The following is a 228949-nucleotide window of genomic DNA, read 5'->3' as shown; positions in this document are numbered from 1 at the left end:
ACGGCGGCAGCAATGGTGGTGGAAACTCCAATGGCGGCGACGGTAATGGCGGCAGCAATGGCGACGGCAATGACGGCGGTGGCAGTGATGGCAGCGGCGGCGGAGACGGCGGCGGCGGCAACGATGGCAGCGGCGGCGGAGACGGCGGCGGCGGCAACGATGGCAGCGGCGGCGGTGCAGGCGGCGGTGGCAGCGACGGCAGCGGCGGTGGTGCCGGTGGCGGCGGCGCCGATGGAAGCGGCGGCACTCTCTGACGCGGCCAAAAGCAAAGCAGCCTGAAATATCAGGCAATGCCTTGAAAATCGCCAAAAACGTCTCGACGTTCGGTTTGACAAACAAAGGGGCGACTAACATGTCGCCCCTTTTTCCGTGAATATCCTGTTAGATCAGTTGATAGTCTTAGCTTCTTCCGTACACACCAACCCAATTGCTTGGCTTCGTCGGGTCTTGCATCCGAAGGAACAAATACCGCGTGGCCGACCAGGGTTTGATCCGGTTGGTCAGGTTGTCCAGCACCAGATCCCCCTGAGCGGAGCGATAGACAAGAACAGCGTGCGCATTTCGACGCGTATCCAATACCGTCGCAATCAGCAATTTATTTGGATCAACGCCTGCCCTGATCAGATCCCTTTTCTTCAAAAGAGCAAAATCCTCGCAATCCCCGCCGCGCGTTGTCGGCAAAGCCCACCGCTCAGTGGTGCGGTATTGCGTCTGATCCGTAACCGCGCGCGTCGTTGCGTTGACCTGACGGTTGATCCGCTCAATGATCTGCATTTCCTGCTGTGACGTCATGCGTACCGACGCCTTACTGGCACATGCCCAAGCGTACTGACGGCACAATTGCTGCGCACCCGAAGGCGGAGGGGACGCCGCGAGGGTTCGGATGAAGCTGCCTTCGCTGGCATCCACTTGGGACCCGGCAAGCGTAGCCCCGCAAACTAATGCGGCGATCCCCACTGCCCGACCTGAATATGTCTTTAACCGCCCGAGAGCGGCTTTGAGTCCGATATCTTCCGATTTCATGCCTGTACCTCGATCCCTGTTCACTCGACGATTGTCGCCAAACGGGACCGTATGCGATTAGAACCAACTAACGGTAAACGGTAGCGCTTGTACAATCTGGGGCGAACGTGAAGGGGAAAAAAGGCGGAAATTCGTCACTCATTAAGACCATTTCGCGCTGGAATTGAGGGCAACGCGCCACAATCTAGGCGGGAGAATACCCGGCAACTCTTGTTTAAATATAGTAAGATGCTGGAATCACATAGATTCCGTGTGCGTCCAAAATTGCCACAATACTGTTCACTTCACTTGTGAACAGTTCGGCTGAATTCCGCCCATGAATGCATCTGATCGGCGGAAAATCCGCCGACCAGACCGGGCTCATTTTCAGTCGGTAACTTCTACAACCACCAGTTCACGCTCACTTGCGCCGCGCGCGTGGTCCAGCGCCTGCTGGTATTCCGGTGAATTATAGCACTCGACCGCGGCCTCGACGGACGGAAACTTGGCGACCACATTGCGCGGACGCTCTTTCCCCTCCAGTTGGACGTAACGTGCAGCGCGGGCAATAAACGCCCCGCCGTGCTTGGCAATCGCAGGCCCTGCGAGTTCCGCGTATTTCGCATATGCGTCCGCATCCGTCACGGTGACGTGGGCAATCCAGAGTGCAGCCATCTTATCCTCCCAAAACCTGTTCTGCGGCTTTTATCGCCGCATCTGCGTTCGTCGCGTCCTTGCCACCGCCCTGCGCCATGTCGGGGCGTCCACCGCCGCCTTTACCGCCCAGTTCTGCGACGGCCGCGCGAACCAGATCAACGGCCGAGACCTTGTCGGTCAGATCAGCCGTCACACCGGCGGCCACGGCAGCCTTACCGCCCGCATCCGCGATCAGCAAAACGGCACCGGACCCCAAACGGCTTTTGTGCTCATCAATCAACGCCGGCAGGTCCTTGCCGGATACACCGTTCAGCGCCTGCGCAAGGAAGGCAATGCCGTTCACATCACGCGCTTCGCCGCCACCCTGCCCGGCCCCGCCAGCCATGGCCAGATCACGGCGCAGCTGCGCCACTTCGTTTTGCAGCGATTTGCGTTCGTCCAACAGCAAAGACAATCGTGTTGGAACCTCGGTAGGTTGCGCCTTAAGAAGTGATGCAGATTCAGCGAGTTTAGAATAGTAGTCTCGCAGCAATAACGTTGCAGATTCACCCGTAATCGCCTCAATTCGTCTTACCCCGGCAGAGGATGCCGCGTCCCCCAAGATGACAAACGACCCAATATCACCAGTCTGACGTACATGCGTACCGCCACACAGCTCAATCGACCATGTTTCGCCATCCTGCCCCTTACCGGTTTGGGCTTTGCCCATGGACACAACACGAACTTCGTCGCCGTATTTCTCACCAAACAGCGCCTGCGCGCCCAGTCCGCGCGCATCATCGGGGGTCATGATCCGCGTTTCGACGGTCGAGTTCTGACGGATGAACTCATTCACATCACGTTCGACCTTTTGGATCTCATCCGCGCTCAGCGCCTTGGAATGACTGAAGTCAAACCGCAACCGGTCAGCCGCGTTCAGCGAGCCGCGCTGTGCAACATGATCGCCCAGCGTTTCACGCAGCGCTTCGTGCAGCAGGTGCGTGGCCGAGTGGTTCGCGCGGATTGCCGTGCGCCGCGCATGGTCGACCTCAAGCTCGACAGCGTCACCTTTGGACAAAGCACCCTGATCAACAGTCACCTTATGAGCATAGACTTTGCCATCAGCGAATTTTCTAGTGTCTTCGACCCGCGCCATGTCATCGCGTTCTTCCAAACGCCGGATTTCGCCGGTATCACCGATCTGACCGCCCGCTTCGCCATAGAACGGCGTCTGGTTGACAATCACCCAGCCGGATCCGCCCTTTTCAATAGTGTCGACCAACGCACCATCAACCACCAACGCGGCAATCTGCCCTTCGGCCTTTTCCGTGTCATAGCCCAGAAAATCCGTAGCCCCGGCGGTATCCAGCACATCAAACCACACTGCCTGATCCGCAGCCTCACCCGAACCGGCCCATGCCGCACGCGCCTTGGCTTTTTGTTCGGCCATGGCCGCGTCGAACCCGTCCGTGTCCACGGAACGACCCTTTTCACGCAGGGCGTCCTGCGTCAGGTCCAGTGGAAACCCATACGTGTCGTACAATTTGAACGCCGCATCACCCGGAAGTGCCGCGTTCTCGGGCAGGCCCGCAACCTCATCATCCAGGAGTTTCAGACCACGATCGAGGGTTTGCTTGAACCGGGTCTCTTCCAACAGCAGCGTCTCTTCGATCAACGGCTGCGCCTGTCCCAACTCGGTGTATTGCGCGCCCATCAGCTGCACCAGGCTTGGCACCAGCTGATACATAACGGGATCTTTCGCCCCCAGCAGATGCGCGTGACGCATTGCGCGACGCATGATCCGGCGCAGCACATAGCCACGCCCGTCATTGGAAGGCATCACGCCATCAGCGATCAGGAAGGATGTCGCGCGCAGGTGGTCCGCAATTACCCGGTGGTGAACATTCTGGTCGCCATAGGGATCAACCCCGGTGGCATGAGCAGACGCTTCGATCAGTGTCTTGAACAGGTCGGTGTCATAGTTGTCATGGCTGCCCTGCAGCAGCGCGCCGATCCGTTCCAGCCCCATTCCGGTGTCGATCGACTGCATATCCAATTCGACCATCGAGCCATCTTCGAACTGCTCGTTCTGCATGAAAACGATGTTCCAGATTTCGATGAACCGGTCGCCGTCTTCGTCGGGCGATCCCGGAGGGCCACCCCAGATGTGATCGCCATGGTCGTAGAAAATCTCGGTACACGGTCCACACGGACCGGTCGGGCCCATCTGCCAGAAATTGTCGCTGGTGGCGATGCGGATAATCCGGTCTTCGGGCACGCCGACCTTTTTCCAGATCTTAAACGCCTCATCATCCGTGTGATACACCGTTGCCAGCAGACGGTTCTTGTCGATGCCGAATTCTTTGGTGATCAACTCCCACGCAAAAGGGATCGCTTCGTGTTTGAAGTAGTTGCCGAACGAAAAATTGCCCAGCATTTCAAAGAATGTGTGGTGACGCGCGGTATAGCCAACGTTGTCCAGATCGTTGTGCTTACCGCCGGCGCGCACGCATTTCTGCGCAGTCGTGGCGCGCTGATAGTCACGGGTTTCAACGCCGGTGAACAGGTTCTTGAACTGCACCATGCCCGAGTTCACGAACATCAATGTCGGGTCATTGCGCGGAACCAGCGGGCTGGACGCGACAATTTCATGCCCCTGTTTGGCAAAATAATTCAGAAAGGTTGAGCGGATATCGTTCAGCGTGGGCATAAGGCTCTCTCGGCGCGCAATCTCAGTGTTCTGAAATGGTTTATCCCCGTCCCCAAGGATAGTCCACAAAGATAAGTCGGCTGTGTTTTTGAAGGGCTGGAAAACCCCTTAACAAGAACAGCACACACCGATTAAACAAGATCAACGTATACAGAACGAATTAAGGCGGCCACGCGGACCGCCTTGTTTCGAGTATTCTCAGCTCTTGCAAAACCGGGGGATTTCTGCGGCCCCCGACTGCATCTGTTACGCCTCGAGGATGTCGTCTTCTTCGGCGGCGCCGGGTGGCATGTCGAACTCAAGACCATGCGCGGCCCGAATCTTGTCTTCGATATCCAGCGCAATACGGCTGTTGTCGCGCAGGTATTGCTTGGCATTCTCACGCCCCTGCCCGATCCGTTCGTCGCCATAGCTGAACCACGAACCCGATTTCTCGACCACGCCAGCCTTGACGCCGAGATCCAGCAGCTCACCCATCTTGCTGATGCCTTCGCCATACATGATGTCGAATTCCACCTGCTTGAAGGGCGGCGCCACCTTATTCTTGACGACTTTCACACGCGTCTGGTTGCCGACAACTTCGTCGCGGTCTTTGATCGCGCCAATACGGCGAATATCCAAACGAACCGAGCTGTAGAATTTCAGCGCGTTACCACCGGTCGTAGTTTCGGGGCTGCCGAACATAACGCCGATCTTCATCCTGATCTGGTTGATAAAGATCACCATGCATTTCGAGCGGCTGATCGAGCCTGTCAGTTTACGCATCGCCTGGCTCATCAAGCGGGCCTGCACACCGACACTGCTGTCGCCCATGTCGCCTTCCAGTTCCGATTTCGGCGTCAAAGCCGCAACTGAGTCGACGACGACCATATTCACCGCACCCGAACGCACCAGTGTATCGGTGATTTCAAGCGCCTGTTCGCCCGTGTCAGGCTGCGAGATCAGAAGTTCATCCAGATCAATACCCAGCTTGCGGGCATATTGGGGGTCTAGCGCGTGTTCGGCATCCACGAATGCACACACACCGCCACGTTTTTGCTGTTCTGCAATACAATGCAGCGTCAGCGTGGTCTTACCCGAGCTTTCCGGGCCATAAATCTCGACAATCCGGCCCATCGGCAGACCACCAATACCCAGCGCGATATCCAAGCCCAGAGACCCGGTCGAACTTGATTCGATGTCCTGCTTGGAATCTTCGCCCAGCTTCATGATCGAGCCTTTGCCGAACTGCCGTTCGATTTGCGCCAGCGCGCTATCCAGAGCCTTTTGCTTGTCTGCGTTTTTCTTGTCGCTCATTGTCAGAAGATCCGCCATTGTCCTGTCGCCTTCTCTTTTGTCACACCCATGATCGGGCGGCAATCACTGCTTTGTTCGCCTCTTGTTCCTTATGGGACCAAAAAGAGAACATTTCAACTAAAACCTACAGTACTTACTGTTCTGCAATTGTGTTAAAGAGTCGTTTACGCCAATCTGCGCCTGTCAAATATCTCGGTGAGGGGCGAATAAATGCTTGTTTTCTATAAGGAACGCCTTGCGTTTCTGGCAGTTCCAAAAACCGGCAGCACAGCCTATCACACCGCACTGAGCGCGCGGGCCGACTTTGTCGTCACGGGCCCGCCCGAATTGAAACATGCGCCGGTGCGTCGTTACGACAGGTTTTTTCAGAACATATTCCGCAAAATGTATGACACCGAGATGGAAATCATGGCCGTTGTGCGCGAACCTATCGACTGGCTCGGCAGTTGGTACAAGTACCGCAGCCGGGACGACCGCGTCGGGCATCCGCATTCAACCCGCGACCTGAGCTTTGATGATTTTGTGCAAGGTTACATGCAAAACCCCCGCCCGGAATTCGCAGATGTCGGCAGTCAAAGCCAGTTTTTCCGTACCCGTAACAACGGTTTCGGTGCGACGCATGTTTTTAAGTACGAAAATCAGGACGAAATCCTGAACTTTCTGCAGGACCGGTTGAACATGGAAATCACCCTGCAGCGCGAGAATGTCTCACCAAAGCGCGACCTATTCTTGTCGCCGGAAACGGAAAAGAAGTTCCGTAAACACCACGCCGTCGAATTTTCTTGCCACGAAGCGGCGGTTTAGTCAGTTCAGTTGGTTAAACACAGCCTCGGTCAACTGCGTCAGAGAGAACGGCTTGGGCAAAAAAGTGGAATTCGCAATCTCGGGGCCTGAGTCACCAAAGGCACCTTCGGTATAGCCAGACATAAAGATCACCCGCACATTCGGTCGGGTCTCCATCGCTTTGCGCACCCAGGTTGGCCCGTCCATGCCGGGCATAACCACATCTGTCACAAAAGCATCCACATGCACCGACCCGTCCTCCAGCAGGTGCAGCGCCTCTTCGGCGGACCCGGCTTCGAGCACGGTGTAGCCCTTCAATCGCAATGCACGCGTGGCAAAGGCCCTAACCGGGGCCTCATCCTCGACCAGCAGAACTACGCCTTCACCCTGCCGGGACGTCGGGTTTTCCGGAAGGCTGGAGATGTCCTGGTCGATTTTCTGCGGTGCGGTTGAAACCGGCAGATACACGGTAAATTCGGTTCCCTTGCCCTGAATGCTATCGACAAAGATGAACCCTCCGGTCTGCTTGACGATGCCGTAAACCGTCGACAATCCAAGGCCGGTCCCCTCGCCGGTGCGCTTGGTCGTATAGAATGGCTCGAACACTTTTTGCAGCTTGTCCGCTGGGATACCGGTGCCACTATCGACCACTTTAACAGTGACATATTCGCCGGGTTGAACCGTTGCACGATCCCGCCGGAACGGTTCGGTCAGAGATACGACCTCGGTCTCGATACGTACCTCGCCACCTTCGGGCATCGCATCCCGTGCGTTCACGACTAGGTTCATAAACACCTGCTCGAGCTGCCTTTTGTCTGCGCGCACAGGCTTCAGCACGGGATCATGGCTTAACGTTAGGCGAACCTTTTCGCCCACCAGGCGGTTCAAAAGATGGATCAGGTCGGAAATTGTGTCGCGCAGGTCCAAAACCTCGGGCTGCAGGGTCTGCTTGCGCGAGAAGGCCAGAAGTTGACTGACCAGCGCTGCGGCCCGGTTGGCGTTCTGGTTGATCTGAACCAGGTCACCGTAGTTTGGATCATTCTGATCTTGCCGCAGCAGCAATAGATCGCAATGCCCCGAAATCGCAGTCAGAAGGTTGTTAAAATCATGGGCCACGCCGCCCGCCAATTGCCCGACAGCCTGCATTTTTTGCCCCTGCACGAACTGAGCTTCCAGAGTCTTCAGCTCGGTCGCATCATTCAGGACAGCGATCAGACAAATCCGTCCCTTGCACGTCACCCGGTTCAGTGTGACCTGCACGAAAACCTCTTTGTCCTGACGTGACAGGCGCAGAAATTCCGACCGAGGAACGGCATTCTCTTCAGTTGCAGTGCGGGTCAACCAATCCAGGATGGGATAGCCAAGCCCGTGCATGATTTCGACCACGTTCGACTTGCCCTGCTGGATCTCTCCGATCAGCTTGATCGCCATCCGGTTTGCATCCAGAATTTCCCCTTCGGGTGACAGACACATCACTGGCACGGGCAGTTCAGCGAATGGGGCATCGCCCCCGGTTGGACCCGTAGAAATCATTGGCAACAAAAGCAGATCGCGCACAGTGCCCGAGCGGGACAGCTCGGACACGGTCACAGGCACCTGCCCGTCCAGGGTTTCAACAAGCGAGATTTCACCCGGTTGCGGGATGTCCTTGGGAAATATCTTACTCATAACGTCGGGCCTGTGACCCAGAATGGCCTCTGCCATTCCATTCACCCGCAGAATTGCTCCGTTACGACCCTCTGCCAGCACCGGAACAGGGGCGTCATCCCATTGCCCGCCTTCATCCAGAAGGAACCGCCAGCAGAACACATCCTGCCCCACGCTGAACACCGAGATCGGGATTGTCGAGCCAACGGTCACGATATCTTCACGGGCGCGTTCGTGGATTTCCGCGATGGATTGCAAGCGCAGCAGGATCGCTGCGGGATTAGCGAATCTGGATTTCAGGCATTGCTGCAATCGCGCACCTGGAAAAGCGTTTAACTGTGCCTTTGCACGTGTGTTCGCACTCAGAATATCGCCATTTGCGTTGGCGATCACTGTCGGACACAAGTCCTGTTCGGAGAAGACGGCCATCACTTCTGCCGAATTACGCGCCGTTCGGTCGGCCGTGAATCCCCAAAAAACAACCAGTAGGCCGGCGGCCAGTAACGACACACCAGCAACAACAAGGCCCGTATTCCAGGCGGTCGGCAAAACTTCTGTCAACGGTGTTAAACTCAACAATGTGCCCAGAACAACGAGTGGCACAAGGCGCGAGAAGGCCGGTGTTTTTCGCGAGGTCGGTTCAGATAAGATCTCTGCAGTGTCGGACATAAACAACTCAGGTCAAAAGGCTTTGTCACACTCAGCCCGAATTTGGTTAACGACCCCTTAAGGACAGCGGAAACTTCTACCTAAGGTTGTTATTCAATGACGCGCTATCGCGTCAAGTGCGACGTAAAGAACCCGTCTGCACCGTGTGTCACAAGCCACGAATTTCGCAGCGTTTCGGTCCAATCAGGATTCAACTTCAGAAATCCGTCGACAATACCGCCGTTTTCATCATCCAACATGGAACAGGTCGCATAGGCTAGAATTCCACCCGGTCCAATCAGTTGAGCAGCGGAATTCAGGATGTCGGACTGAAGTACATTCAGCGCGTTCAACCCCTCTTCGGACAGCGCCCACTTGCCTGCCGGGGCACGCCGCCACGAACCGCTGCCCGAGCATGGCGCATCCGTAAGGACAATATCGAACGGAGCCTGACGGGCCACATCTTCCGGCTGCAGGCAGGTAACACGCACACCAGCCCGTTTTGCCCGCGTCGGCAGATCGCGCATGCGCCCTGCATTCACATCATGCGCAAAGACCTCGACACCCGAATGGGCCGCCAGAGCCAAAGACTTGCCGCCACCGCCTGCGCAATAATCCAGAACACGCAGACCTGGCTGCAGATCTAGCGCTGCAACCACGGCTTGGCTGGCTGCGTCCTGCAATTCGACCAGACCTTCGGAATAGGCGCGGCTTTGGGCAACTTTTCGAGCCCCTTCAGTGACCTCTAGGGCGGTTTCACACGCCGGATGGTCTTGCGCGCTGATCCCGTCAGCACTCAAAGCAGCAATCGCACCAGCCCGATCGGTTTTGGCAAGGTTAGCCCGCAAATGAACAGGTGCACGGGTTTGCAGTACCTGTGCCGCCGCCTCTGCTTGATCCCCGAGCGAGGTTTGAAAACGCGGCCAGAGCCATTCGGGGATGTCGCAACGCTCGGCATCCGAGCCGAACGCGCACGGCGCATCGGCGGCAGTTAACGGCTCTGGCGAATATCGTTCGCCTGTAAACAGCGTCTCTGGATCACCGCCGGTTGACCGGATCGAACCGTTCATCAACCCGCGCCCGGTTTCTGCCCCGCCCAAGGCCGAGAATGACCGTTTGCAACGCAGCGCTTCGAACACGTGATCGCGCACGGCGGCCCGGTCTTTCGAGCCTGCAAACCGGCTGCGGCGCGCCCACCCCGTCAAAGCCTTTTCAACCGGTGCCCCTGCGAGGATATCATCAAGGATTTCAATCGAAGCCTGAACGCGCGCTGCTGGGGTCATAAGTTATTTCCGATTTCTCTGCTAAGCTCAAAAAACGCAAAACGGCGCCCGCGTAGGGGCGCCGTGCTGCAAACTCTGTTGCGTCACATCACCCGGTAGTTCGGGCTTTCACGCGTGATCTGGACGTCATGCACATGGCTTTCTTTCAGGCCAGCGCCGGTGATTTTGACGAAGTTACAGTTCTTGCGCATTTCTTCGACGGTTGCGCAGCCGGTATAACCCATCGCCGCGCGCAGGCCGCCAACCAGCTGGTGAACCACCGCACTGGCCGATCCTTTATAAGGCACCTGCCCTTCGATCCCTTCGGGAACCAACTTGTCGCTGGCCGCGTCTTTCTGGAAATAGCGATCCGCCGACCCGCGCGCCATGGCGCCAAGGCTGCCCATACCACGATAGGATTTGAATGAACGGCCCTGATACAGGATCACCTCGCCCGGGCTTTCATCCGTTCCCGCGATCATCGAGCCAACCATCGCACAGGACGCGCCTGCCGCAATGGCCTTGGCGAAATCGCCCGAGAATTTGATGCCACCATCAGCGATGACCGGAACATCCCCGGCAGCCGTCGCGCAGTCCATGATCGCCGTCAGTTGGGGTACGCCGACGCCTGCAACCATCCGGGTTGTGCAGATAGAGCCCGGCCCGATGCCAACCTTGATTGCATCCGCCCCGGCATCGATCAGCGCCTTGGTGGCCTCGCTCGTCGCTACATTGCCCGCAATGATCTGGACCTCGTTCGACAGCGTCTTGACCCGCCGCACCGCGTCCAGAACGCCTTGCGAATGGCCATGAGCCGTGTCGACAACGATGATATCAACGCCCGAATCCACCAACTGCTCGGACCGTTCGAAACCAGAATCGCCAACAGATGTAGCCGCAGCGACGCGCAAACGGCCAAGCCGGTCCTTACAGGCGGTCGGGTTCAGCACGGCTTGCTCGGTATCTTTCAGGGTCAGCAGGCCTGTCAGCTTGCCTTCGCCATCGACCACCAGCAGTTTTTCGATCCGGCGCGCTTTCATGAGGCTTTTTGCCTCTTCCAGATCTGCGGGCTCTTGCAGCATAGCCAGATTGTCTGATGTCATCATCACGTGAACCGGCGTCTCGTCCGAGGTCGCAAAGCGCATGTCGCGATTGGTCAGGATACCCACGACGCGACCGCTTTCATCGACGACCGGAAAGCCGGTAAAGTTATAGCGCTGCACCAGCGCCTTTGCGTCCGCCAGCGTTTGGTTCACGCTCAGCGTGACCGGGTTGTATACGATACCCGACTCAAATCGCTTCACGCGACGAATCTCTCGGGCTTGCTCTTCGACCGTCAGGTTCTTGTGAACAACGCCGATACCGCCTGCCTGCGCCATTGCGATGGCCATGCGCGCCTCGGTCACCGTGTCCATGGCCGAGCTGAGCAGCGGGATGTTCATCGTAATTTCACGCGTCACACGCGTGGCTGTATCCGCCGTCGCCGGCAGCACCGACGAGGACGCCGGAACCAATAAAACATCGTCAAAGGTAAGTGCCTCACGAATCTGCATCTGTTAACCCCATGCAAAAGCCCGTTTGGCGGTGACCCTATTACATGGATTTAACCTAAGGAAAAGCCCCTGACCTAAACTAGTTTCCCTTCGCTGGCCGATACCGCGACAAAAAACGACGCAAGACGTGCAAAACGTGCCGCTGAATGGCCTTTCCCTTTGCGCACAAACCCATATCTTGCCGGGCATACGCGCGAATACAAAAGGCAGGCCAAAAAATGACCACCGACCCCCTTGTCGTCTTTACTCCGTCAGGCAAACGCGGGCATTTCCCTGTGGGCACTCCGGTTCTGACCGCTGCACGGCAGTTGGGTGTGGATCTGGATTCGGTCTGTGGCGGCCGTGGGATTTGTTCGAAATGTCAGATCACGCCCAGCTATGGCGAGTTTCCTAAACACGGCGTAACCGTATCCGAGGAGGCGCTGAGTGAATGGAACGCGGTCGAACAGCGTTACGATGACAAACGCGGCTTGAAACCGGGCCGTCGTCTGGGCTGTCAGGCAACAGTTCAGGGCGACATCGTGATCGATGTCCCACCCGAAAGCCAGGTCCACCGTCAAGTTGTTCGCAAGGCCGCCACCGCGCGTGCCATTACAATGGACCCGGCAACCCGGCTGTATTTCGTCGTGGTGGAAGAGCCCGACATGCATTCGCCAACAGGCGATCTGGAACGGCTGGAACGCGCGCTGCGCGAGCAATGGAACATTGACGCCATCACCGCTGATCTTTCGCTGATGTCCAAGCTGCAACCTGTCCTGCGCAAGGGCAAATGGGAGGTCACTGTTGCCCTCCACAAAGGCCACAAGGATGAAGTGGCGCGCGTGGTCGAAATCTGGCCCGGATTGCATGAGCATGGGCTTTATGGTCTGGCCATCGACCTCGGCTCGACCACAATCGCGGCGCACCTGACCGATCTGGAAACCGGTGACGTCAAGGCGTCCTCGGGCCTGATGAACCCGCAGATCCGCTTTGGCGAAGACCTCATGAGCCGTGTGTCATATTCGATGATGAACCCTGGCGGTGATAAGGAGATGACCAGGGCCGTACGTGAGGCGATCAACGATCTGACCACCTCAATCTCTGAGGAAGCCGAGATTAACTCCGAACTGATCGTGGAAACGGTGTTCGTCTGCAATCCTGTGATGCACCACCTGCTGCTGGGTCTGGACCCGGTTGAGTTGGGTCAGGCCCCCTTTGCTTTGGCGACCTCGGAAAGCATGTCCCTGCCTGCGCGTGAGATGGACCTGACAAATATGAACCCGCGCGCGCAGGTCTATATCCTGCCCTGCATCGCGGGCCACGTTGGTGCCGACTGCGCCGCGGTGGCATTGTCAGAAGAACCGGGAAAGTCCGAAGATCTTGTGCTGATCGTGGACGTGGGCACCAACGCTGAAATCCTGCTTGGAAATACCAGCCGCGTTTTGGCGTGTTCTTCGCCCACCGGCCCGGCATTCGAAGGCGCGCAGATCAGTTCCGGCCAGCGTGCCGCACCCGGCGCTATTGAGCGCATCGAAATCGACCCTGTTACCAAGGAACCGCGCTTTCGCGTGATCGGGTCCGAAAAATGGTCCGACGAGGAAGGTTTCGATCAAGAGATTGCCACAAGCGGCATCACCGGCATCTGCGGCTCGGGCATCATCGAAGCGGTCGCTGAAATGCGCATCGCCGGACTTTTGGACGAGAGCGGCCTGATCGGGTCTGCAGACCAAACCGGCACCGTACGTTGCGTCCCCGAAGGCCGCACCCACGCCTATCTGATCCACGACGCCAGCGCCGAGGGCGGTCCGCGCATCACGGTCACGCAGGGCGATATCCGCGCCATCCAGCTAGCTAAATCGGCGCTCTATGCCGGTGCGCGCCTGTTGATGGATGAAATGAACGTCGACACTGTGGATCGCATTGTGCTGGCCGGGGCATTCGGCGCGCATATCTCAACCAAGCACGCGATGGTTCTGGGTATGATCCCCGATGCGCCCTTGAACAAAGTCTCAAGCGCTGGCAACGCGGCTGGCACAGGCGCGCGGATTGCCTTGTGCAACATTGGTGCCCGGTCCGAGATTGAGCGTGTCGTGCGTGAGATCACCAAGGTCGAAACGGCCATCGAGCCGAAATTTCAGGACCATTTCGTTGCCGCCAACGCCATTCCGCACAAGACGGACCCGTTCCCGGAATTGGCACAGGTGGTCACTCTGCCCTCGCCTTCCTTCAATGCCGGTGGCGGAGAAGAAGGCTCTGGTCGCAGACGGCGCAGGCGGTCATAGTCACCTCTGACACAAGGGAGGCGACATGCAGATCGCAAACGAGGAACAGGCTGAATACTGGGGGAAATCCCCGTCCGGTGCCAAATGGCTGACCTATGAGGACCAGCTGGATCAACTGATGGCGCCGGTCCTTGATTTGGTGCTGGAACGCGCCGAATTGAAGCCCGGCATGCGTGTTCTGGATATCGGCTGCGGTACGGGCGCAAGCGCGATCGCCGCCGCACATATCGTGGGGCCAGATGGCCATGTTCTGGCGGCCGATGTCTCGCAGCCATTTCTGGACCGCGCATCGGCACGGGCATCCGATGACGGATCGCAAAAAATCACCTTCCAGTTCGCCGACGCCCAGACCCACGCGTTTGAAGCAGCGGACCGAAATGCCATGATCTCGCGATTTGGGGTCATGTTTTTTGAGGATACGGTTGCCGCCTTTGCCAACATGACCCGCGCGCTTAAACCCGGCGGGACGATGACCTTTGCCGCCTGGGGGCCATTGCCCGGAAACCCATGGTTCAGAGTACCCCACATCGCGGCCACTGAACGGCTGGGCACGCCGCCCAAGGTCGACCGGAATGCACCAGGCCCCTTGGCGTTTCATGATCGTGAGCGGGTTACCGGGTTGCTGGAAAAGGCAGGCCTAAGCAATGTTCACGCGGATTCCGTTGACCTAATGCTGCACTTTCAAGGCTCTTTGCTGGATTGCGCAGCCCTGTGCACCCGCGTCGGCCCCGCCGCCCGCGTTATCTCTCACTTCGATGGAAAACCCGAGGACGTGACAGCGATCCAACACGCCGTCGCAGAAGCGTTTCACCCCTTTGCCAAAAATGGTGCGGTACATATCCCGGCTGAAATCAACCTTTTTCAGGCGCGTCGCCCGGAGTAAATGACCACAGACGCACTCATGTCTAAAGCACTGATTTCTAAGCTTTTCCGATGACAAACTGAGTTCTGGAGCGGGTAGCGGGAATCGAACCCGCGCGTTCAGCTTGGGAAGCTGACAGGCTACCATTACATCATACCCGCCGCGTTATTCACCGATATCACCAGAGGCTTATCGACTTCAAGAACCCATCATCGGAAAAGCAGCACCGCCTTGTTTCGTCTCGCCGCACCCCAGCCTTCGAACAGGACAACGCACCTGGTTCCGTGAAATAGAAATACCTTCTGCCTCAACGCCAGTTGCGCTTGCAGATCGACCAGCTCCTCGAAACATTCCTTTTTCCCAAACGCTTGCTTAAGTCAGCGTCTGCCTGTGTTGGGTGACGATGTCGGCCCATCTTCGTACGTGACGAGTATCGCGATATCGCCACTAACATAGCGATCTTGTCAGGTTCCGGCGGCGGTTAGCATCAATACGAAAAAGGCCGGACACGTGGTCCGGCCTTTGTTCACTGAAACAGCGATTGGGTCAGGCGCGACGACGACGCCCGCCACCGCGACGGCCACCAACAGCGCCCGCTGCGCCGGCCTCTTCCGGGGATTTGTTGAACCGGATCCACTCACCACCATGCGGGTCATTATTGGTCAGCAGGTTGGCGGCACGGATGGCTTCCATTTCCTTACCGGCACGCGGTTTGGTCGAACCCAGACCAAACAGCTGACAGAAGGTTTCGTCATCCATGTCCGCAGGCAGAATGATGCCCTTGGCTTCGACCTCGGCCTTTTTCTCAGCCAGCTTTTTGGGACCCACGGGCAGCGCCACCGGGTTCATGATTGCCGACGTCATGCCTGCGCCCATTGCCATCGGCAGGAACGCGTTGTTGATCCCGTGTCGGTTTGGCAGACCAAAGGACACGTTCGAAGCACCACAAGTGGTGTTTACGCCCAGTTCTTCGCGCAGCCGGCGGACCAGCGCAAAGACCTGCTGACCGGCGGTTGCCATAGCACCGATGGGCATCACCAGCGGATCAACGACGATGTCATGCGCCGGGATGCCGAAATCGGCGGCCCGCTCAACAATCTTCTTGGCCACTTCGAAGCGCACATCCGGATCTTCGGAAATACCGGTGTCATCGTTCGAGATCGCAACAACCGGCACATTGTATTTTTTGACCAGCGGCAGAACCAGTTCCAGACGCTCCTCTTCGCCGGTGACCGAGTTCAGCAACGGGCGGCCCTCAGCAGCTTCAAGACCAGCTTCCAGAGCGCCGGGAACGGACGAGTCGACACATAGCGGCACGTCAACCAGACCCTGCACCATCTCGACGATCTTGCGCATCAGTGGCGGTTCGGTCTCGTTCGGGTTGGGGTTCGAGTTGTAGACAACGCCCGCGTTGATATCCAGAACGGTTGCGCCTGCAGCAACCTGCGCCAGCGCGTCTTTTTCGACGGTCGAGAAATCTCCGGCTTCCAGCTCGGCCGCCAGTTTCTTACGGCCCGTCGGATTGATCCGCTCACCGATCACGCAGAACGGTTCGTCAAAGCCCAGAACGGCAGTTTTTGTTTTTGATTCTACGACTGTACGGGTCATGTCCGTTCCTCAGGAGTTTACAGGCTTTGCCGAAGCGCCGCCGTTATTGATGGCCCAGTTGGCGTTGGTCTTGATGCCGCCAAGCGGGAAGAAATGTACGTTGGTGATGTTGAAATCCGGGTTGGCCGCTTTGTGGTTGGCCAGCTCGGTGATCACATCGGTCGGCTCATAAGGCAGCAGCAGCTTGGATACATCCATCGCACGCTTTTGCAGGACCTTCAGCGACGGGCCAACACCGCAGGCGATGGCGAACTTGATCAGCGTCTGCAGCTTGGCCGGACCGGCGATACCGATATGGATCGGAATATCGATACCAGCTTCTTTCAGACTGTCGGCCCATTCGATGATCGGTTTGGCTTCAAACGCAAACTGTGTTGCCAGCGCCATTTCGGCATCCGTGGTCTCGCTGAAATTCTGCTTCCAGCGCAGCGCGTCGTCGACATTCTTGGTCGAGCCGTCGGGGTCGATATCCTTGTTGCCTTCAGGGTGACCCGCGACGTGCAGACGCTTGAAGCCCGCCTTGTCGAACAAACCACTTTCCAGCAACTGCATCGAGCTGTCGAAATCGCCGTGTGGGTTGGTAACACCACCGGCCAGCAGCAATGCCTGATCAACGCCCGCTTCGCCCTGATACATAGAAATCCAGTTTTCCAGCGTGGCGGCATCCTTGATGATCCGCGCAGGGAAGTGCGGCATCACCGGATAACCTTCGTCAGCGATCCGCTTGGCGGTCTTGACCATATCCTCGATGGGCGTGCCTTCGATATGAGCGATGTAAACGCGCGTACCTTCGGGCAGCAACGCGCGGAAATCTTCGACCTTTTCGGCGGTGCGCGGCATCACCTCAATCGAATAGCCTTGCAAAAAGGCTTCGACGGTCGGGTTTACAGGGCCGTTTTCGACCGCATCACGTTTCTTGAAGTTCAGCAAAGCCATTGCGGCCTCCCATAGATGTCTCGGGCTCATGCCCAACCGTCATTGGCGATCAGGACTTTGATGCGGTCCTGATCGTATTCCGTTTCCAAACGCGTGGCTTCGGCCTCGGCAATCTCGGACGGGTCGCCGTCGACTGCATAGGGGGCGGCCTTGCGCCATTCGGCCAGATAGGCATCGCTATCCTTGGCGTTCACCTTCATGGCCGCGCGGTCGATGGCTTGTTCGAACCGTTCCTCTAATTGCCGCTTTGCGCCACGACGGCCTTTGCCGACGATGACTTGGGCGGGAATGTCGCGCCAGTAAACAATGGTGACGTCAGGCATTGCGTTTGATTCCTCCTAACCAGATGGACCGGTTCTAAACGTCTATGTGGGGGCAAGTCGGTCGATTTTCGACACACGGCGCATTTCCAGCGACGTTTTTGCCCACGATGGGATACCGGGGTTGTAACGAAGACTGAACCAAACGCGCATATCAAAATTCTCATCACTTTAATGAGCGTCTTGCACGTCGCATATCCGCGACCTATGGTCGGGGTAACTCGAAAATCGGAGGGCGTTCAAGATGGCGCCCAAGCGTCCCAAAGGTGCGGGCGCGTTCCCGAAGGCGGTCGAAAGCCCCGCGCCGGCAAGACCAGATCCAGATGCGTTATATGCGGCGCTGGATTTGGGAACCAATAGTTGCCGCATGTTGATAGCCCAGCCTAAGGCAAGTGGCTTTCATGTGGTCGACAGCTTTTCCAAATCCGTGCAATTGGGCGCGGGTTTGGAACGGACCGGACGGTTGTCCCGGTCCTCGATGGCGCGCACCATTCAGGCATTGCGCATCTGTCAGCAAAAGCTGAAACGCAATAAGGTCAGACGGATGCGTCTGGTCGCGACCGAAGCGTGTCGGCGTGCGAAAAACGCCCGCGAATTTATCCGGCAGGTCAAACGCGAAACCGGACTGACGCTCGAGATTATCCAGCCCGAGGAAGAGGCGCGCTTGGCCGTGATCTCTTGCGCGCCGCTGGTGTCCACCAAGACCGATCAATTGCTGGTCGTGGATATTGGTGGCGGATCAACAGAACTGGTGTGGATCGACATCTCGTCGGTCCCGCGCCGGGACCGTCCAGCAGCGATCATGCGGTTGCATCACGGGTTTCACACCACCGACAGCCCCTTCCCTGCGGCGAAAGTCGTCGACTGGATCAGCGTTCCTCTGGGTGTTGCAACGCTGCGCGATCAGTTCAACGACGTCGAAGATGACTCGGCCCGCTTTGCTCTGATGAGTTGGTTTTTCGAAGAAAACCTTGCCGATTTCGCGCCCTACAAGGACGAACAAGCCCGCTTGGGGTTCCAGATCGTCGGCACCAGCGGCACGGTAACAACCGTTGCGGCCTCGCACCTTGGACTCAAGCGCTATGACCGGACCAAGGTCGATGGTTTGCGCATGACCAGCGATCAGATTGACAAAGTCATACGAGGGTATCTAGAACTCGGCCCTCAGGGTCGCCGACGTGATCCCCGGATTGGGGATGACCGGCAGGCGCTGATCATGTCCGGCTCGGCCATTTTGCAGGCGCTGTTAAGATGCTGGCCCACCGATCGCCTTTCCGTGGCGGACCGGGGGCTGCGCGAAGGCCTGCTTTATGCGCAGATGAGCGCGGACGGCGTACTGGAAGACGGACCGTTCTGATGGCGAAGACACCAAGTGGCAAAAACAACTCGGGGCGCGGGCAGCGTGACCTGAAGGTCAAGGTAAAGACTGCACGCGGGCGTAAGCTCAGCTCGACCCGTTGGCTCGAGCGGCAGCTGAACGACCCCTATGTGAAACGTGCGCAGGTCGAAGGGTACCGTGGGCGCGCAGCGTTTAAGATATTGGAGCTGGACGAAAAGTACCGGTTCCTCGTGCCGGGTGCACGTGTCGTCGACCTGGGCTGTGCGCCGGGTGGATGGCTACAAGTGGCAGTCAAACGTGTGAACGCGCTGGGCGAACGTTCCGGCAAACGGATCGGAACAGTTCTGGGTGTCGACCTGCAAGAGGTTGAACCGGTCGCAGGTGCCGAGGCACATGTGCTGGACTTCATGGAAGACGATGCCGACGACAAGGTCAAAGAGTGGCTGGGCGGCAAGGCTGACGTGGTGATGTCCGACATGGCTGCGTCGGCATCTGGGCACAAGCAAACCGACCACATGCGCATCATGGCTCTGTGCGAAACGGCGGCCTATTTCGCCTTTGACGTTCTGGAAGAAGGCGGCACGTTCGTTGCCAAGGTTCTGGCCGGTGGCGCCGAAGGCGATCTGCAGAAGCTACTGAAGCAGAAATTCGACAAGGTTGCGAATGTAAAACCACCCGCGTCGCGCTCGGACAGTTCCGAGAAGTTCGTGGTCGCAACCGGGTTCCGCGGCTAGATCAGTCGTCCAAGGAAATCCGATCCTCGGTCAGCACCTGTTCGCGCAGTGAAGCGGCGGCAATACCTTGCAGCAGCAATGCTTCGCCGTGATTGATGTATTCCGGTGGTCGGGCCCGCAATGCCTCGATCCGTTGCGACAAAGCCAGTGGCTTTTTCAGCTTGGACGTGTGGACCGGTTTGAGAAACATGTGTCACCTATAAGCTGGGGCAATTCTTGCCTCAACTTGATCGGTAACTATGAAATTTGCCGGGAAAATGACGGAAACCGGGCCAAGCCGTGCCGTTTCAGCGGCCCAGTTGTTGCTTCAACTGCAAAAGGTTCGGGTCCTCTGGGATGATCTCTAACCCCTGCTCCAGAACATCGCGTGCGGCCTGAGGCCCACGATTGATCTGCGCCAGTTGCACCAACATTGGCCAGGCTTCGGCGCGTTGCGGGTCAAGGGCAACCACCTCTTGAAACGCCCGCTCAGCAGCCGGCGCATTGCGGAACGTCAGGGCCATCCCGCCAAGCACAAGATGCGTTTCAGGAAAATCCAGACGGTTGGAAATCGCTGCCTGCCACTCAGACATACCCTGCCCCGACAATTGCTGCTGTTCCGTGGTCAGGGCCTGCGGTGGAATGTTCAGAAACTCTTTTGCCGCCGAAATGCGGACGTTTTTCAGCGGGTCGGACAGCAGCGGCTCAAGCCGTTGAACTTGATCAGGCAAGCCGGCCTGACGCTGCAGCGGAGCCGCATTTGCACGAACCAGAGCGTCTTCGTCCACCAACAGCTCTGCAGTTCTGGCCGCCACGTCCGCGGAGCCAAAAGGTTGCAGCAGATAGGCTGCCGTGGCGCGCACGATGCCGGGTTGATTAGGGTCGGTTGCGATGTCCAATAGCTCGTCTGGCCCATCCGCGCGACCGAGCGTTGCTGCCTGAAAGGCCGACCCGAAATGCGGCTCTCGATGCGCGCTGTCCGGAAACCAGACTTCGATCTGCTGGGCGGCCCATGTCTGATCCTGATCCGAATGGCAATCCGTACAGGCATCCTGCCCAAGCCCCAAATCAGGACGCGGTACACGGAAGCTGTGATCGCGCCTGCCGTCGACACCCATATAGACACGCTCGATCATATGGCAGGACTTGCACTGCGCACCCTCGCTATTCTCTGGGTGATTGTGATGTTCCGGCGCGTCGTACTCTTTGGCAGTCAGAGTTGGAAACTTGGGATTCGCGGCAGGCGAGTGACACTGCGTACACACCCCGTTTCCATCTGCCCTCAGACTCGCGCTATGCGGCTCGTGACAATCCATGCAACCCACGCCGCGGTCATACATCTTGGATTGCAGGAACGAGCCGTAAACATAGACCTCATCCGAAATCTGACCATCCGGGTGGTACAACCCCGGACGCAGGACCGCCAGATTATAAGCGTCATGATATGGCGTTCCGGGCAGCGGGTTGCCATCTCCATGCGCCTCACGACGGGAATGACACCCGGCGCATTGCTGAATCTCGGCCTCGGTCTGGCCTTCACCCCAATCCATCAGGAACCCGATGTCGCCCAGACCCTGCGGCAGGCTTTGCCCCCCGACCCAATCGATATGCGCAGAACCCGGGCCATGGCAGCTTTCGCACCCGACCCCGATCTCGGCCTGGACTGAATCATATGTTCTGGTTTCAGCATTGTACTGTTTTTCAAAACCGGTCGCGTGACATTCCGCACACCGCGCATTCCAGTTCTTGTAGGGTCCGGTCCAGTGCAACCCGTCATCCGGCGGCAAATCCTGATCGGGATAAAGGTGAAACCACTGTTTGTTCCCGGTATCCCAGACGACATCAAAACTCTGCAATCGACCGGGTTCTGTTTCGAACAGGTATTGCTGCAACGGCTCGATGCCGACGACGGAATGGACGCCGTATTCGGTGGCCACCCCATCCTTTTCCGTGACTTTTGCACTCAGCGCGCCTTTTGTGTCGGTGAATTCTACTGACATCCCGTCATGGTCGAACCGCGTTCCGTCAAAATCGGCAACAACTGCCCCGTCTTCAACTTCGGTCCAAGCCAGCGCGTGATGAGATTTGGACCACGCTGCCGCCTCGTCCTTGTGGCATTCGGCACATTGATCCGACCCAACATAGGTCGGAGTCTGGCCAAAGGCAGCCACAGGCACAAGCAGCCCGACGCAAAACGTCAGAAATTTCACTGAGAACCCCGATCCAAATTGTCTTCCAGATCCATCAAAGCGCCGTTGTATTCGGCGCCAAGGATCAGAATTGCCGCGCACAGGTACAAAAAGATCAGCGCCGCCATGACGCCAGCCAAACCGGCATACGTGGCGCTGTAGCTGGCGAATTGCGCGATGTAGATCGAGAACCCCCACCCGCCTGCGGCCCACAAGGCCAACGTCAGTACGACACCCGGCAGGATTTGCATAAGTTTGTGCCGCCGCGTCGGCAGGATCAGATGCGCCAACAGGACAGTGCCTGCCGGAACCGCAACCGTAAAGGTCCAGCGCAACCGGTCCACGGACAACCAATCCGAGACGTTTACATCAGTCTTCTCGCTCACCAATTGGGTGTAGGCAGGCAAAACAACTTCGACCGCAGCAATGCCCAGAATGGCAACGCCACCAACGATCACCAGCCCCAGGCACAGCAACCGGGTTTTCCAGAACGGCCAGACATCGCTGTCATGATAGGCCTGGTTCATGGCTGCACGCACCGCCATCACGCCGTTCGAGGCGAAGAAGATCGCCAATAGACCACCCAGAGTTATGACCCCCGAGCCGGATTCCTGGAGGACGGCCCGCAATTCAGCCACGATTGGCCCCGCGACATCTTTGGGCCACGCCCCAAACACAAGCTCGATCAGTTCATCAGTGACATAGCCCTCGGACAACGAACCCGCCAAAGCCACAGTGAACAACACAAATGGAAACAAGGCCATCATCAGAGACATGGCGACGTGGCTGCTCATCACGAACCCGTTTTTGTTGCCGAATCGTACAACGGCCAGCCACAGGGCCTGAACCGGTCGACCAACGAAAGGAATCACACGTGCGCTCATGCGCTCAGCCTAACCCGCCTCGGCTTTGCTCTGAAATGGCAAATCCCTTCGAGGCATAAATTATCTCGCCCAAATATCTGGACACATTGCAAAATCCTGCCCAGCTGTGCAGGATCATCTTCCAGAGCGACCACCAATCGGTGTAACGTGCCACGCGGCATCAGAGGCGGGTTAAGCGATGACTTTGGAACCTGATCAGAACACGGGCGGCCCGCGGCTGAGGCTGTCGGTTGTCCGGGACACGACAATTGTTGCCACGCTGATTGTGCTGGGACTTTACGCGGGCTCGGCATTCTTGATCCCGCTGACCATGGCTTTGTTGATCAACGTTTTGATTATCGCGCTGAGCGACCGGGTAATCTCGATGGCCCGGGTGCCCGTCTGGCTGGCCAACATCGCCGCAGTTACAGTTGTTTTGGCTGGCTTGTTCGTGATCATGTACATCCTCGGCAGCCAGGCGACGCAGTTCGCCCGATCCATAAGCACGTATGAAACCCAGTTCGACGGCGCCGTGAACCGGGTCACGGGGCTGGTTGGCAATGACGTCACCACCTTCATCCGCGACAATCTGGTCAGTATCGACATGTCCTATGTCGCGCGTGTGTTGCTCAGCAGTGCCACATCGCTGCTGAACCAATTTTTCCTGATCAGCCTGTACGTGGCCTTCCTGATGGCCGAGCGTCTGGCATTTCGCAAAAAGATACAACTGGCTGCGGGCAATCCCGAAACCGGGGCCGAATTCACCACAATTCTGGATGCGATCACCGACAGCCTGCAGCGCTATGTCGGGGTAAAAACCTTCATAAGCCTTGTAACGGCGGGCATCAGTTACTCAGTCTTCAAGGCGCTTGGGCTTGAATATGCCGAAACATGGGCCGTGCTGACCTTTGCGCTGAACTTCATCCCGTCCATCGGTTCGATCATCGCGGTGATTTTTCCGGCCATGATTGCGCTGGTTCAATATGAAACAATTGGGCCTTTCCTGATCATCGTGCTTGGTTGCGGCACCATCCAGTTTCTGATCGGCAATTTTGTGGACCCCGCCTTGCTGGGCCGATCGCTGAACATGTCTACGTTTCTGGTGATCCTCGCGCTGACGTTCTGGACAACCGTTTGGGGGCTGATCGGTGCGTTCCTGAGTGTTCCGTTGACTGTCTGCATTCTGATCATCTTCAGCCATATTCCTGCGCTTAGACCGGTGGCTATTCTGATGTCTCTTGATGGCCGCCTTGGTGATGACAACGTACCCCCACGGACCCAATAATCTGTGCAAAATCCGATCTTCATAGGGTCAGAGATCTATCGCCATTCGACCTATGGCTCAAAACACCCGCTGGCTATACCGCGCGTCTCCACCGTCATGGACCTGTGCCGCGCGCTGGGCTGGATCAATTCGGAAAATTACAGGGTCAGCCCCCGCGCAAAACCCGGCGCGCTGCACCGCTTTCACACGCCGGACTACATAGATGCGCTGCAGACCGCGGAAAAAGCTCAAAGCGTCTCGGATGACGTACGCTCGACCTATGCGCTAGGCACACTGTCCAACCCGGTATTCCCCGAGATGTACCGACGCCCTGCGACCGCGGCCGGAGGATCCATGTTGGGTGCCGAACTGATCCGCGATGGCGGCATTGTTTACAATCCTGCGGGCGGAACACATCACGGCCTGCCCGACCGTGCCAATGGGTTTTGCTATCTGAACGACCCGGTGCTGGCGATCCTGACGCTGTTGCAAATGGGTTTGGACCGGATTGTCTACGTCGATATCGACGCGCATCACTGCGACGGGGCCGAGGCCGCGTTTCAGCGTTCGGACACGGTTCGGATGATTTCCATTCATGAATCCCGACGGTGGCCGTTCACCGGCAGGCTTGATGATGATGCAGGCGGCGCGGCGTTTAACCTTCCGGTGTCCAGAAACCTCAACGATGATGAATTTGACGCCATTCTCGACCAGCTGATCCTGCCTGCGGCTGAGGCCTTCAAACCGCAAGCCCTTGTCCTGCAATGCGGCGCCGATGCGGTTGCCGAGGACCCGCTGTCGCGCCTGGCGCTGTCCAACAATTCTCACTGGAAGGCCGTCGCCGCACTGAAAGTTCTTGCGCCCCGCGTTCTGGTCCTGGGCGGGGGCGGATATAACCCGTGGTCGGTTGGCCGGTTGTGGACCGGTGTTTGGGCCACCTTGAATGACTTCGACATCCCCGAAGTGCTGGAGGCGGACGCGCAAGCCATCCTCGACGCATTGACCTGGAACCGGGCAGCTGGCCGAAACCCTCCGATTCATTGGCTTCGAACGCTGCGCGACGCGCCAAATCACGGACCTATCCGACCAGAACTGAAGGAAGATTTGCGCCGTCTGACTGGGCGGATTTCACAGTAGATCGGCGAAATAAAGGCTGCTAACATACCGCTGTTACGACACATTTTCTAATTACCGCACAAAATCACAAAGTCAGTTTAGAAAATTGACGCCGATTGGACCCGCCAAATGAATGCACTTAATCAGATAAATGATCTCAAAGCCCGAATGGGACAGTCCGTTATCGGACAGACTGACGTGATCGACCGCCTGCTGATCGGGATGTTGGCCAACGGAAACTTGCTGATCGAAGGGCTTCCCGGTTTGGCCAAGACCCGCGCGGTCAAGGCAATGGCCCGCAATCTGGACGCACGTTTCAGCCGGATTCAGTTCACTCCGGATCTGCTGCCATCGGACGTCACGGGGACCGAGGTGTTTCAGCAGACCGATGACGGTGGCACATTCCGATTCGAGCCAGGCCCTATCTTCGCCAATATTGTTCTCGCGGACGAGATCAACCGCGCCCCCGCCAAAGTTCAGGCCGCGTTGCTTGAAGCGATGGAGGAACGGCAGGTAACTGTCTCAGGAACCACACATAAAATGGAACCGCTGTTTATTGTGATGGCGACCCAGAACCCGATTGAACAGGAAGGCACCTATCCATTGCCCGAAGCGCAAATGGACCGGTTCCTGATGCATGTTCAGATCACCTACCCGCCGGTCGAGGATGAGGTTGAGGTGATCCGTCTGGTCCGAGGCGAAGAAATCGCGGCGGGCAAAGGCGCATCCAAAGAAACACCGCCGGCGATCCCTCAGGACGCTGTATTTGCTGCACGGGCCGAAATCGGTCAGATCCACGTATCCGACGCAATGGACCGCTACATGGCCGATCTGGTGCAGGCCACGCGAACGCCCGACGCGCTCAGTGAAGAGCTGGCCAGCTGGATCGACATCGGTGCCAGCCCGCGCGCCTCGCTTGCCTTGGACAAATGCGGTCGCGCGCATGCCTGGATGAATCAGCGCGACTATGTTGACCCGGCCGATATTCGCGCCATCGCACATGATGTATTCCGCCACCGCATCACCCTGAGCTTCGAGGCACAAGGCAGCGCCAAATCTGCGGATGATGTGATTTCGGAAATCCTGCAGCTTGTTGCGCTGCCCTGAAACCAAAGGAACGCCGCGTGTCCCAGACCGCCGCATATCCCGACGACCCACGCATACACGTTGATGCGGACTACCTGTTAAAGCTGGGTCCAAAGTCCCGCGCGATCAGCCTGTTGCCCCGCCAACCTGCCCGTTCGATCCTAAACGGCCGGCATGCCTCACGCTTGCGCGGGCGCGGTCTGAACTTTGAAGAACTGCGGAATTATCTGCCCGGGGACGACATCCGTACCATCGACTGGAAAGTGACTGCGAGGACCGGAGAGCCCCATGTTAGGGTCTATACCGAGGAACGCGACCGTCCCGCCCTTTTGCTTGTGGACCAGCGCGTTTCGATGTTTTTCGGCACACAAGTCTACATGAAATCGGTCATCGCGGCCGAAGCTGCGGCGATCGCTGCACACCGGGTGCTGGGGCAAGGCGACCGGGTCGGCGGGATCGTCTTTGGAGATTCCGATTTGGCCGAACACCGTCCCCAACGCCGACCCGCTGCCCTGACGCGGTTCCTGTCATCCGTGGGCGCGCTGAATTCAAACCTACGCGCAACGTTGCGGGATGAGCCAACCGTGGCGTTGAATGATGTGCTGAAACAGGCCGCGCGGATCGCGCATAACAATACTTTGGTGTGTGTCTTTTCCGATTTCGATGGGCTGAATGAGATGTCAGAGAAACTACTTAGCAGGCTTACCGCCTCGAATGATCTGATATTGTTCAATATTTCCGATCCCAGTTCGCGTGAACTTGCCCCGAACCTTCGGCTTACGGTGTCCGACGGCGACCGTCAGATTGAACTCGACAGCTCGGACCCTGACTTGTCGCACCGGATCAGAACAGCGCTGGAAGATCGCCTTGCCCAGCTACAGACCTGGTCGCGCCGCTATGGGTTTCCCGTTGTACCGTTGACCACGGCGGAACCGACGCTCGACCAGTTGCTCAAGCTATTTGGTCATCCCGGTGGCCGAAGATGAGCGTCGATGTCGAAGGCAAATCACTGGTCGACCTGCTGGACATGCTGGAACCTGCCCCGGTGCCCGAGCCTATTGCCATGGTACCCCAAACCTGGGGATGGGTTGTTTTGGCCATAATCCTTGCTGGGCTTATCATCCTTGGCGTTTACGCCTTTCTTCGCCACCGACAGTTGAATGCATACCGGCGTGAAGCGTTGGTCGAATTGGCCGCGTCAAACAACGACGCCGCAAAGATAGCCGAAATACTCCGCCGCGCGGCTCTGGTCGCATATCCACGTCGGAAAGTCGCTGCAATGCATGGAGAAGAATGGGCCAACTTCCTAAACCAAACCTCTGATAATGTTACCTTTACTGATGGCGCTGGCCGCCAACTTGTGGAAGCACCATACAGAGATGTAAAAGCCGATCCTGATCTCGAAAATCTCGCTCGAAATTGGATTAGATCACACAAGCGGGAAAGGACAGCGTGATGTTCTCATTTGCCGCGCCTTGGTTATTCCTCCTGCTCCCGTTGCCATTTTTAGTGTATAGGCTTGCCCCACCGTATCGCGAAAAAAGCAGCTCGATCCGCATCCCATTCTTTCGCCATGTCGCACAGGCCGCTGGAGTTGAACCCAAGTCAGGATCCGTCATTCCCCGCCGAGCACGGTTTCAGGCCGCCACAATCGCATTAATTTGGCTTCTTTTGGTAGCAGCCATGGCCCGCCCCGAAAAACTTGGTGAACCATTGGTTATCGAAAAGTCGGCGCGCGACGTGGTGCTTGCCTTGGACATTTCAGGATCAATGGACCAGCGGGACTTCACAACAACGGATGGCGCTCCAAAACAACGGCTGGCCGCGGTTAAGGATGTGCTGCGTCAATTTATTGCCGAACGCCAAGGCGACCGGATGGCTTTGATCATCTTTGGTACTCGGGCCTTTGTTCAAGCCCCTTTCACCGAAGATCTGAACAGTTTGAATGGGTTCCTGGATCAAACTCAAGTTGGCATGGCCGGTCCCAATACTGCGCTGGGGGATGCAATTGGTCTGGGCATACGCACCTTTGACTCCAGCGAGGTCGACCAGCGGCTGATGATCGTTCTGAGCGACGGGGCGGATACGTCCAGCCGAATGACGCCGGCAAACGCCGCAGCAATCGCGGCCGATAAAGGCGTCGTCATCTACACGATCGGCGTTGGTGATCCTGACGCCTCGGGCGAGGACCGGGTTGATCTGGATGCTTTGAAGGACATCGCGGACCGGACTGGCGGTGCGTATTTCTTTGCAGATGACGAAGAGGCATTGGCTGACACATACGCACGCATTGACGAACTCAATCCCCGGGTCGTGGAAACGCAAAGCTACAGGCCAAGCGAAAGTCTTGCCCATTATCCGCTTGCGTTGGCCCTGCTGACAATGCTCATCTCCATGACCGGCCAACATATCATCCAGCGGCGCCGAGGTGCAGCATGAGCGGCGCGTTGGCAGATTTCCATTTCTTGCGAGCCACTTGGCTGCTGTTCTTCATCCCTATTGCGATACTCTGGTGGGTGATGCGGCCCAAACCCAATTCGCACTCCCAATCCATAACCGGCATCGCGCCGCACCTTGCAGCCGCCCTGACCCTGGGGGCAGAAAATAAGAAGCGTGTATACCCGATAGACGTCGCGATGATCGCAGCAATCCTGGTCACCTTAGCGGCGGCCGGACCGACATGGTCACGGGCCCCGAACCCTTTGGTCGCGGACACGGCACCGCTGGTTATAGCACTGAAGGTCACGGACAGTATGGAGGAACCGGACCTGCCACCATCCCGGCTGGACCGGGCGAAGTTCAAGGTGACCGATCTAATCAATACGCGTGTCGGGGCGCAGACAGCTTTGATTGCCTACGCCGGAACCCCACACCGCGTTGCGCCCCTGACCGAGGATGCCAACATCCTGCGCCCGCTTTTGGAGGGCCTCGCGCCAACAGTGATGCCCAAACAAGGGGATGCAGCCGCAGACGCACTGGCCCTTGCTGAAACGATCCTGAGCGACAGCGAGACGCCCGGCGCAGTCTTGTTTGTTCTGGACGATCTTGACCCGTCTCAACTCGCTGCATTTGAGAATACAACCGTGCCCGTGTTCTTTCTGACAATGCTGCCGAACGGTCAAAACATCGCTCAGTTAAACGATCTGAGGACCGCGACGGTTGTTCCATTCTCTAATGATGAACGTGATGTCAGCCGCTTAGAGCGTCAAATTCAATCTGCTTACACTGCGGCGCTGGACGACGATGATCGATTGGACTGGCAGGACAAAGGGTGGTTGTTGGCCTGGCCCGCCGCGCTTTTGTCGTTGCTTTGGTTCCGGCGCGGTTGGGTGATCCGTTTGGTGTTGCTGGCTGTGTTTTTTACAGCTCCATCAGGGCCCGCAAAGGCCGATGGTTGGCGGGATTGGTTCCTGACCCCGGATCAACGGGGGCAGATTGCGATGAGCCAAAAACGCTATGCTCAGGCGGCAGAGCTGTTTGATGACCCGTATCACAAGGGGTATGCACAGCTGAAAGCAGGTCAGTACCCCGAAGCCGCTGCAGTCTTTGCCGAACTGGGCACGCCTGAGGCCGCCTTTTCCGAGGGAATGGCGCGCATTCGAAACCGCGAGTACAGGCCGGCCATAGCAGCGTTTGAAACAGCTTTGGAGCGTCGACCAGACTGGCCCGAAGCGAAACAAAACCTGGAAGTTTCGATAGCGATCCTCGAATATGTTGAAACAACCCGAGAGCAGTCGGACACAGGCGAAGAAGCGGGCATCGGGGCCGATGACACAGTCTTTGACAATGAGGCCGGGCGCGGCGAGAACACAACAATTCAGGCCCCGACCGAAGGTGGGCAGGCTATGTCTGCCGATCAATGGATCAGTACGATCGACACAGATATGCAGGACTTTCTGCGAAATCGCTTCCTGTTGGAAAATCAGGAGCAGCAGCAATGAGATACCTCATATTCCTCATGCTGTTTTTCCCGGCACAACTGGGGGCGCAGACAGGTGTTCAACCGCAGGTTACAGCCGAGGCACCGACCGATCCGGTCACTGTCGGGCAACCGGCAATCGTACGGATAAAGATACTTGTCCCCACGTTCATGCCGTCCCCGCCGGTGTTTCCGTCGCTCGAACAAGAAAACCTTCTTGTTCGCCTGCCTGAGCGTGCTTCCGGCCCAATCAGCGAAACTGTGGATGGCGAGACATGGTCCGGTGTTCAACGCAGTTATCGTCTGTATCCGCTTCAGACTGGGCCGGTCACGTTCGGCAAGCAAGAGGTTGTGGTGACTTTTGCCGATCCTGAAACGAATGCGCCAACGACGGTCAATGTCCCCCTGCCCGAACTGACCTTGGACGCCGTTGTGCCTGATGGCGCGCGCGATCTGGATCCGCTGATCCTGGCGACAGGGTTTGCGGTCGAGCAACAGATCGACGGATCAACCGAAATGGAAAACGGCGGTGCCATCACCCGACGCCTGACTGCCAAGATTGCCGGAACGACACCCTTTCTGGTGCCTGAATTGATCCCCGACACGCAGGACCCACTGCTAAGCGCCTATCCGAAAGAACCGCGTTTTACCGAAAATGAAGACCGGGGCGTTCTGTCCGGGCAGCGTGTTGATGAGATCGTCTATCTTGCGCAGCAAGGTGGCCGGACCCAACTGCCGCCTGTCACGATCCGATGGTACAATCTGGACACCAATCAGGTTGAGAGCATTGATATCGACGCGGTTGATCTTACGCTTGCGCCACCGAAGTGGCAGCCGCCGGATGCGGATACAATGGTCAGGTTGCTTGCCTTGGCGGCAGCGTTGACGCTGGTTCTGTGGGCTTTGGCACGGTTCCTTGGTCCGCGTGTCACAAGTTGGAAACAGGCACGGCACGACAAATACCAAAGATCCTCTGACTATGCGCTGGATGCGTTGAAAAAAGCCTTGCAAACGCATGATTTATCAAAGTCTTATTCTGCCTTAGAGATGTGGAAACTGCGCAGCGACACCCCCGACAAAGCCATTGGTCTGGAAAACCAACTGGCTATGATCGGGGCAGCAAAATACTCATCCCGCACCGACTCAAGCCCCAAGGATTGGGCTGCGGCATTGTCCGAACTCAAGGGTATGAAACAGACGGAACACCGCCCTCGGAACCCGTTACCGCCGCTTAACCCGTAAGGTCAGCACTGGCAGGCGGCGATCAGCTTGCGCCTGTCTTTAAGGCGTACGCGGCCATACCCAAGCTCGATCAATCCCAGCTCTACCAAGTTGTGCAATTTACGGTGTAGCGTAGGCAACGACACTGCCACCATTTCGGCCAGTTCATCCTGTGAAACTACGATCCACCCATCGGATTTTGAGGCCCCTTCATCCAGGTGCAAAAGGCGCAGAACCAACCGCTTTTCCGCCCCGGTCACTGCCAGATTTGCCATGATGCGCAGCGCAGTTTGCATGTTCTCATGCGATAAAGCATAGAAATCTCGAACATATTCGGGATTGTCACGAACAAGTCGGTCCAGGCGCCGAGACGGAAAAAACAATGCCCGCGTTTTCTGTGTCGCAACAACACTTACCAGTCGGTTGGACTCGGCGAACAACGCAAGATCACCGATCCAGAACCCACCACCCTGTCTGTGGACAACGAAGTCCTGTCCATCATCCGCAGGTGCAGTGATTTGAACGGAACCTCCTAAAACCGCAAAGACCCCGTTGGCGGGATCTCCGTAGTTATACAGCGCCTCACCCTCATCGAAGGATTTTGCGACCCCGCAGGCAAGCAAATCCGATTGAAAGCTTGCGCCTCGCGCCCCGAACCACCCTGACGCAAGCAGCACCTGTCAGTCACGCGGATTTTCAAACATTAGTATTCATCAATCTCATCATATGATAGGTTTCCGAGCATTGTCATAGCCTAAGGTAAGGCTATTCGATTCTCGACGTAATGTGAATTTTTCCTATCGGGAATCAATATGTTGTTGGCGGAAAAGATAATCGCCGTCATCAATTACTTTTAGATCAACGGATCATTAAGATCCGGCCAATTCAGGAGTAAACCATGTCACCACCCCTTTCGATTGCAGATAGTTGGCGCGGTACATTGCGCAAATTCGCCGTAGCTTCCGTCGCAGTTGCGCTGGCCCTGCCCGCCTGGGCCCAGGATCAAAAGCCCAATATTCTTGTGATCTGGGGCGACGACATCGGACAATCTAATATCTCGGCCTATACGATGGGTCTGATGGGATACCAAACGCCGAACATCGACCGCGTCGCGAATGAGGGCATGATATTCACCGACTATTATGGTGAACAATCCTGCACCGCCGGTCGATCATCCTATATCATGGGCCAATCGGTATTCCGCACGGGCCTGTCAAAGGTCGGTCTGCCGGGTGCAAAAGAAGGTATGCAGGTCGAGGACCCGACCATTGCCGGTCTCCTGAAAGCGCACGGCTATGCAACAGGTCAATTTGGCAAGAACCACCTGGGCGATCGGGACGAAATGCTTCCGACCAATCATGGTTTCGATGAATTTTTCGGCAATCTCTATCACTTGAATGCAGAGGAAGAGCCCGAGAACGAAGACTATCCCCAAAACGCTGAATTCCGCGAACGGTTCGGTCCGCGGGGGGTTATCAAATCCAGCTCCGATGGCATGATCGAAGACACCGGCCCGCTTACGAAAAAGCGGATGGAAACCGTGGATGACGAAACAGTTGCAGCCGCGCTCGACTTCATCACGCGCAAGACCGAGGAAGATGTACCGTGGTTTGTCTGGTGGTCCGGAACCCGTATGCATTTCCGTACACATGTCAAAGACGAAATGCGCACAAAGGCTGACGAAATTGCCGGCAAGCATATGGACGAGTACCAAGCGGGTATGATCGAACATGATATGCATATCGGCCAATTCCTTGCCCTGCTGGATGAACTGGGGATCGCTGACAACACGATCGTTCATTATTCCACCGACAATGGCCCTCATATGAACACCTGGCCAGACGCGGCGATGACGCCGTTTCGGGGCGAAAAGAACACTAACTACGAAGGTGGATGGCGCGTGCCGTCCATGGTACGTTGGCCCAGTAATATTGAAGCCGGTTCGGTCAGCAATGAAATCATGCATCACATGGATTGGTTGCCAACTTATCTGGCGGTCGCCGGAAATCCGGACATCAAGGAACAACTTCTGGAAGGGATCACCGTTGCCGAAGTGGGCGGCGGACGAGACTACAAAGTGCATCTCGATGGATACAATTTCCTGCCATACCTGACCGGTGAGGCCGAAGAAGGCCCACGGCACGAGATATTCTACTTCTCGGATGATGGTGATTTGACTGCGCTGCGCTATGACGATTGGAAGGCCGTGTTCCTCGAGCACCGCTATCCGCAGACTCTACGCGCCTGGGCCGAACCCTGGACCGAACTGCGCATTCCATTGCTGTTCAACCTGCGCCGCGACCCCTACGAGCGGGCCAATATCACCTCGAACACCTATTGGGACTGGTATATTGACCGTGTCTACCTGCTGTTGCCAGCGGCTGAATATGTAGGTCAGTTCCTTGATACTTTCGAAGAGTTCCCACCGCGGCAGAAGCCCGGAAGCTTTACGATTGGCGATGCCAAGGACAAGATCTTCAGTCAGGTCGGCTCCAAGTAAACTCGGAAACCTGGAACCCGCAGCACCCAACTGGCGCTGCGGGTTTTTTGATTTGTTTGCGGCATTTTTATTGCTGCAATATGCGTCAAAGGTAATGAATCATGACACGAACACTCTCTGCTCTTGCTGTGGCAGTCGCACTGAACAGTTTCGGAGATTTCACCGCGTCAGCGGACCCGCTGCCCTCTTGGGCGGAATCGGATTCGCGGGACCGCATCATCGAATTTGTCGCCGCCGTGACCGACCCGCAGCGCCCCGAATACGTGACGCCGGCAGAAAGGATCGCCGTTTTCGACAATGACGGCACGCTTTGGGCCGAACAGCCTGTGTATTTTCAACTGATCTTTGCCATGGATCGACTAGCTCAGATGGCTAAGGATGACCCTTCGATCCTGACTACGCCCGTTTTGCAGACCGCTGCGACAGGCGATCTGAAGACGGTCGCGGAAGGTGGCCATGATGCCTTGATCGAGGTGTTGAACGCCTCTCATTCCGGCGTCACGGTCGACGAGTTCCAAAGCGCCGTCGCCGACTGGCTGGAAACCGCCCGGCACCCGGAAACCGAACTGCCCTATGACCAGATGACATATCAGCCGATGGTCGAGTTGCTGCGGTATCTGCGAGACGAAGGGTTCAAGACCTACATCGTCTCCGGCGGTGGAGTGCACTTTATGCGCGTCTTCGCCGAGGAAGCCTATGGCATCCCGCCCGAACAGATTCTGGGTACATACATGGACACCACTTATGACAGCGCGGACGGTGGACCGGTCATTACCAAAGCCGATGGCATCGCTTTTGTGGACGACAAGGAAGGCAAGCCGATCAACATCGAGCGGACGATCGGTAGACGCCCGATTCTGGCTGGGGGGAATTCGGATGGCGATTTTGCCATGTTGGAATGGACCACCGCAGGCGATGGGCCACGGTTGGGTGTTCTGATTCACCATACCGATGCAGAACGTGAATGGGCCTATGACCGGGAAAGCCCAATCGGCAAACTGGTCGATGGATTGGACAAAGGGCCAGACATGGGTTGGGTGATTGTAGATATGGCGCAAGACTGGTCACGCATCTACACTGGGGCGAACTGAACCACCACGGAGCCTGATAACCTTATGTGGACACTGCTTGTTTCCGCCTTCGTCTTTGCGCTTTACACAACAGCAGTATTCTTTTCTGTTCGCGCGGCTCAAACCGCGCGAACACCTCAGGGCGCGGTCGGTTGGGTGGTCTTTCTGATCTCGGCCCCGATGTTTGGCGTGCCGCTTTACCTGTTTTTGGGACACCATAGATTTCGGGGCTACCGTATCGCGCGCAAGGAAAGCCAGCGGGTGGTTCAGGGGATCAAGACCTTCGCCGACTACTCAACGCCCGATGCCGACAAATTGCTTATCAATCCCAAACCGTTCGAGGCGCTGGCGCATATGCCCGTGTCGCGCGGTAACGGGGCAGAGCTGCTGGTGGATGGGCAGGCCACCTTTGATGCGATTTTTGAGGCTATCGACGCGGCCAAGACTTACGTTCTGATCCAGTTCTATATCGTACGCGCCGATGCGTTGGGTCAGAAACTGAAAGACAAGCTGATCGAAGCGGCCAAACGCGGTGTCAGCGTCCGGTTCATGATGGATGCCGTCGGCTGTTACGCCCTACCCAACGACTACATCGAAGAGATGCGCGAGGCCGGTATCGCCGTTGCGGATCCACATGAACAACGCGGACCAAAATTCCGTTTCCAGTTGAACTACCGCAACCACCGCAAAACCGTTGTTATCGATGGCGAAACGGGATTCATCGGTGGTCACAACATCGGGGTCGAGTATCTGGGCCAGGACCCGCATTTCGGACATTGGCGCGACACCCATGTCAGGTTGACCGGTCACATTGTCCGGCAATTGCAGTTAATCTTTATCGAAGACTGGCATTGGGCGCATGAAGAAGATCTGATCGACCAGTTGGATTGGGCCGGGTCCGAGGCGGACCAGGACATCAATGCGCTGCTAGTCGCGACAGGCCCGGGCGATGAAACCGAAACCGGATCGATGATGTTCTTCGCCGCCATCACTGAGGCGAAGAACCGGATCTGGATCGCATCGCCGTATTTCGTACCCGACATCGATATCATGACCGCCCTGAAACACGCAGCATTGCGGGGTGTCGATGTGCGCATTCTTGTGCCCGATGTCATTGATCACCGCCTGACATGGTTGGCGGCTTTTGCCTATTTTGACGAAGTTCGCGCCTGTGGTGCACAAGTCCTGCGCTACACGGACGGGTTCATGCATCAAAAGGTTTTCGTTGTGGATGACTCACTGGCCGCAGTGGGCACGACCAATCTGGATAATCGATCATTTCGGTTGAATTTCGAGGCAATGGCCCTGTTCTTTGATCCCCAGACCACAGCCGCAGTCGATGCGATGCTGCAAAAAGACTTTGCCAAAAGCTATGAGCTGACGCGCTATCTGGAACAGCAACCAGTGCACATACGCCTCGGCGCTCCGCTGGCGCGATTATTCTCGCCCATCCTTTAGGCCATGAACCTTTCCTGAAACACCCGGGTCATAAGGGCGACCATGTAGGCCGTGGACAACCCAAAGGCCAACAGGCCTGTAACTGCAGCAAAAGTACCGAAAATCCGCAGATCTTCGCCCAAGACGATGTCGCCGTAGCCAAGTGTTGTGAATGAGACCAGCGAGAAATACAGCGCCGTATTCCAGTCGGGAAGTACATCGCCGAACACCCAGACGATGGCCCAAATCCAGACCTGAATGGTGTGGGTCGCGACAATAAAGGCCAGCGCGGTTGCAATAGGACCGGCCGTTGCCAATATGGCGCCTCTGGCTTCCCAACGCGAGATCAGCCTGTTGATGGCCAGCGTGCACATCGTCAGAAGAAAAATTTCGACCAGAAAGCAAAGCCCGAGAAACGTGCTGCCCCAAAGGATCTGCTGTGACAAGGTCATGTTTTCGCATCCTGAATTGAACCGACGACGGATCGCCTCACAATGACCTGCACAGCGGGATGAGACAACCCGATCACCGATGTTCATAGTGCGGCGAAAGGAACCTATGGCACGTCAACGCTGGACAGTTGGCGAAACTGTTGCAAATCCTTGTAAAAATGAGGGCGAATATGCTTCTGACATTTGACAGGGTTCAGAAATCCTATCCCGGCGGCCGACCGGTCCTGCGCGACGTGTCCCTGTCGCTGGATCGCGGGCAAACACTGGCCCTGACCGGCGAAAGCGGCAGCGGTAAAAGCACCATGCTGAACCTTGCCGCCGCATTGGACATTGTGGATAGCGGGGAAATTACACTGGACGGCGTAGCCCTATCGCAACTGGATGATCCGGGCCGGGCCGCCCTGCGCCGCACGTCCTTGTCGCTGGTGTTTCAGCAATTTAACTTGATCCCGTCTTTGACAGCAGGTCAAAACCTGTCGTTTCATGCCCGTTTGGCCGGGTGCCACGACCCCGATTGGTGCGCCCATCTGGCCCAGCGGCTGGGGCTTTCCGATCTGCTTGATCGGTATCCCGAGAACCTGTCGGGCGGACAACAACAGCGAGTGGCTATCGGTCGTGCCATGGCCGCACGGCCCAAGTTGTTACTCGCGGATGAGCCCACAGGAAACCTGGACGAAACCGCCAGCGCCACGGTTCTTGACTTGATGTTGGCTCTTGTTGCGGATACCGGGGCCGCGCTGCTTTTGGTCACCCACTCGCACGAGATCGCGGCCCGGCTGGATCGACGTGTGCATCTGGCTGGCGGGCAAATCGCATGACGCTGACCGTCATTCAGGCGCTGGCCTCTCATTGGCGGACACACCGGCTGCAATTGGCGACCCTACTGATCGGCCTGGCCCTTGCAACCGGGCTTTGGTCAGCAGTGCAAGCCATCAATGCCGAAGCCCGCGCCAGCTATGACCGGGCCGCCGATCAGCTGGCACTGGGTCGGTTTGACGGGTTACACAACCCCGCTGGTCCGATCCCCCTGTCGCGTTACGTGGAGCTGAGGCGCGCGGGCTGGCAGGTTGCTGCGGTACTAGAAGGCCAATTGCGGGTTCAGGGTCAGACATTACGGGTCCTTGGCGTTGATATGGTGGCCTATCCCGCCCTGCCCGCCGTCACGCAGATAGAACAAAGCGGCACGCCACCCGACCCTGCCGATATGTTGACCGCGCCGGGGCGATTGCTGACGACCCCGGTTTTGAAGCCGCTATTGGCCGGCCAGACCGGTTTGCCTCCGATCCTGATCAGCGATGCCTTACCGCCCGATCTGATCCTGACCGATATTGGCGTGGCCGAGACGTTACTGAAGAAGCCGGGAGAGATTTCGCACCTGATCATTTTGCCGGATCAGCCCGGTTCAATTCCACCGCTGTCGACTATTGCCCCCGAACTGGAGCGGGTCCCGGCACAGGAACAACTGGATACCGCACAACTGACCGACAGTTTTCACCTGAACCTGTCCGCCTTTGGCCTGCTGTCCTTTGCGGTGGGTCTGTTCATCGTGCACGGAACCGTGGGCCTGGCCTTTGCCCAGCGGCGCGGCATGATCCGGACCCTGCGCGCTTTGGGCGTTTCGATGCGGCGGCTGGTTTGGCTGATCATGGCTGAGCTTTCCATGCTGGCGATTGTCGGCGGAATACTCGGTTTGGTGCTTGGCTTTTTCCTCGCAGGCGCGCTTTTGCCGGATGTGGCTGCAAGTTTGCGCGGACTTTACGGCGTACCTGTCAGCGGCCAGATCTCATTGCAACCACAATGGGCACTGTCCGGGTTGGCGATGGCCTTGGGTGGCACTTTTCTGGCCAGCGGACACGCCTTGTATCGCCTGTCGCGAATGCCGATTCTAAGCGGCGCAGGCTTGCAGGCCTGGCGTAGCGCGGCCTCGGGCAGCTGGGTCGTCGCCCTTGCCGGTGTCGCCGCTATTGCCGGAGGCATTCTGACCCTGTTGTTGTTCGGGGGGTTGGTGGCCGGTTTCGTCATGGTCGCCGGGTTGCTGGTCGGCTCTGCCTTGGTATTGCCCTATGCCTTGTCGCGCGTCCTGATCCTGTTTCAGCGTTCAGCGAAAGGGCCAATAGCCCAATGGGTCTGGTCGGACATGCGCGCCCAACTGCCGGGCCTGTCCCTGGCGCTGATGGCCCTGTTGCTGGCGCTTGCCGCGAATATCGGTGTAGGCACTATGGTTTCCAGCTTTCGGTTGACCTTTACCGGCTGGCTGGACCAGCGCCTGACATCCGAGCTCTACGTCACCGCTGCCACCGATCAGCAGGGTCAGGACATCGCGGACTGGCTGAACCCGCAGGTAGATGCCATCCTGCCGATCCGAAGCGTTGAACTGGCACATTCGTCGGGGCCTCTGTTTCTCTATGGCATCATCGACGATCAGACCTATCGTGAGAAGTGGCCACTGATCAGTTCTTCGGAACGTGTTTGGAACCGTGTCCATGACGGATCCGCCGTGCTGATCAACGAACAGCTGGCCCGCCGGGAAAACCTGTGGCCCGGAGATACTCTGGCGATCACATCCGCTGACACGTTGACCATCGCAGGTGTCTATTCGGACTATGGCAACCCAACCGGTCAGGCCATCGTTTCAATGTCGCAACTTGACCGGATCGCGCCCGGCGCTGAGGCGCGCCGGTTTGGCATTCGTGTCGCGCCTGATCGTGCCACAGATCTGGCCCAAGCGTTACGCAACCAGTTCGACCTGCCCCGCCGAGCAGTTGTCCAGCAAGCCGCAATGAAGGCGCAATCCATGCAGGTGTTCGAAAAGACATTCGTTGTGACCTCGGCCTTGAACATCCTGACGCTGGGGGTTGCAGGGTTCGCCATTCTGACCAGCCTGCTGACATTGTGGACGCAGCGCCTGCCCCAGATTGCGCCCATCTGGGCCCTTGGGTTGACGCGTGCGGAACTGGCCCGGCTTGAGCTTTTGCGCAGCGTGCTGCTGGCCGCTTTGACCGCCTTGCTGGCTCTGCCGCTGGGGTTGGCTTTGGCCTGGGCCTTGCTGACGATCATCAATGTCGAAGCGTTTGGCTGGAGGCTGCCGATGTATCTGTTCCCTATCGACTGGGTCTATCTGTTGGGTCTGACCCTGCTTGCGGCAACCGTTGCCGCGGCCCTGCCTGCCGCCCGTTTGCTGCGCCTGCCGCCTGCGGATCTACTAAAGGTGTTTGCCAATGAACGTTAGGATCTGGTTGATCGTCTTGCTGCTGGCCGTGCCGGGCATTGCCCACGGGCAGGGATACGCAGGCCTGGGCGGTTCTGCCGAGGGGTTCACTGTGCCCCAGCCGGGCTATGCGTTTCAATTCCCGCAAGATCATGGCCCCCACCCGGACTACCGGATCGAGTGGTGGTATCTGACGGCAAACCTCAAAGGTAAGGATGGGCGCGATTATGGTATCCAGTGGACCCTGTTTCGGTCGGCACTGAAAACGCATGAGGTCGAGGGGTGGCAAAGCCCGCAAATATGGATGGGCCATGCTGCGGTGACCACGCCCGACAAACACTATTTCGCGGAACGCCTGTCGCGCGGCGGCATCGGTCAGGCTGGGGTTACGGCAGTGCCATTCGAGGCCTGGATCGACGAATGGCACATGCGCGGGTCAGACCCAAACGCAGTCAGCCTGTCTGCGAACGGTGCGGATTTCGGCTATGACCTAAAGCTCGAGGCCAAGGGGCCGTTCGTTTTTCACGGCGAGAATGGATATTCGGTGAAATCCGGTGACGGGCAAGCCAGCTATTACTATTCCCAGCCGTTTTACGAAATCGAAGGCGTCTTGCACCTGCCGGGTGGAGATGTCGCCGTCACCGGACAAGGGTGGCTGGACCGCGAATGGTCATCACAACCTTTGGCCGCAGATCAAAGCGGCTGGGACTGGTTTTCGCTCAGCTTTGACGATGGCGACAAGATGATGGCTTTTCGGTTACGCGGCGACCGAGGTGATTTCACCGCGGCCACGTGGATCACCGCCGATGGTACGACGACCGCGATCCCCGATGGTTCGGTCGCGTTCGAGCCGCTGACGACCGCGCCCGTTGCTGACCGCGACGTACCTGTCCGATGGCGCGTCACATTGCCTGACCGGAATCTGGACGTCGAGGTCTCAGCGCTGACACCCGACGCGTGGATGGCGACCCGGTTCGAATATTGGGAAGGCCCCGTCCAGATCAGCGGCAGCCATTCCGGACGGGGATATCTTGAGATGACAGGGTACTGATCCGCCCGGTCTTCTTAGCGCACCACGTAGACAGAGACGTCTGAATGCCGCACCACCCGTGCAGCATTCGGGCCCAGCAGATAGTCTTTCAAGTCGGGTTTGTGGGCACCGATCACGATCAGATCGCTACCAGCACTGTCCGCAGTTTTCAGGATTTCCTGATAGGCAGTACCCGTCGCGACCACATGGCGGATCTTTTCATTCCGATCCGCCCCCAGTGTGGACACACACATCTCGGCCAGTTTGGTATGTGCCTCTTCCAGCGCCTTGTCGTGAAAATCGCTTTCGAAAAAGCCAGACACCCAGCTTTCTCCGAAATCCGGCAGAACTGTTACCACATCCAGTTGCGCACCTTCCTGATCGGCCAGCTTCGCAGCTTCCTTCAGGACATGCGTATCAAGATCGCCGTTGCTGATATCGACGGCACAGAGAACAGCGTTTGTCATGCGGTCACCTCTTGTCTGGCGGCGCGGCCGCGCTGAAGGAAAGCGATCAGTCCCAGCAAGAGCATTGCCGGAATGTAGATCAACTGTTTCGGTGGCTGGCTGGCTGGCAAGCTGACCGAGGTCAGACGGACGGCCTCATCTCCGTAGTAATCGAAGATATCCAGATCATCCGCGACCGGAGTTCCGAACAGCGGCTCCTCCAGCTTGACCAACCCGTCTTCTTCAAGCAGCAGCAGACCCATCGCGTCGACACGCCCTTGCCCACCTTCTTCACTGCCAACGGGCACAACAACCGTAGTGTCCGTCATCTCAAGCGTGTCAAAGTCTGGCCCACTGATGACCATGCGCACCTCGGTGCCCGGAGGGGTCTCTCCGATAGTTTCCACGAATGCAGCAGGCTCGACCGAGGTAAACGGCGGCGCGATGCGGTTCATGAAGAAGTCGGGCCTAAACAGCGCGAATGCCACCAGGATCAGCGCGATGCTTTCATAGATGCGGCTGCGGGTCAGGAAGTACCCCATTGTCCCGGCCGTGAAGACGAGGATGGCGATTGTCGCAAATATCGCCACCGTTATCCCCTCGACCCACGTCACGTCGATCAGCAGCAGGTCCGTGTTGAAGATGAACACGAACGGCAAGGCTACGGTGCGCAGGCTGTAAAAGAACGCAATGAAACCGGTCTTGATAGCGTCACCACCGGATACTGCGGCGGCCGCAAAGCTCGCCAATCCAACCGGCGGGGTCACGTCTGCCATGATCCCAAAGTAAAAGACGAACAGGTGCACCGCGATCAAGGGAACGATAAGTCCGCTTTGCGCACCCAGCTCAACAACCACACCAGCCATCAGCGAACTGACCACAATATAGTTTGCGGTGGTCGGTAGGCCCATGCCCAGGATCAGGCTCAGCAGGCCGACCATAATCAGCATCAGGATCAGGTTGCCGCCTGACAGGAACTCAACCAGGTCTGCCATCACTTGCCCGACACCTGTCAGGGTCACAGTGCCAACGATGACGCCCGCTGTTGCCGTTGCCAGCGCGATACCAATCATGTTCCGCGCGCCGTCGATCATGCCCTGCCAAAGATCAGCAACACCATCAATGAACGTGTTGTAGACGTTGCTTTGCCCGCGGAAAATCGCCTTGAGCGGCTTCTGCGTCAGCAGGATCACGAACAACAGCGTCGTGGCCCAGAAGGCAGACAGACCCGGTGACTTCTGCTCGATCATCAGGAAGTAGACCAGCACGATGATCGGCAACAGATAATGCAGCCCAGCCTTGTAGATATCGGCAATGACCGGCAGGGTCACTTCTTTGGCGTTTGGATCATCCGGCTCAAGATCCGGTACCTGAGCAGCCAGATACAGCAGCGCCACATAGATGGCACAGATGATCAGGCTGAGGACCAGCCCGGCCGATGACGGCACCCAGCTTGTCACGGCTTCGACTGGGAACTGAGAACCGTAGCACAGCCCGGCAAAGACCAGGAAAAAGGACAACATTCCGACAACCGTGCGCGCCAGTTTTACGTCGCGGTCGCCCAGCGTGGGCATGTTCCGCTTCACGGCCTCAAGGTGCACGATATAGACAAGCGCGATGTAGGAAATCGCCGCAGGCAGGAACGCATGCGTGATCACCTCGACATATGAGATGCCCACATATTCGACCATCAGGAAGGCAGCAGCCCCCATCACAGGTGGCATGATCTGCCCGTTTACGGATGAGGCGACCTCAACCGAGCCGGCTTGTTCGCTGCTGAACCCAACACGCTTCATCAGCGGGATGGTGAATGTACCGGTGGTCACAACGTTGGCGATGGAAGAACCCGAGATCAGGCCGGTCGCGGCCGAACCGACAACAGCGGCTTTGGCTGGGCCACCGCGCAGGTGCCCCAAGGCACCGAAAGCCATCTTGATAAAGTAGTTCCCTGCCCCGGCCTTATCCAGCAAGGCCCCGAACAGCACGAACAGGAAGACGAATTTGGTCGAAACCCCAAGCGCGATACCAAACACGCCTTCGGAGGTGATCCACATATGGCTCATCGCCTTTTTCAGGCTTGCGCCTTTCCAGCGAATAACCTCGGGAACCCAGTCAGAGGATCCGAAAAACACATACACCAGAAAGATCGTCGCGATGATCGCCATTGCGGGGCCAAGCGCACGACGCGCGGCCTCGAACAACAACAGCAGACCAACCAGAGCGACCCATTTGTCGGTGTTATCTGCAAGACCACCTGCATCGACGATCTTGTTGTAAAAGAAATAGCCATACAGCGCGACAAACGCGCCCAGCATCCCCATGATCCAATCCTGAACCGGGATATAGTTGCGCGGGCTGGATTTCAGCGCCGGATAGGCCGCAAAGGCCAGAAACAACGCAAAGGCCAGGTGAAACTGCCGCGCGTTGTTCACAACGCTGCCGGGCAGAACATAGTTCGCCAGCGGTGAGGCCAGAACGACCTGAAAGATCGACCAGATTGCGGCCACAACGGCCAGGAATATCCCGACATTACCGACCGGATTACGTCCACCCGCATCGGATGAGGCCACAAGATCCTGTAGCTCTTCTTCGGATAGCGGACGATTGGATTGTGTGTCGGAACTCATGAATTGTCTCCCCGTCGCGGCCATTTTTGACCTTCTGATCCACCCGATTTGTTCGGGTTTGGGTCGCAGGGCGCCCGTTGGGCACCCCGCTTTAGGTCTGGCTTACTGAATCCAGCCTTTTTCTTTGTAGTACTTCTCGGCGCCCGGATGCAGCGGAGCCGACAGGCCATCTGCAATCATCTCTTCGGGCTTGAGGTTGGCAAATGCCGGGTGCAGCTTTTTGAAGTCATCGAAGTTTTCGAAGACCGAGCTGACTACCGCGTACACAGCGTCATCCGACACGTCTGCCGAGGTCACGAAAGTCGCGCCAACACCAAAGGTTGCGGTGTCACCGTCCGAACCGCGGTACATGCCACCGGGGATGGTTGCGGTACGGTAGAACGAGTTGTCGCCGACCAGCTTGTCAACGGCACCGCCGCTTACGTTTACCAGAACCGAGTCACATGCTGTGGTCGCCTCTTGGATCGAACCCGACGGGTGACCAACGGTGTAGACCATCGCGTCGATCTGGTTGTCACACAGGGCTGCCGACTGTTCAGCCGCCTTGAGCTCGGTCGCCAGTTCGAAATCATCCGTGGTCCAGCCCATTTCGCCCAGCAGAACTTCCATGGTGCCGCGCTGACCGGAACCGGGGTTGCCGATGTTGACGCGCTTGCCCTTCAGATCTTCGAAGTTGGTGATCCCGGAATCGGCACGGGCCACAACGGTGAACGGCTCGGGGTGAACCGAGAAGACGGCCCGCAGGTTTTCAAAGGGGCCAGCCTCTTCGAATTTCGAGCTGCCGTTATATGCGTGGTACTGCCAGTCGGACTGAGCGACACCAAACTCCAGCTCGCCTTCGCGAATGGTGTTGATGTTATAGACCGAACCACCGGTCGACTCGACCGAGCAACGCACGCCGTGCTCTTTACGGCCTTTGTTCACCAGACGGCAGATCGCGCCACCAGTCGGATAGTACACGCCGGTCACACCGCCGGTACCAATGGTGATAAACTCTTCTGCATAAGCGGCCGGAGCCATAAGAGCTGCGGTTACGACCGCGCCCAGGCTAAGCTTGCTGCTATTTTTCATTTTTGAGAACTCCCAACTCTTATTGTGGATGAGAGACAGTTCAGCGGCCCCCATCCAGGGACCTTGCCGGTACGGCAAGCGAACCCGTCTTGCAACGGGCCAAGCATCTGAAATTTAAAAGTCTCCCAACACCTTTGACGTTTCATTCAGACACTCCGCTTGTCAACCCCTGCGCGGGGTATGAAGGCCCCGATCCGCAGATGTGAGGAGATTTCCGAAAGTTTCCCCTTTAACGGGGCGGTTTCGCACAGATCGGCATCACTGGGCCGGATCATGAACAACCGTGCCAGCTAAACATGCAAAAACACTTTGAAATTTGAGATTTTGCAATCTAGGCTTGGCCCAACGACACGGTGTTTCATGAATTTGCGAGGAAGGGTTCTGGACAGTGGACGGCAAATCACCCAGTCCGATGCTTGTGATCGCTCTAGCCCTCAGTGCGGCCATCGCAATCTGGGGCATTGCTGACCCGCAAGGCCTGGGTCGCATTGCTGCATCAGCGGTTGAGACGCAATTCAACAGCCGCGGCTGGTTCATCATGCTTGAAGTCAGCGGGCTTTTGTTTGTGGTCCTCTACTTGGCCCTGTCAAAGTTCGGAAATATCCGCCTTGGCCCCGACACAGCCGAGCCCGAATTTTCAACAACCGCCTGGATCGCAATGTTATTTGCTGCCGGGATGGGTGTCGGGCTGCTGTTCTATGGGGCGGCAGAACCCCTGACCCATTACGAAGTGCTGCGCCAGTACAGTAGCGATGCCGAAGCGGCCAGTTATGCGATGTTCGTGACCTACTTGAACTGGGGGTTCCACGCCTGGGCGATTTACGGAATCGTCGGATTGGTCATCGCCTATTTTGCCTATCGCCGAAATCGCACTTTGTTGTTGAGTGCCCCAGTCACCGACGCACTTGGCGAAGCAGGGTGGACAAAGGCGCTGGGGTGGATTTTCGATCTACTCTCGATCGTCGCAATTGCCGTCGGTTTGGCGGGCTCAATGGCGATGGGGGTATTTCAGATCCAAACCGGATTGGCAGGCCTGTTGGGTATAGAAACTCCAGGCGTGCTGACGCTGCCCGTTTTTGCCGCGCTTTGTATTGCGTTCATCATACCGTTGCGTCGCGATCTGGGCGACGGAATGGCCCTGCTGTCCAACGCAGCAATGCTGATCGCCATTGGGATGATGGTCTATCTTCTGGTGCTGGGCCCAACCTCCTATCTGATGGACGGCATCGTTTCCGGATTCGGACGCTATCTGTTCGGTGTCCTGCCTGCAGGGTTCTCTACGGCTGAGTTCTTCGACGACCTCTTGGTCAACTGGTTTCACGGCTGGACACTGAACTATATGATCTGGTGGCTGGCTTGGTCACCCTTCGTGGGCATTTTCATCGCCCGGATTTCCCGCGGACGCACGATCCGAGAATTTCTGATCGGAGTCGTCGTTACCCCCACACTGTTCTCTATCCTGTGGTTCGGCGTTTTTGGCGGCTTGGGTTTTTTCGATGCTTTGCGTCAGGACGGAGCCTTATCAGCCGTCAATGCAGAGAACCTCGACGCAACCACATTTGCATTGCTTGAGCGGTTCCCGCTGGACGGCATCACAAGAATAGCAACAATCCTGGCCGCGTTCCTGTTCGTGGTCACCAGCGTTGTCAGCGCCGGGTTCACCCTTGCGATGATAGGGACCGGAGGCGACGACAACCCCTCCCCCCGAATTCGTACGATCTGGGGTGTTATCCTTGGCGCGCTAGGGATGGCGATGATTCTGGTGGGCGATATCTCTCTGGTTCGGTCCATCATAGCGCTGTCAGCCATTGCCTTCGTGTTTATCGTGCCAATTCTTGTTGTCTGCCTGTTCAAACGTCTGGCGCAGGAGGACCGATCATGAGCGGCCAATTGATCGACACCGCACTTAACCTAAGCGTTTTCGCCTATATCGGGTTTCTGGCATGGCTGATCCTGCGGCGCAGTAAATGAGTTCAGAAACTGGGAATAGATTCGCCTTGAACATCTTAAGGCTGTTCGCGCTTTCCTGAGTTTGCCGGAATAACTGCTCTAAGAAACTGCCCGCGTACCGCGGCACTCAGTTTGTCGCCGAGCTTTCCAACCACCGTCAAAATCCCGACGTTTTCGATACCCCGGTCAAAAGTGGCAACATGAGCATTCGAAACGCCAAAAAAGAAAAAACAGAGAGCAGGTTCCCCTAACTCTCTGTTTTTACCTTGGTACCCAAGGCCGGACTCGAACCGGCACGTCCGTTAGGACGGGGGATTTTGAATCCCCTGCGTCTACCATTCCGCCACTTGGGCCACGAACACTGGATTAGCGCTCATATTCGGGAAGGTCCAGAGGCAAAAAACAACCGATATCTAGTTTGTTTTCCTCAGGCACGGTTGACGACCCATCAGGCCCGTGGTTTGCCTGACGCAACAAGAGAACGGGATTTTAGCATCTGATGTTGCGATCGCTTTATGACTGGACCATTCGTCTGGCCGAACACCCGCACGCGCTTTGGGCTCTGGCCGTTGTGGCATTTGTCGAAAGCTCGTTCTTTCCGATTCCCCCGGACGTATTGATGATTCCCATGATCCTTGCGCGCCCGTCGCGTGCATGGCTGATCGCGACGGTTGCCCTGGTGGCGTCGGTGCTGGGGGGCATGCTGGGATATGCTATCGGAGCGTTCTTCTATGAAAGCATCGGCCAACCCATCCTCGAATCCATGGGCAAGGCGCATGCCATGGAAGAGTTCAACACCAAGTTCAATGACTTCGGTTTCTGGGCCGTGCTGGGCGCAGGGATTACCCCTTTCCCGTACAAGGTCATAACCATCATGTCCGGCTGGACGGGCATGCCGCTGGGCACATTCATCGCCACGTCGATTCTGGCCCGCGCTCTCAGGTTCTTTATTGTTGCCGGGCTGCTTTGGGGTTTTGGTGAACCCATTCGCAACTTCATCGAAAAGCGTCTGGGGCTTATGTTCACTCTGTTTGTCTTCCTGCTGTTCGGCGGGTTCCTAGCTGTGAAGTTCTTATGACACACAAAAAACTGTTGATCCTGATTGCGGCGGGCGGTTCCGCAGCGCTCTTGCTGGGCGCATGGGCGTTTCAACACCTGGGCGGTATGGCCCCGTGCAAAATGTGCATCTGGCAACGCTATCCCCACGGCGCGGCCGTTCTGATTGGGGTTTTAGCCTTTGCCTTTCCGGGCATTCGCCCCCTGCCGCTTTTGGGTGCGGTTGCGACGATGGTGACCGCAGGGATTGGCATGTACCACGCAGGCGTCGAGCAGAAATGGTGGGAAGGTCCAACCAGCTGCACGTCGGGCGATATTGGCGGATTGTCCGCTGAGGAACTGATGGATCAGATCATGTCCGCGCCGCTTGTGCGCTGTGATGATATCCCGTGGGAGATGTTCGGCCTGTCGATGGCCGGGTGGAACGCTGTGTTATCGGCTGGTCTAGTTTTGGTCTGGTTGGCCGCGTTCCGCGCAAAATAAACGTTACTACGCGTCCAGTTCGGCATCCCAATACAGAAAATCGATCCAGCTGTCATGCAGGTGGTTCGGGGGGAACTTGCGCCCGATGTTTCGCAGCGCCTCGGCATCCGGCTGACGCGGCGGCTTGCGCAGCGACATGCCCGCCTGCCGCAGCGACTTCGACCCCTTCCTCAGGTTGCAGGGGCTGCACGCCGCCACAACGTTCTGCCAACTGGTCACACCCCCGGCAGCCCGCGGAACAACATGGTCAAAGGTCAGGTTGTCCCGGCTTCCACAATACTGGCAGCGGAATTCGTCCCTTAAAAATAAATTAAAGCGCGTGAAGGCCACGCGCTTTCTGGGTTTTACATAGTCTTTCAGGACAACGACCGACGGTATTCGGATCTCGGTACTGGGACTTCGGACGACCTCGTCGTATTCGGCCACGATGTCCACCCTGTCCAGCCAGGCCGCCTTGATCGCTTCTTGCCAGGGCCATAGGGATAAGGGGTAATAGGACAAGGGGCGATAGTCGGCGTTCAAAACCAATGCCGGATGGTGCTTTAGGGCACCCGGTTCCCTGACAAATTCGGTCCTGAATTCTCCGTCCATATCGGAATCGCTCCTCGCTCTGCTCTGCCCGTTATTGACACCAGAGCGGGGAACACCCGCCCCGGCCTTAACTTAACTATATATCGTGTTAAAACTCTGACAAGCCCTGAGTTTCCACAACATCTCGGGTATTGGGTATACCGAATCCGTAACAGAGGCGTGACAGTTATCCACAGGTTGCGTTCTCTGCCTCCGGCAGGCTATGGCGAGGTCATGAGCTGGTTCATACGATTCAACAAACCCTTCGATGTGTTGCCGCAGTTTACCGACCGCGCAAATGCAGAAACGCCGCGCAGTACTTTGTCGGAATTCATCGACCTGCCCGGTGTGTATCCGGCTGGACGACTGGATCGCGACAGCGAGGGCCTGATGCTGCTGACGGACAACGGCCGGCTGCAGGCGCAAATATCGGACCCCAAGCACAAGATGCCCAAGACCTATTGGGTTCAGGTCGAAGGTTTGCCCGATGCTGTCGCCCTGAAAGCCCTGCGCGACGGGGTCGATCTGAAGGATGGAAAAACGCGCCCGGCCAAAGCCCGGTTGATGGATGAGCCCGAAGGCTTGTGGCCACGAAACCCACCTATCCGCGTCCGCCAGACTATTCCGGACAGCTGGATTGAGCTGACCTTGCGCGAAGGCCGTAACCGGCAGGTTCGACGCATGACGGCAGCGGTCGGTCATCCCACCCTGCGCCTGATCCGCGCCCGGATCGGGGACTGGACGCTAGAGGGGTTGGCGCCCGGCCAATGGGACAGCCTGACAGCCCCCGCATTGGAATTCTCGCCGCAACGAAAACGGGACCGCCGACCGCGCAGGTGACAAAAACGTCGTTTTGTAATAGACTTAAGGCATGAAAGTCACCCGAAGCACACCATCCCCAGAGGGTATCCTTGAGGCCGCGCTTTACGTCGGCGACCTAGATGCAGCCGAACGATTCTATGGTGAGATACTGGCGTTAGAGTGTATTCAACGCGTCGCGAACCGGCATGTATTTTTTCGTGTCGGCGGATCGGTGTTGTTGCTGTTCAATGCAGAGGAGACAGCAAAGCCGCCGGAGAATCCGAACCTTCCCGTGCCGCCGCATGGCGCACGCGGTCCCGGCCACGTCTGCATGACTTTATCGCGGACAGAGATCGACGAAATGCGCAAGCACCTGCTGGAGTGGAACATCCCCATAGACGCCGAGTTTGATTGGCCAAGTGGGGCACGGTCGCTGTATATACGGGACCCCGCCGGGAACTCGGTGGAATTCGCTGAAAGTCATCTGTGGGCCTGAGACCTCAGCGCAGCGGTTGCTTTTCTCCGCCAACAACCCGGTAGATGCCGCTTGAGACAACGCCCACTTCGCCCAGAACAGCCTGAAACTCGGCCATATGTGGGGCTGCAAAATGCGCCTCAAGCGCGGCCTGATCCTGCCATTCTTCATAAACGCGGAACTTGTTGGATTGCCCGAGTACCTGGCTGAATTCATAGATCAGACAGCCAGACTCTTTCACGGTTTCGGCGACCATTTTCTGTGCTGCCTCAATGGCTTTGCCGACACCATCTGTCGACACTTCAACCGTTCCGGTGACAATCAACATGTCGTGTCCTTTTTCAATTCAAACCGTTTCGAAATCTTGTCGACCGGTGTTCCGTCTTGCAGAGAAACAGCATAAGTGACCGAGTAGTCGCGGAAACCCATCTTGTCGTAATAGCTAAGCCCCTGCCGGTTGTCGGCCCGGATGGTCGCGTTGAGCGCACTGAACCCAAGGGCCGCGGCATAGGTCGCGGTTTCAGAGAACAACGCCCGCCCTGCCCCTTTCAACACCGGTTCTCGCCGAGTGAAGGTTGCGATATCCGCGCAATCTTCCGGCAGGTCTTCATTGGTGCCTAACCATTGAAACCCGGCCACCTCACCCTGTTCGTCCAGGGCAACGTGGCAACAGATTTTGTCTGCGCCGTTCAGGTAGACTTGGGCAAACAGCGCCTCAGAAAACGGTGTTTCAAACGCGGTCGTCCCGCCGATAGCTATGATTTCGTTGAGAATTTGGCAGGCAACTGCCACATCCTCAGGCATCATGGGACGGACCGCGATCATCGCTACAGGCTCAGCTTGTCGCGCATAAAGGCCAGCGCGACGCTAAGACCGTCCGGGGCAATCCCGTGGCCAGTGCCCTTCATGACATGCGCATAAACTTCTTTGAAATCTGCGGCCTGCAGCGCTTCGGCGGCTTCGGGCAGAGATTGTGGTGGAACAACGTCGTCGGCATCACCATGCACCAGAAGGATCGGCATCCGGCTAACAGTTTCATCGGGCAGCAGGTCCGGTTCCAACAACCGGCCAGAGAACGCCACGACCCCAGCCACCGGATCTTCGCGGCGCGGCGCGACGTGCAGGCTCATCATCGTACCTTGCGAGAATCCAAACAGAACCACCTGTTCGGGCAACACATCCTCATCCACCATCAGAGCGTCAAGGAAGGCGTTGAAATCGTCGGCGGCCATTTCCATGCCTCGGCGTGCTTCTTCTTCGGACGACCCGTCAATCCACGGGATCGGAAACCACTGAAATCCGTTGGGCATTCCGGGAATCTGTTCTGGCGCATCGGGTGACACGAACAACGTGTCGGGCAGATGCTCCCCCAGTGGATCGGCCAACCCGAGCAAATCGGCTCCGTTGGCGCCATAGCCGTGCACGAACACCACGACCGAGCGTATATCGCCCGAAACCGGCTCTTTTCGGAGCGCATTCAAAACCCGTGTCATCTGATCCCTTCTCGTTCTTTTGCCACCCGGTAATAGGCCCACAAAACCCGCGCCGCAACCGACCGCCAGGGCGACCAGGCCTCGGCCATCTGGCGCAGCTGTTTGTCGGTCGGCCGATCGGGCAAATCATAGAGGATGCGCGCAGCCTCTTGCAGCGCCAGATCGCCCGGCGCGATCACGTCAGCGCGGCCGAGCGAAAACATGGCGTAGATCTCGGCGGTCCAGATGCCAATACCCGACACCTCGGTCAGGATCGCCACCACGTCATCGTTTGAAACGTCCCGCAAGGCTTTGTAGTCAATGCGCGCCTCAGCCAAAGCGCGGGCGTAGCGGATTTTTTGCCGGCTCAACCCAACTGCACGCAGATCATCGTCGGTGGCCGACATAATTTTGCGCGGGCCGGTCAGTTTCGCATCCTTCAACCGGTTCCAGATCGCATTGGCCGAGGCCACACTCACCTGCTGGCTGACTATGGCGCTAAGCAGTTGCGCAAACCCGTCCGGGCGACGGCGCAAGGGCAACGGACCGGTCTGTTCCATCGCATAAGCCATGCGCGGGCAGCTTTCGGCCAGCCACGTCGCGCCTTCTTCCACACAGTCGGGTGTTTCTATGATCCGTCCAACGGACATGTACTCTCCGGCCTCGATGATCGACTGCACGTTAGGCTGCTTTGCCGCAGATGCAACCCGCTTGTGCACAATCGTTTTCGACATTACGCATGTGCTCATGACGATGACCGCCACCCCCTCCGACAACAGTCAGGCCAAACGGAATGTCGCCGTTCTGGTGGCCGCGCAGGCCTTGCTTGGCGCACAGATGCCAATGATCTTTATCGTCGGTGGGCTGGCCGGCCAATCATTGGCAACCAATCCCTGCCTGGCGACTCTGCCCATATCATTGATCGTCCTTGGCTCAATGCTGGCGGCGACGCCGATCTCGGCCATCATGCAACGCTGGGGTCGCCGTGCTGGATTTCTGGTAGGGGCAACGGCAGGGGCTTGCGGCGGGCTTGTCGGCGCATATGGCTTGTTTCTGGGGTCATTCCCAGTGTTTCTTGCTGGCAGCCTGCTGACCGGCATCTACATGAGCGCGCACGGTTTCTACCGCTTTGCCGCCGCTGACACCGCATCGGACGATTTCCGTCCCAAAGCGATTTCCTACGTCATGGCGGGAGGTCTGGCAGCGGCAATCATCGGACCTCAGATCGTCAAATTGACCTCGACCGCGTATGTCATTCCATTCCTCGGCACGTATATCGCGGTGATCGCGGTGAACGTCATTGGCTCAGCCTTGTTCTTTTTCCTCGACATTCCAACCCCGCCAAAGCCTGCGGCTGATGCCCCCAAAGGCCGGTCCCGGATCGAGCTGCTGAAGACGCCGCGTATTGCGGTTGCGATCATCTGCGCCATGGTGTCCTACGCGCTGATGAACCTTGTGATGACGTCGACACCGCTGGCCGTCGTAGGCTGCGGGTTCAGCGCCAATGATGCGGCGGATGTCGTCACCAGCCACGTGTTGGCGATGTACATTCCCAGCTTTTTCACCGGACAATTGATTGCCCGCTTTGGGGTCGAACGGATCGTGGCGCTGGGCCTACTCATTCTTGCGGCGGCCGGAGTGGTGGCTTTGCAGGGCGTTGAGCTGGGTAATTTCTTTGTTGCGTTGATCCTGCTGGGCATCGGCTGGAACTTTGGCTTTATCGGCGCAACTACCATGTTGGCTGAATCGCATGACGTCAGCGAGCGCGGACGCATGCAGGGGCTGAACGACCTGCTGGTGTTTGGTGGCGTCACGTTTGCCTCGCTGGCTTCCGGCGGGCTGATGAACTGTTCCGGCGGCTCTCCAATCGAAGGCTGGACAGCGGTGAACGTCGCGATGGTCCCCCTTCTGACTATGGCGGGCGGCGCGCTTTTGTGGCTGACGATGCGGCCCCGAACAGCCTAATCGTTAAGGTTCAGTATCGACGCAAAGGCACCTGACTTTTGCGCCTCTGCTAAACCCTCATCTATGTGCATGCGGTAGATGTCCCACATCTGCCGCCTCAGGGTGCGGCCTTTGTCGGTAATGCACAGGATTTTTCCCCGTCCGTCCCCCGCCGCAGCATGGCGCGTCAACAACCCGTCTTCCGCCATCCGTGCGACCTGACGGGAAAAGCTGGACTGATCAAACAGCAGCTGTTGCTCCAGCTGTTTAGGTCGCAGGCCGTCTGGGGCTCGTTCCAACTCCCACAACACATCATACCAATGCAGCCTGGGAAACCCGGCAGCGACCAAGGCGCGCTCGGCCCGGGAAAAGATCCGGGTGCGTGTCTGGTTCAGAGCGATCCAAGCCGCCTCTCTTTCTTCAAATCCGCTCATCACGCCTCCGCGAGGATTGTGGTTTTCCTTTGCTCATCACATTAGATGCATTTACATGTTAATTATCAACCCTACAAATTAGAGAAATGTCATGAAGCTGTTTACCGCATCTGCCCTCGTGTTGGCACTGGCTACGCCAGCCCTTGCCGAAACCTATCACTTTGATCAAAGTCACACAGAAATCCGGTTCTACTACAACCACGCGGGACTGACCGAACAATCCGGCGAATGGACAGCCGTTTCAGGCACCGTCGAGTTTGACCCTGAAAACGTCACCGCAACCAGCGCGGTTATCACAATCGACGCCTCAAGTGTCGAAACCGGTTGGGGGCCGCTCAACGATCATCTCAAAAGTGGTGATTTCTTCGACGTCGAGGCTTACCCAAACATCAAATTCGTCTCGACCTCGGCGGTGCAAACCGGTGCAAGCACCCTGCAAATGATCGGAGATTTGACGATCAAGGATCAGACCAAGCCCGCAACGCTTGAGATTGACCTGACCTTCATGGGCGAACACCCTCTGGCCGGATTTTTCGATTATTACAAAGGTGACTGGGTTGCCGTCGAAGCCGCTGGCCAACTTTTGCGCAGCGAGTATGGCGTCGGGATGTTTGCCCCGGGAACGTCAGACTTGGTGCAACTGAAGATCTCGGCCGAAATGCGCGCTGGCGGCTGGGAGTAACTACCAGCGCCCCGTTGCCGCCTGCACCATCAATGACAGGCGGCGGCGGATTTCACCCGGCCCAAGGGTTCCTGAGGCGACCCTGTCCGGGCGCGCAATGACCTGCTTTAGAACCAATTCGGTTTGCCAACCCGCATGCAGCGCAGCGGCGGCTTTTACCGAAACCGAGCGCCGCTGTGTCCGCGCCCGTTTCAACCGCCCGTACGCTTTTTCAGCCAGACGCTGAACACCCGCAGGCGTTCCATCCAACAGCGGAATTCGCCCGCGTGCTTCGAGGTCCGGGATGGCGCGCAACCAGTTGGCGACCCCAACGGCATAGCCAAAGTCCCGCACGACATCCTCATCTGCCGACCCCAGCGCCTGTGCTGCTACCACCGTAAGCGTGCCCGCGCTGTGGTTTATGTACGCGTCGAAATGATCTTCGTCTTCGAACGGGTCGCGATAAATATCCCAACGCCTGACGGCCACATATTCATCCATCATCGACGCAAGATGAGGGGACAAGACACGCGACAGCGGTGTGACGACCTCATGCCGGCGAACAGTCGGACCTTCGGCAATTTCTTGCAACGCATCGCGCCACCATTGCAGGCGCATCTCGGCAATCATCGGCTCTTGCGTCACCCAGGGTGCCCGGGCGACTTCGATGTTCAGCGCATAGATCGGAAACAACACCGCCCGTGCGGAAACCGGGGCCGCCATGGCCGCCATGAACCGGTCAGGATCGGCCCGATGCAACAGCGCGGCACAGGCCTTGACGTCATCGTCAAATGGCGCGCTCACTCAGCCACCGCCGTTTGCGGCCCACAATCACGCACCAGTTTCCATTGGATCGCGTCCAGCAGTGCCTCGAACGAGGCGTCGACTATGTTCGCACTGACGCCGACAGTGGACCACCGGCGCCCCTGCCCGTCTTCGCTGTCGATGATGACGCGGGTCACAGCCTCGGTGCCGCCCTGCGTGATACGCACCTTGAAGTCGACCAAGTGCATATCGTCCAGAATCCGCGAATACTGTCCAAGATCTTTGGCCAGCGCCTTGGCCAGCGCGTTCACTGGACCCCGGTCACCGCCGGACCCATCCAGAGACTCGCTGACCGACAGCTTCTTTTCACCATCGACCTTCACCACAACAACGGCCTCGGACAAGCTGACCATCTTGTTGTACTTGTTCTTGCGCCGTTCAACGGTGACTTTATAACGCTTGACCTCGAAGAACTCGGGCAGTTGACCCAGTTCGTCCCGCGCCAGAAGCTCAAAGCTGGCCTGCGCGGTGTCGTAGGAATAACCTTCCGCCTCGCGCAGCTTGATCCGCTCGAGGATACGGCCCAAGGCCGGGTCACCGGGTTCGACCGACAAACCGGCCTCGATCAAGCGCTGGCGCAGGTTCGACTGCCCCGCCTGGTTTGACATCGGAATGATCCGTGTGTTCCCAACCGACGCCGGATCCACATGTTCGTAGGTCGTCGGGTCCTTGAGGATCGCGCTGGCATGCAGCCCTGCCTTGTGCGCAAATGCGGACGCCCCGACATAGGCTGATTGCTTGCTGGGCACTCGGTTCAGGATCTCGTCCAGCATGCGGCTGACGCGGGTCAGACCCGCCAGCGCCTCGACACTGACGCCGATGTCAAAGCTCGATGCATAAGGTTCTTTCTGCAGCAGCGTCGGTATCAATGAGGTCAGGTTCGCATTTCCGCAACGCTCTCCCAATCCGTTCAAGGTTCCCTGAACCTGCCGCGCCCCTGCATCGACAGCCGCCAAAGTACAGGCCACCGCGTTTTCCGTATCGTTATGAGTATGGATACCCAGCCGGTCCCCCGGCAGGCCCGCCGCGACCATCTCGGACACAATCCGAGACACCTCCGCGGGCAAAGCGCCGCCATTGGTGTCGCACAGAACAACCCAGCGCGCACCGGCATCCATCGCGGCCTGGCAAACCTCAAGCGCATAGGTTGGATTGTCCTTGTAGCCGTCAAAGAAATGCTCGGCATCAAACAACGCCTCGCGCCCCTGCGCCACAATATGCGCAACCGAGGCACGGACGTTCTCGACATTCTCCTCAAGCGAGATGCCGAGCGCACCCGTCACGTGATAATCGTGTGACTTACCCACCAGACACACAGCCCGCGTACCCGCGTTCATCACCGCCGCCAGAACATCGTCATTCTCAGCCGACCGGCCCGATCGCTTGGTCATCCCAAACGCGGTCAAGCAGGCCGACGTTTTGGGAGCCGCATCAAAAAACGCGCTGTCCGTCGGGTTCGCCCCCGGCCAGCCGCCCTCGATATAGTCCACGCCCAACTCGTCCAGAGCCTGCGCGATCTGCACCTTCTCAGCGGTCGAGAACTGCACCCCCTGCGTTTGCTGCCCGTCGCGCAACGTGGTGTCGTAGAGGTAGAGGCGTTCTTTGGTCATCATACGCCCTCCAGCTTAGCCGCATCGAACCCGGTGCCTGGAACCAGTTCAACACCGTCCTTGCTCATCCGTACTTCCAGACCAGCGGCCAGGTAAGCTGCCTTTAGGCGATCGACTTCCGAGAAGTCTTTGCTCTGCATTGCACTCGCCCGCGCATCAGACAATCTGTCTACATGAGATGAAAGATCCACCGAAGCCGTATCAGCCCAAGCACCCATTTCTTGCGACAACAGACCAAGTAACTGAGCACCAGCCAGCAACGAGGCCGCATCACCATCCGCCGCCAAACGGTGCAACTCCGCCAAAGCACCCGCCGTGTTCAGGTCGTCCCCTAGCGCAGCAACGACTGCGGGTGCAGCGCTGGCGGCGGGCTCGATGCCCGCTGTCAGCGCCCGCCACTTGCGCAGCGTCGCCTCAGCCTCACGGGCCTTTTTCTCGGTCCAGTCCATCGGCTTGCGATAGTGGGTCTGCAGAAAGACAAAGCGGATCACCTCACCCGGCACGCCCTGTTCCAGCAAGTCATGTACGGTGAAGAAGTTGCCCAGCGATTTGGACATCTTCTTGCCTTCCACCTGCAACATCTCATTGTGCAGCCAGTACCGCGCGAACTCACCATGCGGATGGGCGCATTTGCTCTGGGCGATCTCGTTTTCATGATGCGGGAACATCAGGTCGTTGCCGCCGCCGTGAATATCAAAGCTCTCACCCAACAGCTCATAGCTCATGGCCGAGCATTCGATGTGCCAACCCGGACGACCACGGCCCCAAGGGCTGTCCCACCCCGGCAACTCATCGGTCGAGGGCTTCCACAGCACGAAATCCATCGGGTTCCGCTTGTAGGGCGCAACCTCAACCCGGGCACCGGCGATCATGTCATCGACGGAGCGACCAGACAAAGCGCCGTAGTGTTCCTTCCAGCTATCAACCGCGAACAGAACGTGCCCTTCGGCTGCGTAGGCGTGACCCTTCGCGATCAAATCCTTAATCATCGCAACCATTTGCGCGATGTACTGAGTCGCACGGGGCATCTCGTCGGGCTCAAGCGCGCCCAACGCGCCCATGTCATGCAGATACCAGCCGATGGTTTCATCCGAACGCTCTTGCACCAACTGCTCCAGCGTCCCCTCGGCACCCGCCTTCTGACGTGCCAGCGCGGTCGCGTTGATCTTGTCATCCACGTCGGTGAAATTGCGTACATAGGTCACGTGATCCACGCCGTAGACATGGCGCAGCAAACGATAGAGCACGTCAAACACCACCACGGGTCGCGCATTGCCCAGATGGGCGCGATCATAGACCGTGGGTCCGCAGACATACATCTGCACGTTTTCAGGATCGATCGGAACAAATTCTTCTTTCGTCCGCGTCCGTGTGTTGTGCAGTTTGATCGTTGTCATCGGTCGGCTCCTAAAGACAGCAAATGCTTGCGCTTGGCGCGGGCTTAGCAACTTGTCTCAGGGATGAAAACGAAAGAAACCGGCCCGCTTGATAAATCAGCAGGTAATGCAGCAGATAATGATGCAGGTCATACGGTTCATGTCCTTCCCCTAGCATGGACAACGCGTTCAGCCAAGACTTGAGTTCAATCTCAAGGTCGCGCACCCTTTCGGCCATGAGCCGAGAATTCGTCAATTCAATCTGCCGCACGTTTCCAGGCGCTGACCTTTCCGACCCTTGGGGCGGAGGCCATGATGCCTGGAAGGTTGGCGGCAAGATGTTTGCCTGCATCGGCGCTGCCAACGATGGCGTGTCCGTCAAAACGCCTGATATCGAGACGGCTCAGATGCTGATAGACGCCGGAATTGGCACGAAGGCCCCCTATTTTCACCGCAGCTGGATCCGGCTGCCGTTTGACTGTGACGAGGATGAGCTGCGTCATCGGCTGGCCACATCCTACGATCTGGTGCGGTCTTCCCTGACGAAAAAAGTGCAGTCTACTTTACCCCCACGAAGCTGATTGACATTTTTCAACGCCTCTGGCCCATTCTGCGCTGAAGACAAAATCGGAGCGTGCCATGAAACTGTCGCAGCGTATCACTCATCTGACCGGAGGTGGCAGTGATGGGTGGGATGTATTTTACCGCGCGCGCCGGATGATCAGCGAAGGGCACGTCATTACTGAACTCACCATTGGTGAGCATGACATTCGCACGCACCCGACCATTCTGGATGCCATGGATCTATCGGCACGTCAGGGAAACACGGGCTATGCCGTTGTGCCCGGGTCGGATTTGCTGCGCGACACTGTTGCCGCGCGCATTCAGGCCCGCACCGGTCAGAAGACAAGCCGAAACAACGTGTTGATCACTCCGGGCGGCCAATCTGCGCTATTCGCAGCCCACGTGGCGGTGTGCAATCCCGGTGATATCGGCCTGTATCTCGATCCCTATTACGCGACTTACCCTGGCACGATCCGAGGCGCCGGTGCGACAGCCTGCGCCATCCAGACTACCGCCGAGGATGCATTCCAGCCGCGCGCGCAGCAGATCGATGCGGCGGCAGATGGTGCGGTTTCGCTGTTGATCAACAGCCCGAACAACCCCACTGGCGTCGTATATTCCCGCGAGACGCTGAACGGTATCGCAGGTGTTTGCCGTGACCGCGACCTGTGGCTGATCTCGGATGAGGTTTATGACACGCAGGTCTGGGAAGGTGAGCATATCTCACCACGTACCCTGCCCGAAATGGCCGAACGTACTTTGGTCGTTGGTTCGATGTCCAAGTCGCATGCGATGACCGGGTCCCGATGCGGTTGGGTGGTCGGCCCTGAGGAGGTGATCGCCCATCTCATCAATCTGGCAACGCACACAACTTACGGCGTGCCCGGGTTCATTCAGGACGCCGCCAGTTTTGCCTTGAGCGCGGGCCATGATCTTGAAGAGGAAATCGCGGCGCCGTTCCGGCGCCGTCGCGCATTGGCGGTCGAGATTCTTGCCACCCAGAACACCATCGGCCTGGTACCGGCACAGGGTGCGATGTACCTGATGCTGGACATCCGCGCAGCCGGGCTAAGCGGTGAGGCATTCGCCAACGCATTGCTGGATACACACGCAATTGCCGTCATGCCCGGTGAGAGTTTTGGCACCGCGGCGGAAGGGCACGTGCGCGTTGCGATGACAATTGATGACGACCGCTTTGCTGCAGCACTCAGAACGATTTGCGATTTCGCCGCCGTCCTGGCAGAAAGTCACGCGGCGGAATAGACGGCATTAAAACCGGAAGGTTGTACGCAGGTTGAACACGTTGGCGTCAATATCTCCCTGGCTTCGGGTGACGTCGTTAAAATTCTGACGCAAGGCCTCACCACTGATGACGAAACTGTCGCCAATGGGATAGGCAATCCCGATCCCGTAAACCGCAGCGGTGTCATTTTCGGGCGACGCATCCAATCGGGCCGCGCCTACAACAACATAGCCCAAGGCCGGTCCGAAATCATAACCACCGCGCAACTTAAGTCGGGTCAGACTGTCCACGCTGCCTTCACCCTGCCCCAGATCCAGCGAGAGCCGGTTGTATTCCAGCTCACCGCCAAGAACGAAATTCCCGAAGTCATGGTCATAACCGACAAGCGGTCCAAAAGTCGTGTCGTTTCCGCCAGAGTTATTTGGGCCATCTACATCCGCATAGCCAAAGCTAAAGCCCGCATACGCCCCCGTCCAATCCTCTGCATATACCGGCGCAATGCCGATTGTCAGGCAAGTGGTCATGAGGGCCATCAGGGCTTTCATCAACCTCTCCAAAATTCCTTGCAGCGCGCCCGACAGATAACGGACTTCATCACATAAAACTTGGTCTGCAATCGTTAAAAATCCATTGAGATCACGGACCACTCTTAAATAAGTGATGGAAGCTTAACAGATTTTCCCACATTCGGGAAAAAACTTTACCCCACCGCAAGAACGTGATGCGGACAAGGCACAACACTTCGTTTTTGGCCCCTCAGGTCGCAAACAGGACAGATTGTGCGCCCTCGTATTGAGAAAATTTGCATCACCAATTGAGGACCCGCATGCAAAGTGACGTTTGGAAGATTCGCCTGATCAGCCGTACCATTGGTGCGGATCGCGGGCGTGCCGCGCGTGGGCGTCCGGTTGTGGTCTGAGTACACTCACCCTGAACGTACTTTCTCGACCGGACCTTAAATTATGAACAAACAAACCCGAAACTCATCGCGCAGCGGCGGTCGTGCCGCGCGCCGTGCAGCCCGTGCCACAGCGCTGCCCGAACATCTGCGCCCGATCCGCCCCGGCATGGAGGGCGGCACGCTGAAGGTACTGACCCCGGCACAGATTGAACGCATCCACCAGACCGCACTGACCGCACTGGAAACCATTGGTTTGGCGGACGCCCCACAAAGCGGGATCGACTATCTTGTGGGCGCTGGCTGTATCTTGGGCGACGACGGGCGTATCCGCTTCCCCCGTGCTTTGGTGGAAGACACGATCGCCAAAGCCAATCGCTCGGTCACTTTGCATTCCCGGGACGGCAATTCCGATCTGGAACTGTCGGGCAACCGCGTCCACTTTGGCACGGCCGGCGCAGCTGTCAGCATGGTTGACGTGCACGGGCAGGAATACCGAGATTCGACCCTTCAAGACTTACACGACGCATCCCGAATCTGTGAACAACTTGAAAACATTCACTTTGTTCAGCGCCCAATGGTGTGCCGCGACATTGCGGACAACCTTGAAATGGACTTGAACACCGTCTACGCCACCACATCCGGCACGTTCAAACATATCGGCACGTCCTTCACCGAACCCAGCCATGTTGCCCCGGCGATTGAGATGCTGCACATGATCGCTGGTGGCGAGGATAAGTGGCGTGAGCGGCCCTTTATGTCGAACTCGAACTGCTTTGTTGTTCCGCCGATGAAATTTGCAACCGAAAGCTGTGAAGTCATGGAGGAATGCATCAAGGCGGGCATGCCCGTTTTGCTGCTGTCGGCCGGAATGGCCGGTGCCACCGCACCCTCGACAATCGCCGGTGCTATCGCGCAGGCCACCGCCGAATGCCTGGCCGGATTGGTTTACGTAAACGCCGTAAGCCCCGGTGCCCCCGCGATTTTTGGAACTTGGCCCTTTGGCCTTGATCTGCGCACAGGTGCGATGTCCATCGGGTCTGGCGAACAAGCACTACTGACAGCTGGCTGCGCCCAAATGCACCACTTCTACGACCTGCCGGGCGGCGCGGCCGCCGGTGCTTCGGATGCGAAGCTGCCCGACATGCAAGCCGGGTGGGAGCAGATGTGCTCGAACGTCATGGCCGGGCTTTCGGGTCTGAACATGGTGTATGAGTCCGCAGGCATGCATGCCTCGCTGCTGGGATTCTGCCATGAAAGCCTGATCCTCAGCGATGACCTTATCGGGCAAGCGCAACGCTGTGTACGCGGCATCGAAGTGACTGACGAAACGCTGGCACTGGATCAGATGGCCGAAGTCTGTATCGGCGGACCGGGTCACTATCTGGGAACCGATGCAACGTTGAGCCGCATGCAGGCGGACTATGTCTATCCCACCTTTGGCGACCGGTCGTCCCCGAAAGAATGGGTGGAAATTGGCAAACCCGATTTGATCGAAAAGGCGGTGAACCGGAAGGAAGAGATTCTCTCGACCCCGTCTCCGGCCAGATTCGATCCGCTTTTGGATGCCGAACTACGCGGTAGATTCAACATTTACTTGCCCGCGTAACCCATTGAAATATGGCGGCCCGTGGGGGTACGGGCCGCCGATGCCTTCGCAGGATTAGCCGTTGCTGGGCGGTAGCAACCCTGCTTCCTGTGCGATGGCAATTTCATCTGCGTCCAGGGACCCGTCGCCGTTGGCGTCCATCGCCGAGAAACCATCGGCGTCAACCTCGGGCAGAACGGCCTGAACTTCTTCTATGGTCAGAACTCCGTCGCCGTTGGTGTCCGCCGAGGACTGCGCGGCAGCCATCGCCGGCAGGCCCAATACGAATGCGGAAATGATTGCCAGGTTTTGCGGTTTCATTGTGATGCCTCCTAAGTGGTATTTGTGTGTGTTTTCGTCCGGACAGGCACCACAGACACCAAACCGATGAATGTCGTCACCCCAACCCGGCAACACACCCTGTTTCGCGCCATTCTCCGCGTGTTTGTCCGAGTCGCGTCTGCAATCAACCGCTGGGCGAAACATACAATCCACGTTTCGGCGGTTCTTGCCCGATGCGCCTGTGCCGTTCCGGCAAGGCCCTGCCTAAATCACCGACTCGGGGGGCAAAAAGAAAGGGGGCCGAAGCCCCCTGTCAGTTTCGCCATCCAGGCTCCATTCGTTGACCGCCCGGTGTTTTGTTTGCCTGCGGCCTGGACGTCGCATGGGACGAGCGCACCCGTCCCGTGAGAGAGTGGGAAAGAGCAAATATTCCGCCCCACCCTGTTCCCGGTCGACACGGGCATGTCGACCGAGTGGACCAAGGCGTATTTGGTAAGTCTCAACGCCTTGCTCCGTGTTCGTCGGGATCGGACATCCGAGGGGAAACCCTGATCCCTACACCCCGCCTGACGGGGCGTTTTCCTTAGCTACACCCGCTGGTCGAACCGCAGGTGTTGCACTTCATGCAGGTGCCATTGCGCACCAGCGTGTAGTTTCCGCATTCGCCGCAAGGATCGCCCTCGTACCCCTGCATCTTGGCCTTGGTCCGTGCGTCCATGCCCGTGGCAACGGCAGTTTCCGCAACCGGGGCTTCGAATTGCGCGGCGGGTTCCGCCATGCCGTTAACTTCGGGCTGGCCGCCGTTGAACACCACAAGATCCTGCGGCAGTCGCTTGCGCAGATAACCGGTCGAGCTGATTTGTTTCAACACTTCCAAGGACTTGGACGCGGCGCTGTCGCTGATCTCGGATACGTTGGACAAGCCATCTTCCTCGCCCCGGCCCAGATCATCAAATGTGGCACCTTCGGGTTTCACATGGGCCAGATCGGTACGGTCCAGATAGGACACGGCGAGTTCGCGGAAGATGTAATCCAGGATCGACGTCGCGTTCTTGATCGAGTCGTTGCCCTGCACCATCCCCGCCGGTTCGAACTTGGTGAAGGTAAAGGCGTCGACGAATTCTTCCAGCGGCACACCGTATTGCAGGCCAACCGACACTGCGATGGCAAAGTTGTTCATCATCGCCCGGAAGCCAGCGCCTTCCTTATGCATGTCGATGAAGATCTCGCCCAGCTTACCGTCTTCGAACTCACCTGTCCGCAGATAGACCTTGTGGCCACCGACGATCGCTTTCTGGGTGTAACCCTTGCGGCGATGCGGCAGTTTCTCACGATGGCTGCGAATGATTTCCTTGACGACGACCTTCTCGATGACCTTTTCGGCGAGAACGACGGCTTTTTCATGGGCCGTGCCGCTTTCCAGCACCTCTGCCGCCTCGTCATCATCCTCGACCAGAGCGGCGGCCAGCGGCTGCGACAGTTTTGAGCCATCACGATACAGCGCGTTGGCCTTCACACCCAGCGACCAGCTGAGTTCATAGGCTTTCTGGCAGTCCTCAATTGTCGCGTCATTCGGCATGTTGATCGTTTTACTGATCGCACCCGAGATGAAGCTTTGCGCCGCTGCCATCATAGTGATGTGGCTATCAACCCCAAGGAAACGCTTACCTTTCTTGCCGCACGGGTTAGCGCAGTCGAAGATCGAATAATGCTCTTCCTTCAAGTGCGGCGCGCCTTCCAGCGTCATGGTTCCGCAAACGTGGTCGTTGGCCGCGTCGATATCCGCCTTGGTAAAGCCCAGGTGGCGCAGCAGGTCAAAGGTCGGATCATTCAGCTTGGTCGCCGGGATGCCCAGAACGCCGGTGCAGAAATCCTCGCCCAGTGTCCACTGGTTGAAGACGAACCGGATATCAAAGGCGCTTTCCAGTGCGGCATCCACCTTGGCCAGCTCATTCGGGCCAAACCCGTGACCCGTCAGCGAGGTGTGGTTGATCCCCGGTGCATTGCCGATGGTGCCGTGACCAACCGCGTAACCCACGATCTCTTCGATCTGGGACGAGGAATAGCCCTGCTTTTCCAGCGCCGACGGCACCGAGCGGTTGATGATCTTGAAGTAACCGCCACCCGCGAGCTTCTTGAACTTCACCAGAGCGAAGTCCGGCTCAATCCCGGTCGTGTCACAATCCATCACCAGACCAATGGTGCCGGTGGGCGCGATCACCGTGGCTTGCGCGTTACGATAGCCGTTCTTTTCGCCAAGGCTCAGCGCCTCGTCCCAAGCCGACATCGCCAGGTCGACCAGACGCTTGTCCGGGCAGTTGCCATGGTCCAGAGGCACCGGCTTCACGGCCAGTTTCTCATACCCATCGGTCACACCTTGCGAGGCACGGCGGTGGTTCCGGATGACGCGCAGCATGTTGTCTGCGTTGCGCTCATAGCCCTTGAAGGTTCCAAGCTCTCCGGCAATCTCGGCCGAGGTCGCATAGGCCACACCGGTCATGATCGCGGTCAGTGCGCCACAGATCGCCCGACCCTCATCCGAGTCGTAGCTGTGGCCCATGTTCATCAGCAGACCACCGATGTTGGCATAGCCCAGACCCAAGGTGCGGAAATCATAGGACAGTTGCGCGATTTCCTTGGATGGGAACTGCGCCATCGTGACCGAGATTTCCAGCGTCAGGGTCCACAGACGCGAGGCGTGCATGTAGTCTTCCGCCTGGAACTCACCATCTTTGAGGAAGGTCAGCAGGTTCATCGAGGCAAGGTTACACGCCGTGTCATCAAGGAACATGTATTCCGAGCACGGGTTCGAACCGCGAATCTCACCGTCTTTGGGGCATGTGTGCCATTCGTTGACCGTGTCGTGGAACTGAATGCCGGGATCGGCGCAAGCCCATGCGGCGTGGCCAACTTTTTCCCACAGATCCCGCGCCTTGACGGTCTTGGAGACCTTGCCATCGGTGCGGTTAATCAGCTCCCAATCCGCGTCTTTCTCGACGGCGGTCAGGAACGCATTGGTCACGCGGATCGAGTTGTTCGAGTTCTGACCCGAGACCGAGCTATAAGCTTCCGAATCCCAGTCCGTATCGTAGGTCGGGAATTCGATACTGTCGTGACCCTGCTTGGCGTAATCCAACACGCGCTTGATGTAAGTTTCTGGGATCGCAACCTTTTTCGCTTCGCGAACGGCGGCTTGCAGGGCGTCATTCTTCTTGGGATCATACGCGTCGTCTTGCGCGCCGTCCCATGTGCGGATGGCCTCGAAAATGCCGTTCAGCATCTTCTCGTGCATCTTCGATCCGGCTACGATCGAGGCCACCTTCTGCTCTTCGATCACCTTCCATTCGATGAATTTCTCGATGTCAGGGTGATCAGCATCGACGATTACCATCTTTGCTGCTCGACGGGTTGTTCCGCCTGATTTGATCGCGCCAGCGGCGCGGTCGCCGATCTTGAGAAAGCCCATAAGGCCCGAGGACTTGCCGCCACCCGACAGCGCCTCGCCTTCTGCGCGCAAGTGGCTGAAGTTGGTCCCGGTACCCGAGCCGTATTTGAACAGGCGCGCCTCGCGCACCCACAGATCCATGATGCCGCCTTCGTTCACGAGATCATCATCGACAGACTGGATGAAGCACGCGTGCGGCTGCGGATGTTCATAAGCGGATTTCGATTTGGTCAGCTTGCCGGTCTTGTAGTCGACATAGTGGTGACCCTGCGCGGGACCATCGATTCCATATGCCCAGTGCAGACCGGTGTTAAACCACTGCGGGCTGTTCGGTGCGGCGCGCTGCGTCGCCAGCATATAGCGCATCTCATCAAAGTAGGCGCGTGCATCCTCTTCGGTCGAGAAGTAGCCACCTTTCCAGCCCCAATAGGCCCAGGCGCCCGCCAGACGGTCAAAAACCTGCTTTGAAGACGTCTCACCATCGAACTCCGCGCCATCAGCCGGGACCGAGCGCCACAGGAATTCGGGGACGTCTTTCTCTTTTACTTTCTTCAGCTTAGTCGGCACGCCCGCTTTACGGAAATACTTCTGCGCGATGACGTCGCTGGCAACCTGGCTCCAACGCGTGGGCACTTCGATGTTGTCCAGGCGGAAAACGATGGTGCCATCGGGGTTTCGGATCTCAGACGTCGCTGAGACAAAGTCCAGTTCCGCATAAGCGTCCAGCCCCGGTTTCGTAAATTTCCTGTCAATCTTCATGTCCGCACGCCCTAGATTCAATCAACTTGTCTTTCTGCGTCAGGTCCTCAGACGCGGACCGATCGCCATGCCGTATAAAATTAGGCGCAATAGACCAGCCGCTGCATTCCGCAGCGCAAAACCGATCAAACGGTTGCACGTTACTATGATGTGCTTTCCGACCCTCGCCCTGTGCCCTATTCTGGTTTTGATACCAGATTTTGTGGCAACCCTTCCGGCCCATACAACTTGACGTATCGACCCATAGATCGTCAACGCCATTTTTAGGTCATTTTTGATATCTTTTGTGTTGACCCATTTCTGACAGCTTGCTTCCGGACACCCTGTTCTGATTCCTCCACAGGTTCATCTACCGGGTACACCCAGAGATTCAAAAAACCCGCAGGTAAATTAACTGTGTTTCCCGGCACAGTTATCGGAATTTGATAATCTAACGCTAAGGTGTCTAGGTTGGATGAGAATCACGAAGCGGTCATTTTGAACCGCGGCGTCAGGTAATCCGCCCGGCGCGATCACTCAAAGGGGAGCGGACAGATGTCGTTGTTACGTTTACTTCCGATTCTGGCCCTGATCGTGGCCTGCACACCACAAGATGTGCGCCCTCCGGCACGCAGCGCCCAGTTCGATGAATTTCCCAAAAGGCTGTTCGACACGTTCGAGATAAGCTGCGACGGCCCGGGTGAACGCTTTGAAAATACCGGGAATCGGGTTTTCGAATGCACCGAGCTTCTACCTCCGGACATGACCGCTTTTCTGATTCTCAACTATGACGGTTACCCTCAGGATCTGCCCAAAAGCGTGATGCGGCTGACAACGACCAAGAACAACTCGGGTTACCTTGTCGATGCCGAGCTGTATTTCAGCGTCCCACGCAAAAGCGGCCCGTCGGTCAAAGTACCAGTGGAAAGCGAAACGCTGGATAAGGCGCTTGGCGCGCTTTACCAAGCGTTGGGTGGATCACCAACATAATTGAAAGAAGTGGTCGGGGCGGCAGGATTCGAACCTACGACCCCCTGTACCCAAAACAGGTGCGCTACCAGACTGCGCCACGCCCCGAACCGTGCGCCTTCCTAACCATGCCAATCTGATTTGAAAAGCCCTAACAGGACCAAATTGCAGGACCTTGCGAAAAAATTTCGTGCCGCATGACGGTTCCGGGCTTAATCGAGTAGCGCGCGGCCAGTCCCGCGTTGATTTCGAGAACCGCAAAGACGGAATCGCCACCTTCGATTGGCGTCAAATCACCGGGAATCGCACCTTGATGGACATGCGACACGGTTCCAGCCCGATCGAGGAAAATGATGTCCAGGGGAATCAGTGTGTTCTTCATCCAGAACACCACGGGCTGCGGCGGGTCAAAAACGAACAGCATACCCGAACGGTTTGGCAGCGACTCGCGGAACATCAATCCACGCGACCGATCCTGCGGGCTAATCGCCAATTCGATATTGAAACGGATCTGCGCCGAGTCGTTCTTGATGTCGATCTGATCAGGCTTACACGCAGCCCAGGTCATCCCGGACCAAAGCAACAAAACCGCTAAAAGACCCGGAAAAAACTTAGGCATGAAACACTCAGTCGTCCAAAGCAGCTTCCCAGGCCAGTACCTGAGCCGCCATACGTCCACGCTTGCCACTGATGACACGCATCGCGAGGGCCTCGCCCGGCTGCAGATCCGACAGACCAGAGCGGCGCAGTACTTCGATATGCAGGAACACATCTTCACCACGGCCAAAAACATTGGCAAACCCAAAGCCTTTGCCTTTGTCGAACCATTTGACCCGCGCGGCCTCTAGAGGGGCAGCGGCGATCTCAACCGGATCAAGCTCGGCAAAATCAGCCAGCATCATCGTGTCCGTCCGCGCGGGCGGATCGACACTGATGACCTCTACCGCCTGAACACCACGGTCCGTGCGATGGGTCATGATTTCTATGCCCGCACCATCCGCGACCGAGCTTTGGCCGAAGTTGCGCAACACATTGACGTGCAACAAAATATCCGGACCGCCCTCATCAGACACAACAAACCCGAAACCCTTCGCAGGGTCGAACCATTTCACGTGTCCACGGACGCGGTACATGTTGTTCAGATCTTCTGGCACGGCGTTCCCATCGCGAAAATTGTCGTTTCGTTAAGGGTCCGATGTGTATGGGAATGGCCCGCAAATTCAAGCTGAAAAAACCTTTTGTTTTCGGCCTCTTGCATTTCACGATACGCGAACGTCATGGATTTAACCTCTGTATCTGCCAGTCGGAACCCACTTGATCCCGCTGCCATCGGAACCTGTCGTGCAACCGAAAGGCCCCATCGGCCCAGAATTCGATTTCGGTTGGCACCAGCCGATAGCCGCCCCAGAACGGCGGGCGTGGCGGGTTCGGGCCCAACTTGGCCGTTACCTTGGCCACCTCGGCCATTAAAACCGAGCGACTGCTGAGAGGCTGAGACTGCTTGGACGCCCAGGCCCCCAATCGGCTTTTTAGCGAGCGAGACGCATAATACTCATCCGCCTGCGGCCCGCTTTCTCTGGTTATTGTACCACGAACTCGGATTTGCCGCCGCAGAGATTTCCAATGCATCACAAAAGCAGCTTTTCCGGCGCTGTCCAACTCGGCCGCCTTGGCACTTTCGTAGTTGGTGTAGAACACAAAAGCTGCCGGTTCGATCTCTTTCAGCAGAACCATGCGCACATTTGGCATGCCGTCCGAATCGACGGTCGCCAAAGCAATCGCGTCCGGATCGTTCGGTTCATTCTCTTTGGCCTCAGCCAGCCACCGCCCCGCTATTTCAAACGGATCGGTGCCGGCAAATATGCCGCTACGTTCGCTCATTCCCATCCCCTGGAAACTAATAAAGCCCACCCTAGGGCGAGAACCCGCCACGGGCAAGAGCGCGCGGCCTTGATGCAGCGCACCCAATGGCATAAACCATCCCAACATAACGCGAAGACAGGCGGAGAACCAAACATGTCAAATCAGTTGATGGCCGGCAAACGCGGCCTCATCATGGGACTGGCCAATGATAAATCAATCGCATGGGGAATAGCCCGTGCCTTGTCCGAATCCGGAGCAGAGCTGGCTTTTTCTTATCAAGGCGACGCACTTAAGAAACGCGTCGATCCACTGGCGGCACAGCTTGGCAGCGAGATCGTCCTGCCTTGTGACGTCAGCGACGAGGAATCGATCGACTCACTGTTCACCGCGCTGGAAGAGAAATGGGGCAAGCTGGACTTTGTTGTTCACGCCATCGGTTTTTCGGACAAGAACGAACTTCGGGGCCGCTACGTCGACACGTCGCGCGCGAACTTCAAACTGACAATGGACGTGTCGGTCTATTCCTTTACCGCTGTGATGCAACGGGCCGAGAAGATGATGTCCGAAGGCGGCAGCGCAGTCACCCTGACCTATTATGGTGCCGAGCAGGTGATGCCGCATTATAACGTGATGGGTGTCGCCAAAGCCGCGCTTGAGGCATCGGTCAAATATCTGGCCGAGGATCTGGGCAAGGACGGTATCCGCGTGAACTCGATCTCGGCGGGTCCGATCAAGACGCTAGCCGCCAGCGGTATCGGCGACTTCCGCTATATTATGAAATGGAACGAGTATAACTCGCCCCTGCGCCGCAACGTGACTATCGATGATGTCGGCAAATCAGCTCTGTATCTGCTGTCTGACCTCAGCAGCGGCGTGACCGGTGAAAACCTGCACGTGGATTCGGGTTATCATATTGTCGGCATGAAAGCCGTCGACGCACCAGACGTCGAAAAGGGGTAATGACATGAGCGCCAAGGATCGCCTGCCCCACGAAAAAGGGTTTCACATCAGCTGGGATCAAATCCACCGTGATTCCCGCGCCTTGGCCTGGCGTCTGGACGGGCAAGGTCCGGACGACGGCGCATGGCGCGCAGTTGTGGCCATCACCCGTGGCGGTATGGCACCTGCGATGATCGTCAGCCGCGAGCTGGACATCCGGACTGTCGACACGGTCAGCGTGCGCTCGTACCACCATCAGGACCAAGGCGAAGCAGAGGTTCTGAAAGCCCCCGATGCCCAGCTGATGGGCGACGGCGAAGGTATTCTGATCATCGACGATCTGGTCGACAGCGGCAAAACGCTCGAGCTGGTGCGCGCAATGTACCCCAAGGCGCATTTCGCGACGGTATATGCCAAGCCCAAGGGCCGACCGATGGTCGACACGTTCATCACCGAGGTCAGCCAGGACACCTGGATCTTTTTCCCGTGGGATATGGCCCTGCAATATGTCGAGCCCTACCGCGGGACCGACTAAAAGACCTTTCTCAGCCCACAAAGAGTGAGGCAAAGCCTTACCAAGGACAGGCCCGTCATGACCCAGTCCCGTACCACCGCGACATTTGCCCCTCCGGTCATGGAGGCGCGGCGCTGGTTGGAGGGGGTGGAGTTTCCTGATGACCGCCCCTTGATCAACGTCAGCCAAGCGGCTCCGGTCGATCCACCGCCGCTGGCGCTGCGCGAAGCGATTGCCAGCTTTGCCGTGACCGAAGACAGCGCCCATCTTTACGGGCCGGTTCTGGGCAATCCAGCCCTGCGAGCCGAACTCGCCTGCCAGATCGGGTCGCATTATGACGCGCAGGTGTCCAGCGATCAGGTGGCAATCACCTCGGGCTGCAATCAGGCATTTGCTGCCGCAATCACAGCGATCACCGATCAGGGTGACGAGGTCATCGTTCCGACGCCCTGGTATTTTAATCACAAGATGTGGCTAGATATGGCAGGCGTCCGAACCGTGGATCTGCCAACCGACGACGCTCTGCTGCCCGATCCGTACGCAGCCCGTGCTTTGATCACCGACAAAACCCGCGCCATCGTCCTGGTGACCCCAAACAATCCCGGCGGTGTGGAATACCCTGCCCCTCTGGTGCGCGCTTTCTTTGACCTTGCGCAGGAGGTCGGCATACGGCTAATCGTGGACGAAACCTATCGGGATTTCGACAGCCGCAGCGGCCCACCGCATGACCTGTTCGCCCAGCCTGACTGGGATCAAACCCTGATCCACCTCTATTCCTTTTCCAAAGCATACAGGCTGACCGGCCACCGTGTCGGCGCGATCGCGACCGGAACTGACCTGCTGTCCGAGATTGAAAAGTTTCTGGACACAGTCGCCATCTGCCCAAGCCAGATCGGCCAGCACGCAGCCCTTTGGGGGATGCAGAACCTGTCGCAATGGCTGGCAGGTGAACGCGATGAGATCCTCGACCGCCGCGCCGCGATTGCCGAGCTTTTGCCAAGCCTGACCGATAAGGGTTGGCGGCTGCTGGGTCTGGGCGCTTATTTCGCCTATTTCGAACACCCGTTCGATATCCCATCGGACGAACTGGCCCAACGACTGGTCCCCGAGGCGGGCATCCTGCTGCTGCCAGGCACAATGTTCATGCCCAACGATGATGCGGGCGGGAAACGTCAGGTTCGTATCGCATTTGCCAATCTGGACCGCGCCGGATTGGGGCAATTGTTCGAACGGCTGGGCGCTCTGTCCTTCTGAGCTTGCTCCCCGACGGCGTGCGTCGTATTCAGGGCCGCAACCGACGGGGCAGTTACCTGCCGACAAAAGCACGAAGAGGGCACAATGGCCGCAGGCGTAAAAAAGTTATCAAAGACCTTTGTCTGGATTCTCATGGGCCTTTTGATGCTCGGACTTGCAGGGTTTGGCGCAACCAGCCTCTCTGGCACCGTGCGTTCGGTGGCCCAGGTCGGGAACGAGGATATCTCGGTTGATGACTATGTCCGCGAGCTGCAGCGCGAAATTCGCGCGGTCGAACAACAGACAGGTCAGCCTTTGCAAATGTCGCAGGCCATGGAATTTGGTCTGGATCGTCTGGCCCTGTCGCGCCTGACGGCTTTGGCAGCACTGGACAATGAGGTCGGATTGCTGGGCATCTCGATCGGGGATGAGAACCTGCAGGAAGAAATTGTTGCGATCCCGGCTTTTCAGGGCGTCAACGGCACATTTGACCGCGACGCGTACCAGTTCCAACTGGAACAGGTCGGCATGTCAGACACCGAGTTCGAATCGGACCTGCGCAAGGAAACATCCCGTACAATCGTGCAGAGTGCCGTAGTTAGCGGTGTGAAGATGCCCGAAACCCTCACGCAGGTTTTGACCGACTATGTTGGTGCCCGCCGCAGCTTTACCGTCGCAACGTTGGCACCGGACGCCCTGCCCACACCTGTTACCGCCCCAACCGACGAGCAGGTCCAGGCGTATTACGACGAGAACACCGAGCTGTTTACCCTGCCGCGCACCAAGAAACTGACTTATGCAATCCTGTCGCCCGAAATGCTGCTCGACGACGTGGAAGTCGACGAGGATTCGGTAAAGCGTTTGTACGAACAGCGCGCAACTGAATTCCAGCAGCCCGAGCGTCGCCTGGTCGAGCGCCTGACCTTCCCGGATCAAGAAGCAGCACAAACTGCCATGGCTCAGCTAGAGGTCGGCGGTGCAACCTTCGAACAACTGGTTCGGGATCGCCAGCTTGAGCTCAGCGATATCGACCTTGGCGACGTCACCCGCGAGGATCTGGGCGAAGCAGCCGATGGTGTCTTTGCTGCCGATCTGGACGCTGTTGTTGGCCCCCTGCCTTCCACCTTTGGGCCTGCGTTGTTCCGGATCAATGGATCGCTTGCCGAAAACAACACGTCGTTTGAAGATGCCGCCCCTGCCCTGCGCGAAGAACTGGCTGCTGAACGCGCCCGTCGTCAGATTGAGGCGCAGGCCGAGGACATCAATGACCTGCTGGCCGGCGGCGCAACTTTGGAAGAACTGACGTCCGAGACCGAAATGGAGCTGGGCCAGATCGACTGGAGCGCGAAAACCGGTGAAGGCGTCGCCGCCTATGACGGGTTCCGCAGTGCAGCCGAAGCCGTGCAAGACGGCGACTTTCCCGAGGTAGCGTTTCTTGAAGATGGCTCGATCTTTGCCCTGCGTCTGAACGAAGTTCTCGAACCCCGGCCGGAGCCGATTGAGACCGCACGCGATCGCGTCGTTGCCGCCTGGACCCAGGCCGAAATCAACAAGGCGTTGGAAGAACAGGCAAATGCTGTTCTGGTACAAGTGCAGACAGATGGTGATTTTGCGGCCACCGAATTGCCCTTCCGGGTAGAAAACGCCCTGACGCGCACGGCCTTTCTGGAAGATGTGCCCGCAGATTTCATGCCTCAGGTCTTTGAAATGGAGCAAAGCGACCTGCGTGTCATTCCCGGTGCCGGAACCGCGTTTATCGTGCGTTTGGACGAGCTGTTGCCGCCTGCCGAAACAGATGAGCTGCGTCAGGTCCAAGCGGCCCTTACCGCCCAGCTGGATCAGGCTTTGGCCCAGAACATCTTTGATGCCTTTGTCCGCGATGCACAGGTCCGTGCCCGTCCCGTCGTAGATCAGCAGGCCCTGAATGCTGTTCAGGCGAGCTATTAAAAGAGACCGAATATGGCGCTGACCCCCGACTTCGACAGCTTCGCCCGCGCCTATGAGGCAGGCGAGAATCAGGTTGTCTACACCCGCTTAGCCGCTGATCTGGACACGCCGGTTTCCTTGATGCTCAAGCTGACAGGCGCGCAGAAAGACGCGTTCATGCTGGAATCGGTTACCGGTGGTGAGGTGCGTGGCCGCTATTCGATCATCGGGATGAAGCCGGACCTGATCTGGCGGTGCCAAGGCGAGACTTCCGAGCTGAACCGCTCGGCCCGGTTCGACCCCGATGCGTTCTCGCCCCAAACCGGCAACCCGATGGATAACCTGCGAGCCCTGCTGGCGGAAAGCAAAATTGACCTGCCGGACGACCTGCCCCAGGCCGCTGCCGGGCTGTTTGGCTATCTCGGCTATGACATGGTTCGGCTGGTGGAATACCTGCCTGACGTGAACCCCGATCCGCTTGGCCTGCCTGATGCCATCATGCTCAGACCCTCGGTCATTGCAGTGCTGGACGGCGTCAAGGGCGAGGTAACGGTTGTGTCGCCTGCGTGGGTCAGCGAGGGGCAATCAGCCAAGGCTGCTTATGCACAGGCTGCAGAACGTGTCATGGACGCGGTGCGCGATCTGGAACGCGCCATGCCCGCCGAGACGCGCGATCTTGGGGATGCGTCCGAGGTGGCCGCGCCGGTGTCGAATTTCACCAAATCCGGCTATTTGGAAGCGGTCGAAAAGGCCAAGGATTACATCCGCGCGGGCGACATCTTTCAGGTTGTTCCAGCGCAGCGCTGGACGCAGGATTTTCCGCAACCTCCCTTCGCGCTCTATCGTTCGCTTCGGCGCACGAACCCGTCGCCCTTCATGTTCTATTTCAACTTTGGCGGCTTTCAGGTCGTGGGCGCAAGCCCCGAGATTCTGGTCCGCGTCTTCGGTGATGAGGTCACGATCCGCCCCATCGCGGGCACACGCCCGCGCGGCGCGACCCCCGAAGAGGACAAGGCCAACGAGGTCGATCTTCTGGCCGACAAGAAAGAGTTGGCCGAGCATCTGATGCTGCTGGATCTGGGTCGCAACGACACCGGTCGTGTCGCAAAGATCGGCACTGTGCGCCCTACCGAAGAGTTCATCATCGAACGCTACAGCCACGTGATGCACATCGTCTCCAACGTTGTTGGCGAGTTGGCCGAGGACAAAGACGCGCTGGATGCCTTCTTTGCCGGAATGCCTGCAGGCACCGTTTCAGGCGCGCCAAAGGTCCGTGCAATGGAGATCATCGACGAGCTTGAGCCCGAAAAGCGCGGCGTTTACGGCGGTGGCGTGGGGTATTTCAGCGCGGGCGGCGACATGGATATGTGTATTGCCCTACGCACGGCCATCGTGAAAGACCAGAAGCTCTATATTCAGGCAGGCGGCGGCGTGGTCTATGACAGCGACCCCGAGGCCGAATTCATGGAAACCGTCCACAAATCGAATGCCATTCGGCGCGCTGCTGCGGACGCGGCCCGATTCACCGGCTCTGGCAACTCTTAAAGAATAGCGGCTGACCACATGGTCAGCCGTTTTTCATATTCAACCTTACTGAGCTTCTTGCGTCATGACCGCAGAGATCGGGGCCATGGCCACGCGGCCACCGCGATCTTCCAGCCCCCATAGCAACAGGGCCGAGATCGTATCCGGGCGCAGCCGTCCCAACATGACGACAGTTCCCTGCTGACCAGCCCGGAACGCCGCCTGATCCAAAAAACGTCGCATGATCGTGGGGTCCTGGCGGGCACCGTCGATGTCGCGAAAGATGACCCCGGAAGGGATGCCATTGCGAGCGGCCAGTTTCTGGACAGTGTTCAGACCATTATCCTGGGTGATAAGCCCGCGCCCGGTATCACCGGCAATTGCGGCCACCTGATCGGCCAGTTTGCGGTTACCTTGAATGCCGGTTCCCACACCTTCCAGAATACCAACGGTTTCTGGCAGAGTATCCAACCACACAGCCATCGAAACCTCAGCATCTTGTGCGCTGGCCGCCTTGGGCAAATCGGCAAGAGCCAGAACCTCGAAACCGGCTGCGCGATGGCGGGCCATTTTTTCGGCCGCATCGGGGTCAGACGGGCTGACGGCAAAGCTGAGCGGGTATGGGAAATCCTTCAACGCCTCGGCCCCAAACGCCCCTTCATCATCAATCAGAATGATCGACATAAGCGGTTTGGCTTCGGGGTTTTCGAACTTGGCGGCATAGGCATCAATTGGCTTACCGGGCAGAAGTATCGCGGGTTGCTCGTCCGCTGAAACCGGCGCGTCATCGCGTTCAGTCAGCGGGACGACTCGTTTGCCAACGGTCTGACCGCCGGTATCCGTTTCTTCACCGCCAATCTGCGGGACCGCTGCGATCCGGGGCAGCTTTTTAAGCTGCGGGTCTTCTTCCCCTTCTACAGCGATCGGGTTGTCCTCAAGCGGATCGACCTCGGGCTCCAGGGGTTCGATTGCCGTGGGTTCAGGCTGCGGCTCGGGTTCCGGTTGAACCGCTGCGACCTCGGGCTCGGGCAGAGGTTCTGGTTCAATTTCCGTTTCGGTGACTTCGGGCAACGGCTCCGCGATTTCAGGCTTAGTCTCTGTTACCTCGGGCTGTACCTGTTCCACTTCCGGCGCGGGCAGTATTTCCAGGACTTCGGGCGCGGGCTGCGGCTCAACCTCAGCAATGGTCTCTTCTTGCTTGGGTGCAACCGGCGGTTCCGGCGCAGTTTCCGAAATGATCGGCTCACCTTCGGTGCTGGGCAATGGCTGCAATTGCGCAGGCGACTGCGGCACAACCGGAGCCTCGTTCGCAACGGTTATCTCAGTCGTGTCAGGTGTTTCGATCTCTTCGACCTGCGTGACCGCCTCACTGATCGTCGGTTCAGTGTCTGGTACTGTCTCCACGTCCGCCAGCCCGGCAAGATTGTCCGTTTGATCCCCGGACGCATCGGATGTCACCGGCGGCGCGGTCACCAGATCAGCATCTGCCACCGTCTCAGCTGCTTCGGTGCTGACCTCGGGGGCCGCAGCCGGTGCAGGCTCGGGGGCCTCGGCGTTTACAACCGGTTTTCGGGTCAAAGGTGTATTCAGGGATAATACTGCACCAAGCAGACCAACAACGACCGCCCCTGCGATCATCCCGCCTAAAAATCCGCCCATCTTAACTGCCTCTCGCCTTCATCCTGCTTCGATCGCCTCAACGCCGTTTACCGCGCCTTTGGCCTGCGATTGCGCCCTGAACAGGATGTCCTCTTGACGCTGCCCCGCAAGCCTGAGCATGTATGTCCCGACATTATACCGTGGCCAAGGGCTGTATCGCCAGTCCGAAATGCCCAAGCCGAGACAAGTGCCCAAATGCTGCTGCTGATCGACAACTACGACTCGTTTACCTACAATCTGGTACACTATTTAGGCGAACTTGGCGCCGAAATGGTCATTCGGCGGAATGACGCCCTGGATGTACAAGAAGCCATGGCGATGAACCCGGCGGGAATCCTCCTCAGCCCTGGTCCGTGCGATCCAAATCAGGCCGGTATTTGCCTGGCACTGACGGAAGCGGCAGCCGAAACAAAAACGCCGCTTCTGGGTGTATGTCTTGGTCATCAGACGATTGGGCAGGTGTTTGGCGGCAACGTTGTCCGCTGCCACGAGATTGTTCACGGCAAGATGGGTATGATGCACCACACCGGTAAAGGCGTGTTCGCTGGCCTGCCCACCCCGTTCGAGGCGACCCGCTATCATTCGCTGATCGTAGATCGGGACACTTTGCCAGATAGCCTTGAGATCACAGCAGAACTGGAAGACGGCACCATCATGGGCCTGCAACACAAAGAATTGCCCATTCACGGCGTCCAGTTCCACCCGGAATCAATCGCCTCTGAGCATGGCCACGCCCTGCTCAAGAATTTCCTGTCCGAGATGAAAGTTCCTGCATGAGCGACGCTCTGAAGCCATTGATCGGAGCCGCAGCCGATCGACCCTTAACGCGTGCCGAGGCTGAACAGGCGTTTAGCATCCTGTTTGATGGCGAAGCCACGCCCAGCCAGATCGGCGGCCTGCTGATGGCGATGCGCACTCGTGGTGAAACTGTAGACGAATATGCAGCCGCTGCCGCTGTGATGCGCGCCAAGTGCAATGCGGTCAAAGCACCGGCAGGTGCGATGGATATCGTCGGCACCGGTGGCGACGGCAAAGGCACACTGAACATTTCCACCGCCACAGCGTTTGTTGTGGCTGGGGCCGGTGTCACGGTCGCCAAACACGGCAACCGAAACCTGAGTTCTAAATCGGGTGCCGCAGACGCGTTGGGTCAGCTGGGAATCAACGTTATGGTTGGCTCACAAATCGTTGAAAAGGCTCTGCAAGAGGTCGGCATCGGATTCATGATGGCACCCATGCACCATCCTGCTATTGCGCATGTCATGCCCAGTCGACAAGAGCTTGGGACGCGTACGATTTTCAACATTCTTGGCCCATTGACCAACCCCGCTGGTGTTCGGCGTCAACTGACCGGTGCGTTCAGTCGTGACCTGATCCGCCCGATGGCGGAAACTCTGGGTCTTTTGGGGGCCGAACACGCCTGGCTGGTGCACGGATCGGATGGCACGGATGAGTTGACAATCACCGGCGTAAGCTGGGTCGCTGCGCTGGAAGATGGCGTTGTGAAAGAAGTCGAGCTGCATCCCGAAGACGCAGGGCTACCGGTCCACCCGTTCGAGGACATCATCGGCGGAACGCCCGAAGAAAACGCCGTGGCATTCCGCGCCTTGTTGGACGGCGCGCCATCGGCCTACCGCGATGCGGTGCTGTTGAATTCCGCCGCGGCCCTTGTGGTTGCTGGCTCTGCTGATGACTTGAAAGACGGCGCTGCCAAGGCGCGGGAAAGCATCGACAGCGGAAAAGCTAAAGACAAAATCGCGGCCCTGGCCCGAATTACGCAGGAGGCCGCATGACCGAGACGGTTCTGGACAAAATCAAAGCCTACAAACTTGAAGAAGTCGCGGCAGACAAGGCGCAGAAGTCGCTGGAAACACTGGAAAACGAGGCCCGAAACGCGCCCGAGGTCCGCGGCTTTGCCGATGCGCTTCGAACAGCGGCACGTCGGGGCTACGGCCTGATTGCCGAGGTCAAAAAAGCCAGCCCGTCCAAGGGTCTGATCCGCCCGGATTTCGATCCACCCGCTCTGGCCAAAGCCTATGAAGAAGGCGGCGCTGCCTGTTTGTCGGTGCTGACCGACACGCCTAGTTTTCAGGGTGCAAAGGAATACCTGACCGAAGCCCGGGCTGCCACCTCTCTTCCAGCGCTGCGCAAGGATTTTATGTACGACCCCTATCAAGTGGTCGAGGCGCGTGCTCTGGGTGCAGATTGCATCCTGATCATCATGGCATCGGTCGAAGACACGCAAGCCGCCGAATTGGAACAGACGGCATTCGACTGGGGCATGGATGTGCTGATCGAAGTTCACGATCAGGAAGAGCTGGAACGTTCCGCGCAATTGAAGAGTTCATTGATTGGGATAAACAACCGTAATCTCAAGACTTTCGAGACATCTCTTGATACAACGCGCCACCTGTCAAAGCTTGTGCCAGCGGGCCGGACAATCGTCTGCGAAAGTGGTCTGAGCACACCGGACGATCTGGCCGACATCGCACGTTACGGCGCGCGCAGCTTCCTTATTGGTGAAAGCCTGATGCGTCAGGACGACGTGGCAGCAGCCACCCGCCATCTTCTGGCAAGCCCTCTGATCCCCGGAGTCATGTGATGCCGCTGACCCATTTTGATGCTCAGGGACAGGCCCATATGGTCGATGTCTCAGACAAGGAAGTCACCGACCGCGTCGCCGTGGCGGCTGGCCACATCAAAATGGCGCAGGACACCTTTGATCTGATTTCCGAAGGTCGCGCTAAGAAAGGTGATGTTCTGGGCGTGGCACGTCTTGCGGGCATCATGGGCGCAAAGAAAACACCGGATCTGATCCCTTTATGTCACCCGCTCCCGGTTACCAAGGTCGCTGTCAAACTGACGCTGGATCCCGACTTGCCCGGCGTGTTGGTCGAAGCCACAGTCAAAACATCGGGTCAGACTGGGGTCGAGATGGAGGCGCTGACCGCCGTGTCCACGGCTGCCTTGACGGTCTATGATATGACCAAGGCCGTGGATAAGGCCATGGAAATCGGCGGTATCCGTGTATTGCTGAAAGATGGCGGAAAATCAGGGCGTTACGAGGCGAAATGATCACTGTCGAAGAGGCCCGCGCACTGCTGTTTGATCTGGTCTCGCCACTGCCAAGCGAGACCGTCACTTTGTCCGCCGCCGCCGGTCGCGTCCTGGCAAAGGAAGTGGAGGCCACACGCGACCAGCCGCCGTTTGAGGCATCCTCGATGGACGGCTACGCGATGAAAGCGACCGAGGTCGAGCTGCACGCCATGTTCAAGGTCATCGGCGAGTCGGCCGCTGGCAACCGCTACACTGGTCGCGTCGGGCCCGGACAGGCGGTGCGTATCTTCACCGGCGCCCCGGTCCCCAAAGGTGCTGATTTCGTTGTCATACAAGAAGATACCGAACGTCGCGGCGACCTGATCACAATCTCGGACCTACCCGGCCCAAAAACGAATATCAGACCTGCGGGCGTCGATTTCAAAGCAGGCACAAAGATCTCGGCCCCCCGTCGTTTGCGCGCAGAGGACATCGCGCTGATCGCGGCGATGAATGTTGCGACCGTACCAGTGACTCGAAAGCCTGTCGTCGCTCTGATCTCCACCGGTGATGAGCTGGTGATGCCGGGTGAAACCCCCGGCCCCGATCAGATCATCGCATCCAATACGTTTGGCTTGAAAGCACTGCTGGAGGACGCGGGTGCGCACGTCCGCATCCTTCCGGTCGCGCGCGATACGGTCTCATCGCTTGAAACCGCCTTCGGACTGGCCGAAGGAGCGGATCTGGTGGTGACCATCGGCGGCGCATCGGTTGGAGACTACGATCTGGTGTCAGACGTCTCAACCGGGCTGGGAATGGAGCAATCTTTCTACAAGATCCGAATGCGCCCCGGAAAACCCCTGATGGCGGGTCGATTGGGACAAACGGCAATGGTCGGTTTGCCCGGAAATCCTGTCAGTGCAATGGTTTGCGGCTATCTCTTCCTGTTACCGATGGTGCGTCGGATGTTGGGTGTCGAACAGGTTCTGCCCCCATTGCGAACCGCACGTCTTGCTGAACCATTGGGCGAAAACGGTCCGCGTGAGCATTACATGCGGGCTATGCTGAACGAGACTGGCATTCGCGCGTGTGCTGATCAGGACAGTTCACTGCTCAGCGTTTTGGCGCAGGCAAACGCTCTGTTGGTGCGCCCCCCGCATGATTCCGCCCGACCTGCCGGGGATGAGGTTCAATACCTGCCGATCTAAATCCCGCTCAAGTCCATTGACACAAAACGTGAACATGCGTAGAACAAAAGAAAACGCATGACCGACGAGGTGTGAGCAATGTTGACCAAGAAGCAGTTGGATTTGTTGGAATTCATTCACAAACGCGTTCAGGCGGACGGTGTTCCGCCCAGTTTCGATGAAATGAAGGCCGCGCTGGACCTGAGGTCCAAATCTGGCATCCACAGATTGATTACGGCACTAGAGGAACGCGGGTTCATTCGGCGACTGGCGCACCGTGCGCGGGCCATTGAAATCGTCAAACTGCCGGAAAGTCTGGGTGGAGAACCCACAGTGGCCTTCAAGCCGCGTGTGATCGAAGGCGACAAGCCGTCCGGCTCCCGCCCCGCGAATTTTGAGCCAGTGACTGTGGATGCGATGGAATTGCCAGTGATGGGCCGCATCGCCGCCGGCGTTCCTATCGAAGCGATTAGCCATGTCTCGCACCGTGTCGCGGTACCCGGAACAATGGTTTCCGGAAAGGGTGAGCATTATGCGCTGGAAGTGCGTGGCGACTCGATGATCGACGCCGGGATCAACGATGGCGACGTTGTGGTGATACGGGAAACCTCGGTTGCCGATAACGGCGATATCGTTGTTGCCCTTGTCGAAGATCAGGAAGCCACATTGAAGCGGTTCTTCCGCCGCGGGCAAGCTATCGCGCTTGAGGCTGCGAACCCCGTCTATGAAACCCGCGTTCTGCCGGAAGATAAGGTCAAGGTGCAGGGTCGTCTGGTTGGACTGATCCGCAGCTACTAAAACTGCTTGGTATACCGGTTCCCGGATGTGTTCGGGGACCAGAGCCTGTCGCCCATCGCCTCTTTTGAGGTTGTGATCTTACCGCCCGACAGAGACAGGCTTCCCGTGGCCATTAACCGTTTCGGATCGAAGATTTCACAGCCGCCGGACAATTGCAGCGCCACGGCAGAAATCACGATCTGATCGGCATTGCAGGCACTGAACCCGCGCGCCGCGCGTTTGCCTGTTATGTGCAACACCTCTATGCCCTGCCAGTCATACCGTTGAATGGTGCCGGAATCATGAGGCCATCGGCTGGCCGCCTGCAGCTGATCTGCCCCGTCCCCATCATTTTCCAACCAGACGGTTGCGACAAACCCGCTTCCCCTTTTCTTACTCAAGGCCCGTCCTTGTTCGGTCATCACGCCCACAAGCCCGCCACTATCCGCAACCAGTATTTCAGGGCGATTTCCCTGCCCCCACAACATCAACGCCACGGCCATTGGTGCCATTCCAACCCATCGGGCCCGTCCTTGCCACAGCGCAAGCCACAGGCCGCCAAGTGCAATTAGCGGCAGGACAGGGTGCGGCGGGCTGACAACATATCCTTGCGCGCCGTCAAATCCCGATACCCATTGAGAAACCGCAAGAATCCACTCTAAACCTAGCCCCATCACTGCCAGCGGCACCATCTCAAGGCCAAATGGCGACAGCATTGCTGCCACCACGGCCGAGGGGACGACTACCATGCCCATGACGGGCACCGAAAGCATGTTGGCCAAGAGGCCATAGTGAGACAATGTGTTGAAATGCGCCGCACCAATTGGCGCGGTCGCAAACCCCGCGATAGCCGAGGACATCAGCAGGCCCGCAACAGGTTTCAGCCACTTTGGCCCTGGCATCGGTCCAATGTCACGCAATGCTCCGAACACCGCCACAAGCGCTGTCGTTGCGGCAAAAGACATTTGAAACCCCGGGCTAAGCAAGGATTCGGGGCGCAGAATGAGTACAATAAGTGCGGCGACCGCAACGGCCCGTAGGGAAATCGCGCGTCTGTCGATCAGTATGGCCATCAACATGACACTCGCCATGACAAAGGCGCGTTCCGTGGCGACGTTTCCCCCAGACAGTAACAAGTAGATCGTGGCCGCGAACATCGCACAGACAGCCGCCAGTTTGCGCACATGCAATCTGAGGGCCAGCGCAGGAATGGTCGAGAACAAAAGCCTGCACATCAAATAGACGAACCCGGTCAGCAAGCCCATGTGCAGGCCCGAAATTGCCAACAGATGCGCCAGGTTGGATGCGCGCAGTGACTTTAGCGTTTCTTGCCCCATACCGCTGCGATCACCCGTTGTGACGGCGGCCGCAAACCCGCCGATCTCACCCGGCAGGATCGTGCGGACATGGTGGGAAATCGCCATTCGCCATGCTGTAATGCGGATGCCTTCGGGCTGCGGGGGCGCAGCGATCAGCACCGGGACACGGGTGTATCCGACGGCCCCCAGCCGTTGAAACCAAGCGTGTCGCCGAAAATCGAACCCTCCCGGTTCCACCGGACCTTGAGGCGGCGACAAATAGGCAGTGGTCATGATCCTTTGGCCGGGCACAAGCGACCGCGCGTCTCCGTGCAAGGAGAGCCGGACGCGCTGCGGCCGCCGGTCACCGGGCACGTCCCCTACACGCACCCGATCCAGCGTAATCCGCAGCGCATCCGACGCAGAGCGATCCATGGCAACGATCCGCCCCTCGACCGGGCCGTAATAACGCCAGGACAGGACCGGCTCTGCCACCGTGTGAGCGCGCGCGCCCGCCAGGATAAACCCGGCAGCGATCAGCGCCCCCCCTGTTGTTAACGCAGCCCAGCCAGACGGAAGCCAGCGCACCAAGCCTAAGCAAATCGCGATCACGGCAACGAGGCCTGCATAGACCATCCACGCCGGTTCAAACCGAAGGCTGAAATACAGACCAATACCGACTGCCAGACACACCGGAGACCACTGAAACAAATACCCAGTCTGGTTCAGCATTGCGGCCTCGACCCGTGCCAGAACACGCATGGTTGCCCCCGTCCTTCCGGCTCGTTAGACAGGCGCCAATCTATGCCCGACACGGTTACCAAAAGGTTAATCCACACAATGTCCGATCAGGTCGTCACTCGTTTCGCCCCGTCCCCAACCGGTTTCCTGCATATCGGCGGCGCCCGTACGGCGCTGTTCAATTGGCTCTATGCCCGCGGCCGTGGCGGCAAGTTCCTGTTGCGGATCGAAGACACCGACCGCGAGCGTTCGACGCCGGAAGCAACGGCTGCGATCCTGCAAGGCATGGAATGGCTGGGGCTGGATCACGACGGCGAAGTGATCAGCCAATTCGAGGGTGCCGCACGTCACGCCGAGGTGGCGCATCAGTTGCTGGCCGAGGGCAAGGCGTACAAGTGCTTTTCGTCTCAGGACGAAATCACGGCGTTCCGTGAACAAGCGCGGGCCGAGGGGAAATCGACCCTGTTCCGCAGCCCTTGGCGCGATGCAGACGCGTCCTCCCATCCGGACGCTCCGTTTGCGATCCGCATAAAGGCGCCTCAGGTCGGCACGACGGTAATCCGCGATCAGGTTCAGGGGGACGTGACTATTCGCAACGACCAGCTGGACGACATGATCCTCCTGCGGTCGGACGGCACTCCGGTCTACATGCTCGCGGTGGTGGTCGACGATCACGACACGGGCGTGACCCACGTGATCCGTGGCGACGACCACCTGAACAACGCGGCGCGGCAGATGATGATCTATGAGGCGATGGGTTGGGACATTCCAGTCTGGGCGCATATCCCTCTGATCCACGGGCCGGATGGTAAAAAGCTGTCCAAACGCCATGGCGCTTTGGGCGCGCAGGAATATCAGGCCATGGGCTATCCTGCCGCAGGTATGCGCAACTATTTGGCGCGTCTGGGCTGGAGCCATGGTGACGATGAGTTCTTTACGGACGAACAGGCCAAGGAATGGTTCGATCTTGACGGAATCGGCAAAAGCCCTGCCCGTTTCGACCTGAAAAAGCTGGAAAATCTGTGTGGACAGCACATCGCCATCGCGGATGATGCTGCATTGCGGCAAGAGATCGAGGCCTATCTGGCGGCGGCGAATTTACCTGACCTCACGGAAACACAATCCGGTGATCTGGAACGTGCGATGTATTGCCTCAAGGATCGCGCGCGGATGTTCCCGGAACTTCTTGAAAAAGCTCACTTTGTATTGGCGTCAAGGCCAATTGAACCCGACGAAAAGGCTGAGAAAGCGCTGGCCTCAGTATCCGATGGTATACTGAGTGAATTGACGCCGCACGTGCAAAATGCTAGCTGGACGCGAAACGAACTGGAGCAAACCCTAAATTCGTTTGCAGAAGCGAAAGAGGTTAAGTTCGGCAAACTGGCGGGCCCGTTGCGGGCCGTGTTGGCAGGTCGGGCAGTGACGCCTTCAGTTTTTGACATGATGCTTGTGCTGGGGAAAGAAGAAACCCTGGCCCGGCTTTCTGACGCAGCGACGTAAACCCAATCTTCATATTTGGGTAACGCTGCTCCGCTAACACCCGGACTGCGCGCCCGCGCGCAGCCGTTGCCCGCAAGGTCGGACAGCGATTCGACATGCGTAAGAATGAGGAAGGGACACTATGACCGACAGCAATAAAACAGCCACTCTGACAGTCCATGGTGAAACGTACGAGTTGCCGGTTCATTCTCCGACCGCTGGACCTGACGTCATCGACATCCGCAAGCTGTACAGCGATGCCGGAGTCTTCACCTACGACCCCGGTTTTACGTCGACCGCAAGCTGTGACAGCACCATTACCTATATTGACGGCGAAAAAGGCGAGCTGCTGCACCGTGGCTATCCGATCGACCAGCTGGCCGGAAAATCGCATTTCCTCGAAGTGTGCTATCTGCTGCTGTACGGAGAGCTGCCGCAAGCCAAAGACCTTGAGCAGTTCGAAACCACCATCACGCGCCACACGATGCTGCACGAACAGATGCAGTATTTCTATCGCGGTTTCCGCCGGGACGCGCACCCGATGGCGATCATGGTGGGTGTCGTTGGCGCAATGTCGGCGTTCTATCACGACTCGACCGACGTATCTGATCCGCATCAGCGCGAGGTCGCCTCGCATCGTCTGATCGCCAAGATGCCGACGATCGCCGCATGGGCCTATAAGTATCACATCGGCCAGCCCTTCGTTTATCCGCGTAACGATCTGGACTATGCGTCCAACTTCCTGCGCATGTGCTTTGCGGTTCCCGCCGAAGAATATGAGGTGAACCCGATCCTCAGCCGTGCGATGGACCGGATCCTGACTTTGCACGCGGATCACGAGCAGAATGCATCGACCTCGACCGTGCGTCTTGCTTCGTCATCGGGCGCAAACCCGTTCGCGTGTATCGCGGCTGGTGTTGCTTGCCTTTGGGGTCCTTCTCACGGCGGTGCCAACCAGGCGTGTCTGGAGATGTTGGAAGAGATCGGTTCCGTCGATCGCATCCCCGAATACATTGCACGGGCCAAGGACAAGAACGATCCGTTCCGCCTGATGGGCTTTGGCCACCGGGTCTACAAAAACTTCGACCCGCGCGCGAAAGTTATGAAGCAATCCGCAGACGAAGTACTGGATCTGCTGGGCATCGAAGACAATCCGAAACTGCAGGTTGCCAAGGCACTGGAAAAGCAGGCGCTGGAAGATCCGTATTTTTCCGACAAGAAACTGTTCCCGAACGTGGACTTCTACTCGGGCATCATCCTAGAGGCGATGGGTTTCCCGACTTCAATGTTCACACCGATCTTCGCACTGTCGCGCACTGTTGGCTGGGTCAGCCAGTGGAAAGAGATGATCGCAGATCCTCAGAACAAGATCGGCCGTCCTCGTCAGCTGTATCTCGGCGAAACGACCCGCGATTACGTGGACATCGAAAACCGCTGATTGCCGGTTGCAATTTCGAAACGCCTCGGACGCCTGTCCGGGGCGTTTTTCGTTTCAGAATAACGTCAGTTGATCCCCGGCCTGCGCGGGCCTTGAAAACAGATCACATCGGAGCGGCGGTGTTTTTGTGGCCAGCCCCAAACGTTTGACCGCGAGCTTGAACCGCTTGGCCACCAGCCCGGCATACTCTCCCTCACCCCGCATGCGGTGCCCCCAGCGCGGATCATAGTCACGACCACCGTGCATTTCGCGCAGTTTGGACATGACTTTTTCTGCCCGCGCCGGCTCATGCTGCTGCAACCAGGATTGCCACAGCTCAGAAACTTCGCGCGGAAGACGCAGCATGATCCAGCTTGCGGCATCCGCCCCGGCATCGGCCCCGGCGTCCAGCATGGTTTCCAATTCGTGATCCGTCAGACCCGGTATTAAGGGGGATGTCATGACGCGCACTGGCACGCCTGCATCGGTCAGCCGTCGGATCGTTGCCAACCGTCGCACAGGGGATGGCGCGCGGGGTTCCATCCGCCGGGACAAGGCCGGGTCCAAAGTGGTCAAGGAAACACCGACCCGAACCAGTCCAAGCTGCGCCATAGGTGCAAGGATATCCAAGTCCCGCTCGATCATCGCGCCTTTGGTCACGATTGCGACCGGGTGCTGGAACTCTTGCAGGACCTGCAGGCAAGCCCTTGTGATCCGGTGGCATTTCTCGATCGGTTGATAAGGGTCGGTGTTTGTCCCCATCGCAATGGTCGCCACTTTGTACCGGGCCGAGGACAGTTCTTTCCTCAGAACCTCGGCCGCGTTAGGCCGCGCAATCAGCCGGGTTTCAAAATCCAATCCCGGCGACAACCCCAGATAGGCATGTGTCGGGCGGGCAAAACAGTACACACACCCATGCTCGCACCCCCGATACGGGTTGATTGAGCGGTCGAACGGCAGATCGGGCGATCGGTTGTAGGTGACCACACTGCGCGCAACCTCTTCCCGGACCTCGGTTCTGAGTTGAGGAAGCTCCTCCTCCATCTCCCAGCCATCGTCGCAGGCCTCGGTCGCAAAGCGTTCGAATCTGCCTGAGTCATTACTGGCCACGCCGCGGGCCTTTATGTTGAGTGCAGGCATATTTGTTCCCGTTACGTTCTCACTCAAGAATCAATAAACCCTGAATCGCCAGGCGACAAGGAAAACTGCGCGAAACGCCCTACTCCCCCCGATCCTGGGCGCCTGATTTTTCCCCGTCTGTGAACAGATTGCAGGATGTTGTTGCAGATAATTCCATCGTGATCGCAAACAATTTGACGTATAGGTCGGTCCCGGAACCGCCGAGGTCGCAATCGTAACAGTCTAACTGCGACGAAATGGCCAAAACGGAAAAAATGCCACCACGGGCCGATGGCCCGCCCAGCACAGGGAAATGCCCCATGTCCGATGAAGAAGACATCGTCCTGTCCGAACTCAACGACGACGAACTTGTCGAGCAGATGTTCGACGATCTTTATGACGGCCTGAAAGAAGAGATCGAGGAAGCTGTGAACATCCTGCTTGAACGCGGATGGACACCATATGACATCCTGACCAAAGCATTGGTCGGTGGCATGACCATCGTGGGCCACGATTTCCGGGACGGCATTCTGTTCGTGCCCGAGGTTCTGCTGGCCGCCAACGCGATGAAGGGTGGGATGACGATCCTCAAGCCACTGCTGGCCGAAACCGGCGCGCCGCGTGTTGGCAAGATGGTGATCGGCACCGTTAAGGGCGACATTCACGATATCGGCAAAAACCTGGTGTCGATGATGATGGAAGGCGCTGGTTTCGAAGTTGTCGATATCGGCATCAACAACCCGGTCGAAAACTATCTGGAAGCCCTGGATTCCGAACAGCCAGACATTCTGGGCATGTCGGCCCTGCTGACCACTACGATGCCCTACATGAAAGTGGTTATCGACACGCTGATCGAACAGGGACGGCGTGAAGATTACATCGTACTGGTTGGCGGCGCCCCTCTGAACGAGGAATTCGGCAAGGCCATCGGCGCAGATGCCTATTGCCGTGACGCAGCGGTAGCGGTGGAAACTGCCAAAGAGTTTGTATCCCGCAAGCACAACCAACTGGCCAGTTGATCCAGGTAACACGGAAATGATCAAGGCCGCCCTTTCCGGGGCGGCTTTTTTGTCTTCAACGGCTTGATAAGCAGTACAGGTTTTATTACCTGTCAATTGTGATTGTGCGAATCTGTTGTGACGCACGTGTTGTTAACGAGTACATATTGGGTGTGTTATGCCTACGACGTTTAATGCTATTTTTCTTGGCCAACTTAGTATTATTGACCCCACTGAGGGCAACAATACAGCAGAAAACGCAGACGCCCTTGTTGGGCAAACTTTTGGCGGACCCGGCGATCCCCTTCTAAACAACGCGGTTGTATGGAGCCCTGTCGGAAATCCGGGCCAAACCTACCAAAATGATGGGACTGTCGACCTCGATGATTTCACAATCGACGGTCAACAAACTGAATTTGACGCGGCCGTCGAATATAATGCCACGATCACATACGTCGACGGAACAACAGCCAACATAACCGCTGTCATTGCCCAAGATGCATTCGGCAACACCTTTCTGGTGCCTGAATTTTCAAACAATTCGGATCAGGCCGCGTTGGAAGACCAAGGCATTAGATCTCTTACTTTGAACAGCGTCAGAACCGATGACGCGTCGGGACTAAACTCGAACCGGCAAGAATGGGACATCGCCAGATGTTTCACGACCGGCACTCTGATCAAGACCGATCGCGGGCTGGTCAAGGTCGAGAATCTGCCCGTGGGCGACAGGATTCCGACGCTGGATCATGGGTTGCAAACGCTGCGCTGGGTCGGTTCGCAAACTGCGCGCGCCTCGGGGGTGTTTACGCCTGTGTTGATCAAGGCGGGTGCGCTTGGCAATGATCGCGATCTGTTGGTGTCGCAACAGCACAGGATGCTGATCAGCGACTGGCGGGTCGAGTTGCATACGGGCCACGCCGAGGCGTTGGCGCCTGCCAAGCACTTGATAAACGGCCGCGATATCGTGATGAAGCCCGGCGGTCTTGTGACCTATTACCATCTGATGTTCGATCAGCACGAACTGATCTGGGGCGAAGGTTGCCTGAGCGAGAGCTTTCACCCCGGAATCCAGGCGTGGAACAGTTTTGAGGATGAAACACGGCAAGAGATCCTGTCGCTGTTTCCGGAACTGGCCAGCCACGGGATCACCGCTTATGGTCCCCCTGCCCGCCCATCGCTTCAATCTTTTGAAACGCGTGCGTCGGTGGCCTGACACGGGATGTCGGAAGCGGGCTTGCCTTGAACCGTCATTCATTCTTTGATGCTGCAATCCTTTAGGAAATTTACCATGCAGCAGAACAACGCACCGGATGATGCAAGCCTGACGACAAAAGGCTATACCGAGGACACTCGGCAAGGCGACATACTGCTATTGGCATGCGGTGCGTTGGCGCGTGAAATCCTGCATCTGAAAAAGCGCAACGGCTGGGATCATATGACCCTGACCTGCCTGCCCGCCATACTGCACGTTCACCCTGAACGAATTACACAAGCCGTCGAAGAAGCCGTTAACAAGCACCGCGGTAACTTTGACCAGATCTTCGTCGTCTATGCCGATTGCGGCACCGGCGGGCTGTTGCAGAAGGCCTGCGAAGAGATGGGTATCGAGATGATCAAAGGCCCGCATTGCTATTCATTTTTCGAAGGAAATCAGGCCTTTGAAGACCATGGCGATGATGAAACGACAGCCTTCTACCTAACGGATTTTCTAGCCCGTCAGTTTGACGCCTTTGTGTGGAAACCGCTGGGCCTGGACCGTCACCCCCAGCTGCGGGACATGTATTTCGGGAACTATACCAAGCTTGTGTATCAAGCCCAGACAGACGACCCGGACCTGACGGCACGCGCGCAGGAATGCGCCGAACGGTTGGGGTTGACGTTTGAACGCCGCTTCACCGGCTATGGCGATCTGGAAAACACCCTGACCGAGTGGGCCAGCCGCAAGCCGACCGCCTGATTATCAAGCGTTCTCTTGCGCGACGTCGCGGATACGCTCGATCATCGACCGCAAACCGTTAGACCGCTGTGCGGACAGGTGATCGTTCAACCCTAGGCGCGCCAACTCGCCGCCCGCGTCGACCTTTGGGACTTCGGCCACGGGCAGGCCATTGTACAAAGACCGCAACACCGCAATCAGCCCGCGCACGATCAGCGCGTCGCTGTCACCGTCGAACCGGAAAACACCGCCCTCGATCACGGGGTGCAACCACACCTGACTGGCACAGCCGTGCACCTTGGTGGCTGGCACTTTGAGAGCATCTTCCAGCGGCTCCATCGCCTTGCCCTGATCAATGACGTGGCGATACCGGTCTTCCCAGTCATCCAGAAACTCAAAATCCTCGACGATTTCCTCAAAGGCAGGCGTTGCCATTTCGCAGCGGTCCTTTTTGTTGCGATCACATTTGTGACCTATGCCTCTGTTGGGCACCTGTCCAGCCCCGGTGTGGGTTTTCAATCTTTGGAATTTACGATAACCCATTGCTGAAAATACTTCTCTGGGCTTTGGGACCATGAAAAAATCAACACCTCTTCTATTGGTCAGCACTCTGGCACTGGCGGCCTGCAGCGGCTGGAGCGAGTCGCGCGTGAACCCGACCAATTGGTTCGGGTCCAGTACACCCGCCCCTACTGAAGTATCCGTAAACGAAGCTGATGCTCTGGTGCCCGAAGGGCGTGACGGCCCGGGCCTGTTTTCGCGACCTGAAAAGGAAGTGATCGGCTTTGCTATAACCAAGGTAGATGAGCTACGCATCGACCCCACGCCTACCGGGGCAATCATCTATGTCAAAGGTACGGCCTCAAGACAGGGGGCTTACAATGCGCGCCTTGTCCGCGTGGAAAACGAAGAGAACGAAAAAAACGGCATTCTGGAATACACGTTCGAAGTCAGTTACCCAAGCTATGCGACCAATCAAGGCTCTGAAAGGTCGCGTGAGGTCAATGATGCCACAACGGTTGGCCGGGCCGAGCTGCGAAACATCCGTCTGGTTCGCGTTCGTGGCGAACAGAATGCACTAGAGTCCCGGCGGCGTTAACCACCGCTAAAGCGACACGACTTGTACGGATTGCCCCTTGGCGGCCAGAGCGATCTTGCCGTCACACAGTTTCAGAGCATCCTCGCCAAACACCTCAAATCGCCAGCCTGACATTGAAGGCAGCTTGCGCTCGCCCGCAGCCAACTGGTCCAGTTCGGAACTGGTTGCGATCAACTTGGCCGCTACGCCCGAGCTTTCGGTTTTGGACTTGAGCAACACGCGCAACAGATCGGCAAGCGCCGGGTTGATCTTTAGCTTGTCACGGCTGTTATCGACCTGCGGTAATTGATCGGCAGGGCAATTCACCCCCCGTTTCACCGACGCCAGAATACCATCGGCAATCGCACCTTTGCGCGCCTCGCGCAGCAGCAAGCGCGATCCGCCAAGATCCGATGGCGTTTTCGGCTTGGTCGAGGCAAGTTCGATAAGCGCGTCATCCTTGAACACACGGCTGCGCGGAACGTTGTTCTCCTGCGCATAGGCTTCGCGAAACTGCGCCAACTCGCGCACGACGGCCAGGAACTTGGCCGAATTAGTGCGGGTCTTCACCCGCTTCCATGCATCTTGGGGACGGATATCGTAAGTTCCGGGCTGGGTCAGGGTGCGCAACTCTTCGGATACCCAATGGCTACGCTGCGACTTGTTCAACTGGGCCGCCAGATATTCGTAGATCTGCCGCAGATGCGTGACATCCGCCAGTGCATAGGTCTTTTGCGCATCTGTCAGTGGCCGACGTGACCAATCGGTAAAGCGCGAGGTTTTGTCGACGCCTTCTTTGCAGATTTTGCGCACCAAAGTCTCATATCCCACCTGCTCGCCAAAGCCGCAAACCATCGCGGCGACCTGGGTGTCGAACAGAGGTTGCGGGAATACGGACGCCTCGACCCAGAAAATCTCAAGATCCTGTCGCGCGGCGTGGAATACCTTGACCACGCTTTCATCGCGGAACAGCTCATAAAGCGGATCCAGCGACAGGCCATCGGCCAAAGGATCAACCAGAACGGCGCTGTCTTCATTGTCAGATGGAACCGCAAGCTGCACCAAACAGAGTTTTGAATAGTAAGTCCGTTCGCGCAGAAACTCGGTATCTACGGTGACATAGTCATATTCCGCCGCGGCCTTGCAGAAATCGGCCAGCTCTTGCGTCGTCGTCAGGGTTTTCATGCGCGGTGCTGTTCTTGCTCTTGTTCTGTGCGGCTGATTGTCTGTTTCATTCCGTACCCAGCCGTATTGCGGACCATAGGATGAATTTGACGCGGGTGTAAATCATCCTGAGACGTTCAGGGCAGCAACACCGGAGTCCGATCCCCACTGGCGTAACGGCGCAACACTGTAGGGTAGAGTTTGTGTTCCCATACCAGCACCCGCGCGGCCAATGCCTCTGACGTATCACCCGGTTCAATATTCACCCGCGCCTGCCCAAGGATCGGTCCGTCATCCAAAGCTGCGGTGACTTCGTGGACCGAACATCCATGTTCAGCATCCCCGACTTCAATAGCGCGCGCGTGGGTATTGAGACCCTTGTATTTCGGCAGAAGCGAAGGGTGGATATTCAGCATCCGCCCCTGAAAACGCGAAACGAAATCGCCCGTCAGAACGCGCATGAACCCGGCGAGGCAAACGATATCGGGTTGCGCCTCTTCCAACGGTTTCAGAAACTCAGCCTCGAACGCGGCGCGGTCGCCCTTGTACGGGCGGTGATCCACCGACGCGGTCGGAATGCCGCGCTCTGCCGCCTTTGTCAGGCCACCCGCATTCGCGTCATTGGACAGAACCAGACAGGGCCGCGCAGGGTGGTCGCCGGTCATGCTGTCAACCAGCGACACCATGTTCGAGCCACCACCCGAGATCAGAATTGCGACGCGCTTGTGGCTCACAACAGGGTGCCCGAATAGGCCATGCCCGCTGTCCCGGTCACAGTGCCGATCCGCGCCACCGTTTCGCCCGCGTCGGCCAGCAACGCCGCCAGATCATCTGCGCGATCCGGGTCACACGCTACGATCATGCCAATGCCGCAGTTGAAGGTTTTCAGCATCTCAGCCTCAACAATCCCACCGGTTTCGGCCATCCAGCGAAATACAGGCGGCAGGTACCAAGCATTCAGGTCAATCTCAGCGCCCAGCCCCTCGGGCAACACGCGCGGCAGGTTTTCGGTCAGGCCACCGCCAGTGATATGAGCCAGTGCATGAACGCCCCCTGCCCGGATCGCCTGCAGAGCTGGCTTCACATACAGACGTGTGGGTGTCAGCAGAGCTTCGCCCAGCGATCCCTCACTGAACGGCGAGGCAGCATCCCAGCCCAGACCCGAAATCTCGACCAGTTTGCGCACCAGGGAGTACCCGTTGGAATGCACGCCGTTCGAGGCCAACCCCAACAGCACGTCGCCCTCTTGAACACCGGCCGGCAGGTGAGCCCCACGTTCCATCGCGCCAACCGAGAACCCGGCCAGATCGAAATCGCCATCTGGGTACATGCCGGGCATTTCCGCGGTTTCACCGCCGATCAGGGCGCATCCGGATTGGACACAGCCTTCGGCAATGCCTTCGATAATCCGTGCGGCTGTGTCGGTATCCAGCTTGCCGGTCGCAAAATAATCAAGGAAAAACAGCGGCTCAGCTCCCTGACAGATCAGGTCATTGACGCACATGGCCACAAGGTCGATGCCCACACCGTCGACAACACCGGTATCAATGGCGATGCGCAGCTTGGTGCCCACTCCGTCAGTGGCCCCAACCAGAATCGGGTCCTGGTACCCGGCGGCCTTCAAATCAAACAGAGCGCCAAATCCGCCCAGCCCGCTCATCACGCCCGAGCGGTTAGTGCGTTTTGCGGCCGGCTTGATCCGGTCGACAAGGGCATTCCCCGCATCAATATCAACGCCTGCATCGGCATAGGTGATTCCGTTCTTGCCCGTGGTCATGGCCAGCCCCTTATGAATGGTTCCCGCGCGGGTTATTCGATTGTGCGACTTGTTGCAACGGTCAGGCTTGACGCGGCTGTTCACCATGGTACTCAAAGCGCTCAGGCGGGCCTGTAGCTCAATTGGTTAGAGCAGAGCGCTCATAACGCTTTGGTTGCGGGTTCAAGTCCTGCCGGGCCTACCACCGTCTACTTTTTCATTGTTATCAGTTAAAGATTCTTGCCAGGCCAGCGGTGCATGGTGTTTCTACTGTCCTGCTCAAACATAAGATGCATTCTTCTAAATCTGCAGGATTGCCCAGTAACTCTGAACCTTATTCAAACCCCTAGAGTTCGGAGTCCCCGCTCAAGCGGAAGTGCCATTTGGTACATTCAAGAGAAATGACACATCCGCATACTATACTTTTGGATACATCACCTATTCGAATGGGTTTTTGGCTATCCCATTTCCATTTAGCGAAACTTGTAAATTCATGTTTTTATGATCTTGCACGTCCCATACATGTGCATCCCAGCCTCCGACTATCACCCAGTAGGAGGAAATTGACCGGCTTCGCGACCCCTCCGCTCACTCGGACCGCGAAGCTGGTTTTTTTGTGCCGTTTTTAGTTTGGAAAAAGCTTCCAAAGACAAAGCGCACCGGCAAACCTCCAATTGAAGTTCAGGCCTACCTTGGAGGTTCACCGAAGTATCCACCAAAGTATCCGACCATCGCACCCAATACGCCAACTACGATGACAATCGAAATCAATGCGCCACTGCTTTTTGAGTAGTATCCAAGCGTCAAAAGCCCGACGACAAATATACCAACCAAGAAATACAATACAGTGTTGTCCATACCTAAACCTATGCCGCAAAAGACGTTCTGTAACGTTACGATAGAAATGCGCCTCAAGTCTAATGGGGGATTTACACCCCGTTAAACACCAGGGTAGCCACTCGTTCCCGCTCCAAAAAACCCGCGTTGTTCGGAGGGAAACCGTTACAAACAACGCGGGAGGCAGTTGGGGTAGTGAAGGCGATACGGAGCTGGTCAAGAATTGGACCAAAAAACCCCGGGTAAAGCCGTTCGGTCTAATATGAGGCGGCGACTTTACGCTTCAGGATCTGTCGCCTCAGCCTTTTGGAAAACTGCCAAGGTGACAAACAACCCGCCGATCAGCAGCAAATGGCCCAATGCGGTTACACCGAAAACAAAATAGCTACCAACCATCAGCGAGAAGATTGCGCTCCACATCCATGCCAACATCTGCATCAGCATGTGTGCTGTGGACAGCGAGTATTTTTTTAGTGGGTTTTTCGTTTCATCCATTACCGATACCCACGATGATTTTACGTCGAAACTATTGGTCATGACTTCCTCCCATTCTAAAGATTGTACGGGGTGATCGGTGCTTTAGACCAAAGAAAAATTTTGCGCGCCGCTTATGGCAGCGACACAAAACGTAAATTCCGATCCCACCAAAATCACCTCCCAACAATGATATCTGCGCAAAGGCCACCCAGCCTTTCGCTTTTTCCAAGCCGCAGGACGCCGCCATGTGCACGGGCAATATCCGCAACAATCGCCAACCCCAGCCCAACGCCACTGCCCTGATTCTGGTTGCGTGCGGGATCAAGGCGCGAGAACGGCTTGACCGCCTCGGTACGCTGTTCCGCCGGAATGCCCGGCCCGTCATCCTCGATCCGAATGCGCATGGTTTTGGGCGTTAGGGACAGACTTACTTCGGCCTGGTTGCCATATCGCACCGCATTGCCAATCAGGTTCTCGACCGCTCGGCGAATGGCCATGGGGCGCAGCATCGCCGTGCCGTCACCTTCGACCGAGACCAATTCGGCCGGATGACCTGCCCGGCGCGCGTCTTCGACGATCTGACGCAGCAACGCTGCGGGTTCGATCGCCTCGGCTGGCCCTTCGGCGACACCACGTGAGAAATCAAGGAACGCATCCAGCAGCAATTGCATTTCGTCCACGTCTTGTTTCAGCGGTGCCGCCTCATCCTCGGGCAACATGGAAAGACCCAGTTTCAGCCGTGTCAGCGGCGTTCTCAAGTCGTGGCTTACACCCGACAGCATCATTGTGCGCTGTTCCATCTGCCGTTCGATTCTGGCCCTCATTTCCAGAAACGCACTGCCGGCCGCGCGCACTTCTATTGCGCCCCCCGGCGTATATGGCACTACCCTGCCCCGACCAAAGGCCTGCGCAGCGTCAGAAAGGCGGGTAATAGGCCGCAGCTGATTGCGCATATAGAGGAATGAGATCGTCGTCATCACAACGGCAAAGAACATCATGGTCACAATCAACTGATGCGGCGCCGTGGGCGACAGGCGGCGGCGATCTATCGTCAGCTGAAGCAGCCCCAGATCGGTTTCAAGATACAACCGAGCTTCATCACCCGAAGGCAAAGCGACGGCGACCAGATCGGGCAGCCCCGCTCGCAAATGGTATTCGACCTGTGGTGCGATAAAATCGTACCAGCGACGCCTGTCCATCATCGGGCTTTCGTCGCCGTCAACAAAACGGGCTTTCATATCAAGCACCGACAAATCCAGGCGTATCGCTGCCAGCGCCTGCTGCTGGGTCTCTGCCTTTTGCATGGTTTCAAGGACCAACATCACTTCGCGCGTGGCGGTTTTGGTCATTTGCGCGGTGACGTCCTCAAGGTGCTTTTGCAAGAAGGCAATCCCAACCACCAACAGCAGCACGACAACTGGAAGAACCAGAATCAGTGCTGCCCGGGCATACAGGCTGCGCGGCATATATTGTTTGAGCCATCGACTGGACATGCGCTAAACCTAACGGGCTGATCCGCCAAGAGAAAGAGCTCAGAATGCAGGCGCCCAACGATTTCAACCCGCCCCCCGGTCTGGCGATGGACCTACAGCCCGGACTGCGGCGGATACTGGCCCCGAATCCGTCCCCGATGACCTATCGCGGCACGAACACGTATCTTTTGGGAAAGCGCGATCTGGCGGTCATTGATCCCGGCCCTTTTAGCGATGCTCATTTTGAGGCGATTCTGGATGCGGTGCAGCCGGGGCAACGGATCAGCCATATCATCGTCACGCACAGCCATCTGGACCATTCACCGCTTGCAGCGCCATTGGCGGCACGCACCGGCGCGTCGATTCTGGCCTTTGGCGGCCCGCAGGCCGGACGCAGCGCAGTGATGGCACAATTGGCACAGCAGGGTTTGGCCGGCGGCGGTGAAGGGATAGACACCGCGTTTCGCCCGGATGTCGAAGTGGCGGATGGTGAGGTGATCGAAGGCGACGATTGGCATCTTGAGGTCATCCATACGCCCGGTCATCTGGGCAATCATATCGCTTTGGGCTGGGGTGATGTTTGCTTTACTGCCGATCATGTCATGGGATGGGCCAGCTCACTAGTTTCTCCTCCGGACGGGGATCTGACGGACTTTATGCAGGCCTGCCACAGGTTGCGTGCACGGGATTGGGCCGTGTTTCACGCGGGCCACGGTGCGCCGATTACCAACCCTGCCGAACGGTTGGACTGGCTGATCAATCACCGGCTGTCCCGCGAGGCGCAGATACTGGCAGAGCTCGAGGTCCAGCCCGGAAACGCCCGCCAACTTGCCAAGCGCGTCTATACCGAAACGCCAGCCGCGCTTTTGCCAGCGGCCGAACGCAACGTGTTCGCGCATCTGATTGATCTATATGGAAAATCACAAGTTTACACTTCCGGCGCACTTTCAGTCGATGCCATGTTTTCCAGGTCGGCATGAACACGCAGAACTTTTTTTCCGTTTGATGCAGTTCCCCTCTGGACGGGCAAAAAACGGGTTGTTATACGCCCCTCAGTTCCGGCGTAGCTCAGCGGTAGAGCAGTTGACTGTTAATCAATTGGTCGTAGGTTCGATCCCTACCGCCGGAGCCAAAATCCCCTGATATCAAGACCCTCATGCGGCGCCAAATTTGGCGCTATTCGGATTGATGTCATTTTAGCGAAAAAAATTCTGCCCCCACTGGACGCCGTAGAAACAGGTTGCTATACGGCGCGAACCGTTCCGGCGTAGCTCAGCGGTAGAGCAGTTGACTGTTAATCAATTGGTCGTAGGTTCGATCCCTACCGCCGGAGCCATTTCCAACAATATCAGGCGCTTAGCCCATCAAGGCATCCTCGAAGTCCGCACGCAGATTGCGCTTTAAGACCTTGCCGGTCGCGTTCAATGGCAATGCATCCACAAAGACAACCTTGTCGGGAACCTGCCATTTGGCGATTTTACCGTCGAAGAAAGCCAGCAATTCTTCTTCACTCGGGTCCGCGCCTTCGGCTTTGACGGCCACCAGCAAGGGGCGTTCGTCCCATTTGGGATGCGGCACACCAACAACGGCCGCCGTTGCAAGTTGCGGGTGGGCAACGGCGATGTTTTCCAACTCGACCGAGCTGATCCACTCACCCCCGGATTTGATAATGTCCTTGGACCGGTCACGGATTGTCATGTATCCGTCGAAGTCCAGCGTTGCGACGTCTCCGGTCGCGAACCAGCCATCCTGCAGCAGGTCTTCATTCTGCATCTGGAAATAGCTGTCCAACACCCAATGTCCGCGCACCAGCAGATCGCCCTGCGTGACGCCGTCATGAGGCAGTTCATTGCCGTCATCATCGACGATCTTCAACTCGACGCCATAAGGCGGGCGACCCTGGCTTTCGCGCAGCTTGTGTTGTTCTTCAGGCGGAAGGTCCAGATGTTTGGCCAGTGGGTTATTCGTGCTTCCCAGTGGACTCATCTCACTCATGCCCCAGGCGTGAACCGTATCGACGCCATAGGTCTCGCGGAAAGTTTCGATCATCGAGGGCGGGCACGCAGCACCGCCAATCACAGTGCGGTTCAAGCTGGCGAGTTTGCTACCTGACTTCTCGGCATGTGCCAGCAAGCCTTGCCAGATCGTCGGAACCCCCATTGCCAGCGTCACGCCATATGTATCGACCAAATTCACCAAGGCTTCGCCATGCAGGCCTGGCCCCGGCAGCACCATGCGCGAACCGGACATGGCGCAGGCATAAGGCGACCCCCAGGCGTTGACGTGGAACATCGGAACCACCGGCATAACGACATCCACGGCCGAAAAGCCGATGACATCGCGTGTGTTCGATCCAAAACTGTGCAGAACGGTCGAGCGGTGGGAATACAGAACACCCTTGGGATTGCCCGTCGTGCCCGAGGTATAACACAGGCTGGACGCCGTGTTTTCATCGAAACTGGGCCAATGGAAATCGTCGTCGCCGGTTTCGATCAGTTCATCATAGAACGCGACGCCGGGGATTTGGGCAGCGGCGTCCTCATTCCGCGCGCCCATCAAAACGAAGTGGCGCACCTCGGTCAGGTGTTCGTGAAGGGCCGCGACCAATGGGATGAAGGTCGCATCAAAGAACAGAACCCGGTCATTGGCGTGGTTGATAATATAAGTCAGCTGTTCCGGGAAAAGCCGAGGGTTCACCGTGTGGCACACAAAACCCGCGCCGGATGTGGCATAGTAGATCTCCAGATGTCGCCGGTTGTTCCAGGCCAACGTGCCAATGCGATCCTGCGGCTCCAACCCCAGCTTGGTCAGCGCTGATCCCAGTTTTCGCGCATTTTGCGCCACCTGCCCCCATGTGGTTTCGGTGACCGATCCATCGGTTTCGACCGAGTAGATCTCGGTCTGGCCATGATAGCGTTCGGCGTGATCAATCAGCGACGAAATCAGCAAAGGCTGCGTCATCATCTGTCCCAGCATGGACATCCTCCCATTGTCAGCGTCGCCTTTATTGGGCAGTGCTGTCTGCTTGCCTGATGCCACTCACCCGCGTACGCAAAGCAAAGTGTTCAGGGCGTTCCCTAGAACAGACCCTGCCAATCATTTAATTGTCTGACAATAAAAGAATGCAGCCTGCCTTTACGGCAGGCCGCAAAAAACCGCGTTACTGATCGCGGTGACGCATTGCATAGGCAACCAAGGCCGCGGTCGAGCCATCCTTGCCAGTCGCGCTTTCTTCGCCGTCCACGATCGGGCCGAGAGATGTGGCAAGTTCCTTGCCCAGCTCAACCCCCCACTGATCAAACGAGTTGATGCCCAGCAGAACGCCTTCGACAAAGACCCGATGTTCGTACAGCGCGATGATCTGTCCCAGAACAAACGGCGTGAGCATTGGATACATCAACGTTGTGGAAGGACGGTTGCCCGGGAAAACGCGGTGACGGGCCTGCCGTTCCAATTCGTCCCCCTCCAGCCCCTTTTCCGCCATTCGTTGTCGCGCTTCACCCAAGGATCGACCGCGCATCAGCGCCTCGGACTGCGCAAGGCAATTGGCCAGCAACAGGCGGTGATGGTGGGTCAATTCCGGTTCGTGCCCTTCGGCCGCGACCATAAACTCACAGGGGATCACGCCGGTGCCCTGATGGATTAGTTGATAGAACGCATGCTGCCCATTGGTGCCCGGCTCACCCCAGACGACGGGACCCGAAGGAGCAGTCAAAGTGCTGCCATCCATGGCAACAGATTTGCCGTTCGATTCCATCTCGAGCTGTTGAAAATACGCGGGTAGTCGCAGCAGGCGCTGATCATAAGGTAGCACGGCCCGGCTGGCATGGCCCAGAACCTGACGATGCCAAATCCCGACCAAGGCCAGCATAACGGGCATATTTTCGACCCAGTCGGCGGCGCGAAAATGGACATCCATCGCCTGCCCGCCGCGCAGGAACGCATCGAAGGCGTTCGATCCGACGGCGATCATCACCGGCAAGCCTACCGGACCCCAAACAGAATAGCGCCCGCCGACCCAATCGGCAAAACCGAAAACGCGCTCTTGGGGAATACCAAAGGCTTGGGTTTTGTCCTGCGCGCTGGACACAGCGGCAAACTGCTTGCCCGGATCGCCGCCGCCGTCTTCCATCCAAGCTCGCGCGGTTCGGGCATTGGTCATCGTCTCGATGGTCGTGAAGGTTTTGGAGGCAACAATCACCAGTGTCCGCGTTGGATCAAGCTGTCGCAACGTATCTGCGATGTGGGCACCGTCTACGTTCGAAACATAATGCAGCCTTGGCCCATCGTGATACGGCGACAGCGCATGTGTTGCCATCACCGGGCCCAAATCCGAACCACCGATGCCGATATTGACCACATCGGTAAAGGCGCCCCCTGCCCCGGTGAACGCGCCGCCACGCACCTCTTCTGCGAAGACGCGCATCCGTTGCAAAGTGTCCAGAACGTCGGGCATGACGTCCAGCCCATCGACCTCAACCGGGCCACCGTCCAGATTGCGCAGCGCGGTGTGCAATACCGCGCGACCTTCGGTTTCGTTGATCTTTTCCCCGTCGAACATCGCCGCGCGGCGCGAGGCTAAGCCCACCTCATCACACAAAGCAATCAGGGCGTCGCGGGCGTCATATGTGATCTGAGTTTTGGAGTAATCAAACAGCAGGTCGCCGGTCGATGCGGAAAATCTCTGCGCGCGGTTTGGATCGGTTTCAAATAGGCCCAGGATGGCTTCGTCCTGAGCGTCGGATGCAAGATTTTTGAGCGAGTTCAATTGCATCTGCGTTACTCCGCCCAATGCACCGTCATGCCGGTCAGCGTAGCGGCGATCGGGGCCTCTTCTGGTGGCAGCGACATGGCCTTTTCCAACGCGTCGCGTTTGGCGGCGCCATAGATGATCAGGTGTTTGGACAGCGCGCCGTCCAGCACTGGACCGGTCAGCGTGATCCGCGCCTCGGGCTGGGTTTCGGTGCGCGCAACCGCAAGAATGGGCGCGTAGCTGTCCAGCGCAGCCTCAAGCCCCTGCATCCCCGGAAACAGGGACGCGGTGTGCATATCCTCACCCATCCCCAATACCAGAACTGACAATGGCAAAACCGGCGCGATCAGGTTTTCGATTTCCGGCAGGACATCGTCGGGCTCCTTACCTTCAAGATACAGCGGCACGTACTGGGCAACCGAAGCGCGGTTCGTCAGCAAGCGCTGCCGGATCAGCCGTTCGTTCGACCGGTCACTGTCACCTGGAACACAGCGCTCATCGGTCGGCAAAACCCGCACCCGGTCCCATGCCAGATCGGCCGCGCAAAGACCGTCGAACACCGGTCCCGGCGTCGTACCACCCGGCACGGCCAATGAGACTGTGTCGTGATGCAGCAAGGCGGCCTCCAACTCTCCGGCCAAGGCGTTTGCCACATCAATCGCCAGCATGTCGCGATCGGCATATTCCTGAATCTTCATGGGTTTATTCCTTGCCAGCGGCGACCGTCTCGTTTCATCAGCAGCTCGGCGTCGCCCGGGCCAGTGCTGCCGCTTTCATAAGGTTTTGGCACGTCACCGCGCGCGTGCCAGCCCGCGATGATCGGGTCGGTCCAAGCCCATGCGGCCTCGACCTCATCCCCGCGCATGAACAGGGTCTGGTTGCCACGGATCACGTCCATCACCAGCCGTTCATATGCATCCGGCGGGTCTTGGTTTCCCGACCCAAGAGCCTCGGCAAAACTCATGTCCAAGGGCACATCGACCAGACGCATACCGCCCGGACCCGGCTCCTTGATCGTCACCTTCAGCGTTATACCTTCGTTCGGCTGCAGACGGATCGACAGGACATTGGCGTGGCGCCCGGCCTCTTCGCCAAAAATCGAATGCGGCGCGTCTTTGAACATCACATTGATCACCGAAGACCGCGCCACCAGACGCTTGCCCGTGCGCAGGTAGAACGGCGTACCCGCCCACCGCCAATTGCTGATATGCGCCCGCAGCGCCACGTAGCTTTCGGTGGTCGAGCGCGGATTGCCCACGGTTTCGCGGTATCCGTTCCCGCTGCCGCCTCCATCGAACTGCCCGCGCACGATATGATGTGGTTCGACTTGATCGAGGGCGCGAATGACCTTTAGCTTTTCATCCCGCACAGCGTCCGGATCAAACTTCGCCGGCGGCTCCATCGCGATCAAGCACAGCAACTGCATCAAGTGATTCTGCATCATGTCACGCATGGCACCTGCGCGCTCATAATACTCTTCCCGCCCGTCGATACCTACGGATTCGGCCACCGTTATCTGGATGTGATCGACATACTGGCTATTCCACAGCGGTTCGAACAGCATATTGCCAAAGCGAACGGCCATCAGGTTCTGGACGGTTTCCTTTCCCAGATAGTGATCAATCCGATAGATTTGGCTTTCCCGAAAATGCTCTGCCAAGGTCGCGTTTAACGCCCGTGCGCTTTCCAAATCGTGGCCAAAGGGTTTTTCAACGACAATCCGCGTGCTTGGCGTTGCAAGATCATGCGCTTTGATCCTTTCGGCCAAAGGCCCGAACAGGCGCGGACCGACCGAGAAATAGAACGCGCGAACACGATCTTGGTTCAGCTTGTCAGAAAGCTGATTCCAGCCTTCATTCGAATATCCGTCGAGGGTCACATAATCGACGCGGTCCAGAAACGCGCGCAATGCACCCTCGTCATGACATTGCGCAGCGGCATGGGCACGCAGCGATTCGGCGACCATTGCCTGAAACCCCGCGCGGTTGTGGACCGTGCGCGCCGCGCCAATGATTTGGACGCCTTCGGCCCACTGCCCTGAACAAAAGCGCCGAAACAGGGCCGGTAAAATCTTACGTTGCGCCAAGTCGCCGGTCCCGCCAAAAATGACGAGATCGAACGGATCAACAGGTATGACGCGAGAAACCATGGTTTTTCCTTATCTTGCCCCGCCGGGCATGTCCAATGTTAGCGCAATCGGTCAGCGTAAATCCCCCATCATCAAAACTCTGTCAGGTCGCACTTGCCTGACTTAACTAATCCGAGTCGAGCAGCTACATCAGAAGTAACTTCAAAGAACCGGATACCGGAATGAAAGACAACGCGCCTCAGACCGCCAATATCGGCAAGTTTCAGAACAAATTGGTGACAGCAGATGGGCAAACCCGCGCTTCCGTAGCGCTGAAAAACCCCGAGACGTTGTGGTTCAATACCGGCACCCTTTGCAATATCGAATGCGTCAACTGCTACATCGCCAGCAGCCCCTCCAACGATGCGCTGGTCTATATCACCACAGACGAGGTGCGCGATTACTTGGACCAGATCGAAGAACGCGACTGGCCGGTGCGTGAGATTGGGTTCACTGGGGGCGAGCCCTTTATGAACCCCGAAATGATCGACATGACTCGTGTCGCGTTGGAACGCGGCTATGAGGTTTTGATCCTGACGAATGCAATGCTGCCGATGATGCGCCGCAAGATGCGCGAGGGGTTGCTGGATCTGAAGCGCAACTATGGAAACAAGCTGACACTTCGCGTTTCCGTGGACCACTATCGCCCCGAACTGCATGACGAGGAACGCGGCAAAGGCAGCTTTGACAAGACGATCACCGGAATGGAGTGGCTGCGCGACAACGGGTTCAATATCGCCATCGCCGGCCGCACGGTCTGGGGCGACAGCGACGCCGACGGCCGCGCCGGGTACGAGGCGTTCTTCAAGCAACACAGCTTTGACATCGACGCACAGAATCCTGGCCAGACCGTTTTGTTCCCCGAGATGGACGAAACCGTCGAAGTCCCCGAAATCACAACCGCATGCTGGGGCATTTTGGACAAGGCACCCGAGGCTGTAATGTGTTCGAATGCCCGCATGGTGGTCAAACGCAAAGGCGCAGAACGGCCCGCAGTTCTAGCCTGCACCCTGCTGCCGTACGAGCCTGAGTTTGAAATGGGCACCACACTGGCCGAGGCCGAGGCCGACGTGCACCTCAACCACCCACATTGCGCAAAATTCTGTGTTTTGGGCGGCGCCAGCTGCTCGGGCTGATCAATTCAACTCGGGCGATTTCCAGTATTTTGTGCCTGACGCCCCAGCCGAAACGCGCCAGCCCTTCTTGCTGAGTACGAAAAACGACCGCCCGTCTATGAACTTGAGTGTCTCATCGGTGCGCTCGTCACCATACATCGCGCCAGATTCCGCAGTCGCGTCGTAACCGTGCGTGACAAAACTGTCCAAATCCGCCTGCGTTTCAAACAGAATCACAAACTTGGTCTCGAACCCGCCGATACCGATCGCTGCGCCCACGCCGCCAGTTCCCATATTCATATAGGTGTGCTGACCCGTGTCTTTGTTCACGGCAACACCGCGCCCGTACCCTGCGGACACCGGGAAAACTGTCACCTTGCGGGAATCGAACACGGCATACCCTGCGCTGACATCATAAAGCGCCTGCGCTTCGGGATTTTCGGTTAGCAATTGCGCCAACACGTCCGACGCGATGGCGTCCAGCTTGTCACGTGTCTCTTCGGGCGTCGCCTCGTTGGACAGCAAATCAGAGGTGGACGTGATGGTTTCATCAACCGCGCTCGCCCCTTTTTCGAGTGTCTGTCCGACGGTTTCTGCCCCGCGTCCGACGGCATTAGCCGTGTTTTCAGCGCCCTTCTTGATTTTATCTAGGACACCTTCGGCCGACACAGGCCCGGCTAGGCAGATGGCGGCTGCAATCACTAAAACTCTGGGCATTCCGTGTTTCCGCTTGTGACCAATGACTTGGCCGCCAAGATACCGGATGCATCGGAAATGTATATGGGTTTGGGCCTGATGCGCCCGGACGTCAATTCACCCGGAATTCGCCTACCACGTTGCGCCATTCCCCGGGCGCGATCATCTTGCGATGTGTAAACCGCACGGAATGCAGCGGCCCTTCGATCTCGCGCTGCCAGAATTCAATAAAATCGAATAGTTTGGGATGATCCGGCGCAAGGTCGTATTCCTGCCAGATGAATGTATTGAGCACGTGAATATAGTCGGGCATGTGATAGAAAAATTCGGCCGTTGTCAGCCCATACCCCTTGAGCATCAGTTCTGTTTCGCTTTGCTCCATGCAGACCTCCAAAATTGTTGCAAGGTCTCTTCAGCATAACACAGAAACCACCTAACCCTTGGTTAACAATATGTTACCCCAGTGTTACGGGTGTTTTTTGCCCAGATTGCGCTGCTTGCTTGCACCTTATGTGCCGGGTCTGATAAGGTACATCCACAAGATATAGACCCAGCACAATAAACGGGCAGGTTACGTGAGCGATACGCCAGAAACCCCAGAAAACATGGATGAAACACCGCCCCAACGTCCCGTATATGACGGCCCGACGGTATCCATCGAATCCGAGATGCGCACGTCCTATCTGGACTATGCGATGTCGGTCATCGTGTCCCGCGCGATCCCCGATCTGCGCGATGGCCTGAAACCGGTGCACCGGCGCATCCTCTATGCAATGCACGAGACCGGCAATACGCACGACAAGTCATACCGCAAATCGGCCCGTCCGGTTGGCGATGTCATGGGTAAGTACCACCCGCATGGTGACAGCGCGATCTATGACGCGCTGGTGCGGATGGCGCAGGATTTCTCGATGTCGCTGCCGCTGCTGGATGGTCAGGGCAACTTTGGCTCGATGGACGGCGATAACCCGGCGGCCATGCGCTATACCGAAGTGCGGATGGACAAGCCCGCCGCATCCCTGCTGGCAGATATCGAAAAAGAGACGGTCGATTTTCAGGACAACTATGACGGCAAGGACCGCGAACCGACGGTTCTGCCCGCCCGTTTCCCGAACATGCTGGTCAACGGTGCCGGTGGTATCGCCGTTGGTATGGCAACCAACATCCCGCCGCACAATCTTGGCGAAGTCATCGACGCAACGCTGGCGCTGATCGATGAACCGGATCTGACATCCGAACAGTTGATCGAATATATCCCCGGCCCTGATTTCCCAACAGGTGGTGTTATGTTGGGCCGTTCCGGCGCGCGCAAAGCTTATCTGGAAGGGCGCGGCAGCGTCATTATCCGCTCCAAGACCCGCGTCGAGGAAATCCGCAAGGACCGCTACGCCATCGTCGTGGACGAGATCCCCTATCAGGTGAACAAGGCCTCGATGATCGAAAAGATCGCCGAAGCCGTTCGCGAAAAACGCATCGAAGGCGTCAGCCACGTTCAGGACGAATCCGACCGCAATGGTGTGCGTGTCGTGGTCGAACTCAAACGCGACGCGACGCCCGAAGTTGTTTTGAACCAGCTTTTCCGTTTCTCGCCGATGCAGACCTCGTTTGGCTGCAACATGCTGGCGCTAAACGGTGGCCGGCCCGAGCAGTTGACCCTGCGCCGGTTCCTGACCTCCTTCATTGACTTCCGTGAAGATGTCGTCGCCCGTCGCACTGCGTACGACCTGCGCAAGGCCCGCGAACGCAGCCACATCCTGTGTGGTCTGGCCGTGGCTGTGTCGAACGTGGATGAGGTGGTCGCCACAATCCGGTCATCCGCTGACGCGGCGCAAGCGCGTGAAAAGCTAATGACCCGTCGCTGGCCCGCGGCTGAGATCGAAAGTTATCTGCGCCTGATCGACGATCCGCTGTCCAAGATGAACGACGACGGCACCTATAACCTGACCGAGGTTCAGGCCCGCGCTATCCTCGACCTGCGTCTGCAGCGACTGACCCAGATCGGTGTCAAAGAGGTCACGGACGAACTGGAAGAACTGGCGGGTAAGATCCAGGAATACCTCGATATTCTGTCCTCGCGAGAGCGCATCATGTCGATCATCGGAGATGAGCTGCGCAGCGTTCGTGAACAGTTTGCCGTGCCCCGTCGCACCGAGATCGTCGATTGGTCCGGCGACATGGAAGATGAGGACCTGATCGAGCGTGAGGATATGGTCGTGACCGTCACGTCAGGCGGCTACATCAAGCGTACTCCACTGGTCGATTTCCGCGCGCAAAAACGCGGCGGCAAAGGCCTGTCGGGGATGCAGACCAAAGAAGAGGATGTTGTCACCAACCTCTTCGTGGCCAATACCCACACGCAGCTGCTGTTCTTCACGACGGATGGCATGGTCTACAAGCTCAAGACCTGGCGTCTGCCGCAGTCAGGGCGCACTGGTAAGGGTAAGGCAATCGTCAACATCCTGCCAATCCCGACGGGGGTTTCGATCGCTGCGATCATGCCGGTGGATGTACCTGATGAAGAATGGGAAAACCTGCAAATCGTCTTCGCCACCAGCGCGGGCGACGTGCGGCGTAACCGCTTGTCGGATTTCACCAATGTCCGGCGCAACGGCAAGATCGCAATGAAGCTGCCCGAAGATGTTGAGCTGGTGAACGCCCGCATCTGTTCCGAAGATGAAGATGTGATGCTGGTCACCAATTCGGGCCGTGCAATCCGCTTCCGCACCACCGATGTGCGGGTATTCAACTCGCGCGAATCCACCGGTGTGCGCGGCATCAGGCTGTCCAATGGCGACCGCGTCGTTTCGATGTCGGTGATCCGCCATTTCGAGGCGACCCCTGAAGATCGTGTGGCTTACCTAAAAATGCGCCGTGCGGTTGCAGGGCTTACCGAAGATGACGCTGGTGACGACGAGGAAGCCGCAGCTAGCAGCGATTTCAACCAGGAAAAGTATGCCGAGATGTCGGCCGCCGAGAACCTGATCCTGACGATCACGGCGGGCGGCGCAGGCAAGCTGAGCTCCAGCCACGATTACCCGGTCCGCGGACGCGGCGGGATGGGCGTGGCCGCCATGGACAAGGCGATGCGTGGTGGCGAACTCGTCGCCTCGTTCCCGGTCGATATGGAAGATCAGATCATGCTGGCAACGTCCAAAGGCCAATCGATCCGGGTGCCGGTTGATGGAATTTCGTTCCGCTCCCGCTCGGCCGGTGGCGTGAAGGTTTTCAACACCGGCAAAGGCGAAGTGGTCGTCAGTGTTGCCTGGATCGCCGATCAGGGCGACGAGGAAACTGAGGAATAAACGCGACTGTTAAAGTCCCCAAGGGAAACCTTGGGGACTTTTTTGACTTAACCTATCACTCAAAATTCCTGTGAACATTTGGTGACCTGCTATGACTACTGATGCCAAGAAATTGAAAGGGCAGGTCCACACAGTTCTTCTTAGAATCTCCAACCTGGATGATGCTGAAAAGCTGAAGAACCTTCACGCTAACATTCAAAACCACCCAGCGCTGGAGGACACAGATCGAGAGATGCTCAACGAGGCGGTTATGACGCGAATGCGTGCCGTTTCCCCGGCAATTGCTACGCGTTTGGGTGGACCAAAAGACGCAAAGGCACGAGAATTCCTGGAAGGTTTTTTTGAGCAGCTTTCGTCAGAGTTGGATCTGTCTGGAAACCTGCTAAAAAACGGCGTTAAGACTGGCGGCCAGATGATCAATGGCGAGCAATATGTAGATGTTTATATCTCTTACAAAACCGAATCCGGAAAGAACCTTAGTCTCGCATGGCTTCAAGCGACACCTGAGAGTCAGGCATATCTTCGTGTCAGGCTGCGCCACGTCGGAACAAACGGTTTAGGTGAACTGAAAAGCCAGAAATTTGACGATGAAACCGAGGCAAAAGAGACCTATAGACAGGAACTCAGAAGTCTTCTGAACCTTTGATTTACAAGCCAGAAGAAGGCAAACACTGTTTGGATCAACTTCGTTTCGGCTGTCTACCGGCTTAGAGCTTGAAAAACTGGTTTGCCCAGTTTCTGGACAATATCATTTGCCTTGTGTCATATCTGGTAGAGCTGTCCAAACTTCTGTTCCAGATAAGCCAATAACGGTTCCGGCCCCGGCTCAACCCCGCTTGCGCGCTGAATTGTTTCGCGCGGCGCGTAAAGCCCACCATATTTCTGAACGTTCTCGCGCAGCCAACCTGTTGCGCCCGAAGTATCGCCCGTTGCCAGTTGCGCATCCAGTTCCGGCACAGCGTTCCGCAACGCTTGGTAAAGGCATCCTGCATAGACATTGCCCAGCGAATAAGTTGGAAAATAACCAAACAGACCCACTGACCAGTGCACATCCTGTAGACACCCGTTGGACGGTTTGTCGACCGCATATCCGAAATCCGCCTTGAAACGGTCATTCCACGCGGCCTCAAGATCATCCACTTGGAGTTCACCGGCCATCAGGGCGCGCTCCAGATCAAAGCGCAGCATGATGTGGAGGTTGTATTGCACCTCATCCGCCTCGGTGCGGATGTAACCGTTGTGAACACCGTTGACCGTTGCATAGAACGCATCCGCGTCGGTGATGCCAAAATCGCCAAACGCATCTTTCATTTGGCCAAACAACCAACCGGTAAAGGCACGGGATCGGCCCAGTTGGTTCTCGTAAATCCGGCTTTGGCTTTCGTGCACGCCCATCGACACGCCACGGCCCAAAGGCGTCAGGGCGTAGGCCGGATCAATCCTCTGTTCATAGGCGGCATGGCCGACCTCGTGGATTGTCGAATAGAAACAGTTGAACGGATCGGTTTTACTGGTCCGGGTGGTGATCCGAACATCCGAGCCACTGCCCGAGCTGAACGGGTGAACGGCCTTGTCAATGCGGCCTGTATTCAGGTCATACCCGAAAGTAGTTGCCAGTTTTTCCGACAATTGCATCTGTTTCAGCTCATCGAAACTCCCCGTCAAAGCCTGAGGTGCAGATCTATCCAGAACAGCGGCGCGCAGGGCTACCAGACGCGGGCGCATCTGGTCAAAGATATCGGCAATCTGCGACCCGGTCGTGTAAGGCTCATAATCCTCGACCATGGCGTCGTAGATTTCGCCACCCTGCGCCAGTGCGGCACCTTCTTCACGCTTTAGCGCCACGACCTCATCCAGCACGGGTAAGAAAGCGGCGACATCTTCGTCTGCGCGGGCCTGCGCCCATGTTCCCTGCGCTGCAGATGTTACGCGCGCAATGGCTGTTGCCAGATCGGCAGGCACCTTGACCGTCCGTTCATAGGACCGGCGGATTTCGCGCAATTGCGCCTGACCGACTTGATCCTGAGGCTCGGCTTGTTCCAGCCATTCAGCCACACAAGGATCGGATCGGCGCGCGTGCAAAACAGCTTCAATCGCTGCCATTTCTTCGGCCCGCTGCGACGCGCCCCCCCGGGGCATCATCGTTTCCTGATCCCAGCCCAAACGCCCGGCAATTTCGCCTAGAGCCGAGGTTTCGCGCTGAAAAGCCATCAGATCGTCATAAGTACTCATCGGTATCAGGCTCCGCGCAGAGAGGTTGCAATTGGGTATGCGGTCAGGAAACGCGCCCGCAGGATCAGCGTCCAGACGACGACGGCCATGAACTGGTGGAAGATGGCGATCTGCCACGGGGCTGCGTAGATCACGGTCGCGATCCCAATCACCACCTGAAGCGACAGCGCTGCGAAGGCCGCGTTGAAGGCAAAGCGCGTTTGCGGGTGGGCGCTGGTACTGCCGCGCCGCCAAACGATGATACCGAAGATAAACAGCAGATAGCCCGCACAACGGTGGATGAACTGAACCAGACCCGGGCTTTCAAAGAAATTGCGCCACATCGGTTCGAGCATCGTCATGTCAGGCGGCAGAAGCTGACCACCGATCAGCGGCCAATCGGTATAAGACCGCCCGGCGTCGATCCCGGCGACAAGCGCACCAATGAGTATTTGCAAAAAGGCGAAATGCATCAGCCCGGTGGACAGCGAGAACAATTTCGCCTCTTTCGCGCGGCGGGCCTGCATCAGGTCGCGCTCCTCGCGGCCCAGCTCAAAGATGTACCATGCAAGGAAGCCGAGAATTACAAAGGCCAGCCCCAGATGAATCGCCAGACGATAGCTGGCCACGGCAATCATCCCTTCGCCCTGTGTCACGCCCGAGGCGACCATCCACCAGCCGACTGCACCCTGAACACCGCCCAAAAGGCCAGGAATCAACAACTTACCGGTCCAGCCGGTTGGTATTTTCCGCGCTATAAGGAAGCCAAAGAAGCCAAGAGCCCAGACCAGTCCAATCACGCGCCCCAGCTGACGATGGCCCCATTCCCACCAGTAGATGGATTTGAAGTCACCCAGCTCCATCCATTGGTTCTGGATGCGCCACTGGTCGATCTGCTTGTATTTGTCGAACTCGGCTTGCCAGCCCGCCTCATTCATCGGCGGGATAGCCCCGGTGATCGGCCGCCACTCGGTGATCGACAACCCGCTGTCGGTCAGGCGTGTCAGCCCACCGACGGCAATCATGACGACCACCAGCGCAAACAGGATCATCAGCCAGACGCGAATGGCCTTGCGGGCGCCGCCGCGGCCACGATCGATCATACCCAGTTGAACGGCTTGTTGTTTTTCAGTGTCTGAGACGTCTTCGAAGATGCTGCGCTTACCGCTCATGCTGTCCTCATCTGCCTTGGATTTCGTCGCAAGCTAGGGTGAAGCGGAACATAGGTCCAGCCTCAGCCCTTGTCTTTCCAGCGGACCATCTGCCGCATGACCCCATGCAGCATCTGCACATCCGCCCGCGTCATGCGCATCCGCGACCACAGGTTGCGCAGGTTGGTCTTCATACCCTCGGCCTTTTCGGGCGGATAAAAGAACCCCGCCTCTTCCAGCCGGTCTTCATAATGTTCGACCAGTTTTTCGACCTCGATGCCCGTGGCCCAGTCGCCCTTGCCCAGATCGGTGGCCTCATGAACCACATCGCCGGTCTGACGCATCCACTCATAGGCGGTCAGAAGCACGCACTGCCCAAGGTTTAGCGAGGCGTATTCCGGGTTTACCGGAACCGAGATGATCGCGTTCGCCTTGGCGATGTCCTCATTCTCTAGCCCTGCGCGTTCCGGGCCAAACAGAACACAGACCTTCTCGCCCGCCGCAACCTTTTCGGCAGCCAGCTGCATTGCACGTTCCGGGCTGTAGACCGGCTTGGTCAATCCACGCTGTCGCGCCGTGGTCGCAAAAACAAAAGTGCTGTCAGATAGCGCACCGGCCAGATCGTCGTACAGTTGCGCCTCATCCAGCAATCGCCCTGCCCCGCTGGACATCGCCACTGCCTTGGGGTTCGGCCACCCATCCCGAGGCGCCACAATGCGCATCCGATCCAGCCCAAAATTCCACATCGCCCGCGCGGCGGCACCGATGTTTTCGCCCATTTGCGGGCGCACAAGCACGAATGAGGGCTGAGATTTATCGCTGGGCATGGCTGTCTCCGAAGGTTCCGCCTGCTCTAATCTGCGCACACAGGCAGGGCAAGCCATCCGCGCCTTCATTTGGGCCGGAACCCAGCATAAAAGTTTGCTTCCCCGCCGCAATCCGCTAAACCGCGCAAAAGACTGAAAGCGAAGGACGCGCCAATGGACACCCCCGAGCAGCCGCAGATTTACCTGATTACGCCACCGACCATCGAACTGAGCACCTTTACGAACCGTTTGGCCAGCGTGTTGGACGGGGCAGAGATTGCCTGTATCCGATTGGCGCTGGCTGGTGGCGATGAAGACACGATCGCCCGCGCTGCGGACGCCTGCCGTGAGGTTGCCCATGCGCGCGATGTGGCGCTGGTGATCTCGAACCATGTTCTGCTGGCGCAGCGATTGGGGTTGGACGGGGTGCATCTGGATGACGCCGCGCGCTCGGTCCGGTTTGCACGAAAGGAATTGGACGCGGAAGCCATCGTTGGCAGCTTTTGCGGTGCGTCCAGCCATGACGGCATGTCGGCTGGCGAGGCCGGCGCGGACTATGTCGCCTTTGGACCGGTGGGCGCGTCAACGCTGGGTGATGGCACTATGGCCGAAATGGATCTGTTCCAGTGGTGGTCTGAGACGATCGAAGTCCCAGTTGTTGCCGAGGGTGGCCTAAACCCCGACCTGGTTCGCGATCTGACCCCCTGCACCGATTTTTTCGGAATCGGGGACGAGATCTGGTCACAGGATGACCCTCTGGCCGCGCTGAAGGGTCTGACCGACGCGATGCGCTGATCGGTGCGAGCGTTAACGCTTGCACCTACGCCGGGGCTGCGGCATGACGACGACATGACACAAAACAGCGACATCCTTTGTATCGGCTCGGTTCTTTGGGACGTGATTGGCCGGTCCGCCAGCGCCATGCGGCAAGGGTCGGACGTGCCGGGGCGGATCACCCGCCTACCGGGCGGCGTGGCCATGAACATCGCCATGACTCTGGTGCGTTTTGGCATGACCCCCACCCTGCTGACGGCCATTGGGCGCGATCCTGAGGGTGATGAGTTGGCAAATGCGTGTTCCCGACTGGGCATGGTGACGGATCACATTTACCGTTCGCAGGATTTGCCGACCGACCGGTACATGGCAGTCGAAGGGGCCAACGGCTTGATCGCGGCAATTGCTGACGCGCATTCGCTTGAGGCCGCGGGTGCCAAAATCCTGCGTCCACTGATGCACGGGCCGCTAGGGTACGAAAACGAGCCGTTCGAAGGCCCTATCGCGCTGGACGGCAATCTGACACTGAACTTGCTTGAGGAAATCGCCCAAAGCCCCGCCTTTGCACGCGCCGATCTGCGTGTGGCACCGGCCTCGCCCGGTAAAGCCGAACGCTTGCTGCCGTTCCTGAAGCATGCGCGGGCCACGCTGTATGTGAACCTCGAAGAAGCCGGCATCCTGTGCCAGCGCGAATTCAAGGATTCCGAAAGCGCCGCCAAAGGCCTGCTGGATCGCGGCGCGCTGCGCGTGTTGGTCACCGATGGCGGAAGCTCGGCCACGGTTGGTAATGCGGACGAAATCCTGACCCAAACACCCCCGTCCGTTCTGGTTACCCGCGTAACCGGCGCAGGCGACACATTCATGGCGGCCCACATCGCCTCAGAATCCGACGGAGCATCCAGCGAAGAGGCCCTGGCCCGCGCTTTGCACGCCGCCGCAACATACGTATCCGGAGAAACCCCACTGTGATCGACATTCAATATTCCGCCGAGGTCCGCGCCGCCAAGGACGCAGGCCAGCCTATCGTGGCGTTGGAAAGCACCATCATCACCCACGGGATGCCTTACCCTCAGAACATCGAGGTCGCGGCACAGGTTGAACAGGACATCCGCGACGCGGGCGCAATTCCGGCAACCATGGCCGTGATCAAAGGCAAACTGCATGTGGGCCTTGAGGCTGATGAGCTGAAAGCGTTGGGTCAGGCGCAGGGCGTCGCCAAGCTGTCGCGCGCGGATATGGCCGCTTGCATGGCAACCGGCGGCACTGGCGCGACCACAGTCGCTGCGACGATGATTGCCGCCCATTATGCTGGGATCGAAGTGTTTGCCACCGGTGGCATCGGCGGTGTGCATCAGGGTGCCGAGACGACCTTTGATATCTCAGCCGATCTGCATGAGCTGGCGCAATCCCCGGTTACGGTTGTGGCGGCGGGCGCAAAGGCCATCCTCGATCTGGCAAAAACGCTCGAGGTTCTGGAAACGCTGGGCGTTCCGGTCATCGCCTATGGGCAGGACGAATTCCCGGCCTTCTGGTCGGCCAAATCCCCTTATGCCGCGCCCTTGCGCATGGACAGCGCCGAAGACATCGCCACGGCGCACGCCACACGCCGCGCGCTTGGCTTACCCGGCGGTCAGTTGGTCGCCAACCCGATCCCGGCCGCCGATCAGATCGCGGCCGAAGAACTGGCACCCATCATTGCATCGGCACAGGCCGACGCAGATACGCACCGGATCAGCGGCAAGGGCGTCACGCCCTACCTGCTGCAACGGATTTACGAACAGACCGAAGGGCGTTCGCTGACGGCCAATATTGCCCTGGTTCGTAATAACGCGCGACTGGCGGCCGGAATTGCTCGGGCGCTATCCGACCGAACCGATTGACATAAGCCTATTGTACCAAGGCACCCAACTGCTTAACTAATTTGGCAGAAAACCGCTCAGGACCGCAATGAACACGCCATTTGACGAAGAACCACAACGCCGCCCGGGCCTGTTTTCGCGACTGCGCGCGTCTTTCCTGACGGGCATCGTTGTGATTGCGCCGGTTTGGCTGACCATCTGGCTGATCTGGTCCGTGGTCGGCTGGATCGACAGTGCGGTGCTGCCCATAATTCCACAACGGTTCCAGCCTCAGGAATATGTGGGCATCAACCTGCGCGGCGTCGGCGTTGTCATCTTCCTGATCTTCACTGTTCTGGTCGGATGGATCGCCAAAGGTATTCTGGGCCGGTCCCTGATCCAAATTGCCGAAAGCCTTGTCAGCCGGATGCCCGTTGTCCGGTCCGTCTATTCCGGGATCAAACAGATCTCGGAAACGGTTTTTGCGCAGACTGAAAGGTCATTCGAAAAAGCCTGCCTGATCCAATACCCGCGCCGCGGCATCTGGGCGATCGGTTTCGTCTCGACCGCGGCAAAAGGCGAAGTCAGCGAGCGAGCGGAAACCGGGGGTGAACTGCTGGGCGTTTTTGTTCCGACCACGCCCAACCCCACCTCGGGCTTCCTGCTGTTCTTCCCGGCCGAGGACGTGATCCTGCTGGATATGACCATCGAGGACGCCGCGAAACTGGTGATTTCCGCAGGCCTTGTTTACCCCAACGAAAAAGACCCGACGCAGCCACCCGAGTGATCAGCCAAACATCTCGGGCAGGTCGACGGTGCTGCGTGCGCCAAGATCGGCTTTGTGATCGCCGATGAACCGATGCGCTGCGGCGCGACCGGCTTCCTTCAGCTTATGCAGGATCACAGGGTTGGGAACCGTCTTGGTCGCCACAGACAAATCATTCATCAGTTCGTCATCCGCAATCATGTGAACAAATACGCGGCTCATCTCTCCGGCCGTCAGCTTGCCGTCCGCCAACAAACGTTGAACAAAATTGATCGCCCGCAGCTCGCGAAACAGGGATGAGTTAAAGCTGATCTCGTTGATGCGGTTCTGGATCTGCTGCGGAGTTTTCGGCACCTCATCACGCTCAAGCGGGTTGATGTTCACGACCACGACGTCTTCAGGCAAATCACTGTTAAACAAAGGATAAAGCGCCGGGTTTCCAGTGTAACCACCATCCCAATACGCCTCGGTCCGGCCCGAGCTGGGGTCAAATATCTCGACGGCCTGAAACAGGCTCGGCAGGCAGGCCGAGGCCAGGATGGCATCCGTGGAAATCTCATCCCCAGTGAACACCCGGATCTTGCCGCTGCGCACACAGGTCGCGCAAACAAACAACTGGGGTCCCTGATCCGTGCAAATCTCATCAAAGTTGAACCGATCCACAACCTGTTCCAGGGGATTGCGGTAAAAAGGACCATAGGCATAAGGCGACACCATCCGCGACCAGGCATCACCAACCGAGAATGGCAGTGAATACTCCATCGACTGGGCAATCTGCGCAGGTTCCAGCGCCTGCATCCAATTAGCCAGGCGCATATCCCCCACGGCGCCCATCCGTGCCCATAGCCCGTCCAGACAAGCCCGCGCGCCGTCGCGTCCGTTGTGCACCATCCCGGATTTGAACGCAGCGCCATTCAGCGCCCCGGCCGAGGTCCCAGTGATGGCCGCGACCTCAATATCCTCTTCGTCCAGCAGCCTGTCGAGAACGCCCCAAGTAAAAGCACCATGCGCGCCGCCACCCTGCAAAGCCAGATTGATCCGTTTCACCGTCCTGCCCCTTCATCTTTTCCGAAATACTCCGGGGGTGCGGGGGCAGCGCCCCCGTGAAACCTCACAACGCTGTCCAACCGCCATCGACCGAGATCGTGGTCCCGGTGATCTGCGCAGCTGCATCCGAGCACAGGAAGATCGCGGTGCCGCCCAATTGCTCGACCGTGGCGAATTCTTTCGAAGGTTGCCGTTCAAGCATCACGTTCTTGATCACGTCCTCACGGCTCATGTTGTATTCCTTCATGGTGCCCGGGATCTGCGCTTCGACCAATGGGGTCAGGACGTATCCCGGGCAGATCGCGTTGCATGTGATCGGCTCCTGCGCGGTTTCCAGCGCCACGGTTTTGGTCATACCAACCACTCCGTGCTTTGCCGCGACATAGGCCGCCTTGAACGGAGACGCCGTTAACCCGTGTGCCGAGGCGATATTCACAATACGTCCCCACCCGGCCTTGCGCATCATTGGCAGCGCGGCGGCCATCGTATGAAAAGTCGAGTTCATGTTGATCGCGATGATCGCATCCCACTTTTCGACCGGAAACTGATCAACCGGCGCGACATGCTGAATGCCCGCGTTGTTCACCAGAATATCACAAGCCCCCGCCTTTTCGATCAGCGCGCGGCATTCTTCACCTTTGGACATGTCCGCCTTGATATAGCGTGCGCTAGTACCGGTCTCTTTCGAAATCTCGGCGGCCAGCGCATGATCTTCGTCGCGGTCGGTAAATGAATTCAGCACCACGTTAGCCCCAGCCTTCGCCAACTCGCGCGCGACGCCCAATCCGATCCCTGAATTCGATCCGGTGATAATGGCTGTTTTTCCCGAAAGGCTCATGGCCGAACTCCCACAAAATCAACTTTGGCGACACAGTGCCATGCTGCAGCTGCAAAGAAAACGGGGAAACATTCGGGCGACGCATCCTACGTCGGATCCGAACAAAAAAAACGCCCGCACGAAGCGGGCGTTAAGTTATTGAGGCAGGTTTCATACAGGCAAGAAACCTATCGAGCAGTGCGTCCTTTATAAGCAATTTCTTGTGTTCGTCCAAGCTAAAAGTTTGAAAACAAGAAAAATCATAGCTACGATGAATCCCAACAAAACAAGGCCAGAGCAGGATTGTTTCCAAAATGAGCCCCGATTTTCTACGCCCCGTTCGTCCATTGATCGCGGGAATCACTGCACTTTTGAGCACGTCAATTGCTTATGCAGAATCGACCCATGGCATAGCTATGTATGGTGACCCCGCCTTACCACCGGATTTTGTGTCCCTGCCCTACGCAAATCCGGACGCGCCAAAAGGCGGGAAAGTCGTGTTCGGAAATACGGGCGGCTATAACAGTTTGAACCCGTTCGTGCAAAAAGGCAGCTCACCCTGGCAATTGCGATTTTGGACCCATGAGGGCCTGATGGGTCGATCCTGGGACGAACCTTTCACTCTTTACGGGCTGTTAGCCGAATCAGTTGAGACCGCGCCGGACCGGTCTTGGGTCGAATTTACCCTGCGCGAGAACGCCGAATTCTCGGATGGTACACCAGTCACAGTGGATGATGTCATCTGGTCGTATGAGACTTTGGGCACCGAAGGCCACCTGCGATATCGCGGATTGTGGGGCAAGATCGACAGTATCGAACAGACCGGTCCCCGCACGGTGCGCATCACCTTCAACGAACCCGACCGCGAGCTTGCCCTGATCGCAGGCCTGCGCCCGATCCTGCAGAAAGCCCAGTGGGAAGGTAAAGATTTTGCCAATGCCGGGTTGCATGACATTCCGGCCGGAACCGGGCCCTACGTCGTCGACAGCTATGAGGCCGGTAGATACGTGAACCTCAAGCGGAACCCGGATTATTGGGGCACTGATATTCCCTTCCGTAAAGGCACCATGAATTTGGACGAAATGCGGATCGAGTTCTACGGCGACGGCACTGTTCTGTTCGAGGCTTTCAAAGCCGGTGAACTGACTGCGGTGCGTGAATTCAATGCCGACAAATGGGCCAACCAATACAATTTCCCGGCCGTCCAGCGTGGGGATGTGATCAAGACCGAGATCCCGCACGGCAAGCCCTCGGGCATGACCGGGTTTGTCATGAACACCCGCAAAGCGCCGTTTGCCGACTGGCGTGTCCGCGAGGCGTTGACGCTGGCATTCAATTTCGAGTTCATCAACGACACGATTACCGGCAATGCTCAGCCGCGCATCTCATCCTATTACTCGGGCTCGGACCTTGCGATGCAACCCGGCCCGGCAAGTGGTCGTGTGGAAGAGCTGTTATTGGCGTTCAAGGACGACCTGCCCCCCGGAACGCTTGAAGGCTATACATTGCCAGAAAGTGACGGATCGGCCCGCAACCGCTCAAACATCCGCGCTGCAACCAAACTGTTGGCTGAGGCTGGCTGGACCATCCAGGACGGCGTGCTGCGTAACGAAAACGGTGATGCTTTTACCCTGACCGTGTTGCTGCAACAGGGCGACACCGAAAGCGAAACAGCTATCGAGATCTACTCGCGCGCACTGGAACGTCTTGGCATCGCGGTGAGCACGGAACAGGTCGACAGCGCCCAGTTCACCAGCCGTACATCCGAGTTGGATTTCGACATGACCTATTTCCGTCGTGCATTGTCCCTGTCACCCGGCAACGAGCAGCGCCTGTACTGGGGCAGCGAAAACGCGAATACTCCGGGCACGCGCAACTTGATGGGGGTAGCTTCACCCGCAGTGGACGGAATGATTGACGCCATGCTGGCCTCGGAAAGTCATGAGGATTTCGTTGCTGCAACGCGCGCGCTTGATCGTGTGTTGACCGCCGGGCGCTATGTCATTCCAATCTGGAATTTTGATGTGGGCCGGATCGCCCACGCCAAGGAGCTCAAACAGCCGGAAAACTTGCCTATCTATGGCGATGGGCCGGAGTACATGCCGCAGGTTTGGTGGTACGAACAGTAACGGGTTACGCGCGGCACCTAAGGGACGTGGGCGGAAATCGGCGCACAGCCTATTGGCACCGCATATTGCGGGTCAAATTTTTGCCACGTCAACATGTTGCAATTGCCCCAACGTCAAGTGTTCCCCTAAAAAACTCACACAAAAAGCTTTACTGAACGGGGTTTAGCGATATAGCTTGTACATATACTGCAGTACGCTGCACGAATTGATTATTGCTTTGAAATTCAAAACGTAACTCTTCGTCCGGTGCGCAGCACATCGAATTTACGGACCGGCCTCCACTCACTCGAAAATCAGGTCCGTCTGCCCGTTGCGGATAGGCTGCAACGGGCACTTTCGACCCCGTCAAAAATCAAACCGCCTCCCGACCCCGGGTGCGACATTTTGTCATGCCCGAACGCCCCCACCACCTTCGTACGCTGGTTCTTGGGACGAGCGGTTTGAAACCATGAAAACGGAAAGCTGTCTAATGTTGAAATGGACCGATCTGACGCAAGACTGGAGTGCAATGTATACCCGCGCCAAACGGCGCTTTCCAAACCTGCGGGATCAGGACATGGTGCGGTTAAGCCAAGACCGCAAATGTTTCGAAGCGTATCTGGCTGAACGCCATCAACTGACCATGAACGAAGCCCACGAAGAGCTTGAGGACTTTTTGTTCACGGAAGGTTTGAACCGGGAATTCAGCCGGTCGTTAAGTAAGTGATGTCACCCACAGGATCATTGCATCTTCGTCGCTGACCGAGATTACATTGTGACCCATGCTCCCGTCGTAATAGGCGCTGTCGCCGCGGCGCATTTCGACTGGTTCATAAAACTCGGTGTAAAGGCGCACAACACCCGTCAGGACATACAAGAACTCTTCGCCGTCGTGGCGGACCCAGCCGTCGAACTCATCCATTGACCGCGCGCGGACACGGGCCCGATAGGGCAACATCTGCTTTTTTGTCAGCGTTTCGGCCAGAAGTTCATGTTCGTAGGTGGTTGTGGGATGGGCTGACCCTTCGCCCATGCGCGTCACGGCCATCCGGCCGATCACCTGGTCCCGCTGTGGCGCCGTAAACAGCTGCGGCACCGAGATCTCAAGACCGGTCGCAAGCTTTTTCAGCGCGTCATAGGTGGGCGACATCTGACCATTTTCGATCTTGCTAAGCGTTGAACGCGCCAAACCGGCCTGCGTGGCCGCCTGTTCAAGCGTCCATTTCCGCGCTTTCCGAAGCTCGCGCACACGCGCGCCGAGGTCCAGTGGTTCAACTTCCGTATGTTCGCCCGAGTCCCGGGCAATGCGGATCAGAGATGTCTGGTCTTGGGTGCTCATGCGTCATTCTATAGGCGCAGCCCGTCGCGCTTGCAACGCAGCAGTGGTCGCGCTAGCCAGTTGCCATGCTTTCTGTTTTTGATCAGGGGCCGCCGCCGGCCTGCCCGTCTCCGTTCAATCTGGCAGCGCATGTACTGCGCCGTGCAGACAGGCTTGCGGGCAAGACCGCCCTGTCTGTGGTGGGTCCTGCGGATGCCCGGAATTGGACGTATGGCGAGTTGCGGCTGGCCATTCTGGGCACTGGCACAGGGATGTTGAATGCCGGTTTGAAGCCCGGCGATATCGCGTTGATGCGGCTTGGGAACACGGTCGATTTCCCGATTGCCTATCTCGGAGCGATTGCTGTCGGCATCATCCCGGTCCCAACATCGTCGCAGCTGACCGAGCCAGAAACAGAGCGCATGATCAAGGACCTCAAGCCTGACGCCATTCTGCGTGACCCACAGGTTGCGTGCGCCGCGCACCCGGTTCAGATTGACCTGTCCGATTTGGCCGGAATGCGTGATCTGCCTGCTGCTGAATATCAAATGGGTGACCCGGAACGGATGGCCTATGTCGTCTATACTTCGGGCACGTCGGGAAAACCGAGGGCTGTGGCCCATGCCCATCGTGCCATCTGGGCGCGTCAGATGATGGTGGATGGCTGGTACGGGCTGCGTGAAGCCGATCGCCTGTGTCACGCTGGCGCCTTCAACTGGACCTATACTCTTGGGACCGGTCTGATGGATCCCTGGACCATCGGCGCAACGGCTCTTATTCCCGCGCCGGGCACCGATCTGGACGCACTACCCTCCCTGCTACGCCGTCATCAGGCCACCATCTTTGCTGCAGCACCGGGCGTGTTCCGTAAGTTGGTGAGTTCAACAGGCGACCTCGACCTGCCGGAATTGCGGCATGGATTATGCGCCGGAGAAAAACTGTCGCGGCATCTGCATGGACAGTGGACGCAAACGACCGGCACTGAACTCTACGAGGCCTATGGCATGTCCGAGTGTTCGACTTTCATTTCGTCCAGCCCGGCGCATCCAGCGCGGTCCGATGCATTGGGCCAGCCGCAGCCTGGCCGCCGTGTGGCCATCCTGGGATCTGACGGTCCCGTACCTCAGGGTCAGGAAGGCACCATCGCTATACATAAGACCGACCCCGGCCTGATGCTGACCTATCTCAACGCCCCGGACGAGGCCGAAGCCCGGATGCAGGACGACTGGTTCCTGACCGGCGATCAAGGGGCCATGGCCGTGGATGGCCAGATCACCTATCTGGGCCGCGATGACGATATGATGAATGCAGGCGGCTATAGGGTGTCACCGGTTGAGGTCGAGGCCGCGCTGTCCCGATATCCCGGCATCGCGCAGGTCGGGGCTGCGGCAGTCGAAGTCAAACAGGACACATTTGTGATAGCAGCCTTCTATACAGGACCGGAAAAGCTGGACGACAACGCCCTGCGCACCTATGTCGAGGCAAATCTGGCGCGCTATAAGCAACCGCGCGCCTTTATCCATCTGCCTGAACTGCCCACCGGCGGGAACGGGAAACTTCTGCGCCGGGCGCTGCCGGCCTATTTCAAGGCGACCAACCCATGACCGAGACCGTCAAGCTTGATATCATGTCCGACCCGATCTGCCCGTGGTGCTATATCGGCAAAACCCATCTGGACAAGGCGCTGGCGGCGATCCCGGACCATCCGTTTGTGATCGAATGGCATCCGTTCCAATTGAACCCCGACATGCCGGATGCCGGAATGGACCGCCGCGAGTATCTCGAACGCAAGTTCGGGGGCAAGGAAGGCGCGGTGCGGGCCTATGCTCCGGTCGTCGACCACGCCGAGAATGCAGGTCTTAAGATCGACTTTGAAGGTATGGAGCGCACGCCCAACACACTGGACGCCCACCGCCTGATCCATTGGGCCGGGATTGAAGGCAAACAGAATGCCGTAGTCGATGCCTTGTTCGATGCCTATTTCGTGCAGGCCCGTGACATCGGTGATCATGAGGTTCTGGCCGATATTGCCGACAATGCGGGAATGGACGCAGCAGTCGTTCTAAAACTGCTGAAATCCGATGCCGACCGCGAGGATATCAGCAACCGTGACAGCCATTCCAGGCAAATGGGCGTCAGCTCTGTCCCGACGTTCATCGTTGCCAATCAACATGCCGTCCCCGGGGCGCAACCCCCTGAAATGTGGGAAAAAGTGATTGCTGATATCATGTCTCAACTTGAGGCTTCCCCTGCAAATTAGCACAGACCCCTGTGCAATTTGACACCTAGCGTCAACTGATTTGCCGTGATAGCGCGAACAGATCAGGAGGGCGTTATGGCCAATCGCATGTCACGGGGTGAGTTCGTAGCACTTGTCGCAATGATGTTTGCGACGATCGCGTTTTCGATCGATTCCATGTTGCCTGCGCTGCCAAATATCGGCGCGCAGCTTAGCCCCGACGACATCAACAAAGCCCAGCTGATCCTGACCTCGTTTGTGTTGGGCATGGGGATTGGCACGTTTTTCACCGGTCCGCTGTCCGACGCCTTTGGCCGCAAGCCAGTGATCTACGTCGGATCGGCACTGTATATCATCGCAGCGGCGGCTGCCTGGGCCAGTTCATCACTCGAAATGCTATTGGTCGCCCGTATCTTCCAGGGGATCGGATGTGCTGCCCCGCGCGTGGTAGCCATGGCGATTATCCGCGATCTGTATTCGGGCCGCGAGATGGCGCGCATTGTGTCGATTGCAATGATGATCTTCACCCTGGTCCCAGCAATTGCGCCAATGCTTGGTGCTGGCGTGATCGCACTGACCGGATGGCGGGGTATTTTTGCCTCATTCATCCTGTTCTCACTGATCACCATCGTCTGGATGGGCCTGCGCCTTCCAGAACCCTTGTCGGCCGAGAACCGCCGCCCGCTGCGCCTGCCCCTTATACTGGACGCCGCGCGCCAGATGTTCACACACCCAACTGTCCGACTGTCGATTTTGGTTCAGACACTGTGTCTGGGCATGTTGTTCACCATGCTGACGATGGTTCAACCGGTCTACGATGTCATCCACGACAGTGCCGACAGTTTTCCGTTCTGGTTCGGGTTCGTGGCGTTGATGGCAGGCTCAGCCAGCCTGTTAAACGCGGCACTCGTTATCAATTTGGGCATGCGCCGGATCGTGACATGGGCGTTGGGCGCGCAAGTCCTCTTTACCACAGCTGTCATCGCCCTGAATGCGGCAGACCTATCGCCCACCATGTCCTTCGCACTTTTCGTAAGCTGGCAAACGGCAGTCTTCTTTATGGCAGGCATGACCATGGGCAACCTGAACGCCATCGCGATGGAGCCGATGGGCCATATCGCGGGCATGGCGGCTTCGGTGATCGGAGCGATCTCGACCGTGTTTGCTGCCGCGATTGCGGCCCCCATCGGGCAGATGTTCGACGGGTCCATCACCCCGCTAGCGGTTGGCATCCTGGCCATGAGCGCTGCAGGCTTCGGCCTGATGCTGCATATGGGGCGGATCGAAAACAGGCTGCCAGCCTGATCTGTGCATGAACGATGAATCAGGCTAACCTCCGCTCAATATGAGTGGAGTTTTTCAGTGAGCGACTATTACGATCTTGGCGCGTATTCCTGTCCGATTACGACGGCCTCAACAGACGCACAGCTCTGGTTCGACCGGGGGCTGAATTGGACCTACGGCTATAACCACGACGAAGCGGTTGTGTGCTTTCAGCGCGCGCTTGAATTTGACCCCGACTGCGCGATGGCCCACTGGGGCGTGGCATATGCGGCAGGGCCCAATTACAACCTTCCTTGGAACTTGCTAGATGACCGCGGGCAGCACAAAGCGCTGGCACTGGCCTATGATGCCACGCAGAAAGCCGTGGCTTTGGTCGAAGGGTGCAGTCCGACGGAACAGGCGCTGATCCGCGCCCTGCTCGCGCGGTATCCACAGCGCGATCCCGTCAACGACATGCATAGCTGGGACCACGATTTCGCCGGCGCGATGCGGGCGGCCTTTGGTGAATTGCCTGATCACCTTGATCTGCGAACCATCTACGTCGAAGCGCTGCTCAACCTGACCCCATGGCAGATGTGGGACCTGAAAACCGGTAAACCCGCTGAGGGCGCCGCGACGCTGGAGGCGCAAAAAGCCCTGGAAGACGCGATGGCAGACGATCCGGCGGCGATGTCGCATCCGGGTCTGTTGCACCTCTATGTCCACCTGATGGAGATGTCGCCAACACCGGAAAAGGCGCTGAAGGCTGGGGATATCCTGCGCACTCTGGTTCCCGATGCAGGGCATTTGGTGCATATGCCGACCCATATCGACGTGTTGTGCGGGCACTATCAGAACGTCGTCCACTGGAATGAAAAGGCGACCGAGGCTGATCTGAAGTATTATGAGCGCGAAGGCGCGTTCAACATCTACACAGGCTATCGCCAGCACAACTATCACTTTGCCATCTACGGCGCGCTGTTTCTGGGTCAGATGGAACCCGCGCTGCGCGCCAATCAGGGCATCTGGGACACCACCCCCGAAGAGATGCTGCGCACGGAAAGCCCGCCCATGGCAGACTTCTTCGAAAGCTACATGTCGATGGGGCCGCATATCCAAATCCGGTTTGGCCGGTGGGAAGAGGCAAAAGCCCTACCCTTGCCCGAGGATCAGGATCTCTACCGCACTGTCACCGCAACCACCCATTACGCACGTGCAATCGCCTATGCGGCCACAGGTGAGGTGCCCGAAGCAGAGGCCGAAGAGCAACTGTTCCTTGCCGCCAAGGATCGGGTTCCGGAAACCCGACTGCTGCACAACAACCGCGTGATCGACTTGCTGGACATTGCCCGCGAAATGCTGCGCGGAGAGATTGAGTATCGCAAAGGCAACTATGACGCCGCATTCGCCCATCTTAGGGGCTCGGTCGAATTGGACGACACGCTGCCCTACGACGAGCCATGGGGGTGGATGCAACCCGCGCGTCACGCGCTTGGTGCGTTGTTGTACGAACAGGGCCATGTGGCCGAGGCCGAAGCAGTGTATCGCGAGGATCTTGGGCTTAGCGGCACTCTCAGCCGCGCCTCAATCCACCCCGACAATGTCTGGAGCCTGAAGGGCCTGCATGATTGTCTGCAAGCACGCGGTGAGACTGTCGAGATCAAACTGATCAAACAGCGTCTTGATCTGGCGCTTGCCCGCGCTGATCGGGCCGTCGGGGCCTCGTGTTTTTGCGCGCAGGCAGCAATGAAGGCCGCGGAATGATCCGTGCATTTTTGATGTCGCTGCTATTTTGCGGCCCAGCCCTGGCTGACCGTCAGTCCTTTCCGCCGGTCGATGAAGCAGAACGCGATCCTACCCTCGTGGCCTTTCGGGATAGTTTGCTGGCGAGCGTGGCCGCACGGGATACCGAGGCCGTGATCGCAACTGCTTGCCCGGACATCTATCTCAGCCATGGCGGAAACGGCGGGCCCGGGGAGTTCCTTGAGTATCTCGCCCCGGAAAACAGCGGCTCTCAAGAAAATCAGAGCCGCGACATCTACTGGGGCGATCTGGAAAGCACCCTGTCCCAACCGGGCTATTTCGACGACGAGGGCGAATTTTGGATGCCACATCAATGGCAGATCACCTTGCCTGCCTCCCTGGACCCTTACGAGGCCTACTTTGTGACCGGTGAGGACGTGACCCTTCGGCAAGCTGCCGAACCGGGCTCCCCAGCGCTGAGCCTCATCAGCTACGAGGTCGTCATCGTCCCGACCTATCGCGACGGTACCGACTATCAACCGGTGATGCTGACTGACGGTACGCGGGGGTTCATGCACGGCGACTTTCTATGGCCCATGACTGGCCACCGTGCAGCGTTCGTAAAATCGGGCGCGGGCGAATGGCAGCTGTGCACTTTCGTCAGCGGAGACTAGGCTTTTGCTTTTTTCTTCTTCGCTGCCATGACCTTTTCCGCCAGATCGCGGGCGATGGCGAATGCGCCTTTGATCTTGTCGCTGTCCTTCTTCCAATCCCGTCTGACGACGATCTTGTTGTCCTTGACCTTGGCCAACCCGCGCTGGTTCTGAATGAACTCTACCAAACCCTCTGGCGAGGCGAACTTGTCGTTGTGGAACTGGATTGTCGCGCCTTTCGGCCCGCCATCCAGCTTGGCAATCCCTGCGCGTTTGCACATTGCCTTGATACGAACGACCAGCATCAGAGTGTTCACCTCTTTCGGCAGCGTTCCGAACCGGTCGATCAGTTCTGCGGCAAAACCTTCCAGCTCGACCTTGGTCGAAAGCGATGACAGGCGACGATAAAGCCCAAGGCGCACATCCAGATCGGGCACGTAATCTTCGGGGATCAGAACCGGCACACCCAGATTGATCTGTGGCGCCCATTGGTCGTCGGCTTCCGACAGCCCTTCCATCTCACCGGCTTTGATCTTGGCAATCGCCTCTTCCAGCATCGATTGGTAAAGTTCATAGCCGACATCGCGCATCTGGCCAGATTGTTCCTCACCCAACAAGTTGCCCGCACCACGAATGTCCAGGTCCTGCGATGCGAGCGTGAAACCGGCACCGAGTGTATCCAGCGAGCCCAGAACCCGCAGGCGCTTTTCGGCTGTCGTCGTCAGTTTCTGACGCGGCTTGGTGGTCAGGTACGCATAGGCACGGGTTTTGGACCGCCCTACCCGACCCCGTATCTGATAGAGCTGCGCCAGCCCGAACATATCCGCCCGGTGCACGACCATCGTGTTCGCGGTCGGAATATCCAGCCCACTTTCGACAATCGTCGTTGCCAACAACACATCGTATTTACCGTCATAAAAAGCGTTCATCCGATCGTCGAGTTCACCCGCCGCCATTTGCCCATGCGCCACCATATAGGTCACTTCGGGCAACTGCTCTTTCAGGAACTCCTCGATCTCTGGCAGGTCCGAGATGCGGGGAACAACGTAAAAGCTCTGCCCGCCACGATAGTGTTCGCGCAGCAGAGCCTCGCGGACAGTGACCGCGTCGAATTCGCTGACATAGGTGCGGATAGCCAGACGGTCGATGGGCGGAGTGCCGATGATCGACAGATCGCGCACCCCGGTCAGTGACAGCTGCAGTGTTCGCGGGATCGGCGTTGCGGTCAGGGTCAGAACGTGAATGTCGCTGCGCAGCTGTTTCAGACGTTCCTTGTGACCGACGCCAAAATGCTGTTCTTCGTCGATGATCAACAGGCCCAGATTGTTGAACCGGATACCCTTGGCTAGCAACGCATGGGTGCCGATCACGATGTCGACGGTCCCGCGCGCCATACCATCACGGGTCTGCTGCGCATCTTTCGCGGACACAAAGCGCGATAGCTGCCGCACCTCCAACGGAAAGCCCCGGAACCGTTCCTTGAAACTGGCCGCGTGCTGACGCGCCAGCAAGGTGGTCGGAGCAATTACGGCCACCTGAACACCGGACATCGCGGCGACGAAGGCCGCGCGCATGGCAACCTCGGTTTTGCCGAAGCCCACGTCACCACAGATGAGGCGATCCATCGGCGCGCCGGAATGCATGTCCTCCATCACCTCGGAAATTGCGCGCAACTGATCATCGGTTTCCTGATACGGAAAGCGCGCGCTGAACTCCTCCCACGCGTGGGGCGGTGGATCCATGACCGGAGCTTTGCGCAAAGCGCGTTCGGCGGCGATACGGATCAGCTTGTCCGCCATCTCGCGGATGCGTTCTTTCAGCTTGGCTTTCTTAGCCTGCCACGCACCTCCACCCAAGCGGTCCAGCAGACCTTCGTCATGGCCGTATTTTGACAGCAGCTCGATGTTTTCAACCGGCAGATACAGCTTGGACTGTTCGGCATATTCCAGCAGCAGGCATTCATGCGCAGCACCGGCCGCCGTGACCACTTCCATCCCTATGTATCGCCCGATCCCGTGGTCGACATGCACCACCAGATCACCGGGGCTGAGCGATTGAGTTTCGGTCAGGAAATTCTCGGCCTTGCGGCGCTTCTTGGGCTGGCGGATGAGGCGGTCACCTAGCACGTCCTGTTCGGCGATCACGGTCAGACCCGGCGTTTCAAAGCCGTGCTCAAGCGCCCAAACCGCCAGATGCAATCCGCGTTTGCCAATCCGTGTGCCATCGGTGACAGGGACGGCTTCGGCCAGGCCTTCATCCTCGATCAAGCCGGTCAGGCGCTCTCGTGCCCCTTCGGAATAAGACGCAATCAAGACGGCCCCCTTGGCCATCTTGTCGGTGATATGGCTTGCCAAAGCACCAAACAGGCTGATGTTTTCCTGCTGCCGCTCTGGTGCGAAATTGCGGCCGATCCGCCCGCCTGCATCGATCACACCAGGACCGCTGGCCTGAGGCAGCGGGCTGAACTGCATCACCCGCCGGTCCCCGACCGCCTGCTCCCACGCGGCATCGTCCAGATAGAGCAATCCGGGAGGTGTAGGCTTATACACCGTATCCATGCGCGAACGGTTTTCCAGCGCCAGACGCCGCGTTTCATACTGATCGGCAATTGTATCCCAGCGGGCAAGCCGCGTGGGTGTCACCTGATCATCCACAGTAATCGTTGCGTCCGGCAGATAGTCGAACAGGGTTTCCAGCTTTTCGTGGAAGAACGGCAACCAGTGTTCGATGCCTTGGTGTTTGCGCCCCGCGCTGATCGCCTCATACAGCGGATCATCGGTGCCCGCCGCGCCAAATTCGATGCGATAGTTTTGGCGGAACCGCGTGATGGCGGCGTCATCCAGAATGACCTCGGAAACCGGGGCCAATTCGACAACATCCAGCTTTTCGGTCGTGCGTTGCGAAACCGGATCAAACCGGCGGGCTCCATCCAGCACGTCTCCGAACAGATCCAGGCGTACGGGACCGGATTCGCCCGGAGGGAAAATGTCGATGATACCGCCGCGGACAGCATAGTCGCCCGGCTCCATCACAGTCGGGCTTTGTGTGAACCCCATCCGCACGAGGAAATTCCGCAGCGCCGTTTCGTCAACGCGATGGTTCACGCGGGCGGTAAAAGCAGCCTCGCGCAGCACATCCCGCGCAGGCACGCGCTGGGTCGCGGCGTTCAGCGTGGTTAGCAGGACAAACCGATCCGGCATCTGATGCACCAGTGCCGCCAAGGTCGCCACACGCGCCGCGGCTATGTCGGCGTTGGGCGACACCCGGTCATATGGCAGACAGTCCCACCCGGGGAACACAAAGACCGGCATATCGGGGGCAAAGAAAGCCAGTGCGGCCCGCATCGCCTCCATCCGTTTATCGTCACGCGCGACGTGGCAGACCGGCCCGCCAACGCGCGCGATCTCATTCAGAACAAGCTGTGCGTCAAACCCTTCGGGAGCGCCGCCAACCGTCACATGGTTCGGAGCTATCATCGCCTTGCCTTTCTGATTTTCATCCCCCGAGAACGCCGATTGAGACGTTCTGGTACATACCCCAAAGTGACGTGATGACAATTGAGATCATGCCAATGATCTGGGTGTAAATCCTGCAGCGTACAAGGATCTTTGACACACTTCCGAGCACTGGCTCGATGCCCTGCAGCTTGCGCGCGGCGCGAATGTTGATCAGCATCACCAAACTCACGGGGAACAGCAACAAAAACACGGCCTGCGCAAATTCAATGCCGTAGTAGAAACCCAGCATCGCTAGCCCGGTAAAAAAGAAACAGCATAAGGCAAGAATAACAAGACCAGACATATCAACAATGTAAAGCAGCCTGTTGCCGTTGATCCGAACGATATCCAGCAGGTCCTGCTCGGACTGTCCGCCAACACGGCGGGCACGCACAAGCAGATCGTAGGGAACCCCCATCGCCCAGTGACTGGCCGACGACCAGAGCACCGCCAACACAATCCAGTACCACAGATTCGAAAAGCTGCGCATGTCGATAAGTTCGAAAATCGAAGAGTGCAAATCCACGCATCAGCCCTTTGTTCATTGTCCTTGGGGCGTTCTTCGCGCAGGCGCGTCCAATGTTACCCTTGAGACCATCGGGAATTCATGCCACCCAATGCACGAATGTTCAAGGAGAGCGCGACATGAAACCGACCATCGCCCCCTACCCCCTTACGCGATTTCGCCGGGCGCGCCAATCGGATGCCATTCGTGGGTTGGTGAGGGAAAACGCACTGACGACGGACGATCTGATCTGGCCGGTTTTTGTGCGCGATGGTGAAGGCATTGAAGAACCCGTACCTTCGATGCCCGGCGTTGTGCGGCGCTCGGTCGATCTGATCGCAAAGGCCGCAGTTGAAGCACAGGCTATGGGCATCCCGGCGATCTGCGTCTTTCCCTATACTGATCCCAGCCTGAAAACCGAAGATTGCGCCGAGGCATGGAACCCCGACAACCTATCAAACCGGGCCATTCGGGCGATCAAATCTACAACCCCCAATATCGCCGTGATGACCGACGTGGCGCTGGACCCCTATAACATCAATGGCCATGACGGCTATGTTGTTGATGGCGAGATCGTGAACGATCAGACCGTCGAGGCGTTGGTCAAAATGACACTTGCGCAGGCGGAGGCTGGGGCCGACATCATTGGCCCCTCGGACATGATGGATGGCCGCATCGGCGCGATGCGCGGCGCGCTTGAGGCTGCGGGGCACTCGAACGTGATGATCCTCAGCTATGCCGCTAAATATGCCAGTGCATTTTACGGCCCCTTCCGCGATGCGGTGGGCGCGTCGGGTGCGCTGACCGGAGACAAAAAGACCTACCAGATGGACCCGGCCAATTCGAACGAAGCGCTGCGTCTGATCGAACGTGACCTGACAGAGGGCGCAGACATGGTGATGATCAAGCCGGGCATGCCCTATCTGGATATCTGCCGCCGCGTGAAAGACACGTTTGGCGCGCCAACCTATGCCTATCAGGTGTCCGGTGAATACGCGATGATACAGGCAGCTGCGCAGAACGGCTGGATTGATGGTGAGAAAGTCATGCTGGAAAGCCTGCTGGCCTTCAAACGCGCAGGCTGCGATGGAATCCTGACCTACTTTGCACCGCAGGTCGCACGCATCCTTCAAGGCTAAAACCCCGGGCGGTCGCGACTTTTCGCCGATTGTGAACGCTGTTGGACCAGCTTTCCCGTGACACACGGACGCAATCGGCGTATTCTTGCACACAAGATCGGGAACACCCGACACTTCAGGCAGTTAATACAGAGAAAAAAACATGAGCAGTTCCAACTCTCCCCGACTAAACCGTCGTGGCTTTGCGCTTGGCATGGCCGGGCTCACATTGACCGCTGCATGCGGAAACGGTGTAGGCAATTCCAATGCGGCCCAGATCGACGCCCGTGTGAACGTGACGCTGAACGAAATGTTCAGCAAGTACCCCAACACCGTCGAGATCGCCGAAAAAGCCGACGGCATGCTGGTGATGCCGTTGATCACCGAGGCAGGGTTCATCTTTGGCGGTGCCTATGGCCAGGGCGCGCTGCGCATCAACGGTGCAACGGTCGACTATTACTCGGCCCTATCCGGCAGTGCTGGTCTGCAGATCGGCGCGCAACAATATGCGCATGTCCTGTTCTTCATGACGCAAGACGCGCTGGATGACTTCCGCCGTTCCAGCGGTTGGACCGCAGGGGCGGATATCGGCTATGTCGTCGACGCCACCGGCGACTCGCTCTCAACTGACACAACCCAATTGCGTAGGCCCGTATTGGCCGCCGTTTTCGGACAGGCCGGCCTGAAATTCGGCGCGACCGTCGAAGGCACCAAGTACACGCGCATTATCCCCTAATATCGAATACCACCCCCCCTTTGCCACGGACCCCACCACATGTTCAAAACCATGTGGCGGGGTTTTTCATCTCAACATGTTAACTCAACGTTCGCGCGGCGTTCCTCTTTCGGTTGCCCGGTCCTTCCAGTAGGGTTCAGCCAATAATTTCTTATGGGGATATGGGGCGTTCATGGGTCTTGTCTTTCGCTGGCTGGTTCGGATTGCTACGGGCCTGATCCTGTTGGCCGTTGCGGCTGTGGGTCTTGTCTACTTCCTCGCCAGCCAGTCCCTGCCGGATTATGATCAGACCGTCGAAGTCAGCGGACTGCGCGCGCCGGTCGAGATCGTGCGCGACACCGCCAATGTTCCGCATATTCTGGCCGAAAGCGACCCGGACGTGTTCTTTGGCCTGGGCTATGCCCATGCGCAGGATCGCCTGTGGCAGATGACCATGATGCGTCGCACGGCGCAGGGCCGTCTATCCGAAGTGTTCGGCAAGCGCACTGTCCCTATCGACAAGCTCTTGCGCCGTTTTGACCTGTACAGTCTTGCCCACCGCTCGGTCGAGGTGCAGGACGATTACACCAAAGCTGCGCTGCGTGCTTATTCGGCCGGCGTGAATGCCCGGCTGGATGAGATCAATGAGAACGCACTGGGACGCGGCGCGCCCGAGATGTTCCTGTTCAACGCGTCTGTTTCTCCGTGGCAGCCCGGCGACAGCATTGCGATCATCAAACTGATGAGCCTGCAACTGTCTGGCCATTTGAAAGACGAGGTGCTGCGCGCCCGCACATCCCTGATGCTGAACGATCCTCAGCGGCTGGCCGATATCTTGCCAGACGTACCGGGTGCGGGTATCGCGGCACTGCCGGAATATGCGTCTTTGTTCCCCGAACTGCCGCGCTATGCCGAAGGCACGCCAATGCCCGACTCGCCGCTGTCACCATTCCCTAAACGCGGCTTGGCCGGGGCGTCGAACGCGTGGTCGGCCGCGCCCTCGCGTTCCGCGATCGGGGGCACCCTGCTGGCCAATGACCCGCATCTGGGCCTGACTGCACCCGGCATTTGGTATCTGGCACGGCTTGAGCTTGCCAAAGGCGGTGTCATCGGCGCGACCATTCCGGGTGTACCCGCGATCATGACGGGCCGCAGTGATAGGTTGGGCTGGGGTCTGACCTCGTCTTATCTGGACGATCAGGATGTTCATATCGAACAGCTGAACCCGGAAAACCCAGAAGAATACCTTTCGCCTGATGGTTTCAAACGGTTCCGCTCTCGCCCCTCTATCATCGAGATTAAGGACGAGGCCCCTATCACCCTGACCCTGCGCTGGACCGACAACGGACCCGTCTTGCCCGGCAGCCATTACGATCTGGAAACGATCACTCCGCCCGGGCATGTCGCCTCATTGGCCTGGACCGCACTTAGCCCGCGCGACACGTCGATGACGGCTTCGATGGCATTAATGAATTCGGACAGTGTGCGCGAAGCCATCGATGTGGCCGAACTGTTCATTGCGCCGTCGCAAAATCTGTCGCTGGTCGACAAGGACACGATCGGCATGAAGCTGATTGGCGCGATGCCTGGCCGAGACCTTCGCAACCAAAGCCGCGGCCGTATCCCAACGCCCGGTTGGTTGGCCGAGAACCTGTGGCATGGACGCTTGCCTTATGCAAACAACCCCGAATTCGTGACACCAGCAGGCGGGATTCTGGGCAATACAAACAACAAGATCATCGACCGCCCTTTCCCCAACCATGTCTCGTATGAATGGGGCGATACGCAGCGCGTGCACCGTTGGGAACGCCTGATGCAATCCCGCGAGGTTCACACCCGCGACAGCTTTATCGAGGCGCAACTTGACACCGTCAGCTTTACCGCCCGCTCCCTTCTGCCGCTAATCGGCGCCGATCTTTGGTTTACCGGAGCCTCTGCGCCCGAGGGCACACCGGAACGCCATCGTCAGGTCGCGCTGGCCCTGCTGGCCGAGTGGAACGGTGAAATGAACGAACACCTGCCCGAGCCGCTGATCTATGCCGCATGGTTGCGCGCGCTGCAGATCCGACTGATCTCGGACGAGCTGGGGCCGCTGGCGGCCGAATACAAACATGTTGAACCGCTGTTCATCGAACGGGTCTACCGCGATATCGACGGCGCCTCGGTCTGGTGCGACGTGCGCCAGAGCGCGCCGGTAGAAACATGCACTGACATGGCGCGGTTGGCGCTGGATGATGCGCTGATCTGGATCAGCGAGAAATACGGTGGTTCGCTGGAATCCCTGCGTTGGGGAGATGCCCATCAGGCCACGCATGACCATCCGGTTCTGGGCACGGTTCCCGTTCTGCGATTCTTCGTCAACATCCGCCAATCCACCAGCGGCGGCGACAACACCCTGCTGCGCGGACGGACATCGGGCGATGGGCCCGACCCTTTCCAGAACGTGCACGGTGCGGGCTATCGCGGCGTCTATGATTTTGCCGATCCCAACAGCTCGGTCTTTATCACGGCCACGGGTCAGTCGGGGCATTTCCTGTCGCGTTACTACGACGATCAGGCCCAGCTTTGGCGGCGGGGTGAGTACATCCCGATGTCACTGGACATGGATCTGGCCCGCGCGGCAGCGGTCGGCGTAACCAACCTGACCCCGCGCTGATTTCACTGCTTCGGCAGGACCTTGCCCCTTTTGCAAGCTGCCGTGGACGCGCGCAGGTGTTTTCGCCTACGATCTGCAAGCCGACAATTCGGGACCTTGGGGGTACAGATGGCCAGTTTTCGGGATATGTTGAACAATCTCGCACGCGATTACGCAATCGCGTGGAGCTCGGGCGACCCAAATGCGGTTGCCAGCTTTTTTGCACCCAACGGGCAGATCACGATCAACCGGGGTGAACCAATTGTCGGCCGCGCCGCCGTCGCAGAAATGGCGCGTGGCTTCTACGCCGACTTTCCGGATCTGGAAGTGCGCTGCGACATGCTGCGTTGGGCCGGATCACACGCGATTTTTGTCTGGACGCTGGAAGGCCATCACTCAGAGACCGGCAACCACGTCGTCACGCGTGGTTGGGAAGAATGGGAATTGACCGCTGACAACAAGGTGCAATCGTCGCTGGGTTGGTTCGATGCTGACGACTATCAGCGCCAGATAGACGGGCAGTAGCGGACGCCCCGCCTAAACGCACGTGATCTGGTAGTCGCGCGAAATACCTTCTGTCACCTTGAACCAGGTCGAGGCTTTGGATCGCGCCTGATGGGCGTCAAAGGCCGCTTGGTTCTCAAAGATTTCGCACACGTTGAAGCGACCCGGAATATCCACGTCTTTTGTCACGTCGAATGAGATGCACCCCGGTTCGGCTCGCGTCAGGGCGATGTGGTCCGGCAAAGCCTCCCGCACCTGCGTGATCCGGTCGGCAGGCACGGAAATATGACCACGCAGAACCACCTTAGCTTCTGCCATTATGTCCTCGGGAATAGATCAAAGCGCGGCGAACTGCGCTGCCTGCTTGTCGGTCCACAATACGGTGATCTGAAATCCGTCATCCGTCTGCTCTTCGGATTGAACGACATCCTCACGGAACAACCACGCACGCTTGTTGCCTTCGGCAAACGCCAGCGTCAGAACCGTCTCGTGCCGAACCCCTTGCAAGTTAACCGCAATCTCGGCCAGCAACGGTTCGATGCCTTCGCCCGTCACGGCGGAAATGGCAAAGATCGACGGGTCGCGGTCGGCCCGGGCAAACGTGGCTTCGCGCTCATCTTCGTTCAACAGGTCGATCTTGTTCCAGACCTCAAGCCGGGGCCGTTCGTCATCAACGCCCAACGAGGTCAAAATGGTTTCGACATCACGGGCTTGCGCCTCGGTGTCTTCATGGCTGATGTCGCGCACATGCACGACGATATCTGCGCCCAGAACCTCTTCAAGTGTGGCGCGGAAGGCCGCGACCAGTTCGGTTGGCAAGTTCGAAATGAACCCCACCGTGTCCGACAGAATCACCTCGGGACCATCGGGCAGTTCAACCCGCCGCATAGTAGGGTCCAGCGTGGCAAACAGCATGTCCTTTGCCATTACCTCTGCACCGGTCAGGCGATTGAACAAAGTTGATTTACCGGCGTTCGTATAGCCCACCAACGCAACAATCGGATACGGCACCTTTGCCCGAGCGGCACGGTGCAAGGTCCGGGTCTTGATCACCTTCTGCAATTGACGGCGCAGGCGCACAAGCTGGTCATCGATCGCCCTTCGGTCAGCCTCGATCTGGGTTTCACCGGGACCACCGACAAACCCCAATCCGCCCCGCTGACGTTCAAGGTGGGTCCAGGCGCGAACCAGACGCGTTCGCTGATAGCTGAGCGCGGCCATCTCGACCTGCAGCACACCTTCACGGGTACGGGCGCGGTCGCTGAAAATCTCCAAAATCAACCCGGTCCGGTCGAGGATTTTAACCTTCCACGCCTTTTCCAGATTGCGCTGCTGAACTGGAGTCACGGGACCATCGATCAGAACCAGCTCGACCTCGGCGTCATGAAACCGTTCGCCCAGCTCCTCGATCTTGCCGGTACCGAACAACAGCCCCGGCTGGGCACGCGGCAGCCGCACAATATCGGACCCGATCACATCCAGATCGGGCAAAGCGGCAGCCAGCGCCACCGCCTCTTCCAGCGCCGGTCCAGGGACACGGCGCTGTTCATCTGATTTGATTTCCGGATGCAGCACCCAAGCCCGGGTGCGCGTCCTGTCATGTTCCATCAAGAGGCGTCTTCGCCCTCATACAGGTTGATCGGCTGCGACGGCATAATCGTTGAAATTGCGTGTTTGTAGACCAGCTGCGACTGTCCGTCGCGGCGCAACAATACGCAGAAATTGTCGAACCAGGTGATGACACCCTGCAATTTCACGCCGTTGATCAGGAAAATTGTGACCGGGACCTTTGCTTTCCGTACATTATTCAGGAACGCGTCCTGCAGATTCTGTCTGTCCGAAGCCATATTATTATAATCTCGCCATTGTTCTTGCTACGCGCTGCGGACCAACGCGCTCCCTCTGGCAGAGTATGGAGTGTCGTTAACCGATATTCCAGATGAAAAATAAGGCGTCGGCAAAGGTGAGGATTCTTAGTCTCGCCAGAGGGTTGGCGTAATCAGCGCAATGATCGCCAATGTTTCCAGTCGCCCGATCACCATCGCAGCACACATGGTCAGCTTTGCGCCCCAGGGCAAATCGACCAGACGGATGGGAACATCAGTGGCCAGTTCGATCAGCGGCCCGGTGGTGCTGAGCGCGGCAACGCTGAGGACCATCGCCTGTTCAAACCCCGACCCCATCGCGGCCAGCAACAGATTGAACAGTGCTGCGGTCAGGGCAAACATCATCAGGAAGATCCACGCGATAAAGGCCCCATCGCTTTGAATGCGACGGTTACCGCCGCCAATGCCACTGACGGATGAGGGATAGATCAACCGATCAATCTCGCGCGCGCCATTGAGGTACAGGGCAAAGACCCGCAACAGTTTGACCCCGCCCGCCGTAGTGGCCACCCCTCCTCCGATCAGGGCGAGGCCCATCAGGATCAGCCCTGGGGTGCCAAGGCCGGACAATTGCTGCGCATCGTTCCAGTTTGCGCTTTCGAATCCGGCTGTGGTCAGGAAAGACAACGCCGTAAAGATCATGCCCCAGATCACGCTAAGTGCCTGAAGCGGTTCCAACTGATTGCCGATTTCCAGAACACCGGCCCAAACGCGCGCGAACAACAGTGCCGCGACGACACCCACAATCATCAGGCCAATCCGGAATTCGGGGTCTTGGTCCAGCCGGGAATAGCCTGTGGTTGCCGTATCGGTCGAAAAGGTCAGCCGCGACAAGGCGAAGAACAGGAACAGAAACAGGATCGCTTCGCCCGTTATTCCGGCCTGCGCCCCCTCCAGCCCGCCGACCGGAGATATCCCTGATGTGGCCATGGTTGACATGGCGTGACACACAGCAGTCAGGCCATTTTCGCCCGCGATCAGCAGCAATATCCATATGGTTGCGGTCAGACCGGTATAGACTGGTGTCAGGGTCCGGGTCACACGGATCAGACGGCCACGGGGGTCGACCTCTTCGCTTTGTGCGACGCCCGACACCGGGCGACCGGGCTGGCCACGCGCTGTAATCTCGAACCCGCCCAGCGACAAGGGTGCCAGAATTGCAGCCGCAGCAATCCACATCAGCAAACCACCCATCCAGCCGACTAAAGCACGCCACAGGTGCAGCGGCGCGGTCAGGCGATCGGGGTCAGGAAACAGATCTGCACCGGTGGTGGTCACAGCGCTGACCATATCGAAATACGCGTTCAAAAAAGTGGTGGTGCCCAAGGCATCATGCAGCGGAATTGCCAGAAACAGCGGCAGAACGGTAAAACACCCCAGCAACACGGCCAATTGCCCCAGCGTCCCGCGTCGCGGCATCCGGTTTGATGCTGCCACAGCAATCGTGGACACCACGAACAGCCCAAGAAGGCCGGAATAGAAAAACGATCGCGACGTGTCGTGATCATCCAAGGCCAGCGCGTAAATCGCCGGAATCCACATCGATAACGCGGCAATTCCCCAGATCAACAGAAACAGCGGCAGCCGCTGTATCAAAGTGATCTGTTGTCTCCGAGCGCGCGCCATCAGAAGAAATCGATTGAAACCTGCATCAGGCGCTCGACCTCGGGCACGTCCTTGGCCATCGCAAAGATTGCCACCACGTCCTTTTCGTCGATCCGCAGGCTGCCGGTCGGGCGCAAAAGCTCATCGCCTTTTCGGACGGCGCCAACCAGAACGCCTTCGGGAAAATCGATATCCCGCAGCTTCTGCCCTGCCATGGGTGAAGTCGACAGCACCTCGGCCTCGATCACTTCTGCCTCGGCATCCCCGATAGAATAGACCTGCCGCACCCGCCCATGGCGAATATGGCGCAGGATCGAGCTGACAGTGGTTGCACGCGGGTTAATGTAGGCGTCGATCCCCAGCGGCCCCATCAGGGCCACCATGCTGGGATCATTGATCAAGGCAATTGCCAAGGCACAACCTTCGGCCTTGGCCCGCACCGCGGCCAGCATGTTGGCACGGTCGTCATCGGTGACCGCAAGCATCGCGTCGGCGCGTTCGATCCCGGCCTCGCGCAACAAGGCGGCATCCAGCCCGTCGCCATTCAGGACAATCGTCCGTTCCAGTGTTTCGGCGGCAATTTCGGCGCTTTGGCGATCACGCTCGATCACCTTGGCGCGCACGCGGCTTTCACGCTCTTCCAGCGTCCGGGCAACTTCCAGCCCGACATTGCCGCCACCAACGATCACGACGCGGTCCTGTTTCTTTTGGGCCTTGCCAAAAACCTCCATCGTGCGGTCCACGTCTTTGACATTGGTAAAGACATAGCATTCGTCGCCGACAAACAGCTGATCTTCGGATTCAGGCGCAAACAGCGTGCCATCGCGCCGAACACCAACGACAATTGAGCTGAGGGTCGAAAACAGGTCCGTGAGCTGCCGCAAGGGTGTGTTCACAATGGGGCAATCTTCGTCGATGCGAATGCCCAGAAGCTGCGCCTGCCCATCCATGAACATCTCAGTATCAAAGGCGGACGGGGCAGACAGGCGGCGCATGGCGGCTGCCGCCACTTCGCGTTCAGGGCTGATCACGACGTCGATGGGCAAGTGGTCACGACGGAACAGATCCGAATGGATCGCCTGCAAATACGATTTCGCCCGCAATCGTGCGATCTTGCGCTGGATGGAAAAGATCGAATGCGCCATCTGACAGGTGACCATATTCACCTCGTCCGAATGGGTCGCTGCGATGATCATATCGGCATCACGCGCGCCTGCACGCTCAAGCACGTCAGGATAGCTTGCAAATCCGGCAATCCCCTGAACATCCAGCGTTTCCGTCGCCCGGCGCACCAGATCGGGATTGTTGTCCACCACCGTTACGTCATTCAGTTCGCCCGACAAGTGACGTGCGATCTGCCAGCCGACCTGGCCGGCACCGCAAATGATGACCTTCATGTTTCTGGCCCTTCTGCCTGAAATCCTTGAATGACAGATGCCCCTATAGCGGTCAATTGAATTGTCATTCAGACAAAGCTGGGGCAAGATAACCCTATGAAATCAGTGCTTCACTTACTAATTCCGCTGACTGTCCTGTCCGCATGCAGCGGTCCACTTTCGCTGTACTACCGCGAAGGTGAAAGCGTGTCGCGCGCGCAGTCCGAGACCACGCAATGTCAGGTTAAGGCGGTAAATGACGTTCCCGTCGCCAATCAGGTGCGGCAAAGCCCGCCCACATACTGGCCGGGGCGCACTTATTGCGACAACCGGGGGCACTGCTATCGCTCGCCTGGCTGGTGGGAACCCGGGCGCGTGTATACGGTCGACGTGAATGCCGGTCTACGCAATCAGGTCGAGGCCCAATGCATGGCCAAAAAAGGCTTTCGTCCAATCAGCCTGCCACCCTGCAAACAGAGCGTAAAGTCTCAGGTTCCACCTGCGCGCACAACGAAACTGCCGCCGTTGGGAACCCAATCCTGCTATGTGAAGTTCGACGACGGTTCATTTCAGATCATCAACCCCGGTCAGGCAGGGTAATGTCCCGGCGGATTACTCCGCCGGTTCCGGTTCGTCGATCTGCGCCACCCGCGCCCCGGATTTGTTCGAGGTCACAACACCAAGCGATTTCAGCTTACGGTGCAGCGCGCTGCGCTCCATGCCAACAAAGCTGGCGGTTCGGCTGATATTGCCACCAAAGCGGTTGATCTGGGTCAGCAGGTATTCGCGCTCGAACGCCTCGCGCGCTTCGCGCAGCGGCAGGGTTGCCAGCGCACCGGACAATACCACGCGGCCCGAGTCGTCGGTTTTCTCTTCTTCGGTCGGCAATTCGCGGGCTTCGATTGGACCTGTTCCATCACCCAGGATCAGGACACGCTCGATCAGGTTCTTCAGCTGACGCACATTGCCCGGCCAAGTCATCGTCTGCAACAATGCCACCGCCTCTTCCGAGATTTCGCGAATTGGCAAGCCTTGGGATTCGTTGCACATTTCGATGAAATGCTGCGCCAGAACCGGAATATCCTCGCGCCGGTCCTCCATCGAAGGCACGGCGATCGGCACAACGTTCAGGCGGTGATACAGCTCTTCACGGAACCGGTCAGCTTCGATTTCGGCATCAAGATCGCGATTTGTCGACGAAATGACCCTCAGATCCACACGCACCTTGTCAGACCCGCCTACCCGCTGGAATTGCTGGTCGACCAGAACCCGCAGAATCTTGGATTGCGTACCCAATGGCATGTCCGCCACTTCGTCAAAGTAGATCACCCCGCCATGAGCCTCTTCCAGCAAGCCGGATTCGATCCCGCGTTCCGATGACTCGCGCCCGAATAGCACCTCTTCGACGCGCTCTGGTTCGACCCCGGCGCAGTTGACGGTGACAAATGGCGCGTTGGCGCGGTTGGAATGGGCGTGGATATAACGCGCAGCAATCTCTTTGCCCGACCCAGCTGGCCCGCTCAACATCACGCGGCCGTTCGACTTTGTGACCTTGTCCAGCTGGCTCTGCATTGCCCGGAACGAGGCCGATTTGCCAATCATGTCTGAGTTGGTGACCTCTCGGCGCTTGAGCGAGGCATTCTCGCGGCGCAGGCGCGAGGTTTCCATGGCGCGCCGGATCACGACCATCAATTGATCGATGTTGAACGGCTTTTCGATAAAATCGTAAGCGCCCTGCTTGATGGCCGCCACAGCAATCTCGATGTTGCCGTGACCGGAAATGATCACCACCGGCACGTCAGGGTTGTCGCGTTTAACCGACTTCAGGATATCGATCCCGTCCATACGGCTGTCTTTCAGCCAGATATCAAGGATCAACAGACCCGGTGGCTCGGAATTGATCGACGACATACACTCGTCCGAGTTTGCCGCCAGCCGGGTTGAATAGCCTTCGTCCTCCAGAATGTCGGACACCAGTTCGCGAATATCGCGTTCGTCATCTACGATCAGAATGTCGCTCATCTTTGGCCTGCTTTCAGTTTGTTAGTATGAATTGCCTGCTTTTGTGGCGCTGCAGTCTGGGAAATTTTGCCCCCCGGCAAACGGATCACAGCCATCGCACCGAAATGGTCCTGTCCGTCGAATACGGGCGCGTCTTCCAAAGTCAGCGCTCCGCCATGTTCTTCTATGATTTTCTTGACGATAGGCAGGCCCAGACCCGTGCCTTCGTCGCGCGTGGTGACATAGGGTTCAAACAACCGCGCCCGATCTTCGGGCAACCCAATGCCATTGTCCGCTATAGTAATGACCGTCCCCGCAACATCGTTGGAAATGTCCACTTTGATCTGTGGCTTCAAATTTTCTGGTGGACTTTTTTTCTTAAGTGTTTCAATGGCCTCACCCGCGTTCTTTATCAAGTTCGTCAACGCCTGGTTCAACATCGTCGCGTCGACATCCGCCAGGATGGGCTTGTCCGGCAGGGTCGCGTCGATCTGTACATCCGGCTGCCCGGCTTGCTGCAACAGAACAGCTTCACGCACCAAGCCGACGACGTTTTCCTCACGCCGATCGGGTTCAGGCATCCGCGCGAATTTTGAGAACTCGTCCACGATCCGCCGGAGATCGTTGGTCTGCCGCACGATCACATCGGTCATGGATACAAGGCTGTCACAATCCTCTTCGTCCAGTTTGCGCGAGAACTTGCGCTTGATCCGTTCCGCGCTGAGCTGGATGGGCGTCAGCGGGTTCTTGATCTCATGGGCAATACGGCGGGCCACATCGCCCCAGGCCGCCATACGCTGTGCACTGACCAGATCGGTCACGTCATCAAAGGCCACCACGTAGCCTTCCAAACCGCCATCTTCGCCGCGCCGGATCGCCATGCGCACGAGCAAGTTTTCCAACCGCCCCTTACGCGTGACCTTAACCTCACCCTGCACGGCCTCTTGACCGCTGGCTTTCAGATTTTCGAACAAGGGAAGGAATTCGGGAACCGCGATGCCGATTGCCAATTGTTCTTCTCCGCGCGACCAATCCAGAAGACGCTCGGCCGAGCGGTTTACGAATGTGACACATCCATCCGAATCGACGCCGACTACACCGGACGTCACCGAGCTCAGTACAGAATCGAACAGGCGGCGGCGGCGTTCGATCTGACGTGTGTTTTCCAACAGCGTTTCGCGCTGCCCTTTAAGTTGCCGCGTCATCTGATTGAAATAACGACCTAACATGGCGATTTCGTCATCGCTGGCCTCTTCGATGACCTGAACGCTCAGATCCCCGGCGCCGACCCTTTGTGCGGCGGTTGTCAGACGGCCAACCGGGCGCGACAGGCGTTCGGCGAACCACATCCCCAAAGACATCGCGGCAAGGATCAGAATGACTGCAAAGCCCAAGTACAAGAGCCCGAATTCAAAAAGAACCCGGCCCCTTTCACTTTCAAGCTGTTGGTAGAATTGAACCGTTTCCTTGGTGTCATCCAGCAATTTCAGCAGTTCGCCATCCACTTCGCGGCTAACATACAGATACCGGTCCAGATAAGCCTGCAACGGCACCAGCGCGCGGAACTCGTTGTTTTGCCAATCGGCAATGATCAGAAGGTCACTGTCAGTTGCCTCAACCATCTGCTCCGGTGTCGGCGGTTCATAGTTGAACAGGTAGGATCGGTCGCCGCGGGATTTGATTTCGCCACTGCCATCAATGACATATGCCTCGCGCAAGCCCCGCTGAATCTGCGATTGCCCCTGTGCCAGAACCTCGCGCAGTTCTGCGTCCGAGATGTAGAAGTCCAGCGTTCGCGCATTGTCGAGGAACCGAGAAAGAACGATAGCGTCTTGTGTCAGGCCGCTGCGGTGTTCATGCTCATAGGCTTCGGCCGCCGACAGAGATGATCCGACAACCTGACGGACCCGATCCGAAAACCATCCCTCAAGCCCGATATTCACCGTCAGCCCAGCAAAGATCGCGACGGTCACTGTCGGTACCAGGGCCAGCAAGGTGAACGCCCCGATCAGCCGCAGGTGCAGACGAGACCCGGCAGATTTTGCCCGGCGCGCTGCAATCAGACTGAACACCTGCCCCAGAACAAGTGCTGCAACGACCAGCACGTAGACCAGATCGGCCAGCAGAATCAGCCGCAGCGTGGGCGCTGCCGAACCCAAATCGAACGGACCGATGACCAGATACGTGGCCAACGCCAGAAGCGGCCCCAAAAGGACCAGTCCCAGGGTGCTAAAATTGCGCAGTTTTCGGGATTTCCGCCACCGATCAATCGATACGATCAGCCCGCTCTGTGCTCGGGTTGCCACCGTCTGCCCTCATCCTGATGTGCCGCTTGCGCGGCTTACCGCCATATCTCGTGGTCGTTGCCGGGCCTGTGCTCGGATGCCACGCTTTGTGTGGCGATATTACATCAGTTTGCGTCGGCGTGTCACCTGAATATCGAGATCAGTGATTTTTTTGCGCAGCGTATTCCTGTTGATCCCCAGCAAATCCGCACATTTCGCCTGATTTCCGCCGGTTGCGTCCAGTGCCTGCTCTATCAAGGGGCCCTCAACCTCGCGCAGGATACGCTGATACAGGCCCGGAGGTGGCAACAAATTGCCGTGCAGATCGAAATAGCGACGCAAATGACGGGCGACAGAGGCCGAAAGTTTCTCCCTTTCGCCGTCACCAAGAATCGGTTCCGCTTCGGGCTGACTGCCCAAAACCATCTCAACTTCGGCTTTCGATATTTCTTCGGCCCGGCTGGTCAGACTCAGACGTCGGATCGCGTTTTCCAGCTGCCGCACATTGCCGGGCCAAGAATATCGCCGTACCAGTTCTACCGCCTCGGGGCTGAGCCAGCGCTTTGTTCCATGCTCCCGTTCCTCGCGGGCAAGGAAGTGATCAACCAGCAGGGTGATATCGTCCACTCGCTCGCGCAGCGCAGGCACATGGATCGTCGCGCCGCACAGTCGATAATACAGATCCTGACGCACCCGCCCGCTTTCCATCGCTTCGGTCAGATCCGATTGGCTGGTCGCCATGAAACGCGGAAGATGATCGCCGGGCGTGTCCATCATCCGGACAATACGTGCTTGAACCTCATCCTCGATATCAGCGATCTCATCGATCAACAGGGTGCCGCCCCGCACCCTGGCCATTATGCGCGCAGGCCCTTCGAGGTCACGCAGATCACCAGCAGTCGCAGTGACGAAGGGCAGTGTGCGCCGATCCGAGAAATCATGAATAGCACGTGCTATCAACGACTTGCCGGTGCCACTTTCACCGGAAATCATGACAGAAAGATCGGTATTCATCACACGTGCCACAAGGCGATACAGCGCCTGCATCCCCGGAGTGCGCCCGACCAGAGGCAGCTCCTCAGGGCGGTCTTCGGCAGGTACGACCGCATCCGCTTGCACGCGTTGCTTCTGCTCCAAGGCCCGCGCGGTCCGCTTCATCAGGTCCGGCAGATCAAAAGGCTTGGGAAGATAGTCATATGCATCCGCCTCGGCCGCTTGAATGGCGGTCATGATCGTGTTCTGCGCCGAAATCACGATGACCGGCAGCCCCGGACGGTCCTGCGCGATTTTTGGCAACATCTCGAGCCCGTTGCCATCCGGCATGACCACGTCTGAGATTACAACGTCTCCTTTGCCTTCGCCGACCCAGCGCATCAGAGTGGTCAGCGAGGATGTCGCATGCACCTTGCACCCCGCCCGCGTCAGGGCCTGTGTCAGTACGGTTCGGATTGTGCGATCGTCATCTGCGACCAGTACTGTGCCATCCATCGGGTGCTCTCCTTACAATCTTTGCTCGGTTGTCCATCTCAGGTCGCGTCGCGCGGCGCGCGCCTGATGGACAGGCGGAATACGGTGTGTCCCGGAACCGACTCGGCCAAAATCCAGCCGTCGTGGTCCGAGATGATTTTACTGACCAACGCCAGCCCAAGGCCGGTGCCGTTTTCCTTGCCCGACACGAACGCATCGAAAATGTCGCCGCGGATCTTGTCCGGCAACCCTGGACCATCGTCGATGATTTCGATCTGCAGTGGCAGAGAATGCCCCGAACCGTCGCTGCGGCGCAGACGGAAGGAATGTTCGAAATACGTCCTCAGGCGGATTGTACCGCCTTTGGGGGACGCCTCGGATGCGTTCTTGAGCAGGTTCAGCACCACCTGCAAAAGTTGATCCGGGTCACCATAGGCCATCGGCAACGAAGGGTCGTAGTCTTCGATAATCTTCATATGTGCGCCAAATCCCAACAGCGCCGAGCGCCGCGCACGGTCCAGAACGTCATGGATGTTGACCGGCTTGAAATCTGGTTTGGTCAGGTTTCCAAACTGCTCGACCTGCTCTAACAACTTCACGATCCGGCGACTCTCAGCAACAATAAGGTCTGTAAGTTCAATATCTTGCTTGCTGATATTCATGCTCAGAAGCTGCGCAGCCCCGGTGATCCCCGCCAACGGGTTCTTGATTTCATGCGCCAGCATTTCGGCCATGCCAATCGCCGATTGCGCAGCAGATTTTACCGTGTTGCCCCGCGTCATCCGCCCTGCCAGTTCGCGTGGAGACATGGTCATGATCATCGACCCCGGATGCCCAAGCAGCGGCGCGATCTGCAAAGCGCATTGCAGCGGCGCCCGATTGCCTGACCCCACATCCACATCATTCACGAAAAGCGGAGTGCCCTGTTGGCGTGCGCGCAAAAACGCTTCTTCCAGTGGGGCATCTACGGCGATCTGGTCCCAGACCGGGTGACCGATGACTGCATTGCGGGAGGCGTTCAGGAACCCCTCTCCTGCGGAATTCACGTCCGTAATCCGGTCATCGGCATCAATAATGAAGGCCGGAACCGGCAGCGAGGCCCAGATGTTTTGGTCCGAGGTCATGCTGCGGCCTCTGCGTCGCTGTGCAGGGCATCGCCCAACAGGTGCAGCACCTCGGTGGTATCCCGCGAGGTCAGAACCGCACGGCGCATGGTGGCCGGGGTCGCGGCCTCATCCATGTACCAGCCCAGATGTTTGCGCGCCACGCGCAGACCCAGATCGGTGCCGTAAAAGTCCAGCATCGCCTCATAATGACCGCGCACCATGTCGATCAGGTCGCCATTGACGGGGATGACAGGCGCTTGTGCGCCATACAAATCGTGGCACATCTGGGCCAGCAGCCATGGCTTACCCTGGGCCCCGCGCCCGACCATCACACCGTCGGCGCCTGATTGATCCAAAGCCGTGCGCGCCGCGTCAGAATTCACGATATCCCCGTTCGCGATGACGGGGATCGAGACCGCCTCTTTCACCGCCCGGATCGCTTGCCAGTCCGCGCGTCCTTTGTAGAACTGGCACCGCGTACGCCCGTGGATTGTGACCAGCTGGATGCCCGCACCTTGAGCCCGGCGCGCCACGTCCGGCGCGTTCAGCAGGTTGTCGTCCCAACCCAGACGGGTTTTCAGAGTGACCGGAATATCGACAGCCTCGACCACAGCCTCAATCAGCGTCAGCGCGTGATCCGGCGTCTTAAGCAGCGCCGAACCGGAATAGCCATTCGTGACCTTTTTTGCCGGGCACCCCATATTGATGTCGATCACCCGCGCCCCGCGATCGGCCACCTGACGCGCAGCCTCGGCCATCCAATGCGCCTCGCGCCCGGCCAGTTGAACAGCGGTGTTTTCAACGTCAGCAGACAGCTCGGCCCGTTCCCGCACGCCCGGTTTGGCCTGCACCATTTCCTGACTGGCGACCATTTCGCTGACGACCATGCCCGCGCCAAAGCGCATCACCAGATCGCGGAACGGTCGATCAGTGATCCCGGCCATCGGGGCCAGCATGACCGGCGGATTCAAGGTTTTGTCGGCGAGATGCAGGGTCAACATGCTTAATCCTTGGGCAGTTGCGACTTAGATATCGAATTCGGCGCATATGAACAACAAAACGGCAGGAAACAAGCTTGCAAAATCATCAACTGCCTATTTTTTAAGCAACTTAACGCGGGTGATTGCCTCTACATTCACCGCAGCTTAAACACTGCGCTCAAATCATCGGAGAATTCGCCCAATGACCACCGCCGCCATCATCGTCGCCGCAGGACGCGGGTTGCGCGCCGGAGGCGGCATTCCCAAGCAATGGCGACCATTGGCCGGACGCAGAGTTGCGGACTGGACCATCGACAGGTTTCGCCATCAGGTCGACCATATTGTTCTGGTGTTGTCCGAAGATGATCAGACCGCCTGGGACGAGTTTTTAGGCACTGATCTGCTGCTGACAAAAGGTGGCAGTGATCGCGCCAGGTCGGTGCGGAACGGGCTGGATGCATTGGATGGGCTGGGGGTCGAACATGTCCTGATTCACGACGTCGCCCGCCCCTGCGTAAGCAGCCAGACCATTACGGACGTCCTGACCGCCCTGACCAAGCATGAGGCTGCAGCACCCGGTCTGACCGTTACAGATGCGCTCTGGACCGGTGACGAAGCCGTCGTGACCGGAACACAGGATCGGACAGGTTTATTTGCGGCGCAGACCCCACAGGGTTTTCGCTATGACGCGATTGTCGCGGCGCACGCGGCCCATTCTGGCGGCGCGGCGGACGATGTCGAAGTCGCCCGCGCCGCAGGTATGAACGTGGTGATCGTGCCAGGCGATGCCGATAACATCAAAATCACAAGACCCGAGGATTTTGCCCGGGCGGAAAGCGTATTGGGGACGGACATGGATGTAAGACTGGGCAACGGCTATGACGTGCATCGCTTTGGCGACGGGGACCACGTGATCCTGTGCGGCGTCAAAATTCCGCATGACCGGGGGCTACAGGGCCACTCGGACGCGGATGTCGGCATGCATGCGGTTACTGACGCAATCTATGGCGGGCTGGCGCAGGGCGATATTGGCCAGCACTTTCCACCCTCGGACCCCCAATGGAAGGGCGCAGCAAGCGAGATCTTCCTGCGGCACGCGGTCGAGTTGTCGGTCCAGATGGGTTACAGCATCTCAAATGTCGATTGCACGCTGGTCTGCGAATACCCAAAGATCGGTCCGCACGCGCCCGTGATGCGTGAAGAAATGGCGCGCATCATGGGGCTGCGCGTCGATCAGGTTTCGGTCAAGGCGACCACGTCCGAACGCCTTGGTTTTACCGGGCGAAGCGAAGGCATCGCCTCGCTTGCAACTGCCTGTTTGGTGAAGTCATGAACACCGCGCGATTGATCGGGACCGTTTGCGGCGTCGGATATCTGCGCCCTGCACCCGGAACATGGGGATCTCTGGCCGCCCTGCCCCTGGCCTGGGTTCTACATACGCTGGGCGGTTTTCCCTTGTTGGTCATCGCCACTGTGGCCGTTTTTGTCGGTGGCCTGTGGGCCACCAAAGTGATGACGGCTGGGCAAGAAGATCACGACCCGTCTGAAATCGTCATCGACGAGGTTGCTGGGCAGTTCATCGCGCTCTGGGCGATTTCCTACCCATCTTGGGCGCATGGAATTGATATCACCGCCCTTTGGCCCGGCTGGATCGCAGGTTTCCTTCTGTTTCGCCTGTTCGACATCACCAAACTCGGCCCGGTGGGCTGGGCTGACCGCAAGGGTGACGCGATGGGCGTGATGCTGGACGATGTGATCGCCGGCGTCTTTGCCGGGATCAGCGTTCTGGTTCTCGCCGGCATCTCGCACGGTGTTCTGGGCCTATGAATGTCGCCTCCTTGCTTGACCGCGCCAAGGCGCATGGCGTGATGATCGCGACAGCTGAAAGCTGCACCGGCGGCATGGTCGCCGCTGCGCTGACGGATATCCCGGGCAGCTCGGCCGTGGTGGATCGCGGGTTTGTCACCTACACCAATGAAGCCAAGCAACAGATGCTAGGCGTGCGACCCGAAACGCTGGACGCATATGGCGCAGTGTCCGAGGAAGTGGCGCAAGAGATGGCCCAAGGCGCGTTAAGGAATTCAAACGCGCAATTGACCGTTTCCATCACCGGCATCGCGGGCCCTGGCGGATCTGAATTCAAACCCGAAGGCCGCGTGTGCTTTGGATTGGCGGTGGACGGGCATACGACGACGACCCAAACCGTGGAATTCGGCCCGTTGGGGCGTGACAAGGTCCGGCTGGCCGCCCGCGATCATGCCTTGGACCTGTTGTCGCGCGGCCTTTCGTCAATTGCTTAATAATCTAGCACCCCACTCATTTTGGCGCTCATTTAATCACCGGTTCACAAAAGGCCCTTAAAACAGGCGTCAAAAACGCCCTCCGCCTCTTTTTTCCCCGTCCTCTCTCCGCTTCAACGCCAGCCACGCAAGCTAAAGACGCCACAGAGGAGAACGGCTGATGAACGGAGCCGATACCGCCTGGATCATAGTTGCAACTGCACTGGTCCTATTCATGACATTGCCGGGCCTCGCCCTGTTCTATGGCGGCCTCGTGCGCGCCCGCAACGTGCTGAGCGTTTTCATGCACTGCTTCTCAATCGCCTGTTTGATGAGCATCCTGTGGCTGGTCGCCGGATATTCGATCGCATTTGGTGACGGCGGGTCGGGCCTGTGGGGCGGTCTGGGCAAAGCCTTCCTGAACGGAGTTGATGTCGACAGCCTGTCGGGCACCCTGCCTGAGGTTCTGTTCTTTGCCTTCCAGATGACATTCGCAATCATCACCCCAGCCCTGATCATCGGCGCCTATGTCGAGCGTGTCGGTTACGGGTTTGTCATGATCTTCTCGGGACTGTGGATGCTGCTGTGCTACGCACCCGTCGTTCACTGGATCTGGGGCGGCGGCATTCTGACCGATGGCGGCATTCTGGGCGAGATCGGCGTGCGTGACTTTGCCGGTGGCATCGTGGTGCACGAAACCGCAGGTCTGGCCGCGCTGATCATCGCTGTGGCGCTTGGCCCACGGCGCAACCGCACAACCCCGCCGCATAACCCCGGTTATGTCATGATCGGCGCTGCGATGTTGTGGGTTGGCTGGTTTGGGTTCAACGGCGGTTCACAATTGGCGGCAGATGGCGGTGCCGCAATGGCGATAACTGTTACGCATATCTCGGCCGCAACCGCATCGCTGACATGGGCGCTGTATGAACGCATTAAATACGGCAAAGCCTCGATGGTGGGTCTGGTCACCGGCACGATTGCCGGCCTGGCCTCGATCACTCCGGCCTCGGGATATGTCGATCCGGTTCAGGCGCTGATCATCGGTGCCGTAGCAGGCGTGCTGTGCCAAGAGGCCGTGAACATCATCCGTAACAAGCTGAACATCGACGACACTCTGGACGTGTTCGCGGTACACGGCGTAGGTGGCATCTTTGGCACCATCATGATCGCAGTATTCGGCATTGGCACCTGGACCGCGCAGCTGGGTGGGCTGGTCATCGTGGGTGTCTTTACGGCAGTTGTCACATTTGTGTTGATCAAGGTGGTTGCGCTGATCACTCCGCTTCGCGTAGATGCAGAAACTGAGACAAACGGGCTCGATCTTTCGGTACACGGCGAGCGTGCCTATGACATGAGCAGCTAAGCCCACCTTGGCTGCCTCTTGCCCGCAAGGGCCAAAGCGGGCCTCTTTGTGAGGTCCGCTTTTCTTTTGCGCACACCCCTCTCGACTCTGGGTCTGGGGACAGGCTATCAGCCCGCAATGCCATTCAGTCCAGAGGTACCGTTATGATCCCCAGTTCCTTCCCCGATAGCACCGAAATCGCCCGCCTGACCGCGCGGATGCTGCTGGAGATCAAAGCCGTCCATTTCAATTCGCGCGAACCGTTCACCCTGGCCAGCGGCTTGCCCAGCCCGACCTATATCGACTGCCGCAAGTTGATCTCGTACCCGCGCATCCGGTCGACCCTGATGGATTTCCTGACCGTCACCGTGATGCGGGATGCCGGGTTTGAAGCATTCGACAATATCGCCGGCGGTGAGACCGCGGGCATCCCATTCGCCGCCATGGTCGCCGAACGTATGGCTCTGCCGATGACCTATGTGCGCAAAAAGCCCAAGGGTTATGGCCGCAACGCCCGTATCGAAGGCGCGATGAGCGAGGGTGAGCGCGTGCTGCTGGTCGAGGATCTGACCACCGATGGCGGGTCCAAGCTGTCCTTCGTGGACGCGATCCGTGAAACAGGTGCCACTTGCGGGCACACGGCAGTAATCTTCTACTACGGTATCTTCCCCGAGACCGAAAAAACGTTGGGCGACCACGGCATCCAATTGCATCACCTGTGCACATGGTGGGATGTTCTGGCCGAGGCCAAAGCGCAGAAAGCCTTTGATCAGGAAACACTTGACGGTGTCGAAGCCTTCCTGAAAGACCCGCGTGGCTGGCAGGAAGCAAATAAATCCACGTAAACCTCTTGTGGACAGATTGGGGATAAGCCCGGAAGAATCGATTGACCGGCCACGATATCTGGTGACTTTTCTCCCAATTCCTACATAATAAGCTACGCATACGCAGGTATCCAAACTGTCAGGAAAGTTATCCCAAGGCTTTATCCATAGTTAGCCACAGGTATTTCCAGATAGCCGACACGCCAAAATAGCGTGTAGAAAGCGCCGCAGGGCAGCGGGGACAAAATGAACGAGATCAGCAGTATCGAGCAGGCAGCAGCTCGGATTCAGAACGCCGAAACCATGCCGCATTCCATTGAGGCCGAACAGCAGCTTCTGGGTGCGATCCTGACCAATAACGATCTTTACGATCGGGTCGCCTCGATCATCGGGGCCGAGCATTTCTATGACCCGGTTCACTCCCGGATTTATGAGGTCGCCTCGACCCGAATCGCCAAGAATGCGCTGGCCTCGCCGGTGACGCTGAAATCCTTCATGGCCGAGGATGAGGGCCTGCAGGAACTGGGTGGCCCGGCCTATCTGGTCAAACTGGCGGGCGCATCGATCAGCGCCTTTGCGGTGCATGACTACGCCCAGATGATTTATGATCTGGCAATCCGGCGCGAGCTGATCCGCCTGGGCCGCGATATCTCGGACAAGGCGGCGCGGGTCGACATCAGCAGCGAACCAAAAGAACAAATCGTCGAAGCCGAGCAACAGCTTTATCAGTTATCCGAGCAGGGCCAGACCGAACAGGGATTCCAATCCTTCCTCAAGGCGGTCACAGAAGCCGTCAACGTCACCAACGAAGCGTACCAACGCGGTGGTGGCATGGCGGGGATCTCCACCGGTCTGGCTGACTTGGACAAGCAGCTTGGCGGCCTGCACCCGTCTGACCTGATCATCCTTGCCGGTCGTCCGTCGATGGGGAAAACCTCTCTGGCGACCAACGTGGCGTTCAACGTCGCCAAGGCGTACAAACGTGGGCTGAAACCAGACGGCTCTGAGGGCGCGATTGACGGCGGTGTTGTTGGCTTTTTCTCATTGGAAATGAGTGCTGAACAGTTGGCCGGTCGCGTTCTGGCCGAAGCCTCCGAGATTTCCTCGCACAAGATCCGTCAGGGCGACATGACCGAGTCCGAGTTCCGCCGCTTTGTCGACGCGGCCAAGGAACTGGAAGCCTGCCCGCTTTTCATTGACGACACGCCTGCCCTACCCATCTCACAACTGGCAGCGCGTGCGCGGCGGTTGAAGCGGACACATGGTCTGGACCTTCTGGTCATCGACTACCTGCAACTGTGTCGGGGAATGGCCGAAAACCGCGTCAACGAAATTGCCGAGATTTCGATGGGCATGAAAGCGATCGCCAAGGAATTGCAAATTCCGGTGATCGCCCTGTCCCAACTTTCGCGTCAGGTTGAAAACCGCGACGACAAGCGACCGCAATTGTCCGACTTGCGGGAATCAGGCTCGATCGAACAGGACGCCGACGTGGTGATGTTCGTGTACCGCGAGGAGTACTACAAGGAACGTGAAAAGCCCGGCGATCACGAACTTGAAAAGATGGAAGATTGGAAGCAGGCCATGGAACGTCTGCACGGCAAGGCCGAAGTCATTGTCGGTAAGCAGCGCCACGGTCCCATCGGCACGGTTGACCTCTCGTTCGAGGCGCAGTTCACCCGTTTTGGAAATCTGGTCAAACCCTGGCAACAGGACGGACAGATTGAGGGGTATTAACCCTTACCACAGCTCGGGTTTGTTGAATGCAATGACACAGTGAGATGGCCCCTTGAGCGGCACCATCTCAGCCCCTGTCAACGATTGCCCCAACCACCCGTGCGGATGGCTTAAAGGCAGAGGAGCTTGGGCGACTTTTTCTGAAATCGGAAAAAACCCGGTTTTGCCGTAGTAGGTTGGATCGCCGTAAGTCACCACAAAATCCACTTTGTCGCGGCGCAGCTCGTCCAACCCATACGCGATCAGTCGCTGCCCAATCCCCGTTTTCTGGCGATCCGTACGCACGGCAACCGGCGACATCAGGAACACCTGTCGCGGATCTTGGTCAAAGCGCAGCCGCGAAAACAGGATGCAACCCAGCACTTGGGGACCATCATGGGCAATAGCAGCGTGCAGGTCATCGTCAGGCGTGCTTGCCAACAGCTCAGACACCAAGGCGCCGATCACCTTGCCTTCGGTAGCGCCTTCTGAATCTGTAAAGACCTGCCGGAAAACCATGGGCAGCGCATTTGACCATTCCTGTTTCTCTGCCGTAAATTTCATCCTGACCTCTATCTGCGGACCGCAATCCCCGCCACTTGCGCCCAAGTTTGATATTCGGGCGGGTAGACACAACCTCTTTTTCGCCAATGCCTTGCGCGACAGGCCGGAACTTGCCCAAGTTCCTGCCGAAGATTGCAATAATCGCCGCGTACCCCCTTGACCTGCCGTGATCCAATGTCATGAACGGTTCCATGAGTACCGCACGTTTGACGATTAATCTTCAGGCGCTGGCCAGCAACTGGCGCGCGCTCGATGCAAAAACGGATGTCGAAACCGGCGCCGTGGTCAAAGCTGACGCCTACGGCCTAGGGGCCGAGCCTGTGTCCGCGACCCTGGCAGAGGAAGGCGTTCGCAAATTCTTTGTTGCAGTTGCCGAAGAAGGGGTAGCCGTGCGTAAGGCCGTCGGCCCCGGACCGATGATCGCTGTATTCTCGGGTCATATGGAAGGTGACACCGAGCTGTTGCGCGATCACGACCTGACGCCGCTGATCAATGCGCCCGAACAATTCACGCGCCATCAACAGGCGCTTCCGGACCATCCCTTTGGTATTCAGCTGGACAGTGGCATGAACCGCCTGGGTCTGGAACCTGCTGACTGGGCTGAATTGCGCCCAAAGGCCGAGGCACTGAACCCCGTCGTAATGATGTCGCACCTGGCCTGCTCGGACGAACCCGATCATCCGATGAATCGCCAGCAACTGAAGACCTTCCGCGAGATGACTGATGGCACCGCATCACCAAGATCGCTGGCGGCCACAGGCGGTACGTTTCTTGGGCCCGAATTCCACTTTGATTTCTGCCGCCCCGGCGTAGGCCTGTACGGCGGCATGCCCTTTGCCGAAGCGAAACCGGTGGTGACGGTTGACCTGCCGGTCATCCAAGTCCGCCCAGTCGAGGTCGGTGAATCGGTCGGATACGGCAACAGCTGGATCGCGCGCCGCCCCTCTCGCATTGCGACCGTTGCCGCTGGTTACGCTGACGGTTTGCACCGTGCCATCGGCGGTGGGATCGACGCGTTTTCCGGCAGCCAGCCATGCCCCGTTGTCGGACGCATTTCAATGGACCTGATCACGGTCGACGTCACCGATCTGCCCGAAGATCCCGAACGCCTGCGCATCCTGAACGGACATCAAACAGTCGACGACCTGGCCGAAGCCGCCGGCACCATCGGATATGAAATCCTGACGTCGCTGGGCGCGCGCTATTCCCGAGGATACGTGGAATGAACCCCTTGGCCGCGCTAGGTGGCTTGGGCCGTGCTGTCCTGTCCATGCTTGCCAATTTTGGCAAGGTGGGACTATTCGCTCTGGACGCGATATCACACATCTTTCGGCCACCCTATTACCCACGCGAATTTGCCGTTGCCCTGATGAATGTCGGCTGGCTGTCGCTGCCGGTTGTTGGCCTGACCGCAATCTTCACTGGTGGTGCGCTGGCCTTACAAATCTATGCGGGCGGCGCGCGTTTCAACGCCGAGGCCGTGGTGCCCCAAATCGTCGCCATCGGCATGGTGCGTGAACTCGGACCTGTTCTGGTTGGCCTGATGATCGCCGCGCGCGTGACGTCTTCCATTGCGGCTGAGATTGCCACCATGAAAGTGACCGAGCAGATCGACGCGCTGGTCACCCTGTCGACCCACCCGATGAAATATCTGACCGCGCCGCGGGTTCTGGCCGCCTTGATTACGGTGCCCCTGTTGGTCGGTATAGGAGATATCATCGGCATCGCAGGCGGCTATGTGGTTGCAACCCAAAATCTGGGCTTCAACGCGGCAACGTACCTGCAAAACACGGTCAATTTCCTTGAAACCAAGGACATCGTGTCATCGCTGGTCAAAGGCGCGGCCTTCGGCCTGATCGCAGCCATCATGGGCTGCTACTCCGGCATGAATTCAGGTCGGGGCGCACAAGGCGTCGGCCGAGCGACCAAGTCCTCGGTCGAATCCGCCGCGATCATGATCCTGGCCGCCAACTTCATTCTCACAGGGGTGTTCTTCTCGGTATGATCAGGATGGAGAACGTAGCAAAAGCCTTTGGCGACAATCAGGTTCTGCAGAGCATGAGCCTTGAGATCCCCAAGGGCACCTCGATGGTCATCATCGGTGGTTCGGGCACCGGCAAGTCCGTGGCGCTGAAGTGCATTCTGGGCCTGATCAAGCCCGACAGCGGCATGATCTACGTGAACGGCAAAGACGCGGCCAAGGGCGATCGTGATAAATTTCTAGCCCGCTTCGGAATGCTGTTTCAGGGCGCGGCTTTGTTCGATTCCCTGCCCGTCTGGCAAAACGTTTCCTTCCGTCTGCTACGCGGTCCGTTGAAGCGCCCCGCCGAATACGCGCGTGAGATCGCCATTGAAAAACTGCGCCGTGTGGGCCTGAAATCCGACGTGGCCGACCGCTTTCCGTCCGAACTGTCGGGTGGCATGCAGAAGCGCGTGGGCCTCGCCCGCGCCATAGCGGCCGAGCCCGAGATCATTTTCTTTGATGAACCCACCACCGGCCTTGACCCGATCATGTCCGGCGTCATCAACGACCTGATCCGCGAAATCGTGACCGAGATGGGCGCCACCGCGATGACCATCACCCACGACATGAGCTCGGTCCGCGCGATTGCCGACAACGTGGCCATGCTGCACGGAGGCGTCATCCAATGGACCGGCCCGGTCAGCCAGATGGACGCTTCGGGCGATCCTTATGTGGAGCAGTTTATCAGTGGGAGTGCCGAGGGACCGATTGAGGCGGTGCGGTAGAAGTGGACTACTGGCGCTCCCTATCACTTTTTGCGCATCAATACTTGAGTGCAGTCCATATCTTGACCTCGGTGAGCGACCCATCTGATCAACCGGATGCTTTTGCGGTTGGACCGGTCTACAACACGCTAGGCCTTGCAACTGAACTGGCTCTCAAAGCAACCTTGTCCAAAGAACTTGGTTTTCGAAAAGAAAAGCTCAAACGATTGGGACACGACCTTCACGCTCTGTACGTTGCTTGCGACAAGGCTTTTGATAGAGAGGAGTTTGAGCGGGATGTATTCGTTTGGGCTGGAACAAGCTTAGACATCCCGCAAAGTGCTCAAAATCACTACAGCGACTTGGGTTTGTCTGAGAAGACCTATTTGCACTTCTCAATCCAACTAGCAGCGTTGAACTACAACTACTTCAGCGAACCCAATACTCTCGAGAGATTTGCTACTCGATACCCTAACGACACGTTAACGGCTCGAGAGGTTCGGGTACAAATTATTACTTACGGCCTGGAAAGGATCTTGTGTAGGCTGCATTGAAACTCAGCCGATTGCTGAGAAGAGGACACAAATGGCCAGCAGTATGCGTCAACAAGGCTTGCTCCATGTGATCAAGGCACGTGTCTTGCGCGCAAATTTCCGTCCACCCGAAGGCCAGCACACATGACCCTCCGCCTCGCGACTCTCTCCCTTCTGATCCTCTACCCCATCGCGTGGTTCGCGCCACTGATGCGCGCGGGGTTCCTGCCGATCTTCGGCCTCAGCGAGATCAGCGTCATCACTGGCCTGCAGTCGCTGTGGAAATCAGACGTCTTTCTGGCACTGATCGTCACCATATTCGCCCTGTTTGCGCCCTATATCAAAACAATCGGTACCGCCCTGATCCAATGGGACATGCTGGACCCACGCGTCCAACCCGCACTCAGCATCCTCGGGAAACTGGCCATGGCCGACATTTTCCTCATCGCGCTTTACATCACTCTGGCCAAGGGAATCTCTTACGCCACCGTTGAGACCGCATGGGGTCTTTACCTGTTTACGGCTTGCATTCTGGCCTCGCTCGCATTGGGCCACATTACCGAAATGACACGCGGATCACGAAATCCTCAGACGTAATTGATTGAAAACGCTTATCTGAGTATCATCTTTATATTTCGAGCAGAAAATTTTTGTAGTTTCGGTCCTGAGCGGATCATTCTGTGTGTTTTAGGTGTTCCCCGCTTTGGGCCGGTGTGTTCCGGTTTCAAAAGGAGTTCGTCTAAGATGACTGCCCTCCACAACATCACATTGCAATTTCAGAATGCCTTTTTAAGACTGACTTTTTTCCTCATTTGCACCGCGGCATTGTTCCTGGTCGGTGCCTGTCTTTTATCCGCTTTGGGGGTTCTGCCCTGGCTGTCCATGCAGGCCGGTTTCGGCAACGATCCGGCTATGGACGCGGGCATGTATATCCAGATCGGCCTGACCGTGCTGATTCTCATGCTGGCGTTCTATCTGCCCGCTAATGCCCGGATGATGGCGCTTGAAACATCACATCGTAAGTTTTCATTGAACATGTATGACGTGGCTCAGGCCTACCAATTGGCCCATTCAGCGGATCGCGGCGAAACGTTTCTGCTGTCCTCAGAATTCGACGCGGTCAAGGAAAGGATGGCCTTCCTGCGCCACCACCCCGACCTGCAATCACTCGAACCCGAAATCCTCGAGTTGGCCGCACAAATGAGCCACATCAGCCAAGAGCTGGCAGAAACCTATGGCGATGCCCGTGTTAGCCGCGCCCGCACGTTCCTGCAGCAACGTCAGGAAGAGATTGAAACGTTCCAGAAACGGATCGAAGAAGCGCAGGTCATCCAGCATGAGCTGCGCCAATGGACCCACGATATCGAGATGGAAGAATCCATTGCCAAATCGCAGCTGGCGCGTTTGCGGGACGAACTGTTTGAACTGCTGCCCGAATTGTCGGCACAGCTGCAATCACCCGTCGACGACCGCGATCCCAAGAAATCGAGCGTCATAGCAATGTCGCCGCCCCGCGCCGCGGAATAGGCGCGACAGCGCCCGCCGGGGATGATGGCCCATCGGGCCTGAGGACGCAGCGCGCCACCGGCGGAGATGAAAGCCCTACAAGGGCTTGAAGAACTGCCCGCGCTCGGGCACCAAGGCCGAATGGCAAAGACAACTTTCTCCTGCTCGGCCTGTGGCGCAACGCATTCCCGGTGGTCCGGGCGGTGCGACGGCTGCGGTGAATGGAACACAATCACGCAAGACGTGCCTCTTTCGGCTGGCCCTGCAAAGAAATCCCTCGGCGGCAAACGTGGCCAGTCCATTACACTCACGGACCTGTCGACCGAGGAAACACCGCCGCCGCGCACCTTGTGCGGCGTAGAAGAGCTGGACCGCGTTTTGGGTGGCGGTCTGGTCCCGGCCTCGGCCCTGCTGGTTGGGGGCGATCCAGGTATCGGCAAGTCGACGTTGCTGTTGCAGGCCGCAGCGCGGTTTGCACGTGCCGGCGTCAAGACAATTTACGTGTCCGGCGAAGAGGCCAGCGCTCAGGTCCGCATGCGCGCACGCCGTCTGGGGCTAGAGGACGCGCCGGTTCAACTGGCCGCCGAAACCAATCTGCGGAACATTCTGACGACGCTTGAGGCTGAGAAACCCGGTCTGGCCATCATCGACTCGATTCAGACCATGTGGGCCGACAATGTGGACAGCGCACCGGGCTCGGTGTCACAAGTCCGGGCGGCTGCGCATGAATTGACCACGTTTGCGAAACGACACGGTGTTTCAATCATCATGGTCGGCCACGTCACCAAAGAGGGCCAGATCGCAGGCCCTCGTGTGGTCGAACATATGGTGGACACCGTCCTTTATTTCGAAGGCGAACGCGGCCATCAGTTCCGCATCTTGCGGGCGGTCAAGAACCGCTTTGGCCCTGCGGATGAGATTGGCGTGTTCGAGATGACGGGCAAAGGTCTGGCACAAGTGACCAACCCATCGGCCTTGTTTCTGTCTGAGCGTGGCACACCCAGCCCCGGGTCGGCAGTCTTTGCGGGGATCGAAGGCACACGCCCCGTTTTGGTTGAATTACAAGCGCTTGTGGCCCCGTCCCCGCATTCACAACCACGTCGGACCGTTGTCGGTTGGGACAGCGGGAGGTTGGCGATGATCCTCGCCGTGCTCGAAGCGCGCTGCGGCATCCCTTTTGCGGGTCTCGATGTGTACCTCAACGTCGCCGGCGGATTGAAAATCGGTGAACCCGCCGCAGATCTGGCCGTAGCCGCGGCCCTGATGAGTGCCCGAGAAGACACAGCCTTGCCCACAGATACCGTTGTTTTCGGAGAAATCTCGCTATCTGGGGCACTTAGACCGGCCCCGCAGACCGAAAACAGGTTGAAAGAAGCCCAAAAACTTGGTTTCACATCGGCAATCGCTCCGGCGGGCGGCAAAACCGGTACTGTGGCAGGTCTGACACTCACCCGACCCTCTGATTTGGTTGGGTTTGTTGGCGAAACCTTCGGAGCAGGTTAAAGTCGCCCCCTGAGGGGCAGAAAAAAACAGGCGAGGGCCATGGAAGGTTTTACAATAATTGACGGGGTCGTTGCCCTGATCGTCGTCGTTTCAGGCATTCTTGCCTATTCGCGCGGCTTCTTACGTGAGGTTCTGGCCATCGCAGGCTGGGTCGCAGCCGCAGTGCTGGCCTTTATTTTTGCACCCCAAGCGGTGCCACTGGTCAAAGAGATCCCGGTTGTCGGTGATTTCCTGCGCGACAGCTGCGAATTGTCCGTCATCACGGGCTTTGCTGCGGTGTTCGCAGTTGCACTTATTATTGTCAGCATCTTTACGCCCCTGTTTTCGTCGATCGTCCAGCGATCTGCTTTGGGCGGTCTGGATCAGGCACTTGGCTTCTTCTTCGGCATCGCCCGCGGCATCCTGTTGGTTGCCATCGCCTTCTTTGTCTATGACACGGTGATGACGGGTCAGTCCTATACGATCGTTGACGAAAGCCGTTCGGCAAAGGTGTTCGAGCAGTTCAGCGACAAGATCGAAGAACAGAACCCCGAAGCGGCTCTTGGCTGGGTCACCCGCCAATATGAAGAACTGGTCGCCAGCTGTGCGGAGGGTTCCGCACCGGCCGAGGAACTGACAGCCCCAACGACCACGGAATAAATATTTTCCGGCTTTGAGCTTGGCCTTTGGGCAAAGGTTGCAGATCATCTAACGGTGGTCTGCAACGATCAGGTCCACGAACGGTCAATGGCCGTTTGAGCCCACTTTGACCGACGCTGCAAGTTGATGGAAGGTCCGCTTTGTGGGAAGTACAAAGAGCTACTGAGCAGAAATCAACTGTCGTTGAAGCAGTTCCAAATCGAAGGTCGAGACGATTATACGAAAAGGCACGTTGTAGACAATTAGCAAGAAACACTGGCAATCCACCCAAAGTAAGCACTCCGCGAATTGGTGAGCTTCCGACATGGTGGTCAAAGATTATCGGTATTAAGTGCCCGGAATGCGGTAGTCCTCAGCCACCACGAATGATGGCTTCAACTAATCCCCATCGCGGGCTCAATAAAACCGACTTCCACATGTGCGGAAGCTGTGGAAAACTTCTCTATTTGACTGGTAGGCGGCGTGTTCGGCGGTTTTTCCTCCTGGTGTTGCCCACATTTATCGGAGTTGCGGTTTTGGGGTTTTCTGTTCTTCGAAACATCGAAGGCCTGAACATTTATCGTGAGGCAAGGGAAGCTTATGAGCCAAACTTCTTGGGTTTTCTTTTAATGTGTGCCGCTATTTACATCGCTGTGAGTCTGCTAGCGCGATTTGAAATTGTAGGAGTTGCTGAATCGTCAGTAACAGACGTGGAACAACTGTGATCCACCCGTTAAACTTCGAGTAATCAAAGCTGCGACGCGGACATTTCTGAGTCCGAGAATACCCGTTACTCCAAGACGCTATACATTAATTGCAGACCTTGGGTCTGGCGCAGCGAATTCACACTTTGTCCGCAAAATCGAATAAGCTGCAAAGCTTGCCCTAAAGGACTGGAACCTAACCGGGCATTTTTGAAATCGAGCGGGCTCAGACGAACCCTTCACCTGCACAAACAGTGCATCTGATCGTTTTCAATCCAAAACAGCCGTCACAGCGGTTGAAAATTGGCTTCCCGTGAATGTCGCGGCTTTTGATAACCTCGCCCGATCCATTACAGATCTGACAGGGGGCCCGGCCCATGCCCCTGCATCGGTGGCACCGCCGCTTAACCGGTTCTTCTTTCTTATTTCCTTGTTTGTGCTGCCACATGGCGGTTACCCGATCGAACCTATGTCATTGTCAAAAACTCACTATGTCGACCATGACAGCACAAGCCTGCGGCCCCCGCCACCTTTTCATGTTGTTTTCGGCAAAATCCGCATGCGTCAAATCGCGAATGTGATCCTTTGATGACACAGGCGCGCTTAGGCATTATGTGAGTGGCGAACTGACATGGAATCGGAGCTGCCGATCTTGCTGTATCTGTTTTCTTACGCGCTTGCCCTTACGACGCTGGCGTGTGTGCGCCGCCAACCGACCGGGCGACAACGCGTACAGATACCGCTGTCCAGACGGTCCGACCCGCACACCTAATCAACATAAACACGTCATGGAAATTGGAGCCCGTATATGTGTGGCATTTTAGGGATCGCAAGCAGGACACATGATGTCTTTGCGGAAATCTATGACGGGCTGCTGATGTTGCAGCACCGGGGTCAGGATGCCTCGGGGATCGTGACCTATACCGGTGAGTTCTTCCGCGAGAAGAAAGCCAACGGGCTGGTCAAAGACGTCTTTAACGCCAGTGACGCCGAGACCCTGCTGGGACAGGTCGGTATGGGGCATGTGCGTTATCCTACTGCCGGATCGCTCAGCGCGGCTGAGGCGCAGCCGTTCTTCGTCAACGCGCCCTATGGCATCTATCTGGTCCATAACGGCAACATCACCAACACCGCCGAGCAGCGCGAGAAAGTCACCGCCAAGTACAGCCGCCACCTGCGCACCACGTCGGATTCAGAGATTATGCTGAATGTTCTGGCGGACAAAGTGGCCGACGCGATTAAGGTCAACGGCAACGCCGAACCCATCCGCAACATCTTTGCCGGTGTGAAGATGACGATGGAACGCGTTCAGGGCGCCTATTCAGTGATCTGTCTGGTGGCCGGCGTTGGCATGCTGGCGTTCCGCGATCCCTACGGCATTCGCCCCCTGTCGGTTGCCAAGCGCGATGTGGATGGGGATGGCGACGACTATGCCTTTGCGTCTGAAGACGTGGCATTCGGCATCAACGGATTTGAAAAGTTGCGCGACGTGAAACCGGGTGAGGCCATCCTGATTGATCTTGACGGCAACATGCACACGTTCCAGGCGGTTGAAGGTCAATTGACCCCCTGTATCTTTGAATACGTCTACCTGGCCCGTCCGGATTCGCTGTTGGATGGTGTTTCGGTCTACAAAACCCAGATGCGTATGGGCCAGACTCTGGCGCGCCAGATCGAAGCTGCGGGCCTTGAGATCGACCGCATCATCCCGGTACCTGACAGCGCACGCCCTGTGGCCCTCGAGGTCGCGAAAGCCACTGGCATTCCCTATCGTGAAGGTCTGGTCAAGAACCGCTATGTAGGCCGCACATTCATCATGCCCGGTCAGGAAGAGCGGCAGAAATCCGTGCGCCGCAAGCTGAACGCCGTTCCGTTGGAGTTCAAGGGCCATAACGTATTGCTGATCGACGATTCCATCGTACGCGGCAACACGATCAAAAAAATCGTTCAGATGTGCCGCGAAGCCGGTGCCAAAAAGGTGTTCATCGCCAGCGCCTCGCCACCGGTCAAATTTCCCAACGTTTATGGCATCGATATGCCCACCAAGCATGAGTTAATCGCAAACGGTAAGAATATTGAGGACATCCGGCAGGAGCTGGGCGCAGACGCCCTGTTCTATCAGGACCTCGATGACCTGATTTGGTCAGCCAAGGAAGGCAACCCAGACATCGAATCCTTCGATTGCTCGTGCTTTGATGGCAATTACATCACCGGCAGCGTCAGCGAGGACTATCTGGACACCCTTGAGAACAGCAACCGGGTCAGCAAGAAAAGGCAGGACATGCAGGTGCCCGGCGGGTCCTGGAATGCGGCCAAACTGGCGTCTGGCTAAGGACACATTCGCGAATCAGATTGCGGTGATGGCCCGTTTCGCAATTGCGATGCGGGCCTTTTTACGTATGGGCTGCGCCTGATCGGTTGGTTTTCGCGCACAACTTTTCGATGAAGAAACCGCAATTGCAGGGGCTTCGATGGCGCAGCTATTCAGCCGCGCAAACGCGCAATCCCCGCCCCTTTAGTTCCGGTCCTTCGTTTGATAGCGCATCTGCCGAACCACTCATAAAACAAGGGGTCAGGCCAACGCGGCCGGGCCGGAAATCATGTCAAACGCCAACGTCAAAAGCGCGGCCACACAGACGGGCGCGCTGAAGAAGAATTCCGTCTCTCTGCTGGGCATATTTGGTCCGAAAGCTGACATGCGTGCGTTGGTGCGCCTGTCGTCGGGTCGGGTCAAAGAGGTCAAGCCCGGCAGTCGGGTGTCCTCGGGCACTGTGATTGCCATTGATGACGAAGGCGTCATGCTGCGACAAAGCGGCCAGACCAAGCGGATCGTCATCCCCGGAAGTTAATCTGCCTTGACGCCCTGCGCGCATGGGTTCAAACCGCCCTTATGACCGATCAGACCAAAATTGCCCTCATCACCGGGGCCTCGCGCGGTTTGGGTGCTGCCCTGGCCGAAGCTTTGGCACCCGAGTATCACATCGTCGCCGTCGCCCGCACCACTGGTGGGTTGGAAGAGCTGGATGACCGGATCAAAGCCAAAGGTGGTGCGGCCACGCTTGCACCGATGGACATTGCGGATCCGAACGCCATGGCCACTCTGTGCAGGGGCATTCATGACCGATGGGGCAAAGTTGATCTGTGGATGCACACTGCAGTCCACACCTCGGCCCTGACGCCCGCGCATTTCGTAGACCCCAAGGAATGGGCGAAGGCGGTGAACATCAACGCAACAGCCACGTCGGTTCTGATCCCGTATATCGCGCCCCTGCTGAGCGGCAGCGGCCATGCGGTGTTTTTTGACGATCCCAAGGCGGGTGAGAAGTTCTATGGCATCTATGGTGCAACCAAGGCCGCGCAACTGGCGCTTGCCCGTAGCTGGGCGGTGGAGACAGAACGTACAGGACCACGCGTTTCGATCGTGGAACCCGCGCCAATGCCTACGGCTGTGCGCGCTCGGTTCCATCCCGGCGAGGACCGCGAAGTGTTGACCAGCCCCGCGGATGAGGCGGCCCGAATTCTGACGCTGTTGTAGGAATGGCCCTTTTGGCCATGCCTCCGGCGGGGATATTTTTGGCCAGATGAAGCGGGCGGATTACGCGATATGCACGCCGTTGCGCCCAGCCAAATCGACAAAGAACTGCCATGCCACGCGACCCGAGCGTCCGCCCCGGGTGGCTTGCCATTCGATGGCCTCGGCGCGCAGGATATCGGCGTCGACGGACACACCATGAGCTGCGCAATAGCGGTCGATCATCGCAAGGTATTCATCCTGATCACAGGGATGGAAACCCAGCCACAGGCCGAACCGGTCAGAGAGCGAGACTTTTTCCTCGACCGCCTCTGACGGGTTGATCGCACTGGAGCGTTCGTTTTCGATCATGTCCCGCGGCATCAGGTGACGGCGGTTCGACGTCGCGTAGAAAACAACGTTTTCGGGACGACCCTCGATGCCACCGTCCAGCACCGCCTTCAGTGATTTGTAATGCTGATCATCGTGGCTGAACGACAGGTCATCACAGAACAGGATGAACCGGTGTGGTGCGGCGCGCAGATGGTTGAGAAGGCGCGCGACCGAGCCCATATCTTCTCGCTGAAGTTCGACCAGTTTGAGGTCAGGAAATTCCGCCTGCAACGTACCGTGGACAGCTTTGACGAGGCTGGATTTGCCCATGCCCCGTGCGCCCCACAACAGTGCGTTGTTGGCCTTGTACCCGGCCGCAAAGCGGCGCGTGTTGTCCAGCAGCGTATCACGTGAGCGATTAATGCCCACCAGCAGGTCCAGATCGACACGGTTGACCTGTTTGACCGGCTCAAGCCGGTCCGGCTCGACTTGCCAGACAAAAGCCGGGGCAGCTTCGAAGTCGGGAGCGGCCAATGGGGCCGGTGCCATGCGTTCCAAGGCGTCAGCGATACGGTTCAGGGCTTGTTCGTTCATAGGCGCCTCCGGTCGGTTTTGCTGGTTTCAAACCATGTTCCGCCGGGCGCAACAAGTGCCGCGCACAAAAAAAGGCGCGCCCTGACGGACGCGCCTGATTGTTACCGATCAGCAGGATTACTTGCCTTCTTCTTCCTGAATGATCTCTTCATCCGCTTCTTCTTCGTCGTCATAATAGCCTTCGGCGCGCAGTTGTTCCTCGCGCTTTTTCTCGACGCGTGCGACCAGGAAGATCGAAATCTCGTACAGCCCATAGACAACCACGAACAGGATGACCTGCGTGATCACGTCAGGCGGTGTCACCAGAGCGGCCAGAACCAGAATGGCAACCACAGCGTATTTGCGCACGCCGCCCAGACCTTCGGCAGTTACCAGCCCGGCTTTGCCCATCAGGGTTAGCAGAACGGGCAATTGGAAGCAGAGGCCAAAGGCCACGATGAACTTAATCGTCAGGTTCAGGTATTCCTGTGCCGAACCCTGGAAGACCACGCTCAGCGGCGCTGTGGCGGTGCCGTCAACCACTGCCTCGCCTTCCGCTCCGAACTGCTGGAAACCCAGGAAAAAGTCGTAAGCCAGCGGCGTGACCACATAAAACGCAAAGCTTGCCCCCAGCAGGAACATGAACGGCGACGCCAGCATGAACGGCAGGAACGCATTCTTTTCCGTCCGGTACAGGCCTGGTGCCACGAACCGCCACATCTGCATCCCGATATAGGGAAACGCCAGTATGAAGCCGCCCAGAAGCGAAACCTTGATGGCGACGAAGAAACCTTCCTGCGGTGAGATGAAGATCAGCCCACAATCCTGTCCGCGATCAGCAAGAACCTGACACAAGGGATTCGTCAGGAAGTTAAACAGCGGCGTAGCGACCGTGAAACAGATTATCATCCCGATCAGGAACGCCACGACGCAGTGAATCAACCGTGTGCGCAGCTCTGCCAGATGCTCGATCAATGGGGCCGAGCTGTCTTCGATCTCGTCGGTATTGCTCATGTCTTGCTTTCAGTATTCAGCGCGGCTTCGGCCTCTTCAGCCTTGGCTAGCGCATCCGCAGCTTCTTTGGCCTTACGCTCGGCAGCGGCACGCGCGGTCGAGGCCTGGATCTTCTTGGCCTGCTCGGCACGTTCAGCAGCCAGCTTGCCGGTCTCGCTGTCGGGGTCGAACTTGGTCGGGTCCATGCTCTTGGCCATTTCCTGTGCGGCTTCTTTGACACCGTCCATGGCGGTGTTCACAGGATTGGTGGCCGCATTAAGACCCTTCTTGATCTCGTTCACACCAGCCTGATCCGCTGCCTCGTTCATGGCGCTGCTGAATTCGCGCGCCATGCCACGGGCTTTGCCAACCCAGCGGCCGACATTGCGGAACAATACCGGCAGGTCCTTTGGCCCCACAACGATCAGGGCAACAACGCCGATGACCAGAAGCTCGGTCCAGCCCAGATCAAACATCTGCGCTTAGACCTTGTCTTTGTCGGTCTCGGGCGTGACGTCTTTTGCCACCTCGGACGCGTCCTGCTCCAACTCGTCCGCACCTTCTTTGACGCCTTTCTTGAACGAGGTGATGCCTTTGCCCACTTCGCCCATAAGCGAGCTGATTTTGCCGCGGCCAAACAGCACCAGCACCACAACGGCAATCAGCAGAAGACCGGGAAGTCCGATATTGTTAAGCATGTCTCTTCTCCTTTGAAGTCGGCGCACGCGCGCCGGGAATGTGATCTGGCACCGTGTTTACGCGCGGGCGGTCCATCGCAAAAGCGTGTCGGCCCGGTTCTGTGCCCAAAAATGAACGGATCACGCGATTTTTGAGGACTCGCATTTCTCAACTGACAGGTTTATGTCAGTTGAGAACACGTACAACGGCCCTGTCTCATCAAAACAGGAGCATGACGTGACACAAATCGCAGAAACCGTAACCTTCAAACTCGCGGCCAATGTAACAAAGGAGGACTTCGTGAACATCATGAAAGGCACTGAATCCTTTGTTCGGAACGCAGATGGCTTTGTCTTTCGGCGCCTCAGCGCAGGTGATGATGGGCTTTGGACCGACACAGTCATCTGGGCCGACATGGATTGCGCTCAATCCGCCGCCGCAGCCTTTCCAAAGCAGGATTTCGCTCCTGCGGTGATGGCCGCAATCGCGCCGGACACGGTGACCATGCGCCACGATTTCATTCACTGGACCGTCGGAGCGTCATGACAAGCAGGACATCCCATGCGCCGCTCTGACCGGCTGTTCGATATCATCCAGATCCTGCGCGACGGTAAACTGCACCGTGCGCAGGACATCGCGGATCGGCTTGAGGTGTCGGTCCGCACGATCTATCGCGACATGGATACGCTGGTTGCCTCGGGCGTCCCGGTCGAGGGCGAACGCGGCGTGGGCTACATGGTGCGTGAGCAGATCACCCTGCCCCCACTGAACCTGACCCCTGCCGAGCTTGAGGCGTTGAACCTCGGTATGGCCATCGTGGCCGAAGCCGCAGACCCCGACCTCAAGGCCGCAGCCACGTCGCTGGCCGACAAGATAGACTCCGTGTTGCCAACGCAGGTCGTGGCCGAGGCTGACAGTTGGAAATTTGCGGTCTATCCCTTTGCCGATGCGGCGCGTGGGCTGGCGCATATGGCCCCGATCCGCGCCGCCATCAAATCGCGGCAAAAGTTACGACTGTCTTACCGCCGGATCGACGGCGTTCTGACCGATCGGGTCATACGCCCCCTGCACATGGAGTACTGGGGGCGCGTCTGGACGCTGACGGCGTGGTGCGAGCTACGCCAGGGGTTCCGCGTTTTCCGCATCGACCTGGTCGAAGCAATCTCGCCCCTGCCCGAGGTCTTCGCAGACGAGCCCGGCAAGAGCCTAAGCGATTATGATCCGCACGCCTGACGGGTCTCGTCTTTTCTCGAATACTCTGGCAGAAGGCACGTCCCGCTCAGGGCCATAACCCTCACCGCAGATAGGGTTCCGGATCGACAGATTCGAACCCTTTACGCACCTCGAAATGGACGTAGGCATTGTCGCCACCGCGCAGGGACGCGATCTTTTGGCCGCGCTTGACGCGAGCCCCTTTTTTCACGGTGATGTTTTCGACATTCGCGTAGACGGTCAGCAGGTCGCTGTTGTGTTTGACCACAATGATTGGCACCTGATCTGCGTCGGCCGTGATTGCGGCGACGGTGCCCGCAGCGGCAGCGTTAACCGGGCTACCCGGAGAGGCCGCAATGTCGATGCCTTCGTTCGAGCCTTTTTTATAGGTGCGGATGATCGTTCCGGTGACCGGCAGGCCAAGCGCAGAGTTGCTTTGCGTTGTGGGTGCTTCGGCGGTCACGTCCGGAGCGGGTTCTGCCGGTTTGATTTCCTCATCCGGCAGCGGTTGCGTCGCGCTCGGTGGGGTCGGCGTGGGCGAGCCCTGCCCCGGTTGGGTGATCGTGGTCGCAGGAACGGTTGCAACGGCAGCTTCCTGACGGGGTGCTGCCTGGTTCTTGATGGGAATCAGCAGAAACTGACCTTCGCGCACGGTAAAGTCGGACCCCAGCCCGTTCCACTCGGCCAGAGCGTCGACCGGCACGTTATACAAGCGCGCGATCGTATATGCGGTTTCGCCGCGCTTGACCTTGTGGCGAATGGGTTCGGGTCCCGCCGGCGCAGGGGCCGGTGCGGCGGCTGGTTGCGCAGGTTCCAGCGTCGATGTGCGCACCGACCCATCCGCCGGAGCCGCGTCAATCGCGGTGCCTGCGATTGTCGCGATATCGACAGAGCTGGCCGCGCTGACGGTACGCGGCAAGGCCACCACTTCGCCATCACGCAGCTGGTCCGCAGCTTGCAATCCGTTAAAACGCGCGACTTCCGCTGCCGGTAATCCGACCCGGGCAGCGATATCGCCAACCGTGTCGCCCCGGCGCGCAACGGCCACTTGATAATTGGGATAGGTGATCACGCCACGCGCATCCGGTGCAGGCCGGTTCGCGGTGGCCGCCTGCGCTGCGTCGGCTGTCGAAAAACCTCCGACATTGCCGCGCAGGTCATAATCTATAGGGCCTTCGCATCCCGCGAGGAACGCCAAAGACGCAACACCTGCTGCGACTGCTGATTTGGAAACTGCTCTCATTTTACTGTCCTCACCGCCTGCCCGTGTTGTCCGAGGTTCCAGCGCTTATCGCAAAATATTTCTTTACGCTCCGTCTTTGCCAAGCCCTTCTAGCAGGGGCACGAACCGAACGGGCAACAATTCATCATAGTCCAGGCCGGTCTCGGTGCGTCTGACCCGGATCAGGGTCTGAACCGCATCCGACTGTCCCACCGGCAAAACCATGATACCGCCGATTTTGAGCTGCGCCAAGAGCGGCCCGGGCGGGTCCTCGGCGGCGGCGGTCACAATGATTCGATCAAACGGGGCTTGTTCTGACAAACCGAATGACCCATCCGACAGCATCGCCGTCACATTGGTCATTCCCAATTCGCGAAACAGCTCGCCGGTTTCGCGCACCAGACGTTTATGACGTTCGACCGTATAGACCCGGCGCGCCAGCTTAGACAGAACCGCCGCCTGATAGCCCGAGCCTGTACCAACCTCCAGCACCGTGTCACGAGGGCGCACATCCAGCGCCTGCGTCATCAGCCCCACTACCGAAGGCTGGCTGATCGTCTGGCCACAGGCGATCGGCAGCGGTGTATCCTCATAAGCGCGCTCGGCGAACAGACCCTTGACGAACCGGCCCCGATCGACCTGTTCCATCGCAGCGAGAACGCGCGCATCCGTTACTCCGCGCGACCGCAGGGCGAAGAGGAATTGCATGGTTGTTTCTGGATCAAGTCCGCTCATTCGATCGACTTCAGTTGTTCCAGAACGTCATGGGCCGTCAGGTCCGCACGCATCGGTGTGACCGAGATGTAGCCCCCAAGGTTAACCGCCGCATCGGTTCCGGGTGCTGTCGGATTGTGCTGATAGCCGCCCTTGATCCACAGGAACCGCCGACCGGAGGGCGAGCTGTGCGGTTCAACCGAGAAATTGGTATCCCGGCGAAAACCCTGCGGCGCGATGCGCGTCCCCAGAACCTCACCTGCTGGGACAGGCGGGAAATTCACGTTGTAAAACAGGCGGTAATCGCCCTGCTCTTCAGGCGTTGCTTTCAGAATTCGCCGCACAAGGTCGGCCCCGTATCGCGTTGCAGCCTCAAAAGGATCATCCAGACCCAGGTTGCGCGGCCCGAAATACTGCGACAAGGCAATCGCAGGAATACCCTGCAGGGCGGCTTCCATCGCACCGCCGACCGTGCCGGAATACAGCGTGTTCTCGGCCGAATTGTTGCCCCGGTTCACACCGGATAACACCAGATCGGGCGGCGTGTCCTTCATCACGTCGTGCAACCCGGCCAACACGCAGTCGGCAGGAGAGCCTTCGGCGGCATAGCGGCGTTCGCCAAGCTTGGCGACCATCATCGGGTGGGTATAGCTGATGCAGTGGCCGACACCCGATTGTTCGAACGCAGGTGCCACGACCCAAACCTCGCCATCCGGGCCTGCCAGATCGGCGGCAATCGCCTCAAGTGCGATCAGCCCCGGGGCATTGATCCCGTCATCATTGGTCAGAAGTATACGCATAAGCCCCATCCACCCGGCGTTTTGCCCTTGATAGACCCGCCCCCGCGTCGCGGCAAGCAAAGCGCGCGTCCAATCTGATGCTTTCGCGCACCACTTGGCGCTAAACTGTGGCTTTCCAGCCTAAACCGGGAAAACGAAACACCTGTCGCGACGAATGGTCAGCCACATGACCCGTCCCGGACTGGGAACAAAGACATTGGGCACCGTTGCCCTCAGGATCGAGCCGTCATGGTCCATCCGAAATTCAACAAGGCTTTCGTTGCCCAAAAACCGTGCCCGCTCGACCACGCCCCGCGCGGCAACGCCGTCGGTCGGTGTCGGCAGCGGCCCCTTGCCGTTACGGTCAAAATCCAGCCGCACATGCTGTGGGCGGAATACGATCTCAACATCCGTATTGTCCGGAACGCCGGGTGCCAGAAATTGCCCGAATGGCGTTTCCGCCAAGGCTCCATTCACTTTAGATGGCAAAACATTGATATCACTAAAAAACGCCACCGCCGCCTTGTCCGCCGGGCGGGTAAAGACGTTGTAGGGCGCGCCTTGTTGCACGACTTTACCGCGCCGCATCAGGGCGATTTCATCCGCCATGCGCATCGCTTCTTCTGGCTCATGCGTGACTAGAACAACAGCGGCGTCCTCTTCCTTAAGGATCGCAAGCGTTTCATCCCGAATGCCGTCCCGCAACCGGTTGTCGAGGCCCGAGAAAGGCTCATCCATCAACATGATCCGCGGACGCGGGGCCAATGCGCGGGCCAGTGCCACACGTTGCTGCTCGCCACCTGACAGATGATGCGGGTAGTCGTCGACGAAACGCATCAGGTCGACCTTGCGCAGCAGCGCTTCGACGCGGGCGCGTTTTTCGTCCCTATGCCCCTTCAGGCCAAAGGCCACATTGTCGGCAACGCTGAGATGCGGAAACAGGGCAAAGTCCTGAAACATCAGCCCTATTTCGCGCCGTTCGGGCGGTACACGAAACACCGTGTCACAGATCAGCTTGCCATCGACGTAGATTTCACCGGATTCCTGCATCTCGACGCCCGCGATCATGCGCAGCGTCGTGGACTTGCCGCAGCCTGAAGGCCCCAACAAACAGGTCACCTGCCCCGCCCGCACCGTCAGCGAGACGTCATCCACAACAACCCGCCCTTCATACCGGGCGACCAGATTTCGGATTTCCAGTCGAGGAGGAGTAGCGTTTTCTGTCACCGATGGGCCCCGTTGCCTTTCCCGATCAATTCCATCGGGCTTAGGCGGGGATAACAACCCCGCCCCTCAGGTGCAAGAGATCAGCAACAGCCGCCGGATGGGGCCTCCCCCGTGGCCTCGAACGGGCTTTCACCGCCGCAGCCTTCGAAAATTCCATAGTGGGTCGAGAAATCGCCAATGAACTCAAAATGCCGCGCAAAACGCGTATCTTTCAACATCATCCACGTATTGCCGCAGACAGGAAAAACCTTGCCTGCCTCGATCGCGTGGTGATCATCCAGTTCGAACAGATGCTGGGCGTTCGGGATGGTGCCCTTGTAGATCACGGCCTGGCCGTAATCCTCGCAGTCTGGTTCCAACTCGGGCAGCTTGAACAGACGGTAGGTGGCGGACAGGAACTTAAGCGGTGCGACGCGCTCTTCCAGAACCGCGTTTTCGATGGTCAGCGGACGATGCGTGACACGGCGCGGATCGCCAAAGCCCGCTTTGCGCGACATCGACAGGAAATCGTTCCAATACAACGCGCCGGACAGGCATTCACCGTACAAAACCTCATCCTCGGCCATCTCTTTAGGCACTCGGCGGTCGGCGTAGACGTCCGAGAAATACATCTCGCCCCCGTCTCTCAGCAACCGATGCGCGCCACGCAAAACAGCCTCTTTATCGGTGGCCAGATTGATCACGCAGTTCGAGACGATGATGTCAAAAGAACCGGGTTCTAGGTCAAGCTCGTCCAGCTTTTCGATATAGCCATGGTGGAATTCTACATTGCTGACTGAATGCCCAAAGGCTTGCGCGTGGTAGTCCTGATACGCGCGCGCGATGCCCAGTTGCTCCGGCGTCATGTCCACACCCACAACGCGCCCCTTTTCACCTACCATTGCAGACAGGGCATAAACGTCACGTCCCGCACCACAGCCGAGATCCAGAATGCTCATCCCCTCAAGGTCGTGCGGAGCGATCAGACCGCAACCATAGTAGCGCGTCAGAACTTCATCATGAATTTTCGACAGGATCTTTTTGACATGATCCGGCATGTCATCAGGCGTACAACACGCGTTTGTCTGCAAATCCGAGCTGCCCTGCAAGACTTCGCCATAGTAATTCTGCACTGCCTCATGCTTCATCGCGGTCATCCTTCTGTCTGATGGCTGCATAGCAGCTAAAGCAGCGCGGGGCTTGGCGCAATCCGGGCCTTAATAATCTGGCGAAAGCGTGAGGGGTTTTAGGGGTTATGCCAACAGTTCGAAATCAACACCCGCGCGCAGTTTGCCGTTCACCTGAATCTCAAGCCGATGCGCACCGGGGATCAGTTTGAACGTGGTCGCATCACCTTTAAGCTTGTGCTTTTTGGTCAGGGTAAGAGCACCATCTGCCAACGCGGACTGTTTCAGCTTGTGCACTTTGGCTGAGGTTTTACCCCCAGGCCTTTGAAAATGAACAATGTAATCCACCAAAACAGGTTGGTCGCCGTTACCACTCAGCATTACATCGAATTCCAGCGCACCACCGATCCGGGCATCACCCTTGATGGTGACATCGGCCGAAACCTTCGCATCCGGGTCAAAGCCCAGCATCTTCATGGCGCGCGGATGACCCGCTTTCACAAGCCCGCGCAATGTGTGCGAGGTCATCCAGCCCATCTCAGCCTGATCCTGCTGTCCGTTCCTAGTCCAATCCTGCAACCGGTCCAAAACCAGATCGGGGTCTTTCTTGGTGATGTCATTCAGATGGTTGGCAACCGACCGGGTGACATAACGCGTTCCATCGGCATGCAGCCGATCCAGTAGAGGCAGCGGATCGGTCAATTCCAGCCCGACCGCCTGCCCCCAAGGCAAACGCGGTCTTGTGCCTTCGCTGACCAGCCGGCGCACGTGATAGCTGTCATGCGCGCACCACTCCTGCATCCGCGCCAGCACCTGTTCCTGATGGGTGTTGAGGAACGGACGTATGGCCCATTCCATTGAAAATCTTTGGGTCAATTCCTCAACCACATCCAATGACTGCTCCGGATGATCCATCCCCACGGCAACAACCCAGTCACCCAGCGGAGCAAAGATGAAATCACCAAAATCATCATCCGTTTTGCCGGGATCCAGAGGCGGCGGCAAGGCGCGCAGCAGCGTAGGTGCGATCTGAGGCAAGTCGCCCGGCACCGCCTGTTGCAGGCATTCGGCGATCCAGGCCATCCTCTCTTTCAGCTCCAGATCCAGCAGACGCGACATGACCTGCGCCTCAAACGCCTCAGCATCAAAGGACGGGTCCGCGCCCGCGAAAAGCCCCGCCAAATAGCGGGTCTTTTCGACATTAAACAGTTGATCTTTAAGCGAGAAGTTTTGAGCCATGATCACATCGTCAGGTTGGTGGCGCCACCATCCAGCAGTATGTTCTGCCCGACAATGAAACCCGCATTCTGCGAACACAGGAACGCACAGGCTGCACCGAATTCTTCACGCGTTCCATACCGTCGCGCCGGGATGGTTGCCGCGCGTTCAGCGCGCGCCTCGTCTATCGAAATTCCTTTTTGCGCGGCGACACCGCCATCCAACGAATCCGCCCGGTCGGTGGCATGAATGCCAGGCAGCAAGTTATTGATCGTTACCCCTTTCGGCGCCACCTGACGCGCTGTTCCGGCAACATAGCCTGTCAAACCGGTGCGGGCTGCATTCGACAGACCCAGCGCTGGGATCGGTGCGCGTACAGATTGCGAGGTGATATTCACCACCCGGCCCCAGCCCTTGTCCATCATCCCCGGTAACAGTGCCTTCATGAAGGCAATCGGCGTCAGCATGTTAGAGTCCAGCGCCTTAATAAAATCGTCACGATCCCAGTCCGACCACAAACCGGGCGGCGGGCCACCGGCATTTGTCACAAGAATATCAACATTCTGCGCGACTTTTATCACCTGCTCTTGCCCGTCAACCGAGGTCACATCGCAGGCGACGGTTTGCACGTCCACCCCATGTTCAGATCGCAGACGCGTGGCCTCGGCTTCCAAAGCCTCAGACCCGCGCGCGTTCATCACCAGATCAACACCGGCCGCGGCCAATGCCTCGGCACAGCCCAGACCCAAACCCTTGCTGCTGGCACAAACCAGCGCACGTTTACCTTTGATCCCAAGATCCATCTGATCCTCCCTGTCTTTGCCGCACATCTAGCACCAGCCTTTCAGGGAAGACCAGAATCCAAAACACGTTAATAAAAGAACTCTTCGCGCACGATCTTGCCATCCGCGACGTGGTAAATGGCGACTTCGCGCATATCAAAGCTGTCACCGCTTTCCAGAACAGTACCCTTCACTTCGAAAATCACGGCAAAGCGGTCCTCACCATGCACAAATGGGTCACTTACCGAAGCTTCGGTTACATCATGTGCGCCTTCCCACCATTCGTGTTTGCCGCGGATCGCGTCGCGCCCGGCGACTTCGCGCCCCATACCCGAGTAATCCACAGCTTCGACAGAAACGGCATTGTCTGCATAGAGCTTATCCAAATTCGCTTTGGCCCGACCCTCGCGGCAACCAGCGACCAGTTCGTTTGCGATTTCTTTTAAATTCATCACACCTCTCCATCATTTGTTCACTATATGTTCTTTTTGCCATGGTCGGGCGATTCTGAACACCCCCTTTGTCTTGCCTCGGCAGAATTCCCCGCATATACGCGCGTTCATGCTTGATACTGCCACCAACCAACCCGTTTTGCCGCCCGAGATCGCCCGGCGCCGGACATTCGCCATCATCTCGCACCCGGATGCTGGCAAAACGACGCTGACTGAAAAGTTCCTGTTGTACGGGGGCGCGATTCAGATGGCTGGTCAGGTGCGCGCCAAGGGCGAAGCCCGGCGGACCCGTTCGGACTTTATGCAGATGGAGAAGGATCGCGGTATCTCGGTTTCCGCATCAGCGATGTCCTTTGACTATGACACCTTCAGGTTCAATCTGGTGGATACGCCCGGTCACAGCGATTTCTCGGAAGACACCTATCGCACGCTGACCGCTGTGGACGCCGCCGTGATGGTAATCGACGGCGCGAAGGGTGTAGAAAGCCAGACACAGAAACTGTTCGAGGTTTGTCGCCTGCGTGATCTGCCGATCCTGACCTTCTGTAACAAGATGGACCGCGAAAGCCGCGACACGTTCGAGATCATCGACGAAATTCAGGAAATGCTGGCCATCGACGTCACCCCTGCGGCATGGCCCATCGGCGTGGGTCGCGATTTCATCGGCTGCTATGACATGCTGCGCGACCGGTTGGAACTGATGGACCGCGCCGACCGTAACAAGGTGGCCGAAAGCATCGAAATCAACGGTCTGGACGATCCAAAACTGGCCGAACACGTGCCCGAGCACCTGTTGGAAAAGTTCCTGGAAGAGGTTGAGATGGCGCGCGAACTGCTGCCCGCCATGGACCCGCAGGCGGTACTTGAGGGGCATATGACCCCGATCTGGTTTGGCTCGGCCATCAACTCGTTCGGTGTCAAGGAATTGATGGAGGGCATCGGCGCTTACGGCCCGCAGCCGCAGATCCAGTCTGCCGAACCGCGTCAAATCGCACCGGAAGAAAAGAAGGTCGCCGGTTTTGTTTTCAAGGTTCAGGCAAATATGGACCCCAAGCACCGTGACCGCGTGGCCTTTGTCCGCATTGCATCGGGCCATTTCAAGCGTGGTATGAAACTGACCCACGTGCGGTCGAAAAAGCCGATGGCGATTTCGAACCCTGTGCTGTTTTTGGCGTCCGACCGCGAACTGGCCGAAGAGGCCTGGGCCGGTGATATCATCGGCATCCCCAACCACGGGCAATTGCGCATCGGCGACACGCTGACCGAAGGCGAAGCGATCCGGGTGACCGGCATCCCCTCTTTCGCGCCGGAACTGCTGCAAACCGTGCGCCCCGGCGATCCAATGAAGGCCAAGCATCTGGAAAAGGCTCTGATGCAATTTGCCGAGGAAGGCGCCGCGAAGGTGTTCAAACCTTCGATCGGGTCGGGCTTTATCGTGGGCGTCGTCGGCGCGTTGCAATTCGAAGTGCTCGCCAGCCGGATTGAGATGGAATACGGCCTGCCCGTGCGCTTTGAGGCGTCGCAATTCACCTCGGCCCGCTGGGTAAGCGGCGACAAGGCCGAAGTCGAGAAGTTCGTCGACGCCAACAAGCAGCACATCGCCCATGATCATGACGGCGATATCGTTTATCTGACGCGCCTGCAGTGGGACATCGACCGGGTCGTCCGCGACTATCCCGAATTGAACCTGACGGCCACGAAAGAGATGATGGCGTGATGGCACGGGCCGAAAGTACGAATGGATGATGACCTAACGTATTCGGGTGGCTTGCCCGCCCTACAAAACAGGTTCGAAAGGCGACGAGCGCCTTTCGACTTCCTGGACGAGGTATTGCCAGCGGAAGATACCGATCTGACCGCTTTGGCGCGTCAGATTGTTCCTGAAAGCGCAACACGGTCGCAACCCGGCCAGGCGGATACATCCTGGACGCGCAAACGCAGACATATCGCGCAGGAATTCGTCGGAAAATCTGAACTGGCTTTTCTGAACGCGCAGCTCATCTCGATCCTGCGCAAACGATCTTGGCCGAACCACGCGCCGGCCCTGTTTTGCCGATTGTGGGCCGAACATTCGGATCATCTGTTGCAACAGCTTGATCTGCGTTGGCAGGTGTCTTCAGTTCAGACATTTGCCGATCACGGCGCCACACCCACACAACGTGAAGTCGGGCACTCAATGCGTATGCTGTTCGGTCTTATGAAGCTCTACGAATTTGAGCGTTTGTTTTCCGGCCATTCGCCCGATCAATCATATTCATTCAGGCGCAAGGCAAATGCTGAACTGCCGATGGAGATGGACGGTTTCTCGCTCGAGAATGGCGGATTAGACGTCAACATCCTGACTCCGGTCTGGACGCGGGCACTGACGGACGACACGATTGCCCCCCTCGCCGATCATCGGTTCAGGGCTTTGAATCGCGATCCCGGTACAGTGTTCCGACGCCTGGCCAAAATGCGTGAGATTCGTACAGCGCGCAGGGAAGCGCGCGAATGACGACCTGGGGTATCGTGTCCATGGTCCGCGGGCCGACCGAGAATATACTGAAGTTCGCAGCCCATCACCTCGATCTGGGTGCGGACTATCTGTACATCTATCTGGACGAACCCAATCGTGAGGCGCACCAGACGCTGAAGAAACACCCGAAAGTCAGGGCGCGAATCTGTGATGATGCCTTTTGGGGGAATCGCAAGCGTGACCGCCCGGACCGCCATCAGGTTCGCCAGACACTTCATGCAACATTCGCCTATCGCAACACGGATCTGGACTGGTTGGCCCATATCGACGTGGATGAGTTTTTGTGGTCCTCAAAACCTATCCGGGAGCAGTTGCAATCCGTCCCACCCGAAACCCCTGCCGTCCGCGTCCGGCCGATGGAGGAAATGGCAGGCGGCGAGGATCTGTTTAAGGCGTATATACCCAGCGGCCCCAACCGCTCGGCCATGGTGCAGTCGATCTATCCCAACTATGGCGGCTTTGTTCTGGGCGGGTTCCTCAGCCATGTTCAGGGTAAGTTGTTTGTCCGCACAGGCATGGAAAAGCTGAACTTTCGCATCCACAACTTGTTTCAAAACAAAAAGCTTCTGCCCTGCAAATTCGAACTGCCGGGGTTAGAGCTGTGTCATCGCCACGCCCCGGATTGGGACCACTGGGCGGCCCACTATCAATTCCGGATGGCGCGCGGGTCCTATCAACCCGGCATGTCCCCGAACGTTCCGCGCGAACTGGGCGGCCTGAACAAGAATGAGCTGTTCAACTGGATCGAAACAGAACAGGGTCAGGACGGCTTGCGCGCGTTTTACGACGAAATCAACGGTGCTGATGCCGGCGTGCGCGCACGTCTCGAAGAATATGGGTTGATCCGGCACAGACCGCTGGATCTGGACGCGAAAGTTGCGAAACACTTTCCCGGAAGCTGCTGAATTGTTGCGGAAAACCAGCAGTGGGCGCCAGCAACGTCAGGTTAAGGGCTCTTCATTTGACCCTGCCTCATGATTTTGTTATGTCCGCGCAAAGCCGCAATGCGCCCGACAGCGTATGGCCATCCGGGCCCGGCATTCCATTGACGCGCGGGCTAGGTCTAGTGTCCGCATGAACCGGACATACATGACAAAATTCAACGAACTGAACCTGAACCCGAAGGTCCTCAAAGCCATTGAGGAAGCCGGATACGAAACGCCCACGCCGATTCAGGAAGGCGCGATACCCGCTGCCCTTGAAGGTCGTGATGTTCTGGGCATTGCTCAGACCGGTACCGGCAAGACGGCCAGCTTTACGCTGCCGATGATCACCTTGCTGGCCCGTGGGCGCGCCCGTGCACGGATGCCGCGCTCGCTGGTGCTGTGCCCGACTCGGGAACTGGCCGCGCAGGTGGCCGAGAATTTCGACACCTACGCCAAACACCTGAAACTGACCAAAGCGCTGCTGATCGGCGGCGTCAGCTTCAAAGAACAGGACGCGTTGATCGACCGGGGTGTTGACGTCCTGATCGCCACGCCGGGTCGCCTGCTGGACCATTTCGAACGCGGCAAGTTGCTGCTGACCGGTGTTCAAATCATGGTTGTCGACGAAGCTGACCGGATGCTGGACATGGGGTTCATCCCCGATATCGAACGCATCTTCTCGCTGACGCCGTTCACACGCCAGACCTTGTTCTTCTCGGCCACTATGGCCCCCGAGATTGAGCGGATCACCGACACCTTCCTGTCTGCACCCACGCGGGTCGAGGTTGCGCGTCAGGCCACCGCTTCGGAAACTATTGAACAGGGCGTTGTCATGTTCAAAGGCGGTCGTCGGGATCGTGAGGCCAGCCAGAAACGCAATGTCCTGCGGGCACTGATCGACGCTGAAGGCGAGAAGTGCACCAACGCCATCATCTTCTGCAACCGCAAGACAGACGTGGATATCTGCGCCAAGTCTCTCAAGAAATACGGCTATGACGCCGCCGCGATCCACGGCGATCTGGATCAATCCCAGCGCACGAAAACACTCGACGGCTTCCGGGATGGGTCTTTGCGTCTACTCGTGGCCTCGGACGTGGCCGCGCGCGGATTGGATGTGCCATCCGTCAGCCATGTGATCAATTTCGACGTCCCCGGTCACCCCGAGGATTATGTCCACCGCATTGGCCGCACCGGTCGCGCCGGGCGTGAGGGCAAGGCGATCACGATCTGCTCTTCCCGCGATGAAAAGGCGTTGGCGGCGGTGGAGAAGTTGATTCAGAAAGAAATTCCCCGTCTGAACAACCCGATTGAGGCGGATGACTCCAAAGCCGATACCCCAAAAACCGAGAATCAGCACAAAGCGGCGGACACCAAAAAGTCCGATCGGCGCAAAAGTGAGCCCCGCACGGAAAGAGAGCCTCGTAAGGATAGAGAGCCGCGCAAGGATAGAGAGTCCCGTAAGGACAAAGAGTCCAAAGGCCGCGGCCGCAGAGACGATAGGGGCCCTGCAGTTGTCGGCATGGGCGATCACCTGCCCAGCTTCATCGCCCTCAGCTTTGATGAGCGCCGCGCAGGCTAAATCGTAAGCACCAGTGCCAGTATCGAGGCACCAAGCAACGTCATCCCGGCGATCTCGCGCCGGGTGATTCTTTCGCGGAAAAACAAGATCGAGGCGAACAGGCTGAAGATCAGCTCGACCTGCCCCAGAGCTTTGACATAGGCCGCGTTTTGCAGCGTGAAGGCAAAAAACCAGCAGAACGACCCGCACAGGCTGGTGAGCCCGACAAAAACGCCGGTTCGGCGTGTATCCCAAACCGCGCGCAGCTCGGTCCGGTCGCGCCACAGCAACCACAGTCCCATGCTGAGGAATTGAAACGAAACGACCACGGCCAAGGTGACCAGTGCCCGGAACCAGGCGTCCAAATCCCCCAGCTCCAACGAGGCACCGCGATAGCTGACGGATGAGAAAGCAAACAGCACGCCCGAACCCAGCCCAAGACGCGATGCACGGTTGGTGAGGTGTGCCCACCAAGCGCCTTCTCCACCAGGACTTTTCGACAACAGCAAGACAGCCACCAGTCCCAGAACAATCGCAAACAACGCACCCGAAGATACCTGGTCGCCCAGAACCAGAAATCCGACGATGGCGGTTTGAATAACTTCGGTCTTCTTGAATGTAATACCGACGGCAAAATTGCGTTGTTTGAACAAAGCCACCACGCAGATGGTCGCCAATATCTGCGCTGTTCCGCCGATCACTGCAAACAACCAGAAACGCCCGGTCAGGGCCGGCAGGTTGAAACCAGTCAACTGCATCGCAACGATCAGGCCCAGAACGGCAAGTGGCATGGAATAAGCAAACCGCGCAAAAGTCGCGCCGGCTGCCGAAAGTTTCACAGTACTCAGCGACTTTTGCAGCATGAACCGCACGGTCTGAAATGCCGCGGCGGCGATGGTGATGGGAATCCACAAACTCATGGATTCCCTTGTGTCGTCAAATCAACCCTTTGGCCAGAGCGGATGCTCGACCGGGTCCTTGGCACGCCAGAAATACGATCGGAAAATCTGCCCGTAAGACCGATAGACATAAGCCTCGTTGCTGGCCAGATAGCGGTCTTTTCCTGCACGATAAAGTGCAGGCAAACAGTACCACGGAGCGCCGGGATTCATGTGATGAACGACGTGCAGATTGTTGTTCAGAAACAAAAAAGCCAGCAATCCTCGATCTTCGACAATAACCGTTCTGGCGCTGGAGTTTTCGTGCGCCCGGTGTTCAAGAAAAGTCCGGATCTTGACCAACGCCAAACCAAAATAGGCGGACAAGACAAAGGCCCAAACAGGCATGGGTGACTGAGCAACCACCCACAAAACAACGGCCACCTCTATCAGATGTAGCCCCCATGCCAGCAGTATGGCTCTGTCTCCATGTTTGGCGCCGCGCAGCTCATCCCGAAAGAAGATGTACTGACCAATCGCCGGGCCCAGCACCATGCGCCCGAGCAGCGTGTTGTTCGCCCTCAGCAGCCGCTTCTGCCAGCCTTTGAGCGTATTCCAAACCTTAGGGTCCAGATAGTTCGACTCGGGGTCGTCATAGGGATCGGTCAGCGTCGAATCCCTGTGATGCGCCAGATGCAAGTCGCGGAACCGGTGGTACGGAATGAACAAGGTCAGCGGCAGCACCATCAGCGCCTCGTTCAGCCAGCGCGTACGGAACGGATGCCCGTGCAGCGCCTCATGTGTCAGTGATGAATGCAACGCTGCGACCAAGCCCATGGCGAGGATAGCCAGCCAGACGGGAAGCGTGAAGATCACCACCAGCCACGCCGCATAGCACGCAATAATCAGGCCAAAGGTGCCCCACTCGGGACCCGGCCGCTCAGACATTTCGGCCCCATGTGATACCTGCCGAAACGCGCTCATAAATCACGTACATCGTCAGGCCGATGCCCGTGTTCACAATCGCCAATGTCCCACCAACTGCGGCAGAGCCTGTCGCGATAAGACCCACCAGCGTCATCATGACCAGGCCCATCGCATTCCACACCACAGCCTTCACGACCGATCTTCGTCGCGTTTCCATTCCGTCACCCATATTATTGTTATTTTTTAAGAATTACCGGTTCTGGCCGAGTTGAAAATTCTGAATATGATTAACAAAACTCATCACTCATGATATAAATCAACATATGACGGATAAATTAGACAAACGAGACCGCGCTGCGCAGTTTCGCCAACGCCTTGCTCGTGCGATGGACGAACGTGACATCAGCCAAAGCGCGCTTGCCCGGAATATCGGTGTCGACCGATCGACCGTATCCCAACTTTTGACTGGCGAAGGTGCGCGCCTGCCGAACGCGCATGTCGTTGGCAGCTGCGCCACAGCGCTTGGTGTTTCGGCTGACTGGCTGCTGAGCTTATCGAATCGGCCCGAAAGCGCTGCAGAGCTTCTGGCGCTTTCTCTGAGTATGACCAAGGCGCCCCGCGCGCTGGTCGATGAACGCATTTTCGAATGGCACAAAGAGGCGGCTGGCTACAAGGTTCGCTATGTACCTGCCACCCTGCCCGACATGCTGAAAACCCGCGCCGTGCTAGAGTGGGAATACGCCCCGCATCTGGGGCGAACAGCGGATCAGGCCATCGGCGCATCAGAAGATCGACTGACGTGGATGCGCAGCGCGCAATCAGATTATGAAATCGCCATGCCACTGTATGAGATCGACAGTTTTGCCCGCGCGACCGGATACTACGAAGGCCTGTGCCCGAAAATCAGGATGGATCAGATCGACCACCTGTTAGAGCTGAGCGACCAGCTATATCCCCGCATGCGCATCTATCTGTTTGATGCCAAACGCCTCTACTCTGCGCCCGTCACGATTTTTGGCCCGCTGCTGTGTGTGTTCTACGCGGGCAGTCACTATATGGCCTTTCGGGATCGCGACAGGATCGAGGTTTTTTCCCGTCATTTCGATACGTTGGTGCGCGAAGCGGATGTGACGGCGCGGGATTTCCCCGAACACCTCAGGCAGCTACGATCAGCAATATCTACCTGATCGCAATCACATAGATGCGCAAGTGGCCAAGGTGTGATATCGTCACTTGGCGCGAACTTTCGAGCGATCCGATCACAGACGGAGGACCATAGGAATGGACGCACTAAAAACCGCTCAATACGCACGGGCGCTTTATTCCGCCCACGGAGATCAGGCCGAGGCGGAAGCCGCGCAGAAGATGCGCGAATGCAAAGACGCCGGGAACATGCAGCAAGCCCGCGACTGGCAGGCGGTTCGTCAGAGCATCCGCCAGATTCGCGGACCCAATCAGGGTTAAATTTTCGGGTCGGGGTTGACGGTGTGCCCATCGACGGCAATCACCTGCCCCGACACCAGCCGCGCCGCATCCGATGCAAGGAACACAGCCATATTGGCGATGTCGTGCCCTTCGACGAAGCGACCCATTGAAGTGCCCGAGGCATAACCCTCATAGACCTGATCACGTGTCATACCCTTGGCACCGGCCTCGCGCTGCAGCACGCCCTCCATCCGGGGGCCTTCGACCGACCCCGGGCAGATGACATTGCACCGCACGCCATGCGCCCCAAGCTCCATCGCCAGGGTCTTGGCCAGCCCGATCATCCCCCATTTCGCCGCCGCATAGGGCGCGCGGTTGGGGTACCCGTATTGGCCAGCCGTCGAAGACGTAATGACCACCGCGCCTCTGCCCTGACGTTTCAGGATTGGAGCCGCGTATTTGGAGCACAGAAAGGCACCCTCCAGATTTATTGCAAGGCACATGCGCCAATCCGCCAATGCAACGTCTTCAACCAAAGCGGTTGGTCCCGCGATTCCGGCATTTGCGCACAGGGTGTCCAAACCACCCCATTCCGCCTCGATGTCATTGAACAAAGAGGCCACGGCATTCTCATCCGCGACGTTCGCCTCGGACCGCCGCCAATGGGCCGGACAATCTGACAGGGCATTCGGGTCAACATCAGCCACCCAGACCTTCGCACCGGCTGCATCAAATGCCTCGGCCATGGCGCGGCCAACGCCCGAGGCGCCAGCCGTGATCAGAACGCACCCACTCATGCCGGTTTGCGGATCGCAGCACCCGCACCTTCAGGATAAGGCAATCCTGCCTGAGCTTCAGCGATCCGGGCCATAGCCGCTTCGATCTCTGCCGAAGGTGCACTCGGGCGGCGGGTTTCCAGACTGACATGCAGCAGGAAGCTTTCGCCCGTGGCCAACAGCTTGTCGCCTTCGTACATGGAATGGAACACGTGCAGCTTCTTACCTTGCCCCAACAGCATCTGCGTTCGCACTTCGATCTTTGCACCCGCGTGGACTTCGTCGATATACCGGATATGGTTTTCTGCGGTGAAGTAACTGCCGCCCGAGGCGATGTAATCCGCGTCACACCCCATGATCTCCATGAACCGGTCGGTCGCTGCGGCGAAGGCCTCAAGGTACCGCGCCTCGTTCATGTGACCGTTATAGTCGGTCCAGTCCAATGGCACCGCGCGCGACAAGGTCAGAATTGGCTGGCTCAGATCGACCTGATCCATCGTCGGCAAAGCACCCGGTTTCAGCGCCGCGTCATGCTGGTTCAGAACAGCACCGGCCCCATAGTTCTGCGCCTTGAGCGCCCGCATCATCCCAACGAGGTTATTGTCGCGAATACGCTCCAATTCGCGGATCGAATGCATGCCCGATTGCGCGTCAGACTGATCTGCGATCATGTCGACCAGCTCGTCAGTGAACTCGGGCACATCCATCAGCTTGGTCCAGGGCCATTGCAACGCCGGTCCGAACTGCGCCATGAAGTGCCGCATCCCCGCCTCACCACCGGCCACACGATAGGTTTCGAACAGACCCATCTGTGCCCAGCGAATGCCAAAGCCCATGCGAATTGCTTCGTCGATCTCTTCAGTCGTGGCGATGCCGTCCTTGACCAGCCACAGCGCCTCGCGCCAGACGGCTTCGAGGAACCGGTCAGCAATATGCGCGTCGATCTCTTTTTTGACATGCAGAGGGAAGAAACCCACCGATTTCAACAGGTCCTTCGCGCGGTCGACCATTTCCGGCGGGTTCTTGTCGGTCGGCACCAATTCGATCAGCGGCAGCAGATACACTGGGTTGAACGGGTGCGTCACCACGATTTGTTCAGGGCGCAACGCGCCTTCCTGCAGCTCGGACGGTTTGAACCCGCTGGTTGACGACCCGATGATCGCCTCCGGATCGCAGGCTTCCTGCAAACTTTTGTAAACCTTCAGCTTCAGATCCAGCCGTTCAGGTACGCTTTCCTGAATCCAGGTGACGCCTTGCACGGCGTCAGTCAGATCGTCGTGGAAGGTCAGCGCCCCCTCAGACGGCAAAAGCACATCACTTAACCCCGGCAGAGACCGGCGCGCGTTGTCCAGGACTTCACCAATCTTGCGCTCGGCCTCCGGGTCCGGATCAAAAACCCGAACATCCCAACCGTTAAGCAAGAATCGCGCGGCCCACCCGCCACCGATTACACCACCACCGATGATAGCTGCTGTTTTTGTCATTAATTTCACCAATTGTCTGGCAGTTTGATTTCTGCACCATCTATGGGCCAGCCATTCTCATTATAGCCGACGCAAAGTTTGGGGTTTGCGTTTCTGTCTGCGCGATAGTCACCTGCAATGTTCTCGCAAATCTCGTTCAGGGCGTGAGCACCATCAAACTCGACATCTGCCTCTTGAATTGTAGATGTCGAGCAAGCTGCCACGGTCACAAAGAGACCTAAAACGAAACCACGACTCACTTGGGCGCTCGTTTCACCAGCCCCAGCTTCTCACGCACTTCTTGCGCGCCGATCACTCGCGCGCCCATGTTCGAAACGATGGTGTTCGCGCGCTCAACCAACTGCCAGTTTTCCGCCAGAACGCCTTTGTCGAGAAACAGGTTGTCCTCAAGCCCGACACGCACATTGCCGCCCGCCAGCACCGAAGCCGACGCGTATGCCATCTGGTTCCGTCCCAGCGCAAATGCGCTGAATGTCCAGTCATCAGGCACGTTATTCACCATCGCCATGAAGGTGTTCAGATCATCGGGTGCACCCCACGGCACGCCCATGCACAGCTGAACCAGTGCCGGGCTGTCCAGAACGCCCTCCTTCACCAGTTGCTTGGCGTACCACAGGTGACCGGTATCAAAGGCCTCGATCTCGGGCTTCACGCCCAGATGCGTCATCATCCGGCCCATCGCCTGCAGCATGCCCGGCGTGTTGGTCATGACATAGTCGGCTTCGGCAAAGTTCATGGTGCCGCAGTCCAACGTACAGATTTCGGGCAGACATTCAGCCACATGCTCGACCCGCGCGGCCGCACCGATCATGTCAGTGCCATCCTCGCGCAATGGCAGCGGAGATTCAGTTGGGCCAAAGATCATGTCACCGCCCATACCGGCGGTCAGGTTCAAAACCACGTCGACCTCGGCCTCGCGAATGCGGTCCGTTACCTCGCGGTACAGATCCAGACGGCGGCTGGGTGCACCGGTTTCCGGATCGCGCACGTGGCAATGTACGATGGCTGCCCCGGCCTTGGCCGCGGCGATCGCACTTTCGGCGATTTGCTTTGGCGAGCGCGGCACATGCGGGCTGCGATCCTGCGTTCCGCCCGAGCCGGTGACGGCGCAGGTGATGAAGACTTCGCGGTTCATTTCCAGTGGCATGGTGTTTTCCCCAACTTATACCCGGTTTTGACCCAAGTTATCCTCAGGCTTCTCCCCGGATTCCGATTTGCGTTCATCCCCAACTTTGGCGCAGCTTTATGGAAACAACTTGCCAGAATGCGAATCGAACTTGATGAAATCCGCAAAAAACATATTGCAGCCCGAACATCGCGCCCTGAAAACGGCGGTGCTGGTTCTGGATGAGTGCAACACGCTCAGCTTTGCCTCGGCCGTTGATCCAATGCGCGCCGCCAATCGTCTGGCGGACCGCCCGGCCTTTGACTGGGATTATGTGACCGCTACGGCGGAACCGGCGATGCTGACCAGCGCCCTAAATGTTCCGGGCACACCGCTGGCGCGGCTGCAGGGCTGCGACCTGATGATCGTCATCGCGGGATTCCAGCTGGCCCGCCACGCCACACCCAGCCTGCTCGCAGGTCTGCGCCGCATTGCAGGCACCGGAGCCACCATGGCCGGCATTGATGGCGGCCCCTGGCTATTGGCCGAAGCAGGCCTGCTCAACGGCCACTCCGCCACAACGCACTGGGAAGACCTGGACAATTTCGCAACCCGCTTTCCGGACGTTGATGTGCGCCCAGACCGGTTCACTGTTTCCGGCAACCGCCTGACCTCTGGTGGCGCAATCCCGGCGGTTGAGATGATGCTGCACATCATCGCCGCGCGCCACGGCGCCGGCTTTGCTGCCCGCGTGTCCGGCCTGTTCCTATACGAGGGCGCACCCGAGCCGTCCAAGCCACAAAGCCGCACAGGTGCACCGCATCGCCATACCGCTCTGACAGCAAAGGCGAATTCGCTCATGGAAAGGTCTCTTGAGGACCCGCTTCCCCTGGCCGACATCGCCGACACCTTGGGCACCAGCCCGCGTACCCTGCAACAGCAGTTCCGCCTGCGCCTGAACACGACGCCGCAGGATCACTACCTGCAACTGCGCCTGGCCGAAGCCCGACGCCTTGTTGCCGACACTGACATGCCGCTGATGGACGTGGCACTCGCCACAGGCTTTGCCTCACAATCCAGCTTTGCCCGTGCCTTCCGCACCGCCCACGGTCTGTCGGCCAGAGACCTCCGTCAGGATCGGATCCAGCCCACACATCACTGACCGGATCCGCTTCATCTGGCTAAAAATATCCCGGGGTAGGCGCGCAAAGCGCGGCGGGGGCAGAGCCCCCTAAAACGGCATCGGATGCGCGCGATGCGCGGCACTGATATCCGCCAGGACATCATCCGCCAACACCACCTCCGTGCCCGCCAGAATATGGGCCAGCTGCGCAACCGTGGTTGCTCCGAATATGGCAGACATCATGAACGGGCGCGTCCGGCACCACGCCAGCGCCAAATGCACCGGATCCAGGCCATGCCGCATCGCGATCTCCAGATAGGCATCTACGGCCCCAAACACACGCTCGTACTTACGCCCGCCCATGGTCGGAACCAGATCCATGCGCGAACCCTTGGGCACCGCTCCACCTTGATACTTGCCGGTCAGAAACCCTGCCGCCAACGGAGAGAATGCCATCAGGCCAACATCCTCGTGCACGCTTAGCTCGGCCATGTCGGTGTCGAAATGGCGGCACAGCAGAGAATACTCATTCTGAACCGAAGCGACCCGCGGCGCGCCCATCTGTTCGGCCAGCCGTAGCCATTGCGCGGTACCCCATGCGCTTTCATTCGACAGGCCGAACGCGCGGATATTGCCCTTGTCGACTTGCTGCTGCAGGGCTTCAAGACACTCCTGCATATTCGCCAACACCTCATCGGTGTTGTGACCAGACGGCGCATAGGTCCAGTTCTGCCGAAACATGTAACTGCCGCGATTGGGCCAATGAAACTGATACAGATCGATGCAATCCGTCTGCAACCGGCGCAGAGACCCCTCGATCGCTTCGGGAATCGTTTGCGCAGAAATTGGTGCCCCGTCGCGGGCATGGGTGAAACCTGCACCGGAATGTTTGGTCGCCAGAACATACTCCCCCCGCCGCGCGGGGTTCGCCGTGTTCCAGTTGCCCAGGATTTCTTCGGTCCGCCCCACGGTCTCTTTCAAAACCGGGTTCACCGGGTACATCTCAGCCGCGTCGACGAAATTGATCCCAGCCTCCAGCGCCATGTCGATCTGGGTATGTGCATCCGCCTCAGAGGTCTGCGTCCCAAACGTCATGGTGCCAAGGCACAGATCCGTCACTTCAATACCAGTGCGCCCCAATGGGTTCTTTTTCATCTCAAAATCCTTCTGCTCGCAACGCCGCGCACCCTAAAGCAGAGAACCGTCAGAGCAAGGGTGCAGGCGATCAATTCAGGTGCAACAAGGGGTTGGGCTTTTGCAAATCTCTTTCCAAAAGCGGTATAAGGCCAAACACAATGCGGGGTGTTTCTGCCCCCTATGATACGGGCATCCATGCAGATTCCAGCGAATGCGCTTTCATTTCAAAGTTTTGGTCCGCCTTGCGGACCAATGCTTCCGGTCACTGCGGCTGCTCCAATGTCGGCTTTAGCTTGCTCGTGAAGTTCAACCGAAATGAGAATTCCAAACTTCTCGTCGAACCTCATCTCTGGCTTCGTATGCCGCTATCGCTTCCTCAAGCTGGTCAGGTTCAAGTGCGTTTTCTCCCCTGGCGATCCGAGTGACTTGCATCGTGTACCATGCAGTCACACCGCCTTCCGGAGGGTTTTTGAAACGTGGGAATTGCGGCTCATCGCGTTGATCGGAAAGCCAAAATGATGGCAATTCTGGATCAACGACCAATGCGCGGGCCAATCCAACGAGATCGGCCTTGCCTTCTGCAATGGCGCTTTTGGCCTGTGCAAGCGTCTTGAAACCGCCCGTCACCATAAGGGGAATGTTTGTTTTCGCCCGCGCACGCGCAGCAAAATCAAGAAAATAGGCGCCGGAACCCGCACGATCCGATGATGACGCAGCACCCGGAAAATATGTGCCACCGCTGACATCGATCAGATCAATTGTTGTTTTGTCTAATGCCGCAACGACCTCAAGGGATTCACCTTCAGCGAAGCCGCCATCAAGTTGATCTGTCGCGTTCAACTTGATGCCCACAGGGAAATCCGGGCCAACGGCATCGCGCACGGCGCTGGTCACTTCCAGCAGCAGTCTCATCCGGTTTTGCAAAGAACCGCCATAGGCATCTTCGCGTTTGTTGAATAGCGGAGACAGAAACTGGTTGAGTAAGAATCCATGGGCCGCATGCAACTCAACGCCACCGAACCCGAGCTGCTTGGCAAGGTTTGCCGTGCGTGCAAATTCGGCCGGCAGCGCGTGGATCTCGTCCAAGGACAGCGCGCCGCATTCCAGACCAGGCAAATCAAGTCTACTGGGACCTTTCGGCGAGCTGATCGGAGCATCAGCCATCGCACCCGCATGTCCAAGTTGCGGCCATAAATGAGCGTCGTTGGTTGCCCCTGCTTGCGCAAGTTTTCTTAGAAAAGCGAAATCGGATTGATCGTTCAAAACCAAATTGCCGGGCTTCTCTGCAAAATGAGGCGTGCCCTGCACTTCGCCGATAATCGATAGCGCGAGGCCGCCAGTTGCCCAACGCTCATAGAGCCTTATTTGATCATCACTTGGATTGCCTGTGCCGTCACCAAGCGAGTCAGACATCGCCGATTTAGCAATTCGGTTTTTGAGAGCTACACCGCAGGGCAAAATCAGCGGCTGGCGCAAGTGAGACTGGGGTTTATTGGACATTTGGTTCCTCAAACTTAGGCCTTAACAATTGAAAGCAGTTATTTTTGCCGTGTACCGCATCCGTCAATTTGGACTTCAATTCGGTCATTGAGGCGTTTCTCACCGCACATTCTTGCGCAATGATACCACGCCTTCCGGAAAGTGGCTCGGGCCCTAAGCCTCAGCTTTCTTTTCCCAGCGCCCGGATTCTTCAGACCAGTACTGGGCAGAACATCCCGCACCGGTCAAAGCCTTCCACTGCCCACGTGCATGTTGAACGGCCTCTGCGTCATTGCCATCGAACAAGATACATACACGGTCCAGCTTTTCGATCTCTGCGGGGTCGACCGCCGCGCCATCTACCGCCATGACACAAGACGCGTCATTGGCAGCCTGCGCCCCGGTCGTCAGCAGGATCGGTTGCGCGGCATCGTGCGGACCGCCTGCGCGGCCATGTGGCAGGAACCCTTCTTCGGGCCCCTGCCACAGTTTTTCATCCAACCAGTCCATCCGCGCGGGATCGCTGCCCCGCACGGCAATCTTCCACCCGGCCTGCCGCGCCTTGTCCAGCAGCACCGGCAAGGTATGCTCCAGCGGTTGGCGGGTCAGGTGATAGAAATAGACAGCTCCCATCGGCTTACTCGAAGTTGTCCTGAACGAAACGGCTCAGCGCGCGTACGCCCCAGCCGGTTGCGCCCTTCGGGGCGTAGGATGTCTCGGACGAGACCGAAGCCACACCGGCAATATCCAGGTGAATCCACGGCATGTCTTCTTTTACGAACCGCTGCAGGAACTGCGCCGCCGTGATCGAACCCGCAGGGCGTCCGCCTACGTTCTTCATATCGGCAATCCGCGACTTCAGCTGTTTGTCATAGGCTTCGCCCAACGGCATCCGCCATGCGCCTTCGTCCTCGGCCCCCGCCGCCTTTAGGAAGGCATTGCAGAACGTGTCGTTGTTCGAAAATACGCCCGCGTTCTCGTGCCCAAGACCGATGATGATCGCTCCGGTCAGAGTGGCCAGATCGACCATGCCCACAGGCTTGAACCGCTCTTGCGCGTACCACATCACGTCGCACAGAACCAAACGGCCCTCGGCGTCGGTGTTGATGATCTCGACCGTGTCACCCTTCATGGATTTGACCACATCGCCCGGACGGGTGGCGTTGCCCGAAGGCATGTTCTCGACCAGACCAACCAATCCAACAACATTGGCCTTGGCCTTGCGTTTGGCCAGCGCGCGCATGGTGCCTGCCACTACGCCAGCGCCGCCCATGTCCATGGTCATGTCTTCCATGCCACCCGCAGGTTTCAGCGAGATACCACCGGTGTCGAACACCACACCCTTACCGACCAAAGCCAGCGGCGCGTCATCTTTGTCGCCGCCGTTCCATTGCATCACCACAACCTTCGAGGGGCTGACCGACCCCTGACCGACGCTTAGCAGCGTACGCATGCCCAGCTCGGCCAGTTTGTCTTCTTCCAGCACTTCGACCTCAAGCCCCAGTGCCTTCATCTCGTCCAGCCGGTCGGCGAATTCGGTGGTGGTCAGGATATTCGCAGGCTCGTTGGTCAAATCGCGGGTCATGCGGACACCGTCGGCGACCGCGTAAAGCGGTGCAAACGCAGCCTCAATCTCATCTGCCTTCTGGTGGGTTATGATGACAGAACCGGCCTCGTCCGAATCCTTGGTCTTATGCGCATCAAAATCATAGCTGCGCAGCGCGATGCCCATGGCCAGATCCTCGGCCTTGACCTGATTGCCCGACATCACCAGCAAGTCCTTGCTGCCCGCCAGCTTGGCCAGCGCGGCACCGGCCTTGCGAGCCTCGGCCGGTTCAGGACGGCGCGGCAGAACCAGTACGTCCAGAGCCTCGGCTGCCATGCCGGATGGCCACGCCATCGAGATCACGTCACCGGTTTTCACCTTTTCGAACCGCTCGCTTTCGACCAGCCGTGTCACAGCCCCGCGGGTCAGGCGGTTGGCGCGACGGGCGGCGGGGTTCATTTTGCCGTCGGACGGGATGATAATGGCCACGCGCCCTTCGGCCTGCGCCATCGCATCCATGTCGGGGTCCTGGAAACGGATCGGTACAAGACTGCTCATTGCGAACTCCTCAAAATCAGTTCCCCAAGACCTAGCCCGCGCCGCGCGGCTTGACCAGATAGCAGTTTTCCCCGGCCCGCATTTGGATTACAGTCCCGGAAAAAATCCGACAGGCTCGGGGGAGAAGGTTTTGGCAAGACAGAGCAGGCATAGGCTGTCGCGCACAATTGCGTGCAGCGGTGATTCTGGTCTGCACCCGACCAAAAGCTGTTTGCGTGTCTTTTCGGCAGGAGTTCCTTCGTGATCCTCGACCGCTACTTCGCCCGCCGATTCATTCAAAGTTTCCTGGTCATAGGCAGCATTTTCCTAACGCTGATGATTCTGATCGACCTAATCGAACAGGTGCGCCGCTTTGACGATGCAAACCTGTCCTTCGGTCAGCTGTTGCAGTTGACGTTGCTGAATACGCCTGCCGCGATCAGCGAAATGCTGCCGCTGCTGGTTATCCTGTCCACAATCGCGTTGTTTATCGGTCTGGCCCGCAGCTCGGAACTGGTCGTGACCCGCGCCACCGGTCGGTCAGGCATCCGCGCCCTGTTGGCCCCTGTGGTGATTGCCCTGATCATCGGCGCACTGGCGGTTGGCATGCTGAACCCCATCGCAGCCGCCACGTCAGAAGAATACAAACAGCTTGCCGAATCCTACAAAAACAATGGCGGATCAACGCTGTCGATCAGCGCAGATGGTCTTTGGTTGCGGCAGGGATCGGCCGATGGCCAATCCGTGATCCACGCCCAGGATACATCCAACGGCGACAGGTTCACCCTTAATCAGGTGACAATCATTACCTTCGCCCCGGACGGCACACCGACCCAGCAGATCGTGGCCGACCAGGCCGATCTGGAGAACGGTACCTGGGTCCTGACCAATGCCAAGATTTGGGCGCTTGAAGGCGGTGTGAATCCGGAAACCCACGCCGTTGAACATGTCCGGCTTGAGGTTCCCACCTCGCTGACACGCCAGCGGATTCTGGACACGCTTGGCGATCAGGATTCCGTATCGATCTATGACTTGCCGGAACTGATCCGCGACCTGCGAGAAGCCGGGTTTTCGACCAAGCAATATGAGGTCTGGTTGCAGGTCCAACTGGCCCGCCCCTTGTTTCTGATGTCGATGGTCCTGATCGGCGCGGCCTTCACCATGCGCCACGTGCGATTTGGCGGCACCGGGATCGCGGTTCTGACCGCCGTCCTGCTGGGCTTTGGCATCTACTTCATTCGCAACTTTGCCCAAATTCTGGGGGAAAACGGTCAATTGCCTATCTTAGTCGCGGCCTGGGCCCCGCCCTTTGCAGCCATTCTTCTGTCCCTCGGCCTTTTGCTGCATGCGGAGGACGGCTGATGCGGCTTATTGCCAGTTTGTTGCTGTCCGGTGCCGTCGCATTGGCCATGCCAGCAGGCGTATTCGCGCAATCTCAACCTGCTGCCGGTGCTGCACAGGATACAACGCAAGAGGATCAGCCTGCCCTGCTGGTGGCTGACCGAATTTTTATCACGCCCGAGCGTAATCTGGTGGCCGAAGGAAATGTCGAAGCCTTTCAGGGCGACGCCAAGGTCACCGCCACGCGCATCACCTATGACCGCGAAACCGGCAATCTGTCGCTGGAAGGCCCGGTCCGCATCGATCAAGGCGGCGAAACCACGTTGCTGGCTGATTCCGCCGAACTGGATGACGGGATCATGAACGGCCTGCTGATCGGTGCCCGCATGGTGTTCGATCAGCAGGTTCAGATCGCCTCAGTCCAGGCTGCGCGCGCGGGTGGGCGTTACACACAGTTCAGCAAGGTCTCGGCCACGTCCTGCCATGTCTGCGCCAATGGCAAACCGCCGCTGTGGCAAATCCGCGCCCGCAAGGTCACGCATGACCAGTTGGAACGCCAATTGTATTTCGAAGGGGCACAGTTCCGGATACTGGATTTCCCGGTCTTCTACTTCCCCTATCTGCGCTTGCCCGACCCGACACTGGACCGTGCCACAGGCTTCCTTGTTCCGTCGATTCGCACCACATCGCAGCTGGGAACCGGCGTGCAGGTGCCGTATTTCTTTAAGCTTGGCGACCACAAAGACCTGACGCTGACCCCCTATATCTCGGGGAAAACAAGAACACTGGGCTATCGTTATCGCCAGGCATTCAAACGCGGCCGGATTGAGCTGAACGGCGCTTTCACCCGCGACGACCTGCAAGAGAACGAGGATCGGGGCTATCTCTTTGCCAACGGTTATTTCCTCCTGAACAACGACTTCCGCCTTTTGTTTGATGTGAAGACAACTTCGGATAACGCTTATCTCGCGGACTACGGCCTGCCCGATTTTGACCGGTTGCGCAGCGAAATCGCGCTTGAGCGGATCAAACGCGATACCGCCTTCCGCACCAGTTTCATCCATTACAAATCCCTGCGAGACAGCGAAAATGAGGAAGTGATCCCATCGCGGGTCTTCGACCTGTATTTCCAAAAACGCTACTTCCCAACCTCTGTTGGCGGCGAAGTTCGCTTGGGCTTTGTGGCCCACAATCACACACGTACCAGCGATCAGGATATCGTTGGCCGCGATGTCGCACGCGCCACGTTCGATGCGGACTGGATGCGCAGCTGGATTTTCGCATCGGGCCTCAGGGCTGATGCCCGGTTCGGGACATCGGTGGATATCTTCAACATCAGGGATGACAGCCAGTTCCCTGATCAGGTGACCCGCGCGGCCCCGCGTGCCGCACTCACGCTGCGTTACCCGATGACCCGTCGGGAGAAGTCAGGCGCCACGCAGGTGCTTGAACCCATCGCGCAAGTCGGTTGGACGAACGTCACAGATCAGGACGTTCCCAATGACGAAAGCACCTTTCAGGAATTCGACCAGGGGAACCTGTTGTCTCTGTCACGCTTTCCGGCTCCGGATCGCCGCGAAGATGGCGCGACGGCAGTGTTCGGGCTCAACTGGGCGCGCTATGGCGCAAATGGCTGGCGCGCGCTTACCACTGTCGGACAGGTCTTCCGTTCGACAGCTGACCCCAACTTCAACCTGACGTCGGGCCTACAGGGTACCGCCTCCGACGTGTTGTTGGCCGGTCAGTTGCAAACCGCCAATGGCTGGTCTTTGGCGGGTCGCGGCCTGTTGAATGGTGACTTCAGCTTTGCCAAGGCCGAGGTGCGCGCAGGCTGGAACAAGCCAAATGTCGGCCTAACCGGCAGCTATGTGTGGCAAGAAACAGATCCGGCCGAAAATGCGAATGACGAGATATCCGAAATCTGGATGAATGGACGCTACCTTGTTGACCAGAACTGGCTGACACAGGCTTATGCGCGCTATGACCTCAGCGAATCCGAACCGATCCGATATGGGCTGGGCGTTACCTACCAGAATGAGTGTGTAAAAGTTAACATGACCGTCAGCAGGCGATTTACCTCATCATCAAGTATTGAGCCTTCGACAGAATTCGGGTTTACCGTTGCCCTGACAGGTTACTCCGTCGAGGGTGGCGGCCAACAGTACAAGAGAAGATGCAGTTGATTTCACGTTTCTCGCGAATAGTCCGTTCCGGTTGGCTAAAACCGGTTGCACCGGCACTGGCTGCCGCTTTGCTGGCCCTGTCCACTGGTCACAGCCAGGCCCAGAGCCTGTTTTCACCTGCGATCAAGGTGAACCAGGACATTGTCACCTGGTACGAACTTCAGCAGCGCCAGCAATTCCTGACCGTTCTGGGTGCCACTGGCGCCACCGAGGACGAAGTCCGCGACGCGCTGATCGACGAACGACTGCGCAAACAGGCCATGCGCGATGCAGGAATCGAGGTCGCACCTGAAGACATTCAGGTGGGCATTGATGAGTTTGCAACCCGTGGCCGTCTTTCGACCGATGAGTTCCTGCAATTACTGGGCGAATCCGGCGTTTCCCCCGAAACCGTACGGGATTTCGTCGCTGATCAGCTGTCGTGGCGCGACTACGTCAGTTCGCGCTTTCTGTCGCAAGCCAGGCCGAGCGAAGACGAGATCAACCGGGCTTTGGGACAGGCCGGGAGTGGCGGGCTTCAAGTCCTGATGTCGGAAATCATTATTCCGGTCACGCCGCAGACCTTGGCCCAAGCCGAATTGCTGGCCGAAGAGATCGCACTGCTTGAAGGTTTCGATGCGTTTTCTTCTGCCGCCACACAGTATTCGGCAGCTGGTACACGCGATGACGGCGGACGTTTGGAATGGCTTAACCTGACCGACTTGCCCCCTGCCCTGCAACCTGTGATTCTGGGTCTCAAAACAGGCGACATCACACAGCCTTTGTCGTTGCCCAATGCCATCGCGCTGTTCCAGCTGCGCGGATTACGCGAAGTCAGCACCAGCACACCGCGATACTCCAAGATCGACTACGCGATTTACAACATGGCTGGCGGTCGCAGTGCCGAAACCCTGGCCAAGGCCGCCAAGCTGCGCGAACAGATTGATAACTGCGACGACCTCTATGGCATCGCCAAGGATCAACCTGCTGGGGTACTGCAACGTGTCGAAGCCAGCCCGTCCGAGATCCCCCGCGATGTGGCGCTTGAGCTGTCCAAGCTGGACCTGAACGAAGTTTCCACGACGCTTACGGGAAACAACGGCCAGACTCTGAAATTCCTGATGCTGTGCACGCGCACATTGGACCGGGGCGAAGACACGACGCGCGTGGATGTGGCCAACGCCCTGACGCAACAACGCCTGCAGGCCTTTGCCGAAAGTCTGGTTGAACAGCTCCGCGCCGACGCGACGATCATCGAGCAATGAATGCGCCCATCGCGCTAAGCTGTGGCGATCCTGCTGGCATAGGCCCCGAAATCGCCGCCAAAGCCTGGTCTGAACTGCGCGCGAGCTGTCCGTTTTTCTATATCGGCGATGCGGCGCATCTGCCCGCAGACACGCCCACGCAGCTGATCAGCGATCCGGCTCAGGCCAATGAAATCTGCGCCAGTGCCCTGCCTGTTCTGCAATTGAGCTTTCCCGCCAAAAACACAGCAGGCCAACCGGATCCGTCCAATGCGCCCAGTGTGATCGACGCCATCGAAACCGGTGTTTCCCTGGTGCAATCCGGCGCAGCGTCGGCGCTGTGCACTGCACCGATCCACAAAAAAGCGCTGATCGACGGGGCCGGGTTCGCCTATCCCGGCCATACCGAATTTCTAGCCGCTCTGGCCGGGCGCAAGCGCGTCGTGATGATGCTGGCCAGCGATCAGCTTCGCGTGGTGCCCGCAACGATCCACATCCCGCTGTCGCGCGTCCCGTCCGAGCTCACCCCCGACCTGCTGCGAGAAACCATCGCCATTACTGCTGAAGGTCTGCGTAGACAATTCGGTATACCCCATCCTCGTATCGCCATTGCCGGGCTGAACCCGCATGCGGGCGAAGGCGGTAAAATGGGGCATGAAGAACTGGACTGGATCGCCCCTCTGATATCTGATTTGCCGGGCGATACCTGCACGGTTACCGGCCCACACCCGGCGGACACGATGTTCCACGCTGGCGCCCGCGCCCGATATGACGCCGCAATTGCCATGTATCACGATCAGGCACTGATCCCGATCAAGACACTCGACTTCGACCGTGGCGTGAACGTGACCCTCGGCCTGCCTTTCATTCGCACCTCGCCCGATCACGGCACCGCACTGGATATCGCCGGACAGGGCATAGCAAACCCCACCAGCCTGATCGAGGCGCTGAAACTGGCCCAACGGATGGCACAAAGCGCTTGATCCTTCACCTGGCTGAAAATATCCCCGCCGGAGGCAAAAAATCACTGGCGTTCCCCCTCGGACACGCGCCACGGTAATCGGATCATGAGTTCAATCGACACCCTTCCCCCTCTGCGCGAGGTTATCGCGACACATCAGCTCTCGGCGCGTAAATCGCTGGGGCAGAACTTTCTGCTGGACCTCAACCTGACGGCCAAGATCGCGCGGCAGGCAGGGGACCTTACGGAATGCGACGTTCTGGAAATCGGACCCGGGCCCGGGGGGCTGACCCGTGGTCTGTTGTCAGAAGGCGCGCGCAAGGTCGTCGCGGTCGAAAAAGACACTCGCTGCATCGCTGCCCTGAATGACATCGCTGCTGCTTATCCGGGCCGTCTTGAGGTCATCAACGGCGACGCCCTGGAAATCGACCCGCTGGCGCATCTGACCCCTCCGATCCGCATCGCCGCAAACCTGCCGTATAACGTTGGCACCGAATTGCTGGTGCGCTGGCTGACCCCGCCCGAATGGCCACCGTTCTGGCAAAGCCTGACGCTGATGTTCCAGCGCGAAGTCGCAGAACGCATCGTTGCCCAACCCGGAGGCAAAGCCTATGGCCGCCTTGCGATCCTTGCCCAATGGCGGGCCGAGGCGCGCATCGCCATGTCCCTGCCGCCCGGAGCGTTCACCCCGCCACCAAAGGTCTCAAGCGCTGTTGTGCACCTGACGGCCCTGCCCGAACCGCGCTACCCTGCGGATGCCCGGGTTTTGTCGCGCGTCGTGGCCGCAGCCTTCAACCAGCGCCGCAAGATGCTGCGCGCATCGCTAAAAGGCGTGGCGCCGGATATCGAGGACCGCCTGCTCGCGGCTGGGATTCAACCCACAGAGCGCGCCGAACAAGTCCCGCTCGAAGCGTTCTGCGCGCTGGCCCGAGAAGTTCAAAAAAGCTAATGTGCAAAGAAAAAGCCCCGGAGCGAACTCCGGGGCTTTTTTGAACTCTATGGCGGAAATTACTCAGCCGCTTCCGGTGCATCACCGTTGCTTGTCGGCGCGTCCTCTGCCCCCTCTGGCGCGGGCTTTGGCTTACGCGTACGCGGGCGACGCGGTGCTTTTTCTTTTTTCGCCGGTGCTTCGGTGGCCGCCGCAGCAGCAGCATCCTTGCTCTCCGGGGTCTCAACCAAACCGGATTCCGGGGTAGCTGCCTCGGGTGTGAAATCCATCACGTCCGGTTGCGGCGCTTCGGCCGGGTCCGACTGACGGGCGGCAGCTTCGCGCTCCTGGCGCTCGGCGCGTTCGCGATCCCGCTCGGCCTGACGCTCGCGGTTCTGGCGGTCTTGCTCTTCGCGGCGCGCTTCCATTTCGCGCTGTGCCTCACTCAGCAGGCGCAGATAGTGTTCTGCGTGCTGCTGAAAGTTCTCAGCGGCCACACGGTCATTGGACAGTTGGGCGTCGCGCGCCAACTGATTATATTTGTCGATAATCTGCTGGGGCGTACCGCGCACCTTGCCTTCGGGACCCGAGCTGTCAAAAACCCGATTTACGACATTGCCCCCAGAAGGACGGTTGCGGTTATTCTTGACCCGAGAGCGGGATTTGGAAGATCTCATTTACTTTACGTCAGCCTTGTCATTCGCTGTCGATCATCTCGCATCCTGCACTGCTCAAAAGCTTAGCTGTGACGCGATGTCGACTATTTTGGGCTTGGCGTCCGGGGCCCGCTGAACCAGCGTCAGCCCTCCGACTGGTGTTGAGTAAACACGTCCTGAGCGTACAGACAAGGGGGTTGTCCAAAAATTCGCAGCTTTTTTACATTAATCGGCGTATTTCGGCCTCAGGTTGCCGCATTAATGCGGCATTTTGGCAAAAACGACGCGATCGCGGCCGTCCAGATCGGGAACGATCCGTGTGGCTGTCAAACCCGCCGACTCGAACAAAACCGCGACGCTTTGCCCCTGCGTTGGCCCGATTTCCACCAGCAGACGCCCGCCCGGTAGCAGAAAGTCCGGTGCGCCGGCTGCGATGCGACGGTAAGCGCCCAACCCGTCCCCTTCGTCCGTCAGCGCCATGCGCGGTTCATGCACGCGCACTTCTGGCGAAAGGTCGGCCATTTCTTGCAGTGAAATGTAGGGCGGATTCGAAACGATCAGATCAAACTGGCCGTCAATATTCTGAAACCAGTCTGATTGCAGAATTTCCACCCGGCTTTGCACCTGATGCTGCACTGCATTTGCGCTGGCCTGCAGGCAGGCTGCCTCGCTCAGGTCCGCACCCACGCCCGAGGCACTGGCCCGTTCGGCCAGCAACGTGATCAGGATACAGCCTGAGCCGACACCCAGATCCAGAACATGATCGAACGGTTCACTGAGCGCGGCTTCGATCAGCGCTTCGGTTTCCGGCCGTGGGTCCAGCACATCGCGACTGACGCGGAACCGTCGGCCATAAAACTCGCGCTCGCCCAACAGGTGAGACACCGGCACACGCACCGCACGCAGCGAGATCAACTGATCATAACGCTCTGCAACCTCAGGAGACAGCTCTTCGGGCGCGATCAGAGTGACCCGGCTGGCTTCGATCCGCGCCGCATGGGCCAGCAGAACCCGCGCATCCCGCGCCGGGTCAGTCACGCCAGCCGCCCGCAGACGCGCTGTGGCTGCGACCATCGCCTGTGCTGCTGTCAGCGCCGCGATCATTGCGCCATATCGGCCAGCAGCCGCGCCTGATCGTCAGCAGTCAACGCGTCGATCACCTCATCCAGATCGCCCTGCATCACCTGATCCAGCTTGTATAGCGTCAGATTGATGCGGTGATCGGTCATGCGCCCCTGCGGGAAATTGTAAGTTCGGATCCGCTCGGACCGATCGCCTGAGCCCACCTGGCTGGCGCGATCGGCCGACCGCTCACTGTCGATCCGCTGGCGTTCCTGATCATAGAGCCGGGTTTTGAGCACCTGCATCGCAATCTCGCGGTTGCGGTGTTGCGATTTTTCCGAGCTTGTTACGACGATCCCAGTCGGCAGGTGAGTAATACGCACCGCCGAGTCGGTGGTGTTCACGTGCTGCCCCCCAGCACCCGAGCTACGCATGGTGTCGATGCGAATATCATTGGCGTCGATCTGGATATCCACATCCTCAGCCTCGGGCAAAACCGCGACCGTCGCAGCCGAAGTATGAATACGTCCGCCGCTTTCGGTTTCCGGCACGCGCTGCACCCGGTGCACGCCGGATTCGTACTTCATCCGGGCAAACACGTTCTCGCCCTTGATGTGGGCCACGACCTCTTTAATCCCGCCCAGATCTGAGGCCTGTTCTTCGATGATCTCAAACTTCCATCCCCGTGCTTCGGAATAGCGCTGGTACATGCGCAGAAGGTCCCCGGCGAACAATGCGGCCTCATCTCCGCCAGTTCCGGGACGGATTTCCAGCATTGCCGGACGCGCATCTGCCGCATCACGGGGCAACAGGGCAAGCTGCAGGGCGTGTTCGGATTCGGGGATGCGGGTCTTCAACGCCGGAATTTCTTCTTCCGCCAATTCTTTCATGTCGGGGTCGGCCAACATCGCCTCGGCCTCGGCCAGATCGGCGACCAGCTGACGCCACGCAATGATCTGATCCACAACCGGTTTGAGGTCGGAATATTCTTTGGCCAAGGCCGCAATGTCCCCGCCCGAGGCACCATCTGCCATGGCCGCTTCGAGATACTGGAATCGCTGGGTTATCTGTTCAAGTCGTTCTTCGGGGATCATCCCGGCGGTGTCTATCAATCCGGGGCTTTGGTCAAGGCCCGTCCGTGTGCTAGGTTATTGCCCATGAAACGGTTGATACTGGTTTTAATGTTGTTCGTAACACCCGCTCTGGCCGATGTGATCGGCCCCGGCGGCAAGGTTCAGGACTGCTATTGCACCGACAAATCAGGCAGCCGCGTCGAACTAGGCGAGATGATCTGCCTGCAAGTCGACGGCCGCATGTTCATGGCGCAATGCCAGATGTCTCTGAATGTACCGATGTGGCGCGAGGTGCAGGAGGGCTGTTTGTCGTCAGGGCTTCAACAAAGCCAACCACTCATCCACCCGGGCCTTGTTCACCCCAAGATCTGATTCCCCAAATCTGAGACGCGCGTAGATGCGCAAGACATCTCCGTCCTGTTGCACGGTCGTATAGTCCGGAAAACCGACGGTTTTGGTGCGGGTGATATATGTGATCATCCCTTCGTCAACCGAACCGGCCAATACAGTGGTGCGAAGTGCCACGCGCGCAATGGCGTCAAAGCGGGCCAGACCTTCGGGGCCGGTTTCGACCACGCGGAGCACACCGCCCTCAAGATCGCGATCCGCTTCAACTTCGGGCGTTACGTGCCATTGGCCGGGATCAGAAGGGGCCAGACGGATATAGGCCGCCAACACAGCCACCGAAGCTACAATCACACCAACAATCAGCCACAACATCGTTTTCATTGTCCCAAACCCGTTTTTTTGCGGGACACTACTTGCATCGCTTGGGCAAGCAAGGCGCAATACGAACTATCGTGACGTCACTCCGGGTAGGATGCACAGCAGCTCGAACAGAAGGTTTGCTGCCGTCAACGCCGTGTTGCCGCTGGGATCATAAGGCGGGGACACTTCGACCAGATCGCACCCGACCACGTTCACGCCCGCCAGCGCATGGATCAGTTGGAGGGCTTGCGGCGTGGTCAGCCCACCGATTTCCGGTGTTCCGGTGCCGGGGGCGTAAGCCGGGTCCAGACTGTCGATGTCATAGGTGATATAGACCGGATGGTCGCCGATCGTTTTGCGGATTTGCGAGCCGATCTCGGTCAGGTTCTGCTGCCACAGCTCCCACGCCGGGAATTGGCGAAAGCCCCAGTCCCGCGCCTCGGTAAAGTCGCTGGCCGCGTAACCCGAACCGCGGATACCGATCTGAAAGGTCTTGTCCGGGACGATCAGCTTTTCCTCATAGGCGCGGCGGAAGACAGTGCCGTGGGTTTCACGCTCGCCAAACATCTCTTCATTCACGTCGGCATGGGCATCCACATGCACCAGCGCGACCGGCCCGTGCCTGGCCGCAATGGCGCGCAAAATCGGCAGCGTGATCGAATGGTCGCCACCCATCGCAACGGGGATCACCGCCTGATCGAGAATTGAATCGTAGCTTTCCTTGATGATCTTCAGGCTGTCGGGCAGCGAGAACGTATTGATCGCTAGATCCCCGATATCCGCGATCTGCAGGCTGTCGAACGGAGCTGCAGAATTGGCCATGTTATAGGGCCGGATCATCGCGCTTTCGCTGCGGATCTGTTTTGGTCCAAACCGCGTGCCGGACCGCCATGAGGTGCCGATATCCATCGGAATGCCGAGAACGGCCACGTCCAGTTCTGCCAGCGAGTCAGCCTGCGGCAACCGCATGAATGTGTTCGGCCCGGAAAACCGCGCCAGATCATTGCCGCTGATCGGTTGGTTAAAGTCTGTCATGCCCGTATTTCTCCCGTCCGGCTTTTGGTTAATCAGATACCGGAAAGATGGCTAACCAAAGGTTAATCCTGCACCAGCTTGTTCCACCCCAGCAGGCAAATGATCTGAGTCGCCACGTGAGCACCGGCAATGGCCGTGGCACCTGACGTGTCATAGGGCGGTGAGACCTCGACCACGTCCCCGCCTTTGATATTGATCCCGGCGATATCGCGCAGGATGATCTGCGCCTGAATGGAACTCAGTCCGCCCCAAACGGGCGTGCCGGTGCCGGGGGCAAAGGCCGGATCCAGACCGTCGATGTCAAAGCTCAGGTAGACCGGGCTGTCGCCCAAAATACTTTTGATCTTTTGCGCCACAGCGGCAGGGCCGGATTCGTACACCTCGCGCGCGTCGATGATGTTGACGCCCAGAGTATCCTCGTTCGTGGTGCGGATACCGACCTGAACCGAGCGTTTCGGGTCCACGATCCCGGACTTCACCGCCTTGTAGAACATCGTCCCGTGGTCCACGCGGGACATGTCGTCATCGGCCCAGGTATCGGTATGCGCATCGAATTGCAGCAGAGACATCGGCCCGTATTTCTCGGCATATGCCTTGAGGATCGGAAAGCTGATATAGTGATCACCGCCTAACGTGACCGAAGACACATCAGCGGCCAAAATGGTGCGGATGTGGTCGGTCAAAGTATCCGGAAAGGCGGGAATATTGGCATAGTCATACGCCATGTCGCCATAATCCACGATTGCCAATTCGCTGAGCGCATCGAAGGGCCAGCCGTACGGCGCATCCGGAGATTGCAGCGCACTGGCCTCACGGATCGCGCGGGGGCCAAGTCGGGTGCCCGGACGGTTGGTCACGGCCTGATCGAAAGGCACGCCCGTCACAGCGATATCCACGCCTTTCAGATCCTTGGTGTAGAGACGGCGCAGGAACGATGTCGCGCCGCCAAAGGTGTTCTCGTTGGACAACCCCTTGAGGTCAGGATTGGTGAATGCCTCGTCCACCTGATTCTTTGCGTCTTCCAGTGCCATGTCTTCCCCCCGTCAGCCCAACGGCTGCGCCTTTTCGACGATCCGTGCAAAGAACGATGCGCCGACCGGCGCGATCTCGTCGTTGAAATTGTATTTCGGATGGTGCAGCCCGGCGCTCTCGCCCTGCCCCAAAAACAGATAGGCGCCGGGGCGCGATTGCAGCATATACGAGAAATCCTCGGCCCCCATCTCGCGGCCCATGTTGCCCACCACACGCTCGGCCCCGGACACATCGCGCGCCACCTCGGCGGCAAAACCGGCCTTTTCGCCGTCGTTGATCGTGGCTGGGTAGTTCTTCTCGTAATCCAGCCGCGCCTCGACTCCGTATGAGGTTGCCTGCCCCTGCACAATTTGCTCCATCCGCTCGATCACCATCTGCTGAACGTTTGGGTCGAATGTCCGGACTGTACCGTTGATGAAGGCCGTGTCGGGGATCACGTTGTTCACCGTCCCGGTGTGAATTTGCGTGACCGAGACGACCAGGTCGTCCAGCGCATAGTTGTTGCGGCTGACGATGGTCTGAATGGCCTGCGCAATACCGCACGCCGCCATTACCGGGTCGCGGGCTTCATGCGGCATGGCACCGTGACCACCAACGCCCTGAATGTGAACCTCGAACGTATCCACCGCCGCCATGATCGGCCCCGGAGTGGTGTGAAATGTGCCTACGGGCAGGTTCGGCGCATTATGCAGCGCATAGACCTGAGAGATGTCGAACCGGTCCATGATGCCTTCTTCGATCATCACGCCCGCGCCGCCGCCTTCTTCTTCGGCTGGCTGAAAGATCAGCGCCACACGGCCACGAAAATTCCGCGTCTCGGCCAGATAGCGCGCCGCGCCCAACAGCATCGTAGTATGCCCATCATGACCACAAGCGTGCATCTTGCCCGGGTTGGTCGAAGCGTATTCGACGCCCGTTTCCTCGGGGATCGGCAGCGCGTCCATATCGGCGCGAAGGCCAATCGTCGGCCCCTCGCCCCGCCCGCTGATGATCGCGACGATCCCGGTCTTGGCAATACCTTCGTGCAGCTCGTCCACTCCGAATTCGCGCAGACGGTCCGCTACGAACGCTGCCGTTTCATGGCATTCGAACTCAAGCTCGGGGATCGAATGCAGGTGCTGGCGCCATGCGGCCATATCGGCTGAGTAATCGGCAATTCGGTTGACGACGGGCATCTGGGGTGGACTCCTGATCGGGACTGCGGAATGGATGCATCTGACACCGGAACGAAAGGGTTCGCAATGGCCGAAAATCCTCTGATCCACGACAGCGATGCTGGTATCGAGCGCCTGTTGGAAATCATGCGCCGCCTGCGTGACCCGCAAACGGGCTGCCCGTGGGATATCGAACAGGATTTTGCCACCATTGCCCCCTACACGATCGAAGAGGCCTATGAGGTCGCCGATGCCATCGAGCGCGAAGCCTATGATGAGCTGAAAGGCGAGCTGGGCGACCTGCTGTTCCAGTCGGTTTTTCACGCACAAATGGCCGAGGAAGCCGGGCATTTCACCTTTCAGGACGTGGTGCGGACCATGTCGGACAAGATGGTCGACCGTCACCCGCATGTATTTGGCGATGAATCCCGCGATAAATCAGCGGACCAGCAGACCGTAGATTGGGAAACCATCAAGGCGGCAGAGCGCGCGGGCAAAGAACAGAAAGGCGCGCTGGATGGTGTCGCGGCCAACCTGCCTGCCCTGTTGCGCGCGCACAAACTGCAGAAACGCGCGGCCCGCGTGGGGTTCGACTGGCCCGATGCCAGCCATGTATTGGCCAAGATCACGGAAGAGGCTGCAGAGCTGGAGGAGGCGCGCAATGCCAAGGACGCCGACGCGTTGGAGGATGAATTCGGCGATCTTCTGTTCGTGATGGTCAATCTGGGCCGCCATCTGGGCATCGAACCCGAGGTCGCCCTGCGCCGCACCAACGCCAAGTTCACTCGCCGGTTCGAGCAGGTCGAGGCGCGGCTGGCTGCGCGCGGGAAAACACCGTCTCAAAGCGATCTCGAAGAAATGGATGCGCTTTGGGACGAGGTCAAAATTGAAGAGCACCGCGCCAATGGCAAACTCCCGCCGGTAGGTGCGACGACCGAGGTCTGAAACCGCTGGACAAGCATGGTGACACTTGCGAGTGTCCGCGCTTCAATACCCCGGAGGCAAAGCATGGCACCGCGCAAGATCATCATCGACACCGATCCCGGGCAGGACGACGCAGTCGCCATCTTGCTGGCATTGGCAAGTCCGGAAGAGATTGATGTTCTGGGCATTACCGCCGTTGCCGGGAACGTGCCGCTGGAACTGACGGCCAAGAATGCGCGGATCGTCTGTGAACTGGCCGGCCACACGCATGTCCCAGTTTATGCCGGGTGTGACCGCCCTCTAAACCGTCCTCTGGTCACCGCGGAACATGTGCACGGCAAGACCGGCCTCGACGGTCCCGTCCTGCCTGATCCGGAAATGCCGCTGGCTGACGGGCACGCGGTCGACTTCATCATCGACACCCTGCGCGCGCATGAGCCGGGAACCGTCACACTTTGCCCGCTTGGCCCGTTGACGAACATCGCATCCGCCTTTCAAAAAGCGCCAGATATTGTTGATCGGGTACAGGAAATCGTTCTGATGGGCGGTGCGTATTTTGAGGTCGGCAACATCACCCCGGCAGCGGAGTTCAACATCTATGTTGACCCGGTAGCCGCTGATATCGTGTTTAAATCCGGTATCCATGTCGTTGTCATACCGCTGGACGTAACCCACGATGCGCTGGTCACGAAACACCGCAATGACGCCTTCCGCGCCCTCGACAGTAAGGTCGGGCATGCCGTGGCCGAGATGACGGATTTCTTCGAACGTTTTGATATAGAGAAATACGGCTCGGAAGGCGCGCCGCTGCACGACCCGTGCGTGACCGCCTATCTGATCCGGCCCGAACTGTTCTCAGGCCGACACATCAACGTACAGATCGAAACGCAGTCCGAACTGACGATGGGCATGACCGTCGCGGATTGGTGGCGCGTGACAGACCATCCGCCCAACGCGATGTTCATTGGGGAAATCGACGCTGACGGTTTCTTTGCCCTGCTGACCGAACGGCTGGCCCGGCTATGAGCGCCGCACTTCGCCTTGCGCGCCCCGAAGATCTGGACCGCCTGATGGGCCTCGTGACCGCGTTCCACACCGAAGCCGGGATCGCGCAGGACATAGACCAGACCCGCAATGCGCTGACCCCCTTGCTAGAGGGTATTCCCCACGGTTGCGTCTACCTGATCGGTCCAGGACGTGCGCCGCTGGGCTATGCCATCCTGACGTTCGGCTGGTCAGTCGAGTTCGGCGGCATGGACGGCTTCATAGACGAAATCTACATCCGCCCGGCCGTTCGCGGCCGTGGCATTGCCACAGAAGTGCTGCTGGACCTGCCCAAGGCCCTGGCCGAGGCCGGTCTGACCGCCCTTCACCTGGAAGTCGATCGCACAAACGAATCCGCGCATAAGCTGTACTTGCGCACCGGCTTCCAACCGCGCGATCGCTATGTCTTGATGAGCCGAAAGCTCTAAATCGGTCAGATACTTACGGGCGTCGCCGCCCGTCCCCCTGTGAAAGCCCTAGCGGGCTTCACCGCGATACATGTAGGTCGGCGATTCCATTGCCAAAACCGGGTCACTTGCGGACACCGCCTCCCCGGTGATCGGATAAGTACCCGGCCCCGCACAGGCCGCCAAAAATACAGTGCTGATCACTGAAGCTACGAGAAGGATTTTCGAACCAGTCATGTCGTTCCCCTTTCTGTAATGCAGGCACATTACGAGACACCGGGATCAGACAAATAGGTAAAAGTTCACACAAAATTGAATTTATGTAGGCGTATTTCTAACAAGTTTGATATTTACAAGCGATAACAACACGTAAGACTTTGAAAAAAAAATCACTCGATTTACGAGTTTTCCGCCTGAGCACCGGACAAAGGCATCTCAAAAAACAATAATGTGTCTTTCGCGATCTCCGGAATCTCGGAATATGCGTCGCGCAGTTGGAAGCCCATCGACAGGTACAGACGCTTTGCCGATTCCAATGGCTTGCCTGTATCCATGCGAATGCAGTCAAACCCCTGTTTTCGGCACTGTTCTATCAGGGATGTCATGACCGCGTATCCCGCACCAGTCCCGCGCGCAGCTTCGCTAACAAATACCCGTTTGATTTCGGCAATGCCCGGCCCGATTGTCCGGAACATTCCGCACCCAACGGCATGTCCATCCGTTAGTACCAGCCGCACACCACCGCCCGGTGGGGCGTGTTCGACTTCGATCTCGTCCATCAGCCGGGCATAAACGTCGCGGGGATAAAAGGTTTTTACGACGCGCACGGACTTGGCGTCCAACGTCAGCAGGAAGTCGCGATACTCCCAACACAAACGCCGAACCTCATCAAAGTGGTCCGGCGTTTCAGCTTCGATAACTTTAAGCAAAACACGATCCGCGAAAAACACGAGGATCAGTCTAGCATTATTGACCTCAGTTGCGAAGGATCGACGCGCCCGCGTATTCCGCAACTTCACCCAGCGCTTCCTCGATGCGGATCAGCTGGTTGTACTTGGCCAACCGGTCCGACCGCGCCAGCGAGCCGGTTTTGATCTGACCGCAATTGGTCGCAACCGCCAGATCGGCGATGGTCGCATCCTCGGTTTCGCCCGAGCGGTGCGACATGACGTTGGTATACCGCGCACGGTGCGCCATATCGACGGCACGAAGTGTTTCAGTCAGCGATCCGATCTGGTTCACCTTGACCAGCATCGAGTTGGCACAGCCGCGCTTGATCCCTTCGGCCAGACGCACGGGGTTGGTCACGAACAGGTCGTCGCCCACCAGCTGCACCTTGTCGCCAATCATGTCGGTCAGAGCTTTCCAGCCGTCCCAGTCATCTTCGGACATGCCATCTTCGATGGAAATGATCGGGTAGTCATTGACCAACGCCGCCAGGTAAGCCGCGTTCTCGTCTGAGCTCAGAGAAATCCCCTCGCCCGCCAGCACGTATTTGCCGTCTTTGAAGTATTCGGTTGCGGCACAATCCAGCGCCAGGTGGATTTCCTCGCCCGGTTTGTAGCCCGCCTTTTCGATGGACTTCAGGATGAAATCCAATGCCTCGCGGGAACTGGCGATATTGGGGGCAAATCCACCCTCGTCACCGATACCAGTGTTTAGACCGGCGGCGGACAGTTCTTTCTTCAGCGTGTGGAACACCTCCGAACCCATGCGCACGGCTTCGCGGATATTCGCGGCCGAGGTCGGCATGATCATGAATTCCTGAATGTCGATCGGGTTGTCGGCATGTTCGCCGCCGTTGATGATGTTCATCATCGGTACTGGCAAAACGCGGGCCGACGTACCGCCGACGTAGCGATATAGAGGTTGTGTGGTGAAATCTGCCGCAGCCTTGGCTGTGGCCAGCGAAACGCCTAGAATGGCGTTTGCGCCCAGACGGCTCTTGTTCTCGGTCCCGTCCAGTTCGATCATCGCGCCGTCGATGGCGACCTGCTCGGTCGCGTCATAGCCGACCAATTCTTCGGCGATCTCACCGTTCACAGCGGCGACAGCTTCAAGCACGCCTTTGCCCATATAGCGCGATTTGTCACCGTCACGCTTTTCCACCGCCTCATACGCACCGGTTGACGCGCCCGAAGGCACAGCAGCGCGGCCCAAGGTGCCGTCTTCCAGAATCACGTCCACTTCGACGGTTGGGTTGCCCCGGCTGTCCAGGATTTCGCGTGCGTGGATGTCGATGATGGTGCTCATGAGGCCCGTCCCTGTGGCTGCATTTGGTTGCATGCCTCATAACATCACCGAGCCAAAAGTAAACCGGCGATGTTACCGCTAACGGTTATATTCATGGGGGTTTAGGGCTAACAGCCACGTGTTTGCGCCAACGTGCGACGATCCGTCAGGCAGCAACAACCATTGCACGCGCCAGTCGGCGTTCGCGGATAAAGGTGTACATGCCCGATCCGATAATCAACGAGGCCCCGGCCACCGTCATCAAGTCAGGCCGTTCGCCAAACATCAGCATCCCTGCCGCGATGGAAAACACAAGCCTGCTGTACCGGAAGGGTGTCAAGGCCGAGGCCTCACCGATCCGCATGGCCGTCACGATGCCGTAATAGCCCAAGACGCCAAATGCGATTGCCCCCAGATAGGGACCAATCTGAGCGTCCTGCAGCGGGACAACGGGCTGGGCCAAAAACACCATCAGAACCACCCCGGCAAGGGCAACGGCGATATAGGCCTGCATGGCAACAACGGACGAGGCCACACGGACGTCCAGCTTACGTGTGATCAAATCACGCGCAGCGATCGCAATTACCGTTGCCACCACAAACAGCGACTCGGGCTGAAACCCTTCCAAACCCGGGCGAATAATCATCAGGACACCGATAAAGCCTATGCCGATGGCACTCCAACGTCGCCAACCAACCTGCTCGCCCAAAAACAGTGCCGCCCCCATAGTCACGGCCAGCGGCATCGCTTGAAAGACGGCGGCAACGGTGGACAGCTCGACCAGAGACAGCGCAGTGACAAAGGTCAGGGCACCAACCGCCTCGGTCCCTGCCCGCGCCAGCGGCAGACCTTTCCACGCCTCCGGATCAAAGATGCGTTTACGCGTGGCCAATGACATCAGTACGAACACCAGCCCGCAGACCAGACCCAAGGCGATCATTATCTGACCCGTAGGTACAGTGATCGACAGATGCTTGATGAACATATCCTCAAGCGCGAAGGCCGCCATCGATCCGATGATCAGCAAGATGCCGTGTACGTTGTTCATACGCGTGTCCGTTGAGATGGCGCGGGAAATTCCGCGACCTTAAGTCAGCAAAACCGTATCATCCGCGACGCCGCAAGCGATATTGCGACATGTTTCATGAATTGCCGTGCGGCAACCAATCGCGTTTTGTGATGGATCAGTCCTGTTTCAGCGGCACGCCGTACAGTTCCAACCGATGCCCTTTCAGCTTGTAACCAAGCTTGGCTGCGATCTTTTCCTGCAGGGCCTCGATCTCGGGATCGACAAATTCGATCACTTCCCCCGACTGCATGTCGATCAGATGGTCGTGGTGGTCCCTCTCGGCATCTTCATAGCGCGCACGCCCGTCGCCGAATTCCAACCGCTCAAGAATCCCTGCCTCTTCGAACAGCTTCACGGTGCGATAGACCGTGGCAATCGAGATACCCGAATCCACCTTAGAGGCGCGGGCGTACAGCTCTTCTACATCCGGATGGTCATCACTTTGCTGCAACACCTGAGCAATTGTGCGGCGCTGACCCGTCATGCGGAGACCTTTGGCTTCGCAACGGGCGATGATAGTGTCGGACATAGTGACCCTCAGAGTAGTTCGGGTTTCTGTCTTAATACGTCTGCGCCGCTGGCGCCACAGGGGAATTGCGCCTAAGCGACCTTGCGAAGATCAGCCCAGATCGGCAGGTGATCTGACGCGATATGCGCAGGCCGCGCTTTGTGGACGCCATGCACAACGGCTTCAAGCCCAGCGCCCAGCGCGATCCGATCCAGTGCGCCCAGAGGCTGTGCAGCCGGGAAACTGGGAACCGGGGGTAAAAATCGCATGTCGGGTGCAAGATGATCGAGCACTGGCTGGCGCGACCACTCGTTGAAATCTCCGGCCCATACGGTAGGCATCTGATCCAGATCCTCATCGCAGCGCCGAAGTTGGTGAATTTGCTGCCGCCGAGATGCGGGTAAAAGACCCAGATGCATCCCCATCACCCGAAGCGGCCCGATCTGGGTGTCGAACTCGACCCGAACTGCACCGCGAGGTTCCAGCCCGGGCAATTCATGGTGACCGGTCTTGCGCACGTCAATTTTGTCCCCGCGCCAGATGACCGCGTTGCCGTGCCAGCCCAGGCTGCCTGCACCCCCCAGATCGACAATCTGCCAACCGGCTTCATCTAACATGAAATGCGGTAAGGCGGCGGGTCGCGGCGGCAGCCTTTTGTCGGCCTCTTGCAGCACCACAATATCAGCCTGCATGCCTTCGATGACCTGCATGATGCGCTGAGGTTGGCGGCGAAAATCCAAGCCCACGCATTTCTGGATGTTATAGCTTGCAATCCGCAGGGTTGATTGAGGCAACATAAGGTTCCGATCAAATGGACGAACCCCAAAGTGCCACGCTGGTGGCGGGGCGCAACCCCAGTCTTCTGCAGGAGTGGCAAATAAGAGCTTTTCGCGCTGCCAAAGTGCCCAATATTCTGGCAGGCGGCGCGATAAGGAATGCTGCGCTTGATCAACGGGGTGCCGATACTCTATCCCCGTGGAACGCGTCCAATTGAGGCTTGAAGTGGTTTCCAGCAACACACTCTCGAACAACCGCACTTGGGCAAGCATTGTCCTAGTGATCGGTGGCATGATGTGGGGTCTCTATTGGATCCCCGTTCGGTTTCTCTTTGATCTGGGCCTGACCGGGCCTTGGCCGGGTATCGCGATGTATAGCGTTGCACTGCTGGGTCTGGTTCCCTTCATCTGGAAAGAGCGAGGAACGCTGGCCCTGCAATGGCGCGACCTGGTGTTCAGCGGTGTGTTCACCGGCGCGGCCTTCAGTCTTTATTCCATCAGCCTTGTCTATACGGATGTGGTGCGGTCGATCCTGTTATTCTACCTCACCCCGATCTGGGGCACGATTTTGGGCCGCGTGTTTCTGAGTGAACGCCTGAGTTTGGGGCGGCTTGCGGGCCTAGCCTGCGGTGTCGGTGGTCTGTTCGTCGTGCTGGGCGCCTCGGGAGGTGTTCCGCTGCCCCAAAACAGTGGCGACTGGATGGCGTTGGCTTCGGGCATGTGTTGGGCGCTGGGTACGTTGGGGCTGTACCGAACCAGTACGATCTCAGCCTCGGGTCAGGTCTTTGCCTTTGTCGCAGGCGCGCTGATCCTTTCCCTGGTCAGCCTCATGGTTCTGCCCGAACCTGTATTGCCGACAATCGCGCAGGCCGATCTTCTTTGGACCCTTCAGTTCGTGCTGCTATCGGCCTTCTACACCTTACCCATGGTGTTCATGACCATCTGGCCCGCGACCAAACTGTCCCCTGCCCGCGTCGGCATCCTGCTGATGAGCGAGGTTGTCGTCGGACTGGCCTCGGCCGCTGCGTTCTCGGGCGAGCCGTTCGGGTTGCGCGAATTGTTGGGCGCTATCCTGATTGTCAGTGCCGCGGTGCTTGAAATCGTGCGGGACTAGGACAACCCGTCATCGCAGGTGTTGGCCTATCCTCTTCGAACAGGTATCTGTTGCGGAGTTTGATGCCCTATCAGGACGTTACCAGATGTCGATGCCAAATGCAGAACGCAGAAAGCAGCTTGAGGGGCGCGCTCTCATCATTGCCATGGGCGGCAACCTGTTCATGGGTGGGGCGGGTATTCTGGCCGGGATCCTGTCAAACTCCAACGCGATCATGATGGACGGCCTGTATTCGCTGGTCGGGTTTGGATCGGCATTCCTTGGCCGCCGTATCAGTTTGAAGATTGATGCAGGCCCCGACAAGCGACGCCCGTTTGGCTATGCAGCGGATGAGGCGATCTTTTCCACCTTCCGCTCTTTGTCCTTATTGGGGCTGGTGCTGTTCGCCATCTCGAACGCGACTAAGAACATCTACAGCTACTACAACGGAATGATGCCTGAACCGCTGATCTTCGGCCCGATGTTCATCTATTTTGCCGCCATTGGGCTGACCTGCGTATTGCTGTGGGCGTTTCACTATTTCACTTGGCGAAAGACCGGGAAGGCCAGTGCAATCCTGCGGCTGGAATCCAAGGCAGCGCTGTTCGACGGCCTGTTCACTGCCGCCGCAGCAATTGGCCTTGGGGCAATCTACCTGTTCCGGGATGGTGCACTTTCGGCGATCGCACCCGTCGGCGACTCGATCATCGTGCTGTTCCTGTGCGTTCTGGCCATCGGATCATATCTGCGCGACTTTCGCGGCGGGCTGGGTGAGCTGGCAAATGCCACCGCCAGCCCCGAACTTCTTGCTGCTGCGCGTCGTGCCTTGCGCCCGGCTATCGCAGAGGACGGTGGCGCACTGCGGGACATGTCCGTAACCAAGCAAGGTCGGACCATTTTGATCACCGTCTACTACAATCCCCTGCGAGCGATTACCGCTGAAGAGGTCGACACCCTGAACCTGCGTATGGTTCGCGATGCGCGCAGGGCAATCGACGGGGCGGATGTCTACCTGATGATCTCGCAATACGCGCGCCGCTGGCCGGATGAGATCAATCCCTATCGCGAGGAGGCCTGAGCGTCAGGTGCCACAGAACGTGGCGTGAACCACTTCGCCCTCAGAGGGCGGGCGTTTCAGATCATCCGCATTGGGCTGATCCTCATAGGGTCGCGCCAGCACAGTGCTCAGCCTTTGGAACGGCGCGTAGTCGCCCTGAACGGCGGACTGTATCATTTGTTCAACCCGGTGATTGCGCGGGATGAAGGCTGGGTTTGCGGCAGCCAATACAGCGGATGAGTCCTGCTCACGCCCCAAACGCATGTTCCACCCTTCGGACCAGGTGTCGTATGCCGTGGGATCGGTGAACTGATCACGTGCGGTATCTCCGCCCAGCGCACGGAAGGTGTTGGTGAAATCCGCCTGGTTCTGCGCCATGCGTGTCAGCAGGTCCGAGATCAGTTCAAGATCGCCCTCTTCCTCGGTCACCAAACCAATCTTGGCGCGGAACCGCTTCAACCAGTTCTCCTGTAGCTGCGCAGGCATAGCGTGTACGATCTCGGTCGCCTCTTCGACGGCGGCGTCCTTGTCGTTCATCTGCTGAATCAGTGCCGTCGCCAGTTGCGCTACGTTCCAAACGGCGATGTCGGGCTGGTTGGAATAGGCATAGCGCCCCATCCGGTCGATCGAACTAAAGACTGTGTTCGGATGATAGCTGTCCATGAACGCGCAGGGCCCATAGTCGATGGTCTCACCCGCGATTGAGCAATTGTCAGTATTCATCACCCCGTGGATGAACCCCACACTCATCCATGCTGCGATCAATTGCGATTGCGCCTCCACCACCACGCGCAGCAGGCCCATCGGACCATCTGCGTCAGGATAGTGGCGGTCTATTGCGTACTCCGTCAGGCGGCGCAGGCTGTCCAGCTGTCCGCGCGCTGCAAAAACCTGAAATGTACCGACACGCAGGTGGCTTTGCGCCACGCGGGTCAGGACCGCGCCGGGCATCGGCCCTTCACGCAGCACGATCTCTCCGGTCTCAACTGCCGCCAGCGCGCGGGTCGTCGGGATGCCCAGCGCATGCATTGCCTCGGACACCACGTATTCCCGCAACACCGGCCCCAGCCATGCCCGGCCATCCCCCTGACGGCTGAATGGGGTCGGTCCGGATCCTTTGAGCTGGATATCCCGGCGGAGACCATCTGTCCCGATCGTTTCGCCCAGCAGGACAGCGCGACCGTCGCCAAGCTGCGGATTATAGTTGCCGAACTGATGTCCCGAATAAAGCTGCGCAATCGGCTCTGCGCCTTCGGGCAGCGTGTTGCCAGCGAAGGCTTCGGCCATCTCCTCTACCTCCCCCGGTGTGATCTTCAATACCTTCGCCAATTCCGAGTTGTATGCGATCAGGCGTGGGGCACGCACAGCAATAGGTGCCTGCCGCGCATAAAAGCTGTTGGGAAGGCGGGCGTAGCTGTTGTCAAACGGGATCGTCAGGGTCATGCGGCAAACATATTCCTTGCGCACACGAATACCATAGCGGATCGCACCTTCCCGTGCATAATCATCGCAAAAGACAAGAGGCCCCATGACCGCACAAGAGATCATCGACCACCTGAAACTGGAACAACACCCCGAGGGTGGCTGGTTTCGCGAAACCTGGCGCGCGGATAGCCCGGGCCGCGCCACCGGCACCTGCATCTATTTCCTGTTGGCCGCAGGCGAAAGCAGCCACTGGCACCGCGTGGACGCGACCGAAATCTGGCTCTACCACGCTGGCGCTCCGCTGATCCTGTCGCTGAGCGCTACGGATGACGGTCCAGCCACCGATCAGATCCTGGGTCCCGACCTTTCAAAGGGCGCACCGCAATTAATCGTGCCCGAAAACCATTGGCAGGCGGCGTGCACCACCGGAGACTATACGTTGGTCAGTTGCACCGTTTCACCCGGGTTCCAGTTTGACGGGTTCGAACTGGCCGCGCCAGGGTTCGACATAGCGCGCGGATGATGCATGGATCACCGCGCCCTCATAGCGTCGCTGCCACCCGAGGCCAAAGATCAGCTACAACGGCGCTCGGATGCAGCAGGTCTGCGGCATCTTTTGGGCTATCTGGTGTTACTGTCCCTCACCAGCGCGGGTATCGCGTGGCAGGTCCCTGTCTGGCCGCTCCTGATCCTCCCACAGGGTGTCTTGTTGGTGTTTCTGTTCACGCTCAGCCATGAATGCACCCATAAGACCCCGTTCAAGACCGGCTGGCTGAACGACGCGGTCGGACATCTTGTTTCAGTCCCGATCGCCCTGCCCTTCACGTGGTTTCGGTATTTTCACCTTGCGCACCACAAATGGACGAACCACCCGGAGAAAGACCCCGAGCTTGGCGGTAAGCCACGACCGCAGGACCGGCTGAGCCTGCTGATCTACCTGTCCGGCCGGCCCTATTGGAAAGGCATGGCACTTGTCCTGTTCCAAAACGCCTTTGGTCGCATCGACGCCCCGTACCTACCTGCGCGCCAACACACCGCCATGCGGGCTGAGGCACGTCTGTTGTTAGTACTCTACGCGGTCGCAGCCCTAAGCCTGCTCTTGTCGCCGCTGCTCTTCTGGCTTTGGATTTTACCCGTTCTGCTGGGGCAGCCATTCCTGCGCCTCTATCTACTGGCGGAACACGGCCTGTGTCCGCGAATCGCCAACATGCTCGAGAACTCACGCACGACGTTCACCAACCGGATCGTGCGTTTTTTGGCCTGGAACATGCCCTACCACGCTGAGCATCACGCCTTTCCGAATGTCCCGTTCCACCAGCTTCCGGCCCTGCATCACTGGACGCGGGCGCATCTGAAATCGACTTCGGACGGATACTCGCAGTTTACAAGTGACTATGTGCGCAGCGTGAAGCGAAGACCAATCAGCTAAGTATTCGTAGATCGGCTGCTTTGAGGACACTTTGACCGATTCTGCTGCGCGCATCAAAGTTTCAGGGTTCTCACTGTAACGTTCCAAGAACAGTCTTTACAATGTGGGCCCATTGTCCGGACCTTTGGCACCACTGTTCAGGCTTTCTCGCGGATTTCGATCAACCAAAAGGCATAACCAGCCAAAAACTTGACAGGAATGACACAGCTTACCCACTATCAATAAGGAGCCTAGGCAAAGGCAAAGTGCTAGTGGTTTTGGGGGATAGAACGAATTGTTTTAGCAATTACAGCGGCTTGTGAACGCTGATCGAAATTTGAGGACCAACATGATTTTATCCAAAGTGCGTGCCGGGTGGCTACGCTTTCAACAAATGTATCGGTTTTCTGATCGGTTCGAACGTTTCGAACTCATCGTTAACACGGCGCATATGTCTCCGATAGAGCGTCATGTGACAATGGCCATGGCGACAAACCGCCATGCGGTGTACGCCATCAGCTATGCGCACTGGCGGGTCAAAAGGATTAACAAAATTCTAGAATTGTATGGCCAAGACTGGTTTGATGGAAAACGCGTATTGGAACTTGGCAGCGGACTGAGCGACATTGGCGCGTTCTTCGCAGACCTTGGAGCCGATGTACTGTGTCTTGAAGGCCGGAATGAAACGGCACAGATGGCCCGGCTCAAGCACCGAAGAGTTCCGAATTTAAAGGTCGAAGTATTTGATTTAGAGCAGGATTTCACCAACTTCGGCAAGTTTGACATGATCATTCATTTTGGCCTGTTGTACCACATCCCACAGGTCGAGGAGCATCTGGCACAGTGTTTTTCAATGACGCGCGAAGTCGTACTAGAAACCGTGGTTTGTGACAGTGATGACCCTATGCGAATTGAGCTGGTACCGGAGGAAAAGGACGTCATCGAAGAGGCCATGCATGGAATGGGTAGCCGTCCGTCGGCTGCCTTCGTCGAACGTATTGCCCGGGAAAACAAGTTCGAACCAACAATGATCGCGACACAGGACCTGAATGTGGGCGATCAGTTCGTATACGACTGGAAATCGAAAAACGATGGCGACCTCGGCGGTTGGAGGAACAGAAGGTTCTGGCGAATGTCATCGGAGGCTGAAGGGTGAATTTGGACATCGTCAGGGAGTTTCCGTCGAATTGTCCGAGGTATTCTGAATATCTACAAATCTGCTTCGCGATACTGGGTTTCAAGAAGAGTGCAAATTGACGCCTTTGGAACGGTTAGACCTCTTATTGGCACCGGCAGCTTCGTCCGCAAAGCGGCCTTTAGGCGAAACACTGTTAGCCCTCAGCCCCATTCGCAACCGAACTCACAACCCCACCACCAACCAGCGCCTTCACACCCGTTGTTCCCGGACACGAGGTCGGCAGCCTGCGAGCGACGCGTGCCGCCAGATAGGCGAAGGCCTGCGCCTCAAGCATATCTCCGTCCAGACCCACGGCCTCGACCGGTTCGACCGGGCAGTCCAATGCAACGCGCAGCATCTCCATCAATACCGGGTTGTGTCTACCGCCGCCGGTGACCAACAGACGCGAGGGCGGCTTGGGGCAGTGTTCCATCCCCTGCACCACGCCTGCTGCACACATGCCAGTAAGCGTGGCAACCGCGTCCGCATCGCTAAGCTCCTGCACCAGTTTGATCATCTCGGAAAAATCGTTCCGATCCAGTGATTTCGGCGGCATACGTGTGAAATAAGGTTCGGACAGAAACAGCTCGAGCGCGCCTGTCTCGACAGTGCCTCCGCGCGCAACAGCCCCGTCGCGGTCCATCGGCAGGCCCAGACGCGCCTGCATCAGATCGTCAACCGGTGCATTCGCGGGACCAGTGTCAAACGCCAGCAACGCGCCCGGGGCTTCAGGGCCATTGTAACTGGGGTCCACATAGGTCAGGTTCCCGACACCGCCAAGGTTCAGAAAGCACAGCGGTTGGGTTGCTTCGATCCACTTGGCGCAAGCAAAGTGAAAGAAGGGCGCCAGCGGAGCGCCTTCGCCTCCCATCGCCACATCATCGCTGCGGAAATCCCAGACAACCGGCACACCCAACGCCTGAGCCAGCCCTTTACCATCGCCCACCTGCAACGTCCCGCGCCCGCTCGGTTCATGCGCAAGAGTTTGGCCGTGCACACCGATCAGGTCGACCTCATCGAATTCAGACAGCGCCTCGGCATGGGCCAAGGTGACAAGCTCGGCCGCGGCATCCACGTCAGGTCCGTGCCATTGCCCAAGAGCGGCGCGCAGAACAGCGCGCTCGTCGTCGGAGTAGGCACGATACCCACTTGGACCAAAGCCGAGAATCCGGTGCCCGTCCGTTTCGACGACCGCAGCATCCACCCCATCCATCGAGGTGCCGGACATCGCGCCCAAAACCCTGATCGCACCTGTTCGTTTGATGGCCAGCCCCACGCTGATCTCTCCTGCCGAATTCTGTTTGTACCGTCATGGTTGATCGGCACAGCCCGTTTAACCTGCCCGTTCAGCTAATCCCAAGGCAAGCCAGATCACACAAGGGTCGCGCTTTTTCCCGACAATTTGGTATAAGGAACACAAATCAGTTTTAGGTACATATGGCAGACACCTACTCGCAGAAACAACCATCCGAAGGCCGGAACTATTTTCTGATCTTCTGGTCCGGCGCTCTGGCCACGATCGGAGGGCAGTTGATCAACCCAAATCTGGTGCTTCCGTTCCTGTATCTGGCTTTGGGCGCGCCAATTTTTTTTGCAGGAATGCTTTTGCCCTTTGTCACCGGATCGCGCCTGGTTGCCGAGATCTTTGTTGCACCCTTCGTTAACCGGGCAACCCGCGCCAAGCTGGCCGTCTATGCGCCTAACCTGTTGACAGCCGCGGTACTGGCGGCACTGGCCCTGTTTTCAACAAAACTGCCCAGCGTGATGATCGTGCTGCTGTTCCTGACCACTGCGATGGTCCTGGGATTGTGCCAGGGGATCACCAGCCTTGGAACCAGCCAGATCTACGGCATCTCTGTCCCCGAAGCGAAACGGAACCGGATGGTGTTTGCGCAGGCCACTATCTCGGGCATTTTGGCCATCATCGTCGTTCTGATCACGCGCGACCTGCTGTCCGGGGACCAACCGATGCAGCGCCACATCGTCGTCCTGTGGTGCGGCGTGATCGCTATGTTCGCCGCAGGTGTTGCCTTTGCAGGGGTGCGACTGCTTGAGGATGAACAGCGCGTCCCTTTGCCAGAGCCGAAGAAAAAACCCAAACCCCTGGCCGAGTTGGCGACCGGATTCAAAACCGGCATGGCTTATCCGTGGTATCGCAAGTTTCTTTCGGCCCGACTGATCTTTGTGTCGGTCGAGCTGGCGATGCCCTTCTACACGATCCATGCTGCGACGCTGCATATGGGGACCAAGCATTCGCTCAGCTATTTTGTCATAGGGGCCAGCCTTGGGATGGTGATCGGCTCGCTTTTGTGGGGATGGCTCAGCGATCGTGTCTCGGTCAAACCTGTGATGTGGCTGGGGTGCCTGATCGCCGCAATCTCGGCCCTGATGGCGCTTGGCTTTACGTTCCTCGGCTACGCTCAGAACGTCTGGGTCTACGCGCTGGTGATCCTGCTACTATCACTGGGCGGGAATGGAGTGACCTATGGGCGCTACCTGTATCTCATTCAGATGAGCGTTGAAAAAGAGCGTCCCTACCTGGTTGCGCTGGGGGATGTCAGCGCTGGCCTCGTTGGAATTGTCTTTGCTGTGATCCTTGGCGCAGTCGCACATTTGCATGATCCAATCACACCGATTGTTGTCCTTGTGGTGTTGAACACCATCGCAATGCTCTATGCCTTCCGCCTGCCCCCGGTCAAAAGCTGACACAGCCCGCGTTTTCTTGGAAATGGTGGCTTTTCCTTGCCTGACGCGCCGCCTATACAGTGCCCCGCAACATAAACCCAAAGGGCACGATATGACCTACCACCCCAAATCGGATTTCATCGCCACGATGATCGAGCGCGGCTTTCTCGCCGACTGCACCGATTATCAGGGCCTTGACGAGGCGCTGATCAGTGGGTGCAAACCAGCCTATATCGGCTTTGATGCGACGGCCAAGTCGTTGCATGTGGGCAGCCTGATCCAGATCATGATGCTGCGCTGGTTCCAGAAAACCGGTCACCAACCGATCACCCTGATGGGCGGCGGCACCACCAAGGTGGGCGACCCGTCGTTCCGCGCGGATGAACGCCCCCTGCTAGGCCCCGAACAGATCGACGAGAACATTGCGGGCATCAAAAAGGTGTTCTCGGCCTATATCGACTATGACAGCGATGCCGAAAACAAGGCTTTGATGCTGAACAATGCCGAATGGCTGGATGGCCTGAACTACCTGGATTTCTTGCGCGACATCGGGCGGCATTTCTCGGTCAACCGGATGCTGGCGTTTGAATCGGTGAAATCGCGTCTGGATCGTGAGCAATCGCTGTCTTTCCTCGAATTCAACTACATGATCCTGCAGGCCTATGACTTCCTCGAGCTGAACCGCCGTTATGGCTGCGTTCTGCAGATGGGCGGTTCTGACCAATGGGGCAATATTGTCAACGGTATCGACCTGACGCGTCGCGTGCTGGATCACGAGATCTACGGCCTGACTTCGCCGCTTCTGACCACCAGTGATGGCAAGAAGATGGGGAAATCTCAGGACGGTGCCGTTTGGCTGAACGCCGAGATGCGCTCGCCTTACGAATTCTGGCAGTTCTGGCGGAATACGACAGATGCGGATGTTGGCCGTTTCCTGAAGCTCTACACCGAAATGCCGGTGGATGAGTGTGACCGGCTGGGCGCGCTGCAAGGCTCTGAGATCAACGAGGCCAAAATCCGCCTCGCCAACGAGGTTACCGCCCTGCTGCACGGTGCTGAGGCTGCGGCCAACGCCGAGGCCACGGCCCGTGAAGTGTTCGAAAAAGGCGGTGTTGGGGATGATCTTCCGACCCTGACCCTCAGCGCGGATGAGCTGGGCGACGGCATGTCCATCGTGCAGGTTATCGTAAAATCGGGTCTGGCAAAGTCAGGCAAAGAGGCCAAGCGCCTGATCGCGGAAAACGGTGCCAAGCTGGACGACGCGCCTTTGACCGATGCCGGGCTAATGATCGACGCAGGGGCGCTGTCTTCCCCAATCAAGCTGAGCGCAGGTAAGAAGCGCCATGCGCTGGTTCAACTAGGCTAGCCACTCAATAGTTCAGACAAAACAAAGGCCACCCGGTTGGGTGGCCTTTTTCCTTTGGCTGGCGCCATAACGCCCGTTTTTAGCGCTCTTCCTTACCGCCGCCATTGCTGCCGCCGTTGCCAGAGCCACCACCGCCGTGACCTTGGCCGTTATTGCTGCCGCCGTTGCCGGTTCCGGGGCCAGAACCGCCGTTGTTTCCGCCGCCGTTACCGGAGTTACCAGCGTTGCCGTTCCCGTTTCCGGGCCCGCCGTTGCTGCCACCATTTCCGTTGCCGCCGCCGTGGCCACCGCCGTTGCTGCCACCGTTGCCAGAGCCGCCGCCGCCGTTGCCAGAGCCGCCGCCCTGACCATTATTGCCACCACCGTTTCCAGTTCCGGGTCCGGATCCGCCGTTGTTGCCACCGCCGTTACCCGGGTTGCCGGCGTTGCCGTTGCCATTGCCGGGGCCATTGCCGCCGCCGTTGCCACCGCCATTGCCGCCGCCATTACCGCCGCCGCTGCCGCCGCCATTACCGCCGCCGTTGCCGCCGCCGTCTCCTCCGCCGCCGCCGCCACTATCTCCGCCGCCGCCGTTGCCGCCGCCGCCGTTGTCG

Annotated in this window: 217 protein-coding genes and 6 tRNA genes; 113 read left to right on the top strand and 110 right to left on the bottom strand. The window is 58.1% G+C overall.

All coding sequences use genetic code 11. The features are described from left to right. The 5 genes from DS906_RS22295 to recA form a co-directional block, all read right to left on the bottom strand. The coding region (locus DS906_RS22295) for a hypothetical protein (protein WP_199528546.1) at nucleotides 1-269 on the bottom strand (269 nt) is incomplete at its 3' end. A 130-nt stretch (nucleotides 270-399) separates the two neighbouring features. Further along, the gene (locus DS906_RS11235; protein ID WP_113790251.1) at nucleotides 400-1023 is read right to left on the bottom strand and encodes a transglutaminase-like cysteine peptidase; all 624 of its coding nucleotides are present in this window, start codon (nucleotides 1021-1023) and stop codon (nucleotides 400-402) included. Nucleotides 1024-1389: 366 nt separating this feature from the next. Beyond that, on the bottom strand, nucleotides 1390-1677 hold the full coding sequence (locus DS906_RS11230) for a DUF1330 domain-containing protein (protein WP_113790250.1): 288 nt from the start codon (nucleotides 1675-1677) through the stop codon (nucleotides 1390-1392). Nucleotide 1678: 1 nt separating this feature from the next. Beyond that, entirely contained in the window at nucleotides 1679-4348 is a 2670-nt protein-coding gene (alaS, locus tag DS906_RS11225) for an alanine--tRNA ligase (protein ID WP_113790249.1), read from the bottom strand. Between the two features lie 246 nt (nucleotides 4349-4594). Continuing rightward, nucleotides 4595-5662, bottom strand: a complete 1068-nt coding sequence (recA, locus tag DS906_RS11220) for a recombinase RecA (protein WP_113790248.1) — start codon at nucleotides 5660-5662, stop codon at nucleotides 4595-4597. A gap of 192 nt (nucleotides 5663-5854) precedes the next feature. Between recA and DS906_RS11215 the strand changes: the two genes are divergently transcribed. Further along, nucleotides 5855-6448, top strand: coding sequence for a sulfotransferase family 2 domain-containing protein (locus DS906_RS11215; RefSeq protein WP_113790247.1), 594 nt, complete (start codon nucleotides 5855-5857; stop codon nucleotides 6446-6448). On the opposite strand, the gene DS906_RS11210 is transcribed toward DS906_RS11215, so the two are convergent. From DS906_RS11210 to guaB, 3 genes are all read right to left on the bottom strand, one after another. Continuing rightward, the gene (locus DS906_RS11210) at nucleotides 6449-8743 is read right to left on the bottom strand and encodes an ATP-binding protein (RefSeq protein ID WP_113790246.1); all 2295 of its coding nucleotides are present in this window, start codon (nucleotides 8741-8743) and stop codon (nucleotides 6449-6451) included. A gap of 104 nt (nucleotides 8744-8847) precedes the next feature. Then, nucleotides 8848-10005 (bottom strand): RsmB/NOP family class I SAM-dependent RNA methyltransferase, encoded by a 1158-nt coding sequence (locus tag DS906_RS11205; protein WP_113790245.1) that lies wholly within the window; start codon nucleotides 10003-10005, stop codon nucleotides 8848-8850. Between the two features lie 83 nt (nucleotides 10006-10088). Further along, nucleotides 10089-11537, bottom strand: a complete 1449-nt coding sequence (gene guaB, locus DS906_RS11200; protein WP_058271691.1) for an IMP dehydrogenase — start codon at nucleotides 11535-11537, stop codon at nucleotides 10089-10091. A 218-nt stretch (nucleotides 11538-11755) separates the two neighbouring features. Between guaB and DS906_RS11195 the strand changes: the two genes are divergently transcribed. Next, nucleotides 11756-13798: an ASKHA domain-containing protein gene (locus DS906_RS11195; protein ID WP_113790268.1), complete on the top strand. Its 2043-nt coding sequence runs from the start codon at nucleotides 11756-11758 to the stop codon at nucleotides 13796-13798. A 25-nt stretch (nucleotides 13799-13823) separates the two neighbouring features. Continuing rightward, on the top strand, nucleotides 13824-14681 hold the full coding sequence (locus DS906_RS11190; protein ID WP_113790244.1) for a class I SAM-dependent methyltransferase: 858 nt from the start codon (nucleotides 13824-13826) through the stop codon (nucleotides 14679-14681). A gap of 66 nt (nucleotides 14682-14747) precedes the next feature. Here the strand turns inward: DS906_RS11190 and DS906_RS11185 are convergent. From DS906_RS11185 to DS906_RS11170, 4 genes are all read right to left on the bottom strand, one after another. Further along, nucleotides 14748-14821 (bottom strand) — tRNA-Gly (locus DS906_RS11185). Between the two features lie 385 nt (nucleotides 14822-15206). Beyond that, complete coding sequence (locus DS906_RS11180) at nucleotides 15207-16268, bottom strand: methyltetrahydrofolate cobalamin methyltransferase (protein ID WP_113790243.1); 1062 nt, start codon at nucleotides 16266-16268, stop codon at nucleotides 15207-15209. A gap of 9 nt (nucleotides 16269-16277) precedes the next feature. Further along, complete coding sequence (locus DS906_RS11175) at nucleotides 16278-17204, bottom strand: methylenetetrahydrofolate reductase (RefSeq protein WP_113790242.1); 927 nt, start codon at nucleotides 17202-17204, stop codon at nucleotides 16278-16280. A gap of 26 nt (nucleotides 17205-17230) precedes the next feature. Then, nucleotides 17231-17527, bottom strand: coding sequence for a virulence factor (locus DS906_RS11170; RefSeq protein WP_113790241.1), 297 nt, complete (start codon nucleotides 17525-17527; stop codon nucleotides 17231-17233). A gap of 241 nt (nucleotides 17528-17768) precedes the next feature. Here DS906_RS11170 and DS906_RS11165 point away from each other — a divergent pair, with 241 nt between their 5' ends. Then, on the top strand, nucleotides 17769-18881 hold the full coding sequence (locus DS906_RS11165; protein WP_113790240.1) for a Ppx/GppA phosphatase family protein: 1113 nt from the start codon (nucleotides 17769-17771) through the stop codon (nucleotides 18879-18881). Then, nucleotides 18881-19597, top strand: a complete 717-nt coding sequence (locus DS906_RS11160) for an RlmE family RNA methyltransferase (protein ID WP_113790239.1) — start codon at nucleotides 18881-18883, stop codon at nucleotides 19595-19597. Before DS906_RS11165 ends, DS906_RS11160 begins: the two co-directional genes overlap by 1 nt. 1 nt (nucleotide 19598) lies before the next feature. On the opposite strand, the gene DS906_RS11155 is transcribed toward DS906_RS11160, so the two are convergent. The 3 genes from DS906_RS11155 to DS906_RS11145 form a co-directional block, all read right to left on the bottom strand. Beyond that, on the bottom strand, nucleotides 19599-19787 hold the full coding sequence (locus tag DS906_RS11155) for a hypothetical protein (RefSeq protein WP_113790238.1): 189 nt from the start codon (nucleotides 19785-19787) through the stop codon (nucleotides 19599-19601). A 97-nt stretch (nucleotides 19788-19884) separates the two neighbouring features. Next, nucleotides 19885-21786 (bottom strand): multiheme c-type cytochrome, encoded by a 1902-nt coding sequence (locus DS906_RS11150; RefSeq protein WP_113790237.1) that lies wholly within the window; start codon nucleotides 21784-21786, stop codon nucleotides 19885-19887. Continuing rightward, entirely contained in the window at nucleotides 21783-22649 is an 867-nt protein-coding gene (locus DS906_RS11145) for a YihY/virulence factor BrkB family protein (RefSeq protein ID WP_113790236.1), read from the bottom strand. Before DS906_RS11145 ends, DS906_RS11150 begins: the two co-directional genes overlap by 4 nt. 178 nt (nucleotides 22650-22827) lie before the next feature. On the opposite strand from DS906_RS11145, the gene DS906_RS11140 reads away from it, so the two are divergent. The 8 genes from DS906_RS11140 to DS906_RS11105 all read left to right on the top strand — a co-directional run bounded on the left by DS906_RS11140 (nucleotide 22828) and on the right by DS906_RS11105 (nucleotide 31255). Next, entirely contained in the window at nucleotides 22828-23913 is a 1086-nt protein-coding gene (locus DS906_RS11140) for an AI-2E family transporter (RefSeq protein ID WP_113790235.1), read from the top strand. Nucleotides 23914-23916: 3 nt separating this feature from the next. Next, complete coding sequence (locus DS906_RS11135; RefSeq protein ID WP_233494759.1) at nucleotides 23917-25029, top strand: acetoin utilization protein AcuC; 1113 nt, start codon at nucleotides 23917-23919, stop codon at nucleotides 25027-25029. 108 nt (nucleotides 25030-25137) lie between these two features. Next, nucleotides 25138-26115, top strand: a complete 978-nt coding sequence (locus DS906_RS11130) for a MoxR family ATPase (protein ID WP_113790233.1) — start codon at nucleotides 25138-25140, stop codon at nucleotides 26113-26115. A 17-nt stretch (nucleotides 26116-26132) separates the two neighbouring features. Then, on the top strand, nucleotides 26133-27080 hold the full coding sequence (locus tag DS906_RS11125; RefSeq protein WP_113790232.1) for a DUF58 domain-containing protein: 948 nt from the start codon (nucleotides 26133-26135) through the stop codon (nucleotides 27078-27080). Continuing rightward, on the top strand, nucleotides 27077-27550 hold the full coding sequence (locus tag DS906_RS11120; protein WP_113790231.1) for a DUF4381 domain-containing protein: 474 nt from the start codon (nucleotides 27077-27079) through the stop codon (nucleotides 27548-27550). The genes DS906_RS11125 and DS906_RS11120 overlap by 4 nt, the downstream gene beginning before the upstream one ends. A 41-nt stretch (nucleotides 27551-27591) precedes the next feature. Next, nucleotides 27592-28533, top strand: coding sequence for a VWA domain-containing protein (locus DS906_RS11115; RefSeq protein WP_233494758.1), 942 nt, complete (start codon nucleotides 27592-27594; stop codon nucleotides 28531-28533). After that, nucleotides 28530-30035 (top strand): VWA domain-containing protein, encoded by a 1506-nt coding sequence (locus DS906_RS11110; protein ID WP_113790229.1) that lies wholly within the window; start codon nucleotides 28530-28532, stop codon nucleotides 30033-30035. Before DS906_RS11115 ends, DS906_RS11110 begins: the two co-directional genes overlap by 4 nt. After that, a complete protein-coding gene (locus tag DS906_RS11105; protein ID WP_158541314.1) occupies nucleotides 30032-31255 on the top strand; it encodes a BatD family protein in 1224 nt (407 codons plus the stop codon). Before DS906_RS11110 ends, DS906_RS11105 begins: the two co-directional genes overlap by 4 nt. A 2-nt stretch (nucleotides 31256-31257) precedes the next feature. Here the strand turns inward: DS906_RS11105 and DS906_RS11100 are convergent, their stop codons facing one another. Next, nucleotides 31258-31911, bottom strand: coding sequence for a Crp/Fnr family transcriptional regulator (locus DS906_RS11100; RefSeq protein ID WP_113790227.1), 654 nt, complete (start codon nucleotides 31909-31911; stop codon nucleotides 31258-31260). Nucleotides 31912-32132: 221 nt separating this feature from the next. On the opposite strand from DS906_RS11100, the gene DS906_RS11095 reads away from it, so the two are divergent. The 3 genes from DS906_RS11095 (at nucleotide 32133) to cls (ending at nucleotide 36262) form a co-directional block, all read left to right on the top strand. Beyond that, a complete protein-coding gene (locus DS906_RS11095) occupies nucleotides 32133-33734 on the top strand; it encodes an arylsulfatase (RefSeq protein ID WP_113790226.1) in 1602 nt (533 codons plus the stop codon). Nucleotides 33735-33835: 101 nt separating this feature from the next. After that, nucleotides 33836-34825 (top strand): HAD family phosphatase, encoded by a 990-nt coding sequence (locus DS906_RS11090; RefSeq protein WP_113790225.1) that lies wholly within the window; start codon nucleotides 33836-33838, stop codon nucleotides 34823-34825. 24 nt (nucleotides 34826-34849) lie between these two features. Further along, nucleotides 34850-36262: a cardiolipin synthase gene (gene cls, locus DS906_RS11085; RefSeq protein ID WP_113790224.1), complete on the top strand. Its 1413-nt coding sequence runs from the start codon at nucleotides 34850-34852 to the stop codon at nucleotides 36260-36262. Here the strand turns inward: cls and DS906_RS11080 are convergent. After that, nucleotides 36259-36693, bottom strand: coding sequence for an ion channel (locus DS906_RS11080; RefSeq protein ID WP_113790223.1), 435 nt, complete (start codon nucleotides 36691-36693; stop codon nucleotides 36259-36261). The two genes, cls and DS906_RS11080, sit on opposite strands and share 4 nt — an antisense overlap. A 170-nt stretch (nucleotides 36694-36863) precedes the next feature. Between DS906_RS11080 and DS906_RS11075 the strand changes: the two genes are divergently transcribed. Genes DS906_RS11075 through DS906_RS11065 form a run of 3 tightly spaced genes read left to right on the top strand, consistent with a single transcriptional unit; the run spans nucleotide 36864 to nucleotide 40952 of the window. Then, nucleotides 36864-37511 (top strand): ABC transporter ATP-binding protein, encoded by a 648-nt coding sequence (locus DS906_RS11075; protein ID WP_113790222.1) that lies wholly within the window; start codon nucleotides 36864-36866, stop codon nucleotides 37509-37511. Continuing rightward, nucleotides 37508-39922: an ABC transporter permease gene (locus tag DS906_RS11070; RefSeq protein WP_113790221.1), complete on the top strand. Its 2415-nt coding sequence runs from the start codon at nucleotides 37508-37510 to the stop codon at nucleotides 39920-39922. The genes DS906_RS11075 and DS906_RS11070 overlap by 4 nt, the downstream gene beginning before the upstream one ends. Continuing rightward, nucleotides 39912-40952, top strand: coding sequence for a lipocalin-like domain-containing protein (locus tag DS906_RS11065; protein ID WP_113790220.1), 1041 nt, complete (start codon nucleotides 39912-39914; stop codon nucleotides 40950-40952). The genes DS906_RS11070 and DS906_RS11065 overlap by 11 nt, the downstream gene beginning before the upstream one ends. A gap of 14 nt (nucleotides 40953-40966) precedes the next feature. Here the strand turns inward: DS906_RS11065 and DS906_RS11060 are convergent, their stop codons facing one another. The 3 genes from DS906_RS11060 to DS906_RS11050 all read right to left on the bottom strand — a co-directional run bounded on the left by DS906_RS11060 (nucleotide 40967) and on the right by DS906_RS11050 (nucleotide 45075). Further along, the gene (locus DS906_RS11060) at nucleotides 40967-41398 is read right to left on the bottom strand and encodes a universal stress protein (protein ID WP_113790219.1); all 432 of its coding nucleotides are present in this window, start codon (nucleotides 41396-41398) and stop codon (nucleotides 40967-40969) included. Then, nucleotides 41395-44004: a TRAP transporter permease gene (locus DS906_RS11055; protein ID WP_113790218.1), complete on the bottom strand. Its 2610-nt coding sequence runs from the start codon at nucleotides 44002-44004 to the stop codon at nucleotides 41395-41397. The genes DS906_RS11060 and DS906_RS11055 overlap by 4 nt, the downstream gene beginning before the upstream one ends. Before the next feature lie 102 nt (nucleotides 44005-44106). Continuing rightward, nucleotides 44107-45075: a TAXI family TRAP transporter solute-binding subunit gene (locus tag DS906_RS11050; RefSeq protein WP_113790217.1), complete on the bottom strand. Its 969-nt coding sequence runs from the start codon at nucleotides 45073-45075 to the stop codon at nucleotides 44107-44109. 412 nt (nucleotides 45076-45487) lie between these two features. On the opposite strand from DS906_RS11050, the gene DS906_RS11045 reads away from it, so the two are divergent. Further along, nucleotides 45488-46957, top strand: coding sequence for a BCCT family transporter (locus tag DS906_RS11045; protein WP_113790216.1), 1470 nt, complete (start codon nucleotides 45488-45490; stop codon nucleotides 46955-46957). A gap of 335 nt (nucleotides 46958-47292) precedes the next feature. Here the strand turns inward: DS906_RS11045 and DS906_RS11040 are convergent. Then, nucleotides 47293-47378: transfer RNA gene (locus DS906_RS11040), tRNA-Leu, on the bottom strand. A 146-nt stretch (nucleotides 47379-47524) separates the two neighbouring features. On the opposite strand from DS906_RS11040, the gene DS906_RS11035 reads away from it, so the two are divergent. After that, the gene (locus tag DS906_RS11035) at nucleotides 47525-48103 is read left to right on the top strand and encodes a YqaA family protein (RefSeq protein ID WP_113790215.1); all 579 of its coding nucleotides are present in this window, start codon (nucleotides 47525-47527) and stop codon (nucleotides 48101-48103) included. Beyond that, nucleotides 48100-48564 carry a disulfide bond formation protein B gene (locus DS906_RS11030; RefSeq protein WP_113790214.1) on the top strand — a complete coding sequence of 155 codons (465 nt, stop codon included), beginning with the start codon at nucleotides 48100-48102 and terminating at the stop codon, nucleotides 48562-48564. Before DS906_RS11035 ends, DS906_RS11030 begins: the two co-directional genes overlap by 4 nt. A gap of 6 nt (nucleotides 48565-48570) precedes the next feature. Here the strand turns inward: DS906_RS11030 and DS906_RS11025 are convergent, their stop codons facing one another. Then, nucleotides 48571-49155 (bottom strand): HNH endonuclease, encoded by a 585-nt coding sequence (locus DS906_RS11025; protein WP_058278012.1) that lies wholly within the window; start codon nucleotides 49153-49155, stop codon nucleotides 48571-48573. 213 nt (nucleotides 49156-49368) lie between these two features. On the opposite strand from DS906_RS11025, the gene DS906_RS11020 reads away from it, so the two are divergent. Together DS906_RS11020 and DS906_RS11015 are read left to right on the top strand one after the other, a co-directional pair. Next, nucleotides 49369-49974 (top strand): rRNA large subunit pseudouridine synthase E, encoded by a 606-nt coding sequence (locus DS906_RS11020; RefSeq protein WP_113790213.1) that lies wholly within the window; start codon nucleotides 49369-49371, stop codon nucleotides 49972-49974. Nucleotides 49975-50005: 31 nt separating this feature from the next. Further along, on the top strand, nucleotides 50006-50431 hold the full coding sequence (locus DS906_RS11015) for a VOC family protein (RefSeq protein ID WP_113790212.1): 426 nt from the start codon (nucleotides 50006-50008) through the stop codon (nucleotides 50429-50431). 4 nt (nucleotides 50432-50435) lie between these two features. Here the strand turns inward: DS906_RS11015 and DS906_RS11010 are convergent, their stop codons facing one another. The 4 genes from DS906_RS11010 to DS906_RS10995 are packed head-to-tail and all read right to left on the bottom strand — an operon-like array spanning nucleotide 50436 to nucleotide 52532. Beyond that, nucleotides 50436-50738 carry a putative quinol monooxygenase gene (locus tag DS906_RS11010; RefSeq protein WP_113790211.1) on the bottom strand — a complete coding sequence of 101 codons (303 nt, stop codon included), beginning with the start codon at nucleotides 50736-50738 and terminating at the stop codon, nucleotides 50436-50438. Next, nucleotides 50732-51235: a GNAT family N-acetyltransferase gene (locus tag DS906_RS11005; protein WP_113790210.1), complete on the bottom strand. Its 504-nt coding sequence runs from the start codon at nucleotides 51233-51235 to the stop codon at nucleotides 50732-50734. The genes DS906_RS11010 and DS906_RS11005 overlap by 7 nt, the downstream gene beginning before the upstream one ends. A gap of 2 nt (nucleotides 51236-51237) precedes the next feature. Further along, nucleotides 51238-51903 (bottom strand): alpha/beta hydrolase, encoded by a 666-nt coding sequence (locus DS906_RS11000; RefSeq protein ID WP_113790209.1) that lies wholly within the window; start codon nucleotides 51901-51903, stop codon nucleotides 51238-51240. Beyond that, entirely contained in the window at nucleotides 51900-52532 is a 633-nt protein-coding gene (locus tag DS906_RS10995; protein ID WP_113790267.1) for a DNA-3-methyladenine glycosylase, read from the bottom strand. The genes DS906_RS11000 and DS906_RS10995 overlap by 4 nt, the downstream gene beginning before the upstream one ends. A gap of 97 nt (nucleotides 52533-52629) precedes the next feature. Here DS906_RS10995 and DS906_RS10990 point away from each other — a divergent pair, with 97 nt between their 5' ends. Further along, complete coding sequence (locus tag DS906_RS10990; protein WP_113790208.1) at nucleotides 52630-53847, top strand: MFS transporter; 1218 nt, start codon at nucleotides 52630-52632, stop codon at nucleotides 53845-53847. Here DS906_RS10990 and DS906_RS10985 read toward each other — a convergent pair. Then, nucleotides 53844-54260 (bottom strand): MarR family winged helix-turn-helix transcriptional regulator, encoded by a 417-nt coding sequence (locus DS906_RS10985; protein ID WP_113790207.1) that lies wholly within the window; start codon nucleotides 54258-54260, stop codon nucleotides 53844-53846. The genes DS906_RS10990 and DS906_RS10985 overlap by 4 nt on opposite strands. A gap of 91 nt (nucleotides 54261-54351) precedes the next feature. On the opposite strand from DS906_RS10985, the gene DS906_RS10980 reads away from it, so the two are divergent. Continuing rightward, nucleotides 54352-54942 carry a YceI family protein gene (locus DS906_RS10980; RefSeq protein ID WP_113790206.1) on the top strand — a complete coding sequence of 197 codons (591 nt, stop codon included), beginning with the start codon at nucleotides 54352-54354 and terminating at the stop codon, nucleotides 54940-54942. On the opposite strand, the gene DS906_RS10975 is transcribed toward DS906_RS10980, so the two are convergent. From DS906_RS10975 to cysS, 3 genes are read right to left on the bottom strand one after another with little or no spacing between them, the layout of a single operon-like run. After that, nucleotides 54943-55725, bottom strand: a complete 783-nt coding sequence (locus DS906_RS10975) for a squalene/phytoene synthase family protein (protein WP_113790205.1) — start codon at nucleotides 55723-55725, stop codon at nucleotides 54943-54945. After that, nucleotides 55722-57356, bottom strand: a complete 1635-nt coding sequence (gene cimA, locus DS906_RS10970) for a citramalate synthase (RefSeq protein ID WP_113790266.1) — start codon at nucleotides 57354-57356, stop codon at nucleotides 55722-55724. Before cimA ends, DS906_RS10975 begins: the two co-directional genes overlap by 4 nt. Further along, nucleotides 57356-58753, bottom strand: coding sequence for a cysteine--tRNA ligase (gene cysS / locus DS906_RS10965; RefSeq protein WP_113790204.1), 1398 nt, complete (start codon nucleotides 58751-58753; stop codon nucleotides 57356-57358). Before cysS ends, cimA begins: the two co-directional genes overlap by 1 nt. 215 nt (nucleotides 58754-58968) lie before the next feature. Here cysS and DS906_RS10955 point away from each other — a divergent pair, with 215 nt between their 5' ends. Both DS906_RS10955 and DS906_RS10950 read left to right on the top strand, forming a co-directional pair. Further along, a complete protein-coding gene (locus DS906_RS10955; protein ID WP_113790202.1) occupies nucleotides 58969-59313 on the top strand; it encodes an MmcQ/YjbR family DNA-binding protein in 345 nt (114 codons plus the stop codon). Between the two features lie 58 nt (nucleotides 59314-59371). After that, nucleotides 59372-60559 (top strand): pyridoxal phosphate-dependent aminotransferase, encoded by a 1188-nt coding sequence (locus DS906_RS10950; RefSeq protein WP_113790201.1) that lies wholly within the window; start codon nucleotides 59372-59374, stop codon nucleotides 60557-60559. A 6-nt stretch (nucleotides 60560-60565) separates the two neighbouring features. Here DS906_RS10950 and DS906_RS10945 read toward each other — a convergent pair whose 3' ends face one another. After that, entirely contained in the window at nucleotides 60566-61084 is a 519-nt protein-coding gene (locus DS906_RS10945) for an outer membrane protein (protein ID WP_113790265.1), read from the bottom strand. A 417-nt stretch (nucleotides 61085-61501) separates the two neighbouring features. Between DS906_RS10945 and DS906_RS10940 the strand changes: the two genes are divergently transcribed. Beyond that, complete coding sequence (locus DS906_RS10940; protein ID WP_113790200.1) at nucleotides 61502-63046, top strand: trimethylamine methyltransferase family protein; 1545 nt, start codon at nucleotides 61502-61504, stop codon at nucleotides 63044-63046. Between the two features lie 54 nt (nucleotides 63047-63100). On the opposite strand, the gene DS906_RS10935 is transcribed toward DS906_RS10940, so the two are convergent. Together DS906_RS10935 and DS906_RS10930 are read right to left on the bottom strand one after the other, a co-directional pair. Beyond that, the gene (locus DS906_RS10935; RefSeq protein ID WP_108859061.1) at nucleotides 63101-63346 is read right to left on the bottom strand and encodes a hypothetical protein; all 246 of its coding nucleotides are present in this window, start codon (nucleotides 63344-63346) and stop codon (nucleotides 63101-63103) included. Between the two features lie 544 nt (nucleotides 63347-63890). Beyond that, the gene (locus tag DS906_RS10930) at nucleotides 63891-67511 is read right to left on the bottom strand and encodes a vitamin B12-dependent ribonucleotide reductase (protein ID WP_113790199.1); all 3621 of its coding nucleotides are present in this window, start codon (nucleotides 67509-67511) and stop codon (nucleotides 63891-63893) included. 534 nt (nucleotides 67512-68045) lie between these two features. On the opposite strand from DS906_RS10930, the gene DS906_RS10925 reads away from it, so the two are divergent. Continuing rightward, on the top strand, nucleotides 68046-68480 hold the full coding sequence (locus DS906_RS10925; protein ID WP_113790198.1) for a hypothetical protein: 435 nt from the start codon (nucleotides 68046-68048) through the stop codon (nucleotides 68478-68480). 10 nt (nucleotides 68481-68490) lie between these two features. Here DS906_RS10925 and DS906_RS10920 read toward each other — a convergent pair. The 4 genes from DS906_RS10920 to pdxH all read right to left on the bottom strand — a co-directional run bounded on the left by DS906_RS10920 (nucleotide 68491) and on the right by pdxH (nucleotide 70340). Next, nucleotides 68491-68567: transfer RNA gene (locus tag DS906_RS10920), tRNA-Pro, on the bottom strand. 43 nt (nucleotides 68568-68610) lie between these two features. After that, complete coding sequence (locus tag DS906_RS10915) at nucleotides 68611-69078, bottom strand: DUF192 domain-containing protein (protein WP_113790197.1); 468 nt, start codon at nucleotides 69076-69078, stop codon at nucleotides 68611-68613. 7 nt (nucleotides 69079-69085) lie between these two features. Further along, entirely contained in the window at nucleotides 69086-69592 is a 507-nt protein-coding gene (locus DS906_RS10910) for a cold-shock protein (RefSeq protein WP_369934646.1), read from the bottom strand. 142 nt (nucleotides 69593-69734) lie between these two features. Next, entirely contained in the window at nucleotides 69735-70340 is a 606-nt protein-coding gene (pdxH, locus tag DS906_RS10905; protein ID WP_113790196.1) for a pyridoxamine 5'-phosphate oxidase, read from the bottom strand. Between the two features lie 135 nt (nucleotides 70341-70475). On the opposite strand from pdxH, the gene fabI reads away from it, so the two are divergent. The 5 genes from fabI to trpE all read left to right on the top strand — a co-directional run bounded on the left by fabI (nucleotide 70476) and on the right by trpE (nucleotide 76479). Further along, entirely contained in the window at nucleotides 70476-71282 is an 807-nt protein-coding gene (gene fabI, locus DS906_RS10900; RefSeq protein ID WP_113790195.1) for an enoyl-ACP reductase FabI, read from the top strand. A 4-nt stretch (nucleotides 71283-71286) separates the two neighbouring features. Further along, entirely contained in the window at nucleotides 71287-71796 is a 510-nt protein-coding gene (gene gpt, locus DS906_RS10895) for a xanthine phosphoribosyltransferase (RefSeq protein WP_113790194.1), read from the top strand. Between the two features lie 57 nt (nucleotides 71797-71853). After that, the gene (locus tag DS906_RS10890) at nucleotides 71854-73029 is read left to right on the top strand and encodes an aminotransferase (protein WP_113790193.1); all 1176 of its coding nucleotides are present in this window, start codon (nucleotides 71854-71856) and stop codon (nucleotides 73027-73029) included. Between the two features lie 84 nt (nucleotides 73030-73113). Then, a complete protein-coding gene (locus DS906_RS10885) occupies nucleotides 73114-74955 on the top strand; it encodes a peptidyl-prolyl cis-trans isomerase (protein WP_113790192.1) in 1842 nt (613 codons plus the stop codon). 12 nt (nucleotides 74956-74967) lie between these two features. Next, a complete protein-coding gene (gene trpE, locus DS906_RS10880) occupies nucleotides 74968-76479 on the top strand; it encodes an anthranilate synthase component I (RefSeq protein WP_113790191.1) in 1512 nt (503 codons plus the stop codon). A 45-nt stretch (nucleotides 76480-76524) separates the two neighbouring features. On the opposite strand, the gene DS906_RS10875 is transcribed toward trpE, so the two are convergent. Further along, complete coding sequence (locus DS906_RS10875; RefSeq protein ID WP_113790190.1) at nucleotides 76525-78117, bottom strand: divergent polysaccharide deacetylase family protein; 1593 nt, start codon at nucleotides 78115-78117, stop codon at nucleotides 76525-76527. A 195-nt stretch (nucleotides 78118-78312) separates the two neighbouring features. Between DS906_RS10875 and DS906_RS10870 the strand changes: the two genes are divergently transcribed. The 6 genes from DS906_RS10870 (at nucleotide 78313) to lexA (ending at nucleotide 83138) form a co-directional block, all read left to right on the top strand. Beyond that, nucleotides 78313-78894, top strand: coding sequence for an aminodeoxychorismate/anthranilate synthase component II (locus DS906_RS10870; protein ID WP_113790189.1), 582 nt, complete (start codon nucleotides 78313-78315; stop codon nucleotides 78892-78894). Next, nucleotides 78891-79910 carry an anthranilate phosphoribosyltransferase gene (gene trpD, locus DS906_RS10865; RefSeq protein WP_113790188.1) on the top strand — a complete coding sequence of 340 codons (1020 nt, stop codon included), beginning with the start codon at nucleotides 78891-78893 and terminating at the stop codon, nucleotides 79908-79910. The genes DS906_RS10870 and trpD overlap by 4 nt, the downstream gene beginning before the upstream one ends. Next, nucleotides 79907-80719, top strand: coding sequence for an indole-3-glycerol phosphate synthase TrpC (trpC, locus tag DS906_RS10860; RefSeq protein WP_113790187.1), 813 nt, complete (start codon nucleotides 79907-79909; stop codon nucleotides 80717-80719). The genes trpD and trpC overlap by 4 nt, the downstream gene beginning before the upstream one ends. Next, a complete protein-coding gene (gene moaC / locus DS906_RS10855; protein WP_113790186.1) occupies nucleotides 80719-81192 on the top strand; it encodes a cyclic pyranopterin monophosphate synthase MoaC in 474 nt (157 codons plus the stop codon). The genes trpC and moaC overlap by 1 nt, the downstream gene beginning before the upstream one ends. Beyond that, the gene (glp, locus tag DS906_RS10850; protein WP_113790185.1) at nucleotides 81189-82361 is read left to right on the top strand and encodes a gephyrin-like molybdotransferase Glp; all 1173 of its coding nucleotides are present in this window, start codon (nucleotides 81189-81191) and stop codon (nucleotides 82359-82361) included. The genes moaC and glp overlap by 4 nt, the downstream gene beginning before the upstream one ends. Before the next feature lie 78 nt (nucleotides 82362-82439). Continuing rightward, the gene (gene lexA / locus DS906_RS10845; protein WP_113790184.1) at nucleotides 82440-83138 is read left to right on the top strand and encodes a transcriptional repressor LexA; all 699 of its coding nucleotides are present in this window, start codon (nucleotides 82440-82442) and stop codon (nucleotides 83136-83138) included. Here the strand turns inward: lexA and DS906_RS10840 are convergent. Continuing rightward, entirely contained in the window at nucleotides 83135-85177 is a 2043-nt protein-coding gene (locus DS906_RS10840) for a ComEC/Rec2 family competence protein (RefSeq protein WP_113790183.1), read from the bottom strand. The two genes, lexA and DS906_RS10840, sit on opposite strands and share 4 nt — an antisense overlap. Before the next feature lie 78 nt (nucleotides 85178-85255). Here DS906_RS10840 and gltX point away from each other — a divergent pair, with 78 nt between their 5' ends. Beyond that, complete coding sequence (gene gltX, locus DS906_RS10835; RefSeq protein WP_113790182.1) at nucleotides 85256-86656, top strand: glutamate--tRNA ligase; 1401 nt, start codon at nucleotides 85256-85258, stop codon at nucleotides 86654-86656. Between the two features lie 121 nt (nucleotides 86657-86777). Further along, nucleotides 86778-88073, top strand: a complete 1296-nt coding sequence (gene gltA, locus DS906_RS10830) for a citrate synthase (RefSeq protein WP_113790181.1) — start codon at nucleotides 86778-86780, stop codon at nucleotides 88071-88073. A gap of 54 nt (nucleotides 88074-88127) precedes the next feature. On the opposite strand, the gene DS906_RS10825 is transcribed toward gltA, so the two are convergent. Then, the gene (locus tag DS906_RS10825) at nucleotides 88128-89192 is read right to left on the bottom strand and encodes a PA0069 family radical SAM protein (RefSeq protein ID WP_113790180.1); all 1065 of its coding nucleotides are present in this window, start codon (nucleotides 89190-89192) and stop codon (nucleotides 88128-88130) included. A gap of 299 nt (nucleotides 89193-89491) precedes the next feature. Here DS906_RS10825 and DS906_RS10815 point away from each other — a divergent pair, with 299 nt between their 5' ends. The 3 genes from DS906_RS10815 (at nucleotide 89492) to DS906_RS10805 (ending at nucleotide 92126) form a co-directional block, all read left to right on the top strand. After that, nucleotides 89492-90190, top strand: a complete 699-nt coding sequence (locus tag DS906_RS10815; RefSeq protein WP_113790178.1) for a B12-binding domain-containing protein — start codon at nucleotides 89492-89494, stop codon at nucleotides 90188-90190. 499 nt (nucleotides 90191-90689) lie between these two features. Beyond that, nucleotides 90690-91382: a Hint domain-containing protein gene (locus DS906_RS10810; RefSeq protein ID WP_233494757.1), complete on the top strand. Its 693-nt coding sequence runs from the start codon at nucleotides 90690-90692 to the stop codon at nucleotides 91380-91382. Nucleotides 91383-91457: 75 nt separating this feature from the next. After that, nucleotides 91458-92126, top strand: a complete 669-nt coding sequence (locus DS906_RS10805) for a DUF1638 domain-containing protein (RefSeq protein WP_113790176.1) — start codon at nucleotides 91458-91460, stop codon at nucleotides 92124-92126. A 3-nt stretch (nucleotides 92127-92129) separates the two neighbouring features. Here the strand turns inward: DS906_RS10805 and DS906_RS10800 are convergent, their stop codons facing one another. After that, nucleotides 92130-92540 (bottom strand): SufE family protein, encoded by a 411-nt coding sequence (locus tag DS906_RS10800; RefSeq protein WP_113790264.1) that lies wholly within the window; start codon nucleotides 92538-92540, stop codon nucleotides 92130-92132. A gap of 139 nt (nucleotides 92541-92679) precedes the next feature. On the opposite strand from DS906_RS10800, the gene DS906_RS10795 reads away from it, so the two are divergent. Next, nucleotides 92680-93204, top strand: a complete 525-nt coding sequence (locus DS906_RS10795; protein ID WP_113790175.1) for a hypothetical protein — start codon at nucleotides 92680-92682, stop codon at nucleotides 93202-93204. A 6-nt stretch (nucleotides 93205-93210) separates the two neighbouring features. Here the strand turns inward: DS906_RS10795 and rnd are convergent, their stop codons facing one another. The 3 genes from rnd to purM form a co-directional block, all read right to left on the bottom strand. Next, a complete protein-coding gene (rnd, locus tag DS906_RS10790; protein WP_113790174.1) occupies nucleotides 93211-94368 on the bottom strand; it encodes a ribonuclease D in 1158 nt (385 codons plus the stop codon). Between the two features lie 116 nt (nucleotides 94369-94484). Next, the gene (purN, locus tag DS906_RS10785) at nucleotides 94485-95081 is read right to left on the bottom strand and encodes a phosphoribosylglycinamide formyltransferase (protein ID WP_113790173.1); all 597 of its coding nucleotides are present in this window, start codon (nucleotides 95079-95081) and stop codon (nucleotides 94485-94487) included. Next, nucleotides 95078-96124, bottom strand: coding sequence for a phosphoribosylformylglycinamidine cyclo-ligase (purM, locus tag DS906_RS10780; RefSeq protein WP_113790263.1), 1047 nt, complete (start codon nucleotides 96122-96124; stop codon nucleotides 95078-95080). The genes purN and purM overlap by 4 nt, the downstream gene beginning before the upstream one ends. Before the next feature lie 107 nt (nucleotides 96125-96231). Here purM and DS906_RS10775 point away from each other — a divergent pair. Continuing rightward, nucleotides 96232-96308: transfer RNA gene (locus DS906_RS10775), tRNA-Ile, on the top strand. A gap of 908 nt (nucleotides 96309-97216) precedes the next feature. On the opposite strand, the gene DS906_RS10770 is transcribed toward DS906_RS10775, so the two are convergent. Continuing rightward, nucleotides 97217-97477: a hypothetical protein gene (locus tag DS906_RS10770; protein ID WP_058271760.1), complete on the bottom strand. Its 261-nt coding sequence runs from the start codon at nucleotides 97475-97477 to the stop codon at nucleotides 97217-97219. A 113-nt stretch (nucleotides 97478-97590) separates the two neighbouring features. After that, nucleotides 97591-98910, bottom strand: coding sequence for an ATP-binding protein (locus tag DS906_RS10765; RefSeq protein ID WP_113790172.1), 1320 nt, complete (start codon nucleotides 98908-98910; stop codon nucleotides 97591-97593). 44 nt (nucleotides 98911-98954) lie between these two features. Here DS906_RS10765 and DS906_RS10760 point away from each other — a divergent pair, with 44 nt between their 5' ends. From DS906_RS10760 to DS906_RS10750, 3 genes are all read left to right on the top strand, one after another. Then, nucleotides 98955-99869 (top strand): MBL fold metallo-hydrolase, encoded by a 915-nt coding sequence (locus tag DS906_RS10760; protein ID WP_113790171.1) that lies wholly within the window; start codon nucleotides 98955-98957, stop codon nucleotides 99867-99869. Between the two features lie 77 nt (nucleotides 99870-99946). Continuing rightward, nucleotides 99947-100021, top strand: a tRNA-Asn gene (locus DS906_RS10755). Between the two features lie 129 nt (nucleotides 100022-100150). Beyond that, nucleotides 100151-100225, top strand: a tRNA-Asn gene (locus DS906_RS10750). Nucleotides 100226-100245: 20 nt separating this feature from the next. Here DS906_RS10750 and DS906_RS10745 read toward each other — a convergent pair. From DS906_RS10745 to zwf, 4 genes are all read right to left on the bottom strand, one after another. After that, nucleotides 100246-101865 carry a long-chain-fatty-acid--CoA ligase gene (locus tag DS906_RS10745; RefSeq protein WP_113790170.1) on the bottom strand — a complete coding sequence of 540 codons (1620 nt, stop codon included), beginning with the start codon at nucleotides 101863-101865 and terminating at the stop codon, nucleotides 100246-100248. A gap of 184 nt (nucleotides 101866-102049) precedes the next feature. Beyond that, nucleotides 102050-103663, bottom strand: a complete 1614-nt coding sequence (gene pgi / locus DS906_RS10740; protein WP_113790169.1) for a glucose-6-phosphate isomerase — start codon at nucleotides 103661-103663, stop codon at nucleotides 102050-102052. 5 nt (nucleotides 103664-103668) lie between these two features. After that, nucleotides 103669-104340 (bottom strand): 6-phosphogluconolactonase, encoded by a 672-nt coding sequence (gene pgl / locus DS906_RS10735; protein WP_113790168.1) that lies wholly within the window; start codon nucleotides 104338-104340, stop codon nucleotides 103669-103671. After that, nucleotides 104337-105791 carry a glucose-6-phosphate dehydrogenase gene (zwf, locus tag DS906_RS10730; RefSeq protein WP_113790167.1) on the bottom strand — a complete coding sequence of 485 codons (1455 nt, stop codon included), beginning with the start codon at nucleotides 105789-105791 and terminating at the stop codon, nucleotides 104337-104339. Before zwf ends, pgl begins: the two co-directional genes overlap by 4 nt. A 161-nt stretch (nucleotides 105792-105952) precedes the next feature. Between zwf and DS906_RS10725 the strand changes: the two genes are divergently transcribed. After that, on the top strand, nucleotides 105953-106906 hold the full coding sequence (locus DS906_RS10725; RefSeq protein ID WP_113790166.1) for a radical SAM protein: 954 nt from the start codon (nucleotides 105953-105955) through the stop codon (nucleotides 106904-106906). Here DS906_RS10725 and DS906_RS10720 read toward each other — a convergent pair whose 3' ends face one another. Then, nucleotides 106907-107602, bottom strand: coding sequence for a hypothetical protein (locus DS906_RS10720; protein ID WP_113790165.1), 696 nt, complete (start codon nucleotides 107600-107602; stop codon nucleotides 106907-106909). It lies immediately after the preceding gene. Nucleotides 107603-107693: 91 nt separating this feature from the next. Beyond that, on the bottom strand, nucleotides 107694-107963 hold the full coding sequence (locus tag DS906_RS10715; protein WP_058271768.1) for an usg protein: 270 nt from the start codon (nucleotides 107961-107963) through the stop codon (nucleotides 107694-107696). Between the two features lie 193 nt (nucleotides 107964-108156). Here DS906_RS10715 and gyrA point away from each other — a divergent pair, with 193 nt between their 5' ends. Then, a complete protein-coding gene (gyrA, locus tag DS906_RS10710; RefSeq protein WP_113790164.1) occupies nucleotides 108157-110883 on the top strand; it encodes a DNA gyrase subunit A in 2727 nt (908 codons plus the stop codon). Between the two features lie 91 nt (nucleotides 110884-110974). After that, nucleotides 110975-111529: a hypothetical protein gene (locus tag DS906_RS10705; RefSeq protein WP_113790163.1), complete on the top strand. Its 555-nt coding sequence runs from the start codon at nucleotides 110975-110977 to the stop codon at nucleotides 111527-111529. A gap of 116 nt (nucleotides 111530-111645) precedes the next feature. On the opposite strand, the gene DS906_RS10700 is transcribed toward DS906_RS10705, so the two are convergent. From DS906_RS10700 to DS906_RS10690, 3 genes are all read right to left on the bottom strand, one after another. Further along, nucleotides 111646-113115: a carboxypeptidase M32 gene (locus tag DS906_RS10700; protein WP_113790162.1), complete on the bottom strand. Its 1470-nt coding sequence runs from the start codon at nucleotides 113113-113115 to the stop codon at nucleotides 111646-111648. Nucleotides 113116-113120: 5 nt separating this feature from the next. Continuing rightward, nucleotides 113121-114266, bottom strand: coding sequence for a heme A synthase (gene ctaA, locus DS906_RS10695; protein WP_113790161.1), 1146 nt, complete (start codon nucleotides 114264-114266; stop codon nucleotides 113121-113123). A gap of 62 nt (nucleotides 114267-114328) precedes the next feature. Further along, nucleotides 114329-115072 carry an RNA methyltransferase gene (locus tag DS906_RS10690; RefSeq protein WP_113790160.1) on the bottom strand — a complete coding sequence of 248 codons (744 nt, stop codon included), beginning with the start codon at nucleotides 115070-115072 and terminating at the stop codon, nucleotides 114329-114331. Between the two features lie 153 nt (nucleotides 115073-115225). Between DS906_RS10690 and DS906_RS10685 the strand changes: the two genes are divergently transcribed. The 4 genes from DS906_RS10685 to DS906_RS10670 all read left to right on the top strand — a co-directional run bounded on the left by DS906_RS10685 (nucleotide 115226) and on the right by DS906_RS10670 (nucleotide 118450). Beyond that, entirely contained in the window at nucleotides 115226-115846 is a 621-nt protein-coding gene (locus tag DS906_RS10685; protein WP_113790159.1) for a thiamine phosphate synthase, read from the top strand. Between the two features lie 54 nt (nucleotides 115847-115900). Then, nucleotides 115901-116794, top strand: a complete 894-nt coding sequence (locus tag DS906_RS10680) for a PfkB family carbohydrate kinase (RefSeq protein ID WP_113790158.1) — start codon at nucleotides 115901-115903, stop codon at nucleotides 116792-116794. Beyond that, on the top strand, nucleotides 116791-117705 hold the full coding sequence (locus tag DS906_RS10675) for a pseudouridine-5'-phosphate glycosidase (RefSeq protein WP_113790157.1): 915 nt from the start codon (nucleotides 116791-116793) through the stop codon (nucleotides 117703-117705). Before DS906_RS10680 ends, DS906_RS10675 begins: the two co-directional genes overlap by 4 nt. Before the next feature lie 67 nt (nucleotides 117706-117772). Beyond that, the gene (locus tag DS906_RS10670) at nucleotides 117773-118450 is read left to right on the top strand and encodes a DUF502 domain-containing protein (protein ID WP_113790156.1); all 678 of its coding nucleotides are present in this window, start codon (nucleotides 117773-117775) and stop codon (nucleotides 118448-118450) included. Here DS906_RS10670 and DS906_RS10665 read toward each other — a convergent pair whose 3' ends face one another. After that, nucleotides 118451-119476, bottom strand: a complete 1026-nt coding sequence (locus DS906_RS10665; protein WP_113790155.1) for a patatin-like phospholipase family protein — start codon at nucleotides 119474-119476, stop codon at nucleotides 118451-118453. A gap of 64 nt (nucleotides 119477-119540) precedes the next feature. Then, nucleotides 119541-120314, bottom strand: a complete 774-nt coding sequence (locus tag DS906_RS10660; protein ID WP_113790154.1) for a 3-hydroxybutyrate dehydrogenase — start codon at nucleotides 120312-120314, stop codon at nucleotides 119541-119543. A 293-nt stretch (nucleotides 120315-120607) separates the two neighbouring features. On the opposite strand from DS906_RS10660, the gene DS906_RS10655 reads away from it, so the two are divergent. Both DS906_RS10655 and DS906_RS10650 read left to right on the top strand, forming a co-directional pair. Beyond that, nucleotides 120608-122422 (top strand): extracellular solute-binding protein, encoded by a 1815-nt coding sequence (locus tag DS906_RS10655; RefSeq protein ID WP_113790153.1) that lies wholly within the window; start codon nucleotides 120608-120610, stop codon nucleotides 122420-122422. Nucleotides 122423-122891: 469 nt separating this feature from the next. Beyond that, on the top strand, nucleotides 122892-123128 hold the full coding sequence (locus DS906_RS10650; RefSeq protein WP_058271932.1) for a hypothetical protein: 237 nt from the start codon (nucleotides 122892-122894) through the stop codon (nucleotides 123126-123128). Here the strand turns inward: DS906_RS10650 and DS906_RS10645 are convergent. After that, nucleotides 123117-123740: a helix-turn-helix domain-containing protein gene (locus tag DS906_RS10645; protein WP_058271780.1), complete on the bottom strand. Its 624-nt coding sequence runs from the start codon at nucleotides 123738-123740 to the stop codon at nucleotides 123117-123119. The genes DS906_RS10650 and DS906_RS10645 overlap by 12 nt on opposite strands. Before the next feature lie 65 nt (nucleotides 123741-123805). Here DS906_RS10645 and DS906_RS10640 point away from each other — a divergent pair, with 65 nt between their 5' ends. The 5 genes from DS906_RS10640 to DS906_RS10620 all read left to right on the top strand — a co-directional run bounded on the left by DS906_RS10640 (nucleotide 123806) and on the right by DS906_RS10620 (nucleotide 129638). Next, a complete protein-coding gene (locus tag DS906_RS10640) occupies nucleotides 123806-125323 on the top strand; it encodes a class I adenylate-forming enzyme family protein (protein WP_113790152.1) in 1518 nt (505 codons plus the stop codon). After that, the gene (locus DS906_RS10635; protein WP_113790151.1) at nucleotides 125320-125979 is read left to right on the top strand and encodes a DsbA family oxidoreductase; all 660 of its coding nucleotides are present in this window, start codon (nucleotides 125320-125322) and stop codon (nucleotides 125977-125979) included. The genes DS906_RS10640 and DS906_RS10635 overlap by 4 nt, the downstream gene beginning before the upstream one ends. Before the next feature lie 75 nt (nucleotides 125980-126054). Next, nucleotides 126055-127263 carry an MFS transporter gene (locus DS906_RS10630; RefSeq protein ID WP_113790150.1) on the top strand — a complete coding sequence of 403 codons (1209 nt, stop codon included), beginning with the start codon at nucleotides 126055-126057 and terminating at the stop codon, nucleotides 127261-127263. A 57-nt stretch (nucleotides 127264-127320) separates the two neighbouring features. After that, nucleotides 127321-128985 (top strand): tetratricopeptide repeat protein, encoded by a 1665-nt coding sequence (locus DS906_RS10625; RefSeq protein ID WP_113790149.1) that lies wholly within the window; start codon nucleotides 127321-127323, stop codon nucleotides 128983-128985. After that, complete coding sequence (locus tag DS906_RS10620; RefSeq protein WP_113790148.1) at nucleotides 128982-129638, top strand: SH3 domain-containing protein; 657 nt, start codon at nucleotides 128982-128984, stop codon at nucleotides 129636-129638. Before DS906_RS10625 ends, DS906_RS10620 begins: the two co-directional genes overlap by 4 nt. On the opposite strand, the gene mfd is transcribed toward DS906_RS10620, so the two are convergent. Then, nucleotides 129635-133093, bottom strand: coding sequence for a transcription-repair coupling factor (mfd, locus tag DS906_RS10615; RefSeq protein ID WP_199528544.1), 3459 nt, complete (start codon nucleotides 133091-133093; stop codon nucleotides 129635-129637). The two genes, DS906_RS10620 and mfd, sit on opposite strands and share 4 nt — an antisense overlap. A gap of 19 nt (nucleotides 133094-133112) precedes the next feature. Then, entirely contained in the window at nucleotides 133113-133640 is a 528-nt protein-coding gene (locus DS906_RS10610) for a component of SufBCD complex (RefSeq protein WP_108858474.1), read from the bottom strand. Between the two features lie 119 nt (nucleotides 133641-133759). Here DS906_RS10610 and hemB point away from each other — a divergent pair, with 119 nt between their 5' ends. The 4 genes from hemB to DS906_RS10590 all read left to right on the top strand — a co-directional run bounded on the left by hemB (nucleotide 133760) and on the right by DS906_RS10590 (nucleotide 138612). After that, the gene (hemB, locus tag DS906_RS10605) at nucleotides 133760-134758 is read left to right on the top strand and encodes a porphobilinogen synthase (RefSeq protein WP_113790147.1); all 999 of its coding nucleotides are present in this window, start codon (nucleotides 133760-133762) and stop codon (nucleotides 134756-134758) included. 142 nt (nucleotides 134759-134900) lie between these two features. After that, nucleotides 134901-135473, top strand: coding sequence for a YSC84-related protein (locus DS906_RS10600; protein WP_113790146.1), 573 nt, complete (start codon nucleotides 134901-134903; stop codon nucleotides 135471-135473). 172 nt (nucleotides 135474-135645) lie between these two features. Continuing rightward, a complete protein-coding gene (locus DS906_RS10595; RefSeq protein WP_113790145.1) occupies nucleotides 135646-138108 on the top strand; it encodes a penicillin acylase family protein in 2463 nt (820 codons plus the stop codon). A 108-nt stretch (nucleotides 138109-138216) separates the two neighbouring features. After that, nucleotides 138217-138612: a nuclear transport factor 2 family protein gene (locus DS906_RS10590; protein ID WP_113790144.1), complete on the top strand. Its 396-nt coding sequence runs from the start codon at nucleotides 138217-138219 to the stop codon at nucleotides 138610-138612. 12 nt (nucleotides 138613-138624) lie between these two features. On the opposite strand, the gene DS906_RS10585 is transcribed toward DS906_RS10590, so the two are convergent. The 5 genes from DS906_RS10585 to trkA all read right to left on the bottom strand — a co-directional run bounded on the left by DS906_RS10585 (nucleotide 138625) and on the right by trkA (nucleotide 143479). Next, nucleotides 138625-138909, bottom strand: coding sequence for a putative quinol monooxygenase (locus tag DS906_RS10585; RefSeq protein WP_113790143.1), 285 nt, complete (start codon nucleotides 138907-138909; stop codon nucleotides 138625-138627). A gap of 18 nt (nucleotides 138910-138927) precedes the next feature. After that, on the bottom strand, nucleotides 138928-140199 hold the full coding sequence (hflX, locus tag DS906_RS10580; RefSeq protein ID WP_113790142.1) for a GTPase HflX: 1272 nt from the start codon (nucleotides 140197-140199) through the stop codon (nucleotides 138928-138930). Then, entirely contained in the window at nucleotides 140199-140438 is a 240-nt protein-coding gene (hfq, locus tag DS906_RS10575) for an RNA chaperone Hfq (RefSeq protein ID WP_005982826.1), read from the bottom strand. The genes hflX and hfq overlap by 1 nt, the downstream gene beginning before the upstream one ends. A 126-nt stretch (nucleotides 140439-140564) precedes the next feature. Next, a complete protein-coding gene (locus tag DS906_RS10570; protein WP_113790141.1) occupies nucleotides 140565-142103 on the bottom strand; it encodes a TrkH family potassium uptake protein in 1539 nt (512 codons plus the stop codon). Continuing rightward, complete coding sequence (gene trkA, locus DS906_RS10565; protein WP_108858467.1) at nucleotides 142103-143479, bottom strand: Trk system potassium transporter TrkA; 1377 nt, start codon at nucleotides 143477-143479, stop codon at nucleotides 142103-142105. The genes DS906_RS10570 and trkA overlap by 1 nt, the downstream gene beginning before the upstream one ends. A 96-nt stretch (nucleotides 143480-143575) precedes the next feature. Here trkA and DS906_RS10560 point away from each other — a divergent pair, with 96 nt between their 5' ends. Further along, complete coding sequence (locus DS906_RS10560; RefSeq protein WP_113790140.1) at nucleotides 143576-144058, top strand: hypothetical protein; 483 nt, start codon at nucleotides 143576-143578, stop codon at nucleotides 144056-144058. Nucleotides 144059-144070: 12 nt separating this feature from the next. Here DS906_RS10560 and DS906_RS10555 read toward each other — a convergent pair whose 3' ends face one another. The 5 genes from DS906_RS10555 to dusB all read right to left on the bottom strand — a co-directional run bounded on the left by DS906_RS10555 (nucleotide 144071) and on the right by dusB (nucleotide 151318). Next, nucleotides 144071-145480 (bottom strand): sigma-54 dependent transcriptional regulator, encoded by a 1410-nt coding sequence (locus DS906_RS10555; RefSeq protein WP_113790139.1) that lies wholly within the window; start codon nucleotides 145478-145480, stop codon nucleotides 144071-144073. Then, entirely contained in the window at nucleotides 145477-147765 is a 2289-nt protein-coding gene (locus DS906_RS10550; protein WP_113790138.1) for a PAS domain-containing sensor histidine kinase, read from the bottom strand. The genes DS906_RS10555 and DS906_RS10550 overlap by 4 nt, the downstream gene beginning before the upstream one ends. 99 nt (nucleotides 147766-147864) lie before the next feature. After that, on the bottom strand, nucleotides 147865-149232 hold the full coding sequence (locus tag DS906_RS10545; protein WP_113790137.1) for a response regulator: 1368 nt from the start codon (nucleotides 149230-149232) through the stop codon (nucleotides 147865-147867). A 38-nt stretch (nucleotides 149233-149270) separates the two neighbouring features. After that, nucleotides 149271-150335, bottom strand: coding sequence for a nitrogen regulation protein NR(II) (locus DS906_RS10540; RefSeq protein WP_113790136.1), 1065 nt, complete (start codon nucleotides 150333-150335; stop codon nucleotides 149271-149273). Further along, nucleotides 150332-151318, bottom strand: a complete 987-nt coding sequence (gene dusB / locus DS906_RS10535) for a tRNA dihydrouridine synthase DusB (RefSeq protein ID WP_113790135.1) — start codon at nucleotides 151316-151318, stop codon at nucleotides 150332-150334. The genes DS906_RS10540 and dusB overlap by 4 nt, the downstream gene beginning before the upstream one ends. Before the next feature lie 181 nt (nucleotides 151319-151499). Here dusB and DS906_RS10530 point away from each other — a divergent pair, with 181 nt between their 5' ends. From DS906_RS10530 to DS906_RS10505, 6 genes are all read left to right on the top strand, one after another. After that, on the top strand, nucleotides 151500-152630 hold the full coding sequence (locus tag DS906_RS10530; RefSeq protein WP_113790134.1) for a bifunctional 2-C-methyl-D-erythritol 4-phosphate cytidylyltransferase/2-C-methyl-D-erythritol 2,4-cyclodiphosphate synthase: 1131 nt from the start codon (nucleotides 151500-151502) through the stop codon (nucleotides 152628-152630). After that, entirely contained in the window at nucleotides 152627-153124 is a 498-nt protein-coding gene (locus DS906_RS10525; RefSeq protein ID WP_113790133.1) for a phosphatidylglycerophosphatase A, read from the top strand. The genes DS906_RS10530 and DS906_RS10525 overlap by 4 nt, the downstream gene beginning before the upstream one ends. Continuing rightward, the gene (locus DS906_RS10520; RefSeq protein ID WP_113790132.1) at nucleotides 153121-153597 is read left to right on the top strand and encodes a CinA family protein; all 477 of its coding nucleotides are present in this window, start codon (nucleotides 153121-153123) and stop codon (nucleotides 153595-153597) included. The genes DS906_RS10525 and DS906_RS10520 overlap by 4 nt, the downstream gene beginning before the upstream one ends. Before the next feature lie 160 nt (nucleotides 153598-153757). Then, complete coding sequence (locus tag DS906_RS10515) at nucleotides 153758-154939, top strand: ammonium transporter (RefSeq protein ID WP_113790131.1); 1182 nt, start codon at nucleotides 153758-153760, stop codon at nucleotides 154937-154939. 143 nt (nucleotides 154940-155082) lie between these two features. Continuing rightward, complete coding sequence (locus DS906_RS10510) at nucleotides 155083-155763, top strand: orotate phosphoribosyltransferase (protein WP_108858457.1); 681 nt, start codon at nucleotides 155083-155085, stop codon at nucleotides 155761-155763. A gap of 225 nt (nucleotides 155764-155988) precedes the next feature. Next, nucleotides 155989-157479, top strand: a complete 1491-nt coding sequence (locus DS906_RS10505; protein ID WP_113790130.1) for a replicative DNA helicase — start codon at nucleotides 155989-155991, stop codon at nucleotides 157477-157479. Between the two features lie 3 nt (nucleotides 157480-157482). Here DS906_RS10505 and DS906_RS10500 read toward each other — a convergent pair whose 3' ends face one another. After that, nucleotides 157483-158022, bottom strand: a complete 540-nt coding sequence (locus tag DS906_RS10500) for a GNAT family N-acetyltransferase (RefSeq protein ID WP_113790129.1) — start codon at nucleotides 158020-158022, stop codon at nucleotides 157483-157485. A gap of 191 nt (nucleotides 158023-158213) precedes the next feature. Between DS906_RS10500 and alr the strand changes: the two genes are divergently transcribed. The 12 genes from alr to DS906_RS10440 all read left to right on the top strand — a co-directional run bounded on the left by alr (nucleotide 158214) and on the right by DS906_RS10440 (nucleotide 169148). Beyond that, nucleotides 158214-159248, top strand: coding sequence for an alanine racemase (alr, locus tag DS906_RS10495; protein ID WP_113790128.1), 1035 nt, complete (start codon nucleotides 158214-158216; stop codon nucleotides 159246-159248). Continuing rightward, complete coding sequence (locus tag DS906_RS10490) at nucleotides 159245-160027, top strand: ABC transporter permease (protein ID WP_113790127.1); 783 nt, start codon at nucleotides 159245-159247, stop codon at nucleotides 160025-160027. Before alr ends, DS906_RS10490 begins: the two co-directional genes overlap by 4 nt. Then, nucleotides 160024-160770, top strand: a complete 747-nt coding sequence (locus DS906_RS10485; RefSeq protein WP_108858454.1) for an ABC transporter ATP-binding protein — start codon at nucleotides 160024-160026, stop codon at nucleotides 160768-160770. Before DS906_RS10490 ends, DS906_RS10485 begins: the two co-directional genes overlap by 4 nt. A gap of 2 nt (nucleotides 160771-160772) precedes the next feature. Beyond that, nucleotides 160773-161303, top strand: coding sequence for a hypothetical protein (locus tag DS906_RS10480; protein WP_113790126.1), 531 nt, complete (start codon nucleotides 160773-160775; stop codon nucleotides 161301-161303). A 123-nt stretch (nucleotides 161304-161426) separates the two neighbouring features. Continuing rightward, nucleotides 161427-161879: a paraquat-inducible protein A gene (locus tag DS906_RS10475; RefSeq protein WP_113790125.1), complete on the top strand. Its 453-nt coding sequence runs from the start codon at nucleotides 161427-161429 to the stop codon at nucleotides 161877-161879. Nucleotides 161880-162026: 147 nt separating this feature from the next. Continuing rightward, nucleotides 162027-162809, top strand: a complete 783-nt coding sequence (locus tag DS906_RS10470) for a DNA repair protein (protein ID WP_113790124.1) — start codon at nucleotides 162027-162029, stop codon at nucleotides 162807-162809. A gap of 120 nt (nucleotides 162810-162929) precedes the next feature. Further along, nucleotides 162930-164291 carry a DNA repair protein RadA gene (gene radA, locus DS906_RS10465; RefSeq protein ID WP_113790261.1) on the top strand — a complete coding sequence of 454 codons (1362 nt, stop codon included), beginning with the start codon at nucleotides 162930-162932 and terminating at the stop codon, nucleotides 164289-164291. A gap of 39 nt (nucleotides 164292-164330) precedes the next feature. Then, nucleotides 164331-164930 carry a CvpA family protein gene (locus tag DS906_RS10460; RefSeq protein ID WP_113790123.1) on the top strand — a complete coding sequence of 200 codons (600 nt, stop codon included), beginning with the start codon at nucleotides 164331-164333 and terminating at the stop codon, nucleotides 164928-164930. A gap of 1314 nt (nucleotides 164931-166244) precedes the next feature. Beyond that, on the top strand, nucleotides 166245-166385 hold the full coding sequence (locus tag DS906_RS22200) for a hypothetical protein (RefSeq protein WP_158541312.1): 141 nt from the start codon (nucleotides 166245-166247) through the stop codon (nucleotides 166383-166385). A gap of 36 nt (nucleotides 166386-166421) precedes the next feature. Then, the gene (gene purF / locus DS906_RS10450; RefSeq protein ID WP_113790121.1) at nucleotides 166422-167945 is read left to right on the top strand and encodes an amidophosphoribosyltransferase; all 1524 of its coding nucleotides are present in this window, start codon (nucleotides 166422-166424) and stop codon (nucleotides 167943-167945) included. A 268-nt stretch (nucleotides 167946-168213) separates the two neighbouring features. Continuing rightward, nucleotides 168214-168462, top strand: coding sequence for a hypothetical protein (locus DS906_RS10445; protein WP_113790120.1), 249 nt, complete (start codon nucleotides 168214-168216; stop codon nucleotides 168460-168462). Between the two features lie 41 nt (nucleotides 168463-168503). Next, nucleotides 168504-169148, top strand: a complete 645-nt coding sequence (locus DS906_RS10440) for an SDR family oxidoreductase (protein ID WP_113790119.1) — start codon at nucleotides 168504-168506, stop codon at nucleotides 169146-169148. Between the two features lie 60 nt (nucleotides 169149-169208). On the opposite strand, the gene DS906_RS10435 is transcribed toward DS906_RS10440, so the two are convergent. From DS906_RS10435 to DS906_RS10420, 4 genes are all read right to left on the bottom strand, one after another. Next, nucleotides 169209-170051: an ATP-binding protein gene (locus tag DS906_RS10435; protein ID WP_113790118.1), complete on the bottom strand. Its 843-nt coding sequence runs from the start codon at nucleotides 170049-170051 to the stop codon at nucleotides 169209-169211. A gap of 117 nt (nucleotides 170052-170168) precedes the next feature. After that, complete coding sequence (gene tatC, locus DS906_RS10430) at nucleotides 170169-171044, bottom strand: twin-arginine translocase subunit TatC (protein ID WP_113790117.1); 876 nt, start codon at nucleotides 171042-171044, stop codon at nucleotides 170169-170171. Further along, a complete protein-coding gene (tatB, locus tag DS906_RS10425; RefSeq protein ID WP_058271821.1) occupies nucleotides 171041-171499 on the bottom strand; it encodes a Sec-independent protein translocase protein TatB in 459 nt (152 codons plus the stop codon). The genes tatC and tatB overlap by 4 nt, the downstream gene beginning before the upstream one ends. Before the next feature lie 6 nt (nucleotides 171500-171505). After that, nucleotides 171506-171721 (bottom strand): twin-arginine translocase TatA/TatE family subunit, encoded by a 216-nt coding sequence (locus tag DS906_RS10420; protein WP_058271822.1) that lies wholly within the window; start codon nucleotides 171719-171721, stop codon nucleotides 171506-171508. A 217-nt stretch (nucleotides 171722-171938) separates the two neighbouring features. On the opposite strand from DS906_RS10420, the gene DS906_RS10415 reads away from it, so the two are divergent. Both DS906_RS10415 and DS906_RS10410 read left to right on the top strand, forming a co-directional pair. Next, nucleotides 171939-172247 carry a hypothetical protein gene (locus DS906_RS10415; RefSeq protein WP_113790260.1) on the top strand — a complete coding sequence of 103 codons (309 nt, stop codon included), beginning with the start codon at nucleotides 171939-171941 and terminating at the stop codon, nucleotides 172245-172247. 15 nt (nucleotides 172248-172262) lie between these two features. After that, complete coding sequence (locus DS906_RS10410; RefSeq protein WP_113790116.1) at nucleotides 172263-172934, top strand: YafY family protein; 672 nt, start codon at nucleotides 172263-172265, stop codon at nucleotides 172932-172934. 61 nt (nucleotides 172935-172995) lie between these two features. Here DS906_RS10410 and DS906_RS10405 read toward each other — a convergent pair whose 3' ends face one another. From DS906_RS10405 to DS906_RS10370, 8 genes are all read right to left on the bottom strand, one after another. After that, entirely contained in the window at nucleotides 172996-174156 is a 1161-nt protein-coding gene (locus DS906_RS10405) for a M23 family metallopeptidase (protein WP_113790115.1), read from the bottom strand. A 63-nt stretch (nucleotides 174157-174219) separates the two neighbouring features. Then, nucleotides 174220-174870, bottom strand: coding sequence for a protein-L-isoaspartate(D-aspartate) O-methyltransferase (locus DS906_RS10400; protein ID WP_058271826.1), 651 nt, complete (start codon nucleotides 174868-174870; stop codon nucleotides 174220-174222). Then, nucleotides 174867-175649 carry a 5'/3'-nucleotidase SurE gene (gene surE, locus DS906_RS10395; protein ID WP_113790114.1) on the bottom strand — a complete coding sequence of 261 codons (783 nt, stop codon included), beginning with the start codon at nucleotides 175647-175649 and terminating at the stop codon, nucleotides 174867-174869. Before surE ends, DS906_RS10400 begins: the two co-directional genes overlap by 4 nt. 120 nt (nucleotides 175650-175769) lie before the next feature. Beyond that, nucleotides 175770-176855 (bottom strand): ABC transporter ATP-binding protein, encoded by a 1086-nt coding sequence (locus DS906_RS10390; protein ID WP_233494756.1) that lies wholly within the window; start codon nucleotides 176853-176855, stop codon nucleotides 175770-175772. 80 nt (nucleotides 176856-176935) lie between these two features. Further along, nucleotides 176936-177982 carry a methyltransferase domain-containing protein gene (locus DS906_RS10385; protein ID WP_113790258.1) on the bottom strand — a complete coding sequence of 349 codons (1047 nt, stop codon included), beginning with the start codon at nucleotides 177980-177982 and terminating at the stop codon, nucleotides 176936-176938. Nucleotides 177983-178087: 105 nt separating this feature from the next. Then, complete coding sequence (locus DS906_RS10380; protein WP_113790113.1) at nucleotides 178088-179200, bottom strand: hypothetical protein; 1113 nt, start codon at nucleotides 179198-179200, stop codon at nucleotides 178088-178090. A 2-nt stretch (nucleotides 179201-179202) separates the two neighbouring features. Beyond that, entirely contained in the window at nucleotides 179203-179982 is a 780-nt protein-coding gene (locus DS906_RS10375; protein WP_113790257.1) for an SDR family oxidoreductase, read from the bottom strand. Between the two features lie 68 nt (nucleotides 179983-180050). Then, nucleotides 180051-180413, bottom strand: a complete 363-nt coding sequence (locus tag DS906_RS10370) for a nuclear transport factor 2 family protein (RefSeq protein WP_113790112.1) — start codon at nucleotides 180411-180413, stop codon at nucleotides 180051-180053. 109 nt (nucleotides 180414-180522) lie between these two features. Between DS906_RS10370 and DS906_RS10365 the strand changes: the two genes are divergently transcribed. The 4 genes from DS906_RS10365 to DS906_RS10350 all read left to right on the top strand — a co-directional run bounded on the left by DS906_RS10365 (nucleotide 180523) and on the right by DS906_RS10350 (nucleotide 185433). Further along, entirely contained in the window at nucleotides 180523-182130 is a 1608-nt protein-coding gene (locus DS906_RS10365; RefSeq protein WP_113790111.1) for a peptide chain release factor 3, read from the top strand. Between the two features lie 21 nt (nucleotides 182131-182151). Then, on the top strand, nucleotides 182152-182907 hold the full coding sequence (locus DS906_RS10360) for a hypothetical protein (RefSeq protein ID WP_113790110.1): 756 nt from the start codon (nucleotides 182152-182154) through the stop codon (nucleotides 182905-182907). Further along, nucleotides 182904-183833, top strand: a complete 930-nt coding sequence (locus tag DS906_RS10355) for a glycosyltransferase family 2 protein (protein ID WP_113790109.1) — start codon at nucleotides 182904-182906, stop codon at nucleotides 183831-183833. Before DS906_RS10360 ends, DS906_RS10355 begins: the two co-directional genes overlap by 4 nt. A gap of 169 nt (nucleotides 183834-184002) precedes the next feature. Next, complete coding sequence (locus tag DS906_RS10350) at nucleotides 184003-185433, top strand: DEAD/DEAH box helicase (protein ID WP_113790108.1); 1431 nt, start codon at nucleotides 184003-184005, stop codon at nucleotides 185431-185433. Here DS906_RS10350 and DS906_RS10345 read toward each other — a convergent pair. Genes DS906_RS10345 through DS906_RS10335 form a run of 3 tightly spaced genes read right to left on the bottom strand, consistent with a single transcriptional unit; the run spans nucleotide 185430 to nucleotide 187434 of the window. After that, on the bottom strand, nucleotides 185430-186332 hold the full coding sequence (locus DS906_RS10345) for a DMT family transporter (protein WP_113790107.1): 903 nt from the start codon (nucleotides 186330-186332) through the stop codon (nucleotides 185430-185432). The two genes, DS906_RS10350 and DS906_RS10345, sit on opposite strands and share 4 nt — an antisense overlap. Nucleotides 186333-186353: 21 nt before the next feature. Next, nucleotides 186354-187238: a fatty acid desaturase gene (locus DS906_RS10340; protein ID WP_113790106.1), complete on the bottom strand. Its 885-nt coding sequence runs from the start codon at nucleotides 187236-187238 to the stop codon at nucleotides 186354-186356. Continuing rightward, nucleotides 187231-187434 carry a DUF2061 domain-containing protein gene (locus tag DS906_RS10335; RefSeq protein WP_113790256.1) on the bottom strand — a complete coding sequence of 68 codons (204 nt, stop codon included), beginning with the start codon at nucleotides 187432-187434 and terminating at the stop codon, nucleotides 187231-187233. Before DS906_RS10335 ends, DS906_RS10340 begins: the two co-directional genes overlap by 8 nt. Before the next feature lie 106 nt (nucleotides 187435-187540). Between DS906_RS10335 and DS906_RS10330 the strand changes: the two genes are divergently transcribed. Both DS906_RS10330 and DS906_RS10325 read left to right on the top strand, forming a co-directional pair. Beyond that, nucleotides 187541-188404: a helix-turn-helix domain-containing protein gene (locus tag DS906_RS10330; protein WP_113790105.1), complete on the top strand. Its 864-nt coding sequence runs from the start codon at nucleotides 187541-187543 to the stop codon at nucleotides 188402-188404. Between the two features lie 94 nt (nucleotides 188405-188498). Beyond that, nucleotides 188499-188681, top strand: coding sequence for a hypothetical protein (locus DS906_RS10325; protein WP_058271838.1), 183 nt, complete (start codon nucleotides 188499-188501; stop codon nucleotides 188679-188681). Here the strand turns inward: DS906_RS10325 and DS906_RS10320 are convergent. From DS906_RS10320 to DS906_RS10305, 4 genes are read right to left on the bottom strand one after another with little or no spacing between them, the layout of a single operon-like run. Continuing rightward, nucleotides 188678-189439, bottom strand: coding sequence for an SDR family oxidoreductase (locus tag DS906_RS10320; RefSeq protein ID WP_113790104.1), 762 nt, complete (start codon nucleotides 189437-189439; stop codon nucleotides 188678-188680). The genes DS906_RS10325 and DS906_RS10320 overlap by 4 nt on opposite strands. Beyond that, a complete protein-coding gene (locus DS906_RS10315; RefSeq protein WP_113790103.1) occupies nucleotides 189436-190902 on the bottom strand; it encodes a carnitine 3-dehydrogenase in 1467 nt (488 codons plus the stop codon). Before DS906_RS10315 ends, DS906_RS10320 begins: the two co-directional genes overlap by 4 nt. 5 nt (nucleotides 190903-190907) lie before the next feature. Further along, nucleotides 190908-191141 carry a hypothetical protein gene (locus DS906_RS22485; RefSeq protein WP_113790102.1) on the bottom strand — a complete coding sequence of 78 codons (234 nt, stop codon included), beginning with the start codon at nucleotides 191139-191141 and terminating at the stop codon, nucleotides 190908-190910. Beyond that, nucleotides 191138-192049 carry a 3-keto-5-aminohexanoate cleavage protein gene (locus tag DS906_RS10305; RefSeq protein WP_113790101.1) on the bottom strand — a complete coding sequence of 304 codons (912 nt, stop codon included), beginning with the start codon at nucleotides 192047-192049 and terminating at the stop codon, nucleotides 191138-191140. The genes DS906_RS22485 and DS906_RS10305 overlap by 4 nt, the downstream gene beginning before the upstream one ends. A 133-nt stretch (nucleotides 192050-192182) precedes the next feature. Here DS906_RS10305 and DS906_RS10300 point away from each other — a divergent pair, with 133 nt between their 5' ends. Further along, complete coding sequence (locus DS906_RS10300) at nucleotides 192183-193169, top strand: GlxA family transcriptional regulator (protein WP_113790100.1); 987 nt, start codon at nucleotides 192183-192185, stop codon at nucleotides 193167-193169. Nucleotides 193170-193238: 69 nt separating this feature from the next. On the opposite strand, the gene DS906_RS10295 is transcribed toward DS906_RS10300, so the two are convergent. The 4 genes from DS906_RS10295 to DS906_RS10280 all read right to left on the bottom strand — a co-directional run bounded on the left by DS906_RS10295 (nucleotide 193239) and on the right by DS906_RS10280 (nucleotide 197850). Beyond that, a complete protein-coding gene (locus DS906_RS10295) occupies nucleotides 193239-194285 on the bottom strand; it encodes an aldo/keto reductase (protein WP_113790099.1) in 1047 nt (348 codons plus the stop codon). A 288-nt stretch (nucleotides 194286-194573) separates the two neighbouring features. After that, nucleotides 194574-195767 (bottom strand): NADH:flavin oxidoreductase/NADH oxidase family protein, encoded by a 1194-nt coding sequence (locus DS906_RS10290; RefSeq protein ID WP_113790098.1) that lies wholly within the window; start codon nucleotides 195765-195767, stop codon nucleotides 194574-194576. Nucleotides 195768-195920: 153 nt separating this feature from the next. After that, a complete protein-coding gene (locus DS906_RS10285) occupies nucleotides 195921-196379 on the bottom strand; it encodes a DNA polymerase III subunit chi (protein WP_113790097.1) in 459 nt (152 codons plus the stop codon). 4 nt (nucleotides 196380-196383) lie between these two features. Then, nucleotides 196384-197850 (bottom strand): leucyl aminopeptidase, encoded by a 1467-nt coding sequence (locus DS906_RS10280; protein ID WP_113790096.1) that lies wholly within the window; start codon nucleotides 197848-197850, stop codon nucleotides 196384-196386. A gap of 240 nt (nucleotides 197851-198090) precedes the next feature. On the opposite strand from DS906_RS10280, the gene lptG reads away from it, so the two are divergent. The 5 genes from lptG (at nucleotide 198091) to rsmA (ending at nucleotide 204486) form a co-directional block, all read left to right on the top strand. Continuing rightward, nucleotides 198091-199191, top strand: a complete 1101-nt coding sequence (gene lptG, locus DS906_RS10275) for an LPS export ABC transporter permease LptG (protein WP_113790095.1) — start codon at nucleotides 198091-198093, stop codon at nucleotides 199189-199191. Continuing rightward, on the top strand, nucleotides 199191-201353 hold the full coding sequence (locus DS906_RS10270; RefSeq protein ID WP_113790094.1) for an LPS-assembly protein LptD: 2163 nt from the start codon (nucleotides 199191-199193) through the stop codon (nucleotides 201351-201353). The genes lptG and DS906_RS10270 overlap by 1 nt, the downstream gene beginning before the upstream one ends. Continuing rightward, nucleotides 201344-202597, top strand: coding sequence for a peptidylprolyl isomerase (locus DS906_RS10265; RefSeq protein ID WP_113790093.1), 1254 nt, complete (start codon nucleotides 201344-201346; stop codon nucleotides 202595-202597). The genes DS906_RS10270 and DS906_RS10265 overlap by 10 nt, the downstream gene beginning before the upstream one ends. Continuing rightward, nucleotides 202594-203559, top strand: coding sequence for a 4-hydroxythreonine-4-phosphate dehydrogenase PdxA (gene pdxA, locus DS906_RS10260; RefSeq protein ID WP_113790092.1), 966 nt, complete (start codon nucleotides 202594-202596; stop codon nucleotides 203557-203559). The genes DS906_RS10265 and pdxA overlap by 4 nt, the downstream gene beginning before the upstream one ends. Before the next feature lie 84 nt (nucleotides 203560-203643). Beyond that, the gene (rsmA, locus tag DS906_RS10255) at nucleotides 203644-204486 is read left to right on the top strand and encodes a 16S rRNA (adenine(1518)-N(6)/adenine(1519)-N(6))-dimethyltransferase RsmA (protein WP_113790091.1); all 843 of its coding nucleotides are present in this window, start codon (nucleotides 203644-203646) and stop codon (nucleotides 204484-204486) included. 59 nt (nucleotides 204487-204545) lie between these two features. Here rsmA and DS906_RS10250 read toward each other — a convergent pair whose 3' ends face one another. The 3 genes from DS906_RS10250 to prfA form a co-directional block, all read right to left on the bottom strand. After that, the gene (locus DS906_RS10250; RefSeq protein WP_108858419.1) at nucleotides 204546-205142 is read right to left on the bottom strand and encodes a DUF4167 domain-containing protein; all 597 of its coding nucleotides are present in this window, start codon (nucleotides 205140-205142) and stop codon (nucleotides 204546-204548) included. A gap of 237 nt (nucleotides 205143-205379) precedes the next feature. After that, nucleotides 205380-206225: a peptide chain release factor N(5)-glutamine methyltransferase gene (gene prmC, locus DS906_RS10245; protein WP_113790090.1), complete on the bottom strand. Its 846-nt coding sequence runs from the start codon at nucleotides 206223-206225 to the stop codon at nucleotides 205380-205382. After that, nucleotides 206222-207277 (bottom strand): peptide chain release factor 1, encoded by a 1056-nt coding sequence (gene prfA / locus DS906_RS10240; RefSeq protein WP_113790089.1) that lies wholly within the window; start codon nucleotides 207275-207277, stop codon nucleotides 206222-206224. The genes prmC and prfA overlap by 4 nt, the downstream gene beginning before the upstream one ends. Before the next feature lie 63 nt (nucleotides 207278-207340). Between prfA and DS906_RS10235 the strand changes: the two genes are divergently transcribed. Beyond that, nucleotides 207341-207628: a hypothetical protein gene (locus DS906_RS10235; RefSeq protein WP_113790088.1), complete on the top strand. Its 288-nt coding sequence runs from the start codon at nucleotides 207341-207343 to the stop codon at nucleotides 207626-207628. Here DS906_RS10235 and DS906_RS10230 read toward each other — a convergent pair. From DS906_RS10230 to DS906_RS10215, 4 genes are all read right to left on the bottom strand, one after another. Beyond that, the gene (locus tag DS906_RS10230) at nucleotides 207569-207985 is read right to left on the bottom strand and encodes a DUF1499 domain-containing protein (RefSeq protein WP_113790087.1); all 417 of its coding nucleotides are present in this window, start codon (nucleotides 207983-207985) and stop codon (nucleotides 207569-207571) included. The genes DS906_RS10235 and DS906_RS10230 overlap by 60 nt on opposite strands. 66 nt (nucleotides 207986-208051) lie before the next feature. Then, nucleotides 208052-208999, bottom strand: a complete 948-nt coding sequence (gene speB, locus DS906_RS10225) for an agmatinase (protein WP_113790086.1) — start codon at nucleotides 208997-208999, stop codon at nucleotides 208052-208054. Nucleotides 209000-209061: 62 nt separating this feature from the next. Then, nucleotides 209062-210030 carry an agmatinase gene (gene speB, locus DS906_RS10220; RefSeq protein WP_113790085.1) on the bottom strand — a complete coding sequence of 323 codons (969 nt, stop codon included), beginning with the start codon at nucleotides 210028-210030 and terminating at the stop codon, nucleotides 209062-209064. Between the two features lie 12 nt (nucleotides 210031-210042). Further along, a complete protein-coding gene (locus DS906_RS10215; protein WP_113790084.1) occupies nucleotides 210043-211206 on the bottom strand; it encodes a M20 aminoacylase family protein in 1164 nt (387 codons plus the stop codon). Nucleotides 211207-211272: 66 nt separating this feature from the next. Here DS906_RS10215 and mazG point away from each other — a divergent pair, with 66 nt between their 5' ends. From mazG to DS906_RS10200, 3 genes are all read left to right on the top strand, one after another. Continuing rightward, nucleotides 211273-212130, top strand: a complete 858-nt coding sequence (mazG, locus tag DS906_RS10210; RefSeq protein WP_113790255.1) for a nucleoside triphosphate pyrophosphohydrolase — start codon at nucleotides 211273-211275, stop codon at nucleotides 212128-212130. Nucleotides 212131-212193: 63 nt separating this feature from the next. Next, the gene (locus tag DS906_RS10205; protein WP_113790083.1) at nucleotides 212194-213135 is read left to right on the top strand and encodes a nucleoside hydrolase; all 942 of its coding nucleotides are present in this window, start codon (nucleotides 212194-212196) and stop codon (nucleotides 213133-213135) included. Then, entirely contained in the window at nucleotides 213132-213581 is a 450-nt protein-coding gene (locus DS906_RS10200) for a GNAT family N-acetyltransferase (RefSeq protein ID WP_113790082.1), read from the top strand. Before DS906_RS10205 ends, DS906_RS10200 begins: the two co-directional genes overlap by 4 nt. 48 nt (nucleotides 213582-213629) lie before the next feature. Here the strand turns inward: DS906_RS10200 and DS906_RS22290 are convergent, their stop codons facing one another. The 6 genes from DS906_RS22290 to DS906_RS10175 all read right to left on the bottom strand — a co-directional run bounded on the left by DS906_RS22290 (nucleotide 213630) and on the right by DS906_RS10175 (nucleotide 218166). Continuing rightward, nucleotides 213630-213797, bottom strand: coding sequence for a hypothetical protein (locus tag DS906_RS22290; RefSeq protein ID WP_199528541.1), 168 nt, complete (start codon nucleotides 213795-213797; stop codon nucleotides 213630-213632). A 161-nt stretch (nucleotides 213798-213958) separates the two neighbouring features. Beyond that, nucleotides 213959-214510 (bottom strand): GNAT family N-acetyltransferase, encoded by a 552-nt coding sequence (locus tag DS906_RS10195; protein ID WP_233494755.1) that lies wholly within the window; start codon nucleotides 214508-214510, stop codon nucleotides 213959-213961. A gap of 25 nt (nucleotides 214511-214535) precedes the next feature. Then, nucleotides 214536-215813, bottom strand: a complete 1278-nt coding sequence (gene eno / locus DS906_RS10190; protein WP_113790081.1) for a phosphopyruvate hydratase — start codon at nucleotides 215811-215813, stop codon at nucleotides 214536-214538. A 145-nt stretch (nucleotides 215814-215958) separates the two neighbouring features. Next, nucleotides 215959-216840, bottom strand: coding sequence for a DMT family transporter (locus DS906_RS10185; protein ID WP_113790080.1), 882 nt, complete (start codon nucleotides 216838-216840; stop codon nucleotides 215959-215961). 136 nt (nucleotides 216841-216976) lie between these two features. After that, the gene (locus DS906_RS10180; RefSeq protein ID WP_113790079.1) at nucleotides 216977-217390 is read right to left on the bottom strand and encodes a Fur family transcriptional regulator; all 414 of its coding nucleotides are present in this window, start codon (nucleotides 217388-217390) and stop codon (nucleotides 216977-216979) included. Nucleotides 217391-217461: 71 nt separating this feature from the next. Next, nucleotides 217462-218166: an endonuclease/exonuclease/phosphatase family protein gene (locus DS906_RS10175; RefSeq protein WP_113790078.1), complete on the bottom strand. Its 705-nt coding sequence runs from the start codon at nucleotides 218164-218166 to the stop codon at nucleotides 217462-217464. A 178-nt stretch (nucleotides 218167-218344) separates the two neighbouring features. Here DS906_RS10175 and DS906_RS10170 point away from each other — a divergent pair, with 178 nt between their 5' ends. Continuing rightward, nucleotides 218345-219259, top strand: a complete 915-nt coding sequence (locus DS906_RS10170; protein ID WP_147235231.1) for a DMT family transporter — start codon at nucleotides 218345-218347, stop codon at nucleotides 219257-219259. Nucleotides 219260-219344: 85 nt separating this feature from the next. Further along, nucleotides 219345-220316 carry a cation transporter gene (locus tag DS906_RS10165; protein WP_113790076.1) on the top strand — a complete coding sequence of 324 codons (972 nt, stop codon included), beginning with the start codon at nucleotides 219345-219347 and terminating at the stop codon, nucleotides 220314-220316. 3 nt (nucleotides 220317-220319) lie between these two features. Here the strand turns inward: DS906_RS10165 and DS906_RS10160 are convergent, their stop codons facing one another. Then, the gene (locus DS906_RS10160) at nucleotides 220320-221738 is read right to left on the bottom strand and encodes a YdiU family protein (RefSeq protein ID WP_113790253.1); all 1419 of its coding nucleotides are present in this window, start codon (nucleotides 221736-221738) and stop codon (nucleotides 220320-220322) included. A gap of 85 nt (nucleotides 221739-221823) precedes the next feature. On the opposite strand from DS906_RS10160, the gene DS906_RS10155 reads away from it, so the two are divergent. The 3 genes from DS906_RS10155 to DS906_RS10145 all read left to right on the top strand — a co-directional run bounded on the left by DS906_RS10155 (nucleotide 221824) and on the right by DS906_RS10145 (nucleotide 224284). Next, nucleotides 221824-222243 (top strand): cupin domain-containing protein, encoded by a 420-nt coding sequence (locus DS906_RS10155; protein WP_113790075.1) that lies wholly within the window; start codon nucleotides 221824-221826, stop codon nucleotides 222241-222243. Between the two features lie 3 nt (nucleotides 222244-222246). Then, on the top strand, nucleotides 222247-223149 hold the full coding sequence (locus tag DS906_RS10150) for a fatty acid desaturase (RefSeq protein WP_113790074.1): 903 nt from the start codon (nucleotides 222247-222249) through the stop codon (nucleotides 223147-223149). Nucleotides 223150-223477: 328 nt separating this feature from the next. After that, nucleotides 223478-224284 carry a bifunctional 2-polyprenyl-6-hydroxyphenol methylase/3-demethylubiquinol 3-O-methyltransferase UbiG gene (locus tag DS906_RS10145; RefSeq protein WP_113790073.1) on the top strand — a complete coding sequence of 269 codons (807 nt, stop codon included), beginning with the start codon at nucleotides 223478-223480 and terminating at the stop codon, nucleotides 224282-224284. Nucleotides 224285-224459: 175 nt separating this feature from the next. Here the strand turns inward: DS906_RS10145 and DS906_RS10140 are convergent, their stop codons facing one another. Continuing rightward, nucleotides 224460-225533, bottom strand: a complete 1074-nt coding sequence (locus DS906_RS10140; protein WP_369934641.1) for an anhydro-N-acetylmuramic acid kinase — start codon at nucleotides 225531-225533, stop codon at nucleotides 224460-224462. A gap of 209 nt (nucleotides 225534-225742) precedes the next feature. On the opposite strand from DS906_RS10140, the gene DS906_RS10135 reads away from it, so the two are divergent. Then, nucleotides 225743-227011 carry an MFS transporter gene (locus DS906_RS10135; protein ID WP_113790071.1) on the top strand — a complete coding sequence of 423 codons (1269 nt, stop codon included), beginning with the start codon at nucleotides 225743-225745 and terminating at the stop codon, nucleotides 227009-227011. Nucleotides 227012-227102: 91 nt separating this feature from the next. Continuing rightward, nucleotides 227103-228356 carry a tyrosine--tRNA ligase gene (gene tyrS / locus DS906_RS10130; RefSeq protein ID WP_113790252.1) on the top strand — a complete coding sequence of 418 codons (1254 nt, stop codon included), beginning with the start codon at nucleotides 227103-227105 and terminating at the stop codon, nucleotides 228354-228356. Between the two features lie 79 nt (nucleotides 228357-228435). On the opposite strand, the gene DS906_RS22055 is transcribed toward tyrS, so the two are convergent. Then, the coding region (locus DS906_RS22055; RefSeq protein ID WP_199528539.1) for a hypothetical protein at nucleotides 228436-228949 on the bottom strand (514 nt) is incomplete at its 5' end.

This window comes from Ruegeria sp. A3M17 (genome assembly GCF_003318255.1).
Taxonomy (GTDB): domain Bacteria; phylum Pseudomonadota; class Alphaproteobacteria; order Rhodobacterales; family Rhodobacteraceae; genus Ruegeria.
The sequence above is the reverse complement of the archived record's forward strand: the minus strand, read 5'-3'. Positions and strand labels throughout refer to the sequence as shown.

What these genes read in the sequence shown, in the direction of transcription:
- DS906_RS11065 (WP_113790220.1), top strand. Translation starts at nt 39,912, where the DNA reads ATGAACGTTAGGATCTGGTTGATCGTCTTGCTGCTGGCCGTGCCGGGC.
- DS906_RS10420 (WP_058271822.1), bottom strand. Translation starts at nt 171,721, where the DNA reads ATGCTTAACAATATCGGACTTCCCGGTCTTCTGCTGATTGCCGTTGTG.
- DS906_RS10795 (WP_113790175.1), top strand. Translation starts at nt 92,680, where the DNA reads ATGAAAAAATCAACACCTCTTCTATTGGTCAGCACTCTGGCACTGGCG.
- DS906_RS11005 (WP_113790210.1), bottom strand. Translation starts at nt 51,235, where the DNA reads ATGATCGCGGTCCGTCCCATGATGCCTGAGGATGTGGCAGTTGCCTGC.
- tyrS (WP_113790252.1), top strand. Translation starts at nt 227,103, where the DNA reads ATGACCTACCACCCCAAATCGGATTTCATCGCCACGATGATCGAGCGC.
- moaC (WP_113790186.1), top strand. Translation starts at nt 80,719, where the DNA reads ATGCCGCTGACCCATTTTGATGCTCAGGGACAGGCCCATATGGTCGAT.
- DS906_RS10355 (WP_113790109.1), top strand. Translation starts at nt 182,904, where the DNA reads ATGACGACCTGGGGTATCGTGTCCATGGTCCGCGGGCCGACCGAGAAT.
- DS906_RS10175 (WP_113790078.1), bottom strand. Translation starts at nt 218,166, where the DNA reads ATGTTGCCTCAATCAACCCTGCGGATTGCAAGCTATAACATCCAGAAA.
- DS906_RS10620 (WP_113790148.1), top strand. Translation starts at nt 128,982, where the DNA reads ATGATCCGTGCATTTTTGATGTCGCTGCTATTTTGCGGCCCAGCCCTG.
- DS906_RS11055 (WP_113790218.1), bottom strand. Translation starts at nt 44,004, where the DNA reads ATGAGTTCCGACACACAATCCAATCGTCCGCTATCCGAAGAAGAGCTA.
- DS906_RS10935 (WP_108859061.1), bottom strand. Translation starts at nt 63,346, where the DNA reads ATGAAACCGCAAAACCTGGCAATCATTTCCGCATTCGTATTGGGCCTG.
- DS906_RS10910 (WP_369934646.1), bottom strand. Translation starts at nt 69,592, where the DNA reads ATGTACCGCGTCCGTGGACACGTGAAATGGTTCGACCCTGCGAAGGGT.
- DS906_RS11145 (WP_113790236.1), bottom strand. Translation starts at nt 22,649, where the DNA reads ATGAGCGCACGTGTGATTCCTTTCGTTGGTCGACCGGTTCAGGCCCTG.
- DS906_RS10515 (WP_113790131.1), top strand. Translation starts at nt 153,758, where the DNA reads ATGAACGGAGCCGATACCGCCTGGATCATAGTTGCAACTGCACTGGTC.
- DS906_RS10770 (WP_058271760.1), bottom strand. Translation starts at nt 97,477, where the DNA reads ATGACCAATAGTTTCGACGTAAAATCATCGTGGGTATCGGTAATGGAT.
- DS906_RS11000 (WP_113790209.1), bottom strand. Translation starts at nt 51,903, where the DNA reads ATGACACGGGTTTTGAATGCGCTCCGAAAAGAGCCGGTTTCGGGCGAT.
- speB (WP_113790086.1), bottom strand. Translation starts at nt 208,999, where the DNA reads ATGACAGACTTTAACCAACCGATCAGCGGCAATGATCTGGCGCGGTTT.
- lexA (WP_113790184.1), top strand. Translation starts at nt 82,440, where the DNA reads ATGTTGACCAAGAAGCAGTTGGATTTGTTGGAATTCATTCACAAACGC.
- DS906_RS10435 (WP_113790118.1), bottom strand. Translation starts at nt 170,051, where the DNA reads ATGAACGAACAAGCCCTGAACCGTATCGCTGACGCCTTGGAACGCATG.
- DS906_RS11060 (WP_113790219.1), bottom strand. Translation starts at nt 41,398, where the DNA reads ATGACAAACGCTGTTCTCTGTGCCGTCGATATCAGCAACGGCGATCTT.
- fabI (WP_113790195.1), top strand. Translation starts at nt 70,476, where the DNA reads ATGTCAAATCAGTTGATGGCCGGCAAACGCGGCCTCATCATGGGACTG.
- guaB (WP_058271691.1), bottom strand. Translation starts at nt 11,537, where the DNA reads ATGCAGATTCGTGAGGCACTTACCTTTGACGATGTTTTATTGGTTCCG.
- DS906_RS10660 (WP_113790154.1), bottom strand. Translation starts at nt 120,314, where the DNA reads ATGAGCCTTTCGGGAAAAACAGCCATTATCACCGGATCGAATTCAGGG.
- tatB (WP_058271821.1), bottom strand. Translation starts at nt 171,499, where the DNA reads ATGTTTGATCTGGGCTGGACCGAGCTTCTGGTCATCGGCGTTGTTGCC.
- alr (WP_113790128.1), top strand. Translation starts at nt 158,214, where the DNA reads ATGAGTACCGCACGTTTGACGATTAATCTTCAGGCGCTGGCCAGCAAC.
- DS906_RS11195 (WP_113790268.1), top strand. Translation starts at nt 11,756, where the DNA reads ATGACCACCGACCCCCTTGTCGTCTTTACTCCGTCAGGCAAACGCGGG.
- DS906_RS10140 (WP_369934641.1), bottom strand. Translation starts at nt 225,533, where the DNA reads ATGTCCGGCACCTCGATGGATGGGGTGGATGCTGCGGTCGTCGAAACG.
- DS906_RS10490 (WP_113790127.1), top strand. Translation starts at nt 159,245, where the DNA reads ATGAACCCCTTGGCCGCGCTAGGTGGCTTGGGCCGTGCTGTCCTGTCC.
- DS906_RS10165 (WP_113790076.1), top strand. Translation starts at nt 219,345, where the DNA reads ATGTCGATGCCAAATGCAGAACGCAGAAAGCAGCTTGAGGGGCGCGCT.
- DS906_RS10335 (WP_113790256.1), bottom strand. Translation starts at nt 187,434, where the DNA reads ATGGAAACGCGACGAAGATCGGTCGTGAAGGCTGTGGTGTGGAATGCG.
- DS906_RS11215 (WP_113790247.1), top strand. Translation starts at nt 5,855, where the DNA reads ATGCTTGTTTTCTATAAGGAACGCCTTGCGTTTCTGGCAGTTCCAAAA.
- DS906_RS10800 (WP_113790264.1), bottom strand. Translation starts at nt 92,540, where the DNA reads ATGGCAACGCCTGCCTTTGAGGAAATCGTCGAGGATTTTGAGTTTCTG.
- DS906_RS10360 (WP_113790110.1), top strand. Translation starts at nt 182,152, where the DNA reads ATGGATGATGACCTAACGTATTCGGGTGGCTTGCCCGCCCTACAAAAC.
- DS906_RS10690 (WP_113790160.1), bottom strand. Translation starts at nt 115,072, where the DNA reads ATGCCCAGCGATAAATCTCAGCCCTCATTCGTGCTTGTGCGCCCGCAA.
- DS906_RS10570 (WP_113790141.1), bottom strand. Translation starts at nt 142,103, where the DNA reads ATGGCGCGCGCTCGGAGACAACAGATCACTTTGATACAGCGGCTGCCG.
- DS906_RS10295 (WP_113790099.1), bottom strand. Translation starts at nt 194,285, where the DNA reads ATGAAAAAGAACCCATTGGGGCGCACTGGTATTGAAGTGACGGATCTG.
- DS906_RS10320 (WP_113790104.1), bottom strand. Translation starts at nt 189,439, where the DNA reads ATGAGTGGGTGCGTTCTGATCACGGCTGGCGCCTCGGGCGTTGGCCGC.
- DS906_RS11160 (WP_113790239.1), top strand. Translation starts at nt 18,881, where the DNA reads ATGGCGAAGACACCAAGTGGCAAAAACAACTCGGGGCGCGGGCAGCGT.
- purM (WP_113790263.1), bottom strand. Translation starts at nt 96,124, where the DNA reads ATGACCACGGGCAAGAACGGAATCACCTATGCCGATGCAGGCGTTGAT.
- DS906_RS10470 (WP_113790124.1), top strand. Translation starts at nt 162,027, where the DNA reads ATGACTGCCCTCCACAACATCACATTGCAATTTCAGAATGCCTTTTTA.
- DS906_RS10990 (WP_113790208.1), top strand. Translation starts at nt 52,630, where the DNA reads ATGACGATGACCGCCACCCCCTCCGACAACAGTCAGGCCAAACGGAAT.
- cimA (WP_113790266.1), bottom strand. Translation starts at nt 57,356, where the DNA reads ATGACCAAAGAACGCCTCTACCTCTACGACACCACGTTGCGCGACGGG.
- DS906_RS10595 (WP_113790145.1), top strand. Translation starts at nt 135,646, where the DNA reads ATGGGTCTTGTCTTTCGCTGGCTGGTTCGGATTGCTACGGGCCTGATC.
- DS906_RS11025 (WP_058278012.1), bottom strand. Translation starts at nt 49,155, where the DNA reads ATGGACGGAGAATTCAGGACCGAATTTGTCAGGGAACCGGGTGCCCTA.
- DS906_RS10585 (WP_113790143.1), bottom strand. Translation starts at nt 138,909, where the DNA reads ATGGCAGAAGCTAAGGTGGTTCTGCGTGGTCATATTTCCGTGCCTGCC.
- surE (WP_113790114.1), bottom strand. Translation starts at nt 175,649, where the DNA reads ATGCGTATACTTCTGACCAATGATGACGGGATCAATGCCCCGGGGCTG.
- DS906_RS10405 (WP_113790115.1), bottom strand. Translation starts at nt 174,156, where the DNA reads ATGAGAGCAGTTTCCAAATCAGCAGTCGCAGCAGGTGTTGCGTCTTTG.
- dusB (WP_113790135.1), bottom strand. Translation starts at nt 151,318, where the DNA reads ATGTTGACCCTGCATCTCGCCGACAAAACCTTGAATCCGCCGGTCATG.
- DS906_RS10640 (WP_113790152.1), top strand. Translation starts at nt 123,806, where the DNA reads ATGCTTTCTGTTTTTGATCAGGGGCCGCCGCCGGCCTGCCCGTCTCCG.
- DS906_RS10890 (WP_113790193.1), top strand. Translation starts at nt 71,854, where the DNA reads ATGACCCAGTCCCGTACCACCGCGACATTTGCCCCTCCGGTCATGGAG.
- trpE (WP_113790191.1), top strand. Translation starts at nt 74,968, where the DNA reads ATGGCGCTGACCCCCGACTTCGACAGCTTCGCCCGCGCCTATGAGGCA.
- DS906_RS10200 (WP_113790082.1), top strand. Translation starts at nt 213,132, where the DNA reads ATGAGCGCCGCACTTCGCCTTGCGCGCCCCGAAGATCTGGACCGCCTG.
- DS906_RS10385 (WP_113790258.1), bottom strand. Translation starts at nt 177,982, where the DNA reads ATGAAGCATGAGGCAGTGCAGAATTACTATGGCGAAGTCTTGCAGGGC.
- DS906_RS10630 (WP_113790150.1), top strand. Translation starts at nt 126,055, where the DNA reads ATGGCCAATCGCATGTCACGGGGTGAGTTCGTAGCACTTGTCGCAATG.
- DS906_RS10325 (WP_058271838.1), top strand. Translation starts at nt 188,499, where the DNA reads ATGGACGCACTAAAAACCGCTCAATACGCACGGGCGCTTTATTCCGCC.
- DS906_RS10555 (WP_113790139.1), bottom strand. Translation starts at nt 145,480, where the DNA reads ATGAGCGACATTCTGATCGTAGATGACGAACGCGATATTCGCGAACTG.
- DS906_RS10840 (WP_113790183.1), bottom strand. Translation starts at nt 85,177, where the DNA reads ATGCGTGTTCTGGCACGGGTCGAGGCCGCAATGCTGAACCAGACTGGG.
- DS906_RS10315 (WP_113790103.1), bottom strand. Translation starts at nt 190,902, where the DNA reads ATGACAAAAACAGCAGCTATCATCGGTGGTGGTGTAATCGGTGGCGGG.
- zwf (WP_113790167.1), bottom strand. Translation starts at nt 105,791, where the DNA reads ATGGTTTCTCGCGTCATACCTGTTGATCCGTTCGATCTCGTCATTTTT.
- DS906_RS10215 (WP_113790084.1), bottom strand. Translation starts at nt 211,206, where the DNA reads ATGCCCGTCGTCAACCGAATTGCCGATTACTCAGCCGATATGGCCGCA.
- DS906_RS11030 (WP_113790214.1), top strand. Translation starts at nt 48,100, where the DNA reads ATGACACACAAAAAACTGTTGATCCTGATTGCGGCGGGCGGTTCCGCA.
- DS906_RS11230 (WP_113790250.1), bottom strand. Translation starts at nt 1,677, where the DNA reads ATGGCTGCACTCTGGATTGCCCACGTCACCGTGACGGATGCGGACGCA.
- DS906_RS10995 (WP_113790267.1), bottom strand. Translation starts at nt 52,532, where the DNA reads ATGTCCGTTGGACGGATCATAGAAACACCCGACTGTGTGGAAGAAGGC.
- DS906_RS10540 (WP_113790136.1), bottom strand. Translation starts at nt 150,335, where the DNA reads ATGACCTCGGACCAAAACATCTGGGCCTCGCTGCCGGTTCCGGCCTTC.
- DS906_RS11020 (WP_113790213.1), top strand. Translation starts at nt 49,369, where the DNA reads ATGAGCTGGTTCATACGATTCAACAAACCCTTCGATGTGTTGCCGCAG.
- DS906_RS10375 (WP_113790257.1), bottom strand. Translation starts at nt 179,982, where the DNA reads ATGGATCTTGGGATCAAAGGTAAACGTGCGCTGGTTTGTGCCAGCAGC.
- DS906_RS10145 (WP_113790073.1), top strand. Translation starts at nt 223,478, where the DNA reads ATGATTTTATCCAAAGTGCGTGCCGGGTGGCTACGCTTTCAACAAATG.
- purF (WP_113790121.1), top strand. Translation starts at nt 166,422, where the DNA reads ATGTGTGGCATTTTAGGGATCGCAAGCAGGACACATGATGTCTTTGCG.
- DS906_RS11050 (WP_113790217.1), bottom strand. Translation starts at nt 45,075, where the DNA reads ATGAAAAATAGCAGCAAGCTTAGCCTGGGCGCGGTCGTAACCGCAGCT.
- DS906_RS10370 (WP_113790112.1), bottom strand. Translation starts at nt 180,413, where the DNA reads ATGAATTTAAAAGAAATCGCAAACGAACTGGTCGCTGGTTGCCGCGAG.
- DS906_RS11165 (WP_113790240.1), top strand. Translation starts at nt 17,769, where the DNA reads ATGGCGCCCAAGCGTCCCAAAGGTGCGGGCGCGTTCCCGAAGGCGGTC.
- hflX (WP_113790142.1), bottom strand. Translation starts at nt 140,199, where the DNA reads ATGGAACATGACAGGACGCGCACCCGGGCTTGGGTGCTGCATCCGGAA.
- DS906_RS10950 (WP_113790201.1), top strand. Translation starts at nt 59,372, where the DNA reads ATGAAACTGTCGCAGCGTATCACTCATCTGACCGGAGGTGGCAGTGAT.
- prmC (WP_113790090.1), bottom strand. Translation starts at nt 206,225, where the DNA reads ATGATCGCGGCGCTGACAGCAGCACAGGCGATGGTCGCAGCCACAGCG.
- trpC (WP_113790187.1), top strand. Translation starts at nt 79,907, where the DNA reads ATGACCGAGACGGTTCTGGACAAAATCAAAGCCTACAAACTTGAAGAA.
- DS906_RS10590 (WP_113790144.1), top strand. Translation starts at nt 138,217, where the DNA reads ATGGCCAGTTTTCGGGATATGTTGAACAATCTCGCACGCGATTACGCA.
- DS906_RS10560 (WP_113790140.1), top strand. Translation starts at nt 143,576, where the DNA reads ATGAAATCAGTGCTTCACTTACTAATTCCGCTGACTGTCCTGTCCGCA.
- DS906_RS10235 (WP_113790088.1), top strand. Translation starts at nt 207,341, where the DNA reads ATGAAACGGTTGATACTGGTTTTAATGTTGTTCGTAACACCCGCTCTG.
- DS906_RS10300 (WP_113790100.1), top strand. Translation starts at nt 192,183, where the DNA reads ATGAAATCCGCAAAAAACATATTGCAGCCCGAACATCGCGCCCTGAAA.
- DS906_RS11035 (WP_113790215.1), top strand. Translation starts at nt 47,525, where the DNA reads ATGTTGCGATCGCTTTATGACTGGACCATTCGTCTGGCCGAACACCCG.
- DS906_RS10645 (WP_058271780.1), bottom strand. Translation starts at nt 123,740, where the DNA reads ATGAGCACCCAAGACCAGACATCTCTGATCCGCATTGCCCGGGACTCG.
- DS906_RS10160 (WP_113790253.1), bottom strand. Translation starts at nt 221,738, where the DNA reads ATGACCCTGACGATCCCGTTTGACAACAGCTACGCCCGCCTTCCCAAC.
- DS906_RS11015 (WP_113790212.1), top strand. Translation starts at nt 50,006, where the DNA reads ATGAAAGTCACCCGAAGCACACCATCCCCAGAGGGTATCCTTGAGGCC.
- DS906_RS11090 (WP_113790225.1), top strand. Translation starts at nt 33,836, where the DNA reads ATGACACGAACACTCTCTGCTCTTGCTGTGGCAGTCGCACTGAACAGT.
- DS906_RS10270 (WP_113790094.1), top strand. Translation starts at nt 199,191, where the DNA reads ATGCGGCTTATTGCCAGTTTGTTGCTGTCCGGTGCCGTCGCATTGGCC.
- DS906_RS11205 (WP_113790245.1), bottom strand. Translation starts at nt 10,005, where the DNA reads ATGACCCCAGCAGCGCGCGTTCAGGCTTCGATTGAAATCCTTGATGAT.
- DS906_RS10340 (WP_113790106.1), bottom strand. Translation starts at nt 187,238, where the DNA reads ATGTCTGAGCGGCCGGGTCCCGAGTGGGGCACCTTTGGCCTGATTATT.
- cls (WP_113790224.1), top strand. Translation starts at nt 34,850, where the DNA reads ATGTGGACACTGCTTGTTTCCGCCTTCGTCTTTGCGCTTTACACAACA.
- DS906_RS22200 (WP_158541312.1), top strand. Translation starts at nt 166,245, where the DNA reads ATGGAATCGGAGCTGCCGATCTTGCTGTATCTGTTTTCTTACGCGCTT.
- DS906_RS10685 (WP_113790159.1), top strand. Translation starts at nt 115,226, where the DNA reads ATGGACACCCCCGAGCAGCCGCAGATTTACCTGATTACGCCACCGACC.
- DS906_RS11110 (WP_113790229.1), top strand. Translation starts at nt 28,530, where the DNA reads ATGAGCGGCGCGTTGGCAGATTTCCATTTCTTGCGAGCCACTTGGCTG.
- DS906_RS10600 (WP_113790146.1), top strand. Translation starts at nt 134,901, where the DNA reads ATGAGCAGTTCCAACTCTCCCCGACTAAACCGTCGTGGCTTTGCGCTT.
- DS906_RS10230 (WP_113790087.1), bottom strand. Translation starts at nt 207,985, where the DNA reads ATGAAAACGATGTTGTGGCTGATTGTTGGTGTGATTGTAGCTTCGGTG.
- DS906_RS11010 (WP_113790211.1), bottom strand. Translation starts at nt 50,738, where the DNA reads ATGTTGATTGTCACCGGAACGGTTGAAGTGTCGACAGATGGTGTCGGC.
- DS906_RS10330 (WP_113790105.1), top strand. Translation starts at nt 187,541, where the DNA reads ATGACGGATAAATTAGACAAACGAGACCGCGCTGCGCAGTTTCGCCAA.
- trpD (WP_113790188.1), top strand. Translation starts at nt 78,891, where the DNA reads ATGAGCGACGCTCTGAAGCCATTGATCGGAGCCGCAGCCGATCGACCC.
- DS906_RS10380 (WP_113790113.1), bottom strand. Translation starts at nt 179,200, where the DNA reads ATGGCTCAAAACTTCTCGCTTAAAGATCAACTGTTTAATGTCGAAAAG.
- DS906_RS11075 (WP_113790222.1), top strand. Translation starts at nt 36,864, where the DNA reads ATGCTTCTGACATTTGACAGGGTTCAGAAATCCTATCCCGGCGGCCGA.
- speB (WP_113790085.1), bottom strand. Translation starts at nt 210,030, where the DNA reads ATGGCACTGGAAGACGCAAAGAATCAGGTGGACGAGGCATTCACCAAT.
- DS906_RS10725 (WP_113790166.1), top strand. Translation starts at nt 105,953, where the DNA reads ATGAAAGACAACGCGCCTCAGACCGCCAATATCGGCAAGTTTCAGAAC.
- rnd (WP_113790174.1), bottom strand. Translation starts at nt 94,368, where the DNA reads ATGAAAACCCTGACGACGACGCAAGAGCTGGCCGATTTCTGCAAGGCC.
- prfA (WP_113790089.1), bottom strand. Translation starts at nt 207,277, where the DNA reads ATGATCCCCGAAGAACGACTTGAACAGATAACCCAGCGATTCCAGTAT.
- DS906_RS11080 (WP_113790223.1), bottom strand. Translation starts at nt 36,693, where the DNA reads ATGACCTTGTCACAGCAGATCCTTTGGGGCAGCACGTTTCTCGGGCTT.
- DS906_RS10530 (WP_113790134.1), top strand. Translation starts at nt 151,500, where the DNA reads ATGACCACCGCCGCCATCATCGTCGCCGCAGGACGCGGGTTGCGCGCC.
- eno (WP_113790081.1), bottom strand. Translation starts at nt 215,813, where the DNA reads ATGAGCACCATCATCGACATCCACGCACGCGAAATCCTGGACAGCCGG.
- pgi (WP_113790169.1), bottom strand. Translation starts at nt 103,663, where the DNA reads ATGCAATTGAACTCGCTCAAAAATCTTGCATCCGACGCTCAGGACGAA.
- DS906_RS11105 (WP_158541314.1), top strand. Translation starts at nt 30,032, where the DNA reads ATGAGATACCTCATATTCCTCATGCTGTTTTTCCCGGCACAACTGGGG.
- cysS (WP_113790204.1), bottom strand. Translation starts at nt 58,753, where the DNA reads ATGACAACGATCAAACTGCACAACACACGGACGCGGACGAAAGAAGAA.
- mfd (WP_199528544.1), bottom strand. Translation starts at nt 133,093, where the DNA reads ATGATAGCTCCGAACCATGTGACGGTTGGCGGCGCTCCCGAAGGGTTT.
- DS906_RS11095 (WP_113790226.1), top strand. Translation starts at nt 32,133, where the DNA reads ATGTCACCACCCCTTTCGATTGCAGATAGTTGGCGCGGTACATTGCGC.
- DS906_RS10290 (WP_113790098.1), bottom strand. Translation starts at nt 195,767, where the DNA reads ATGTCCAATAAACCCCAGTCTCACTTGCGCCAGCCGCTGATTTTGCCC.
- DS906_RS11045 (WP_113790216.1), top strand. Translation starts at nt 45,488, where the DNA reads ATGCTTGTGATCGCTCTAGCCCTCAGTGCGGCCATCGCAATCTGGGGC.
- DS906_RS11140 (WP_113790235.1), top strand. Translation starts at nt 22,828, where the DNA reads ATGACTTTGGAACCTGATCAGAACACGGGCGGCCCGCGGCTGAGGCTG.
- tatC (WP_113790117.1), bottom strand. Translation starts at nt 171,044, where the DNA reads ATGAGCAATACCGACGAGATCGAAGACAGCTCGGCCCCATTGATCGAG.
- DS906_RS10670 (WP_113790156.1), top strand. Translation starts at nt 117,773, where the DNA reads ATGAACACGCCATTTGACGAAGAACCACAACGCCGCCCGGGCCTGTTT.
- DS906_RS10870 (WP_113790189.1), top strand. Translation starts at nt 78,313, where the DNA reads ATGCTGCTGCTGATCGACAACTACGACTCGTTTACCTACAATCTGGTA.
- DS906_RS10135 (WP_113790071.1), top strand. Translation starts at nt 225,743, where the DNA reads ATGGCAGACACCTACTCGCAGAAACAACCATCCGAAGGCCGGAACTAT.
- DS906_RS10705 (WP_113790163.1), top strand. Translation starts at nt 110,975, where the DNA reads ATGACTACTGATGCCAAGAAATTGAAAGGGCAGGTCCACACAGTTCTT.
- DS906_RS10980 (WP_113790206.1), top strand. Translation starts at nt 54,352, where the DNA reads ATGAAGCTGTTTACCGCATCTGCCCTCGTGTTGGCACTGGCTACGCCA.
- DS906_RS10445 (WP_113790120.1), top strand. Translation starts at nt 168,214, where the DNA reads ATGTCAAACGCCAACGTCAAAAGCGCGGCCACACAGACGGGCGCGCTG.
- DS906_RS10350 (WP_113790108.1), top strand. Translation starts at nt 184,003, where the DNA reads ATGAACCGGACATACATGACAAAATTCAACGAACTGAACCTGAACCCG.
- DS906_RS10715 (WP_058271768.1), bottom strand. Translation starts at nt 107,963, where the DNA reads ATGGAGCAAAGCGAAACAGAACTGATGCTCAAGGGGTATGGGCTGACA.
- DS906_RS10155 (WP_113790075.1), top strand. Translation starts at nt 221,824, where the DNA reads ATGACCGCACAAGAGATCATCGACCACCTGAAACTGGAACAACACCCC.
- DS906_RS10760 (WP_113790171.1), top strand. Translation starts at nt 98,955, where the DNA reads ATGCAGGCGCCCAACGATTTCAACCCGCCCCCCGGTCTGGCGATGGAC.
- pdxA (WP_113790092.1), top strand. Translation starts at nt 202,594, where the DNA reads ATGAATGCGCCCATCGCGCTAAGCTGTGGCGATCCTGCTGGCATAGGC.
- DS906_RS10510 (WP_108858457.1), top strand. Translation starts at nt 155,083, where the DNA reads ATGATCCCCAGTTCCTTCCCCGATAGCACCGAAATCGCCCGCCTGACC.
- DS906_RS10955 (WP_113790202.1), top strand. Translation starts at nt 58,969, where the DNA reads ATGAGCCGAGAATTCGTCAATTCAATCTGCCGCACGTTTCCAGGCGCT.
- DS906_RS10805 (WP_113790176.1), top strand. Translation starts at nt 91,458, where the DNA reads ATGCAGCAGAACAACGCACCGGATGATGCAAGCCTGACGACAAAAGGC.
- recA (WP_113790248.1), bottom strand. Translation starts at nt 5,662, where the DNA reads ATGGCGGATCTTCTGACAATGAGCGACAAGAAAAACGCAGACAAGCAA.
- DS906_RS10285 (WP_113790097.1), bottom strand. Translation starts at nt 196,379, where the DNA reads ATGGGAGCTGTCTATTTCTATCACCTGACCCGCCAACCGCTGGAGCAT.
- DS906_RS10650 (WP_058271932.1), top strand. Translation starts at nt 122,892, where the DNA reads ATGTTGAAATGGACCGATCTGACGCAAGACTGGAGTGCAATGTATACC.
- DS906_RS10765 (WP_113790172.1), bottom strand. Translation starts at nt 98,910, where the DNA reads ATGTCCAGTCGATGGCTCAAACAATATATGCCGCGCAGCCTGTATGCC.
- DS906_RS10265 (WP_113790093.1), top strand. Translation starts at nt 201,344, where the DNA reads ATGCAGTTGATTTCACGTTTCTCGCGAATAGTCCGTTCCGGTTGGCTA.
- DS906_RS10745 (WP_113790170.1), bottom strand. Translation starts at nt 101,865, where the DNA reads ATGCTGGGACAGATGATGACGCAGCCTTTGCTGATTTCGTCGCTGATT.
- DS906_RS10460 (WP_113790123.1), top strand. Translation starts at nt 164,331, where the DNA reads ATGGAAGGTTTTACAATAATTGACGGGGTCGTTGCCCTGATCGTCGTC.
- gpt (WP_113790194.1), top strand. Translation starts at nt 71,287, where the DNA reads ATGAGCGCCAAGGATCGCCTGCCCCACGAAAAAGGGTTTCACATCAGC.
- DS906_RS10945 (WP_113790265.1), bottom strand. Translation starts at nt 61,084, where the DNA reads ATGAAAGCCCTGATGGCCCTCATGACCACTTGCCTGACAATCGGCATT.
- hfq (WP_005982826.1), bottom strand. Translation starts at nt 140,438, where the DNA reads ATGGCTTCGGACAGACAGAATCTGCAGGACGCGTTCCTGAATAATGTA.
- DS906_RS10545 (WP_113790137.1), bottom strand. Translation starts at nt 149,232, where the DNA reads ATGGATGGCACAGTACTGGTCGCAGATGACGATCGCACAATCCGAACC.
- DS906_RS10475 (WP_113790125.1), top strand. Translation starts at nt 161,427, where the DNA reads ATGACCCTCCGCCTCGCGACTCTCTCCCTTCTGATCCTCTACCCCATC.
- DS906_RS11155 (WP_113790238.1), bottom strand. Translation starts at nt 19,787, where the DNA reads ATGTTTCTCAAACCGGTCCACACGTCCAAGCTGAAAAAGCCACTGGCT.
- DS906_RS10250 (WP_108858419.1), bottom strand. Translation starts at nt 205,142, where the DNA reads ATGAGATCTTCCAAATCCCGCTCTCGGGTCAAGAATAACCGCAACCGT.
- DS906_RS10815 (WP_113790178.1), top strand. Translation starts at nt 89,492, where the DNA reads ATGTCCGATGAAGAAGACATCGTCCTGTCCGAACTCAACGACGACGAA.
- DS906_RS10345 (WP_113790107.1), bottom strand. Translation starts at nt 186,332, where the DNA reads ATGAGTTTGTGGATTCCCATCACCATCGCCGCCGCGGCATTTCAGACC.
- DS906_RS10915 (WP_113790197.1), bottom strand. Translation starts at nt 69,078, where the DNA reads ATGCCTAAGTTTTTTCCGGGTCTTTTAGCGGTTTTGTTGCTTTGGTCC.
- DS906_RS10410 (WP_113790116.1), top strand. Translation starts at nt 172,263, where the DNA reads ATGCGCCGCTCTGACCGGCTGTTCGATATCATCCAGATCCTGCGCGAC.
- glp (WP_113790185.1), top strand. Translation starts at nt 81,189, where the DNA reads ATGATCACTGTCGAAGAGGCCCGCGCACTGCTGTTTGATCTGGTCTCG.
- DS906_RS10400 (WP_058271826.1), bottom strand. Translation starts at nt 174,870, where the DNA reads ATGAGCGGACTTGATCCAGAAACAACCATGCAATTCCTCTTCGCCCTG.
- DS906_RS10655 (WP_113790153.1), top strand. Translation starts at nt 120,608, where the DNA reads ATGAGCCCCGATTTTCTACGCCCCGTTCGTCCATTGATCGCGGGAATC.
- trkA (WP_108858467.1), bottom strand. Translation starts at nt 143,479, where the DNA reads ATGAAGGTCATCATTTGCGGTGCCGGCCAGGTCGGCTGGCAGATCGCA.
- ctaA (WP_113790161.1), bottom strand. Translation starts at nt 114,266, where the DNA reads ATGAGCGGTAAGCGCAGCATCTTCGAAGACGTCTCAGACACTGAAAAA.
- DS906_RS10185 (WP_113790080.1), bottom strand. Translation starts at nt 216,840, where the DNA reads ATGAACAACGTACACGGCATCTTGCTGATCATCGGATCGATGGCGGCC.
- DS906_RS10680 (WP_113790158.1), top strand. Translation starts at nt 115,901, where the DNA reads ATGACACAAAACAGCGACATCCTTTGTATCGGCTCGGTTCTTTGGGAC.
- DS906_RS10365 (WP_113790111.1), top strand. Translation starts at nt 180,523, where the DNA reads ATGCTTGATACTGCCACCAACCAACCCGTTTTGCCGCCCGAGATCGCC.
- DS906_RS11120 (WP_113790231.1), top strand. Translation starts at nt 27,077, where the DNA reads ATGAGCGTCGATGTCGAAGGCAAATCACTGGTCGACCTGCTGGACATG.
- alaS (WP_113790249.1), bottom strand. Translation starts at nt 4,348, where the DNA reads ATGCCCACGCTGAACGATATCCGCTCAACCTTTCTGAATTATTTTGCC.
- radA (WP_113790261.1), top strand. Translation starts at nt 162,930, where the DNA reads ATGGCAAAGACAACTTTCTCCTGCTCGGCCTGTGGCGCAACGCATTCC.
- DS906_RS10500 (WP_113790129.1), bottom strand. Translation starts at nt 158,022, where the DNA reads ATGAAATTTACGGCAGAGAAACAGGAATGGTCAAATGCGCTGCCCATG.
- DS906_RS10700 (WP_113790162.1), bottom strand. Translation starts at nt 113,115, where the DNA reads ATGAGTACTTATGACGATCTGATGGCTTTTCAGCGCGAAACCTCGGCT.
- DS906_RS11175 (WP_113790242.1), bottom strand. Translation starts at nt 17,204, where the DNA reads ATGGCTTTGCTGAACTTCAAGAAACGTGATGCGGTCGAAAACGGCCCT.
- DS906_RS11180 (WP_113790243.1), bottom strand. Translation starts at nt 16,268, where the DNA reads ATGACCCGTACAGTCGTAGAATCAAAAACAAAAACTGCCGTTCTGGGC.
- DS906_RS10505 (WP_113790130.1), top strand. Translation starts at nt 155,989, where the DNA reads ATGAACGAGATCAGCAGTATCGAGCAGGCAGCAGCTCGGATTCAGAAC.
- gltA (WP_113790181.1), top strand. Translation starts at nt 86,778, where the DNA reads ATGACCGACAGCAATAAAACAGCCACTCTGACAGTCCATGGTGAAACG.
- hemB (WP_113790147.1), top strand. Translation starts at nt 133,760, where the DNA reads ATGAAACCGACCATCGCCCCCTACCCCCTTACGCGATTTCGCCGGGCG.
- DS906_RS10925 (WP_113790198.1), top strand. Translation starts at nt 68,046, where the DNA reads ATGTCGTTGTTACGTTTACTTCCGATTCTGGCCCTGATCGTGGCCTGC.
- DS906_RS10305 (WP_113790101.1), bottom strand. Translation starts at nt 192,049, where the DNA reads ATGCCACTGGAAATGAACCGCGAAGTCTTCATCACCTGCGCCGTCACC.
- DS906_RS22290 (WP_199528541.1), bottom strand. Translation starts at nt 213,797, where the DNA reads ATGACTGGTTCGAAAATCCTTCTCGTAGCTTCAGTGATCAGCACTGTA.
- DS906_RS10885 (WP_113790192.1), top strand. Translation starts at nt 73,114, where the DNA reads ATGGCCGCAGGCGTAAAAAAGTTATCAAAGACCTTTGTCTGGATTCTC.
- DS906_RS10520 (WP_113790132.1), top strand. Translation starts at nt 153,121, where the DNA reads ATGAATGTCGCCTCCTTGCTTGACCGCGCCAAGGCGCATGGCGTGATG.
- pgl (WP_113790168.1), bottom strand. Translation starts at nt 104,340, where the DNA reads ATGAAGATTCAGGAATATGCCGATCGCGACATGCTGGCGATTGATGTG.
- mazG (WP_113790255.1), top strand. Translation starts at nt 211,273, where the DNA reads ATGGCCGAAAATCCTCTGATCCACGACAGCGATGCTGGTATCGAGCGC.
- DS906_RS11190 (WP_113790244.1), top strand. Translation starts at nt 13,824, where the DNA reads ATGCAGATCGCAAACGAGGAACAGGCTGAATACTGGGGGAAATCCCCG.
- pdxH (WP_113790196.1), bottom strand. Translation starts at nt 70,340, where the DNA reads ATGAGCGAACGTAGCGGCATATTTGCCGGCACCGATCCGTTTGAAATA.
- DS906_RS10875 (WP_113790190.1), bottom strand. Translation starts at nt 78,117, where the DNA reads ATGGGCGGATTTTTAGGCGGGATGATCGCAGGGGCGGTCGTTGTTGGT.
- DS906_RS11210 (WP_113790246.1), bottom strand. Translation starts at nt 8,743, where the DNA reads ATGTCCGACACTGCAGAGATCTTATCTGAACCGACCTCGCGAAAAACA.
- DS906_RS11070 (WP_113790221.1), top strand. Translation starts at nt 37,508, where the DNA reads ATGACGCTGACCGTCATTCAGGCGCTGGCCTCTCATTGGCGGACACAC.
- DS906_RS10635 (WP_113790151.1), top strand. Translation starts at nt 125,320, where the DNA reads ATGACCGAGACCGTCAAGCTTGATATCATGTCCGACCCGATCTGCCCG.
- DS906_RS10985 (WP_113790207.1), bottom strand. Translation starts at nt 54,260, where the DNA reads ATGAGCGGATTTGAAGAAAGAGAGGCGGCTTGGATCGCTCTGAACCAG.
- DS906_RS11130 (WP_113790233.1), top strand. Translation starts at nt 25,138, where the DNA reads ATGAATGCACTTAATCAGATAAATGATCTCAAAGCCCGAATGGGACAG.
- rsmA (WP_113790091.1), top strand. Translation starts at nt 203,644, where the DNA reads ATGAGTTCAATCGACACCCTTCCCCCTCTGCGCGAGGTTATCGCGACA.
- DS906_RS11170 (WP_113790241.1), bottom strand. Translation starts at nt 17,527, where the DNA reads ATGCCTGACGTCACCATTGTTTACTGGCGCGACATTCCCGCCCAAGTC.
- DS906_RS10180 (WP_113790079.1), bottom strand. Translation starts at nt 217,390, where the DNA reads ATGTCCGACACTATCATCGCCCGTTGCGAAGCCAAAGGTCTCCGCATG.
- DS906_RS10525 (WP_113790133.1), top strand. Translation starts at nt 152,627, where the DNA reads ATGAACACCGCGCGATTGATCGGGACCGTTTGCGGCGTCGGATATCTG.
- DS906_RS10205 (WP_113790083.1), top strand. Translation starts at nt 212,194, where the DNA reads ATGGCACCGCGCAAGATCATCATCGACACCGATCCCGGGCAGGACGAC.
- DS906_RS10150 (WP_113790074.1), top strand. Translation starts at nt 222,247, where the DNA reads ATGGATCACCGCGCCCTCATAGCGTCGCTGCCACCCGAGGCCAAAGAT.
- DS906_RS10280 (WP_113790096.1), bottom strand. Translation starts at nt 197,850, where the DNA reads ATGAGCAGTCTTGTACCGATCCGTTTCCAGGACCCCGACATGGATGCG.
- DS906_RS11235 (WP_113790251.1), bottom strand. Translation starts at nt 1,023, where the DNA reads ATGAAATCGGAAGATATCGGACTCAAAGCCGCTCTCGGGCGGTTAAAG.
- DS906_RS10440 (WP_113790119.1), top strand. Translation starts at nt 168,504, where the DNA reads ATGACCGATCAGACCAAAATTGCCCTCATCACCGGGGCCTCGCGCGGT.
- DS906_RS10930 (WP_113790199.1), bottom strand. Translation starts at nt 67,511, where the DNA reads ATGAAGATTGACAGGAAATTTACGAAACCGGGGCTGGACGCTTATGCG.
- DS906_RS10825 (WP_113790180.1), bottom strand. Translation starts at nt 89,192, where the DNA reads ATGCCTGCACTCAACATAAAGGCCCGCGGCGTGGCCAGTAATGACTCA.
- DS906_RS10720 (WP_113790165.1), bottom strand. Translation starts at nt 107,602, where the DNA reads ATGCCCAGAGTTTTAGTGATTGCAGCCGCCATCTGCCTAGCCGGGCCT.
- DS906_RS10485 (WP_108858454.1), top strand. Translation starts at nt 160,024, where the DNA reads ATGATCAGGATGGAGAACGTAGCAAAAGCCTTTGGCGACAATCAGGTT.
- DS906_RS10940 (WP_113790200.1), top strand. Translation starts at nt 61,502, where the DNA reads ATGAACAAACAAACCCGAAACTCATCGCGCAGCGGCGGTCGTGCCGCG.
- gltX (WP_113790182.1), top strand. Translation starts at nt 85,256, where the DNA reads ATGTCCGATCAGGTCGTCACTCGTTTCGCCCCGTCCCCAACCGGTTTC.